This is a genomic window from Streptomyces sp. EDA2-14, from assembly GCF_054963755.1.
In genome coordinates this window covers 1-200,489 of the sequence record NZ_JBUEGE010000018.1, presented here as the reverse complement: position 1 = coordinate 200,489, position 200,489 = coordinate 1, and the positions used below count along the sequence as shown (strand labels likewise).

At 72.2% G+C, this 200,489-nt stretch carries 181 protein-coding genes, 3 pseudogenes and 1 riboswitch; of the genes and pseudogenes, 91 read left to right on the top strand and 93 right to left on the bottom strand.

Features of this window, described 5'->3' with window-relative positions:
- Positions 1–168 precede the first annotated feature (168 nt).
- A complete protein-coding gene (locus tag ACY34M_RS32815) occupies positions 169–1,467 on the top strand; it encodes a DUF6986 family protein (protein WP_462721833.1) in 1,299 nt (432 codons plus the stop codon).
- A 72-nt stretch (positions 1,468–1,539) separates the two neighbouring features.
- Here ACY34M_RS32815 and ACY34M_RS32810 read toward each other — a convergent pair whose 3' ends face one another.
- On the bottom strand, positions 1,540–2,622 hold the full coding sequence (locus ACY34M_RS32810; RefSeq protein ID WP_462721834.1) for a LacI family DNA-binding transcriptional regulator: 1,083 nt from the start codon (positions 2,620–2,622) through the stop codon (positions 1,540–1,542).
- Between the two features lie 105 nt (positions 2,623–2,727).
- Here ACY34M_RS32810 and ACY34M_RS32805 point away from each other — a divergent pair, with 105 nt between their 5' ends.
- A complete protein-coding gene (locus ACY34M_RS32805; protein ID WP_462721835.1) occupies positions 2,728–3,690 on the top strand; it encodes an ROK family protein in 963 nt (320 codons plus the stop codon).
- A gap of 64 nt (positions 3,691–3,754) precedes the next feature.
- On the opposite strand, the gene ACY34M_RS32800 is transcribed toward ACY34M_RS32805, so the two are convergent.
- Positions 3,755–4,174, bottom strand: coding sequence for an anti-sigma factor antagonist (locus ACY34M_RS32800; RefSeq protein WP_462721836.1), 420 nt, complete (start codon positions 4,172–4,174; stop codon positions 3,755–3,757).
- A gap of 630 nt (positions 4,175–4,804) precedes the next feature.
- On the opposite strand from ACY34M_RS32800, the gene ACY34M_RS32795 reads away from it, so the two are divergent.
- Complete coding sequence (locus ACY34M_RS32795) at positions 4,805–5,800, top strand: NUDIX domain-containing protein (protein WP_462721837.1); 996 nt, start codon at positions 4,805–4,807, stop codon at positions 5,798–5,800.
- Here the strand turns inward: ACY34M_RS32795 and ACY34M_RS32790 are convergent.
- Positions 5,770–6,525: an MBL fold metallo-hydrolase gene (locus tag ACY34M_RS32790; protein ID WP_462721838.1), complete on the bottom strand. Its 756-nt coding sequence runs from the start codon at positions 6,523–6,525 to the stop codon at positions 5,770–5,772. The two genes, ACY34M_RS32795 and ACY34M_RS32790, sit on opposite strands and share 31 nt — an antisense overlap.
- Positions 6,526–6,596: 71 nt before the next feature.
- Positions 6,597–7,958, bottom strand: a complete 1,362-nt coding sequence (locus ACY34M_RS32785) for a M20/M25/M40 family metallo-hydrolase (RefSeq protein ID WP_462721839.1) — start codon at positions 7,956–7,958, stop codon at positions 6,597–6,599.
- Between the two features lie 143 nt (positions 7,959–8,101).
- Here ACY34M_RS32785 and ACY34M_RS32780 point away from each other — a divergent pair, with 143 nt between their 5' ends.
- Entirely contained in the window at positions 8,102–9,340 is a 1,239-nt protein-coding gene (locus ACY34M_RS32780) for a geranylgeranyl reductase family protein (RefSeq protein WP_462721840.1), read from the top strand.
- Positions 9,341–9,373: 33 nt separating this feature from the next.
- On the opposite strand, the gene ACY34M_RS32775 is transcribed toward ACY34M_RS32780, so the two are convergent.
- Positions 9,374–9,832 carry a nitroreductase/quinone reductase family protein gene (locus ACY34M_RS32775; RefSeq protein ID WP_462721841.1) on the bottom strand — a complete coding sequence of 153 codons (459 nt, stop codon included), beginning with the start codon at positions 9,830–9,832 and terminating at the stop codon, positions 9,374–9,376.
- A gap of 168 nt (positions 9,833–10,000) precedes the next feature.
- Here ACY34M_RS32775 and ACY34M_RS32770 point away from each other — a divergent pair, with 168 nt between their 5' ends.
- The 3 genes from ACY34M_RS32770 (at position 10,001) to ACY34M_RS32760 (ending at position 12,705) form a co-directional block, all read left to right on the top strand.
- Positions 10,001–10,726 (top strand): TetR/AcrR family transcriptional regulator, encoded by a 726-nt coding sequence (locus tag ACY34M_RS32770; protein WP_462721842.1) that lies wholly within the window; start codon positions 10,001–10,003, stop codon positions 10,724–10,726.
- A gap of 78 nt (positions 10,727–10,804) precedes the next feature.
- Entirely contained in the window at positions 10,805–12,043 is a 1,239-nt protein-coding gene (locus ACY34M_RS32765; protein ID WP_462721843.1) for a sensor histidine kinase, read from the top strand.
- On the top strand, positions 12,040–12,705 hold the full coding sequence (locus ACY34M_RS32760; RefSeq protein WP_462721844.1) for a response regulator: 666 nt from the start codon (positions 12,040–12,042) through the stop codon (positions 12,703–12,705). The genes ACY34M_RS32765 and ACY34M_RS32760 overlap by 4 nt, the downstream gene beginning before the upstream one ends.
- 22 nt (positions 12,706–12,727) lie before the next feature.
- On the opposite strand, the gene ACY34M_RS32755 is transcribed toward ACY34M_RS32760, so the two are convergent.
- The 3 genes from ACY34M_RS32755 to ACY34M_RS32745 all read right to left on the bottom strand — a co-directional run bounded on the left by ACY34M_RS32755 (position 12,728) and on the right by ACY34M_RS32745 (position 15,643).
- Complete coding sequence (locus ACY34M_RS32755) at positions 12,728–13,468, bottom strand: maleylpyruvate isomerase family mycothiol-dependent enzyme (RefSeq protein WP_462721845.1); 741 nt, start codon at positions 13,466–13,468, stop codon at positions 12,728–12,730.
- A gap of 96 nt (positions 13,469–13,564) precedes the next feature.
- Complete coding sequence (locus tag ACY34M_RS32750; RefSeq protein ID WP_462721846.1) at positions 13,565–14,791, bottom strand: MFS transporter; 1,227 nt, start codon at positions 14,789–14,791, stop codon at positions 13,565–13,567.
- Between the two features lie 72 nt (positions 14,792–14,863).
- Entirely contained in the window at positions 14,864–15,643 is a 780-nt protein-coding gene (locus ACY34M_RS32745) for a DeoR/GlpR family DNA-binding transcription regulator (protein WP_462721847.1), read from the bottom strand.
- 156 nt (positions 15,644–15,799) lie between these two features.
- On the opposite strand from ACY34M_RS32745, the gene ACY34M_RS32740 reads away from it, so the two are divergent.
- Positions 15,800–16,702, top strand: coding sequence for an SIS domain-containing protein (locus tag ACY34M_RS32740; protein ID WP_462721848.1), 903 nt, complete (start codon positions 15,800–15,802; stop codon positions 16,700–16,702).
- A gap of 34 nt (positions 16,703–16,736) precedes the next feature.
- On the top strand, positions 16,737–17,624 hold the full coding sequence (locus ACY34M_RS32735; protein WP_462721849.1) for a class II fructose-bisphosphate aldolase: 888 nt from the start codon (positions 16,737–16,739) through the stop codon (positions 17,622–17,624).
- Here ACY34M_RS32735 and ACY34M_RS32730 read toward each other — a convergent pair.
- The 3 genes from ACY34M_RS32730 to ACY34M_RS32720 all read right to left on the bottom strand — a co-directional run bounded on the left by ACY34M_RS32730 (position 17,599) and on the right by ACY34M_RS32720 (position 20,442).
- A complete protein-coding gene (locus ACY34M_RS32730; RefSeq protein ID WP_462721850.1) occupies positions 17,599–18,267 on the bottom strand; it encodes a TetR/AcrR family transcriptional regulator in 669 nt (222 codons plus the stop codon). The genes ACY34M_RS32735 and ACY34M_RS32730 overlap by 26 nt on opposite strands.
- An 89-nt stretch (positions 18,268–18,356) precedes the next feature.
- Positions 18,357–19,865, bottom strand: coding sequence for a class I adenylate-forming enzyme family protein (locus tag ACY34M_RS32725; RefSeq protein ID WP_462721851.1), 1,509 nt, complete (start codon positions 19,863–19,865; stop codon positions 18,357–18,359).
- A 4-nt stretch (positions 19,866–19,869) separates the two neighbouring features.
- Positions 19,870–20,442 carry a VOC family protein gene (locus ACY34M_RS32720; RefSeq protein WP_462721852.1) on the bottom strand — a complete coding sequence of 191 codons (573 nt, stop codon included), beginning with the start codon at positions 20,440–20,442 and terminating at the stop codon, positions 19,870–19,872.
- Between the two features lie 137 nt (positions 20,443–20,579).
- On the opposite strand from ACY34M_RS32720, the gene ACY34M_RS32715 reads away from it, so the two are divergent.
- From ACY34M_RS32715 to ACY34M_RS32705, 3 genes are read left to right on the top strand one after another with little or no spacing between them, the layout of a single operon-like run.
- Positions 20,580–21,698: an alpha/beta hydrolase family protein gene (locus tag ACY34M_RS32715; protein WP_462721853.1), complete on the top strand. Its 1,119-nt coding sequence runs from the start codon at positions 20,580–20,582 to the stop codon at positions 21,696–21,698.
- 36 nt (positions 21,699–21,734) lie between these two features.
- Positions 21,735–23,252, top strand: a complete 1,518-nt coding sequence (locus tag ACY34M_RS32710) for a class I adenylate-forming enzyme family protein (RefSeq protein ID WP_462721854.1) — start codon at positions 21,735–21,737, stop codon at positions 23,250–23,252.
- 32 nt (positions 23,253–23,284) lie between these two features.
- Positions 23,285–23,695, top strand: a complete 411-nt coding sequence (locus tag ACY34M_RS32705; RefSeq protein WP_462721855.1) for a nuclear transport factor 2 family protein — start codon at positions 23,285–23,287, stop codon at positions 23,693–23,695.
- A 45-nt stretch (positions 23,696–23,740) separates the two neighbouring features.
- Here ACY34M_RS32705 and ACY34M_RS32700 read toward each other — a convergent pair whose 3' ends face one another.
- Entirely contained in the window at positions 23,741–25,405 is a 1,665-nt protein-coding gene (locus tag ACY34M_RS32700) for a putative glycoside hydrolase (protein ID WP_462721856.1), read from the bottom strand.
- A 278-nt stretch (positions 25,406–25,683) separates the two neighbouring features.
- On the opposite strand from ACY34M_RS32700, the gene ACY34M_RS32695 reads away from it, so the two are divergent.
- The 3 genes from ACY34M_RS32695 to ACY34M_RS32685 all read left to right on the top strand — a co-directional run bounded on the left by ACY34M_RS32695 (position 25,684) and on the right by ACY34M_RS32685 (position 28,729).
- Positions 25,684–26,559: a polysaccharide deacetylase family protein gene (locus tag ACY34M_RS32695; RefSeq protein WP_462721857.1), complete on the top strand. Its 876-nt coding sequence runs from the start codon at positions 25,684–25,686 to the stop codon at positions 26,557–26,559.
- 145 nt (positions 26,560–26,704) lie between these two features.
- Positions 26,705–27,373: an alpha-ketoglutarate-dependent dioxygenase AlkB family protein gene (locus ACY34M_RS32690; RefSeq protein ID WP_462721858.1), complete on the top strand. Its 669-nt coding sequence runs from the start codon at positions 26,705–26,707 to the stop codon at positions 27,371–27,373.
- A gap of 99 nt (positions 27,374–27,472) precedes the next feature.
- A complete protein-coding gene (locus ACY34M_RS32685) occupies positions 27,473–28,729 on the top strand; it encodes an ROK family protein (protein ID WP_462721859.1) in 1,257 nt (418 codons plus the stop codon).
- Between the two features lie 32 nt (positions 28,730–28,761).
- Here the strand turns inward: ACY34M_RS32685 and ACY34M_RS32680 are convergent, their stop codons facing one another.
- From ACY34M_RS32680 to ACY34M_RS32670, 3 genes are read right to left on the bottom strand one after another with little or no spacing between them, the layout of a single operon-like run.
- Positions 28,762–29,346, bottom strand: a complete 585-nt coding sequence (locus tag ACY34M_RS32680) for a DUF4865 family protein (protein WP_462722006.1) — start codon at positions 29,344–29,346, stop codon at positions 28,762–28,764.
- A gap of 20 nt (positions 29,347–29,366) precedes the next feature.
- On the bottom strand, positions 29,367–29,957 hold the full coding sequence (locus ACY34M_RS32675) for a TetR/AcrR family transcriptional regulator (protein ID WP_462721860.1): 591 nt from the start codon (positions 29,955–29,957) through the stop codon (positions 29,367–29,369).
- 8 nt (positions 29,958–29,965) lie between these two features.
- Positions 29,966–30,646 (bottom strand): DUF998 domain-containing protein, encoded by a 681-nt coding sequence (locus tag ACY34M_RS32670; protein WP_462721861.1) that lies wholly within the window; start codon positions 30,644–30,646, stop codon positions 29,966–29,968.
- A 268-nt stretch (positions 30,647–30,914) separates the two neighbouring features.
- Here ACY34M_RS32670 and ACY34M_RS32665 point away from each other — a divergent pair, with 268 nt between their 5' ends.
- Positions 30,915–31,223, top strand: coding sequence for an SHOCT domain-containing protein (locus tag ACY34M_RS32665; protein WP_462722007.1), 309 nt, complete (start codon positions 30,915–30,917; stop codon positions 31,221–31,223).
- 93 nt (positions 31,224–31,316) lie between these two features.
- Here the strand turns inward: ACY34M_RS32665 and ACY34M_RS32660 are convergent, their stop codons facing one another.
- Both ACY34M_RS32660 and ACY34M_RS32655 read right to left on the bottom strand, forming a co-directional pair.
- On the bottom strand, positions 31,317–31,829 hold the full coding sequence (locus ACY34M_RS32660; RefSeq protein ID WP_462721862.1) for an ATP-binding protein: 513 nt from the start codon (positions 31,827–31,829) through the stop codon (positions 31,317–31,319).
- 201 nt (positions 31,830–32,030) lie between these two features.
- Positions 32,031–32,345, bottom strand: coding sequence for a hypothetical protein (locus tag ACY34M_RS32655; RefSeq protein ID WP_462721863.1), 315 nt, complete (start codon positions 32,343–32,345; stop codon positions 32,031–32,033).
- A gap of 387 nt (positions 32,346–32,732) precedes the next feature.
- Between ACY34M_RS32655 and ACY34M_RS32650 the strand changes: the two genes are divergently transcribed.
- Positions 32,733–33,833: a PLP-dependent cysteine synthase family protein gene (locus tag ACY34M_RS32650; protein WP_462722008.1), complete on the top strand. Its 1,101-nt coding sequence runs from the start codon at positions 32,733–32,735 to the stop codon at positions 33,831–33,833.
- 126 nt (positions 33,834–33,959) lie between these two features.
- Here ACY34M_RS32650 and ACY34M_RS32645 read toward each other — a convergent pair whose 3' ends face one another.
- Both ACY34M_RS32645 and ACY34M_RS32640 read right to left on the bottom strand, forming a co-directional pair.
- The gene (locus ACY34M_RS32645) at positions 33,960–34,442 is read right to left on the bottom strand and encodes an SRPBCC family protein (RefSeq protein WP_462721864.1); all 483 of its coding nucleotides are present in this window, start codon (positions 34,440–34,442) and stop codon (positions 33,960–33,962) included.
- A gap of 121 nt (positions 34,443–34,563) precedes the next feature.
- Positions 34,564–35,391 carry a DeoR/GlpR family DNA-binding transcription regulator gene (locus ACY34M_RS32640; RefSeq protein WP_462721865.1) on the bottom strand — a complete coding sequence of 276 codons (828 nt, stop codon included), beginning with the start codon at positions 35,389–35,391 and terminating at the stop codon, positions 34,564–34,566.
- A gap of 244 nt (positions 35,392–35,635) precedes the next feature.
- On the opposite strand from ACY34M_RS32640, the gene ACY34M_RS32635 reads away from it, so the two are divergent.
- Positions 35,636–38,041, top strand: coding sequence for a hypothetical protein (locus ACY34M_RS32635; protein WP_462721866.1), 2,406 nt, complete (start codon positions 35,636–35,638; stop codon positions 38,039–38,041).
- Here the strand turns inward: ACY34M_RS32635 and ACY34M_RS32630 are convergent.
- The 4 genes from ACY34M_RS32630 to ACY34M_RS32615 form a co-directional block, all read right to left on the bottom strand.
- Positions 38,011–40,416 carry a right-handed parallel beta-helix repeat-containing protein gene (locus tag ACY34M_RS32630; protein ID WP_462721867.1) on the bottom strand — a complete coding sequence of 802 codons (2,406 nt, stop codon included), beginning with the start codon at positions 40,414–40,416 and terminating at the stop codon, positions 38,011–38,013. The genes ACY34M_RS32635 and ACY34M_RS32630 overlap by 31 nt on opposite strands.
- A 159-nt stretch (positions 40,417–40,575) precedes the next feature.
- The gene (locus ACY34M_RS32625; protein ID WP_462721868.1) at positions 40,576–41,181 is read right to left on the bottom strand and encodes an Rv1733c family protein; all 606 of its coding nucleotides are present in this window, start codon (positions 41,179–41,181) and stop codon (positions 40,576–40,578) included.
- Positions 41,182–41,369: 188 nt separating this feature from the next.
- Entirely contained in the window at positions 41,370–42,194 is an 825-nt protein-coding gene (locus tag ACY34M_RS32620) for an MOSC domain-containing protein (protein ID WP_462721869.1), read from the bottom strand.
- 87 nt (positions 42,195–42,281) lie between these two features.
- Positions 42,282–42,722 (bottom strand): DUF6643 family protein, encoded by a 441-nt coding sequence (locus ACY34M_RS32615; protein ID WP_462721870.1) that lies wholly within the window; start codon positions 42,720–42,722, stop codon positions 42,282–42,284.
- A 267-nt stretch (positions 42,723–42,989) separates the two neighbouring features.
- Here ACY34M_RS32615 and ACY34M_RS32610 point away from each other — a divergent pair, with 267 nt between their 5' ends.
- Complete coding sequence (locus ACY34M_RS32610) at positions 42,990–44,183, top strand: TerD family protein (RefSeq protein WP_462722009.1); 1,194 nt, start codon at positions 42,990–42,992, stop codon at positions 44,181–44,183.
- Positions 44,184–44,201: 18 nt separating this feature from the next.
- Here ACY34M_RS32610 and ACY34M_RS32605 read toward each other — a convergent pair whose 3' ends face one another.
- Positions 44,202–45,365: a glycosyltransferase gene (locus ACY34M_RS32605; protein WP_462721871.1), complete on the bottom strand. Its 1,164-nt coding sequence runs from the start codon at positions 45,363–45,365 to the stop codon at positions 44,202–44,204.
- A gap of 59 nt (positions 45,366–45,424) precedes the next feature.
- Between ACY34M_RS32605 and ACY34M_RS32600 the strand changes: the two genes are divergently transcribed.
- Together ACY34M_RS32600 and ACY34M_RS32595 are read left to right on the top strand one after the other, a co-directional pair.
- Positions 45,425–46,249, top strand: a complete 825-nt coding sequence (locus ACY34M_RS32600; RefSeq protein WP_462721872.1) for a glutamate racemase — start codon at positions 45,425–45,427, stop codon at positions 46,247–46,249.
- A 75-nt stretch (positions 46,250–46,324) separates the two neighbouring features.
- Positions 46,325–46,888: a hypothetical protein gene (locus ACY34M_RS32595; RefSeq protein ID WP_462721873.1), complete on the top strand. Its 564-nt coding sequence runs from the start codon at positions 46,325–46,327 to the stop codon at positions 46,886–46,888.
- A 21-nt stretch (positions 46,889–46,909) separates the two neighbouring features.
- Here ACY34M_RS32595 and ACY34M_RS32590 read toward each other — a convergent pair whose 3' ends face one another.
- Positions 46,910–47,920: an O-antigen ligase family protein gene (locus ACY34M_RS32590; protein WP_462724128.1), complete on the bottom strand. Its 1,011-nt coding sequence runs from the start codon at positions 47,918–47,920 to the stop codon at positions 46,910–46,912.
- A gap of 269 nt (positions 47,921–48,189) precedes the next feature.
- On the opposite strand from ACY34M_RS32590, the gene lnt reads away from it, so the two are divergent.
- The 4 genes from lnt to ACY34M_RS32570 all read left to right on the top strand — a co-directional run bounded on the left by lnt (position 48,190) and on the right by ACY34M_RS32570 (position 53,330).
- On the top strand, positions 48,190–49,818 hold the full coding sequence (gene lnt, locus ACY34M_RS32585) for an apolipoprotein N-acyltransferase (RefSeq protein WP_462721875.1): 1,629 nt from the start codon (positions 48,190–48,192) through the stop codon (positions 49,816–49,818).
- Between the two features lie 51 nt (positions 49,819–49,869).
- Positions 49,870–50,382 (top strand): NUDIX hydrolase, encoded by a 513-nt coding sequence (locus tag ACY34M_RS32580; protein WP_462721876.1) that lies wholly within the window; start codon positions 49,870–49,872, stop codon positions 50,380–50,382.
- Between the two features lie 22 nt (positions 50,383–50,404).
- Positions 50,405–51,193, top strand: coding sequence for a 3-hydroxybutyrate dehydrogenase (locus ACY34M_RS32575; RefSeq protein WP_462721877.1), 789 nt, complete (start codon positions 50,405–50,407; stop codon positions 51,191–51,193).
- Positions 51,194–51,332: 139 nt separating this feature from the next.
- Complete coding sequence (locus tag ACY34M_RS32570) at positions 51,333–53,330, top strand: helix-turn-helix domain-containing protein (protein WP_462721878.1); 1,998 nt, start codon at positions 51,333–51,335, stop codon at positions 53,328–53,330.
- A gap of 92 nt (positions 53,331–53,422) precedes the next feature.
- On the opposite strand, the gene ACY34M_RS32565 is transcribed toward ACY34M_RS32570, so the two are convergent.
- Positions 53,423–54,811, bottom strand: coding sequence for an MFS transporter (locus ACY34M_RS32565; RefSeq protein WP_462721879.1), 1,389 nt, complete (start codon positions 54,809–54,811; stop codon positions 53,423–53,425).
- A 195-nt stretch (positions 54,812–55,006) separates the two neighbouring features.
- Between ACY34M_RS32565 and ACY34M_RS32560 the strand changes: the two genes are divergently transcribed.
- The 6 genes from ACY34M_RS32560 (at position 55,007) to ACY34M_RS32535 (ending at position 62,534) form a co-directional block, all read left to right on the top strand.
- Positions 55,007–55,435, top strand: coding sequence for a hypothetical protein (locus tag ACY34M_RS32560; RefSeq protein ID WP_462721880.1), 429 nt, complete (start codon positions 55,007–55,009; stop codon positions 55,433–55,435).
- A gap of 112 nt (positions 55,436–55,547) precedes the next feature.
- Positions 55,548–56,102 carry a DoxX family protein gene (locus tag ACY34M_RS32555; protein WP_462721881.1) on the top strand — a complete coding sequence of 185 codons (555 nt, stop codon included), beginning with the start codon at positions 55,548–55,550 and terminating at the stop codon, positions 56,100–56,102.
- A gap of 129 nt (positions 56,103–56,231) precedes the next feature.
- Positions 56,232–57,263, top strand: coding sequence for a PHP domain-containing protein (locus tag ACY34M_RS32550; RefSeq protein ID WP_462722010.1), 1,032 nt, complete (start codon positions 56,232–56,234; stop codon positions 57,261–57,263).
- 132 nt (positions 57,264–57,395) lie between these two features.
- The gene (locus ACY34M_RS32545; protein WP_462721882.1) at positions 57,396–58,097 is read left to right on the top strand and encodes a hypothetical protein; all 702 of its coding nucleotides are present in this window, start codon (positions 57,396–57,398) and stop codon (positions 58,095–58,097) included.
- Positions 58,098–58,231: 134 nt separating this feature from the next.
- Positions 58,232–60,451, top strand: a complete 2,220-nt coding sequence (locus ACY34M_RS32540) for an NADP-dependent isocitrate dehydrogenase (RefSeq protein ID WP_462721883.1) — start codon at positions 58,232–58,234, stop codon at positions 60,449–60,451.
- Positions 60,452–60,572: 121 nt separating this feature from the next.
- Positions 60,573–62,534, top strand: coding sequence for a M13 family metallopeptidase (locus ACY34M_RS32535; protein ID WP_462721884.1), 1,962 nt, complete (start codon positions 60,573–60,575; stop codon positions 62,532–62,534).
- Between the two features lie 93 nt (positions 62,535–62,627).
- Here the strand turns inward: ACY34M_RS32535 and ACY34M_RS32530 are convergent, their stop codons facing one another.
- The 7 genes from ACY34M_RS32530 to rho form a co-directional block, all read right to left on the bottom strand.
- Entirely contained in the window at positions 62,628–63,350 is a 723-nt protein-coding gene (locus ACY34M_RS32530) for a dienelactone hydrolase family protein (protein WP_462721885.1), read from the bottom strand.
- A 58-nt stretch (positions 63,351–63,408) separates the two neighbouring features.
- Positions 63,409–64,716, bottom strand: coding sequence for a hypothetical protein (locus ACY34M_RS32525; protein WP_462721886.1), 1,308 nt, complete (start codon positions 64,714–64,716; stop codon positions 63,409–63,411).
- Positions 64,717–65,049: 333 nt separating this feature from the next.
- Positions 65,050–67,080, bottom strand: coding sequence for a GTP-binding protein (locus tag ACY34M_RS32520; RefSeq protein WP_462721887.1), 2,031 nt, complete (start codon positions 67,078–67,080; stop codon positions 65,050–65,052).
- Positions 67,081–67,263: 183 nt separating this feature from the next.
- On the bottom strand, positions 67,264–68,379 hold the full coding sequence (nicT, locus tag ACY34M_RS32515; protein WP_462721888.1) for a Nickel transporter NicT: 1,116 nt from the start codon (positions 68,377–68,379) through the stop codon (positions 67,264–67,266).
- A gap of 31 nt (positions 68,380–68,410) precedes the next feature.
- A riboswitch (cobalamin riboswitch) is annotated at positions 68,411–68,626 on the bottom strand.
- Between the two features lie 3 nt (positions 68,627–68,629).
- Positions 68,630–69,133: an inorganic diphosphatase gene (locus ACY34M_RS32510; RefSeq protein WP_462721889.1), complete on the bottom strand. Its 504-nt coding sequence runs from the start codon at positions 69,131–69,133 to the stop codon at positions 68,630–68,632.
- 65 nt (positions 69,134–69,198) lie between these two features.
- Positions 69,199–69,687 carry a GNAT family N-acetyltransferase gene (locus ACY34M_RS32505; protein ID WP_462721890.1) on the bottom strand — a complete coding sequence of 163 codons (489 nt, stop codon included), beginning with the start codon at positions 69,685–69,687 and terminating at the stop codon, positions 69,199–69,201.
- Between the two features lie 30 nt (positions 69,688–69,717).
- On the bottom strand, positions 69,718–70,881 hold the full coding sequence (rho, locus tag ACY34M_RS32500; RefSeq protein ID WP_462722011.1) for a transcription termination factor Rho: 1,164 nt from the start codon (positions 70,879–70,881) through the stop codon (positions 69,718–69,720).
- 362 nt (positions 70,882–71,243) lie between these two features.
- Here rho and ACY34M_RS32495 point away from each other — a divergent pair, with 362 nt between their 5' ends.
- Positions 71,244–71,954: a class I SAM-dependent methyltransferase gene (locus tag ACY34M_RS32495; RefSeq protein WP_462721891.1), complete on the top strand. Its 711-nt coding sequence runs from the start codon at positions 71,244–71,246 to the stop codon at positions 71,952–71,954.
- A 28-nt stretch (positions 71,955–71,982) separates the two neighbouring features.
- On the opposite strand, the gene ccrA is transcribed toward ACY34M_RS32495, so the two are convergent.
- From ccrA to ACY34M_RS32475, 4 genes are read right to left on the bottom strand one after another with little or no spacing between them, the layout of a single operon-like run.
- Complete coding sequence (gene ccrA, locus ACY34M_RS32490; protein WP_462721892.1) at positions 71,983–73,269, bottom strand: crotonyl-CoA carboxylase/reductase; 1,287 nt, start codon at positions 73,267–73,269, stop codon at positions 71,983–71,985.
- 47 nt (positions 73,270–73,316) lie between these two features.
- On the bottom strand, positions 73,317–74,342 hold the full coding sequence (locus tag ACY34M_RS32485; protein WP_462721893.1) for an alpha/beta hydrolase: 1,026 nt from the start codon (positions 74,340–74,342) through the stop codon (positions 73,317–73,319).
- Between the two features lie 31 nt (positions 74,343–74,373).
- Positions 74,374–78,399 (bottom strand): beta-ketoacyl synthase N-terminal-like domain-containing protein, encoded by a 4,026-nt coding sequence (locus ACY34M_RS32480; protein ID WP_462721894.1) that lies wholly within the window; start codon positions 78,397–78,399, stop codon positions 74,374–74,376.
- Positions 78,396–80,132 (bottom strand): fatty acyl-AMP ligase, encoded by a 1,737-nt coding sequence (locus tag ACY34M_RS32475; protein ID WP_462721895.1) that lies wholly within the window; start codon positions 80,130–80,132, stop codon positions 78,396–78,398. Before ACY34M_RS32475 ends, ACY34M_RS32480 begins: the two co-directional genes overlap by 4 nt.
- A 225-nt stretch (positions 80,133–80,357) precedes the next feature.
- Here ACY34M_RS32475 and ACY34M_RS32470 point away from each other — a divergent pair, with 225 nt between their 5' ends.
- Positions 80,358–81,767, top strand: coding sequence for an MFS transporter (locus tag ACY34M_RS32470; RefSeq protein WP_462721896.1), 1,410 nt, complete (start codon positions 80,358–80,360; stop codon positions 81,765–81,767).
- A 24-nt stretch (positions 81,768–81,791) separates the two neighbouring features.
- Here ACY34M_RS32470 and ACY34M_RS32465 read toward each other — a convergent pair whose 3' ends face one another.
- Positions 81,792–83,048: an AMP-binding protein gene (locus ACY34M_RS32465; protein WP_462721897.1), complete on the bottom strand. Its 1,257-nt coding sequence runs from the start codon at positions 83,046–83,048 to the stop codon at positions 81,792–81,794.
- A gap of 182 nt (positions 83,049–83,230) precedes the next feature.
- Here ACY34M_RS32465 and ACY34M_RS32460 point away from each other — a divergent pair, with 182 nt between their 5' ends.
- Positions 83,231–84,454, top strand: coding sequence for a PucR family transcriptional regulator (locus ACY34M_RS32460; protein WP_462721898.1), 1,224 nt, complete (start codon positions 83,231–83,233; stop codon positions 84,452–84,454).
- Between the two features lie 134 nt (positions 84,455–84,588).
- Positions 84,589–85,383, top strand: a complete 795-nt coding sequence (locus ACY34M_RS32455) for a VOC family protein (RefSeq protein WP_462721899.1) — start codon at positions 84,589–84,591, stop codon at positions 85,381–85,383.
- Between the two features lie 9 nt (positions 85,384–85,392).
- Here ACY34M_RS32455 and def read toward each other — a convergent pair whose 3' ends face one another.
- Positions 85,393–86,040 (bottom strand): peptide deformylase, encoded by a 648-nt coding sequence (gene def, locus ACY34M_RS32450; protein WP_462721900.1) that lies wholly within the window; start codon positions 86,038–86,040, stop codon positions 85,393–85,395.
- Between the two features lie 142 nt (positions 86,041–86,182).
- On the opposite strand from def, the gene ACY34M_RS32445 reads away from it, so the two are divergent.
- Positions 86,183–86,932, top strand: coding sequence for a GNAT family N-acetyltransferase (locus ACY34M_RS32445; RefSeq protein WP_462721901.1), 750 nt, complete (start codon positions 86,183–86,185; stop codon positions 86,930–86,932).
- 12 nt (positions 86,933–86,944) lie between these two features.
- Here the strand turns inward: ACY34M_RS32445 and ACY34M_RS32440 are convergent, their stop codons facing one another.
- Positions 86,945–87,397: a MarR family winged helix-turn-helix transcriptional regulator gene (locus ACY34M_RS32440; RefSeq protein WP_462721902.1), complete on the bottom strand. Its 453-nt coding sequence runs from the start codon at positions 87,395–87,397 to the stop codon at positions 86,945–86,947.
- Between the two features lie 170 nt (positions 87,398–87,567).
- Here ACY34M_RS32440 and ACY34M_RS32435 point away from each other — a divergent pair, with 170 nt between their 5' ends.
- Both ACY34M_RS32435 and ACY34M_RS32430 read left to right on the top strand, forming a co-directional pair.
- Complete coding sequence (locus ACY34M_RS32435; RefSeq protein WP_462721903.1) at positions 87,568–89,583, top strand: NADPH-dependent 2,4-dienoyl-CoA reductase; 2,016 nt, start codon at positions 87,568–87,570, stop codon at positions 89,581–89,583.
- Positions 89,584–89,670: 87 nt separating this feature from the next.
- The gene (locus ACY34M_RS32430) at positions 89,671–90,198 is read left to right on the top strand and encodes a PadR family transcriptional regulator (RefSeq protein WP_462721904.1); all 528 of its coding nucleotides are present in this window, start codon (positions 89,671–89,673) and stop codon (positions 90,196–90,198) included.
- Between the two features lie 6 nt (positions 90,199–90,204).
- Here ACY34M_RS32430 and ACY34M_RS32425 read toward each other — a convergent pair whose 3' ends face one another.
- From ACY34M_RS32425 to dhaK, 4 genes are all read right to left on the bottom strand, one after another.
- Entirely contained in the window at positions 90,205–91,215 is a 1,011-nt protein-coding gene (locus ACY34M_RS32425) for a fibronectin type III domain-containing protein (protein ID WP_462721905.1), read from the bottom strand.
- A 131-nt stretch (positions 91,216–91,346) separates the two neighbouring features.
- On the bottom strand, positions 91,347–91,760 hold the full coding sequence (gene dhaM, locus ACY34M_RS32420; protein WP_462721906.1) for a dihydroxyacetone kinase phosphoryl donor subunit DhaM: 414 nt from the start codon (positions 91,758–91,760) through the stop codon (positions 91,347–91,349).
- Positions 91,757–92,365 carry a dihydroxyacetone kinase subunit DhaL gene (gene dhaL, locus ACY34M_RS32415; protein WP_462721907.1) on the bottom strand — a complete coding sequence of 203 codons (609 nt, stop codon included), beginning with the start codon at positions 92,363–92,365 and terminating at the stop codon, positions 91,757–91,759. Before dhaL ends, dhaM begins: the two co-directional genes overlap by 4 nt.
- A gap of 55 nt (positions 92,366–92,420) precedes the next feature.
- Entirely contained in the window at positions 92,421–93,413 is a 993-nt protein-coding gene (dhaK, locus tag ACY34M_RS32410) for a dihydroxyacetone kinase subunit DhaK (RefSeq protein ID WP_462721908.1), read from the bottom strand.
- Here dhaK and ACY34M_RS32405 point away from each other — a divergent pair.
- A complete protein-coding gene (locus ACY34M_RS32405) occupies positions 93,400–93,891 on the top strand; it encodes a CGNR zinc finger domain-containing protein (RefSeq protein ID WP_462724127.1) in 492 nt (163 codons plus the stop codon). The two genes, dhaK and ACY34M_RS32405, sit on opposite strands and share 14 nt — an antisense overlap.
- 214 nt (positions 93,892–94,105) lie before the next feature.
- On the opposite strand, the pseudogene ACY34M_RS32400 reads toward ACY34M_RS32405, so the two are convergent.
- From ACY34M_RS32400 to ACY34M_RS32390, 3 genes and pseudogenes are all read right to left on the bottom strand, one after another.
- A pseudogene (locus ACY34M_RS32400) lies at positions 94,106–94,228 on the bottom strand (IS5/IS1182 family transposase); the annotation flags it as partial.
- A gap of 134 nt (positions 94,229–94,362) precedes the next feature.
- The gene (locus tag ACY34M_RS32395) at positions 94,363–94,575 is read right to left on the bottom strand and encodes a hypothetical protein (RefSeq protein ID WP_462721910.1); all 213 of its coding nucleotides are present in this window, start codon (positions 94,573–94,575) and stop codon (positions 94,363–94,365) included.
- 460 nt (positions 94,576–95,035) lie between these two features.
- A pseudogene (locus ACY34M_RS32390) lies at positions 95,036–95,089 on the bottom strand (hypothetical protein); the annotation flags it as partial.
- Between the two features lie 53 nt (positions 95,090–95,142).
- Here ACY34M_RS32390 and ACY34M_RS32385 point away from each other — a divergent pair.
- Positions 95,143–95,367, top strand: coding sequence for a hypothetical protein (locus tag ACY34M_RS32385; RefSeq protein WP_462722013.1), 225 nt, complete (start codon positions 95,143–95,145; stop codon positions 95,365–95,367).
- A 44-nt stretch (positions 95,368–95,411) separates the two neighbouring features.
- Here the strand turns inward: ACY34M_RS32385 and ACY34M_RS32380 are convergent, their stop codons facing one another.
- Together ACY34M_RS32380 and ACY34M_RS32375 are read right to left on the bottom strand one after the other, a co-directional pair.
- Positions 95,412–95,960 carry a DUF4262 domain-containing protein gene (locus ACY34M_RS32380; protein WP_462721911.1) on the bottom strand — a complete coding sequence of 183 codons (549 nt, stop codon included), beginning with the start codon at positions 95,958–95,960 and terminating at the stop codon, positions 95,412–95,414.
- Between the two features lie 171 nt (positions 95,961–96,131).
- Complete coding sequence (locus ACY34M_RS32375; protein WP_462721912.1) at positions 96,132–96,971, bottom strand: oxidoreductase; 840 nt, start codon at positions 96,969–96,971, stop codon at positions 96,132–96,134.
- A 93-nt stretch (positions 96,972–97,064) separates the two neighbouring features.
- On the opposite strand from ACY34M_RS32375, the gene ACY34M_RS32370 reads away from it, so the two are divergent.
- The 3 genes from ACY34M_RS32370 (at position 97,065) to ACY34M_RS32360 (ending at position 100,441) form a co-directional block, all read left to right on the top strand.
- The gene (locus tag ACY34M_RS32370) at positions 97,065–97,643 is read left to right on the top strand and encodes a TetR/AcrR family transcriptional regulator (RefSeq protein ID WP_462721913.1); all 579 of its coding nucleotides are present in this window, start codon (positions 97,065–97,067) and stop codon (positions 97,641–97,643) included.
- Between the two features lie 493 nt (positions 97,644–98,136).
- A complete protein-coding gene (locus tag ACY34M_RS32365) occupies positions 98,137–99,249 on the top strand; it encodes a glycoside hydrolase family 43 protein (RefSeq protein ID WP_462721914.1) in 1,113 nt (370 codons plus the stop codon).
- A 25-nt stretch (positions 99,250–99,274) separates the two neighbouring features.
- The gene (locus ACY34M_RS32360) at positions 99,275–100,441 is read left to right on the top strand and encodes a glycoside hydrolase family 88/105 protein (RefSeq protein WP_462721915.1); all 1,167 of its coding nucleotides are present in this window, start codon (positions 99,275–99,277) and stop codon (positions 100,439–100,441) included.
- A 69-nt stretch (positions 100,442–100,510) separates the two neighbouring features.
- Here the strand turns inward: ACY34M_RS32360 and ACY34M_RS32355 are convergent, their stop codons facing one another.
- Complete coding sequence (locus ACY34M_RS32355) at positions 100,511–101,575, bottom strand: PucR family transcriptional regulator (protein WP_462721916.1); 1,065 nt, start codon at positions 101,573–101,575, stop codon at positions 100,511–100,513.
- 166 nt (positions 101,576–101,741) lie between these two features.
- Between ACY34M_RS32355 and ACY34M_RS32350 the strand changes: the two genes are divergently transcribed.
- From ACY34M_RS32350 to ACY34M_RS32340, 3 genes are all read left to right on the top strand, one after another.
- The gene (locus ACY34M_RS32350) at positions 101,742–102,257 is read left to right on the top strand and encodes a hypothetical protein (RefSeq protein ID WP_462721917.1); all 516 of its coding nucleotides are present in this window, start codon (positions 101,742–101,744) and stop codon (positions 102,255–102,257) included.
- A gap of 187 nt (positions 102,258–102,444) precedes the next feature.
- Positions 102,445–103,893 carry a flotillin family protein gene (locus ACY34M_RS32345; protein ID WP_462721918.1) on the top strand — a complete coding sequence of 483 codons (1,449 nt, stop codon included), beginning with the start codon at positions 102,445–102,447 and terminating at the stop codon, positions 103,891–103,893.
- A 150-nt stretch (positions 103,894–104,043) separates the two neighbouring features.
- Complete coding sequence (locus ACY34M_RS32340) at positions 104,044–104,655, top strand: TetR/AcrR family transcriptional regulator (RefSeq protein WP_462721919.1); 612 nt, start codon at positions 104,044–104,046, stop codon at positions 104,653–104,655.
- Positions 104,656–104,674: 19 nt separating this feature from the next.
- Here ACY34M_RS32340 and ACY34M_RS32335 read toward each other — a convergent pair whose 3' ends face one another.
- The 4 genes from ACY34M_RS32335 to ACY34M_RS32320 are packed head-to-tail and all read right to left on the bottom strand — an operon-like array spanning position 104,675 to position 109,048.
- Positions 104,675–105,475 (bottom strand): GntR family transcriptional regulator, encoded by an 801-nt coding sequence (locus tag ACY34M_RS32335; RefSeq protein ID WP_462721920.1) that lies wholly within the window; start codon positions 105,473–105,475, stop codon positions 104,675–104,677.
- A gap of 41 nt (positions 105,476–105,516) precedes the next feature.
- A complete protein-coding gene (locus tag ACY34M_RS32330; protein ID WP_462721921.1) occupies positions 105,517–106,371 on the bottom strand; it encodes a sulfite exporter TauE/SafE family protein in 855 nt (284 codons plus the stop codon).
- Positions 106,368–107,801 carry an MBL fold metallo-hydrolase gene (locus ACY34M_RS32325; protein ID WP_462721922.1) on the bottom strand — a complete coding sequence of 478 codons (1,434 nt, stop codon included), beginning with the start codon at positions 107,799–107,801 and terminating at the stop codon, positions 106,368–106,370. The genes ACY34M_RS32330 and ACY34M_RS32325 overlap by 4 nt, the downstream gene beginning before the upstream one ends.
- Before the next feature lie 44 nt (positions 107,802–107,845).
- Positions 107,846–109,048, bottom strand: a complete 1,203-nt coding sequence (locus tag ACY34M_RS32320; protein ID WP_462721923.1) for an NAD(P)/FAD-dependent oxidoreductase — start codon at positions 109,046–109,048, stop codon at positions 107,846–107,848.
- Positions 109,049–109,286: 238 nt separating this feature from the next.
- On the opposite strand from ACY34M_RS32320, the gene ACY34M_RS32315 reads away from it, so the two are divergent.
- Together ACY34M_RS32315 and ACY34M_RS32310 are read left to right on the top strand one after the other, a co-directional pair.
- A complete protein-coding gene (locus ACY34M_RS32315; RefSeq protein WP_462721924.1) occupies positions 109,287–109,673 on the top strand; it encodes a VOC family protein in 387 nt (128 codons plus the stop codon).
- 146 nt (positions 109,674–109,819) lie between these two features.
- Positions 109,820–111,199 (top strand): C1 family peptidase, encoded by a 1,380-nt coding sequence (locus ACY34M_RS32310; RefSeq protein WP_462721925.1) that lies wholly within the window; start codon positions 109,820–109,822, stop codon positions 111,197–111,199.
- Positions 111,200–111,202: 3 nt separating this feature from the next.
- Here the strand turns inward: ACY34M_RS32310 and ACY34M_RS32305 are convergent, their stop codons facing one another.
- The 6 genes from ACY34M_RS32305 to ACY34M_RS32280 all read right to left on the bottom strand — a co-directional run bounded on the left by ACY34M_RS32305 (position 111,203) and on the right by ACY34M_RS32280 (position 116,953).
- Positions 111,203–111,874: a hypothetical protein gene (locus ACY34M_RS32305; protein ID WP_462721926.1), complete on the bottom strand. Its 672-nt coding sequence runs from the start codon at positions 111,872–111,874 to the stop codon at positions 111,203–111,205.
- A gap of 75 nt (positions 111,875–111,949) precedes the next feature.
- A complete protein-coding gene (gene catA, locus ACY34M_RS32300) occupies positions 111,950–112,798 on the bottom strand; it encodes a catechol 1,2-dioxygenase (RefSeq protein WP_462721927.1) in 849 nt (282 codons plus the stop codon).
- 30 nt (positions 112,799–112,828) lie between these two features.
- Positions 112,829–114,184 (bottom strand): MFS transporter, encoded by a 1,356-nt coding sequence (locus ACY34M_RS32295; protein ID WP_462721928.1) that lies wholly within the window; start codon positions 114,182–114,184, stop codon positions 112,829–112,831.
- 9 nt (positions 114,185–114,193) lie between these two features.
- The gene (locus ACY34M_RS32290) at positions 114,194–115,147 is read right to left on the bottom strand and encodes a PDR/VanB family oxidoreductase (RefSeq protein WP_462721929.1); all 954 of its coding nucleotides are present in this window, start codon (positions 115,145–115,147) and stop codon (positions 114,194–114,196) included.
- A complete protein-coding gene (locus ACY34M_RS32285; RefSeq protein ID WP_462721930.1) occupies positions 115,144–115,662 on the bottom strand; it encodes an aromatic-ring-hydroxylating dioxygenase subunit beta in 519 nt (172 codons plus the stop codon). Before ACY34M_RS32285 ends, ACY34M_RS32290 begins: the two co-directional genes overlap by 4 nt.
- Positions 115,655–116,953, bottom strand: a complete 1,299-nt coding sequence (locus ACY34M_RS32280; RefSeq protein WP_462721931.1) for an aromatic ring-hydroxylating oxygenase subunit alpha — start codon at positions 116,951–116,953, stop codon at positions 115,655–115,657. Before ACY34M_RS32280 ends, ACY34M_RS32285 begins: the two co-directional genes overlap by 8 nt.
- A gap of 151 nt (positions 116,954–117,104) precedes the next feature.
- Between ACY34M_RS32280 and ACY34M_RS32275 the strand changes: the two genes are divergently transcribed.
- From ACY34M_RS32275 to ACY34M_RS32260, 4 genes are read left to right on the top strand one after another with little or no spacing between them, the layout of a single operon-like run.
- The gene (locus ACY34M_RS32275) at positions 117,105–117,644 is read left to right on the top strand and encodes a flavin reductase (protein ID WP_462721932.1); all 540 of its coding nucleotides are present in this window, start codon (positions 117,105–117,107) and stop codon (positions 117,642–117,644) included.
- 32 nt (positions 117,645–117,676) lie between these two features.
- Positions 117,677–117,925 carry a hypothetical protein gene (locus ACY34M_RS32270; RefSeq protein WP_462721933.1) on the top strand — a complete coding sequence of 83 codons (249 nt, stop codon included), beginning with the start codon at positions 117,677–117,679 and terminating at the stop codon, positions 117,923–117,925.
- Positions 117,922–119,187 (top strand): amidase, encoded by a 1,266-nt coding sequence (locus ACY34M_RS32265; protein WP_462721934.1) that lies wholly within the window; start codon positions 117,922–117,924, stop codon positions 119,185–119,187. Before ACY34M_RS32270 ends, ACY34M_RS32265 begins: the two co-directional genes overlap by 4 nt.
- A complete protein-coding gene (locus ACY34M_RS32260; protein WP_462721935.1) occupies positions 119,184–119,762 on the top strand; it encodes a nuclear transport factor 2 family protein in 579 nt (192 codons plus the stop codon). Before ACY34M_RS32265 ends, ACY34M_RS32260 begins: the two co-directional genes overlap by 4 nt.
- Here the strand turns inward: ACY34M_RS32260 and ACY34M_RS32255 are convergent.
- Positions 119,729–120,751 (bottom strand): AraC-like ligand-binding domain-containing protein, encoded by a 1,023-nt coding sequence (locus ACY34M_RS32255; protein ID WP_462721936.1) that lies wholly within the window; start codon positions 120,749–120,751, stop codon positions 119,729–119,731. The genes ACY34M_RS32260 and ACY34M_RS32255 overlap by 34 nt on opposite strands.
- A 157-nt stretch (positions 120,752–120,908) precedes the next feature.
- Between ACY34M_RS32255 and ACY34M_RS32250 the strand changes: the two genes are divergently transcribed.
- From ACY34M_RS32250 to ACY34M_RS32225, 6 genes are all read left to right on the top strand, one after another.
- On the top strand, positions 120,909–122,390 hold the full coding sequence (locus ACY34M_RS32250) for an APC family permease (protein WP_462721937.1): 1,482 nt from the start codon (positions 120,909–120,911) through the stop codon (positions 122,388–122,390).
- Positions 122,387–123,019 carry a response regulator transcription factor gene (locus ACY34M_RS32245; protein WP_462721938.1) on the top strand — a complete coding sequence of 211 codons (633 nt, stop codon included), beginning with the start codon at positions 122,387–122,389 and terminating at the stop codon, positions 123,017–123,019. Before ACY34M_RS32250 ends, ACY34M_RS32245 begins: the two co-directional genes overlap by 4 nt.
- 6 nt (positions 123,020–123,025) lie before the next feature.
- Positions 123,026–124,528 (top strand): PAS domain-containing sensor histidine kinase, encoded by a 1,503-nt coding sequence (locus tag ACY34M_RS32240; protein WP_462721939.1) that lies wholly within the window; start codon positions 123,026–123,028, stop codon positions 124,526–124,528.
- 125 nt (positions 124,529–124,653) lie between these two features.
- Positions 124,654–125,766 carry an acyl-CoA dehydrogenase family protein gene (locus tag ACY34M_RS32235; RefSeq protein ID WP_462721940.1) on the top strand — a complete coding sequence of 371 codons (1,113 nt, stop codon included), beginning with the start codon at positions 124,654–124,656 and terminating at the stop codon, positions 125,764–125,766.
- Positions 125,767–125,808: 42 nt separating this feature from the next.
- Positions 125,809–126,171, top strand: a complete 363-nt coding sequence (locus ACY34M_RS32230) for a hypothetical protein (protein ID WP_462721941.1) — start codon at positions 125,809–125,811, stop codon at positions 126,169–126,171.
- Positions 126,168–126,941: an SDR family NAD(P)-dependent oxidoreductase gene (locus ACY34M_RS32225; protein ID WP_462721942.1), complete on the top strand. Its 774-nt coding sequence runs from the start codon at positions 126,168–126,170 to the stop codon at positions 126,939–126,941. Before ACY34M_RS32230 ends, ACY34M_RS32225 begins: the two co-directional genes overlap by 4 nt.
- An 80-nt stretch (positions 126,942–127,021) precedes the next feature.
- Here the strand turns inward: ACY34M_RS32225 and ACY34M_RS32220 are convergent, their stop codons facing one another.
- Positions 127,022–128,485: an aldehyde dehydrogenase gene (locus ACY34M_RS32220; protein ID WP_462721943.1), complete on the bottom strand. Its 1,464-nt coding sequence runs from the start codon at positions 128,483–128,485 to the stop codon at positions 127,022–127,024.
- A gap of 202 nt (positions 128,486–128,687) precedes the next feature.
- Here ACY34M_RS32220 and ACY34M_RS32215 point away from each other — a divergent pair, with 202 nt between their 5' ends.
- Positions 128,688–130,631: a primary-amine oxidase gene (locus ACY34M_RS32215; RefSeq protein ID WP_462721944.1), complete on the top strand. Its 1,944-nt coding sequence runs from the start codon at positions 128,688–128,690 to the stop codon at positions 130,629–130,631.
- Positions 130,632–130,653: 22 nt separating this feature from the next.
- On the opposite strand, the gene ACY34M_RS32210 is transcribed toward ACY34M_RS32215, so the two are convergent.
- Entirely contained in the window at positions 130,654–131,424 is a 771-nt protein-coding gene (locus tag ACY34M_RS32210) for a FadR/GntR family transcriptional regulator (protein ID WP_462721945.1), read from the bottom strand.
- Positions 131,421–132,851, bottom strand: coding sequence for an amidase (locus tag ACY34M_RS32205; protein WP_462721946.1), 1,431 nt, complete (start codon positions 132,849–132,851; stop codon positions 131,421–131,423). Before ACY34M_RS32205 ends, ACY34M_RS32210 begins: the two co-directional genes overlap by 4 nt.
- A gap of 122 nt (positions 132,852–132,973) precedes the next feature.
- Between ACY34M_RS32205 and ACY34M_RS32200 the strand changes: the two genes are divergently transcribed.
- Genes ACY34M_RS32200 through ACY34M_RS32170 form a run of 7 tightly spaced genes read left to right on the top strand, consistent with a single transcriptional unit; the run spans position 132,974 to position 140,542 of the window.
- Entirely contained in the window at positions 132,974–134,524 is a 1,551-nt protein-coding gene (locus ACY34M_RS32200) for an ABC transporter substrate-binding protein (protein ID WP_462721947.1), read from the top strand.
- 16 nt (positions 134,525–134,540) lie between these two features.
- On the top strand, positions 134,541–135,488 hold the full coding sequence (locus ACY34M_RS32195) for an ABC transporter permease (RefSeq protein ID WP_462721948.1): 948 nt from the start codon (positions 134,541–134,543) through the stop codon (positions 135,486–135,488).
- On the top strand, positions 135,488–136,363 hold the full coding sequence (locus ACY34M_RS32190; protein WP_462721949.1) for an ABC transporter permease: 876 nt from the start codon (positions 135,488–135,490) through the stop codon (positions 136,361–136,363). Before ACY34M_RS32195 ends, ACY34M_RS32190 begins: the two co-directional genes overlap by 1 nt.
- Positions 136,360–137,397: an ABC transporter ATP-binding protein gene (locus tag ACY34M_RS32185; protein WP_462721950.1), complete on the top strand. Its 1,038-nt coding sequence runs from the start codon at positions 136,360–136,362 to the stop codon at positions 137,395–137,397. Before ACY34M_RS32190 ends, ACY34M_RS32185 begins: the two co-directional genes overlap by 4 nt.
- The gene (locus tag ACY34M_RS32180; RefSeq protein WP_462721951.1) at positions 137,390–138,247 is read left to right on the top strand and encodes an ATP-binding cassette domain-containing protein; all 858 of its coding nucleotides are present in this window, start codon (positions 137,390–137,392) and stop codon (positions 138,245–138,247) included. Before ACY34M_RS32185 ends, ACY34M_RS32180 begins: the two co-directional genes overlap by 8 nt.
- Complete coding sequence (locus ACY34M_RS32175; protein WP_462721952.1) at positions 138,244–139,743, top strand: aldehyde dehydrogenase family protein; 1,500 nt, start codon at positions 138,244–138,246, stop codon at positions 139,741–139,743. Before ACY34M_RS32180 ends, ACY34M_RS32175 begins: the two co-directional genes overlap by 4 nt.
- Before the next feature lie 4 nt (positions 139,744–139,747).
- Positions 139,748–140,542 (top strand): SDR family NAD(P)-dependent oxidoreductase, encoded by a 795-nt coding sequence (locus tag ACY34M_RS32170; RefSeq protein ID WP_462721953.1) that lies wholly within the window; start codon positions 139,748–139,750, stop codon positions 140,540–140,542.
- Positions 140,543–140,567: 25 nt separating this feature from the next.
- On the opposite strand, the gene ACY34M_RS32165 is transcribed toward ACY34M_RS32170, so the two are convergent.
- From ACY34M_RS32165 to ACY34M_RS32155, 3 genes are all read right to left on the bottom strand, one after another.
- The gene (locus ACY34M_RS32165; protein ID WP_462721954.1) at positions 140,568–141,302 is read right to left on the bottom strand and encodes a class I SAM-dependent methyltransferase; all 735 of its coding nucleotides are present in this window, start codon (positions 141,300–141,302) and stop codon (positions 140,568–140,570) included.
- 84 nt (positions 141,303–141,386) lie between these two features.
- Positions 141,387–142,385 carry an ornithine cyclodeaminase family protein gene (locus ACY34M_RS32160; protein ID WP_462721955.1) on the bottom strand — a complete coding sequence of 333 codons (999 nt, stop codon included), beginning with the start codon at positions 142,383–142,385 and terminating at the stop codon, positions 141,387–141,389.
- Positions 142,386–142,426: 41 nt separating this feature from the next.
- On the bottom strand, positions 142,427–143,185 hold the full coding sequence (locus ACY34M_RS32155) for a GbsR/MarR family transcriptional regulator (protein WP_462721956.1): 759 nt from the start codon (positions 143,183–143,185) through the stop codon (positions 142,427–142,429).
- Positions 143,186–143,431: 246 nt separating this feature from the next.
- Here ACY34M_RS32155 and ACY34M_RS32150 point away from each other — a divergent pair, with 246 nt between their 5' ends.
- Together ACY34M_RS32150 and ACY34M_RS32145 are read left to right on the top strand one after the other, a co-directional pair.
- On the top strand, positions 143,432–144,103 hold the full coding sequence (locus ACY34M_RS32150; protein WP_462721957.1) for a DUF4097 family beta strand repeat-containing protein: 672 nt from the start codon (positions 143,432–143,434) through the stop codon (positions 144,101–144,103).
- 109 nt (positions 144,104–144,212) lie between these two features.
- The gene (locus ACY34M_RS32145) at positions 144,213–145,058 is read left to right on the top strand and encodes an alpha/beta fold hydrolase (protein WP_462721958.1); all 846 of its coding nucleotides are present in this window, start codon (positions 144,213–144,215) and stop codon (positions 145,056–145,058) included.
- On the opposite strand, the gene ACY34M_RS32140 is transcribed toward ACY34M_RS32145, so the two are convergent.
- Together ACY34M_RS32140 and ACY34M_RS32135 are read right to left on the bottom strand one after the other, a co-directional pair.
- Entirely contained in the window at positions 145,031–145,918 is an 888-nt protein-coding gene (locus ACY34M_RS32140) for a hypothetical protein (protein ID WP_462721959.1), read from the bottom strand. The two genes, ACY34M_RS32145 and ACY34M_RS32140, sit on opposite strands and share 28 nt — an antisense overlap.
- Before the next feature lie 102 nt (positions 145,919–146,020).
- Entirely contained in the window at positions 146,021–147,145 is a 1,125-nt protein-coding gene (locus ACY34M_RS32135; protein WP_462721960.1) for a S1 family peptidase, read from the bottom strand.
- 297 nt (positions 147,146–147,442) lie between these two features.
- Between ACY34M_RS32135 and ACY34M_RS32130 the strand changes: the two genes are divergently transcribed.
- Positions 147,443–148,147 carry a 3-keto-5-aminohexanoate cleavage protein gene (locus tag ACY34M_RS32130; protein WP_462721961.1) on the top strand — a complete coding sequence of 235 codons (705 nt, stop codon included), beginning with the start codon at positions 147,443–147,445 and terminating at the stop codon, positions 148,145–148,147.
- A gap of 15 nt (positions 148,148–148,162) precedes the next feature.
- Here the strand turns inward: ACY34M_RS32130 and ACY34M_RS32125 are convergent, their stop codons facing one another.
- The 9 genes and pseudogenes from ACY34M_RS32125 to ACY34M_RS32085 all read right to left on the bottom strand — a co-directional run bounded on the left by ACY34M_RS32125 (position 148,163) and on the right by ACY34M_RS32085 (position 160,093).
- On the bottom strand, positions 148,163–150,094 hold the full coding sequence (locus tag ACY34M_RS32125) for a cellulase family glycosylhydrolase (protein WP_462721962.1): 1,932 nt from the start codon (positions 150,092–150,094) through the stop codon (positions 148,163–148,165).
- 25 nt (positions 150,095–150,119) lie between these two features.
- Positions 150,120–152,357, bottom strand: coding sequence for a glycoside hydrolase family 3 N-terminal domain-containing protein (locus ACY34M_RS32120; RefSeq protein WP_462721963.1), 2,238 nt, complete (start codon positions 152,355–152,357; stop codon positions 150,120–150,122).
- A gap of 4 nt (positions 152,358–152,361) precedes the next feature.
- Complete coding sequence (locus tag ACY34M_RS32115; RefSeq protein WP_462721964.1) at positions 152,362–154,290, bottom strand: glycoside hydrolase 5 family protein; 1,929 nt, start codon at positions 154,288–154,290, stop codon at positions 152,362–152,364.
- A 127-nt stretch (positions 154,291–154,417) separates the two neighbouring features.
- Positions 154,418–155,446 carry a LacI family DNA-binding transcriptional regulator gene (locus ACY34M_RS32110; protein WP_462721965.1) on the bottom strand — a complete coding sequence of 343 codons (1,029 nt, stop codon included), beginning with the start codon at positions 155,444–155,446 and terminating at the stop codon, positions 154,418–154,420.
- Positions 155,443–156,285, bottom strand: coding sequence for a carbohydrate ABC transporter permease (locus ACY34M_RS32105; RefSeq protein WP_462721966.1), 843 nt, complete (start codon positions 156,283–156,285; stop codon positions 155,443–155,445). Before ACY34M_RS32105 ends, ACY34M_RS32110 begins: the two co-directional genes overlap by 4 nt.
- Positions 156,286–156,326: 41 nt before the next feature.
- On the bottom strand, positions 156,327–157,259 hold the full coding sequence (locus tag ACY34M_RS32100; RefSeq protein ID WP_462721967.1) for a carbohydrate ABC transporter permease: 933 nt from the start codon (positions 157,257–157,259) through the stop codon (positions 156,327–156,329).
- A 58-nt stretch (positions 157,260–157,317) separates the two neighbouring features.
- The gene (locus ACY34M_RS32095; RefSeq protein ID WP_462721968.1) at positions 157,318–158,601 is read right to left on the bottom strand and encodes an ABC transporter substrate-binding protein; all 1,284 of its coding nucleotides are present in this window, start codon (positions 158,599–158,601) and stop codon (positions 157,318–157,320) included.
- A 118-nt stretch (positions 158,602–158,719) separates the two neighbouring features.
- Positions 158,720–159,260 (bottom strand): annotated as a pseudogene (locus tag ACY34M_RS32090) (GNAT family N-acetyltransferase).
- A gap of 71 nt (positions 159,261–159,331) precedes the next feature.
- A complete protein-coding gene (locus ACY34M_RS32085) occupies positions 159,332–160,093 on the bottom strand; it encodes an SDR family oxidoreductase (protein ID WP_462721969.1) in 762 nt (253 codons plus the stop codon).
- A gap of 147 nt (positions 160,094–160,240) precedes the next feature.
- Here ACY34M_RS32085 and ACY34M_RS32080 point away from each other — a divergent pair, with 147 nt between their 5' ends.
- Entirely contained in the window at positions 160,241–160,813 is a 573-nt protein-coding gene (locus ACY34M_RS32080; protein WP_462721970.1) for a TetR/AcrR family transcriptional regulator, read from the top strand.
- Between the two features lie 36 nt (positions 160,814–160,849).
- On the opposite strand, the gene ACY34M_RS32075 is transcribed toward ACY34M_RS32080, so the two are convergent.
- Positions 160,850–162,694 carry a WD40 repeat domain-containing serine/threonine protein kinase gene (locus ACY34M_RS32075; protein WP_462721971.1) on the bottom strand — a complete coding sequence of 615 codons (1,845 nt, stop codon included), beginning with the start codon at positions 162,692–162,694 and terminating at the stop codon, positions 160,850–160,852.
- Positions 162,695–162,776: 82 nt separating this feature from the next.
- Positions 162,777–163,556 (bottom strand): GntR family transcriptional regulator, encoded by a 780-nt coding sequence (locus tag ACY34M_RS32070; protein WP_462721972.1) that lies wholly within the window; start codon positions 163,554–163,556, stop codon positions 162,777–162,779.
- 110 nt (positions 163,557–163,666) lie between these two features.
- Here ACY34M_RS32070 and ACY34M_RS32065 point away from each other — a divergent pair, with 110 nt between their 5' ends.
- The 4 genes from ACY34M_RS32065 to manD all read left to right on the top strand — a co-directional run bounded on the left by ACY34M_RS32065 (position 163,667) and on the right by manD (position 168,918).
- Positions 163,667–165,028, top strand: coding sequence for an MFS transporter (locus ACY34M_RS32065; protein ID WP_462721973.1), 1,362 nt, complete (start codon positions 163,667–163,669; stop codon positions 165,026–165,028).
- 42 nt (positions 165,029–165,070) lie between these two features.
- A complete protein-coding gene (locus ACY34M_RS32060) occupies positions 165,071–166,129 on the top strand; it encodes an NAD(P)-dependent alcohol dehydrogenase (RefSeq protein WP_462721974.1) in 1,059 nt (352 codons plus the stop codon).
- On the top strand, positions 166,126–167,634 hold the full coding sequence (locus tag ACY34M_RS32055; protein ID WP_462721975.1) for a mannitol dehydrogenase family protein: 1,509 nt from the start codon (positions 166,126–166,128) through the stop codon (positions 167,632–167,634). The genes ACY34M_RS32060 and ACY34M_RS32055 overlap by 4 nt, the downstream gene beginning before the upstream one ends.
- Before the next feature lie 66 nt (positions 167,635–167,700).
- Entirely contained in the window at positions 167,701–168,918 is a 1,218-nt protein-coding gene (gene manD, locus ACY34M_RS32050) for a D-mannonate dehydratase ManD (RefSeq protein ID WP_462721976.1), read from the top strand.
- 25 nt (positions 168,919–168,943) lie between these two features.
- Here the strand turns inward: manD and ACY34M_RS32045 are convergent, their stop codons facing one another.
- The 4 genes from ACY34M_RS32045 to ACY34M_RS32030 all read right to left on the bottom strand — a co-directional run bounded on the left by ACY34M_RS32045 (position 168,944) and on the right by ACY34M_RS32030 (position 173,636).
- On the bottom strand, positions 168,944–170,131 hold the full coding sequence (locus tag ACY34M_RS32045) for an ROK family protein (protein WP_462721977.1): 1,188 nt from the start codon (positions 170,129–170,131) through the stop codon (positions 168,944–168,946).
- A 174-nt stretch (positions 170,132–170,305) separates the two neighbouring features.
- The gene (locus ACY34M_RS32040; RefSeq protein ID WP_462721978.1) at positions 170,306–171,844 is read right to left on the bottom strand and encodes a 3-hydroxyacyl-CoA dehydrogenase; all 1,539 of its coding nucleotides are present in this window, start codon (positions 171,842–171,844) and stop codon (positions 170,306–170,308) included.
- A 56-nt stretch (positions 171,845–171,900) separates the two neighbouring features.
- On the bottom strand, positions 171,901–172,692 hold the full coding sequence (locus ACY34M_RS32035; protein WP_462721979.1) for a CoA-transferase subunit beta: 792 nt from the start codon (positions 172,690–172,692) through the stop codon (positions 171,901–171,903).
- A 26-nt stretch (positions 172,693–172,718) separates the two neighbouring features.
- The gene (locus ACY34M_RS32030) at positions 172,719–173,636 is read right to left on the bottom strand and encodes a CoA transferase subunit A (protein ID WP_462722012.1); all 918 of its coding nucleotides are present in this window, start codon (positions 173,634–173,636) and stop codon (positions 172,719–172,721) included.
- Positions 173,637–173,798: 162 nt separating this feature from the next.
- Here ACY34M_RS32030 and ACY34M_RS32025 point away from each other — a divergent pair, with 162 nt between their 5' ends.
- The 4 genes from ACY34M_RS32025 (at position 173,799) to ACY34M_RS32010 (ending at position 177,963) form a co-directional block, all read left to right on the top strand.
- A complete protein-coding gene (locus ACY34M_RS32025; protein ID WP_462721980.1) occupies positions 173,799–174,710 on the top strand; it encodes a LysR family transcriptional regulator in 912 nt (303 codons plus the stop codon).
- A 104-nt stretch (positions 174,711–174,814) separates the two neighbouring features.
- Complete coding sequence (locus ACY34M_RS32020) at positions 174,815–176,041, top strand: acetyl-CoA C-acetyltransferase (protein WP_462721981.1); 1,227 nt, start codon at positions 174,815–174,817, stop codon at positions 176,039–176,041.
- 99 nt (positions 176,042–176,140) lie between these two features.
- The gene (locus ACY34M_RS32015; RefSeq protein ID WP_462721982.1) at positions 176,141–177,502 is read left to right on the top strand and encodes an MFS transporter; all 1,362 of its coding nucleotides are present in this window, start codon (positions 176,141–176,143) and stop codon (positions 177,500–177,502) included.
- Between the two features lie 2 nt (positions 177,503–177,504).
- Complete coding sequence (locus ACY34M_RS32010) at positions 177,505–177,963, top strand: MaoC family dehydratase (protein WP_462721983.1); 459 nt, start codon at positions 177,505–177,507, stop codon at positions 177,961–177,963.
- Positions 177,964–177,975: 12 nt separating this feature from the next.
- Here ACY34M_RS32010 and ACY34M_RS32005 read toward each other — a convergent pair whose 3' ends face one another.
- Together ACY34M_RS32005 and ACY34M_RS32000 are read right to left on the bottom strand one after the other, a co-directional pair.
- On the bottom strand, positions 177,976–179,067 hold the full coding sequence (locus ACY34M_RS32005) for a Gfo/Idh/MocA family protein (protein ID WP_462721984.1): 1,092 nt from the start codon (positions 179,065–179,067) through the stop codon (positions 177,976–177,978).
- A gap of 100 nt (positions 179,068–179,167) precedes the next feature.
- The gene (locus ACY34M_RS32000) at positions 179,168–180,469 is read right to left on the bottom strand and encodes an ROK family protein (RefSeq protein WP_462721985.1); all 1,302 of its coding nucleotides are present in this window, start codon (positions 180,467–180,469) and stop codon (positions 179,168–179,170) included.
- 165 nt (positions 180,470–180,634) lie between these two features.
- On the opposite strand from ACY34M_RS32000, the gene ACY34M_RS31995 reads away from it, so the two are divergent.
- From ACY34M_RS31995 to ACY34M_RS31980, 4 genes are all read left to right on the top strand, one after another.
- Positions 180,635–181,807, top strand: coding sequence for a Gfo/Idh/MocA family protein (locus tag ACY34M_RS31995; RefSeq protein WP_462721986.1), 1,173 nt, complete (start codon positions 180,635–180,637; stop codon positions 181,805–181,807).
- A 3-nt stretch (positions 181,808–181,810) separates the two neighbouring features.
- A complete protein-coding gene (locus ACY34M_RS31990) occupies positions 181,811–182,770 on the top strand; it encodes a sugar phosphate isomerase/epimerase family protein (protein WP_462721987.1) in 960 nt (319 codons plus the stop codon).
- 18 nt (positions 182,771–182,788) lie between these two features.
- On the top strand, positions 182,789–183,622 hold the full coding sequence (locus ACY34M_RS31985) for a sugar phosphate isomerase/epimerase family protein (RefSeq protein WP_462721988.1): 834 nt from the start codon (positions 182,789–182,791) through the stop codon (positions 183,620–183,622).
- A 99-nt stretch (positions 183,623–183,721) separates the two neighbouring features.
- On the top strand, positions 183,722–185,026 hold the full coding sequence (locus tag ACY34M_RS31980; RefSeq protein WP_462721989.1) for an MFS transporter: 1,305 nt from the start codon (positions 183,722–183,724) through the stop codon (positions 185,024–185,026).
- A 70-nt stretch (positions 185,027–185,096) separates the two neighbouring features.
- On the opposite strand, the gene ACY34M_RS31975 is transcribed toward ACY34M_RS31980, so the two are convergent.
- The 4 genes from ACY34M_RS31975 to iolC all read right to left on the bottom strand — a co-directional run bounded on the left by ACY34M_RS31975 (position 185,097) and on the right by iolC (position 190,101).
- On the bottom strand, positions 185,097–186,899 hold the full coding sequence (locus tag ACY34M_RS31975) for an ABC transporter permease/substrate binding protein (protein ID WP_462721990.1): 1,803 nt from the start codon (positions 186,897–186,899) through the stop codon (positions 185,097–185,099).
- Complete coding sequence (locus ACY34M_RS31970; RefSeq protein ID WP_462721991.1) at positions 186,892–188,007, bottom strand: quaternary amine ABC transporter ATP-binding protein; 1,116 nt, start codon at positions 188,005–188,007, stop codon at positions 186,892–186,894. The genes ACY34M_RS31975 and ACY34M_RS31970 overlap by 8 nt, the downstream gene beginning before the upstream one ends.
- 104 nt (positions 188,008–188,111) lie before the next feature.
- Positions 188,112–189,137 (bottom strand): Gfo/Idh/MocA family oxidoreductase, encoded by a 1,026-nt coding sequence (locus tag ACY34M_RS31965; RefSeq protein WP_462721992.1) that lies wholly within the window; start codon positions 189,135–189,137, stop codon positions 188,112–188,114.
- Positions 189,127–190,101, bottom strand: a complete 975-nt coding sequence (gene iolC, locus ACY34M_RS31960; protein WP_462721993.1) for a 5-dehydro-2-deoxygluconokinase — start codon at positions 190,099–190,101, stop codon at positions 189,127–189,129. The genes ACY34M_RS31965 and iolC overlap by 11 nt, the downstream gene beginning before the upstream one ends.
- Before the next feature lie 133 nt (positions 190,102–190,234).
- Here iolC and ACY34M_RS31955 point away from each other — a divergent pair, with 133 nt between their 5' ends.
- Positions 190,235–190,882: a CatB-related O-acetyltransferase gene (locus tag ACY34M_RS31955; protein WP_462721994.1), complete on the top strand. Its 648-nt coding sequence runs from the start codon at positions 190,235–190,237 to the stop codon at positions 190,880–190,882.
- Positions 190,883–190,905: 23 nt separating this feature from the next.
- On the opposite strand, the gene ACY34M_RS31950 is transcribed toward ACY34M_RS31955, so the two are convergent.
- From ACY34M_RS31950 to ACY34M_RS31940, 3 genes are all read right to left on the bottom strand, one after another.
- Positions 190,906–191,280 carry a VOC family protein gene (locus tag ACY34M_RS31950; protein ID WP_462721995.1) on the bottom strand — a complete coding sequence of 125 codons (375 nt, stop codon included), beginning with the start codon at positions 191,278–191,280 and terminating at the stop codon, positions 190,906–190,908.
- A 99-nt stretch (positions 191,281–191,379) separates the two neighbouring features.
- Positions 191,380–192,837, bottom strand: coding sequence for a purine-cytosine permease family protein (locus tag ACY34M_RS31945; RefSeq protein WP_462721996.1), 1,458 nt, complete (start codon positions 192,835–192,837; stop codon positions 191,380–191,382).
- Positions 192,838–192,877: 40 nt separating this feature from the next.
- Entirely contained in the window at positions 192,878–193,807 is a 930-nt protein-coding gene (locus ACY34M_RS31940) for a flavin reductase (RefSeq protein ID WP_462721997.1), read from the bottom strand.
- A 206-nt stretch (positions 193,808–194,013) separates the two neighbouring features.
- On the opposite strand from ACY34M_RS31940, the gene ACY34M_RS31935 reads away from it, so the two are divergent.
- The 8 genes from ACY34M_RS31935 to ACY34M_RS31900 all read left to right on the top strand — a co-directional run bounded on the left by ACY34M_RS31935 (position 194,014) and on the right by ACY34M_RS31900 (position 200,423).
- Positions 194,014–194,655, top strand: a complete 642-nt coding sequence (locus ACY34M_RS31935; protein WP_462721998.1) for an amino acid synthesis family protein — start codon at positions 194,014–194,016, stop codon at positions 194,653–194,655.
- Positions 194,652–195,203, top strand: a complete 552-nt coding sequence (locus ACY34M_RS31930) for an amino acid synthesis family protein (protein WP_462721999.1) — start codon at positions 194,652–194,654, stop codon at positions 195,201–195,203. Before ACY34M_RS31935 ends, ACY34M_RS31930 begins: the two co-directional genes overlap by 4 nt.
- Positions 195,204–195,212: 9 nt before the next feature.
- Positions 195,213–195,959 carry an alpha/beta fold hydrolase gene (locus tag ACY34M_RS31925; protein WP_462722000.1) on the top strand — a complete coding sequence of 249 codons (747 nt, stop codon included), beginning with the start codon at positions 195,213–195,215 and terminating at the stop codon, positions 195,957–195,959.
- Positions 195,952–197,439 (top strand): aldehyde dehydrogenase, encoded by a 1,488-nt coding sequence (locus tag ACY34M_RS31920; RefSeq protein WP_462722001.1) that lies wholly within the window; start codon positions 195,952–195,954, stop codon positions 197,437–197,439. Before ACY34M_RS31925 ends, ACY34M_RS31920 begins: the two co-directional genes overlap by 8 nt.
- A 5-nt stretch (positions 197,440–197,444) precedes the next feature.
- The gene (locus ACY34M_RS31915; protein ID WP_462722002.1) at positions 197,445–197,657 is read left to right on the top strand and encodes a tautomerase family protein; all 213 of its coding nucleotides are present in this window, start codon (positions 197,445–197,447) and stop codon (positions 197,655–197,657) included.
- Positions 197,654–198,700 (top strand): LLM class flavin-dependent oxidoreductase, encoded by a 1,047-nt coding sequence (locus tag ACY34M_RS31910; protein ID WP_462722003.1) that lies wholly within the window; start codon positions 197,654–197,656, stop codon positions 198,698–198,700. The genes ACY34M_RS31915 and ACY34M_RS31910 overlap by 4 nt, the downstream gene beginning before the upstream one ends.
- Before the next feature lie 99 nt (positions 198,701–198,799).
- Positions 198,800–199,495: a GntR family transcriptional regulator gene (locus ACY34M_RS31905; RefSeq protein ID WP_462722004.1), complete on the top strand. Its 696-nt coding sequence runs from the start codon at positions 198,800–198,802 to the stop codon at positions 199,493–199,495.
- A 61-nt stretch (positions 199,496–199,556) separates the two neighbouring features.
- Positions 199,557–200,423 (top strand): GNAT family N-acetyltransferase, encoded by an 867-nt coding sequence (locus ACY34M_RS31900; protein ID WP_462722005.1) that lies wholly within the window; start codon positions 199,557–199,559, stop codon positions 200,421–200,423.
- Positions 200,424–200,489: the final 66 nt, after the last annotated feature.

The window sequence follows — 200,489 nt, the reverse complement described above, 5'->3', positions numbered from 1 at the left end:
ACAGTTCCGACGTCGACGGGGCCGCGTGGTGTTCGCACCGCGCGGCCCCGTCCGCGTGACGGGGCGACGGAAAAGACCCATTGACGCCGATCACGGCGACGGTTAACTTCGCTATACGGATTGTTGATTCCGTGAAGTGGAAACATCGAGCATACGGAGAGTGCACGAATGGGTCAGCAGGAGAAGGTGTCGACGAGCCTCGCGGGCGCGGTCAGCGAGAGCATCAGCGCCTCACTCGCCCCGGTCGACGCGGAGCTCGCCCGCCGCTACCCGGGAGACCCCGGCACCCGTCAGCCCGTTCACACGGTCTACGTCCCCGGTGACGCGTTCACCGCCGACACCATCCGCACCTGGGGCGACAAGGCCCTCGCGCAGCTCGACGAGCACGCCCCGGACGCCGCCTCCTTCGCCGCCGTCCTCGGCCTGAGCGAGGAGCTCGCCGAGCCCGTCTACACCCGCGTACGCGCCAAGCTGGAGCGCGAGCCGGTGGAGGACCTGCGCGTCGACTTCGAGGACGGCTACCGGCCCGCCTCCGACGCCGACGAGGACGAGACCGCCGCGCGCGCCGCCCGCCTCATCGCCGAGGCGTACGCGAACGGCACCGCCGCCCCGTACATGGGCATCCGGATGAAGTGCATGGAGGAGGCGGTCCGCGACCGCGCCATCCGCACCCTCGACATCTTCCTCACCGGCCTCATGGAGCACGGCGGCCTGCCCGAGGGCCTCGTGCTCACCCTGCCCAAGGTCACATACCCCGAGCAGGTCACGGCCATGGTGCGGATCCTGGAGGCGTTCGAGACGCAGCACGGGCTCGAGGCCGGCCGGATCGGCTTCGAGATCCAGATCGAGACCAGCCAGTCCATCCTCGGCGGCGACGGCACCGCCACGGTGGCCCGCATGATCGAGGCCGCCGAGGGCCGCGCCACCGGCCTGCACTACGGCACCTTCGACTACAGCGCCTGCCTCGGCGTCTCCGCCGCCTACCAGGCCAGCGACCACCCGGCCGCCGACTACGCGAAGGCCGTCATGCAGGTCGCCGCCGCCGGCACCGGCGTCCGCGTCTCGGACGGCTCCACCAACGTGCTGCCCGTCGGCTCCACGGCGAAGGTGCACGACGCCTGGCGCCTGCACTTCGGCCTCACACGGCGCGCCCTCGCCCGCGCCTACTACCAGGGCTGGGACATGCACCCCGGCCACATCCCGACGCGCTACGCCGCCGTCTTCGCCTTCTACCGCGAGGGCTTCGAGGCCGCCGCCGCGCGCCTGTCCGCCTACGCCAACCAGGCCGAGGGCGACATCGCCGACGAGCCCGCCACCGCCAAGGCCCTCGCCGGCTACCTGCTGCGCGGTCTGGACTGCGGCGCCCTCGACGTCGCCGAGGTCGCCCGCCGCTCCGGCCTCACCCGCGCCGACCTGGAGGGCTACTCGGCCCCGCGCCGCGGCGACCTGACCGCCACGGCCGAGTAGGAGCCCGGTCGAACGGACACTGCCCCTCCCCGGGGACGGCCGGGGAGGGGCAGCTGTGCGTCGTGGTGCGGCTCAGTCGCTCGGCGGGATCTCGCCGGAGCCGCGCTGGATCAGCCGCGTCGTCAGCTCTATGCGCTCCGGCGGCAGCGCGGCCCCGTCCAACTGGAGGAAGAGGCGGTCCGCCGCCGTGCGGCCGAGCTGCGCGGCGTCCTGCGCCACCACCGTCACACCCGGCTTCAGCAGATCGCCCAGCTCGATGTCGTCGAAGCCGACGAGGGCGACGGGCCGCTCTCGCTCGGCCAGGACACGGATCGCGGTGACGGTCACCCGGTTGTTGCCCGAGAAGATCGCCGTGACCGGATCGGGGCCCGTCAGCATCTCCTCGGCCGCGCGCCGCACCCGCTCGGGATCGGTGACGCCGAGCGACACCCACCGGTCGGCGACGTCGAGCCCTGCCTCCTCCATGGCCGCCCGATAACCGCGCAGACGCTCGATCGCCGTGTGGATGCGGGGCTGGTCGCCGATGAAGCCGATGCGGCGGTGGCCCTGCGCGACGAGGTGGGCGACACCGTCGCGCGCGCCGCCGAAGTTGTCGGAAAGGACCACGTCCGCGTCGATCTGCCCGGCGGGGCGGTCCACGAAGACGGTCGCGACGCCGGCCGCGATCTCCGGCTCCAGGTACTGGTGGTCGGCGCCCGCGGGGATCACCACGAGCCCGTCCACCCGCCGCGCACACAGCGCGAGCACCAGCTCCTGCTCCCGCTCCGGGTCTTCGGCGCTCGACCCGTTGATCAGCAGCGCCCCGTGCGCCCGCGCGACCTCCTCGACGGCGCGGCTGAGCGGCCCGTAGAACGGGTCCGCCAGATCCTCCAGGACCAGTCCGATGCTCGCCGTACGGCCCTTGCGCAGGACGCGTGCACTGTCGTTGCGCCGGAAGCCGAGCGCGGCGATCGCCTCCTGGACGCGGCGCTCCGTGTCCTCGGTGACTCCGGGCTCCGCATTGACGACACGGGACACCGTCTTCAGACCGACCCCGGCCCGCGCGGCGACGTCCTTCATCGTCGGTCGGTTGCCGTAGCGGTTCTCGGTGCGGGGGGCGGTACGGTCCACTGTGCGCTGTCCTGTCCTGTCGTCTCGGCGTGTGGCGTCGAGCATAGGGCCTGGACAACGTTGTCAGATGCGAGAGAGACTGTCGACCATTGGCCGACTGTCGACCCGCAGTCGCGCATTCGACCTGCCTTTCCGGGGGAACTGACACAGATGCACATGGACCTCGTCGCCGCGCTCGACATCGGCGGCACCAAGATCGCCGGTGCCCTTGTGGACGACCGGGGTCGCCTCCTCGTACGAGCGCAGCGGCCGACCCCCGCTCAGGAGGACGGCGACACGGTGATGGCCGCGGTGGAGGCCGTGCTCCGGGAGCTGACGGCCGCCGCGCCGTGGCCCCGGGTGCGCGCGGTGGGCATCGGCAGCGCCGGGCCCGTGGACCGCTCGCGCGGCACGGTCAGCCCGGTCAACGTGCCGGGGTGGCGCGGCTTCCCGCTGGTCGACCGGGTCCGCGCGGTGACCGGCGAGCTGCCCGTCGAGCTGATCGGTGACGGGGTCGCGATCACGGCGGCCGAGCACTGGCAGGGTGCGGCCCGCGGCCACGACAACGCGCTGTGCATGGTGGTGTCCACCGGCGTCGGCGGCGGACTGATCCTGGGCGGCGAGCTGCGCCCCGGCCCGACCGGGAACGCGGGCCACATCGGCCACATCAGCGTCGATCTGGACGGCGACCCCTGCCCGTGCGGCGCGCGCGGCTGCGTCGAGCGGATCGCCAGCGGCCCGAACATCGCCCGCCGCGCCCTCGCCGAGGGTTGGCAGCCGGGGGCCGACGGCGACGCCACCGCCGCCGCGGTGGCCCGCGCCGCCCGGGCCGGCGACCCGGTGGCGATCGCCTCCTTCGAGCGCGCGGCCCAGGGCCTCGCGGCGGGCATCGCGGCGACCGCGACGCTCGTCGAGATCGACATCGCGGTGATCGGCGGCGGCGTGGCGAAGGCGGGCGACGTCCTGTTCACGCCCCTGCGCCGCGCGCTGCGCGACTACGCCACGCTGTCGTTCGTGCAGGGCCTCACGGTGGCTCCCGCGTCGACGGGCACGGACGCGGGGCTCGTGGGCGCGGCGGCAGCGGCGCTGCGCCCGGGTGCGGGCGTGAACGGGGCGCACCGGCAGGCGGTGTGACGCACCGTCGGCCCGTGGCCGCCCGCCGGGGCTCGCGACTCCGGCGGGATCCGTCACAAGGGCCCTAGTCGGCCACCTCCTCGCCGACGCGGAGCGCCTCGCCCACCGTCGCCACCGGCGCCAGCAGCCCGGCCAGGCCGCCCATGTCGATGAGGCGGAGCGTGAGGCGCTGGGTGCACACCACGGAGACGCGGCCGTCCCGTTGGCGCGCCCTTCGGGCGGCGCGCTCGAGGAGTCTGAGCCCGGAGCAGTCGCAGAACGTGGTGCCGGTCAGATCGATCACGACGACGCGGTAGGGCCCCGCGGCCACGGGATCGAGGAGCGGGGCGAGCCGGTGGAACGTCAGAATGTCGACCTCGCCGAACAGTTCGACGACGATGCAGTCCTCGACGGTGCGCAGCCTGGGCGCGGGGACTTCCTCGCCGGGCTCGGTCGCGTTGCTGAGGGCTTCGAGAGCGCAGCCCTGCGGTTGGTTCTGTAGCATCTGGCCCCCCGGGTCAAGTGCCCGGCCGATTCCATGGCGGTGCCGGGCGGGCGGGACGAGGTCACCGGGGTCCGGGGTGCCTGGCCGATCACGCTAGCCGGAGGGCTCGTACGCTGTGATGACGTAACGATTCCTGAGCGGCTTACGTCACTTGAAGGGGTGAATATCCCCGAAATCGCTTGACGTCTAGAGGTATTTCACCGTTCACAGCCCGTGTATTTGTCGCACACCCCGTGTGAACTCCGCACCGTCACCGGGGGCGCACACACGGTGTCGCCCGCCGTCGGGTCGCGCTTGACTGGCCCGAAGAAAGCGCGGGAGGCCGTGATCGGGACCGGCCGCCGACCGTCGGGCAGCGGTGGGCGCCGTCCTGCCGGCGGGCCTCCTGCGAGCGTCTCCCGGGTTCCCCCGATATCCGGAGGCGCGCGGGCGGTGTCATGGCGTGCGACCGCCCGGTACGGAGGCCCGTCTGCCGCGACTTCCCTGGGCGGTGGGCGGGCACCGTACGCTACGGGCCCCCTGGCGCCCGGCACGGTCGCTGCCCTATGCACGGATCTCCTCATCAGCGGCTGGTTTCCGTGGCAGGGTGTTGCGGGCAAGCCACAGGGGGCCAATGGAAGAGGGGGAACCGTGATCGTCTGGATCAACGGGGCGTCCCGCGCGGGAAAGACCTCCGCGGCGCGGGAGTTGATCGACCTGATCCCCGACTGCACACTCTTCGACCCCGAGGTGATCGACGGCGAGCTGGAGCGGCTGCTGCCGGCCAAGCGGCTCGCCGAGGTCAACTCCTGTCAGGACCTGCCGATCTGGCGACGCCTCGTCGTCGACACCGCTGCCGCTCTCCTCGCCGAACTGGGCGGAGTGCTCGTGGTGCCCATGGGATTGCTGCGCCAGGAGTACCGGGACGAGGTCTTCGGTGGGCTTGCGGCCCGGCGGATTCCTGTGTGCCATGTGGTGCTTGCTCCTGGGGAAACGATCCTGCGTTCCCGTGACCCCGCCGGGGAGGCACCCGCCGACATCGAACCGTACCGGGCCGCGCTCGGCGGCTGGCTCGCCGCCGACGCCTACCCCGTCGACAACGGCGCCCTGTCCCCGTACGAGACCGCCGTGCGGATCGCCGCCGCGCTGCGCGCCGGGGACGCGCCGTCCTGCGACATCGTGCAGACGCCCGAGCCGACCGCGGAGACCGTCGCGGCGGGCGTGCTGCTCTTCGACGACGAGGACCGGGTGCTGCTCGTCGACCCCACGTACAAACCGGGCTGGGAGTTCCCCGGCGGCGTCGTCGAGGCGGGCGAGGCACCCGCGCGCGCGGGTGTGCGCGAAGTGGCGGAGGAGACGGGGATACAGCTCGACGAGCTGCCGCGCCTCTTGGTCGTCGACTGGGAGGCGCCCGTGCCGCCCGGCTACGGCGGCCTGCGGCTGCTCTTCGACGGCGGCCGGCTCGCGGGCGCGCGGGCCCACGAGGTGCTGCTGCCGGGGCCCGAGCTGCGGGAATGGCGGTTCGTGACGGAGAGCGAGGCGTCCGCGCTGCTGCCGCCCGTCCGGTTCGAACGGCTGCGCTGGGCCCTCAGGGCGCGCGAACGCGGCGCCGCCCACTACCTGGAGGCGGGCGTGCCGGTCGGGTGAGCGCGCCGGAGCGCCGCTCGCAGCGCCGCGCCCGCGCCGCCCACCACCGGATCGCCGTGCCCGAAGCAGGCCACCTCGCTGTCGAGCGCGGCGAGCCGCCGGAACGAGGCGAGCGCCCGCTCCTTGTCCAGGTTGAACACGCCGGGCATCACCTGGCCGTCCAGGGGCGACGCCGCGATCGCGTCGCCGGTGAACAGCACGCCGTGCCGGGGGAGATGGATCCCGATCGACCCCTCGGTGTGTCCGGGCGCCGCGACCACGCGCGCCCCGTCGCCGAAGTCGAGCACGTCCCCGTCGTTCAACTCCCTTACTTCGTAAGAGAGCACAGGGGCGGCCGGAGGCGGCGGGAGCTGGTCCAGGGCCTGCTCGTGGATCGGGCGTTCCCAGTCCTCGTAGACCGGCCCGGGGCCCGGCTCCTCGCCCCGGACGAACGGTGCGTCCAGCCGGTGCGCGTACACGTCGGCGCCGCTCAGCCGCGCGAACTCCCCGGCGCCGCCCGCGTGGTCCTCGTGGAAGTGCGTCAGGACGATCCGCCGTACGTCCTCGGGAGCGTGCCCCCAGTCCCGTACGACGTCCGCGACGGGCTCGCCCGCTCCGGGCGCGCCCGCGTCGACGAGGGTCAACTCGCCGCCGTCGCGCCAGAGGTAGGCCTGGCCGACGGGGAAGCGCAGCATGCGCAGCCGGGGCGTGAGGTCGATGACATCAGTGGGTGCGTAGGGCGTCATGCCCGCGACCGTACGAAGGGTGCGGGCATGACGTCGTACGAATCGGCTCAGGGCAGAGCCGGTCGCGAACGTCAGTTGGCGGACGCGTACTTCTGGAGGAACAGGGCCTCCGCCACCGAAAGGCGCTCCAGCTCGTCGGGGGACACGGACTCGTTCACCGCGTGGATCTGGGCCTCGGGCTCGCTCAGGCCGATGAGGAGGATCTCCGCCTCCGGGTAGAGCGAGGCGAGCGTGTTGCACAGCGGGATCGAGCCGCCCTGGCCCGCGTACTGCATCTCCTGGCCGTCGTACGCCTGCTGCATCGCGTCGGCCATCGCCGCGTACGCGGGGCTCTCGGTGTTCGCGCGGAACGGCTGGCCCTGGCCGACCTGCTCGACCTTCACCCGGGCGCCCCACGGGGTGTGCGCCTCGATGTGCGCGATGAGGAGCTTCGTGGCCTCGGCGGCGTCGGTGCCCGGCGGCACGCGCAGGCTGACCGCGGCGCGGGCGCCCGCCTGCACGGACGGCGTCGCGCCGACGACCGGCGGGCAGTCGATGCCGAGGACGGTCACGGCGGGGCGCGCCCAGATGCGGTCGGCGACCGTGCCGGAGCCGATCAGCTCGACGCCGTCGAGCACCTTCGCGTCCTTGCGGAACGTTTCCTCGTCGTACTGCAGGCCGTTCCACGACTCGGACGCGGCCAGGCCGTCGATGGTCGTCGAGCCGTCCTCCGCGCGCAGCGAGTCCAGTACGCGGACCAGGGCGGCCAGCGCGTCCGGGGCGGCGCCGCCGAACTGGCCGGAGTGCAGGTTGCCTTCGAGGGTGGTCATGTCGATGCGGAGCAGGGTCATGCCGCGCAGCGTCGCGGTCGCCGTCGGCAGGCCCACGCGGAAGTTGCCGGCGTCACCGATCACGATCGTGTCGGCGGTGAGGAGCTCGGGGTGCTGCTCGGCGTAGCGCTCCAGGCCACCGGTGCCCTGCTCCTCCGAACCCTCGGCGATCACCTTCACGTTGACCGGGACCCCGCCGTTCGCCTTCAGCGCGCGGATCGCCAGGAGGTGAAGCAGCACGCCGCCCTTGCAGTCGGCGGTGCCGCGCCCGTACCAGCGGCCGTCCTCGCGCTCCGTCAGCTCGAACGGGGGCGTCACCCACGCCGCCTCGTCCAGCGTCGGCTGTACGTCGTAGTGCGCGTACAGGAGTACCGTCGGCGCGCCCTCGGGGCCGGGCAGGAAGCCGTACACCGACTGCGTGCCGTCCGGGGTGTCGAGCAGGGCGACGTCCTGGAAACCCTCGGTGCGCAGCGCGTCGGCGACCCAGTTGGCGGCGCCCTCGCTCTCGCTCTTCGGGTACTGCTCGAAGTCCGCCACCGACTTGAAGGCGACCAGTTCGGTCAGCTCCGCCTTGGCCCTCGGCATGAGCGAGGCGACGGTCTCGGCGATCGGATGCGGCGACATGGGCACGCTCCTCGTGGGTGCGACGTTGTGCAGGGTGTGCGGAAGATCCTCCCACAGGGGGTCGCCGCGCTGCCCGCCGTAGGATGCCTGGGACAGGTGCGGCAGGCATTCCAAGATGGGCGAATCGGGAGCAGCGGACAGTCGTGAGCAGCGAGAATCCGGCGACGGACGGCACGGACGGCAATGAGATGGGCGACGGCGGGCAGGCCGGTGGCGTGTGGGACGTCGTCGTCGTGGGCGCGGGCCCGGCCGGGGCGTCCGCCGCGTACGCGGCCGCGGACGCGGGGCGCCGGGTGCTGATCCTGGAGAAGGCCGAACTGCCGCGGTACAAGACGTGCGGCGGCGGCATCATCGGCCCCTCCAGGGACGCGCTGCCGCCCGGCTTCGTGCTGCCGTTCAAGGACCGGATCAGCGCGGTGACGTTCTCCCTGAACGGCAAGTACACCCGCACCCGGCGCTCCAAGCGGATGCTGTTCGGGCTCATCAACCGGCCCGAGTTCGACGCCCAGCTCGTCGAGCACGCGCAGAAGGCGGGCGCCGAGCTGCGCACCGGGGTCACGGTGACCAGCGTCGAGCAGCACGGATCCAGCGTGCCCGACCGGCGCACCGTCGCGGTCGGACTGCAGGGCGGCGAGACGATCCTGGCGCGCGCTGTGGTCGGCGCCGACGGCAGCGCGAGCCGGATCGGGGCGCACGTCGGCGTGGAGATGGACCAGGTCGATCTCGGCCTGGAGGCGGAGATCCCGGTGCCCGACAGCGTCGCCGAGGACTGGCGCGGGCGCGTGCTCATCGACTGGGGGCCGATCCCCGGCAGTTACGGATGGGTGTTCCCCAAGGACGACACGCTCACCGTCGGCGTGATCTCGGCGAAGGGCGAAGGGGCCGCCACCAAGCGGTACTTGGAGGACTTCATCGCGCGGCTCGGGCTCGCCGGTTTCGAGCCGTCGATCTCGTCCGGGCATCTGACGCGCTGCCGCGCCGACGACTCGCCGCTCTCGCGCGGCCGCGTCCTGGTGTGCGGTGACGCGGCGGGGCTCCTGGAGCCGTGGACCCGTGAGGGCATCTCGTTCGCGCTGCGCTCGGGGCGGCTCGCGGGGGAGTGGGCGGTGCGCGTCGCGGAGGCGCACGACGCGGTGGACGCGCGGCGCCAGGCGCTGAACTACGCGTTCGCCGTCAAGGCCGGGCTCGGCGTCGAAATGGCCGTCGGCAAGAGCATGCTGGCCGTCTTCGAGCGCAAGCCGGGGCTGCTGCACACGGCGATCACGACGTTCCGCCCCGCGTGGAACGCGTTCGCGAGGATCACGCGGGGCTCGTCGTCGCTCGGCGAGCTCGTGCGGACGCACCCGATGGCGGGGCGGGCGCTGTCGCGGCTCGACCGCTGAGGCGCGGCCGAGGAGTGCGCAACCGCGTCACGGTCACTCGACCGTGATGCGGAAGACCGGGTGGTCCGGCGCCGCGGCGGAGATCTCGGCGTCGGTCGACTTCGCCGTGACGCCCTTGAAGTAGTCGTTCACCTGCCAGCCCCAGCGCTCCAGGTACGTGCGCAGCACCGCCCGCTTGAGGTCGTCGTCGGTCAGCTCGACGGCCCGGAACGTGCGGACCTTGCGGCCCAACCGCAGCTCGCCGCCGCCCGCGGCGAGCATGTTCTTCACCCACTGCGAGTGGCCGCGGGCCGAGACGAGGTACTGCTCGCCCTCGTACGTGTGCGGGTTGACCGGGATGCGCTGGAGCTGCCCGCTCTTGCGGCCGCGCACGGACAGCTCGGCGGAGCCCGCGAGGCTGAGTCCGCGGCGGGCCAGCCAGCCGACGGCCTTGTTCATGCGCACGGCGCTCGGCGTCGCCTTGAGGTAGTAGGGCTCGGACTGTGCGGTCATGGTGACCCCCGGAAGGATTATCGAGAGCGGTGCTCTCGCTCAAGAGCAGTGTGCACCCGTTCGGTGATGCACTGCAAGAGCACTGCTCTCTTTTTTGAGCACCGCACCAGGATGTGTGCACCGAACCGGGATGTGTGCACCGCTCCGCATCCGTGGAAGACTCGACGCATGAGCACGCGTCGCAGCACACCCCCGCAAGCGCCGAGCGCCGCGCAAGGAGCCCGCGCCCGCGCCCGGCAGGAGATCACCGCCGCCATCAAGGACGAGGCGCGCAGACAGCTCGCCGAGGACGGCGCGGCGAAGCTCTCGCTGCGCGCCGTCGCCAGGGAGCTCGGCATGGTCTCCTCCGCCCTCTACCGCTACTTCCCGAGCCGCGACGACCTGCTGACCGCGCTCATCATCGACGCGTACGACGCGCTGGGCGAGGCCGTCGAGCGCGTGGACGCCGGCCGGGCCGGGACGGCGACCGCCACCGAGCGCTGGAGCACGGTGTGCGGGGCGGTCCGGGACTGGGCCCTGAACTCCCCGCACGAGTACGCGCTCATCTACGGATCCCCGGTGCCCGGCTACACCGCCCCGGACACCACGGTCCGGGCCGCCGCACGCGTCGGACTGCTGCTCATCCAGATCGTGCGGGACGCCTACGGGAGCGGCGACGTGACGCCGCCCGCGCTCTCCGCCGAACTGCTGCCCGAGGCCGAGCGGATGGCCGCTGACTTCGCGCCCGACCTTCCTCCGGAGGCGGTCGCCGCGCTCGTCGCCGCGTGGGCGCAGCTGTTCGGGCTCGTCGGCTTCGAGCTGTTCGGCCAGTTCAACCGGGTCGTCGAGGACCGCTCCCGCTTCTTCGCACACGCGTCGGCGGAGCTCGCCCGCGGCGTCGGGCTGCGCGGGTAGGCGTACTCCCGCGGAAGTACGCCCGATCACCTCGCACGGCGGACGCCCCGCGCGGGCCCCGGCGCTTAGCGTGGCGGCATGGACGAGCAGCGCGTACGCGACGGTGGCCCGCCCCGGCAGTGGGCCGGGCCACCGTGGCTGCGGCGCGGGCCCGCCGAGGGGGCACGGGCGTGGCCGTGGCGGTCCACGCTGCTCGTCACCGCGCTCGTGCTCGTGGGCACGAACTTCGCCGCGGACGGTCAGGCGGGCGAGCGCGCCGACCTGGATGTGTTCGCCCGGCTGCTGATGCTCGCCGGGGGCGCCCTGCTGCTGTGGCGGCAGCGGTACCCCGTCGCCGTCGCGTTCGGTACGGCGGCGTGCGTCACCGTGTACCTGGGCGCCGGGTATCCGTACGGTCCGGTGTTCCTGCTCGTCGCCCTCGCGTGCTTCTCCGCGATCGTGGCGGGGCGCCGTTGGGCCGCTCTGGCCGCCGCCGGACTGCTCTGGGCGGGACATCTGCTCATCGGGCACTGGCTGTACGCGTACCTGCCGCCCTCGGGCGACGGTCCCGCCCCGTGGGCGCAGGAAGGGATCGTCGCGGCCTGGATGCTCGCGGTCCTGGCGATCGCCGAACTGGCGCGCGTGCGGCGCGAACAGTGGGAGCACGCGCGCGTGGAGCGGGAGAAGGCCGCCAGGCGGCGGGCCGACGAGGAGCGCCTGCGCATCGCCCGCGAACTGCACGACGTGCTCGCCCACTCCATCTCCGTGATCAACGTGCAGGCGGGCGTCGGACTCGCGCTGCTCGACACCGACCCGGAGCAGGCCCGCACCGCGCTCACCACCATCAAGAGCGCGAGCAAGGAGGCGCTGGGGGAGGTGCGGCAGGTCCTCGACACCCTCCGAGCGCCGGGCGACGCGCCGCGCGCCCCCGCGCCCGGTCTCGACCGGCTCCCCGAACTCGTCGACCAGGCCGCGGGCGCCGGGCTCACCGTCGACGTCAGCACCGACGGGCCACGGACCGCGCTGTCACCGGGCGCGGACCTCGCCGCGTTCCGCATCGTGCAGGAAGCCCTCACCAACGTCGTACGGCACTCGGGCTCCCGCCACGCCCGCGTACACCTGTCCTACGGCGACGGCACGACGACGCTCACCGTCGACGACGACGGGCCCGCGACACGCGCCGAGGCGGGCGGCAGCGGCAACGGGCTCGCCGGCATGCGCGAGCGGGCCGCCGCCCTCGGTGGCACGATCGAGGCGGGCCCGCGCCCCGACGGAGGCTTCCGGGTCGTCGCGACGCTCCCGCTCACCGCCGCGCCCGCACAGGAGGAGCCCCAGTGATCCGCGTACTGCTCGCCGACGACCAGTCGCTCGTCCGCGCCGGTTTCCGGGCGCTGCTCGACGCGCAGCGCGACATCGAGGTCGCGGGCGAGGCCGCCGACGGCGAGGAGACGGTGCGCCTGGTGCGCGAACTCCGGCCCGACGTCGTGCTCATGGACATCCGTATGCCGCTGCTCGACGGCCTCGCGGCGACCCGCCGGATCGGCGAGGACGCGGGCCTGGCGGCGGTGAAGGTGGTCATGCTCACCACCTTCGAACTCGACGAGTACGTCTTCGAGGCGATCCGCTCCGGCGCCTCGGGCTTCCTCGTCAAGGACACCGAGCCGGACGAACTGCTGCGCGCCGTACGGGCCGTGGTGCACGGCGACGCGCTGCTCTCGCCGGGCGTCACCCGCCGCCTGATCGCCGAGTTCGCGGCGCGCTCGAAGCAGCCCTCGGCCGCGGCCCCGCTCGGCGAACTGACCGAGCGGGAGCGGGAGGTGATGGCCCTCGTCGGCATCGGCCTGTCCAACGACGAGATCGCCCGCCGTCTCGTCGTCAGCCCGCTCACCGCGAAGACCCACGTCAGCCGCACGATGGTCAAGCTGGGCGCCCGCGACCGGGCCCAACTGGTCGTCCTCGCCTACGAGTCGGGGCTCGTCCGGCCGGGCTGGCTGGGCTGAGGGCCCGCGAGCCCGGCGCGCGTCAGATGCCCGAGTGCTCCCGCCAGAGCGCGGCGAGCGAACGGTCCCCGCTCACCTCGGGGAACGGCAGCCGGTTCCACAGCGCCAGGTACAGCCGCGCCGCGGGGCCCGAGATCTCGCACTCCGCCTCGCCCGACGCGCCGCGCTCGGTGACCGGCCGCTCCCGCGTGATGCGCACGGTCCACACGGCGTCCGTGTCCGTGGGCCGTACGCGCAGGGTCCCGGGCTCGTCCGAGCGCACCCGGCTGCGCTCGCGGGCGTGGAAACCGGTGAGCAGTTCGTCGATCCCGTCGGCCGCGAACTCCGGGGTGATGGAGGTCGCGTCCCGGCTGCCGATCCGGGGCAGGGCCGACTCCGCGTCCACCCGGTGCACCGTCGTCTCGTGCGCCTGGCGGCGGGCCCAGAACGCCAGTGGGGAAGGGGCCGGCAGGAAGGCCCAGCAGTCCAGGTCGGGCGGCGCCGCCGTTAGGGTGTCGACGAGCCGGCGGTGGCCGTCGCGGTACCAGGCGAGCAGCTCGGCGCCGTCCAGCCCGGTGTCGTGGCGGTCGACGCCGTGCGGCTTGCTGCCCTCGCCCACGTAGGCGGTCGCCCAGCGGTGCACCGCGCCCTGGTGGCGCAGGAGATCGCGGACCTGCCAGCCGGGGCACGTCGCCACCTTGGCGTCGACGCCCGCCTCCTCGGCGAACGCGGCCAGCAACCGGCCCTCGTCGTCCACCACTCGAATGTGTTCGGCAATCTGCATGTGCAGAGTCTGCCGTCCGGGGTGCGCGGCGGCGCAAGTCCATTGATGCGATATGCCGTTGGACTGCGGTGCCGCCGGCCCCGCGTCGCCGTGGACCTACGTCGTCGCCACCCGCCGCGTCGCGAAGCCGATCGTGGCCGCCACGGCGGCGAGCAGCGCCACGCTGGTCAGGGCCGCGGACAGCGAGAACCAGTCCGCCATGAAGCCGATCGCGGGCGGGCCGAGCAGCATGCCGCCGTAGCCGAGCGTGGACGCGGCGGCGACACCGGTCGGCCCGGCGAGCGCCCCGGCCCGCTCGATGGCGACGGGGAAGAGGTTCGCGAGGCCGATCCCGGTGATCGCGAAGCCGAGCAGCGCGAGCCACACCGTGGGGGCCAGCGAGCCGAGCAGCATGCCGATCGCGCCGGTCGCGCCGCCGGCCACCAACGTGCGGGTCCTGCCGAGCCGTTCGAGCAGGGCCGTGCCGGTGAGCCGGCCGATCGTCATGGCGAAGGCGAAGCAGGCGTAGCTGGCGGCGGCGACGCCGGGGTGGGCGTGCAGGTCCTGTTCCATGTGCAGCGCGCTCCAGTCGGCCAGGGCGCCCTCGCCGTACGCCGTGCACAGCGCGATCAGGCCGAAGACCAGGACGAGCAGGCGCGTGCGGCCGTCGATGCGGGTGCCCTTGGTGTCGGCGGCCCGCTCGCGCTCACCGTCGGGCGCCTGCTGGTCCACGGGGTGCGGCGACGGGGTGCGCAGCAGTGTCGGGGCGGCGCACGCGGTGACGGCCAGGCCGAGCACGGCGATCGCCAGCAGATGCCGGGTGGGCGTCAGATGGGCCGCGACCAGGCCGCCGAGGCCCGAGCCGACCATGCCGCCGAGGCTGAACGCGGCGTGGAAGCTGGGCATGACCGGCCTGCCGAGAGCGCCGACGAGGACGACGGCGGCGCTGTTCATCGCCACGTTGATGCCGCCGTACGCCGCGCCGAACAGCAGCAGCACGAGGCCGAGCGCGACGGGGGAGTGGGTGAGCGGCGGCAGGATCACGGTCAACGGGAGCAGCACACCGCACACCACGGTCACCGCGTGCGAGCCGAAGCGGCGGCACAGCCGCCCGGTCAGCATCATCGTGATCACGGCGCCCGCCGAGACGCCGAGCAGCGCGAGCCCGAGCGCGCTCGCGGACGCCCCGGTCTGCGCCTTGACGGCGGGGATGCGCACCACCCAGCCGGCGAAGACGAAGCCGTCGAGCGCGAAGAACGCGGTGATGGCCAGGCGCAGACGGGCCAGGGACGCGGCGTGGGGGTCGTCGGCGCTGACGGCCCCGAGTTTGTTCAGTAGCGGCACAAAGTCAGGTTAGGGCGGGACTCCGCGGCCGAACAAGGGGATTGACCAGAGGTGTGTGTACGTCGCACCCGGTCATACGGTGAGCACCCGCACCCCGGCCTCCTCGAACCGCGCCAGTGCCGCCTTGTCCGCCGCCGTGTCCGTGACCAGGACGTCCACCTGGGCCACGGCGCAGATCCGGGCGAACGCCCGGTGGCCCAGCTTGGTGGAGTCGGCCGCGACCACCACGCGCTCGGCCCGCTCGCACAGCATCCGGTTGATGGCCGCCTCCGCCTCGTCGTGCGCGGACGCGCCGTGCGTGACGTCGAGGCCGACGACGCCGAGCACCGCCGTGTCGAGCGTGACCTGGCCGAGCACGCCGTCGGCGAGCGGGCCGATCAACTCGTACGACTGCGGGCGCGCGACCCCGCCCGTCAGCACGATCTTGAACTGGGGCCGCACCGCGAGTTCGTTGGCGATGTTGAGGGCGTTCGTGACGATCGTCAGGGCGGGCGTCCCGGAGGCGAGGTCGGTCCGGACGGCGAGCGCCCGCGCAACCTCCGTCGTCGTCGTGCCGCCGGTGAGGCCGACCGCCTCGCCGGGGGTGATGAGTTCGGCGACGGCCTTGGCGATGCGCTGCTTCTCGGCGGCGCCCAGCGCGGACTTGTAGCGCAGCGGGAGTTCGTAGCTGACGCCGTGCACGACGGCGCCGCCGCGGGTGCGCACCAGCATCTGCTGCTCGGCGAGCCCGTCGAAGTCGCGGCGGATCGTCGCGGCGGAGACGCCGAGTTCGCTCGCCGCGTCCTCCACGTCGAGGCGCCCGCGCTCGACGAGCAGCTCCAGGAGGGACTTCCAGCGGGCATCGCGGGACATCGGCGGCTCCAACTTCTCGTGCGGTTCGGTGGCACGACCTTAGCTGGCTTGCGCACTAATGCTTGATTATGCGCGAAAGCTAGCTATATCTTGCAGGAATACGCAGCCAGTGAGCGCGCCCCAGAGGCGTGACCAATCGCGGAGTGGGGGCACGGCATGAGCAACGTCCAGAAGGAAAGCCACGTCGGACACGAACTGAACAGCCAGCCCGAGTGCTGGACGCGGGCCGCGGAGCTCGCGACCCGGCACAAGGCGGCGCTGCCGGCCGCCGGGGAGCGGGTGGCGATCGTCGGCTGCGGCACCTCGTGGTTCATGGCGCAGGCCGCCGCGACGCTGCGCGAGCAGGCGGGCCTCGGCGAGACCGACGCGTTCGCGGCCTCCGAGTTCCCTTCCGGGCGGTCCTACGACCACGTGATCGCGCTGACCCGTTCCGGCACCACCACCGAGGTCCTCGACCTCCTCGCCGCCCACCGCGGCCGGACCCGCACCACGGCGATCACCGGTGACCCGGCGACCCCGATCGCCGACTCCGCCGACGACCTCGTCGTCCTCGACTTCGCCGACGAGCAGTCGGTCGTCCAGACCCGCTTCGCCACCACCGCCCTCACGCTGCTCCGCGCGCACCTGGGCCTGCACCCCGAGCAGGCGGTCGCCGACGCGCGCACGGCGCTCGCCGAGCCGCTGCCCGAAGGTCTCGTGGACTGCGGACAGTTCACCTTCCTCGGCCGTGGCTGGACGGTCGGCCTCGCCAGCGAGGCGGCGCTGAAGATGCGCGAGGCGTCCCTGTCGTGGACCGAGGCGTACCCGGCGATGGAGTACCGGCACGGCCCGATCAGCGTCACCACCTCCGGCACCGCCACCTGGATGTTCGGCGAGGCCCCCGAGGGTCTTGCCGAGCAGGTCTCCGCGACCGGCGCGCAGTGGATCGAGGGCCGCCTCGACCCGCTGGCCGAACTGGTCCGCGCCCAGCGCCTCGCGGTGGCCGTCGCCGCCCGCCGCGAGCTTGACCCGGACCGCCCGCGCCACCTCACCCGCTCCGTGATCCTCGACGCCAACTGACCTGCCGTTCACGGCTCTTGAGAAGGGAGGGGCAGTGCCCCTCGCAGCAACAGGAACCCTCGTCGGCGCGGCGGCGGCCCGGCACGGCGCCGTGGCCGCGTTCAACGTCATCACCCTCGAACACGTCGAGGCGGTCGTCGCGGGCGCCGAGGCGGCCGAGGCCCCCGTCATCCTCCAGGTCAGCGAGAACGCCGTCCGCTACCGCTACGGCCGCCTCCAGCCGCTGGCCCGTGCCGCGGTCGCCGCAGCCGAGGGCGCGCGCGTCGACGTCGGCCTGCACCTGGACCACGTACAGAGCGACGACCTGCTGCGGCAGGCCGCGGGCGCCGGGTTCGGCTCGGTGATGTACGACGCCGCGCGGCTGCCGTACGACGAGAACCTCGCCGCGACCCGCGCCGCCGCCGACTGGGGCCATGCCAACGGGCTGTGGGTCGAGGCCGAGCTGGGCCAGGTCGGCGGCAAGGACGGGGCCGCGCCCCTCGACGCGCACGCGCCCGGTGCCCGCACCGACCCCGGTGAGGCCCGCGCCTTCGTCACCGACACGGGCGTGGACGCGCTCGCCGTCGCGGTCGGCTCCTCGCACGCGATGACCACCCGCACCGCCACGCTCGACCACGACCTGCTGAAAAGGCTCGCCGACGGCCTCGACGTGCCGCTGGTGCTGCACGGTTCGTCCGGTGTGCCCGACACGGAACTGGCGGCGGCCGTCCGCGGCGGCATCGCCAAGGTCAACGTGGGCACGGCCCTGAACATCGCGATGACCGAGGCCATTCGCGCGTTCCTCACCGCGCACCCGGAGGCGGTCGACTCGCGCAAGTACCTCGGGGTGGCCCGCGAGGCCATGACGCGCACCGTCACCGAACTCATCGGGGTGGTGCGCGGACGGGCGGACCGTCCTACGGGCGCCAGTAGATCGACTTGACCCAGATCGTGGCGAGCGCGTCGATGGCGCGCTCCTCGTCCGCCGCGGTCCGGGTGTCGCCGAGCCCCAGCCAGATGTAGCAGGAGTGCTCCAGCATGGCCGAGAGGGCCGACGCCGTCAGTTCGGGGTCGGCCCCCGGGCAGTACCCGTCCCGCTGCGCCCGCCGGATCTCGGCCGCGATCATCCCGGTCCCCTCGGCGCGGATCGCCAGCCACCGGTCGCGGAACTCCTCCTCAAGCATCGACGCCTGGAACACGCCGACGAGTTCGCCGCGGTGCCTGCGGTACGTGTGCCAGAAGCCGGCCACCGCCTGGCGCAACGCCTCCTGAGGCGCGAGGCCCGCGCGGTAGGGCCGCTTCGTCAGCTCCGAGGCCTCGGCGTGGAAGTCCTCGGCCAGGGCGGCCAGCAGATCGGCCTTGGTGTCGTAGTAGTTGTAGAACGACGCGACCGACTTGCCCGCCTCGGCGGCGATGTCGCTGATCCGGGCGTTGAGATAGCCGTCCCTGGCGAACACGGTCCGGGCCGCGGCGCGGAACGCCTCGTCCGTCTCCCGCCCCTTCCTGGTGGCCTTGGCCGCGCGCTCGACGCCCGGCCGGGCCGTGGTCGTCGCCCTGCGCGCGGGCCTGACGGTGTGTCTCCTCATGCTGCGGCCCCCCTCCTGCCGCCGCGATGCTATCCGGCACCGCCCCGCACCAGGGACGACGGGTGCGCCTGTGTACGCCACGACACCCGCTACGACACCCGGCGTGCGTGCCCGTCCCAGAACGGCTCGCGCAGGGGTCCCTTGAGCACCTTCCCCGTCGCGTTGCGCGGCAGGTGTGTCGCGACGGTGATGCCGGTCGGTGCCTTGAAATGGGCGAGCCGCTCCCGCGCCCAGGCGAGGAACGGCCCGGCCGTGAACTCGCCCTCCCCGTCGGCGGGGACGACCACGGCGTGCACCGTCTCGCCCCACCGCGGATGCGGTACGCCGATGACGGCGACCTCGCGGACCGCGGGATGCGCCGCGAGCGCCGCCTCCACCTCGGCCGGGTACACGTTCTCCCCGCCGGACACGATCATGTCCTTGAGTCGGTCGACGAGCGTGAGGTAACCCTCGCCGTCGATCGCCCCGATGTCCCCGGTGCGGTAGAAGCCGTCGGCGGTGAGCACCTGGCGGGTGGCGTCCGGATCGTTCCAGTAGCCGGGGAAGGGTGCCGCCCCGCGCACCTGGATCTCGTCGTGCTCACCGAGCCGTAACTCCCAGCCCAGTGAGGGGCGGCCCGCCGTGGTGAGGCGGCCGCGGGACACGTCGTGGTCGGCGGGCGTCAGCGAGGTGATCGGCAGCGGCCCCGTCTCGGTGCTCGCGTACGCCTGCCGGAACCGGCAGCCCAGCGTGGTGACGGCCCGCTCCAGGACCTCGGGCCGGATCGCCGACGCCCCGTACATCACCTCCACCAAGGCGGACAGGTCCGGCGGTGTCGCGCGCGAGGCCACCTCCGCGGTCACGGCGTCCACCAACGTCGGTACGAGCTGCGTGAGCTGCACGCGGCGGGCGGACAGCTCGTCCACGAACCGGCCCGGTGCGAAGCCGTCCATCAGGTGCAGATGCCCGCCCGTGAACAGGGCGTAGCCCAGATTGACGAGCCCAGCGACATGGAACAGCGGCAGGGCGCTCAGATGGCGGGCGCCCGGCGCGGCCTCCGGCACCTCCAGGGACATGAAGGTGGCCGCCGAGATCAGCATCTCGTGCGTGACCGGCACCAGTTTGGGCCGCCCGGTCGTGCCGCTGGTGTGCAGCAGCGCGCACGGGGCGGAGGTCCGCAGACGTTCGTGCGGGCGTGGGGGTACGGGCGCGGGCGGTCCGCTCGCACCGTCCGGGACGAGCGGGAGGGTGGTGGCGGCCAATCCGCCTGCCCCGTCCAGGAGTTGCGCACCCGGCTCGTCCGCCACGACATGACGGGGCTTCATCATGTCCAGCAGAACGGCCACTTCGGGTGGGGCGAGGCGCCAGTTGACCGGAGCGGGCAGCGCGCCCGCCCGCAGCAGGCCGAAGAGCGTGACCGCCCACTCCACCCGGTTGTGCGCGAGCAGCGGGACCACGTCGCCCGGCGCCACACTGGCCGCCGCGAGGCGCGCCGCCTCGCGCTCCACCGCGTCCGCAAGCTCCGCGTAGCCGAGCTCGCCGCCCCGGTCGTCGCTGAGCGCGATCCGGTCGGCGTCGTGCCCGGCACGCCAGTCGAGTACGTGCTGCCAGGCCGGCACGGGCTCAGCCGGTCACGGCCGGGGACACCCGGTCGGCCGCCGTGCGCGGGGTGTGGGCGACATCGCCGGGAGCGCCCATCTCCCGCCGCCAGCAGGCGAATTCGAGCAGGATGCCGTCCGGGTCCTGGAAGTAGAAGGACCGCACGAAGACGCCGTCGTGCAGCTTCTCGGCGTACCCGTCCTCACTGTCGTCGTGGTCGATGACCGGGCTGACCCGGACCCCGTCCTCCTTGAGCCCCGCGCGGTACTCCAGGAACCGCTCCTCGGGCACGTTGATCGCGACGTGGTTCATGGTGCCGACCGCCGACATCCACTCGCCCATGCCCGGCACGGTCACCGGCCGGGACACTCCCGGCACCGCGTCGGGCGCGTCGGCGAACCAGAAGAACGCCAGCGCGTTGCCGCCGCCCATGTCGAAGAAGAAGTGCTGCCCGGCGCCGCCCGGCAACTCGATCGTCTTGATCAGGCGCATCCCGAGGACCCGGGTGTAGAAGTCCACCGTGCGCTCCATGTCCGCACACACCAGGGCGAGATGGTTGACCCCGCCCAACTCGTACTTCGGGTTCCGCCACGTCATGCGCCGGACCTCCCTGTCGTCGACCGGTGAATCCTGTTCTGAATCTAAACTCAGATTCAGATCTGCGCTAGCGTGCCGACGGACACAGCGTTCACGAACCGATCCGGTCAGCCGTTCTCGTCGACGGAGGCAGCGCAGTGCACGACATCACCAGGGAATTCGTCGGTCTGGCATCCCCGCTGGTCGGGCGGGCGGGGGCAGGCGGCCATCCCTGCCAGGGCATCTACCACCGCCCCAAGGGGCACCGCCCGACCACGGCGTTCATCGCGACCCACTACAACGTGGACTTCTCCGAGCACTATCTGGCGCAGCATCTCGCCGAGCGGGGCTACGGCTTCCTCGGCTGGAACACCCGCTTTCGCGGCAACGAACCGTACTTTCTCCTCGACCACGCCCTCGCGGAGATCGGCGTCGGGGTGCGCTGGCTCAAGGAGCGGGCGGGCGTCGAACGCGTCGTCCTGCTCGGCAACTCCGGCGGCGGCTCCCTGATGGCGGCCTACCAGTCGCAGGCCGTCGAGCCGAATGTGCTCCCCACCGCGGACGCCCGCCCCGTCGAGTCGATCCAACACCTCGAAGCGGGCGACCTGTTCGTGGCTCTCGCCGCCCACTCCGGACGTCCCGAGGTGCTCACGAACTGGCTCGATCCGTCGGTCACGGACGAGACCGACGCCCTCTCCGTGGACCCGGACCTCGACCCCTTCGACCCGCGCAACCCCGCCCCGTACGACGCGGAGTTCCAGGCCCGCTACCGGGCCGCGCAGCGCGCCCGCAACGAGCGGATCACCGACTGGGCGCTCGAACGGCTCGACGCGCTGCGCGGCACCCGTGCCCGCGACCAGCTCTTCCCGCTCCACCGCACCTGGGCCGACCTGCGGATGATCGACCCCACGATCGAGCCGTCGGACCGCCCCGCCAACCGCTGCTACCTGGGCGAGCCCGTCCGCGCCAACTACGGCGTGTTCGGCATCGGAACGCTCTCCACGCTGCGCACCTGGCTGTCGATGTGGAGCCTGCGCACCTCGCAGTGCATCGCCGCCCCGCACCTGGCCCGGATCACCGTGCCGTCCCTCGTGGTGCACGCCACGGCCGACGCCTGTGTGTACGACAGCGACGCGAGCGCCCTCTTCGGCCACCTCGCCGCCACGGACAAGCGCCTCGAAACCATCAAGTCCGACCACTACCTCCAGGAGCCGGACGACGCCCGCCCGCTGGCGGCCGACCTGATCGCGAACTGGGTGGCGGAACGCACGCCGTGACGTGACGGACGTACTCGGCCGGACGGAGGCGCACGGATGCAGAGTTGGATCCATGTCCTGGAGTGGCGGGCGACGACCCGCCCGGACACTCCCGCACTGATCGACGACCGGGGCACGGCGCTCACCTACGCCGAACTGCTCGCCGTGGTGGAACGCCGGGCCGGCGGCTGGGCACGGGCGGGCGTCGCCCCGGGGGACGTGGTCGCGGTGATCGCGCGCAACAGCGCGGACTTCTTCGTCCACTCCTTCGCGCTGATGCGGGTCGGGGCCGTGCCCGCGCTGGTGAACTGGCGCCTCTCGGCAAGCGAGTTGAAGGACCTCTTCGACCTGCTCCGGCCGGTGGCCGTCGCCGCCGACGCCGAGTTCGCCACGCCCCTCGACCTCCCGCTGCGTGTCCGTGTCGGCGGCGGTCCGCTCCCCAAGGGGTGGCTCGACGGCGACGGTCTGGACGCACCCGCGCCCGCCCGCCCCGTCGAGCGGCTGCGCGGCGACGCCGTCATGGCCCTTGTGCACAGCAGCGGCACCACCGGCAGGCCCAAGGCGGTCCCGCTGCGGCACGGGGCCCTCATCGCCAGCGTCGCCGCCTTCGCCCTGGAGATCGGCGACCAGGCAGCGGGCTCACGCCACCTGCAACTGATGCCACTGTTCCACCTCGGCGGCCTCGGCCAGGCGCTCCAAGTGTTCCTGACCGCGGGCACATTGGTGGTCCCCACGGCGTTCCGCCCGGCGACGGCGATCGACACCATCGAGCGCGAGCGCATTCAGTTCTTCACGGCGGGCCCCTCCATCGTCGACATGCTCGTCGCCGAGGTACGCGGCCGTGACCGCGCCCCGGACCTGTCGAGCCTGGTGGAGATCGCCTACGGTTCCGCCCCCATCACCCCGACCTCGCTCCGGGCGGCCCTCGCCACGTTCGGCTGCCGGTTCCGGCAGATCTACGGCAACACCGAGAGCCAGAGCATGATCAGCCTGCTGGCCCCGGAGGACCATCAGCCGGACAACCCGCGCCTGGCCACGGCCGGGCGGATCTCCTTCGGCTGGGAGGTCGCGATCGTCGACCCCGAAGGACGGGCGGTGCCCACCGGCTCTCCAGGGGAGCTCCTGATCCGCGGCGACTGCCTGTTCAGCGGCTACTGGAACGCAACCGAGACCACCGCCGAGGCCTTCACGGACGGCGGCTGGTACCGCACCGGCGACATCGCCCGGCTCGACGCGGACCAGTACCTCACCATCCTCGACCGGGCCACCGACATGATCATCACCGGTGAGGAGAACGTCTACCCGGCCGAGGTCGAGGCGGTCCTCGCGCGCCACCCCGGCATCGCCGAGGCCGCCGTCGTCGGCCGCCCCGACGCGCGCTGGGGCGAGGCCGTGCACGCCGTCGTCGTACCGGCCGATGGCGGGACACCGACGGCGGATGAGGTGATCGCGTTCACCCGCGCGCACCTGGCCCACTTCAAGTGCCCCCGCAGCGTCGAGTTCACCGCCGCACTGCCCCGCACCACGACCGGCAAGGTACTCAAACGCGAACTGCGCAGCCGCACGCCCCACTGATCCATCGCTCACCCCTACCGCCAGGAGTGCTCATGGACCACCACCTCACGGACCAGCCTTCCGACCGGATCGTCGACCGCTTCTTCGCCGCCATCGAGGCGGGCGACATCGACACCGTCCGCTCCCTGTACGCGCCGCACGCGGTCATCTGGCACAACGACGACCTCGTGGAACAGTCCGTCGAGGACAACCTCAAGGTGCTGCGCGGCCTGCACCGCACGGTCGCCGACCTCCGCTACGAGATCGTCCGCCGCGCCCGCCTCGACGACGGCCTGCTGCAACAGCACGTCCTGCACGGCACACTGCCCGGCGGCGCCGCGGTGACGCTGCACGCCGCCATGTACGTACGCATCGAGGACGGCCTGATCAGCCGTATCGACGAGTACCTCGACTCCGCCCACCGCGCCACCATACGGGCGGCGCGGGAGGCGCAGTCCGGGTGAGCCGGCCGGCTCACCCATGCACCGGGGGCGGAGCAGCCTTGCTCCTCAGTCCAGCGCCCCCGAGTGGTACTGCACGGCCGGATTCCACAGCAGGAATCCCTTGATGCCGTCGGAGCGGGCCGCGTCGAGTTGAGCGCGGACCTCCTTGTCGCCGTAGGAGACACCCAGGGAGAAGTCCTGGATCCAGGGGACGATCTGCGCGTCGGTGTGCCGGGTCTTCTTCGCGAAGGCGGCCAGGGAGCGCTTCGTGATCGGGTACGGGTGGGAGTTCGGGTCGGAGACGCCGTACTCGCCCTCGGCCCAGTGCGAGGGATAGATCATCGGCGCGATGTAGTCGGCCTCCTGCGCGAGCAGGCCGACGTCCTGCGCGATCTCCTTCGGCCGGTCGACCGCTATGCCGAACACCGAGACACCGAGGAACGCGCCGTACTTGCGGACGGCGGCGCGGGTGTCCCCGACGACATCGGCGACGGACCGCTCGGGCGTGGTGTCACCGAGGCCGGGGAAGGACATCTTGCTCATCGGGCCGTCGGGACGCCTGATGTAGTCGTAGAGGATGTCGTCGAAGCCCAGCTTCGCGGCCTCCGTGGCCAGGTCGATGTTGTACTGGCGGACCTCCTTGTCCGCGAAGTTGGTGAACGACAGCTGGCCGTAGCTGCCGCCGTTGTAGGCACCTCCGTCCGGGGTGCGCACCACGCGGTCGCGGTGGCCGGTCTTCCACGACTTGGTGGCGAGGATCGGGTCACGGAAGGCGACGATGCGGCCGACGACGGTGCCGCCCGCGGCGTGGATCTCCTTGATGGCCTTCTTCGCGTCGTAGTACCCCTTGGCGGCGCCGACGCTCTTGGCGAGCGGCACCTTCGAGGCGTAACCGACCTCGCCCAGCTCGTCCTTGATGTCGAGCTGCACGGCGTTGATCTTCTTCTCCCTCAGCATCTTCATGACGGGCCCCCGCAGCGCGTCGGATGCCCAGGCCTGGGCGCTGACGTGCACGGCCTTCAGCAGCGGCCGGTGCACGGTGAGTTCGGCCTCCTGCTTCGCGGTGTTGCCCGCCGCGTCGGTCGCGGTGACCGTCGTACGGCCCGGTGGGCGGGGGAGCCGGATGGCGAACGCGCCGTCCTTCGCGGGCTTCGCCGTCCGCCCCGCGACGGATATTCGCTGCGCGCCGGGCGCCGTGCCCTTGACGGTGACCGGCTTCTGGAAGCCCTCGGCCTTGGTGTCGGCCACCTTGAGGGTGGGCGCCTTGGTGTCCACGGTCAGTTTTCGGACGACCTCGGTGTCGCCCCCGGGCCAGGAACCGGGCTGGGTGACACGCAGTTCGTGGGTGCCGTCCTTGATGTCTCCCAGGGGCACGGAGAGGCTGTTGTCGCGCACGGCCCGCGTCCGCAGGGGCTTGCCGTCGAGCGTGGCCTTGGTGCCTTCCAGCTTGTCGCCCTCGCCGCCGGTGACCTCGAACTCTCCCGAGCGCAGCTGGTGTGCGCCGACCTTCCCGTCGTTCGGCAGGCCGACGAGGTTCAAGGCTGCGCCGTGTGCGCTGCGTAGCGAGAGTGTGCCGCCTATGGCGAGAACCAGTGCGAGCAGCACGCAGACGAGGATGACCGGCCTTCTGAGCGGGAAGCCCGCCGGGGAAGCACTGGCTGCGGGATCGGAAGTGGAACCGGACGAGCGGGAGGTGGGGGAGCGGAGCCAGTTCTTCCAGTCGAGCCGCATCAGTAGATCCTCCAGGAGGTCTCGTGCGTCGTGGTGTACAGCTTCTTCGTCTTCGTCGTCTCTTGCGTCTTCCTCGCCTTCACCGGACTGCCACAACTGGCGTATCCGCTCTGGTTCTTGTGACTGCCGTTGCGTCCTGTGGTGGCACCGGGGGCGGTACGTCGGATGAGGGGGGCAAGGCTTCTCCGTCCGCCGGTGACCGGCAGGATTCCCGTTCCCCGACCACCGGACACACGTCCGGGGCAGCGAAACCGGCCAAACCTCCGGCGCCCGACAAGGTGCGCGCCAACGAGCTCGGATCCGTGCCGGTGCTCATGTACCACCAGATCGTCGAGCACCCCAAGAGCGATTACGACCGGACACCGAAGGACCTGCGCACCGAACTGGAACGGCTGGCCCGCGAGGGCTACGTGCCCGTGACCGCCGCCGACTACGAGACCGGGAAGATCGACATTCCGGCCGGCGCACACCCCGTCGTCCTCACCTTCGACGACTCCACTGACAGCCAGCTCCGCCTGGACGCGGACGGCAGGCCCACGGACGACTGCGCGGTCGGTGTGCTGCGCGACGTGGCCCGCGAACACCCGCGCTTCAAGGCCCGCGCCACTCTCTTCGTGAACGGCGACGCCTTCGCGGCCACCGGTCAGAAGAAGGCACTGAACTGGCTGAACAAGAACGGTTTCGAGATCGGCAACCACACCCTCGACCACGCCAACCTCGCGCAGAGCGGACCCGCCAAGGCGCGCGCCCAGATCGCCGAGGGCCAGAAGTCCGTCGAGCGTTCCGTGCCCGGCGCGGACGTCCGCTCCCTCGCCCTCCCGTACGGCATCCAGCCCGAGCCCGCGAAGCTTGCCCTGACCGGCAGCGCGTCCGGGACGACGTACAAGAACCGTGGCTCGTACCTCGTCGGCGCGAACCCGGCCCCCTCCCCGTACGCGGACTCCTTCGACCCGGCCGCGATCCCGCGCATCCGCTCGGGCCCCGCCAAGGGCAAGGACGCCGACTACAGCTCCACGCACTGGCTCGACCAACTGGCCAAGGGGAACATCACCCGCTACACGTCGGACGGCGATCCTGACCATGTCTCGTATCCGAAGGGGACGGCGGCGCGGCCGGGGAAGGCTGCGGACGAAGGAAAGCTCCGTCCGTACTGAACCGTGCCGTGCGTGGTGGCGACAAGGGCCGCGTGAGCCAGGCCGGCGAGGCGGCGCTCGAACCCAAGGTTCCGGGTGAGCGAGCAGCGCGTCGAGGGCGAGGGACGTGCGGCGCAGATGGGAGCGACCGGCATAGCCTGGACGTATGAGTGAGCTCTTCCCCCGCGCGCGTCGAGTCGTGGCTCCGGGAGCCGTGCACGTGCCGGACTGGCTCGCCGCCGATGAGCAGCGGGCGCTGCTGGAGCGGTGCCGCGTCTGGGCGATGCCGCCCGCAGGCCTCAGGGAAGTGGCCACACCGGGCGGTGGGCGCATGTCGGTGCGGCAGTTCGGGCTCGGCTGGCACTGGTTCCCCTACGGCTACGCGCGCACCGCCGTCGACGGCGACGGGGCGGCGGTGAAGCCGATGCCGCAGGAGCTGGCGGAGCTCGGCCGCGCGGCGGTGGCGGCGGCCTACGAATCCGGTCCCGGTCCCGGTCCCGGTTCCGGAGACACCACCGACCCGTACGACATCGCCCTCATCAATTACTACGACACCGGCGCGCACATGGGCATGCACAAGGACCGCGACGAGAAGTCGGCGGCGCCCGTCGTGTCCCTCAGCCTCGGTGACACCTGCGTCTTCCGCTTCGGCAACACCGAGAACCGTACGAAGCCGTACACGGACGTCGAGCTGCGCAGCGGGGACCTGTTCGTGTTCGGCGGGGAGTCACGGTTCGCCTACCACGGGGTACCGAGGACCGAGCCGGGGACGGCGCCGCCCGAACTCGGCCTGAGCGGTCGGCTCAACATCACGCTGCGCGTGAGCGGGCTGTAGCGGCTCGTGGCGCGCGAGAGGGGGAGAGGGGTGCACGGATCGGCCGCGGGCCGTTCACCGGCTACCATTCCTGAGCGTGATCAGGGCGAGGAGTTGCTGATGGGCGGCAAGGCGGCCTCCAGGGCCGGGGGCCACACGGCGGGCGATGCGACCGGGCGGCCGCCGCGTCTGGAGCGGGGCCGCAGCGCGCTCGGTCCCGCGCTCGAACTCGTCCACACCGGACGCGCCCCCACCCGCGCCGTGCTGACCGCCGAACTCGGCGTGACCCGCGCGACCGCGGGCGCCGTCGCCGCGGAGCTGGAGGCGCTCGGCCTCATCCGCATCGACGCCAAGCCCAGCGCCGCCTCCGGCTCCCAGGGCCGCCCCTCGCACCGACTGTCCGTCGCGGACGACGGGCCGGTCGCGCTCGCCGCGCAGGTCCACTCCGACGGCTACCGGGCGGCGCTCGTCGGCCTCGGCGGCGGCATCGTCGCCACCACACCGGGCTGCGAGATCATCGACCCGGACCCGGCGGACGTCCTGCGGTCGGTCGTCGAGGCGGGCGTCCGGCTCCTGGAAACGACCGGCCGTCGCTGCGTGGGCGCGGGCCTCGCCGTCCCCTCCGCCGTCGCCGAACCCGACGGCACGGCCCTCAACCCCCTCCACCTCGCGTGGCCGGTGGGCGCGCCGGTGCGGCAGATCTTCACGGACTGCGTGCGCGAAGCGGGCCTGGGCATCCCGGCGTTCGCCGCCAACGACGTCAACCTCGGCGCGCTCGCCGAGCACCGGCACGGTGCGGGCCGCGGCGCGCGCGACCTTCTGCTGGTGGCGACCGGGCACCGCGGGGTCGGCGGGGCGCTCGTCCTCGACGGACATCTGCACACCGGCAGTTCGGGCCTCGCCCTCGAAGTCGGCCACCTCACGGTGAACCCCGAGGGGCGCGCATGCCACTGCGGCAGCCGCGGCTGCCTGGACGTCGAGGCGGACCCGCTGGCCTTCCTCATGGCGGCGGGCCGCACCCCGGACCCCGACGGCTCGCTCCTCGAACAGGCCCGCGGACTGCTGACCGAGGCCAAGGACGACCCGGACGTCCGCGCGGCGACGGCCCTCCTCATCGACCGCCTCGGCCTGGGCCTCGCGGGCCTGGTCAACATCCTCAACCCGGACCGCATCGTCCTCGGCGGCCTCCACCGCACCCTCCTCGACGCCGACCCGGAACGCCTGCGCGCCGTCGTGGCGGACCGCAGCCTGTGGGGCCGCAGCGGCAGCGTCCCGATCCTGGCATCAACCCTGGACCACAACAGCCTGGTCGGCGCCGCCGAACTGGCCTGGCAGCCGGTCCTGGACGACCCCCTGGGAGCACTCGGCGGGACGTGACGGCTAAGGGCCCGGTGACGGGAAGGACCCGCTCACCACTGCCTCCCACGCCCCAAGCTCGCCCGCTCCGGCTGGGACAGATGCAGGACCTGGTAGCGGTCGCCGGGGGTCTTGGGGGTGTCGTGGGTCCAGAGTGAGAAGGTCAGTAGTTCCCAGGTGCGGGGATCGATGGCTGAGGCTGCGAACAAAACGCCCTGTTCCTGCGCGAGTTGGGCCGTGCCCTCGACTGCCTCCGTCGTCAGTTTCGGGAGGTCGGTGGTCGCCTCGATCGGTGTGCGCCGACGCACGGCCGTCCGGGGCGGTGCCGTCGTCGCGGACCCCTCCTCGTACGCGATGCCCGTCCAGTGCTGGACGACCGGGCGCCCGAAGTCGGCGACGATGCCCTGGAATCCGGGGCCCCACAGGAAGGCGTTCATGCCCGCCGGGGAGTTCCACAGGTAGAACGGTGCGTACTGGTTCACGGGTGAACCGTCCGCGCCGCGCTCCCGCATCAGGTAGGCCTTGGCGCCGAGGCCGGGGAAGTCGTCGAGTGCGTGGCCCCTGGTCTCCACCCGCCTGCGGATGATGTCCATGTCGTAGTCGGCGGGCAATGTGATCTCGTACTGCATCGCGTGCATGGTGCCCTCGCTCATGTGTGTCAGTCGGTGGTCGCGGAGGTGGGGGAGAGGAGGGCGAGCAGTCCGCGTACGCCCGCGTCGAACGCCGCCGTGTCGCCCGACGCCCGCGCCAGCACGTAACCGCCCTGCACGGTCGCCACGACCGTCGCCGCGATCTCGCGCGGCACCAGATGGGGCGCCAACTCGGCGCTTTCCACGCCCTCCTGGACGACGTCGGCGATCCGGTTCCGGACGTACGCGATCGTCTCGTCGACCGGTTCCCGCAGCGCGTCGCTGGTGACCACGTCCGGGTCCATCGTCAGCCGCCCGACGGGGCAGCCGCGCAGCACGTCGCGCTCCCGGTTCAGGTACGCCGCTATCCGCTCGTACGCCGAACCACCGCCACCGAGCAGCCGGTCGACCGTCGTCCGCATCTCGTCCCCGGTGCGCCGGATCGCCGCGAGCGCCAGGTCCTGCTTCCCGGTGAAGTGGTGGTACATGCTGCCCTGGCCGACGCCCGCGCGCTGCAGGATCGCCTTCGGGCTGGTGCCGACGTAGCCGCGCTCCCACAGGAGTTCGCGGGTTGACTCGATCAGTCGATCCCGGGTGGTGGCCATGGCGTCACTGTACATACCAGTAGTTACAGATTCCATGCGTCGCCTCGGAACCCCGGCCGGGGAGCCATGCGCTGAACGTACCGGCCGAGCACTCCGAGCATGACCACCTCGCACCCGAGCATCACCCGCTCCACCAGGCCGATCAGCTCCCGGCCACCCGGCCCCGCCGAGTACGCCATCACGCCCGCCCCGGCCACCGCGAACAGGGACAGCACGCGCAGCCACCGCGCGGTCCGCCCCGCCGCGGAGCGGAGCCGTCCCGCCAGGACGAGCCCGGCCGCCGGCAGCGCCGCGAAGGCCGCGACGGACGCGTAGCGGTGCACATACGCCGACCCGGTCAGCTGCGTGGTGAGCGGATCCGTCGGCACCACGGCCGCGAGCACGAGCCCCGCGCCCCAGATCGCCAGGAGCACGGACGGCAGCCCGCGCATCGCCGGGAGCCGCTTCCTCGCCACCGCGAGGAGCAGCAGCGAGACGAGGCCGAGCGAGGCCATGGCGGTCTCGATCGGTCCACCGCGGTCCAGTGCCGCGAAGTCGCTGACGGTGAGGGACAGCGGGCTGAGTCCCGGGTCGGTGTCCCGCGGGGCCAGCAACGCCGCCGTCATGGCCACGACCACGGTGGTCCACACCGCGGGGCCGAGCAGGCGGCCGGGGGCACCGAACGTGAACCGCCGGCTGAAGGTGTCTCGTCTCGGAGTCGTCACGACCCGATCCTCCGGCCGGGCGGCACCCGCTCACCACAGGGGCCGCCCCGGACACGCCCCTGACCCGACCCCGACCCGTGTCAGGGTCGGCCGGGCGCCCGGGAGCAGCCCCGCCGCCCCCGCGTACTCCCCGTGAGGTACGCGCGGTGCCGCCGGCCGTACGACGACTTCGGACCCTGTCGGCGCGAGGCTCGAGTCATCACCACACGTGGATGCCCGACCCACCGGCCGGGCACACCGGGAACCAGAGGAGATGAGTCGGATGCAGCTGCAGACCCTCGCGGAATTCGGACCCGGCTACGGGCCCGGCCCGTGGATCCTGTTCTTCCCGCTGATCTGGGCGGCCGTCGTCGTCGGCGTCGTCACGCTCCTGCGCCGCACTGTCCGGCGCGGCCGCCGCGGACCGTGGCGGCCCGGCGGCCCCCGCGTCGACGAGCACTCGCCGATCGCCGTGCTCGGCCGCCGCTTCGCCGCCGGCGAGATCGACGAGGACGAGTACTGGCGCCGACTGACCGTCTTGAACGAGGAGTTCGGGCACTACGCCGCCGATGGCAGGTCGAAGGGCGGCGCGTCCTGACCACCGCCACGACGCTCCCCCCTCATCGCCCTCGCCGCCCGCGTCGACAACGCCGTCGAGGTGAGCCACGTACCTTCGATGATCACCGCCCGGTCAGCCTGGAACGGCCGACCGGGCGGGAGCATGGTGGGACGCCTTGCGCTCGTGCTTGTCCGCGCGGCGCGCGGGCTGAGCCGCGTACACGGGGTACGGCGCGAGGGCCATCGCGGGGGTGGGCGCCGGCAGGGCGAACCAGACGACCTTGCCGCCCTCGCCGTGCGGTCGCACACCCCAGCTCTCGCTCACCGCGGCGATCATCGCGAGACCGCGGCCGCAGGTGGCGAGGGGATCGGCGTCCCGCACTTCGGGCAGCCGTGGATCGTGGTCGTGCACCGAGACCGTGAGCGTGCCGCTCAGCAGCTCGATCTCGACCGTGCAGAGCTTGTCCGGCTCGGCATGCCGATGGACGTTGGTCAGCAGCTCGGTGACCCCGAGCGCGGCCATCTCGATCAACGGATCGAGATGCCAGTAGCGCAACTGCGCCGATACGATTCTGCGGACCTGACCTATCCGCGACGGCAGGGCTTGGAGCTCCACCGTGCAATGCCTGTTCGGCTGGCTGATCACGGCTACGACTCCCCGAAGAGTCCGGAAGAAGACGAGAACGGATCGAGCGGTGCGACCGCGCTGGGACAGAACTGCCCGCTCCGTGTCCGGCGGGCTGGTTCGCAGCGTTATCGCCGGTAAACCCTGAGTAGTGATGTGTGACCAGCGTGACCCAGGGGGCGTTGGTGTGCAACTTCGACGATGGTTCGCCGCGGTGATGCCCTATCCGGCGCGCGATGCCGCGGCGCGCACGGCTTCGATGAACCGCCGGGCCGCCGGTGGCCCGGCGTCGCCGCCCTGGCCGCCCAGGCGCAGCAGATAGCGCCGCCCTTCCACATCGGCGGTCGCCCGATCCTCGGCGCCGAACCAGGGCCTGCCCGCACGGACTTCACCCAGGGGCGCGCTGTCGATCTCGCTCCCGTAGCTCGTGAGCAACTCCAGCCTGCCGCCCGTGATCCGGACCTGCCCGGCCCGGGTCAGCGAACGCAGGCGCCGACCGATGCGCACGCCCGTCGCCGTGAACTCCGGCTCCGTCATGCCGTCTCGCCCCCTCAAGTGCGTGTGTGCGGTGAAGTCTGCACGCGGGTGGGCGGGAGCACCAGTGCACATGTGGACGGGCTGTGAAGCACCGGGGCAACCCGGCCGTGCGCCCCCCCTGGCTGCGCGTTCCTGCGCCCCCATACCGCCCTGGACGGGGTTTCCGCATCCTCCAAGGCGTTCCTTTGAGGCGCTGAAAGATGCATTTATGCAGGTGAGGAGCGCGCGAACCGTGCCTATGATCGTGGTGTCGGGCCGCTGTCGGCGCCCCGTACCGGAGCGCGGGCACGACGCCCGGGTACGACGTGAAGGAGCCATGCGGTGAGCACCACGGAGCAGGGTCGGGAACAGGGCCGACGAGCGGAAGACGGCGCGGTTTCCGCGTCACTGCCGACGCTCGACGTCGACCGCTCGGACCCCGGCTACCGTGAGTGGCTCAAAGAGGCGGTACGCAAGGTACAGGCGGACAACAACCGCTCCGCCGACACTCACCTGCTGCTTTTCCCGCTCCCCGAACAGTGGGGCATCGACCTCTACCTCAAGGACGAGTCGACACACCCCACGGGCAGCCTCAAGCACCGCCTTGCCCGCTCGCTCTTCCTGTACGGCCTGTGCAATGGCTGGATCCGCCCCGGCCGCCCCGTCATCGAGGCGTCGAGCGGTTCGACGGCGGTCTCGGAGGCGTACTTCGCGAAGCTGATCGGCGTCCCCTTCATCGCGGTGATGCCGCGTACGACCAGCGCCGAGAAGTGCCGCCTCATCGAATTCCACGGCGGGCAGTGCCACTTCGTGGACGACCCCAGGACGATGTACGCGGAGTCGGCGGCCCTCGCGTCCCGCACCGGCGGCCACTACATGGACCAGTTCACCTACGCGGAGCGGGCCACGGACTGGCGCGGGAACAACAACATCGCCGAGTCGATCTATCGCCAACTCGCCCTGGAGCGCTACCCGGAGCCCGCCTGGATCGTCGCCACGGCGGGAACCGGCGGCACCTCTGCGACGCTCGCCCGCTACGTCCACTACATGCAGCACGACACCCGCATCTGCGTCGCGGACCCGGAGAACTCCTGTTTCTTCGAGGGCTGGACGACCGACAACCCCGACGCGTCGAGCGACTGCGGCTCCCGCATCGAGGGCATCGGCCGCCCCCGCATGGAGCCGAGCTTCGTGCCCGGCGCCATCGACCGCATGATGAAGGTCCCCGACGCGGCGAGCGTCGCCGCGGTACGCGCCCTGGAGGCGGCCATCGGCCGCAGAGCGGGCGGTTCGACGGGTACGGGCCTGTGGAGCGCACTCAAGATCGTGGCGGAGATGGTGGCGGAGGGCCGCACGGGCAGCGTGGTCACCCTCCTGTGCGACCCGGGCGACCGCTACCTGGACAAGTACTACTCGGACGAGTGGCTGAGCCGGCAGTCCCTGGACATCACTCCGTACGCCCGGGCGATCACACACCTACTGGAAACGGGCGAGTGGCCACAGGGCTGAGGCGTTCAAGCCCCTTGAGGTCTTCAAGCCCCTTCAGGTCTCCAAACCCCGTCAGGTCTTCGAGCCCCTCCGCCGATTGAGCAGCCGGTCCGGGGCGGAGCCCCGAAAGCACGGCCGACCGCACCCTCACGCGGGCGTGGACGCCAGCCGCCGGTCAAGCGCCTCCACGGCCCCCCGGAACGCCCGCCCCATCCCGGCCCGCCCGAGCTTCATGCCACCCCGAACCCCCGCAGGCGCATCCACCGCGAACGACCAGCGCACCCGGCACCCCCCACCGGGCACCCCTTCGAGCCGCCACTCCTCGACCATCGCCCGAAGCCCCGGCACGTTGGTCTCGTCGACGCGATACGCGTACACGACCCCGGGCTCCGCGGCGACGATCGTCTCCAGGAACCGCGTCCCACCTTTGAGCCGAACCTCGCGCCGGGCCCCACCGTCCAACGGGCGCGCCAGCGTGACCGCGGAGAACCACTGCGGCCACCCGACCACGTCCTCGGCGAGCGCCCGGTACACGGCCTCGGGGGAGGCCGACACCTCCCGGGCGAACACGAGCCGCAGCGGCGCGCTGTCGACGAAGTCGAGCTCGACGGAGCGAAGACGGCGTGCCATGAAGGTTCATCCCCCAACGGTTGGATCGGCGGTCGTGGCCCCGGTCAACAGGCGCCGAGCGCAACGGAGTTGACGCACTGGGCGTAAGTGGACGGGCCCGGTCACCATAACTGGCACGCCGTCAGATGTCTGTACCGCCCTCGGGCTCCCCGGCCACCACGAGCCGCATGTGCTCGGTGGCCTCCTCCCGCGCCTCGACCGACAGCCCGCCGTCCGTCACGAACGTGTCCACCTGGTCGAGCGAGGCGAACGAACTCAGCCCCACCGTGCCCCACTTGGTGTGGTCGGCGACCACCACGACGCGCCGCGCCGACTGTACGAGGCGCCGATTGGTCTCGGCCTCCGCCAGGTTCGGCGTCGACAGGCCGGCCTCCGGGCTTATGCCGTGCACCCCGAGGAACAGCACGTCGAAGTGGAGTGCCTCGATCGCCTGGTCGGCGACCGGGCCGACCAGCGAGTCCGACGGGGTGCGCACCCCACCGGTCAGCACCACCGTCGCCGCACCCTGCCGGGACGCCGCGCCGCGCTGCGCCGCGTGGAAGACATCCGCCACCCGCACCGAGTTGGTGACCACCGTGAGGTCGGGGACGTCGAGCAACTGCTGGGCCAGCGCGAACGTCGTCGTACCACCGGACAGCGCGATCGCCGTGCCGGGCGCGGCCAGCGGCGCGGCGGCCCGCGCGATGTCCTCCTTGGCGGTCAGCTCCAGCCCCGACTTGGCCTCGAAACCCGGCTCATGGGTACTGGCCTCGACGACCGGGACTGCGCCGCCGTGCACCTTCTCGACGACGCCCTGCCGGGCCAGTGCGTCGAGATCGCGCCGGACCGTCATGTCGGAGACGCCGAGCTTCCTGGTCAGCTCGTTGACCCGGACGCCGCCGCGCCTGCGGACCTCGTCGATGATCAGGGCGCGGCGCTGCTCCGCGAGGAGGTTCTGATTCTCGCTCACGTCCGTCGGTTCCCTTCGACTCGTCCCGCCTGACACCGGCGTACCGGCCAGCGCTTTCTCGTCATCCTCGCACGCGCCACCGACACCGGGACCACCGCCCGCGCCACCACTTCCGCCGCCGACCGGCGCCGCGACGGCGCGAGAGGGGTGAATGCAGCGGGGCACGGCGGGGAGATTCCGTGACGAGGGGTGCCCCCGGGGCCGTCGGGCCGAGATCCTGGGTGTGTTCAGAAACGGGGGACACATGAGCACGACGCACGACCACGAACACCAGACCGTCAACACCACCGCCACCTCGGACGAGACCGCCCTGGAACTCCTCGTCCACGGAGTCGGCGGCACCACACCACAAGAGATGCTCGACGACCCGCGGCCGGTGCGGGTGTCGGGCGACGACACGGCCGCCGTCTTCCGGCGGGGCGAGGACGCCGGCGCGGAGGACCGCCCCGACGACTACCGGGGCAAGCCCGTCCCCGAGGCGTACGTGTGGTGCAACCTCACCTCGGGCAACGGATCGCGGGCGCTGTGGCTGGTGCTGCTGCCCTTCATGGTGGTGAACCTGTCCCACTGGATGCGCCCCAACGCCCGCAGCTGGTCGCGCACCGTGCGCCTGTACGGGCTGCTCGTCCGGCTCCTCTCGCTCACCCTCACGGTGCTCCTGGTCGGCGCCGCCTGCGAGGTCGCCCTCGACCTGACGGCCTGGCAGTGCGCGGGCACCCCGGCCTGCGCCGAGCAGCGGACCTGGCTCGGCTTCCTCGCCGTGGACGCGCACGGTGGCGGCGGCTGGTGGAGCCAGCCCGGCCGCCGCCTCGCCCTCGCCTCGCTCGTCCCGACCGCCCTCGCGGTCCTGCTCTGGTACCTCTCGCACCGCACCTGGAGCGCGTACGAGACGCAGCGCCCGCTGCCGCACATGCCCGAGCCCACCGACGGCGAGATCGACAACGCGCTCGGCAGGCCCGGCTTCTGGTACGGGCGCCGCGTCGTCTCCCGGCTGCGCTCCGCGCACACCGCGGCCGGGCTGCTCACCGTGGCCGCTGCCGTGGGCACGTCCGCCGCCCGCTACGACCGGACGTCCGGCGGTCCGGCCCTGCTCACCGTGCTGGGCTGGGCGATCGTCGTCGCGCTGGTCGTCGGCACCCTCGCCGTCGTCGGTGTCGTCGTGCACCGCGGCCGCAGCGAGAACCGGGTCGACGACACCCTGGACCGCACGGTGGTGCGCGCCCTGCCGTACGGCGCGCTCGCCCTGCTCGCCGTGACCATGGTGTACGCGACCTGGTCGCGCCCCGGATGGCAGTCCTCCGGACGCCTGCCGGGCGACGCGACCTTCGGCGGCATCGCCCTCGTCCAGTTCGCGCTCGTCCTCGTCCTCGCCGTCGTCGCGCACGCCATCTACCGCACGGCCCGCGACCCGCGCACCGCCCTGCGCGGCCTCGGCGGACCCGCCACCGCGATGCTCGCCTGCGCGCTGGGCGGCGTGATGACCGGCGGTGTGGCGCAGCGCGTCGCCGACTGGCTGGACGGCACCAGCGGCCTCATCAAGGGCCCGCCGGTGCTGCTCACCTGGCAGGCCTCCGCGATCCCGCCGCTGCTGATCGTGCTCGCCGTCCTGTGCGGCGCGCTCGCCCTGCGCACGGCCCGCATCAAGAAGCGCGAGACGGCACAGGTGGCGGCCGACTACCACCTCGACGAGAAGCCGGGCGCCACGGCCGAGCCCCCGGACGCGGCCCGCACGGCACGCATCGCGGGCACACGCGCGCGTGCCGCCCTCACCGACCGGGCGCCGCTGATGATCGGCGTCATTTCGTCGGTGACGCTGCTGCTCGGCGCCCTCGCCGTCGTCGGCGCCTGGACCACCGGAAAGGTGCCCGCGACGGCGTTCCGGGGGACGTACGCGATCGTGGAGGGGGCGGCCGAGTCCGCGCAGGCGCTCGGCTCCTGGATGATCGGCCTGGGCTTCATACTCTTCGTCACCTGGGGGCGCCGCGCCTACAAGGACGCCTCCGCACGCCGCACCATCGGCATCCTGTGGGACGTGGGCACCTTCTGGCCGCGCGCCGCGCACCCCTTCGCGCCCCCGTGCTACGCCGAGCGCGCCGTCCCCGACCTGACCTGGCGCATGGCCACCTGGACGCAGTCCACGGGGGGCCGGCTCATCCTGTCCGGGCACTCCCAGGGCAGCGTCCTCGCGGCGGCGGCCGCCTGGCAACTGCACCCCTCCGTAAGGAAGCGCGTCGGACTGCTCACCTACGGATCACCGCTCGAGCGCCTGTACGGGCGCTGGTTCCCGGCCCAGTTCGGACCCGAGGCGCTGGCCTCGCTGCACCGTCAGGTCGACTGCTGGCGCAACCTGCACCGCAGGACCGATCCCATCGGGGGACCGATCAACCTGCCGGGCGAGTGCGGTCCCCAGGTCGACCGCGAGGCGCTCCTCGACCCGCTCGCCTACGGGCGCACGGCCGAACACCCGCTGCCCGCACCGATCCTGGGACACGGCGACTACCAGGCCGACCCGGTCTTCGCCGAGGAGCGCGCCCGGCTGCTCGCCCGTCTCAAGCCGGGCGTGCCGCAGCAGCGCCCCGAAGGTGACCACGAGCAGGCGGAAGCGCAGGGCGAGCCCGCTCAGGGCAGCTCCGGCAGATCCTCCGGGTAGAGCAGCGTGAGCGCGTCGGTGTCCAGGTCGGCCAGCTGGGCGACCCGGCCCGCGTGCCGCTCCACCATCGACTCGAACGTCTGCCGCGCGGTGCGGCCGTTGCCGAACGCGGGCCCCTTCGGGAGCTCCGTGAAGTACTTGAGCAGTGCTTCCGGTGTCCCGTCGGCGAGCCGGTACTCGTGCTCGTCGGCCTGCTGCTCCACGATGTGCAGCAGTTCGTCGGGCACGTAGTCGAAGAACGTGATGGTCCGTGAGAAGCGGGACGCCACACCGGGGTTGGTGGACAGGAAGCGCTCCATCTCCACCGTGTAGCCCGCGACGATCACCACGACCTCGTCGCGGTGGTCCTCCATGAGCTTCACGAGGGTGTCGATCGCCTCGCGGCCGAAGTCGCGCCCGGAGTCCTCGGGGGACAGGGCGTACGCCTCGTCGATGAACAGGACGCCGCCGTGGGCCCGCTGGAAGGCCTCCTGGGTGCGGATCGCGGTGGAGCCGATGTGCTCGCCGACCAGATCGACACGGGACACCTCCACGAGGTGTCCCTGGCCGAGGACGCCGAGCGACGCCAGGATCTCGCCGTACAGCCGCGCCACCGTCGTCTTTCCGGTGCCGGGGGAGCCCGTGAACACCAGGTGGCGACGGACCGAGGCAGCCTTGAGGCCCGCCTCCTGGCGCCTGCGGCCGACCTCGATCATGTCGGTGAGCGCGCGCACCTCGCGCTTGACGCTCTCCAGGCCCACCAGGGCGTCGAGTTCACCGAGCACGTCCTTGGACGTACGGGACTCCTTCGCGGGCTCCTGAGGGGCCGCCGCGGGCCGCTGGTCGGGTACGGCGCTCAGCAGCCCGACGGTCTGCGTCGCGGTCTGCACGGCCGGCTGCGGGGCCGCCGCCGCACCGGGGCGCACCCCACCGCTCTCGTCGCTCGTGCAGTCCTCGATCAGCGGTCCGTCCTCCGCGAATTCGTAGCCGCCGCGCGAACACCGCTCCGTACGGCACTTCTTGAGGCTCGTCCGGCAGCCGTCGATGACGTGGAAACCGAAGCCGCCGCTGTCCGCGACCCGGCAGCCGTGGAAGCTGCCCCGGCCGCCCGCGGACACGTAGAAACCGGCCTCGGCGGGTTGGGTGACCGTGCAGCGCTCGATCGTGGGGTCGGCGCCCTTCGTGACGATCACGCCGGTCTGCGTGGCGTCCACCGTGCAGTTGGCGAGCGTGCCGCCACTGCCGTGGTCGCGGAACCAGGCGCCCGTCGCGGCCTCGCGGATGCGGCAGTCGTCGAGCTGCGCGGTCGCGCCGTCGCTCACCGACACGGCCGTGTTGCGCACCTGGGAGAGGTCGCTGTCGAGCACGTCCACGCGCGAGCCGCGGTCCAGCACGAACAGCGCGTCCGGCACGTCGTGCACGCGGCAGGACTCGAGCACGGCGGTCGCCCCGTCGCTGACCCAGACGGCCGGGTAGTCGCCCGTACTGTCGTGGATCTCGCACTGGTTGGCGTCCACGCGCGTGCCGGGGTCCCACACCGACAGGCCGTTGCGCCCGAACTGCCGGACCGTGGAGCGCGTCAGCGTGAGGACGGACCGGGAGCGCAGGTCGATCGCGTTCTCCGGTACGTCGTGGACGCGGCAGTCGGCGAGCGTGAGCACGGCGTCCGTGTCGAGCGTGACGCCGTCCGCCGTCGTGCGGTGCACGTCGCAGTCCGTCAGGTGCGCGGTGGCCCGCCCGGTGATCTGCACACCGGAGCCCTTCACCTCGTACACCTCGCAGCCCACGGCCTCCAGGCCGGAGTGCTCACCGGTCGCGGAGATGCCCGCGCCGGACGTGTGGTGCACCCGGCAGCGCTCGAGCCGGGGATGCGCGCCGCCGCGCACCGCGACGCCGGCCTGTCCCGCGGCGACGACCTCGCACTCCTCGAACACGCCGCCCCCGCCGTCGAGGACGGCGATGCCGATGCCCGCGGCGTTGTCGACGGTGCACTGGCGCACCGTCGGCCGTGCGCCGCCGCGCACCTCGACGCCGGTCGCGGACCGGGTCACGACGCGGACGCCGACGATCTCGGGGGCGCCCTCCTCGACGAGCAGCGCGGGCGCCGCCGCGTCCTGTCCCTCGACGTGGAGGTCACGCACGGTGGCGGAAGAACGCACGGTGACCGGGACGCCGTCCGTCGGCGCGATCCGCACCGAGCCGGGGGAGCCCTCGGGGCCGCGCAGCGTCACGGCCCGCCGCAGCACCAGGTTCTCCCGGTAGGTGCCGGGGGCCACGGTCAGCACGTCGCCGTCGGAGGCCGCCTCCAGGGCGGCCGCCAGCGAGGCGTACTCGCCCGTGCGGCGCCGCCACCGCGAAGTGCTGGTGTGCGTCACCTGGACCGAGCCCTGTGCCATGGCGCTGATCTGCCCCCACCTCGTCCTGCGCAGGAAGTGTGTGCGCCGTCTGCGGCGCCGTTCCTGGCTCTTCCTGCGCTCTGCCTGCCAAAAGGTGGGTCCACCGTAGCGTGCGCGGAGCACGGCGGTTGACCAGAGCCGCGAGCCCGCCCGAAGGGGTCAACTGCCCGTACCGGTCTTGCCCCAGTCGGGTCCCGCGATGTCCCAGGCGCTGTCCCAGCGCGCGTACCGGCGGCGCATCATGCGCCACAGGACGAGGCGCCGGGTGCCCTCCACGAGCCCGACGACGGCGACGGAGGCACCGAGTCCGGCGAGCGCCGCGTGCGTGGCGGCGGTGGGGCGGTCGAGCGGCCGGCCGACGGCGCGGCCCTGGTCGTCGGTCCACACCGGGAACGTGTCGCCTCGGTGCGGAGTGGTGAGCGGGGCGACGACGCGATCCTGCTTGTGCGAGCCGTCCGGCGCCTGCCAGGAGGCCACCACGCGCGTGTGCGCGTCACGCGCCGTAGAGGTCTCCGGGTCGGGGTCGAGCGGCGGCTGTGCCACCTTTCGCACCACGGTCGCCGTCACCTCGTGCCGCGCGCTGCGCTGCTCCTCCACGGAGCGGTACAGAGCGTCACGCGCGGCGGACCCCGAGACGACACCGGCCAGCGGCGCGGCGACGACGATGAGCACCAGCGCCACCAGGGCGACCCACGCCTCCGCCAGGTCGGTCCCACGGCACACCGGATTGTGGCGCCAGCGCCAGAGCCCGATCAACGCTCGCACGGTCTGCACCCCCTTCCGGGTCTGTCTTAACCCCGAACGGCAGCGCCCGCATGCCGGAGAAGGGAAGAGAGAGCGACGTCACCTGACCCGGGTCGTCCCTGGCTCGCCCCTGCCCACCGGCGCTTCCGACACTGCCATTGTCTCTCAACGAGCTTGCCGGGGCGCCGGGTTCCCCGGCTGGATCACGGTTATTCGAGGATCGTCAAGGGATCTCCGATCCGGACCGTACCGGTCGTCTCGGGCACCAGATTTGTGCCGAAACACAACTGGTCGCCGAAGCGGCGGTGGCGCGCCAGCGTGCGCAGCGGTTCCTTGCCACGCTCCGCGGTCTGCTGGTTCGTCGTCGTGACGACGCAGCGGCCGCTCTTCTTGGCGATACGGAACGTGACCGCGCCGATCGCGATGCGGGACCAGTCGTCCTCCGCCCACGGAGGCGTGCCGGAGACGACGACATTCGGCCGGAACCGGTTCATCGGGAGCGGGCCCTCGTCGGCGTGATCACCCTGGGCTATCAAGGAGTTGAGGGCGTCGAGGGAGGAGAGCGTCGTGAGGAGCAGCGGATAGCCGTCGGCGAAGCTCACCGTCTCGCCGGGGCGCGCGTACTCCGGGTCGATGGGGCGTCTGGTCGCCGGGTCGTCCAGGTGCATCAGGCGTATCTCGGACTCCAGGTACGCACTCCACCACGCGTGGGCCGCGGGGTCGGCGGGGACCGCCTCGACCTTGTCCGACCAGACCTCGATCGTGGTCGTCGCGCCCGGCTCGGGAACCTCGACGGTCAGCGGCTCCCTTCCGGGCGCGGACACACGAACGCCGCCGCCGGGCAACTGCTCGGCGGCGGCCAGGGCCAGGCGCGGATGCGGCCGTTGAGTGACGATCTTGCCGTCCGCGCCCACCAGTACCCAGCGCCGGTCTCCGGCCAGGCCCCACGGCTCCACGGCGGCCTCGCGCGGAGCGTGCCCCCGAACCGCCTTCAGCGGGTGGACATGGATCGAACTGAGTACTGGCTGCGACATGCCGGCAATTCTGCCAGCAGCCACGGACATCGCCCGTGGCCGCGGAGGCAGAGCAGGAGCCGACCGGGGAGATCCGGCCGCGGCGGGTCAGTAGCCGCGGTACTGCTGGCGGTTGTACGGATCCTCGTACGGCGCCGGGGCGGGACGCGGAGTGGCCGGACGCATCGCCTCGTAGCCGGTCGCTGGGCCGGGCGCGGGACGCTGCGGCTGCTGGGCCTGCGGGCCCGGATAACCGCGCGGGGCGCTCGCCTGCTGCGGGATGTACGCGGCGGGGGCGGCCTGGGCCGGGGCGGACTGCTGGTGCGGATAGCCGTACTGCGGCGCTGGTGCGGAGGGCGTCGACGGCAGGGCGGGCAGCGCGGCCGGCAGCGCCGGCAGGTGGCTGTTGCTGTCGTACGCGGAAGGGACCCGGATCGGGGCGATCTGAGGCGTGCCCCGTTCTGCGACGAGGGAGTCGTAGATCGGAGTGTCCGGGAAGGACGGCGCGGAGTAGTAACCGCCGCCATATGTGGAGCGGGGGGAGGTCATGACACATAAGTTAAGCCCACGATGTGGTCGTTGGGGTAGACCGATAAGAGGGTTCTTTTGCGTGTCGTGCGTGACCGCGCGTCCTCAATGCGAGCGAACTTGGGGAAAACGGTCGTCGCGCGGGGCATTTTTCCTGTAGAGCCCAAGATCCCAAGGGGTTACCGGCGGTTGGCCAGTGATCTTCGAACGGGGCTCTGGGATGTGGAAGGTTGCGGGGAATATGTTGGTCGGTAAGTCGAGGGCCCGGCGTTTGGGGCGGACATGACAATGGGTAAAGGCGCGAATGTCGCCGTGCCGGCTCCGGCCGTACGCGTCGAATTGGGCTGGCGTTCAGGCCCGGGTGTGCCCGACGTCGACGCCTCGGCGCTCCTGCTCGCTTCCGGAAAGGTCCGCTCCGACGCGGACTTCGTCTTCTACAACCAGCCGACGCACACGTCCGGGGCGGTGCGCCACGAGGGCAGGTCCACGGGCGGCGGCGCGATCACCGACACCCTCTTCGTCGACCTCGCGCACGTGGAGCCCGCTGTCGAACGGGTGGTCCTCGCCGCTTCTGCCGACGGAGGAACCTTCGGTCGGGTACCGGGCCTGTACGTCCGCGTCGTCGACGCGGCGGACGGAGTCGAACTCGCCCGCTACGACAGCACGGACGCGACCGTGGAGACGGCCTACGTCCTGGGAGAACTGTACCGCCGTCAGGGAGCCTGGAAGTTCCGCGCGGTGGGCCAGGGCTACGACAGCGGACTCGAAGGCCTCGCGACGGACTTCGGCATCACGGTCGACGAACCGCAGCCGACGCCCCCGCCCGCTGCCACGCCCGCCGCACCGCCCCCGCGCGCGGAGCCCGTACGTCCGGCCAAGGTGACGCTGACGAAGGCTGCCCCGACCGTCTCCCTGGCGAAGCAGGGCGGAACGTCCGGCGCCCTGCGCGTGAACCTCAACTGGCAGGTGCGCAAACAGCTCGGCCGGGCGGGTTGGCGCGGCCGGGACCTCGACCTCGACCTGTGCGCCCTGTACGAACTGGCCGACGGCAGCAAAGGAGTTGTGCAGGCGCTCGGCAACGCCTTCGGGGCGCTGCACCATCCTCCGTACATCCACCTCGACGGCGACGACCGCAGCGGCGGTGTCGCCGGCGGGGAGAACCTGACGATCAATCTCGACCACACGGACGCGTTCCGGCGCATCCTGGTCTTCGTGACCATCTACGAGGGCGCGCGCAGTTTCGCGGACCTCCATGCGACGGTCACGCTGCAACCGGCGCACGGCGCACCGATCGACTTCTCCCTGGACGAGTGCACGGTGTCCTCCACCGTGTGCGCGCTCGCCCTGCTCACGAACAGCGGCGGCGACCTGACCGTGCAGCGCGAGGCCCGCTATCTCGTCCCGGACCGCGGCGTCAGCCCCCAGCGCACCGTGGACCGCGTCTACGGGTGGAACATGAACTGGACGCGGGGCCGCAAGTAGGCAGCCGCGGCGAGGCGTTCACCCCCGCTCGGGCGCCGCGTACGTGCGTCCCTTCCAGGCCGCACCGCGCCCCCTGTAGTGCTGCACCGCGGAATCCACCGTCATCAGGAGGTACAGCAGCGCGGTGAACGGCAGCAGCGGCGCCAGCCACAGCGTCTGCCGGTAGTAGCGCAGCATGGGGACGTACGTTCCCGCCATCAGCGCCCAGGCGAGCGCGCCCAGCAGCGCGGTCGGCGTGCTTCCCGCGACCAGGCCGACGACCAGCGCCGCGGGCGGCACCAGATAGACCAGGGCGAGCCCGAGCACGGTGGCGAGCAGGACCAGCGGGTTGTGCCGCAACTGCGCGTACGCGCTGCGCGACACCATCCGCCACAGGTCCGAGAGGCGCGGATACGGCCGCACGCTGTCGACGCGCTCGGCCAGGCCCAGCCAGATGCGCCCGCCCGAGCGCTTCACGGCCCGCGCGAGCGACACGTCGTCGATGACCGCCTGCCGGATCGCGTCCGGGATCCGCGCCCGCTCGGCCGCCTCGGTGCGCAGCAGGACGCAGCCGCCCGCAGCGGCGGCCGTGCGCGAGCCCTGCCGGGCGATCCGGCGGAACGGGTACAGCTGCGCGAAGAAGTACACGAACGCGGGCACGACCAGCCGCTCCCAGACGCTCGCCACCCGCAGCCGGGCCATCTGCGAGACCAGGTCGAAGCCGCCGGTGCGGGCCGCCGCCACCAACTCCCGCAGGCTGTCCGGCTCATGCGCGATGTCGGCGTCCGTCAGGAGCAGGAACTCGGGGTCACGCGCGCGTGCCAGGCCGATGCCGTGCCGCACCGCCCACAGCTTCCCGGTCCAGCCCGCGGGCGGTTCGCCCGGCGAGTCGACCGTGAGGGGAAGCCCGCCGAACCGGTCCGAGAGGGTCCGCGCCACCTCGCCCGTGCCGTCCGAGCTGCCGTCGTCCACCAGGAAGATCTCCGCCCGCCCCGGATAGTCCTGGGCGAGCAGCGACGGAAGGCTGTCGGGCAGCACCTCCGCCTCGTCGCGTGCGGGCACCACGACGCACACGTCCGGCCAGCTCGCGGGCTCAGTGCGGGGCGGCAGGCGCAGGTCCGTACGCCAGAAGAAGCCCTGGCACAGCAGCAGCCACAGCCATGCGGCGAGCGAGGCCGCGGTGATCCACACAACGACGTCCATCCGCCGCAGTCTGCCCCACCGGCAGGGGCATTGTCGGACTCATCGTCTATGGTTTTGGCGTGAAGATCGCGCTGATGGACTCGGGAATCGGACTGCTCGCGGCCGCCGCCGCGGTACGGCGACTGCGCCCTGACGCCGACCTCGTGCTCTCCTCCGCCCCGGAGACGATGCCCTGGGGCCCGCGCACGCCCGAGGACGTCACCGAGCGCGCGCTCGCCGTCGCCGAGGCGGCCGCCGCGCACGCCCCGGACGCGCTGATCATCGCCTGCAACACCGCCTCCGTGCACGCGCTGCCCACGGTGCGCGCCCGTCTCGAGCCGCAGATCCCGGTCATCGGCACCGTCCCCGCGATCAAGCCCGCCGCCGCGGGCGGCGGCCCGGTCGCCATCTGGGCCACGCCCGCGACCACCGGCAGCCCCTACCAGCAGGCGCTGATCCGGGACTTCGGAGGCGGTGCGCAGATCACCGAGGTGCCCTGCCCCGGCCTCGCCGACGCGGTGCAGTGGGCCGACGAGGAGGGCATCGACCGGGCCATCGAGGCCGCGGCCGCCCTCACTCCCCGTGACGTAAGGGCCGTCGTCCTGGGCTGCACCCATTACGAGCTGGTCGCTGAGCGCATCCGCGCCGCCGTGCAGCAGCCGGACGCGGAGCCTTCCCCAAGCTCTCAACAGAGTTCGAGCAGGGGAGACCCCGTTGCCCTGCACAGCAGCGCGGGCGCCGTCGCCGCGCAGGCGCTGCGCCGGATCGGCGAGGCCCCGCAGGCCGAGCCGGGCACGCGCGGCCGGCTCACCGTCCTGCTGGGCGGCCGGGAGGAGACGCTGCCCGAGGAGGCGCTCGCCTACGCGGAGGGCCGTGACCTGAGGGCGCTGAGCCACGCGGGCTGAGCGCCCGCCCCGCCCCGCCTGCTCGCGCGCCGCAAGGCCGTGCCGTCCCCGCGGAACATGAGTAGGCTCGAGTGCATGAGGGAACACGCCCCCGACGAGCACTCGAGGCGGCACTCTTCCGCCCACGCGACCGACATCTGGACCGGCCGCGCACGCAACCGTGTGCAGTGGCTCCTCGCCTGTGGCGGGCTCGCCTGCCTGGCCCTGGGCATCGAGCTGGCCGTGGACAACTCGTGGGCGTCCGGCATACTCGCCCTGGCCATGTCCGTGGTCGGCCTGATCGCCGTGGGCCTGCTCATCCTGTTCGGCACCCTCGCGTTCCTCCATGTCGCCGTGAAGGTCGACAAGGACCACCTCGAAGTGCGCTGCGGCCACGTCGGCCTGCCGCGCCGCCGCATCCCGCTCGCCCAAGTGGTCGAGGCGGACTTCGCGCCCAGCGTCACGCCCCGGCAGTGGGGCGGCTGGGGCTACCGCTGGCGTCCGGAGATCGGCACGGCCGTGGTGGTGCGGCGCGGCGAGGGCGTGGTGCTCAGGCTCGGTGACGGCCGCCAGTTCACGGTGACCGTCGACGACGCGGAGAGCGCGGTGCGGCACATCCGTGACCGCCTGAAACCGACCGCGGCCGGACCGGCCGTCTGAGCCAGGTCCAGGCCCATCCGTTCAGTCGCGGCCGTCCCGGAGGAATTCCGGGGCGGCCGCGTCGTCGTCCGGCGGCCCGTCCGTGAGCGGCTGCGCGGTGGCGATCCCGGCGAGCAGGCCGACACCGGCCGTCACGGTGGTGAAGCTGAGCGCGTTGCCGAGCGTCGCCATCACGGCCACCGCCGTCAGAGCCGCTCCCGCCGCGAGCACCACCTGCGTCGGACGCGTGGAGCGCATGAGGAGGTACAGCAGCCAGCAGTAGGCCGTCGCGAGCAGCAGCACGCCGATCAGACCCTGCTCGGCCGCCATCTGGAGGACGGCGGAGTGCGGCTTGCCGTCGGAGATCGGGGACTGCGCGAGCGTCGGACTCAGGTCCTCGAAACGCCCGGGTCCCGCGCCCAGACCGGGGTGGCCCTCGGCGAGGCGTACCGCGTCGCGCCACAACAGGATCCGCCGCCGCGAGAGCCACGTCTCCAGGGAGGCCGTCGGACCGGCGGGCAGGGCGTCCTTGGCGAGCGCCACACAGAGGCCGGCCACCACCGCCGTAGCGATGCCGAGGCCCGCCAGGCCGAGCGCCCGGCTCCGTAGGTGGGTCGCCGCGAGCGAGCACAGGACGACGCCCGCGCACACCATGCCACCGGCCGGCGAGTCGACGACGGCGGCCACCAGCACGCCGGCCGCCGCCAGGATGTGCAGCGCGTCCCGAAGCACCCGCCGCCGCGCCGCCCCGGCCGCACAGCACAGCGCCCCCGCCGACAGGGCGAGCAGCGCCGCGGTCGCGCCGACCCGGCCCAGCGGCGTCACGACGTCCGGTGCGGGGGCCGCGTACGGGGCGGTGAGCGCGAGGCACAGGCTGCCGAGCCCGACCGCGCAGGCCGAGGCGACCGGGACGAGCGCTCCGCCGATGCGTCCGCACGCGTACCCCGCGATCACGGCGAGCACCGCCAGGAGCACGCCTTCCGGCCTGCCCGCGTGCACGGTCGCGCTGATCAGCGACCAGGCCGCACAACACCCGAGAACCGCCACCCCCACGGCGTCCGAGGCACCACGGCGCCGACGCGGCGCACCGTCCGTGCCCGCGTCCGCGGACCACCCCGCCGTACCCACCCGTCGCCCCCCGACGTAGACGGGCCCCTGGGCGCGAGGCCTGAGGCGGCCGCGTCGTCAGGGACTGGGCACACGGTAACGGCTGGTGGGCCGCGGCGGGCCTGTGTTGTACAGGAACGTTGCGCCTGGCGGCGGAAGCGGGGCCGCGCCGACCGGCATGCCGGAGTGACAGGGGCGCGCCGTACACTCCCCGAGTGACCGCCACCGCACCTCCCGTAGCCCCGTCGGACGAGCCGGCAGGCACGTCCGGTCGCCGCTCCCACCTGCGACGGTTCGCGCCGCTCGCGCTCGCGGTGATCGCCGGGCTGCTCCTGTACGGGAGCTTCCCGCCGCGTGAGCTCCCGTGGCTCGCGCCGATCTCCTTCGCGCTGTTCGGCATGGCCCTGTACGGGCGGCGGTTGCGAGCGGGCTTCGGACTCGGCCTGGCCTTCGGGCTCGCCTACCTGGTGCCGCTGCTGTCCTGGACCGGGGTCGACGTCGGGCCGCTGCCCTGGCTGGCGCTCGCCGCCGCGGAGGCGCTGCTCGTCTCGCTCGCGGGCATGGGCATCGCCTACGTGTCGCGCCTCAGGCTGTGGCCGCTGTGGGCCAGTGGCGTCTGGATCGCGTCCGAGGCGCTTCGCGCGCGTGCCCCGTTCAGCGGATTCCCGTGGGGGAAGGTCGCGTTCGGGCAGCCCAGTGGGGTGTTCCTGCCGCTCGCGTCGCTGGGCGGCACCCCGCTGCTCGGCTTCGGCGTGGTCCTGTGCGGCTTCGGGCTCGGAGCCCTCGCCCTGCGCGTCAGGGCGGTGCGCAAGGCGTCGTCCGGCGAGGAAACGCCGCCCAAGGGCGCGTCCTACCTGAAGGACAAGGGGATCGCCGCCGCGGCCGCGTTCACCGTCGCCCCCCTCGTCGCCGGAGCTGCCGCGATGCCCTTCGTGGCGACCTCCGCCGAGGCCGGCACCGCGCGCGTGGCGCTCATCCAGGGCAACGTGCCGCGCATGGGCCTCGACTTCAACGCCCAGCGCCGCGCCGTCCTCGACTACCACGTGCGCGAGACCATGAAGCTCGCCGCGAAGATCAAGTCGGGGCAGGTGAAGCGCCCGGACCTGGTGCTGTGGCCCGAGAACTCCTCGGACATCGACCCGTACGTCAACCAGGACGCCTACGACGAGATCACCAAGGCCGCGCAGGCGGTCGGGGCGCCCATCTCGGTGGGCGCGGTGGTGACCGGCGAGGACGGCACGCCGCGCAACCGGCTCATCCAGTGGGACCCCAAGACCGGCCCCGGCGCCGTCTACGACAAGCGGCACCTTCAGCCCTTCGGCGAGTACATGCCGTACCGGAGCTTCTTCCGGATCTTCAGCAAGGACGTCGACCGGGCGGGCAACTTCGTACCCGGCAAGAAGCCCGTCGTCTTCGACATGTCGGGCACCGAGATCGGCAACATCACCTGCTACGAGGCCGCGTTCGACGACACGGTGCGCGACCAGGTCCGCGAGGGCGCGCAGATCCTGTCCGTGCCGAGCAACAACGCGACGTTCGAGCGCAGCCAGATGACCTACCAGCAGCTCGCCATGGACCGGGTGCGGGCCGTCGAGCACGGCCGGGCCGTGATGGTCCCGGTCACCAGCGGGGTCAGCGCCGTGATCCGGGCCGACGGCTCCATCGCGCAGCAGACCGGCATGTTCGAGCCGGCCACGCTGCTCGCCGACGTCCCCAAGCGCACGTCGCAGACGCTCGCCACGCGCGCGGGCGTGTGGCCCGAGGTGCTGCTCGTGGCCATCGGTGTCGGAGGCCTCGGCCTGGCCGTCGTGCGGGCGCGCGCGGGCCGGCGCTCGGACGGCTGACGACGACTGTGGCCTGCCGGTTCGTTGGGACGTACAGGTAGGCTCGCCGACATGGCGACTCCTGAATTCATCCGTACGATCCGGGCCTCCGCGGGCCACCAGCTGCTGCTTCTGCCGGGGGTCAGTGCCGTCGTCTTCGACGACGAGGACCGGGTCCTGCTCGGGCGGCGCGCCGACACCGGCAGCTGGTCGATCATCGGCGGGATCCCCGAGCCGGGCGAGCAGCCCGCGGACGTCGCCGTGCGCGAGGTCTACGAGGAGACCGGCGTCGAGTGCGTCGTCGAGAGGGTCGTACTGGTGCAGGCCCTGGAACCGATCACGTACCCCAACGGCGACCATTGCCAGTTCATGGACACGTCCTTCCGCTGCCGGGCCACCGGCGGCGAGGCGCGCGTCAACGACGACGAGTCGCTGGAGGTCGCCTGGTTCGCCCTGGACGCGCTGCCGCCGCTGGGGGAGTTCGCGCTGTTCCGGATCAAGCAGGCCCAGTCGGAGGGACCCACATGGTTCGAGACCATGACCGAGCGCGGAAGTATGGGGGCCGCCCACATCGGGCGGCGCTGATCACCTGCCTAGGGTGCCAGTCATGACGCCGCGCACCCCGCTGACCACACCCGCCGCCCCCGATCTCGACCTCGGCGGCCGCACCGCACTCGTCACCGGCGCCGCCAGTGGCATCGGCCGGGCCTGCGCCCTGCGGCTCGCCGCGGCGGGCGCCAAGGTGAAGGCGGTGGACCGGGACGCGGCCGGACTCGAGACGCTGGCCGAGGACGCGGCCGGCATCGAGCCGTGCGCCCTGGACCTGACCGACCTCGACGCCGCGGAGGCGGCGGCGGCCGGCACCGACGTTCTCGTGAACAACGCCGGGATCCAACTGGTCCGGCCCATCGAGGAGTTCCCACCCGAGGTCTTCCACACCGTGCTGACCGTGATGCTGGAGGCCCCGTTCCGGCTGCTGCGCGGCGCGCTGCCGCACATGTACGGGCAGGGCTGGGGCCGGATCGTGAACGTGTCGTCGGTGCACGGCCTGCGGGCCTCCGCGTACAAGTCCGCGTACGTCGCCGCGAAGCACGGGCTCGAGGGCCTGTCGAAGACGGCCGCGCTGGAAGGGGCTCCGCACGGCGTGACCTCGAACTGTGTGAACCCCGGCTATGTGCGTACGCCGCTCGTCGAGCAGCAGGTCGCCGACCAGGCCGCCGCGCACGGCATCCCCGAGGAGCGGGTGCTCAGCGAGGTGATGCTGCAGGACAGCGCGATCAAGCGGCTCATCGAGCCCGCCGAGGTGGCCGAGGCCGTCGCGTACCTGTGCGCGCCGCAGGCCTCGTTCATGACCGGTACGTCCCTCGTGCTCGACGGCGGCTGGTCCGCGCACTGACCCTGCCCGCCGTTCGCTGGGAGTCGGGTGCTTTCGTGCGGAATCGTGGTCACTCGGCCGGGTGACCGCGATGTCGTGACGAGCCGAGTTGTCCACAGGGCTGGCAGGCCCGACCGTTCGACGGGTAATCCTGGTCTGCATGTCGCGCCACCAACCGCACTCAGCCGCCGCCTTCGGACCGGTGACCACCGAGGACCCGCAGGCCCCGTTCCTGGAACTGCTCGCCAGGGGCGCCTCCGCCGATGCCTTCGAGCAGCCCGTGCTGCTCGCGCGGGCCGAGGGCGCGACGCCCGAGCGGATAGCGGCGCTCGAGGCGGCGAAGGCGCTCGCGCTGCGCGTGTGCGCCGACATGGCGGGCCGACGGCGCCGCGAGGCGGAGCTGTCCGCACTGTTCGAGACCGCCCACGACCTGGCCGGCCTGCGCGATCTGGACGCGGTGCTGCAGGCCATCGTCCAGCGGGCCCGCTCACTGCTCGGCACGGACGTCGCCTATCTGACGCTGAACGACCCGGTCAGGGGCGACACCTACATGCGGGTCACCGAAGGTTCGGTCGCGGCGCGCTTCCAGCAGCTGCGCCTCGGCATGGGGGAGGGCCTCGGCGGGCTCGTCGCACAGACCGCGCGACCGTACGTCACCGACAACTACGGGCAGGACGTGCGCTTCCAGCACACCCGCACCATCGACGCGGGCGTCGGGGACGAGGGGCTCGTCGCGATCCTCGGCGTGCCGCTGATGCTCGGAGCGCAGGTGATCGGCGTGCTGTTCGCCTCCGACCGGCGCGCGCGGGTCTTCGAGCGCGAGGAGATCGCCCTGCTCGGCTCGTTCGCCGCGCTCGCCGCCGCGGCCATCGACACCGCGAACCTGCTCACCGAGACCCGGCAGGCACTCGGCGAGCTGGAGCGGGCCAACGAGATCATCCGGGACCGCAGCGGGGTCATCGAGCGTGCATCCGACGTGCACGACCGGCTCGCCGAGCTGGTGCTGCGTGGCGGGGGAGTGCACGACGTGGCCGCGGCCGTCTCCCAGGTCCTGGACGGCACGGTGGAGTTCACCGATACGGAAGCCGGCTCCGACTCCGGCTCCGACTCTGGCTCCGACTCCGGATCCGATTCCGACTCCGCCATCGACGCGGCGCCCGGCCGCGCCCTCGAAGCGTCCCGCGCCGACGGACACGCGGTGCGGCACCGGGACGACTGGGTCGCGGCCGTCGCCGCCGGGGGCGAGCTGCTCGGCGCCCTCGTGCTGCGCGGCCACCCGGACCTCGACCCCGTCGACCAGCGCACCCTGGAGCGGGCCGCCATGGTCACCTCGCTGCTGCTGCTCGCCCGGCGCTCCGCGGCCGAGGCCGAACAGCAGGTACGGGGCGAGCTGTTGGACGACCTGCTGGACGGGCGCGACCGCGATCCGCGACTGCTGCGCGAGAGAGCGGAGCGGCTGCACGCCGACCTCGACGCGAGCCATGTGGTGCTCGCCGCCCGCCTGGAAAGCGCCGGTGACGCCGAGCAGGAGGCCGCCGCGCGCCGCCGACTGTCGTCCGCGGCCAACCATCTGGCGGCGACCCGGCGCGGACTCGCCGCCGCGCGGGACGGCGGCACCGTCCTGCTGCTCCCGGCGCACACCACGGGCACGTCCGAGCTGGCGTCCCACATCGCGGGGCGGCTCTCCGAGGCGGTCCACGAGAGCGTCACCGTGGGCGCCTCGGCCCCGGTCGCCGACCTGGCCGAGCGGACCGAGAGAGCGGCCGCCGCGTACGCCGAGGCGCGGCGCTGCCTCGACGCGCTGCGGCTGCTCGGCCGGGCGGGACAGGGCGCGGCGGCCGAGGACTTCGGCTTCCTCGGGCTGCTGCTCGCCGACACCCGGGACGTCACGGGGTTCGTCGACCGCACGATCGGCGAGGTCGTCACCTACGACGAGCGCAGAGGCACCGACCTGCTGCGCACCCTCGACGCCTACTTCGCGTCCGGCATGAGCCCGGCCCGTACGAAGGACGCGCTGCACGTGCACGTGAACACGGTCGCGCAGCGCCTGGAGCGGATAGGCCGGCTCCTCGGCGAGGACTGGCAGACACCGGAGCGCGCCTTGGAGATCCAACTGGCTCTGCGGCTGCACCGGTTGGCGGCCCCGGGCATGGCCTGACCCCGTCCGCGGGGGCGGACGGGGTCAGGCGGGCCGAAGCCTCGACTGCCGGGGGGCTCCGGGGTGCCGAAGGCCCCTGCACCGAGCCTCGGTCAGACGCGGTGGACCTTGGCCGACCGGTCGCTCTGCGCCACGCCGCCCGTGGCCTCGGGCTCGATGTCGGCCAGGTCGCGGTGCCGGGTCTCCTTCGCCACGCCGACGGCGATCAGCGTCAGGAGTGCGGCGGCGATGACGTAGAGGGAGATCGGGGTCGAGGAGTCGTACTCGGCCAGCAGGGCCGTCGCGATGAGCGGGGCGGGTGCGCCCGCCGCTACCGAGGCGAACTGCGCGCCGATCGACGCCCCGGAGTACCGCATCCGGGTCGCGAACATCTCGGAGAAGAACGCGGCCTGCGGAGCGTACATGGCGCCGTGCAGCACCAGTCCGACGGTCACGGCGAGGAGCAGGCTCCCGAAGTCCGCCGAGTCGATGAGGGAGAAGAACGGGAACATCCACAGGCCGACGCCCGCCGCGCCCAGCAGATACACGGGCCTGCGGCCGATCCGGTCGGACAGGGCGCCCCAGGCGGGGATCACGGCGAAGTGCACGGCGGACGCGATGAGCACGGCGTTCAGCGCGGTCTGCTTGGAGACGCCGGCCGAGGTGGTGGCGTACACGAGGATGAAGGCGGTGATGACGTAGTAGCTGATGTTCTCGGCCATGCGGGCGCCGATGGCGACCAGGACGTCGCGCCAGTGGTGCCGCAGGACCGCGACCAGCGGCAGCTTCTCCACGGTGTCGGCGGCGGCCGCCTTGCGGGCCTCGGCTTGGGCCAACGCCTGCTTGAAGACGGGGGATTCATCGACGGAGAGACGTATCCACAGGCCCACGAGCACGAGCACGCCGGAGAGGAGGAACGGGATCCGCCAGCCCCAGTCGGTGAACGCGGAGTCCGAGAGCAGTGCGGTCAGCGCCGAGAGCACGCCGGTCGCGAGGAGCTGGCCCGCGGGCGCGCCCGTCTGCGGCCAGGAGGCCCAGAAGCCGCGGCGCCGTGCGTCGCCGTGTTCGGAGACGAGGAGCACCGCGCCGCCCCACTCGCCGCCGAGGGCGAAGCCCTGGACGAGGCGGAGCACGGTGAGCAGCACGGGCGCGGCGGTGCCGACGGTCGCGTGGGTCGGCAGCAGGCCGATGGCGAAGGTGGCGCCGCCCATCATGAGCAGGCTCACCACCAGGAGCTTCTTGCGGCCGAGCCGGTCGCCGTAGTGCCCGAAGACGAGCGCGCCCAGCGGACGGGCGGCGAAGCCGACGGCGTAGGTCAGGAAGGAGAGGAGGGTGCCGACCAGGGGGTCGGACTCGGGGAAGAAGAGCTTGTTGAAGACGAGCGCCGCGGCGCTGCCGTAGAGGAAGAAGTCGTACCACTCGATCGTGGTGCCTATGAGACTCGCCGCGACAATGCGCTTGAGGTTTCCAGGCGTTGGTGGAGCGGTTGCTGCGGAGGCCATGTGCACCACTTCCAGGCGTTGGTGGGGACGTGCGTGTGCTGGCACAAGGTAGGAAGACGCAGGTCAGCGGCACATGTGGTGGGACACCATACTTTCGGGCCCGACTGTGGCCGTTGGGCACTGAATCCCGGTCCACCAGCCGTGAGTTGGGAGGGCCCCGGGTTTGCGTCGACCGCCTTGGGCTAACCGGGATCTATGAGTGAACCGAACAAGGGAACGGACAAGCAGAACGAGGCGATGCAGCGGAAGGCCGCTTCCAAGGCGCGGGAGAGCGCCGACGAGGCGACCGCTCCCGTGGGCCGCGCCGCCAAGACGGCCGAGAGCAAGGCCGACAGCAAGGCCGACGAGACGGCCTCGGCCGTTCAGCAGGGCGCCGAGCGGGCTGCCGAGGGCGCCGAGCGGGCCACCAAGGGTGCGGCCGCCGCGGTGAGCACCGCTGCCGAGGGCGTCGAGGCCGGTCGGCAGGCAGCCGTGGCCGCGACAGGGCAGGTCGCCTCCGTGGCACGGACGGCATGGACCGCGCTGGCCCACCGGAAGGCGTTGGCCATGGGGGTCGGGGCCGGCGTCACCGCCGTCGGCGCGGCGTCGTACGCGGCGGGGCGCCGCGCGGGTCGGCACTCGTAGGGACCGCCCGTAGCGCCCGTCGCCCGTGCGGCGGGCGGCCGAAAGGGCCGCGGCCTCGGTGTTTTGTGCCGGTACGGGAGTGAGTGCGCCGAGTCGGGGAACGCGAGGACGCATGGCCGTACTGAGGAAATGCGCACGTCCGATGCTCGCCTCCGTCTTCGTCGCCGGCGGGCTGTCCACCGTCCGCGCCCCGGAGAACGTGGCGCCCGCCGCTGAACCGGTGGCCGTCCCCGTGGCCTCCCGAGTGCCACGGTTGCCGGAGGACCCCGAGCAGCTGGTCCGGATCAACGGCGCCGTGCACATCGGCGCGGGGCTGCTGCTCGCGGCCGGGATCGCCCCGAGGGTGGCCGCGCTGGCCCTCGCCGGGACGCTCGTGCCGACCACGCTGGCCGGACACGCCTGGTGGAAGGAGAAGGACCCCGAGCAACGCGCTCAGCAGCGCACCCAGTTCCTGAAGAACATCTCCCTGATGGGCGGGCTGCTCATCGCGGCGGCCGACACCCATGGCAAGCCGTCGCTCGCCTACCGGACCCGCGGCGCCGCCGCGAGCGGACGCTCGTCGGCCCGCCGCGCGCGCCGCGACGCGGTCAAGGGCCTGCACGGCGCGGCCGACAGCGTGCGCGCCCTTCCCGCGCAGGCCCAGAAGGCGGTGGGCGAGCGCTTCTGAGGCACCCGGCACCGCGTCGCTCCCGGGGCCGCCACGGGTGCCGGTCACCGGATCGTGCGCCACGCTGGACACGTACGCGGGAACAGGCGCGGCGTACGTGGACGCACGTGGAGGTGGCCGGGAGTGGCGATGGAGCCCGTGCGGGCGCTGGAGCGGATCGCTTTCCTGCTGGAGCGGGACGGCGCGCCCACCTACCGTGTGCGCGCCTTCCGCACCGCCGCGCGTGTGATCGCCGACCTGGACGCGGCCGAGGTCGCGCGGCGCGCCGCCGCCGGCTCCCTGGAGACGCTCAAGGGCATCGGCCCCAAGACCGCCGCCGTCGTCCGCGAGGCGGCGGCGGGCCGGGTCCCGGAGTACCTCACACAGCTTGAGGACGAGCTGGCCCGCACGGTTCCGGTGGAGGGCGACGCGGGCGCCGCGCTGCGGGCGCTGCTGCGCGGCGACTGCCATCTGCACTCCGACTGGTCGGACGGCGGCAGCCCGATCGAGGACATGGGCCGCGCGGCCCGCGAGCTCGGCCACGAGTGGGCGGTGCTCACCGACCACTCGCCGCGCCTGAAAGTGGCCCGCGGACTGTCGCCGCAGCGGCTGCGCGAGCAGTTGGACGTGGTGGCGGGACTCAACGCGAGCTGGGCGCCGTTCCGCCTGCTCACCGGAATCGAGTGCGACATCCTCGACGACGGATCGCTCGACCAGGAGCCCGAACTGCTCGACCGCCTCGACGTGGTCGTCGTCTCGGTCCACTCCAAGCTGCGGATGGACGCCGCCGCGATGACCCGCCGCCTCGTCACCGCCGTCGGCAACCCGCACGCCGACATCCTGGGCCACTGCACCGGCCGCCTGGTCACCGGCAAGGGCCGCCCCGAGTCGCAGTTCGACGCCGACGAGGTGTTCGCCGCCTGCGCGGCCGCCGGCACCGCCGTGGAGATCAACAGCCGTCCCGAACGGCTCGACCCGCCCCGCCGCCTGCTGCGCAAGGCGGTCGAGGCCGGCACCCTGTTCGCCGTCGACACCGACGCCCACGCCCCCGGCCAGCTCGACTGGCAGCTCTTCGGCTGCGCCCGCGCCGAGGAGTGCGGGGTTCCCGCGGAGCGGGTCGTGACCACGTGGTCGGCCGCGAAGTTGCTTGACTGGACCGGCGGGGGCCACGGGGGCTGGTGACGCCGCCCGGGCTCAAAAGATCGGGGCTCTGCCCCGGACCCCGCTGCTCAATCGCCGCAGGGGCTTGAGCAGCGGAACCGAACGGCTGGTCGGCCTCGTGTCCCTATATGTCGGGCGGCAACGGGGGGCGTCGTGCAGATCATCGAAGTGACCGGATACGCCATACGTTCCGCCGTGATCACCATGCGGCGGAGCGGGACGCCGCTGGAGTTCGTGCTCTTCCCGATGCTGCACATCGCGTCGCCGACGTTCTACACGCAGGTCCGGCTCCGGCTGCGGGAGTGCGACCTCGTCGTCATGGAGGGAGTCCGCGGGAAGTCGGCCGTGGTGAGCACCCTTACGCTCGCCTACCGCTTCGCCCCGCGCAGGAGCCGCAACGGACTGCAGGAGCAGGCCGACGCCCGGCTGCTCCCGGAGGGTGTGCCCGTCGTCCACCCGGACGTGACCGCGGCGGAGGCGGCCGCCGACCTGAAGGCGCTGCCGCGCTGGAGATATCTGCCGCTGCTGGTCGCGGCGCCCCTGATGGGCCTGGTCTTCGCGCTGCGCGGACCGCGCGCCTTCCTCGACGAGGACCTGGCCCTCGACGATCTGCCGACGACGCTGCGGGCGGAACTGCTGGCCGACGATCCGCTCGCGCACGCCCTGACGGACCGCCGCGACCGGCGGCTCCTCGACGCGCTCGGCGCGATCCATGCCGAGCGGCACGCCGAGCGGATACGGGTCGCCGTCGTCTACGGAGCCGGGCACGTCCCGGCGATCGCGGCCGGACTGCGGGAGCGCCACGGGTACCGGCCGCGCGACGCGGAGTGGCTCACCGTCTGCGTCCCGGAGTGAGCCACCGGCCGGATCGCCCACGATCTTGGCGGGCGCACCCCTTTCGAATCCTGGTCGAGGACGAGATATCTTGATGTCGAGCAATCCGATACAAGACTGCAGACGACGTGGAAGACGTGGAAGCGGAGCACCCGGTGACTGACTCGACCATCATTTACACGCACACAGACGAGGCCCCGGCCCTCGCGACGTATTCCTTCCTGCCGGTCATCGAGGCCTACGCGTCCACCGCCGGTGTCGGCGTCGAGACCCGTGACATCTCCCTGGCCGGGCGCATCCTCGCCCAGTTCCCGGAGTACCTGACCGAGGAACAGCGCGTCCCGGACGCCCTCGCCGAGCTCGGCGAGCTGGCCAAGACGCCGCAGGCCAACATCATCAAGCTGCCGAACATCTCGGCCTCGGTCTCGCAGCTCAAGGCCGCCATCGAAGAGCTGCGCGAGCACGGCTACGCGCTCCCGGCCTACCCGGACGAGCCGAAGACCGACGAGGAGCGCGAGGTCGGCGCCCGCTACGACAAGGTCAAGGGCTCGGCCGTCAACCCGGTCCTGCGCGAGGGCAACTCCGACCGCCGCGCCCCCGCCTCGGTGAAGAACTACGCCAAGGCCCACCCGCACCGCATGGGCGCCTGGACCGCCGAGTCCAAGACGAACGTCGCGACCATGGGTGAGAACGACTTCCGCTCGACCGAGAAGTCCACCGTCATCCCGGCCGACGACAAGCTGAAGATCGAGCTCGTCGCCGACAACGGCACCACCACCGTGCTGCGCGAGTCCGTACCGGTCCTCGCCGGTGAGGTCGTCGACGCCTCCGTGCTGCACGTCGCGCCGCTGCGCGAGTTCCTCACCGCGCAGATCGCCCGCGCCAAGGAAGAGGGCGTGCTCTTCTCCGCGCACCTCAAGGCCACGATGATGAAGGTCTCCGACCCGATCATCTTCGGTCACGTCGTGCGCGCCTTCTTCCCGGAGACCTTCGCCCGCTTCGGCGCCGACCTGGCCGCCGCCGGCCTCTCCCCGAACGACGGTCTGGGCGGCATCTACAAGGGCCTCGAGACGCTCTCGAACGGCGCCGAGATCAAGGCGTCCTTCGACGCCGAGCTGGCCGCCGGTCCGGACCTCGCCATGGTCGACTCGCACCGCGGCATCACCAACCTGCACGTGCCGTCCGACGTCATCATCGACGCCTCCATGCCCGCGATGATCCGTACGTCCGGCCACATGTGGAACAAGGACGACCAGGAGCAGGACACCCTCGCGGTGATCCCGGACTCCTCGTACGCCGGTGTCTACCAGGCCGTCATCGACGACTGCCGCGCCAACGGCGCCTTCGACCCGTCGACCATGGGCACCGTCCCGAACGTCGGCCTCATGGCGCAGAAGGCCGAGGAGTACGGCTCGCACGACAAGACCTTCGAGATCAAGGCCACCGGCACCGTCCGTCTGGTCAACCAGGCCGGCGACGTCGTCCTGGAGCAGCAGGTCTCCGAGGGCGACATCTTCCGCGCCTGCCAGACCAAGGACGCCCCGATCAAGGACTGGGTCAAGCTCGCCGTCACGCGCGCCCGCGCCACCGGCGACCCGGCCGTGTTCTGGCTGGACGAGGGCCGCGCCCACGACGCCCAGCTGATCAAGAAGGTCGAGCAGTACCTGCCGGAGTTCGACACCGAGGGCCTGGACATCCGTGTCATGTCCCCGGAGGACGCCACCAAGCTGTCCGTCGAGCGCATCCGCCAGGGCCTGAACACCATCTCGGTCACCGGCAACGTGCTGCGCGACTACCTGACCGACCTCTTCCCGATCCTGGAGCTGGGCACCAGCGCCAAGATGCTGTCGGTCGTCCCGCTGATGAACGGCGGAGGCCTCTTCGAGACGGGCGCCGGCGGCTCCGCCCCGAAGCACGTCCAGCAGCTCGTCAAGGAGAACTACCTGCGCTGGGACTCCCTCGGTGAGTTCCTCGCCCTGGCCGTCTCCTTCGAGCACCTCGCCACCTCCACGGACAACGCCCGTGCGAAGGTCCTCGGCGAGACCCTGGACCGCGCCACCGGCACCTTCCTCAACGAGGACAAGTCGCCGACCCGTCGCCTCGGCGGCATCGACAACCGCGGCAGCCACTTCTACGTCGCCCTGTACTGGGCCCAGGAGCTGGCCAAGCAGACCGAGGACGCCGAGCTGGCCAAGGCCTTCGGCCCGCTCGCCGAGAAGCTCACGGCGAACGAGCAGAAGATCGTCGACGAGCTGATCGCCGTCCAGGGCTCCCCGGCCGACATCGGCGGCTACTACCAGCCCGACTCGGCCAAGGCCGACAAGGTCATGCGCCCGTCGCAGACGCTGAACGAGACGCTGGCCACGCTCGCCTGATCCCGTTCGCCCGAAGCTCCGCCCCGGTCGGCACCTGCCGACCGGGGCGGAGCTGTTCACGGAGCGCGGAAGGCCCCGATTTGACGCTCTTCCTACGCCCTGACCTGGGTAGGGTGCAGCGATGAGCACTCTGGATGACGCGCGCCCGGGCATGGACCCGGCGATCCGACCGCAGGACGACCTCTTCGGGCATGTCAACGGCCAGTGGCTGGCGACCGAGCCCATCCCCGACGACCGCTCCAGCTGGGGCCCCTTCGTGGAGCTCGTGGACGTGGCCGAGCAGCGGGTCAAGGAGATCATTCAAGAGATCGCGGACGGCGGCCCCACGAGCCTGGACCCGGACGAGGCGCGCAAGATCGCCGACCTGTACGCGTCGTTCATGGACGAGTCGGCCGCCGAGGCCCGCGGGCTCGACCCGGTGCGACCGCTGATCGAGGAGGTGGCGGACCTCGCCGATGTGCGGCAGCTCGCCGGCTTCCTCGGCCGCTTCGAGCGCAAGGGCGGCTCCGGTCTGTTCGGCGCCTACATCGACACCGACGACCGGAACTCCGACCGCTACCTCTTCAACATCCTCCAGGGCGGCATCGGCCTGCCCGACGAGTCGTACTACCGCGAAGAGAAGTTCGCCGAGATCCGCGAGAAGTACGAGGCGTACCTGACCGAGCTGTTCACGCTCGGCGAGCACGCCGACCCGGCCGGCGCCGCGCGCACCGTCCTCGCCCTGGAGACCAGGCTCGCCGAGGGCCACTGGGAGCGCGCCGAGACCCGCGACGTTCAGAAGACGTACAACCTCACCACCCTCGACGAACTCGCCGCGCTCGCCCCGGCGTTCGACTGGCGGGGCTACGTCACCGGGCTCGGCGGCAAGGACGAGACCCTCGCCGAGTCGTGCGTGCGCCAGCCCTCCTACCTCACCCACCTCTCCGCGGTCCTCACCGAGGTGCCGATCGAGCAGTGGCGCGACTGGCTGCTCGCCCGCGTGCTGCGCTCCGCCGCCCCGTTCCTGTCGGAACCGTTCGTGCGCGTCAACTTCGAGTTCTACGGACGCACCCTGAACGGCACGCCGGAGATGCGGGCCCGCTGGAAGCGCGGTGTCGCCTTCGTCGAGGGCGCCATCGGCGAGGCCGTCGGCAAGGAGTACGTGGCCCGGCACTTCCCGCCGCGCTCCAAGGCGCTCATGGACGAACTGGTCGCCAACCTCCTCGAGGCCTACCGCCAGTCCATCTCCCGCCTCGACTGGATGACGGACGAGACGAAGGAGCGGGCGTACGAGAAGCTCGCCACGTTCCGGCCGAAGATCGGCTACCCGGACGAGTTCCGCGACTACTCGGGGCTCGCCGTCGTCCCCGACGACCTGCTCGCCAACGCGTACGCCGCCGACGCCTTCGAGCACGACCGGCAGATGGCGAAGATCGGCGCGCCGGTCGACCGCGACGAGTGGTTCATGCTGCCGCAGACCGTGAACGCCTACTACAACCCGGGCACCAACGAGATCTGCTTCCCGGCCGGCATCCTGCAGAAGCCCTTCTTCTCGCCGGACGCCGACGCCGCCGAGAACTACGGTGGCATCGGAGCCGTCATCGGCCACGAGATCGGTCACGGCTTCGACGACCAGGGCGCCCAGTACGACGGCCAGGGCAACCTCAATGACTGGTGGACCGCCGACGACAAGGCCGCGTTCGAGGCGAAGTCCAAGGCGCTCGTCAAGCAGTACGACGGGTTCTCGCCGCGCAACCTGCCGGGTGAGTTCGTCAACGGGTCGCTGACGGTCGGCGAGAACATCGGCGACCTCGGCGGCCTCACCATCGGGCACACCGCGTACAAGATCGCGCTCGGTGACGCGCCCGTGCCGGTCGAGGGTGAACTCACCGGTACGCAGCGGCTGTTCATGAACTGGGCGTACTGCTGGCGCACCAAGCGGCGCAAGGAGCAGGAGCAGCAGTACCTCACGATCGATCCGCACTCGCCGCCGGAGTTCCGGGCGAACATCGTGCGGAACCTGGACGAGTTCCATGAGGCGTTCGCCACGGTGGTGGGGGACGGGTTGTGGGTCGAGCCGGGTGAGCGGGTGCGCATCTGGTGACGTGATCCCCGGGTGGGCCGGACGGTTGACGCCGTCCGGTCCTACGCCTCGGGGCTCCGCCCCGGACCCCGCTGCTCAATCGCCGCAGGGGCTTTAAGCGGTGATGTTGGATTTCAGGAAGTCCAGGGTTGCGGTCCAGGCGTTGCGGGACGCCTCCGCGTTGTAGACCTCCGGGCGGCCGTCGTTGAAGAAGGCGTGGTCTGCCGGGTACATGCGGAAGTCGGCCGTCACGCCCGACTGAGACCTGATCGCCTCGCGGAGTCCGTCGAGTGTGGCCTGCGGGATCGCCTCGTCCCGCTCCCCGTAGTGGCCGAGGATCTGCGCCTTGAGGCGGGAGAAGTCCGGGATCTCGCCCTGGATCACGCCGTAGAACGGGACGGCCGCGCTCACCCGCCGGTCCTCGGCGGCCAGGTACAGGACGAAGCCGCCGCCCATGCAGAAGCCGACCGCGCCGACCGTGCCGGAGGTGACCTGAGGGAGGGCGAGCAGGCAGTCGACCGCGCCGGAGAGCAGTTCCACACCGCGCTCCACCGGCAGCTCCCGCATCATGCGGAACGCCTCTTCCGAGTCGTGCGCCACGTTCCCGCCGTACAGGTCGGGCGCGAGCGCCACGAAGCCCTCGGCGGCGAGCCGGTCGGCGACGTCGGCGATGTGGTCGGTCAGTCCCCACCACTCCTGGATGACGAGGACGCCGGGTCCGCTGCCCGCGGGTGGCAGCGCCAGATAGCCGTGGGCCGTGGTGCCGTTGCTGTCGAACGTGACGTTCTGGTGGGCCGGGCGGCCCGTGGACTTCGGGGTGTGGGGGGTCTGTGCCATGGCCCCACGATGCCACCGCGGGTCGCCCCGCGGCGGCATCGGTGACACCGGACCGGTATCAGTCCTTCTTCTGGGCCGACTGGATCGCCGTGATGCAGGAAGCGATCGCCGACTGCAGCTCCTCCAGGCGCTGCAGCATGTCGTCCTCGACGATGTCGTCGATCTCCTCGACGTCGTCGAACGTCAGCTCCTCGAAGGCCTTCGTCGCCTTCTGGAGGCTGCTGTAGAACTTCGCCCGGCGCTCCTGTACCCGCAGCTCGGGGTCCTTGTCGACGGTCTCGGCGACGAGCGTGCGCACGGTGTCGTACGCCTCGCGGGCCCACTCGCCCGCCTCCTCGTCCTCGTCCAGCTCGTCGATGAGGGACAGGTGCCGCTCGGCCTCCTCGCGCAGCTCGGGGGAGGCCTCGATCTTCTGGCCCGCGGGGGTCTTGACCTGCCCCTCCTCCGCGATCCTGCGCACGTACTCCAGCTGGCCGCCGGTCTTGGTCTCCTCGGCGACGGCCTTCTTCAGGTCGTCCGTGCGCACGATGTCGCGCGCCATGCCCGTGCGCAGCACCGGGTCCTCGTCGAGGCGGTCCATCAGCGCCTTGCGGGCGGCCTCGGCGGTGCCGGGGTCGGCGAGGATCGCGGCCCGCAGCGCCGTCGGGTTCTCCGCGACCTCCAGCGCCTTCGTCGGGCGGATGCCCTCGGACTCGGCGGCCGCGGTGATCGCCTGGCCACGCACCGAGGTCGCGCTGTTGCGGGACACGTAGTACGACAACCAGACGTCGGCGTCCGGGAGTTCCACGTCGGCGCCGGGGGTGAGGGCCTCGAACTGGGGGACCAGGCCGTCGTCCGCCGCGCTGTCCCACGCCTTGTAGAAGCGCATGACACGGTCGGCGGAGCAGCCCGCCAGCTCGGCGAACTTCCGTGCCGAGACCTTGGACGACTCCCCGGCGGCCTGCCCGCCGGGCCGCACGCTGCGGGCCACCTTGAGGGCGAAGGCCCAGCCGCCGGTGCGGGCGTAGACGCCGAACTCGTGGGCGTCGCGGGTGATGGCCTCGGGCACGTCGCCGGGGGCGGGGTCGTCGTCCTCGTCCCCGGCGTCCGCGGCCGCGTCGTCGGCGAAGGAGTCCGGCACCGGCGGCGTCCAGAACTCTTCGGACGAGTCCTCGGCGGCCGGGGCCGGCACGGGGGCGGTGGCGTCCTGGGTCTCGGTGGTCGGCGGGGTCCACATGTTCGCGGTGTCCCCGGGCTCGGCCGTCTCCTCGGTCGCGGGCGCGGTGGCGCTGCCGTCCGGGGCGGCGGCCGGCGCGGGCACGGGCTCCGCGGTGGCGTCGTCTCCGGACGGGAAGGCTGCGTCGGACGAGTCGATGGCTACGGACACGTAGGCACTCCTGAGTGATCGGGCGCGTCTGGGTTGACGAGCCACTTTATCGCTCCGATTGGACCGTTTTGCGCGCGAGTTGTCTCAGCGGCGCGGCGCAGCCGGAAGCGGCGTGGGGCGGCGGCCCGGACGGGCCCGCCGCACGCGGCTCCCCCTTCCGCGAACGGCGGGCCCGGGCCCGGCCTCGACCATGCTCCACGGCGGGAGAGCGTGAGCACGGGAGGCGCCACACAGAGCGTCTCAGCGCGCGTCCCGGCGGGGGACGGGCCGAGGGTCCCTGTCCGGGGGCCGAACGGCCTGGTTTCACGCCACTCCCACGCGGGTACCCCGCCCTCACCCCTGACGAGCCCCTTGCGGAGCCGCCGCGGCCGTGCCCGCTCTGCGTACCACGCGCAGCAGGTACTCCTTGCGGTGCAGCGGGTCGTGGTCCGTGCGGGAGCGGCGCGGCGCGTCCTCGCGCACCGGGGCGTAGTGGTCGAAGACGGCGTCCAGGACCCCTTCGCCCCGCGTGAGGGACGGCAGTTGTCGCTCCAGGTCGCGCACCCTTGCCGCGGGGATCAGCCCGTCGACCGTCGTCCACGCCCCGCCGTCCGTGCGCTGCCCCGTCGGTACGGCCCGCAGCCGGGTGAGCGCGGGCAGCACCGTCCCGTACAGATCGGCCGGGATGTCCAGGCTGAAGCGGTGCGTCGGCGCGCACACCGCCGTGCCCGCGCGCGTGAGTGCGCTCATCAGGACCAGTGGTGTCAGCCCGCGGAAGTCGCCCGCCGTGGACGACATCGACTTGTCGAAGACGGCGTGCGCGTGGCTCTGTCGCGGCGCGTACCCGGAGCGCGTCAGCGTCACCGAGCAGTCGGTGACCTGCCAGCCGAGCAGCCCCTGGCGCAGCGTCGTGTGCACGGTCTCCTCTACGGCCTTGATGAACGCCGTTGGGAGCGAGCCGAGTTCGATGCCGAGGCGGAACGCGACGCCCGAGCCGACCGGCGCCGGATCCACCCGCAGGCCGACGGTCGCCAGGAACGGATTGCCCTCGCCCTTCATGGCCTCGACCGCTTCCCCGGAGCCCGTCGGCCGCTCGACGCACAGCGGCGTCGACTCCCGGAACGTCACGGCGAGCCCGGACTCCTCGGCGAGCGTGGCCTGCACGACCTCCTTCTGCACCTCGCCGTAGAGCGACAGGAAGATCTCCTGGCGGACGTCGTCCTGCCGCAGGCCGATCAGCGGGTCCTGCTCGGCGAGCCGGGTGAGCGCGGCGAGCAGGGCGCCGCGCTCACCCGGCCGTTCGGGATCGATCACCGTCTCCAGGGTCGGCGGCGCGAAGTGGTGCTCCTTGACGGGGACTTGGGGATCGCCGAGGTCGTCCCCGACCCGTACGCCCCCGAGTCCCCACAGCCGCGCCACCTGTCCGGGACCCGCTTCCGTGCGTGGTGTGTCCGCGCCGTCGGTGAAGACCCGGATCCCTGTGACCCGGTCCTCACCGCCGCCGGGCAGCGCGAGCCGTTCGCGCACGCGCAGCGTCCCGGTGAACACCCGCGCGTACGCGATCTTCTCGCCGGCCGGTCCGCGCTCGACCTTGAACACGCGTGCAGAGAGAGGGAGTTGGCAATTCTCCTCGGCGGGCGGCAGCAGGTGCGTGATGCCGTCCACGAGGGCGTCGACACCCGCGCCCGTCATCGCCGAGCCGAAGTACACGGGATGTGTCTCGCCGCGCGCCGTCCGCTCGGCGAGAGCGTCGCGCAGCCACCCGTGGGTGACCGACTCCTCGTCCTTGACGTACGCCTCCAGGAGCGCGTCGTCGCGGGCGGAGAGCACATCGACCAGACGGGCGCGGTGGGCCGCGTCCCCGGCCTCGTACGGGACACACCATGCCTCGCGGCCGCCGAGGCCGTGCGCCACCGTGTTCATCGGGACCATGCCGGGCGCGAGCTTGCCGCGCAGGTCGGTGAGGAGCGAGGCCTCGCGGGCGCCCGCACGGTCCACCTTGTTCACGAACACCACGGTGGGGATGCGCAGTCGGCGCAGCGTCCGCATCAGGACGCGGGTCTGCGCCTGCACGCCCTCCACGGCCGACACGACGAGCACCGCCCCGTCGAGCACGCCGAGCACGCGCTCGACCTCCGCGATGAAGTCCGGGTGGCCCGGTGTGTCCACGAGGTTGACGGTGGTGTCGCCGACCGGGAACGAGACCACGGCCGACTTGATGGTGATGCCGCGCCGCCGCTCCAGGTCGAGGGAGTCGGTGCGGGTGCTCCCGTCGTCGACCCGGCCGAGTTCGTCGATCACCCCGGCCGAGTGCAGGAGCCGCTCGGTCAGGCTGGTCTTACCGGCGTCGACATGCGCGAGAATGCCCAGATTCAGCAGTGTCACTGGCAGTCATGTCCTTGAAGGAAGGGAATGCCACGGCGGGGTTCGCGGTGGCCCTCGGAAGGAACAGGACTGCAGTGCGCATGGATCGGTCCTCACACTCGGGGCGCGCGGCCGGCTGCCGCGTCGGGATCAGTGCAGCAGTCGGCCGCGCACCCCGGCAAACGATTTATCCCGGTGTCGGTGCTACGCGCCGTCGGCGACCCGCGCCGACCACCGCTGCTCGACCCGCGCCAGGCGCCAGTAGGCGATGGCCGCCGCCCACACGACCACGAACAGGCCCACGATCACGTACCCGACGTTGTCGAGGTCGAGACCGGCGATCCAGCCGGTGACCGCGTCGCGCAGGTCGAGCTTGTCGTGCAGCACACCGACGAGCTCGATCGTGCCGATGAAGAACGCGACCGCGATCGACAGGCCGGTGATGGTGAGGTTGTAGAACACCTTGCGCACCGGGTTGGAGAACGCCCACTGGTACGCGAAGTTCATGAACGTGCCGTCGAGGGTGTCGAACAGGCTCATGCCCGCGGCGAACAGCAGCGGCAGGCACAGGATCGCGTACCACGGCAGGCCCGCCGCGGCGCCGCTGCCCGCCATCACCATCAGGGTCACCTCGGTCGCGGTGTCGAAGCCGAGCCCGAAGAGGAAGCCGAGCGGGAACATCTGCCCGGGCCGGGTGATGGACTTGGTGAAGCGGCCGAGGATCCGGTTCATGAACCCGCGGGAATCCAGGTGCTCTTCGAGCTTCCGCTCGTCGTACGAGCCCGCGCGCATCGCCCTGAAGACCTTCAGGATGCCCATCAGGGCCACCAGATTCAGCGCCGCGATGAGGTACAGGAACGTACCCGACACGGTCGTGCCGACGACGCCGAGCACCTGGTGGGTGGGCGAGTCGTCGCTCGTCAGTGTGGTGGCGAGCGCGGTACCGCCCGCGACCAGCGCCGCGAGCACGACCACCACGCTGGAGTGGCCGAGCGCGAACCAGAAGCCCACCGACACGGGCCGCTTGCCGTCGGCCATCAGCTTGCGGGTGGTGTTGTCGATGGCCGCGATGTGGTCGGCGTCGAAGGCGTGCCGCATGCCAAGTGTGTACGCCGTGATGCCGAGGCCGATACCGAAGGCCTTGTTGTCGACTTCGTAGTGCTCGGGGACGACGAGCAGGAACAGCACGCCGAACGCGACGACGTGCAGCGCGGCGATCACCGCGATCAGACCGGCCGTGCGCAGCGTGTCCTCGCGGCGCCAGCGGAAGGCAGGGGAGGGGGAAACAGGGGAGTTCGGGGAGTTCCCGGGCAGGGTCATGCGTCGATCACGCTCCAGCACCTCGTGGATCACTTCGTGAGATGCCGCGGCCGGTCTCCTGGCTTACGGGCGTGCCCGCCGCTCCGGCCTTCCCAGCGGCCGACGGCCGCCAGTGGCGTACAGGATGGAACGACGCGCTTCGGACGACTCTGTCCGAAACCCGATCACAGTGGCGAGGGCCGCTCCGGACTGGACCCCTGAAGGGTCGTCACCGGTCTTCCCGAGCACCACGGCCCGACCACACTACTACCTACCGTGAAGCGCGCTCGCGCGCCCGCCCGATCTCCTCGTACGCCTTGTCCCGGCCCTCCCAGTGCGAGCCGTCGACCGACTTGCCCGGCTCCAGATCCTTGTAGACCTCGAAGAAATGGGTGATCTCCAGGCGGTCGAACTCGGGGATGTCCTCTATGTCGCGCGTCGCGTCGCGTCGCGGATCGTGCGCGGGGACGCACAGGATCTTCTCGTCCGGACCCTTCTCGTCGCTCATCACGAACATGCCGATCGCCCGGCACTCGATGGCGCAGCCGGGGAACGTGGCGTCGCCGGTCAGGACGAGCGCGTCCAGCGGGTCGCCGTCGCCGCCGAGCGTGCCGTCGATGTAGCCGTAGTCCGCCGGGTACTGCGTCGATGTGAACAGCATCCGGTCGAGCCGGATCCGGCCGATTTCGTGATCCATCTCGTACTTGTTCCGCGAGCCCTGCGGGATCTCCACGATCACGTCGAACGCCTCGGTGCGCGCGTCACTGCTGCCCAATGTGGCCTCCTTGCCGCATTCCGACGCCCACGAGTGTGCGCCGTGCGGGGCGAGGGCGGAACCCCTCAGGCGGCCGGGGGGATGGGGAATTCGAGTTCGGGCCGGTCCCAGGCGACGGCCGGCGGGCGGGCGAGCACGGTGCCGGTGCGCAGCGCGCCGAGCCCCCGGTAGAAGCCCTCGGCCGGTGGGTGCGCGACGACGCGGACGTGATCGAGGCCCGCGGCTCGCGCCCGGGCCCGCATGTGCGTGACGAGCAGCCGCCCGATGCCCCGGCCCTGCGCCTCGTTCGCGACGAACATCAGGTCGAGCTCCGGCGGCTCCGTGAGCAGCGCGTAGAAGCCGAGCACGAGGTCGTCGGCCGGATCCACCGCCGCGTAGACGTGATGCGCCTCTATGTAGTCGGGGCCCACCCGGTAGCCCGCGACCATGGAGGCGTAGTGGCCCTCGTAGGCCTTGGAGCCGCGCACGAGGCGGGTGAGGCGCCGGGCGTCCCGTGCGGTGGCCCGCCGGACGGTGAGGGGTGCCCCTCCGCGGTGCGTAATGCTCGCGTTCATACATCGAGTATTACGCATCCGGGGGCGCAGTCAGGCGGCGGGCACGGTGGACCGGGCCTGGCGCAGGAACGTGGCGTTGTCCGGGGTCTGGCGCAGCTTGTCGAGCAGGGCCTCGTACGACGCGGCCGGATCGCGGCTCTGCAGGGCGCGCCGCAGTCCGCCCACCACCGCCGACTCGGCGGCGGGGAGCAGGAGTTCCTCGCGGCGGGTGCCGGAGGGCGTGAGGTCGACGGCCGGGTGGACGCGGCGCTGGGCGAGGGTGCGGTCGAGGCGCAGCTCCATGTTGCCGGTGCTCTTCAGCTCTTCGAAGTAGAAGTCGTCGGCGCGGGAGCCGGTGTCGACGAGGGCGGTGGCGAGGATCGTCAGCGATCCGGCCTCCTCGGCGTCGCGGGCCGCGCCGAAGAAGCGCTTCGGGCCGTACAGGGCGGCCGCGTCCACACCGCCCGACAGGGTGCGGCCGCCCGACGACGCGGCGTTGTTGTAGGCCCGGCACAGCCGGGTGAGGGAGTCGAGGAGCAGCACCACGTCGCGGCCCTGCTCGGTGAGGCGCTTGGCGCGCTCCACCGCGAGTTCGGCGAGCGCGATGTGCTCCTTCGCCGGGCGGTCGAACGTCGAGGCGTACACCTCGCCGCGCACGGAGCGGCGCATGTCGGTGACCTCCTCGGGGCGCTCGTCGACGAGCACCACCATCAGATGGGCCTCCGGGTGGTTCGCGGCGAACGCGGCGGCGAGCTGCTGAAGCAGCACCGTCTTGCCGGTCTTCGGCGGGGCGACGAGCAGTCCGCGCTGCCCCTTGCCAACCGGTGTGAACAGGTCGACGACCCGGCCCGCGAGCCCCGCGGCCGGGTGTTCCAGCCGGAAGCGCTCGCTGGGGTGGAGCGGGGTGAGATCGGCGAAGCGCGGACGGCCGCGGCTCGCGTCCGCGGGGGCGCCGCCGACGGTCTCGACGTGCGCGAGGCTGTGCGGCCTGCCGCACACGCCCTCGACGAAGTCGCCCTTGCGCAGGCCGAGTCGGCGGATGAGCTGGGCGGGGACCTGGACGTCGTGAGGCGTGGGGATCAGGTCGGCCGCCCGCAGGAAACCGGGCCCGTTCCCGCCGATGTCGAGGACGCCGGCGGCGCGGACGGGTGCTTGTTCTTGGGGTGCGGCATCGCGGGAAGCGGTGTCGCGGGGTGTGTCGGTGGTCGTGCTCATGGCTGCGGTGGTCATGGCGATCACGGGTCCTTTCGCGGACTGGCCGCGGGTACGTGAGGCGTGCGAAGGCAGGGAAGGGGTGGGTTCCGGCGGAAGGGCAGGGGCGTCGGAGCGCGCCCCGCGGCCGGGGAGAGCCTGGCGGCACGGCAGCGGGTGAAGAGCCCGCCAGAAGCCGCTGACCAGGGATGACGTGCGCTGTGCGGCGACGGGAGACCGTCGAACCAGAAGCGCTGAGTAGAGAGATTCGGTACCGGCGCCTCGAAACGGGCGAGCACATGTACCGCTTCGACAGTACCACCATGTCCCCGCCGCCCGGCAAGCCCCGCCGTCCGCGCCGGGCCGCCGCCCTATGCTGAGCGGCCATGTTCACCGATCAGGGACCCACCCTCCGCGAGCTGGCCGTGCAGGCGCTGTCCTCGGTCGAGCGCGGCTACGACCTGCTGGCGCCGAAGTTCGACCACACCCCGTTCCGCACCCCGGACGTCGTGCTCGACGCGGTGGGCCGCGCGCTCGCCGGGCTCGGTCCGTACGACACCGGGCTCGACCTGTGCTGCGGGACCGGGGCGGGGCTGCGGGTGCTGCGCGCGGCGGGGACCGGGCGGGCCGTGGGCGTCGACTTCAGCGGCGGGATGCTGGACGTGGCGCGGCGCGCCGAACCGACCGCCGACTGCGTGCGCGGCGACGCCCTCGCGCTTCCCTTCGGCGAGGTCTTCGACCTGGTGGTGAGCTTCGGCGCGTTCGGGCACTTCCTGCCCCGCGCGTGGCCGCGACTGTTCTCCGAGGTGTGCCACGTGCTGCGCCCGGGAGGCACGTTCGCGTTCCCGCTGCCCGCGCCGGCGGCTCCCGGCTCGTGGGGCTACTGGGCGATGCTCGGCTTCGACGGCGTGATGCGGGTGCGCAACGCGGTGTGGCGGCCGCCGTTCGTCATGTACTACCGCCCGTTCCGACTCGGCGACGTACGCCGGGAGTTGGACCGCGCCGGATTCGACGTCGCGCCGCACGCGCTGCCCGAACTGGGCGAGCGGCCCGACGGCAGCCCACGGTGCAGGCTGGTCGTGGCCACTCGCCGCTGATCACACGCGGCCCCTGCCGCGGGGAGGCTCAGGCCGCGTGCGGGGTCTGCGCGCCGAGCCCGGTACGGGGTGCGAGCGCCAGGACGCCCACCTTGCCCGTGTGCAGGCCGCGCTGGACGAGGCGGGCGGCCTCTCCGGTCTCCTCCAGCGGGTACGTCGTCGTAAGTGCCGGGCGCAGCAGTCCGCGCTCCAACAGGCGGTGTGTGGCGGCCTGTTCCTCCAGATTCGCCCCGTGGCTGCCGATGACCCGCTTGAGCCGCATCCACAGGTAGCGGTTGTCGAACTCGTGCTGGTAGCCGCTGGTCGATCCGCACGTCACCACGGTGCCGCCGCGCCGCACCACGTACACCGAGACACCGAACGTCGCCCGGCCCACGTGCTCGAACACGATGTGCGGGTCCTCGCCGACGGCCGCCCTGATCAGCTTGCCGAGGCGGCGCCCCGGCACGGACGGGTCGTCGGGCACCCGGCCGTCGAGACCGATCTCGTGCCGGTTCACCACGACGTGACAGCCGAACTCCCGTGCGCGCTCGGCCTTTTCCTCGCTGCCGACGACGCCGACGGCGATCCCGCCCCCGGCCCGTACCAGCTGCGCCGCGTACGCGCCGAGGCCGCCCGCCGCGCCCCAGATCAGCACCACGTCGCCCTGCTTCATCCGGGCGCCCCGGTCGCTCACCAGCATCCGGTAGGCCGTCCCCGCGCACAGCGGGTTCGCGGCGGCCTCCTCCCACGTCAAGTGCACCGGTTTTGGCAGGAGTTGGCTGGCGCGGGCGACGCAGTAGTGCGCGAGGCCGCCGAAGTTCGTCTCGAAGCCCCAGGCCAGCTGTCCCGCGCCGAGCATGCCGTCGGCGTGCGTCGCCGGTTCCTCGTCGTCGACGTACGCGGGGGAGACCACCACGCGGTCGCCGACGCGCCAGCGGCGCACCCCGGCGCCCGCCCGCACCACGACCCCCGCCGCGTCCGAGCCGACGACGTGCTGGGGGACGTCGTGCCGGGCCGCCCAGCCGCCCTCGCGGCCGAACCGGTTGAGGAAGGCGAAGGTCGGCACCGGTTCGAACATCGCCGACCACACGGTGTTGTAGTTGATGCCGCTCGCGAGGACCGCCACGAGCACCTCGTCCGGGGCGAGTTCGGGCATCGGCACCCGCCCGACGTGGATCGACTTGCGGACGTCCTTGTCGTCGACGCCGTTGAACGTGTCGACGTCGTCGGCCCGCAGATGCGCCGCCGGGTAGTCGGCGGGCACGGGGAGCGCGGACAGCTCGTCGGGGGTGGCTCCCGCCACGACGGCGGCCGCGAGTGGATCGTGTTCCATGGCGTTCCTTCCTGGACGGTGAGAGAGCGCAAGGGGAGGGGAAGGCGTCAGCTCGGGGGCAGTCCGAGGCCGTCGGCCAGGGTCGGCCACGACGCCTTGAACTCCCGCTGCCAGTACGGCCAGGCGTGCGAGCCGCCCCCGTAGAGATGGGTCCGGGCGGGCACGCCGAGCGAGTCGAGCCGCGCGGTGAACTTCTTCGCCTGTCTCCACAACGTGCCTTCGAGGACGGCGCCTTCGAGGTTCCCGAAGTCGTCGCTGGGGATGCCGCTGCCCTGCGCGACGTACAGGCGTGTGCCCTTGAGGCGCTCGGCGAGGGCGTACGGGTTGTGCGCGTTCCAGTTCGCGCGGTGCAGGACGGGGCTGCCCCACAGGGTGCTGGGCAGCTTGAGTTCGCGGGCCACGATCGCGTTCACGACGGTGACCATGCCGAGCGCCGTCGTGTCGAGGATCCCGCTGTACGAGGCGGCGGCGGAGAACGTGCCGGGGCGGCGCGTCGCGAACGCCAGCGCGCCGTAGCCGCCCGTGGACACCCCGGCGACGGCCCGCCGCGGCCCCGCGTGGAATGCCCCGCGCAGCAGCTGCATCACCTCGTCGACCTGGAACGTCTCGTAGTCGGGCGCCCCGCGGCCGAGGTTCCACCAGTCCGTGGGGATGCCGGTGGGCCCCGACGACGGCATGACGGTGATGACGTCCTTGTCGGCGAGGAAGTCCTTCACGTCGGTCTCGCGCGTCCACGACGTGTAGTCGTCGTGCGCGCCCTGGAGGAGGTAGAGGACCGGCCGCTCGCGCTCGGGCGCGCTCGCGTACGAGGCCGGCAGCAGGACGCGTACGGGCACGTCGGCGCCCACGGCGGGGGAGCGGACCGTCAGGTCGACGGTCCGCTCGTCGAGCCACTTCTGGCCGACGATCCGGGCGCCGTCCTCGGCGACGGCCGGGGCGATCACGGGCTCGCCGCCCTGCGCGGTGGCCGCCCCGAGCGCGCCGCCGGTGGCCAGGAGGGCGACGGTGGCGGCGAGCGCGGTCAGGCGGCCGCGGGTACGGCGGCGTCTGTGGTGGTTGCGGAGGGTGGGCATCGTGGGGCTCCAAGTGGCCGGGCGAAGCACGTCAGTCGGTGGTGTCCAGGGCGTTCGTGATGCCGTCGGCCAGCGCGTCCACGACGGGTGGGTCGAGCAGCTCCAGATGGTGGCCGGGCAGCGGCACGACCGTCAGATCGGTGCAGAGGGTGTCCCAGCCGAGGGCGTCGTCCGTGCGCTCGTAGCGCGCGTCGCGGACCGTGTGCGGGGCCGGCCGCGTCGCCCGGAAGAGCAGGGTGCGGCCCGCGTACGCGCCCGGTGCGTGGCGCTCGCCGCTGCGCAGGTCCAGGTACGAGGCCCGTTGATGGGCGAGGACGGAGGCGGGCAGGTCGACGGCCTGTTCCAGGAGCTTGAGGACGAGGTCGATCTGCGCGGCGTCCTCCAGCGCGCCCAACTCCTCGTAGGGCAGCCGGAAGTCGACCCCGTACGTGGTGGTGATGTACGTCGCGAAGTCCGCGAAGCGGCGCTGGGCCTCGGCTGCCGGGCCGCGCGCGGGCGGCGCCGGGAGCGGGAGGATCGAGTCGACGAGGACGAGCGCCGAGACCTCGCCGTGGTCGCACAGTAGACGGGCCGCTTCCTGGGCCACCACCCCGCCGTACGACCAGCCGCCGACGATCCACGGGCCGCGCGGGTGCGCCTCACGGATCCGGCGGGCGAACGCGGCGGCCCGGCCCGGCACGTCGTCCGGGGACTCGATGCGGTCGAAGCCGAACACGGGGCGCTGCCCGTCCAGGCGCGCGGCCAGCCGCCCGTACACGTCGGAGTCGCCGCCCGCGGCGTGCGCGAGGAACAGCGGGGCGTGCGGTCCGCCCCCGGAGAAGGTGCGCAGGCGGCCTGGCGTACCGAAGGAGGGGCGCTCGGCGGGGTCGACGAGAGCGGCGGCGGGTGCGGTGGTGGGCGCCTCGTCGAGCAGCGCCGCCACTCGCCGCAGGGTGCCCTGTCGCAGCAGCACACCGGGTTCGGGAGCCGCCCCGAACTCCCGCTCCACCGCCGAGCGGATCCGGACCGCCGTGAGCGAGTCCAGGCCGAGCTCGGTGAGCGGCACGTCAGGGTCGAGCCGGTCGGCACTGAACCCCATGACACCCGCGACGAGGGCGCGCAGCCGGTCCAGCGGCGTGACCGGGGCCGCGACGGACTCCTCGGGCGCGAGGGGCCGCGGTGTCTCGCCCGCCCAGAACCGGCGGTGGTGCCAGCGCGGCGAGGGGACGTCCGCGATCCGGCCGCCCCGGTTCAGGAATTCGCGCGCGGACGGCACCGCACAGCCGTGCGTCAGCAGCTCGGCGAGCGAGGAGCGGAACGTGAGCGCGTCGTCGGTGCCCCGGCGCAGCGTCGGCAGGATCAGCGGGGCGTCGCCGACGACGGACTCCAGGGTCCGGGTCAGCGGATGCAACTGTGTGGGATGCGGCGCGACCTCGACGAACTCCCGGTGTCCGTCCTCGGCCGCCGCGCGCACAGCCTGCGCGAACCGCACCGGGCGGCGCAGGTTCGCCAGCCAGTAGGCGGTGTCGTACGGGTCGTCGGCGCGCGGATCGTCCAGGACGGTCGAATAGCGGCGGCACTCGGGCCGCCCGTGCGGGATCGCGCCCAGCTCCCAGGCGAACTCGTCGAGGAGCGGGTCGACGTCGGGGGAGTGCCCGGCCCCGGTGACCGGCAGGCGGCGGGCGAAGCCGCCGTGCGCCGTGATCCGGGCGACGAGCGCGTCGACGTCGGACGCGGAGCCGGTGACCACGCACTGCGCGGGCGAGGCGTGCACGGCGACGTTCAGGGTGCTCAGGTCGCGGGCGTGCTCCGCGACCTCCGGGGCCGGGATGTCCACCGTCGCCATCGCCCCACCGCGCAGGGTCGACAGCAGGCGGGAGCGGACGGCGACGATCCGCGCCCCGGTCGCCGGGTCGAGCGCGCCCGCCGCGACGGCCGCGGCGATCTCGCCCAGCGAGTGGCCGACGACGGCCGCGGGCTCCACCCCGTAGGAGCGCCACAGTTCGGCGAGCGCGACCTGGAGCCCGTACAGGACGGGCATCACCACGGCCGGTGACGACAGGTCGGCGTCGGGGGAGACCGCCGCGCGCAGGTCGATGCCCGCGTGTGCGCGCAGGGCCGGTGCGATGCGGTCGAGGCTCGCGGCGAACACCGGTTCCGTGTCGAGGAGTTCGCGCGCCATGCCGTGCCACTGCGAGCCGTAGCCGGAGAAGACCCACACGGGGTCCTTGGCGGGCCGGGCGCGGGCGGCCGTGACGAGGTGGGTGTCCGGGGTGCCCGTGGCGAGGCGGCGCAGTGCGGTCGCGGTCGTCGGCAGGTCGCGGGTGACGACCGCGGCGCGGAAGCGGCCGCGTCCGGTGCGGCCCGACAGGGTGCGGGCCAGGTCGGGGAGGTGCACGGAGTGGCTCGCGGGTGAGTCCAGCCATTCGGCCAACTCGCGCGCTTCGGCTCGCAGTCGGGCGTCCGTGGGGGCGTCGAGCAGGGTGATGGCCGGCTGGCCCGGCGGCCGGTCGGTGTCCGGCGCATGGCGCGGGTACTGGGCGAGCGCGACGTGCGCGTTCGTGCCACCGAAGCCGAACGCGGAGACGCCCGCCGTCGCCGTACCCGAATAGCGTGGCCAGGGCTCCGCGGCGGCCACGACCCGCAGGCCGAGCCCGTCGAGGTGGTCGGGCGGGCCCGTGAAGTGGAGCTGGGGCGGCAGCTCGTCGTGGTGCAGCGCGAGGACCGTCTTGATGAGCCCCGCGATGCCCGCGGCCGCCTCCAGATGGCCCAGGTTCGTCTTCACCGAGCCCAGGAGCAGCGGCTGTTCGGGGGAGCGGTCCCGCCCGAGGACCGCGGAGAGCGCGCCCGCCTCGATCGGATCGCCGAGCGGGGTGCCGGTCCCGTGTGCTTCCACATAGTCGACCAACTGGCCTGTCGATCCGTGTACTTGCGCGAGCAGGGCGCGCTGCGCCGACGCGTTCGGGGCGGTGAGTCCGTTGGAGCGGCCGTCGGAGTTCACACCGGAGGCGGTCAGCAGGGCGAGGATCCGGTCGCCCGCCTGCTCGGCGTCCGCGAGGCGCTTCAGGACGACGACCCCGCAGCCCTCGCCGCGCACCATCCCGTCGGCCGCCGCGTCGAACGCCTTGCACCGGCCGTCGCCCGCGAGCGCGCCCGCCCGCTGGAAGCCCAGCGTCACGGCGGGCGAAAGGAGCACGTTGACGCCCGCCGCCAGCGCCGTGTCGCACGTGCCGTCCCACAGCGCGCGCACCGCGTGGTCGACCGCCACCAGCGACGACGAGCAGGCCGTGTCCACCGCCACGCTCGGACCGCGCAGATCGAGCGCGTACGACAGGCGGCCCGCGGCCACGCTCAGCGAGCCACCGGGAGCCGTCCACGCGGTCACCGCGTCCGGGTGCGCGGTGGTGAGATGGGCGTACTCCGTGCCGCTGATGCCGACGAAGACGCCGGTGCGCGTCCCGGCGAGCGACGGTGCGGGCAGTGCGGCGTGGTCGAGGGCCTCCCGCGTCACTTCGAGGAGCAGCCGCTGCTGCGGGTCGAGTGCGACGGCCTCGTCCTCCGCGATGCCGAAGAACTCCGCGTCGAAGTCGGCGAGTCCGGGGAGGAAGGCGCCGTGCCGGGACAGGTCGGCGGGCAGCTCGGCGCCGGGCGGCACGAACCGCTCCCAACGGCCCTCCGGCACGGTGCCCACGGCGTCCCGCCCCTCGGTGAGCAACTGCCAGTACGCGGCCGGGGAGTCGGCGCCGCCGGGGAAGCGGCAGCCGACACCGACGACGGCGACGGGCTCACCGGCCGCCCCGCCCCGCGGGCGCCGCGCGCCGTCCGGCGCGGCCGACGGCGCCGCAGCACCCGTCAGCGCCGCCACCAGCTCCCCCGCGGTGGGCGTGTCCCACAGCTGTGTCGCCGGGAGCCGCCGCCCGACCGCCTCGCCCAGCAGACCGGTGAGCGCGACGGCGTCCCGCGAGGTCAGGCCCAGTTCGGCGAGCGGCCGGTCGTCGGTCACTTCGTCGGCCGCCACCCCGTACCAGGCGGCAAGACGCCCGACGAGCACCTCGCGCACCCGCTGCTCGGCGCTCACCGTGCGGCCCCCGCGCCCAGCGTCCCCGTCAGGAACCGGTCCCGGCACGCGGCCCGCGCCACCTTCCCGCTCGACGTGCGCGGCACCGTGCCCGCGCTCACCAGCATCAGGTCGGCCAGGCGCAGCCCGTGCCGCGCGGTGACCGCCCTGCGCGCCGCGAGACACGCCGCCTGTGTCATGTCGTCGTCGGGCTCGGTGCCCCGCCGCACCTCGGCGACCACGACGAGGCCGCCGCCCGGCAGCTGGAACGCGGCGAGCCGGTCCCTGCGCAGCAGCGTGGCGAGCGCGGGCGCGGACTGCACCGTCTCCTCGACGTCCTGCGGATAGTGGTTGCGGCCGTCCACGACGATCAGGTCCTTGAGCCGCCCGGTCACCAGCAGTCCGCCGTCGTGCAGCGCCCCCAGGTCCCCGGTGCGCAGCCAGCCGTCGTGGAAGGTCTCGGCCGTCCGCTCCTGCTGCTTCCAGTACCCCGCCCCGACGTTCGGCCCGCGCACCTCGATCTCGCCGACCCGCCCCGCGCCGAGCACGGCCCGCGTGTCCGGGTCCGCGATCCGCACCTCCTGGCCGACCGGCTGTCCGCAGTCGACGAGCCGCGCGTCCCCGCCCGGGCGCGCCGTCACGACGCCCCGCGCAAGCTCGCCCGCGTCGCACTCCACGGTGCGCGGCGGCGCGTCGCCCCGGTCGGCGGTGACGAACACGGTGGCCTCGGCGAGCCCGTACGCCGGGCACAGCGCCTCGGCCGGCAGACCGGCGTCCGCGAACGTCCCGGCGAACCGCTCCAGCGTGGCGGGCCGCACCGGCTCGCTCCCGTTCAGCAGCGTCGCCACCCGGTCGAGCCGGATCCCGGAGACGTCCTCGACGCGTGCCACGCAGTAGTCGTATGCGAAGTTGGGCGCGGCGCTGATCGTCCCCGGAAAGCCGCCGAGCAGGCGCAGCCAGCGCTCCGGACGCTCCAGGAAGGCCTGCGGGGTGAGCAGCACGGACGGGTAGCCGGCGTAGACGGGCGCCGCGACGCTCAGCACGAGGCCCATGTCGTGGAAGAGCGGCAGCCAGCCCACCGCGGTGCTCAGGCCCGGCGCGGCGCCGACCGCGGTGACGGCCTGCCGGGCGTTGGCGACGACGTTCGCGTGCGTCACCATCACCCCGGCCGGGCTGCGCGTCGACCCCGACGTGTACTGGAGGTACGCCACGTCGTCCGGCGCGGGCCGTGGCAGCGGCCGCCCGGTCGGCGCCACGTCCAGGGCGTCGACGGCGAGCACCGGAAGACGCTCGCCGCGCGCCCGGGTGAACGACTCGACGTCCTCCCGCGACGCCGAGTCCGTGAGCACGCACGCCGGTTCGCAGTCGCTCAGCACGGACGCCAACCGGCCCGCGTGGCCCGGCAGATCGGGCCAGAACAGCGGGACCGCGATCACCCGCGCGTACAGGCAGCCGAGGAAGGCCGCCGCGTAGTCGAGGCCCTGCGGCAGCAGCAGCGCCGCCCGGTCGCCGGGCGCCGCGGTGCGCGCGAGCCGTTCGGCGACCGCGCGGGCCCGCGCGTCGAGCGCCCGCCAGCCGAGCGTGCGGTGCAGCCCGGGCGAGTCCGGATCCGGGAAGTCGACCTGCGTGAAGGCCCGTTGGTGCGCGTGCTCCGTGGCCCAGTGCCGCAGCCGGTCGGTCAGCAGCGGCGCGCTGTCGGGCGACGTCCCGTACGGCTTGTCGTCCGGTGTCTCGTGAGGTGTCTCGTGCGACATGACGGCTCCAAGGGGGTGGCGGATGCCCCAGGTTCCGCCGGGGTGCGAGGGCGGAGAAAGACGAGCCGCTGACAGTTGGTCCGATCCGAACTGTCAAACCGGTGACAACACGCGGCGGCGGATTCGGTGTCCCGCAGAGCAGTGGGCGCACCGCTCCCACACCCAGAATCCGCAGGGAGAGGCGCCAAAGAGGCGCCACTTGAGCCGAGGAGAAGGAGGTCCTGGATGCGTCGGGGAAGGCTGACGGCCCTGCTGGTGCTGCTGTCCCTGTCGGGCTTCCTGACCACGCTCGACAACACCGTCATCAACGTCGCCCTGCCCACGGTGCAGGACGAACTCGGCCTGGACGTCGCCGATCTGGAGTGGGTCGCCACCAGCTACGTGCTGTCCTTCGGGGCGCTGCTGCTCGCGGGCGGGCGCCTCACCGACCTCGTGGGGCGGCGGCCCGTGCTCGCCGTCGGACTGGCCGTGTTCACGGTCTCGTCCGGCGCGGCCGCCCTCGCCGACTCCGGCACCACGCTCGTCGCGGCGCGCGCCGTGCAGGGGACGGGCGCCGCGCTCGTCATCCCGGCCTCGCTCGCCGTCGTCGCGGCCGACCTGCCGGCCCGGCGCCGCGCCACCGCCGTCGGCCTGTGGACCGCGTCGCTCGCCGTCGCGCTCGCGCTCGGACCCGTCATCGGCGGCTTCGTCACCGAACACTGGGGCTGGAGCTGGGTGTTCCTGCTCAACGTGCCGTTCGGGGCCCTCGCCCTGCTGCTCGTCCCGGCCGTGCCGGGCGCGGAGCGGGAACGGTCGGGCGGGCTCGCGGGGCTGCTCGACCTGCCGGGCGTCGTCCTGTCCGCGCTGGCCCTGTTCCTCCTCACGTACGCGCTCGTGACGGGCGGCGAACACACCTTCAGCACGCCGCCCGTGCCGCTGTTCCTGTGCCTTTCGGGCGCGGCGGGGCTCGCCTTCCTCGTCGTCGAGGCACGCACGTTCCTGCCGCTGGTGGATCTGCGGATGCTGCGCGACCGGTTCCTCGTCGGCGGCGTCGCCGCGCAGGTGCTGTGGGGCATCGGCGTCAACGGCGTGTTCTTCTTCACCGCGCTCTACCTCCAGCACGTCCTCGGGTTCTCGCCGGTGAAGGCGGGACTCGCGTTCCTGCCGCTGGCCGGGGCGCTGCTCCTGTGCACGCCGCTGGCCGAGCGCGCGGCCCGACTGCTCGGCGCCCACCGCTCCATCGCGGCCGGACTCGCGCTGGTCGCGGTGGGCCTGCTGTGGGTCTCGGGCACCGGGCTGCACGCCTCGTACGCCGATCTGCAGCCGGGACTCGTCCTCATCGGTGTCGGCTCGTCGCTGACCACCCCGCTGACCGTAAGGTCGGTGGCGGGCGTGCGCGCGACGCGGACCGGGATGGCCTCGGGCCTGGTCAGCGCGGCCCGCGAGATCAGCGGGGTGTTCGGCGTCGTCCTGATCGGTGTCGTCCTCACCCGCACCGAACGCGACGCGCTGCGCGACGGGGTCGACCCCCGCACCGCCTTCCTCGACGGCTACGACACGGGGCTGCAACTGGCCGCCGGATGTGTCCTGCTGGGGGCGGTCGTCACGCTGGTCGCGCTGCGCCGGCCGGGGCGGCACCGGGGGCGGCCGGGGTGACGCGTCTGTGCGGTGGGCGGCCGCTCACGCCGATCGCATCTCCCCGCCCTGTGCACCGGCACGGCCCAGCAGCGTGACGAACTCGTCCGGTCCACGCACGGCGAGCCGCCCCGTACGCAGCCACCCGCCCGCCAACAGGCCGGGGGCGTCGCCCAGTTGTGGACCGCGCAGCAGCAACTCGCCCGCGTGGCCCGGCAGTGCGTCCACCTCCGGTATCCCCTCCACCGCGATCCGCACCTCCGTGCCGGGCAGCGCGAGCCCCGCCGTGCCGGGGCGGGCGTCCGCCGACAGCGGGTTGGCGAGGGCGACTCCGGCCGCGGCGGTCGGCCCGTACGCCTCGACGACGCGGGCGTCCAGTGCCGCGCGCGCCCGGTCACCCGTAGCGGCGTCCAGCGGCGCGGTGACGACCGTACGGACCGTGGCCAGCGCCTCCCGTTCATGGGCGGGCCGCTCCAGCAGGCCGCGCAGGGCGGCGGGCTCCGCCACGAGCAGGGTGGGGGCGCGGCGCCGCGCGGTCCGCAGCACCGCCAGCGGTTCGGGGTCCGGCGGCGCGAGCACGGTGCGCGATCCGGCGAGGAGCGGGGCGACCACCGTGAGGACGAGCCCCGGGGCGCGGTGCACCGGCACCAGCGACAGGACGCGCTCGGGCCGCCGTGACTCCCGCTGCCGGCGGCCGAGTTGCCGCGCCGCCGCGACGAGGTTGCGGTGCCGGAGCCCGGTCGGTGTGCCGTCGCGCCCGCGCAGGACCACCGCGAGATCGTCGGGGGAGGGGCCCGCGGGGAGCGGAACGGGTGCGCGCCGGGCGTCGAGGGCGCGGTAGTCGACGCACCCGGCGGCCGGGCCGACCTGCGCGGCGTCCCCGCGCACGTCCACCGTCACCACCGCCCGGAGCGCCGGGAAGCGCCACGCCCCGGCGGCCTCGTCCGCCGCCTCGTGCGGCACGACGACGACCGCGGCCGTCGTGTCCACCCGGCGCAGGCCGGCCGGATCCAGCGGCACCACCACCGCCCCGAGCCGCCACACCGCATGGCACAGCACCACCGACTCCGGGCAGTCCGGAAGGAGCAGCGCCACCCGGTCCCCGCGCCGCACGCCGACCTCGGCGAGCCCCGCCGCGACCCGGAGCGCGGCGCGGCGCAGCGCCCGGAACCCGGTGCGCCGCCGCCCCGGCCCGACCAGCGCCGTGCGCGCCCCGTGGCGGCGGGCCGCCTCGTCGAGCAGGGCGGGCAGCGCGAGGGGCGGCACCATCAGGCCACGCGCCGGTGACAACAGGTCCGTCATGACTGGATCGTGGCGCACCGCACACCGTGGCCACTTGTGCCCCTTCGCGCAGGACCTGGCCGCGCGTTGTCACCGCGGTGACAAGGCTCACGCCGCTTTCTGTGCGCCTTCTACGGGGCGCCACAACAACCCCGCAGTATCGTCACCGCACCCTGACGGACCTGCGTACGGAGGGAGCGCGCATGTGGGAAGCGGCTCACGACACCCGCGAACGGCCGGTGAACGGCGCACCGTTCAGGAACTTCCCCGCCGAACTCAACGAGCAGTTACGGCCGTTCCTCGGTGATCTGACCGAGGAGGTCGTGCGGGCGATCAGGACCGAGATCGCCGAGTACGCGCGGCCCATGGACGACACGTACATGCACGTCGTGCACCGCGGCGTCGAGCAGGCCCTCGAAGGCTTCCTCGCCCGCGTCGCCGACTCCCAGAGCGACTGGGAGGACGTCAAGGCGACGTACCAGCGGATCGGCAGGGGAGAGGCCGACGAGGGGCGCAGCCTCGACTCCTTCCAGGCGGCGCTGCGGCTCGGCGCCCGCGTCACCTGGCGGCGCGTCACCGACCTCGTGCAGGCCGACCGGCTCCCGCCGCACGTCCTCGTCGCGTTCGGCGAGGCGATGTTCCTGCACCTCGACGAGATGGCGGCCGCCACGACGGCCGGCTACACCGAGGCACGACTGCACACGGCGGGCGAACTCCAGCAGCGGCGCAGCCGCCTCATCGACCTGCTCACCGCCGACCCGCCGGTCTCCCCGGAGGCCGTCGCGGACCTCGCGCACACCGCGCAGTGGCCGGTGCCGCGCGAGATCGCCGTCGTCGTCACCGACGACCAGGGGACGGGGGAGGGGAGCCGGCCCATCGTGCCGCCCGAGTTCCTCGCCCGCTTCGACGGGCAGCCGGGCATCATCGTCGTCCCCGACCCCGAGGGGCCCGGCCGGGAGCGGGCCATCGCGGGGGCGCTGCGCGGACTGCGCGCCGCGCTCGGGCCGACCGTCGCGCTCGACGCGGGCGCCCGCTCGCTGCGCTGGGCCCGCGACGCCCTGGACCTGGCGCGCCGCGGCACCCTGCCGCGCGGCGGGCTCGTGCGCTGCACCGACCACCTGTCGACGCTGCTGCTCTTCCGCGACGAGGACCTGGTCGCCGAGCTGGCCCGGCGCCACCTCGGCCCCCTCGACACCATCCGCCCGCCGCACCGCGAGCGCCTCGCCGAGACCCTGCTGTGCTGGCTGAGCTGCGCCCGCAACGCCAGCGAGGTCGCGCAGCGGCTCGCCGTGCACCCGCAGACCGTGCGCTACCGCCTGCGCCAGCTGGAAGAGGTCTTCGGCGAGAGCCTGCGGGACCCGGCCGCCCAGTTCGAGATGCAGCTGGCGCTGCGCGCGATGCACCTGCGCCGCCCGGGCCCGGAGTGACGCCGCCCGGCGGCTCGGAGCGACGCCTCCCCCTTGCCGTCCGCCGGATCGCGCCCCGGCCCCGCCGCGCCTAGCGTGTACCCATACCTGCCGGGCGGCGTCGTGCCCGGCGATTGACGGAAGGGTGTCGCGCCATGTCCGCTCGTCCTGAAGGCGCGCCCGTCTGGGCCGACGCCATGTTCCCCGACCTGGAGGCCGCGAAGGCCTTCTACGCAGAGCTGTTCGGCTGGACCTACGACGAGGGAAGCCCCGAGTTCGGCAACTACACGCAGGCCAGGACGCCCGACGGCAAGCACGTCGCGGCGCTCGTGCCGCAGATGCCCGGCGCCGAGGGCACACACCCGGCCTGGAACCTGTACCTCGCCACGGAGGACATCGCGTCGGTCGCCGAGCGGATCAGGGACGCGGGCGGCAGCCTGATGATGGACCCGATGCAGGTCGCGTCGTTCGGCACGATGGTCACCGCGCAGGACCCCGCGGGCGTCGTCTTCAGCGTCTGGCAGCCCGACACCCACGAGGGCTTCGAGAAGGTCAACGAGCCGGGCGCGTTCTGCTGGGCCGAGGTCAACACCCGCAACGCCGCGCGGACCGACTCCTTCTTCCCGACCGTCTTCGACTACGACGTGCAGAAGATGGTCGACGAGCACATCGACTTCAACGTCTGGAAGCTGGGCGGCGAACCGGTGCTCGGCCGCATGCAGATGACGGACGACTTCCCCGCCGACGTCCCCTCGCACATCAACGTGTACTTCGTCGTCGAGGACTGCGACGCGGCCGTCGCCACCGTCCAACGCCTCGGCGGAAAGCTGTACTTCGGGCCGATGGACAGCCCCTTCGGCCGGTTCGCGACGGTCGGGGACCCGCAGGGCGCGGCGTTCTCCGTCATCGACGTGTCCGCCGCCAAGGGCGAGATGCCGGAGATGGGCTGACGGACCGGGTCAGTCGCCTGCCGGAAGGTCGAACCCCAGCTCCTGCGCGGCGAGCCGGGGTGTCGGCTGCGCCCACCGCTCCACGGCCGCGGCGCTCTGCGTGGACGACAGGGACCGCAGCTCGGCGCGGTCCAGGTAGAGCGTGCCGTTCAAGTGGTCCGTCTCGTGCTGCACGATCCGCGCCGGCCAGCCCGCGAACTCCTCGTCCACCGCGCGCCCCCGCTCGTCGAGGGCGCGCAGCCGTACGCGCGCGTGCCGGGCGACGACGGCCTGGTAGCCCGGCACGCTCAGGCACCCTTCGTAGAACGCCGCCCGGTCCTTGCCCACCCCGTCGTACGACGGGTTCACCAGCACCCGGAACGGCTGCGGCAGCCGGCCGCGGGCGGCCCGCACCTCCTCGCTCACGGCCGCCGCGTCCTCGATGACGGCGAGCCGCAGCGGCACCCCGATCTGCGGCGCGGCGAGCCCCACGCCGGGCGCCGCGTGCATGCTCCGGCGCATCGCGGCGATCAGCCGGTCGAGCAGTGCGTCCGACAGCTGCCCGTCGACGGGCTCGGCGGGGCGGCGAAGGACCGGGTCGCCCGCGGCGACGATCGGCAGCGGTCCCTCGGCGGCGAGCAGGGACTCGACGTGATCACTCAGTGACGTGAACGGCATCGGGCCAGGATGCCAAGCGTGATCACGCGGGCGGCGTGCGGGGGCCGGGAATGCGACGGCGCCCGCGACGGTTCTGATCTTCTGGTCGTCTCGAACGGATGGGGCGGCAGTGGCACAGGAGAAGGTTCGAAGGTTCCGACGGATGACGCAGACGCAGCCGAAGACGTACGCAGCGCACGAGGCCACCGCGGGCCCCGCGACCGGGCTCGACGGCGGGTTCCACCCCCTCGACCACCCCGCGTACGCCGCGCTCACCGGCCCGCACGCGCACTTCGCCGAGTACAGCGGCCGGGCCCTGCGCTACCCGACCGACGTCACGCCGTGGACCGCGCTGCCCCCGCACCCCGAACCCGCGGACTGGGCGGGCCTCGCCGCCTTCGCCGCGCCGGACGGCCTCCTGCCGCTGCTGGGCACCGACGTCGAGCTGCCGGACGGCTGGGAGACGACGGTGGACCACGCGGGCGTGCGCATGGTCGGCGACGCGGTGGACGCGGCCCCGGACCCCGAGGCCGTTCCGCTGACCGCCGCCGACGTGCCGGAGATGCTCCACCTGGTGGCCCGCACGCAGCCCGGCCCGTTCACGCCCCGCACCATCGAGCTCGGCACGTACCTGGGGATCCGCCGGGGCGGCGCGCTCGTCGCCATGGCGGGCGAGCGACTGCACCTGCCCGGATACACCGAGGTCAGCGCCGTGTGCACCGACCCGGACCACCGCGGCAAGGGCCTCGCGGGACGCCTGGTGAAGGCCGTCGCGGCCGTCGTCCAGGAGCGCGGCGAGACCCCCTTCCTGCACACCGGCGAGGCCAACACGAGCGCGATCCGGTTGTACGATTCCCTGGGCTTCCGGCTGCGCAACACGACCCGCTTCCGGACGGTGCGCGCGCCGCGGTAGCGCGTTCCGGGGCTAGGGCTCCTCCTGCGCAGCGTGGTTGTAGCGCACGAGGTAGTCCGCGAACCGCTCCAGGTCCTCCTCCGGCCAGTCCGCGAGGCGGTCGCCGAAGATCTGCCGTCGGTTGACGGTCACCTGGCGCAGGACGTCGGCGCCGGCCTCGGTCGGCTGCAGGACCTGCACCCGGTGGTCGTCGGGGTCGACCCGCCGGATCACCAGGCCGGCCCGCTGGAGGGCGGCCACCTGGCGGCTGACCGTCGACTTGTCGAGGGCGTAGTGCGCCGCCAGGTCGGTGGCACGGCAGCCGCCCCGCTCGTCGAGGTGGGCGAGCAGCGAGTACGAGACGAGCGAGAGCTCCGGATGCATCCGCGCGGCGGTGGCCCGCGCGCGCCGGGCGAACGAGGTCAACTCGCGCTGGATGGTCTCCACGGCCGCCTCGCGGTCGGCCGGGCTGTCTGGCTGTGCCACGGCGGTTCCTTTCCGGGTGCTCGTTGCACTCTACAACCCAGCATGGCCGGGCAACCCGGTGTGTCCGGCCCCGTGCGCAACGTGGCGTGCGTCTCTTATGCAACTTGTTGCAAAAGCGGTGCGGTGTCCTCTACAACTGACTCGACCGTTCACCGCTCCTGGAGGGCCCCATGAGCCGCTACCCGCACCTGCTCGCCCCGCTCGACCTCGGATTCACGACGCTCCCGAACCGCGTTCTGATGGGCTCGATGCACGTGGGCCTGGAGGAGGCGCCGAACGGGTTCGCGCGCATGGCCGAGTTCTACGCGACCCGCGCCCGCGGCGGCGTCGGCCTCATGGTCACCGGCGGTATCGCGCCCAACGCCGAGGGCTGTTCCTTCGAGGGCGGCGCCAAGATGACCACCGAGGCGGAGGCCGCGCAGCACCGCGAGGTCACCGACGCCGTGCACGCGGCGGGCGGCAGGATCGCCATGCAGATCCTGCACTTCGGCCGGTACGCGCACCACGCGGGCCTCGTCGCGCCGAGCGCCGTGCAGGCGCCGATCAGCGCCCACGTCCCGCGCGCCCTCACCGACGACGAGGTCGAGCGGACCATCGAGGACTACGCGCGCGCCGCCGAGCTCGCCAAGTCCGCCGGGTACGACGGCGTCGAGGTGATGGGCTCCGAGGGCTACCTCATCAACGAGTTCATCGTCTCCGCCACCAACCACCGCGAGGACCGCTGGGGCGGTTCCTACGAAAACCGGATCCGCTTCGCCGTCGAGATCGTGCGGCGCGTGCGCGAGCGGGTCGGCCCCGACTTCATCCTCATCTACCGCCTGTCCATGCTGGACCTCGTCCCCGGCGGATCGACCCTCGACGAGGTCGTGCACCTCGCCAAGGAGATCGAGGCGGCCGGCGCCACCATCATCAACACCGGGATCGGCTGGCACGAGGCCCGCATCCCCACCATCGCCACCTCCGTGCCGCGCGGCGCCTACACCTTCGTCACCAAGAAGGTCATGGGCGAGGTGAACGTCCCGCTGGTCACCACCAACCGGATCAACACCCCGGAACTCGCCGAGGAACTGCTCGCCGACGGCGCCGCCGACATGGTCTCCATGGCCCGCCCGATGCTCGCCGACCCGGAGTTCGTGAACAAGGCCGCCGCCGACCGCTCCGACACCATCAACACCTGCATCGGCTGCAACCAGGCCTGCCTCGACCACATCTTCAGCCTCCAGATCACCTCCTGCCTCGTGAACCCGCGCGCCTGCCACGAGACCGAACTCGTCCTGGCGCCCACCCGGTTCAAGAAGCGCGTCGCCGTCGTCGGCGCGGGCCCCGCCGGACTCGCCTGCGCCGTCAGCGCCGCCGAGCGCGGCCACGACGTGACGCTGTTCGACGCCGCCGCCGAGGTCGGTGGGCAGCTCAACGTCGCCCGCCAGGTCCCCGGCAAGGAGGAGTTCGACGAGACGCTGCGCTACTTCCGCACCCAGCTCGAACTGCACGACGTCACCGTCAAGCTGGAGACCCGCGTCGCCGCCGACGACCTCAACTCCTACGACGAGGTCGTCGTCGCCACCGGCGTCACCCCGCGCACCCCGGCGATCGACGGCGTCGACCACCCCAGCGTCGTCAGCTACCTCGACGTCCTGCGCGACAAGGCGCCCGTCGGTGAGCGCGTCGCCGTCATCGGCGCGGGCGGCATCGGCTTCGACGTCGCCGAATACCTCACCGACGGCGGCGAGAAGGCGAGCCTCGATGCGGCCACCTACTTCCGCCAGTGGGGCGTCGACATGGACTACGGCGACCGCGGCGGCCTCGCCAAGCCGGAGCGGCCCACCCCGCCGCGCCAGGTGCACCTCGTCCAGCGCAAGGCCACCAAGGTCGGCGCGGGCCTCGGCAAGACCACCGGCTGGATCCACCGCACCGAACTGCGCCACCGCGGCGTCACCATGATCCCCGGAGCCACCTACGACCTCATCGACGACGCGGGCCTGCACATCACGGTCGAGGGCGAGCAGGACCTCATCCCCGTCGACACCGTCGTCCTGTGCGCGGGCCAGGAACCGCACCGCTCGCTGTACGACGACCTCGTGGCCGCCGGACGTACCCCGCACCTCATCGGCGGCGCCGACGTCGCGGCCGAGCTCGACGCCAAGCGCGCCATCAAGCAGGGCACCGAGGTCGCCGCGGCCCTGTAGAGACCGGGGAGCCACGTGGCCGGGCCCGCCGGACACGTGGCTCCCCTTCACCGACTTCACCGACGGGAACTCGCCTACCCTTACGCCATGTCACTCCCGCACGCGATCCTCACGGCGCTCCTGGAGAAGCCGTCGTCGGGCCTCGAACTGACCCGCAGGTTCGACAAGTCCATCGGCTACTTCTGGTCGGCCACGCACCAGCAGATCTACCGGGAGCTCGGCAAACTCGAACGCGAGGGACTGATCCGCGAGCTGCCCACCGAGGCACCCGCGCGCGGCAAGAAGAAGGAGTACGAGGTTCTGCCGCAGGGTCGCGCGGAACTGGCCCGCTGGACCGCCACCCCGCACGACCCCAAGCCGATGCGCGACCCGCTGCCGCTGCGGCTGCGCTCGGCCGCGGTGGTCGGCACGGACGGCATCACCGAGGATCTGCGGCGCCATCTCGCCCTGCACCGCGAGCAGTTGGCGACGTACCAGGACATCGAGAAGCGGGACTTCCCGCCGGAGAAGAACAGCGAGGCGGACCGCCTGCAGCACGCGGTGCTGCGGGCGGGCATCGACCTCGAACAGTTCTGGGTGGACTGGCTGGAGCGCACCATCGCCGAGCTGGACTGAGGAGCCTCAGCCCCGATCGGCCGTGGCCCCCGTGACCACGCTCCGCTCCGCCGAGAAGGCGCCCCACGTCCCGTCCGGCAGCTGCGCGCGCAGCTTCACCCGGTGCTCCACCCCCGCCTTCTTGCCGATGTAGAAGCTGTACGTCGACGATCCGGCCGGCGCGCTCTCGCCCCACACCACCGTCGTCGCCTGCCGACCGTCCAGGAACACCTGGTACGCCGGGACCTCGCCGCCGGTCCGCGGCGGTGTCCACTTCAGGTCGAGGTAGTACGCGCCGCCGGAGCGCCGTGTCACCGCCTGGAACTCCGAGGGGGAGGTGCCGGGGCCCTCCGCGGCCCTGCCCTTCGCGGTCGTCAGGCGGAGCGTCCCGCTGGCGGCCGAGGTGTTGTCGGCGGCGTCGCGGGCCCGCACGCTGAACGCGTACGCGGTGCCGGGCCGCAGCCCCGTGAGGAGCGCCCGCGTCTCCTTGCCGTCGACACTGTGGATCTTCGTGCCGCCCTGATAGATGTCGTACGAGGCGACACCCTTGTCGTCCTTCGCCCTGTGCCACGCCAGCGACACGGCCCGGCTCCCGGCCGCCTCGCCGCGCAGCCCGGTCGGCCGGCTCGGCGCGGCGCGGTCCGCCTTCTCGGCGGCCGGGGTGGTGGCGCTGACGCGGGTGCTCGCGGGGCCGAGGGAGCCGTCCGTGCCGCGGGCGCGCACCGTGAACACGTAACGGGTCTTCGGGGCGAGCCCGGTGACGTCGACCATGTGCCGCTCGGCGGACAGCCGCTCGACCCGCTTGCCGCCGCGGTACACCTCGTACCCCTTGAGCTGCGCCGTGCTCGTGGGCCGGTTCCACATGACGTGCACGGAGGTGGCGGTCCCGGCCTGCGCGGTGACGCCGACCGGCGCCGACAAAGCGGGACCCTCGGCCTTCGCGCTGTCGGAGAGGAGGCCGCAGGAGGCGAGCCCGGTCACGAGCGCGGCGGCGCAGGCCGCGCGGGCGAGCAGGGTGCGTGGAGGCAGGCGTCGCACGGAGGGCCTTCCGTTCGAGCGGATTGGTACAGACCTGTATGGCACGGGAGGCGGGCTTTCCTCAAGGGGTTCGCGCCAACAGGTCTGTACCAGGTCCGCACAACGGTCCGGTGCGGCCGTTCAGTTGCCGCTCATTCCTTGCGGTACGTGTACGCCTCCGAGGCCGCCGCGGCGACCGCGTCCAGGTCCGCCCCCGTGGAGGCGGTCACGACCGCGGCGATCGCGCCCTCCACGAAGGGGGCGTCCACGAGCCGGGTGGCGTCCGGGAGTTCGTCGCCCTCGGCCAGCAGTGCCTTCACGGTCAGCACGGCGCTGCCGAGGTCGACGAGGACCGCGACCCCGGCGCCCCGGTCGACCTGCGCGGCGGCGGCCGAGATCAGCTCGGAGCTGGTGCCGAGACCGCCGTCCTCGGTGCCGCCCGCCGCCGCGACGGGCGCGGTGTCCCCGCCACCGGAGAGCCCGGCCGCGAGCCGCGCCACGGATTCGGCGACGTCCTTGCTGTGCGAGACCAGCACGATGCCGACGGGCTTGTCGGCGGCGCTCACGACGCGCCTCCCGCGGCCTCGGCCAGCGCGGCGATCAGCAGCGCCGACGACGTGGCCCCCGGGTCCTGGTGCCCGATGCTCCGCTCGCCCAGATAGCTGGCCCGCCCCTTGCGGGCCTGGAGCGGGATGGTCGCCTCGGCCCCGTGCTCGGCCGCCGACCGCGCCGCCGCGAAGTCCCCTTCGCCGAGCGCCTCCACCGCCGGCACGAGGGCGTCCAGCATCGTCTTGTCGCCGGGCGCGGCCCCGCCGAGCGCGGCAACGGCGTCGACCCCGGCCTTCAGCGCCGCGGCGAAGTCCGCCTCGCTCACCTCGGAGGCATCACCCAGCGCCTTGCCGGTGCGGCGCAGCAGCGTCCCGTACAGCGGCCCCGAAGCGCCGCCCACCGTCGAGATCAACTGCCGTCCCGCCCCGGTCAGTACGGCCCCCGGAGTGTCCGGCGCGTCCTTGTCGAGGGTGGCGCGCACGGCGTTGAAACCGCGCTGCAGATTGCTGCCGTGGTCCGCGTCGCCGATCGGTGAGTCGAGTTCGGTGAGCCGGTCGGCCTCGCGGTCCACGGCCGCCGCGGCCGCCGTCAGCCAGCGCCGGAAGAAGTCGGCGTCGAGCACGTGATCTCCTTGCTGTTCAGGTTCGTTGACGTGGTGGGGTGGGGGAGCGGGGTCGTCACATGCCCCAGCGCAGCCCGGCCGTGCTGACCGGCGCGTCCCACAGGCGCAGCAGTTCCTCGTCGACCTGGCAGAGCGTGACGGAGGCGCCGGCCATGTCGAGCGAGGTGACGTAGTTGCCGACGAGCGTGCGGGCGACGGGGACACCGCGCTCGCCCAGCACCCGCTGGACCTCGGCGTTGAACCCGTAGAGCTCCAGGAGCGGAGTGGCGCCCATGCCGTTGACCAGCACCAGCACGGGGCTGCTGGGGTTGAGGTCCTCAAGGACGGCGTTCACGGCGAAGTCCGCGATCTCCCCGGAGGTCATCATGGCGCGCCGCTCGCGGCCCGGCTCGCCGTGGATCCCGATCCCCAACTCCAGCTCACCGGCCGGGAGGTCGAAGGTCGGGGTGCCCTTGGCCGGGGTGCTGCACGGGCTCAGGGCGACGCCGAAGCTCCGCGCGTTCTCATTGACCTGCCGGGCGACCGCCTCGACCCGCTCCAGCGGCTGTCCCTCCTCGGCCGCGGCCCCGGCGATCTTCTCGACGAAGAGCGTCGCTCCGGTGCCGCGTCGCCCGGCGGTGTAGAGGGAGTCGGTCACGGCGACATCGTCGTTGACGAGAACCTTGGCGACCGATACGCCCTCGTCCTCGGCGAGTTCGGCGGCCATGTCGAAGTTCAGCACGTCACCCGTGTAGTTCTTCACGATGAACAGCACACCGGCGCCGCTGTCCACCGCGGCGGCGGCCCGCACCATCTGGTCCGGCACGGGCGACGTGAACACCTCACCGGGACACGCCGCGTCGAGCATGCCGGGCCCGACGAACCCGCCGTGCAGGGGCTCGTGCCCGGCCCCGCCGCCCGACACCAACGCCACCTTCCCGGCCACCGGCGCGTCCCGCCGCACGACCACCCGGTTCTCGACGTCCACGGTCAGCTCGGGGTGGGCGGCGGCCATACCGCGCAGCGCGTCGGCGACGACGGTCTCGGCTACGTTGATGAGCATTTTCACTGGTACCTCCGGGTGGCGTTGGCAGGTGGCGCGATGGCCTGCGTTTTGCCTGGTCAAGTTAGTTTTCCGCGGTTCTGGATCTTGGCGGTCTGCGGCGGTCTGCGGCGGTCTGCGGCGGTCGACGGCGGTGGTGGGCGGGGCTGAGACTCACTCGATGCTGAATTTATTGACGGCTCGTCAGGTTCCTGGGGTCGACGTTTGCTGTTCCATTGCCAGTATCGATGGAGCTGCCGGGTTGGGCATCCGTTGCGACCTGAACGGTGCGCCGCTGCGACTGGGTGAACGGCCTGCCGGCCGTTCCCGCCGGGTCGTGGCCGACCACGGGTTCGCGCGGATCGGCATCTGCATTGGAGACCACTGCGCCGACGTCTACGTCGACCAGTCCCCTGGGGGGCGACGCCGGTTCTGCTCGGTGACCTGCCAGAACCGGACCCGCGTCGCGGCGTTCCGTAGCCGGAAGGCGGCTGCCGCGGGATGAGCCATTGAAGGCCGACGCTGCCGATCAGTCGCGTGTGTGTGAGGTTGACAGCGCCGACATCACTGACGGTGCCCGCTCCGCGATGGACGATCCTCAGTTCGCCGGCGTTCCAGGCTCGGAGGCGGGCTGGGCTTGTCCCGTAAATGATCTTTGACATGTTCGGGGTGTGACTGGCTGCTGTCGGACCCGCCGACTATCCGGCGAGGTTGAGGTTGTGCGAGCGGTTGTGCTCTCGCTTCCAGCCGGGCAACTCCTCGCCCGGGGTCGGCGGTGGGGCATGAGCAGTCCTGTGCCGGGATAGCCGCCGTCGGCACTCGTCAGGGGCTTGCCTCTCTGCGCTCGCTGTTTTCCTCGACAGAGCCCGCTCTGGATCGCGACGCCCTGCGTCGCTGTGACCGAGACGTAGAAGTAGGAGTGCGGGACGCTGGTTGAGTGCGCGGCCGCCAATGACGACCGCGCACTCCTGTTATGTCATTTCGGTTGCCTTCTTCGAATGTTGCCGACGAAGAGATGGGCGGCTCCGAAGATGCACAGCGTCAGTACGAGGAGGACCCAACCTCCTGAGTTGCCCGAGGCGATGAGGAACGCGGACAGTAGTACACCCGCCGCCGCGAAGACCGTGGTGAAGAGCATCCATCGTTTCACGGCCGCACGCTGCTCGACCGACCATCCGACATTGGGCATTGCGGCAACCCTTTCCTGAACGGGGAAGTGGGCAATCCCCTGTCGTTTGGCGGCTCTCAGTCGCCGATGACTGCGTTCGAAGCGATCTGCCCCACGCTCAGAGTGCGCGCTTATCACCTTGAGCAAGGTGTGCAATGCCGCCAGCGAGGTCGTCTACCGGGCCCAACGAGTCTCCCAAAGCATCCAGAAATCCGAGGCGCCGAGGGCGTCGGTGAGGTAGTGGTACGCCTTCCCGTTGCGGGTCATGGAGTTCAGAGTGCCCTCGGGTCCGCAGACAAATCCCGTGTCGACAGCGGTAGTTGTCTCGGTCGCCGGGCCGATAGGCCCGGGGTGGTAGTAGGTGTCGCCGAGGCGGTGGCGTTCGCTGGATGCGGTGCGGGTGCCCTCGGAGGTGGAGGCGAAAGAAGACGACGGGGACAGCGAGGCGGTGCAGCGCCCGGTACGGCACGACGGTCTGGGCCTGAACGCCTTCGACGGCGGACGGCACCAGGACCGCGCCGTCGAGGACCGCCATTGAGCGGTCGGCCTCGGTGATGAAGTCGGGTGGCCAGGGGGAGGGCGACGAGAGTGACCATCACGTCGTCGATTGCGAAGATCATGACGGTGGAGCGGATCGTGGTACCCCGTTACCGCTCCAGGGCGACAGTGTCGGTTCGTGTGACAGTCGGGCTCACCCTGGACTGGAACTCGGGCAGCATCGAGGGTGCCGTGAACCGCATCAAGCAGATCAAGAGGCAGCTCTACGGCCGAGCCGGATTTGAACTGCTCCGCAAAATGATCTTGCATCAGTAGCTTGCGCGACGGTGTCGGTCTGTCGCCGGTCGGCACGTGAGAGGTCAGACTTCGGTCGTCCAGGTCCCGACAGGGTGCTCACTCGGGGGCAGCCACAACTGAGGTTGGGAGTCCCGATGCCTCGCCTCAGCTCGTTCTTCCCAGTGAAAGCGGTCATCCGCGTCGGGCCACACGGCTTGCAGCACAGGGAAAGGAGGTCGCCGGTAGAACCCGATGGCCCGCCCGAAGAAGGTCCGGTACCAGCGGAGATCGACCTGTCTGAGCGCGACTTGCTGACCGTCGACGATGTCGGCATGGCTCTGACCGTCAGCCAGTACAGCGCCGGCGGCGGATTTCGCTCCGAGCCTGTTGAGCATGCGGTGCATGTCATGGATATCGAGTCCGAACATGGCGAGCTCAGGTGCGCCGTGAGTGTGTGGCAGGCCGATCGTGTAGGCGAATCCGGGACCGATCTCGTCCTCGGGAACCATCACGACGTGCCATCCGTGCCGCTGCACGTTCTCGATGATCGTCAGATCCATGCGGTCCGCTTCGTCCCGGTCGCCGTAGTCATGGCAGAGGACGCAGCGGCATTGGAACGGATCAGCAGTCATACGCGGAGGCTACGAGGAGAGTGCTCGAGCCGGACAGCCGGGTTCGTGACCACCCTCTCAATCGAACGATACTGTCACCCTCTGTGACCGGCCCCCAGGATCTGTGCCGGAACCGACGGGCAGCAACGCTTGTCGGTGAGTTCGAGCAACGGCCGGGTGGGTGCGGCGTCGTCAGCGAGGGAGGCCGACCGCTCGGGAGATGACCGTGTCGAAGGCGCGGTCGGGCAGGATGCGGCGCAGGGCGATGAGAGGGCGGGCGCCGAAGCCTTTGGCGTAGCGGGGCTTGGGGCGGCGGGCGGTGACGGCCTTGCCGATGGCGTCCGCGATGACGGAGGGCGGGGAGTTGCGCTTGGCGTTGGCCTCGGAGCGCAGGGACGAGGCGACGGCGTTGGCCTGGGCGGCGTAGGCGCCGTCGGCGGAGGACTTCTCCAGCTTGTCGGCGGCGATGGCGCCCCATTCGGTGGCGATGCCGCCGGGTTCGATGACGACGACGTCGATGCCGAAGGGCTTGGCCTCCAGGCGCAGGCAGTCGCTGAGGGCTTCGAGGGCGAACTTGGTGCCGTGGTACCAGCCGCCGAGCGGGGTGTAGATCTTGCCGCCCATGGAGGTGATGTTGACGACGGTGCCGGAGTGCTGGGCGCGCATGTGGGGCAGGGCGAGCTGGGTCAGGCGGAGCGCGCCGAAGACGTTGACCTCGAACTGGTAGCGGGCCTCGTCCAGGGAGACGTCTTCGAGGGCGCCGTAGGAGCCGTAGCCGGCGTTGTTGACGAGCACGTCGATGCGGCCGGTCTCGGCGGTGATCTGGTCGATGCCGGCCTGCATGGAGGCGTCGTCGGTGACGTCCATGGCCAGAGGGCGGATGCCGCGTTCGGCGAGCTTGCCGAGTCGGTCGGTACGGCGGGCGGCGCCGTAGACGGTGTAGCCGAGCTCCTGGAGTTTGAGGGCGGTGGCTTCGCCGATGCCGGAGGAGGCACCGGTGACGAGGGCGGTCTTGGCGGTCTTGGCGGGCATGGCGGGTTCCTCTGCGAGTAAGATGAACTTCGGTTCACTATCTATCGTGAACCTTGGTTCATGTTGTTGCAAGTCGAGAGGGAGGCGAGCCCCGTGCCCCAGGCCAGGGCGCCGCGCGCCGACGCGGTCCGCAACCGGAAGAAGATCCTTGCTGCGGCCGGTGAGCTGATCACCGCCCGCGGGCCCGAGGCCGGGATGGACGAGATCGCCGCTGCGGCGGGCGTGGCGGTCGGCACCCTGTACCGGCACTTCCCCACCAAGACGGACCTGGTCGCGTCCGTCGTCGCCGAATACGTCACGCGGGTGGCCGACGATGCGGAGGCCACCTGCGCGCGGGTGGCTGCCGGTGCCCGCGCGCTGGACGAGCTGACCGCGTTCCTCGGCCGCGTCATCGAGGCGTCGGCGACCGACCGCGCCGTCAAGGCCGCCGCGCAGACCCTGGGAGCCGAGCCCGGCGACCGCGCCGACGAAGACCGCGCCGGGGCGGCCGTCACGGCCCTCATCCGCGCCGGCCAGACCGACGGCGACATCCATCGCGACGTCACCGTCGACGACATTTACCTGCTGTTCTCCACCGCCCCCACCGATCAGCCGCCCGCGGCCCGCGCCCGCTGGCTCACTCTTGTCGCCACGGGCCTGACCACGGCCCGGGAAGCCACGGCGGTCGGATAACGGCCGCCTGCCCGGCTTTGCCGCGGGGGTGGGTGAGCCGGTCGGGGGGCGGTGCCGGTCTGGGCGGCTTCCCGGTCCCTCGCCAGGATCGACGGCACAGCCGTCTCGGGCACCCGTGGGGGCCCGCTCGGCCTCGGCGCCGTTCGTCTGCATCCGTCGGACGCGCGGCGCGCGAAGCTCCACGAAGGTCCACGCCGCGTCGCCGACGACAGCGGCCGGGCCTTTCGTCCTCCCGGTCTGTTCCACCGGGGAACATCCTCCCGCACTGTTTCCCGTACCGGTGAGGAGGAAGGGCGCGGGGGAGGTGTCGGGGGAGCCGCGCCTTCTCCGCGTCCGACTCCTTTCAGGCCCTGCACGGTAAACGTTGAAGCATGCCGCTTCGTGCGGGTGCTGTCCGACGGTGGTATTGACTTGCCAGGAAGCCTTCGGGAGCCTGTGGCGGCGTACTTCCAACGATGTAATCGTGCTCCGCGAGGCTGGAAGGAAAGTGTTCATGAAACGCTTCAGACGCTCCGCTTGGTTCGGCGCCCTGGCGCTGACGGGCGCGCTCGCCGTGCCGTTCGCCGCGCCGTTGTCCATGACCGCCCATGCGCAGGGGGCCTCCGACCTGCGAGCCGAAGGGAACGGGACGCGCGGCGCGATCGGCCTCAAGGGCGCCGATCCCAGCGTGCTGCGCGTCGGCGACACCTACATCGCCGTCAAGTCGGCCGACGGCGGCATCCTCGTACGGCAGGCCTCGTCGCCCGAGGGGCTCGCGTCCGCGCCCGCGAAGAAGGTGTGGTCGGACACCGGCGACCTCGGCGAGGTCTGGGCCCCGGAGATCGTCCGTGACGGCGGCCGCTACTACATCTACTTCGCGGCCGGCCGCAGCGCCGCCCACCGCATGTACGTCATCAGCTCCGCGAGCCCCGACAGCGGCTACACGGCGGAGAAGAAGCTGGCGCTGCCGGACGACAAGTGGGCCATCGACGGCACCCTGTTCACCTTCCAGGGGCAGCGCTGGTTCGTCTGGTCCGGCTGGGCCGGTGACACCAACGTCGAGCAGAACCTCTACATCGCCCGCATGAGCGACCCGACCACGCCGGCGGGCAAGCGGTCCGTCATCTCGCAGCCGCGCGAGAGCTGGGAGCGCGTGGTCGGCGACCCGTACATCAACGAGGCCCCCGAGGCCGTCAAGGATCCCAACGGGCAGCTGCACATCGTCTACTCCGCCAACGGCAGCTGGAGCGACCAGTACTGCCTCGCCGATCTGCGGCTGCGGGCCGGCGGGGACCCCACGTACGTATGGGACTGGTACAAGTCGAACGGCTGTGTCTTCGGCTCCCACCGCGAGACGATGATGTCGGGCTGGGACCCGACGCTGAACGTCGACGGCCCGGGCCATCACACCTTCGTCCTGCGCGACGGCGACATCAACACCAGTCCGCCGGCCGGGAAGAAGTTCCCCTTCATGTTCCACGCGGTGGCCAAGGGGACGCCGTACTCGTGGTCGAACCGGCAGTGGTACACCGGCTCGTTCGCCTGGTGGGGCGACACCACCTATCGGCGGGCCAATGTTCCCGGCGCGGAGACCGACACCGGATGGGGCCTGAAGTTCTTCGAGTGATGTTCCGACACGACAAGGAGACTCCGTGATCACGCGCAGAACGGCCGTCGCGAGCGGTCTCGGCCTGACAGCCTCCCTGTTCCTCGACCGTACGAGCGCCACCGCGGCAACCGCAGGACCCGCCGCGCTTCCCGACGATCTGTCACGGGCGGTCGTGGACAGCACGCTGGCCCGCACTCCCGACCCGGCGGACTTCGGAGCCTGGGGCTATCCGCAGGGACTGTTCCTGCTCGGCGTCCACCGCGTCTACCAGCGGCTGGGGGATCCGTCCTATCTCGACTACATCCAAGGGTGGGTGGACCGCTTCGTCGACGCCGACGGCCACATCGACAACGCCTTCGACACCCTGGACTCGATGCAGCCCGGCAATCTCCTGCTCGCGCTGCACCAGGAGACGGGCGACCCGCGCTACCGCACCGCTGCCGACACCATCAGGCAGCGCTTCACCACCTACCCGCGCATGGCCGACGGTGCCATGTGGCACGGCACCGGGAAGACCAACGAGCTGTGGGCGGACGGCGTCTTCATGGCCCAGCCGTTCCTGCTCCGCCACGGTCTCGCGTACGGCGACGAGCGGTACGCCTTCGACGAGGCCGCCCGCAACCTCACCACCTACTTCACCCACCAGAAGGCCGACAACGGCCTGCTGTACCACGCGTTCGACGCCGACGGGGACGCCCCGTGGCACCCCGATCCGGTCACCGGCACTTCCGGATTCTTCTGGGGCCGGGCCATCGGCTGGACGGCCATGACCCACATCGAAGCCCTGGAACTCCTGCCGCCGGACCATCCGAGCCGCCCCCGACTCGTCGAGAACGTACGCCACCTGGCCCGCGGCTTCGTCCGCCACCAGGACCCCGCCACCGGCCGCTGGTTCCAGGTCGTCGACCGCGGCGACGACGAGCGGAACTGGACCGAGACCTCCGCCTCCGCCATGTACACCCTGATGCTGACCGAGGCGGTGCGGCGGGGCTACGTCCGCGGGGCGCCGTACGAGCGGGCGGCCCGCCGCGGTCTGGAAGGCGTGCTTGCGAAGGTGACGGACGCCGGCGACGGCCGGGTCGACGTGCACGACATCTGCGTCGGAACCAACGTCGGAGACCTGGAGTTCTACTACGACCGCCCCCGCAGGACCAACGACCTGCACGGCCTGGGGGCCCTGATCCTGATGAACGAGCGGCTGAGGCACTGACATGCGCTGACGTGCAGTGACACGTGCAGTGACACGGGCACTGACACGCGCGCCGACACGTGCGTCGTGTCAGGAGGTGCCCGCCGGCCAGTCGAGGAGGCGGGCACCGATCACCGCGGTCTGCAGCGTGTAGCGGTCGGCCGGGACCGCCGGGTCGATGCCGGTGAGCTGGTGGATGCGGGCCAGGCGGTACGTGAGGGCGCGCACGCTCAGCGACAGTTGCCGCGCCGCCTCGGCCGCCACACAGCCGGCGTCGAAGTACGCCATGAGCGTGTCGATCAGGGGCTGGGCGCCGCCCCGCGCCTGGTGCAGCGGCCCCAGCGTGTTGTGGACCAGATCCGTCATGGCCTGCCGGTCGCGGGTGAGGACCGGGTAGACGAGGAGGTCTGCCGAGCGCAGCACCGGGGTGTCGAGGCCGAGGCGCGTGGCCAGATCGAGCGCGCCCAGCGCCTCCTCGTACGACTGGACGACGCCGCCGGGGCCCGACTGCGGGCGGCCGATCGCGACCTGGCCGCCGCCGTCCGCGGCGGCGTAGGCCTGCTTGGCGAAGTAGGTGAGGACCTCGCTCTGGTCGCCGGGGGCGATGCAGACGAGCCGCCCCTCCTTCGTGGTCAGCAGGATGTTCCGGTTGCCGAAGCGGGCGATCACCGCGCGCTCGATCTCGCGCGCGACGGTGTCGCCCTCCTCGTACGCGCCGTCGCCCCGGGCCACCGCTATCGCGTGTTCGCCGGACAGGCGCAGCCCGAAGCGTTCGGCGCGCTCGCCGAGCTTGCCCAGGTCGCTGCGGCCGTAGAGCAGGTCGTCGATGAACTCGCGGCGCGCCGCTTCCTCCCGGCGCATCGTCTGCCGCTGCGCCCGCTCGTAGCCCTCGGCGAACGCGTCGATGGCCTGGGCGCCCGCGGAGACGACCGCGTCGACCGTCACCCTGGTGCCGATGTTGCCGGTGTGCGTACACGCGAGGTGGGCGGCGACCAGGGCGCGCAGCCCGAGTCCGGCCTCCGCGGCGCGCTCGCCCAGCACGCGGCGCGCGTCGAGTTCGTCCCGGTTCAGCCGGCGTCCCGTGGCTGCGGCGTCGGCCACCGTCCGCACGTACCCGTCCAGATACTCGTCGGGGACGCCCTGCTGCGCCGCCATGCCCACCCCCATCGCCGTGCCGTGCTCTCCCCGCACTGTTTAACGTATGCGCAAGCAGGCATCAAAATCGCGTAAAGACTGCCGGGATCCGGAAGGTACGTCAGGTGGTTGCCCATGACAACATTCGGGCAGCACGCGGAACAGGGGAGCCAGGGAGGCCAGTGACATGACATTGTTTCTCGGCCTCGGCATCGCGGGTGTGGTGCTGCTCGTGGCGTCCCTGCTGCTCGACGGGGTGCTGGAGGGGCTTTTCGGCGGGTTCGGGGCCCTGGACGGGGTGTTCGACGGCCTGCTGTCGCTGCCCGTGATCGCGGGCTTCGTGTCGATGCTCGGATTCGGCGGCGCGATCGTGCTCGGCACCACCGGCCTCGGTGCGGGTCCCGCCACCGTCGTCGGCGCGGGGGCGGGTGTCGGTGCCGGCTGGCTGACGTGGAAGCTGACCCGTGCGCTGATGCGGGACCAGACCACGGTGACGCCTCGTGGCGACGACCTGGTCGGCAGCGCCGGCACCGTGGTCACCGCCATCCCGGTCGACGGATACGGCGAGGTGCTGCTGCGGCTCGCGGGCCAGCCGACGAAGTTCTCGGCGAAGAGCGCGACGGCCGTCGGCCGTGGCACCGAGGTGTGGGTGGCGGACATCCTGTCGCCGACCTCGGTCGAGGTCCGCGCCGTCGACCGCTGACGACCCGCCCGACCGCCGACCACCGCCGGACCGTAGACCATCGGACCGTTGACCACCTGCCCGACCGTAGAGCGCCGCTCGACCGTCGAGCACCGCTTTGCCCGAACGACCGCGAGCGCGGCGGCCGCCCGTCGCCCGCGCTCCCACAACCGACTGCCACCCCCGGGAGGCAGAGGGGGAAACCATCATGAGCCCTGTCACCATCGCCGTGGCCGGAGTCGTCGTACTCCTGGTCCTGCTGGCGCTCGTCGTCATCACCCGCTACAAGGTCGCCGGACCCAGCGAGGCGTTCATCGTCACCGGGCGGCGCGGCAAGAAGTCCACCGACCCGGAGACCGGACTCGTCGTCACCGACAACAGCGGCCAGAAGGTCGTGGTCGGCGGCGGTGTCTTCGTCGTCCCGTTCGTGCAGCAGAAGTTCACCCTCGAACTGTCCTCGCGGCACATCCCGGTCGCCGTGCGCGGCGCGGTCACCCTGCGCGGCGTGAAGTCGAACCTCGAGGGCGTCGCGATCGTCAAGGTGGGCGGCACCGAGGACTCGATCCGCGCCGCCGCCCAGCGCTTCCTGATGCAGCAGGACGGCATCGTCGGCTTCACCCAGGAAGTCCTGTCCGGCGCGCTGCGCTCCATCGTCGGCCGCATGTCGGTCGAGGACGTCATCCGGGACCGGGCCGCGTTCGCCGGTCAGGTCGCCGAGGAGGCGGAGGCGTCGCTGTCCGGGCAGGGCCTGGTCCTGGACGCCTTCCAGATCCAGGACATCACCACCGAGGGCTCCTACCTGGAGGACCTCGGCCGTCCCGAGGCCGCCCGCGCCAAGCAGGAGGCCGACATCGCCGAGGCCGTCGCGCGCCGCGCCTCCGAGCAGGCGCGGCTGAAGGCCGAGGAAGAGATCGCCATCGCGCAGCGGACGTTCGCGCTGAAGCAGGCCGAGATCAAGGCGGAGACCGACCAGGCCGCCGCCCAGGCGAACGCGGCGGGCCCGCTGGCCGACGCCGCCCGGCAGCAGGAAGTGCTGACCGAGCAGGAGAAGGTCGCCGAGCGCCAGGCGGCCCTGACCGACCGCGAGCTGGACACGAAGGTCCGCAAGCCCGCCGACGCCGCCCGCTACCAGGCCGAGCAGGAAGCCGAGGCCCGCAGGATCGGCCTCGTCAAGCAGGCCGAGGCGGACGCCGAGCGCTCCCGCCTCACCGGCGAGGGCGAGAAGGCGCACCGTGCCGCGCTCGCGGACGCGGTCCGCCTCGAGGGCGAGTCCGAGGCGGCGGCGATCGGCGCGAAGGGTGCCGCCGAGGCCGAGGCCATGCAGAAGAAGGCGGACGCGTTCGCGCAGTACGGCGACGCGGCGGTGCTGCAGATGCTCGTCGAGGTGCTGCCGCAGGTCGTCGCCAAGGCGTCCGAACCGCTGGGCGCCGTCGACAAGATGACCGTGATCTCCACGGACGGCGCGAGCCAGCTGTCCCGTACGGTCGCCGACAACGTCGCCCAGGGCGTGGAACTCCTCAACTCCACCACGGGAGTCGACCTCGCCGCGATGCTGAAGAACATCACCGGCGGCAAGAGCGCGGGGGTGCCCGCTCCGAAGACCGCGGAGCCGGCCGGCGCCGAATCGTCGAACGGACACATCGAGATCACCGACTGACACCGGGAACTCCGCTCGGCGGCCCGCACGGGGGGCGGGCCGCCGAGCGGCATGGGCCGCCGCACACGGGGATACGATGACGGCGCCGCCGCCGACTGGACGAATGTTCAGTCACGGGACGGACGGAGGGGCCCAGCAGATCGGAGCATCGTGTCCACTCGACCCGCAGGTCACAAGGCCATCATCGAGGCCGCCCGCGAAGAGTTCTCCGAGCAGGGCTACGGCGCCACCTCGATCCGCGACATCGCGGGGCGCGCCGGGGTCAGCCTGTCCGCGCTGTACTACTACTACAAGGGCAAGCAGGAACTGCTCGTCGCCATCCTCGAAGAGGGCCTCGACGCCTACTTCGGCGCCTGCGGAACCGCCCTCGAAGAGGCCGGCGACGACCCCGCGGAGCAGTTGGAGGCCCTCGTCACCGCGACGGTGCAGTTCCGTATCGAGCACCCGGTCAAGAGCAGCATCGTGCTCACCGAGGGCCGCAGCCTGGAACCCGAACACCTCGCCCGCTACCGCAAGAACGAGGAACGCGGCACCCAACAGTTCCGCGAGGTCATCGAACGCGGCGTCGCCGAAGGCGTCTTCCTCACCCCGCACCCCGACGACGCCCGCCGCGCTGTCATCGCCATGTGCAACGCGATCGCCCAGTGGTACCGCCCCGACGGCGAGGTGACACCGGACGAACTGGTGGAGCGGTACGTGTCGTTGGCGCTGACGGTGGTGGAGTACCGGCCACGGTCGGTACGGCGGGCCGGCCGCAAGTGATCCGGCGGCACGCGGCGAGTCACGGTGTGGGTACCGGAGCCCCGATGCGGTAGCCGTCGTCCGTGGAGAATGCGGCGGACACGGCGAAGCGGTCCGCGCGGACCAGGGTCTGGCGCCATTCGACCTGGCGGCGCGCGGTGTCGTGGCCGAGGCGGTCGATCGCGAACAGTGCCGTGGACTCGGGGCAGGACAGGAGTGTGCGCTCCGCGCGGGTCGGTACGACGGCGCGGATGCGCTCCCAGCCGCCGCTGATGTGCGTACGGCAGTGGCGCTCCAGCTCGTCGTAGAGCGAGGTGTGCGTGAAGTCGACGGACAGCAGCGGATGGGCGATGTCCGCGGGGAGCCAGACACGGTCGACGGCGAGCGGCTCCCCGTCGGCGAGACGGAGCCGCTCGAGGTGGATGAGGGGCGTGGACTCCTCCAGGCCGAGGCGGGCGGCGATGACACCGTCGGCACGCCGGTCGAGCCGGCGCACCACGCTGCGCTGCACCGCGCCGACCTCCTCGACGGAGCGGAACAGGCTGTACGCCTCGCCGACCTTCTGCTCCAGCGGCCGGCTCGCCGCGAACCGGGACACCCTGCCCCGCTGCGCCGTGACCAGGCCCTCCGCGCGCAGCGTGCGCAGTGCCTCGCGGACCGTGTGCCGGCTGACCCGGTACTCGGCCACGAGGTCGTGCTCGCCGGGGAAGACGTCGCGGAACTCCCCGTCCTCCAGGCGTCGCAACAGGTCGGCGCGGAGCTGCGACCACAGCGGCTTGCCCTTGGACCGGGTGAGCGGGCGGGGGCCGGACTGCGAGCTGCTGGTGGGCACGGGATGCATGGTCGTCGATTCGCGGGGCCTGCGCAAACCTCGGGCCGCCCTCATACGAAGGCGTCCACCAGCATGAACGCCGCCGTGGCGAGCAGCAGCACCGCGAACGTGCGCCGCAACGCCGCCCCCGACAGCTTGGCCGCCAGCCGCTTGCCGTCCCACGCCCCGAGGACGGCGGCCCCGACGAAGGGGCCGAGCACCGCGGGGTCGACCGTGCTGCCCTCGGTCGTCAGGCGTGTGGTGAGCGAGACGAGCGAGTTGAGGAGGGTGACGACGAGGCTGGTGCCGACGGCCGCCCGCATGGGCAGCCGCAGCACGGACACCAGGGTGGGCACGGCGAGGAAGCCGCCGCCCACCCCCAGCAGCCCGGTCACCGCGCCGAGCCCGGCCCCGGCCCCGGCGGTCCGCAGCGGACCGGCCCGGTCGCCCTCAGTGCTGGTGACTGTCTTCTGTGCTTCCTGTACCCGTACCTGCACGGGATCGGGGGCGGCCCCCGCCGTCGGTGGGGCGGTCCCCGATCCCGCCGGTGCCGTGCCACCACGGACGCGCGTGCCCCGCAGCATCACCGCCGCGGCCACCCCGGCCAGTACCGCGAACGCCCCGGTCAGCAGATTCTGCGGGAGGCGGTGCGCGAGCATCGACGCCGCGACGGTGGGCACCACGCCGACCGCGGCGAACAGCGCGCCGGTCCGCCAGCGGACGGTTCCGGTGCCCGCGTGGCGGGCGAGAGCGGTGGCGGAGGTGGCGGTGACGATGAGGAGGCTTGTGGTGCCCGCGTCGGCGGGGGAGACACCGAGCAGGTAGACGAGCGCCGGGACCGCGAGCACGCCACCGCCGCCGCCGAGCCCGCCCAGGGCAAGGCCGACGACGGCGCCGCAGAGCACGGCGAGGATCAGGACGTTCACGCGGGGACGCCGCCCCCGTCGGCCCGGTGCTCGACCGGGCCGTGCCATGCGGCGAAGCCACCGCGCAGATCGTCCGCGTCGAACCCGCGGGCGCGCAGCACGGAGGCGGCGACGGACGACCGGTTGCCGCTCGCGCACACCACGACGAGAGGGCGGCTCGCGGCCAACTCGCCCATCCGTGACACCAGTTCGGGCAGAGGGACGGTGTGTGCACCGGGGACGGTGCCGGTGTCGTGGATCTCGCCGGGGCCGCGTACGTCCAGCACGGTGAACGCCCCGGTGCGCGGGGTCAGGCGTTCGGCGAGGGCGTCCGCCTCCACGCGCGGCACCGACGTCAGGTGCTCCGCAGGCAGTGTGTCGGCGGGCAGGACCCCGAGGACCCGGTCGTAGCCGATGCGGGCGAGGCGGTTGCGGGCCTCGCGCGCGGTGTCGGGGTCGCCGCACAGGACGAGGTCGGCCCCGGCCGCGAGCACCTCGCCGCAGAGTTCCGCGAACCGGCCGCCGAGCGGGACGTTGACCGATCCGGGCAGATGGGCGGCTGCGTACGGGTCCGGGGCCCGGGTGTCGAGCACGGTCGCGCCGCCCGCGACGGCCTGCCGCACGGCGTCCGGGGTGAGGGCCGGCACGGGGGCGTCCTCGTCGAGCACGGGGCGGGACTCCCGGTTGCGTGCGGACGTGAACGGGAAGTAGGCGGGCGCCGCGGGCTGGCCGGAGGTCACGACCTCGACGAACGCGTCCTCGGCCATGTCGGCGAGGGCGTAGTTGGTGCGGCGCTGGGTGCCGATGGTGCAACTCAGCTCCGCCGACAGGTTCTTGCCGCAGGCCGAACCGGCCCCGTGCGCCGGGAACACGCGGGTCTCGTCGGGCAGGGTGAGCAGGCGTTCGCGGGTGGAGCGGTAGAGCGCGCGGGCCATCTCCTCGGCGGACCGGCCGCGGGCGCTGAGCAGATCGGGGCGGCCCACGTCGCCGATGAACAGGGTGTCACCGGTGAGGACCCCGTACGGGACGGGGTCGTCCGTGTGCTCGCGCACGACGACACAGATCGACTCCAGGGTGTGTCCCGGTGTGTGCAGGATCTCCAGGTCGACCTCCCCGAGGCCGAGGTGCCGGCCGTCGGCGAGGGGGTCGGTGGCGAAGTCGACGTCGGCGGCGGCGCCGTAGGAGATGCGGGCGCCGGTGCGCTCGGCCAGCTCCAGGTGGCCGGAGAGGAAGTCGGCGTGCACATGTGTCTCGACGACCCGCTCGACGGTGAGGCCGTGGTGTGCCGCGGTGGCGAGGTACTCGTTGACGTCGCGCTGCGGGTCGACCACGACGGCGCGGCCCGTGGTGCGGTCGCCGACGAGGTACGAGGCGTGCGAGAGGCAGTCGAGGTAGAACTGACGGAATATCAGCGGTCCGGTGCCGTCGTGGGTGACGGGTTCGTGGGTCATGACGGACTCCAGGGTGGTGAAGCTGCTCGCGGGCGGTGTGCGGGTCACGCGAGCCCGCGCAGCATGAGGTTCCAGTACAGGAACGGCAGTCCGTGCCGCTTCAGGTACCACATGTCGGTGCGCTCGCGGACCGTGTCGATCAGCGGGATCGACGGGGCGGGCCGCCCGCTGTAGTCGAACTCCGCGAGCAGCATCTTGTTCCGGGCCGTGGTCAGCGGGCACGAGGAGTAGCCGTTGTAGACGGACAGCGGCTCCTGGCCGTGCATCGTCGCGAGCAGGTTCGCGACGACCACGGGCGCCTGCTTGCGCACCGCCGCGCCGGTCTTGGAGTTCGGTGACGAACCGGCGTCGCCGAGGGCCCAGATGTTGGGGTACCGGACGTGCCGCATCGTGTGCCTGTCGATCTCGACGTAACCGGCCGGATTGGCCGGATCCGCGAGCGGACTGCGCTTGATCCAGTCCGGTGCGCTCTGCGGCGGCACGAGGTGCGCCATGTCGTACGGCAGGGTGGACCTCTGCCCCGTGCCGAGGTGGGTGACGAGGATCTCGCGGGCCTCGGGGCGGACCTCGGTGACCTCGCTGCCGTAGTGCACGTGGATGCCGTACCGGCGGGCGACGCCCTCCAGGACGCGGGCGAACTCCGGGACGCCGAAGATGGTGTCCGTGGGGATCACCAGGTGGATGTCCATCCGGCCGAGGACACCCTCCCGGCGCCAGTGGTCGGCGGCGAGGTAGGCGATCTTCTGTGGGGCGCCGCCGCACTTGATGGCTCCGCTCGGCATGCTGAACACGGCGCTGCCCGCGCGGGTGTCACGGATGAAGCGCCAGGTCGCGGGCGCGGTGTGCGGCAGGTAGTTGCTGGAGAGCCCGTCCTGGCCGAGCCCGGCCTCCAGCCCTGGCACGCCGCCCCAGTCCAGCTGGATGCCGGCGCAGACCACGAGGTGGTCGTAGTGCACGACACCGCCGTCGTCCAGCGTCATCTCCTGGGCCTCCGGGTCGACGGCGACGGCGGCGCGCCGGATCCACCGGACCCCCTTCGGAAGCACGGACTTCTGGGGCCGCACGCTCTCCTTCAGCGGCGCCCGGCCGCCGCCGACCAGCGTCCACAGCGGCTGGTAGTAGTGCCGCTCGCTCGGGTCCAGGACCGCCACGTCCCGCTCACCCGCGCGCCGCAGCCGCGCCGCGACCGACACGCCGGCCGACCCGCCGCCCACGATCACCGTCCGGTGGTGCTGCTTGGTCACCAAGAGAACCCCTCCCGATAATGTACGTACATCTACGCTAGGGCGTTCTCCGCTTGACGTACAAGTGACTGCTGGGATTCTGGCGCAAGGTGTACGTACATTTACGGTCGGTCGCGTTCGGGCTGTGAACGCCGCGCCGGATCGCGGAGAATGGCCGGGGCGGGCAGTGGCCCCGCCGCCGCGCCGCTGCCGAACCGGGCGGGCCGGCAGCGGACGACCGACAGAGACGGGGAACGGACCCATGCGTGTCAAAGCTCTCGACCACATCGTGCTGAACGTGGCCGACGTGGAGAAGTCGCTCGCGTTCTACACCGGCCGCCTCGGCCTCGCGCCCGAGCGGGTGGCCGAGTGGCGGGACGGGAAGGTGCCGTTCCCGTCCGTGCGGATCGACCCGAGCACGGTCATCGACCTGTTCGCCGCGGAGCGGGTCGAGTCCAACGTCGACCACTTCTGTCTCGTCGTCGACCCCCTGGACTGGCAGGAGGTCGTCGACTCCGGAGAGTTCGACGTCCTGGAGGGGCCGGTGCCGCGCTGGGGCGCGCGGGGGTCGGCGCAGTCCGTGTACGTGAAGGACCCGGACGGCAACACCGTCGAACTGCGCTGGTATCCGCAGGACATGGAGGGCTGAACCGCTTCGGCCGGAGCGTCGGGCGAGGCCGACGACAAGTGCGTTGACTGAGCTAGAACGGCCGTGCGACGGTGAATTGCGTTGCCTCCTCTACCAGCCCAGGCCCCGCGCGATCACGGGCCGATCGAGAACTGGATACGGATACTGTGACGCTCGGACAAGCTCACCCCACGCAGCCCACCGACGCCCCGGCCGACGGCGAGCGCAGCCTCGGCCCGGCACAGCTCGAGTTCTACGAGAAGGAGTTCGCGGCCCGCCCCGCGAACCGGCTGATGCAGAACGCCGTGACGCAGACGACGGTGGACGACATCGCCCTGGACCGGCGGATCGTCACGGCCATCGACCACTCGGTCTCGAACCACCTGGACGACTGGAAGGTCACCAACCAGAAGCGCAGCGGCCGCTGCTGGATGTTCGCCGGCCTCAACCTGCTGCGGGTCGGCGCGGCGCGCAAGCTCGGCGTGAAGGACTTCGAGTTCTCCCAGAACTACGTGCTGTGGTGGGACAAGTTCGAGCGCGCGAACCACTTCCTGGAGAGCGTCATCGACACGTCCGACCGCGACGTCGACGACCGTACGGTGGCGCACCTGCTCGGCGACCCGATCAGCGACGGCGGGCAGTGGAACATGTTCGTGGCGCTGGTCGCCAAGCACGGCCTCGTACCCAAGTCGGCGATGCCGGAGACCGACAGCTCGTCCGCGACCGGGCCGATGAACCGGGCCCTCATGAGCCTGCTCCGGCAGGGTGCCCGCGATCTGCGCCGGGCGGCGGCCGAGGGCGTCGACGCGCAGCGCGCCCGCAAGGCCGAGGTGCTCGGCGCCGTCCACCGCGTCCTCAGCATCCATCTCGGCACGCCGCCGCAGCAGTTCCTGTGGCAGTGGCGCGACAGCGACCAGGACTTCCACCGCGACGGCTGGCTGACCCCCGTCGAGTTCGCCGAGGCGTACGTGCAGATACCCCTCGACGAGTACGTGTGCCTCGTGCACGACCCGCGCGAGTCGAGCCCGGCCGGCCGGACGTTCACGGTCGAGCACCTGGGCAACATCGTCGAGGCCCCGCCCGTGGTCTACCTCAACGCGGACATCGATCTGCTCAAGCGCCTCACCATGGAGGCGATCGTCGGCGGCGAGCCGGTCTGGTTCGGCTGCGACGTCGCCCAGCAGATGCGCGCCGACCTCGGTATCTGGGACGCCGAACTCTTCGACTACGAGGCCGTCTACGACACGCCCTTCGAGCTCGACAAGGCGGACCGGCTCCTCCACCACGAGACCCAGATGACCCACGCGATGCTCTTCACCGGCGTCGACGTGGTCGACGGTGCGCCGCGCCGCTGGCGGGTCGAGAACAGCTGGGGCGAGGAGAAGGCCGACAAGGGGTTCTGGACCATGAACGACTCGTGGTTCGGCGAGCACGTCTTCGAGGTCGCGGTCCGCCGCTCCGCGCTCCCGCCGGAGCTCTCCGCCGCCCTCGACGAGCCCCCGGTCGTCCTGCCCGCCTGGGACCCGATGGGCGCACTGGCGCACTGACCGTCAGGGCAGCACGGGCGAGGCCGGATCCATCAGCACCGCATCGAGGTCCGGATGTGCGAGAACCTGCTCCGCCGCCGCGGCGGAGCAGGCGATCCACGTCGCCGTGAGATCGGTGTCCCCGTGCACGAACCAGGCGCGGTCGGCGGGCCACCACAGGTCGGGCACGAGGGCGTTGTCCACGTCGGCGCCCTCCCCGACCTCGCCCGCGACCGCCATGGCCAGCGCGGTCACCGAGCCGACCGGGCCGCGGAACACGGCGTAGCCGCGGTGGGGGAGTTCGAGGCGCGGCGCGCCCGTGATGTCGACGACCGGTCGCGCCCGCCAGGACGCCCGGCCTGCCCCGCCGGCGAGCAGGGCCGTCACCGCGCCCTCGTCGAAGTAGCCGCATCCCTCCCAGACCCCGAAGCGACAGTCGTCCGGCGTGCTCGTGCAGCCTGCCAGGACCGACGCCAAGGGGGCGGCCAGCGGACCTGGCAACGTCCCCTCGCCCGGCCCGTCGTCCGCGTCCTCCTCGTCCCCGGCCGGATGCAGCACCCGCACGTACCGCTCGTACCCGGCGGGCAGCAGCGAGCCGATCATGCCGGCCGCGAAGTCCGGCAGCGCGGCGCGGACCCAGGCGGCCGGAGTCAGGTCGTGGCAGAGCGTCAGGCCTGCGGGGAGTGGAGACGTCACTCGCGCAGTATGTCCGACGGGCGCTCCGCCGGTGGCGTGACATCGAGTGACGTCGAAGACGCCGAGGCAGGGGCTTCAGGCCGGGGCGAGCACGAAGTCGTACGTGACGTCGTGCCCTGTGCCGTTCGTGGCCCCGGTCGGGGACAGGACCAGTTCCGGCTTCACGGCCTGCGCGATGTCGTCCTCGATGTGGCTGCCGCCCTCGAAGTACAGCTGTGTGGTGACGAGTTGGTGGCCCGGCGCCGACACCTTGAGGTGGAGGTGGGCGGGGCGCCACGCGTGCCAGCCCGCCGCGGCGATCAGACTGCCGCAGGAGCCGTCGGTGGGGATCCGGTACGGCGCCGGTTCGACGGTGTGAATGGCGAAGCGGCCTTGGTCATCGGAGACGATCGTGCCGCGCAGGTTCCATTCGGGCAGGTCGGGGGCGTACTGGGAGTAGTAGCCGTCGTCGTCGGCGTGCCACATCTCCACGCGGGCGCCGGGCAGCGGGGTGCCGTCGACCGATGTCACCTGCCCCTGGAAGAGGAGCGGCGTGCCCCGCTCGTCGGGGCGCATCGGAAGGGTGGCCTCGGCGGGCAGTTCGGGCGCGTCCGGCACGTAGTACGGGCCCTCGATCGTGCCCTTGGAGCCCTCGCGGGCCGCGTTCGCGACCTCCTCCACGACGTGCTCGATCCATACGTCGAGGAAGAGCGGCCACTCGCCGTCCGCGCCGACCTGGATCAGCCACGCCTTCAGCGCGTCGTACTCGGCGTACGTGACCTTGTGGCGGCGGACGATGTCATGGACGGCCGCGATGAGTTCGGAGGCGAGCGTGTCGACGCGCTCCGTGCTGCTGACGGTTCCGGAGCGGGACTTCTGGGCGAAGGCGGCGGTGGCGGCGCCGCCGGACGCGGCGGCCGTGGCCTGCTCGGCGGAGGTGGTCATGGGGTGTGTCTCCTTGGGGCGCGGGGGAGTTCAGGCTCCTGGCGTGGCGGGCTGGGGGACTGCGGGCGCTTCCTGTGGGCGGGTGCGGGACGGGGCCGTCTCCGGGAGGGCGAACAGACAGGCCAGCGTGAGCAGCAGCATCGCCGCCAGGTAGTAGCCGACGTTGAGGGCGTCACCCGTACCGGAGACGATCCGGTTCGCGATCATGGGGGAGATGCCGCCGCCGAGCACCGCGCCGACGTGGAAGCCGACCCCGAGCCCCGACTGGCGCTGCTCGCGCGGGTACAGCTCGGCGAAGTACGTGTACATGGGGCCGAACAGCAGCCCCGTGGCGGAGAAGCCGACGACGACGGCCGTGTTGACGGCGGCGACCGTGCCGACCCCGGTGACATGGAACATCGTCAGGGCCGATGCCAGGGACGCGAGCGCGCCCACGATCATCACGGGCTTGCGGCCGATCCGGTCCGACAGCCAGGCGGAGCCCACGTTCAGCAGGGCGTGGCAGAGCAGCCCGATCAGGCTGCCGTTCACGATCGGCTGACGGGGCAGGCCCAGGCCCTCGGGGGCGGCCGCGGTGGCGTAGGAGAGCATGAAGGTGGCGAGCGCGAACGTGCTGGCGTTGAGGCCGATGTTCACCCCCGCGGTGAGGGCCACCCGCCGCCAGTTGGTGCGCAGCACCTCCAACACTGGCGAATGGCTGGGCAGTTGGCGGCCTTCCTTCTCGGCCATCTCCTGGAAGACCGGGCTCTCGGCGACACCCTTGCGGATCCACAGGCCGACGATCACGACCAGACCGCCCACCAGGAACGGGATCCGCCACCCCCAGCCCACCACGTCGTCGTCCGGGAGCAGCAGCACCAGGGCGAACGCCAGGTTGGCGAGGATCGAGCCGACCGGCGAGCCGATCGCCACGAACGAGCCGTACAGCCCGCGCCGCCGGTCGGGCGCGTGCTCGATCGCGAACACCGCGGCGCCCGCGTTCTCCCCGCCGCGTGCCGCGCCGTGCACCAGGCGCAGCAGGACGAGGAGGACCGGCGCGGCGATGCCGATCGCGGCGTACGGCGGCAGCACACCCATGGCGAAGGTGGCCGCGCCCATGGCGACGAACGCCGCGAGCAGCGCCACCTTGCGGCCCCGCCGGTCGCCGAGGGAGCCGAACAGCGCGGCGCCCAGCGGCGCCATGAGGAAGCCGATCGCGAACGTCGCGAGGCTCATGAACGTGCCGAACCAGGCGTCGCCAGTCTTGAAGAACAGCTCGCCGAACACGAGGGCGGCGGCGGTGCCGTAGATCGCGAAGTCGTAGAACTCCAGCGAGGTGCCGACGCCGGCGGCGAGGCCGACTCTGAGCACGCTCGGCGCGCGGGACGTGGTCCCGGTCGAGGTCATGTGTCTCCTTCAGTACAGCTCGATGACGAGCCGCTCCGACGCGGCCCGTGACACGCACAGCGCCAGCTGCGTGCCGGCCGCCTTGTCCGCGGCGGACAGGCAGTTGTCGCGGTGGTCCGGGGTGCCTTCGAGGACCCCGGACACGCAGGAGCCGCAGATGCCCTCCTCGCAGGACTTGAAGACGTCGATCCCGCCCTCCTCCAGGACGGAGAGGATCGACCGGTCGGCGGGCACCTCGAAGACCTCGCCGGTGTCCAGCTCGACGGTGAACGCCCGGTCCGCGCTCGTGTCCACCTCGGCGGCCTCGAAGTGCTCGATGTGCACGTGCGCCGCGCCGACCACCGGCCCGAAGGCCCCGGTGACCTGCCGCATGAAGCCCTCCGGCCCGCACGTGTACACGTGGGACGCGCCCGTGAGCCCCGCCGCCGCGGCGGCGAGCAGCGCGGGCCGCTCGGACCTGTCCGTCCCGAAGTGCAGCCGCACCGCCTCAGGGAACTCGACGCGCCGCTCCAACAGGTCGACGAACGCGGCCTGTTCACGGCTCGTGGCGAAGTAGTGCAGCTCGAAGTCCGCGCCCGTGCGGTGCAGTTCGTACGCCATGCCCAGCAGCGGGGTGATGCCGATGCCGCCCGCGACCAGCACGTGCCGGTCGGCGCCGTCGGCGAGGCGCAGCAGATTGCGCGGGCCGTCGATCTCCAGGCGATCGCCCTCGCGCACCCCGTGCAGGGCCAGCGAGCCACCGCGCGAGGACGGCTCCCGCTTCACCGCGATGAGCAGCGACGACGCGTCCGACGGCGGCCCGCACAGCGAGTACTGGCGCAGCACGCCGGTGGGGCCCCACACATCGATGTGCGCCCCCGCCGGGTACGCGGGGAACGCGGCGCCGTCCGCCCGGACGAGCCGCAGCGCACGGATGTCGGGCGTCTCCTCGGTCACCTCGCGGACCCGGACCTCGACGCTCACAGCAGGAACCCGGCCGCGGGCACGGCGTCCTCGCTGTCCACCAGTCGTACGACCTTCAGGGCGATCCGGTCGCCCGCCCCGGAGAGCCGGACCCGGTGCGTCACCTCGGCGGCCCACAGGTCGTGCCGGCCCCGCTTGTACGCGACGAGGACCTGCGCCGAGCGCAGTGTCACCTCGGCGTCGCCGACCTCCTCGGGCACGAACCGGGACACCGTCCGCACGGTGCGCGCGGCGTCCACGGCGGCGATGGCGTACCCCTCGGTCATGCGGGTCACGCGCATCCGCCGCATGCGGGCGTCGTCGTACACCATGTTCAGGGTGCCCGCGAAGTCCTCGGTGTCCGGGTCGATGGGGATCACGTAGTGCGCGTCGTCGGCGTAGAGCGCCTGCCACTGCTCGTACAGCCTGCGGTCGAGGAGGTCGGCCTCGTGCCAGACGAGGGAGATGGCGCGCAGCACCCGGGGGTCGGACAGGCCCAGCAGGCCCTCGGCGGGAGTCGTCAGGGTGTCAGTCATCGCGCATCATCTCCTTCCACTGCGCGTACGCGGCGCGCATGCCGGTCTCGTCGGTGACATGTGCGGTGGGCCAGCCCTCGGGGCTCGGTGTCTCGCGGGAGAGGCCGCGGTTGACGAGGATCGGCATGTCGGGCGCCGCCTGCGCGCCGCGCTGCACGCGGTCCCAGCCCTCGGCGTCGTCGGGGGTGCCGAAGCCGAACGGGCCCTGGAAGTGCTCGTGGATGCGCAGCCGTTCGCGGTTGACCGGGTCCACCACCTCGGGCGGTCCGTCGGGCCCGAGCGCCACGTGCTCGATGAGTGTCTCGTCGGGACCGAGGGGGCGCAGCACCCGCAGGAACGAGTTGGACATCGACACGTTCGGGAACAGATTGAGGTTGAACCCGGTGCCGTGCACGGCCCGCACCAGCTTGCGGACGGCCGCGTCGTCCAGGCCCGCAGACGTCAACTCGGCGACCAGCGCGTCGAATCGGGGCTGGAGCGGCTCCGTGCCGTCGTCGGCGTCGAGGTCCGCGTGCCCGGGCACCATCTGCATGACACTGTGCCCGTGGCCGAGGTCGTGGGTGACCGCCTCGGGGTCGGTCATGAACGACATCATGTCCGCGGTCTCCGCGTCCACGGACGCCATCCACGAGCGGTGCACGATCGGGAAGTGGTAGCCGTCGGTGGTGTTCTCCAGCTGGATCTTCCAGTTGCCGCGGAAGCGGAACTGGTGGGTGCCGAGCACCTTCACCGGGTAGCCGCCGCCCTGCTTCATGAACCGGTCGATCCACAGCTTCACATCGCCGAGGAAGTCCTCGAGCGGCTCGACGTCCTCGGCGAACGTCGCGAAGATCATGCCGCCGTACGACTCGGTACGCAGCCTGCGCAGCCCCAACTCGCCCTTCTCGACGACACCTTCGTAGCCGTCGGGGTAGGGGATGCCGCGCAGCGTGCCGTCCAGGCTGTAGGACCAGGCGTGATACGGGCAGGTGAAGCCGTTGGCCTGGCCCGTCCGCTTCTCGCACAGGCTCGCGCCGCGGTGCCGGCAGCGGTTGAGCAGGGTGTTGACGTTGCCCTTGCGGTCCTTCGTCACGATCACCGGCTGCCGGCCGACGTACGTCGACTTGAAGCTGCCCGCCTTCGGCAGCTCGCTGTCGTGGGCGACCCACACCCAGGTCCGTTCGAAGATCGAGGTCATCTCCCGCTCGAAGAGCCGGGGATCGGTGTACATGCGCCCCGCCACGCGGTCCTCGCCCACCAGATCGTGCGGGGCGAGGTCGTGGACGGTGTCCGCACTGAACTCAAGCGTCATCGTGCCTCCGTCGTTCGATGCCCACGACGCTAGGCAAGCGGCGGGGGCCGGCCAATTGGGAATTGGCTCGCCCGGCATAGGGGAAATCCTGAGGCGCTGCGAAGGAACTCTCGATATCGCGGGCCGCCCGCGGCGCCCTACCGTGACAGCCATGACTCCCGTGACACGCAGGGCAGCGGTGGACCAACTCACCCCGAACCAACGATCGTTCCGCGACGCGATGGCGAACCTCTCCGCAGGCGTCAACATCGTCACCACGGACGGGCCGCGCGGTCGCGCCGGGATCACGGTGAGCGCGGCCTGCTCCGTCACCGACGACCCGCCCACCATGCTCGTCTGCATCAACCAGTCCAGCCGCAGCCACGACCTGTTCACGGAGAACGGGCGGGTCTGCGTCAACGTCCTCGGCCCCGACCACGCCGACGTCGCCAAGGCCTTCGCGGGCGGCGTCCCCGCCGAGGAACGCTTCGCGGCCTGCGGCGACGTATGGGACCACACGCTCGCCGACGTCCCGGTGCTCAAGGGCTCCGCCGCCTCGGTCGTCGGGCGGGTCACCGGCACCGCCGAGCGCGGTTCGCACACCGTGATGTTCATCGAGGCGGAGCGGGTGCTCGTCGGCGAGGACGGGGCGGGCGCGCTCGTCTACTTCCGCCGCCAGTTCCACGCCATCCCCACGTCGCTGACCGCGTGACGGGCGCGACGAGGCCGGTGCCACCACACCGCATGACGCTGACCTGCTACAACGACACCTTCGACTACGGCTGGCGGCACGTCGACCTGTTCACCCACGACGCCGGGGGACGCGAACTCGGCTGGGTGCACTGGACGGTCGACGCCGACGGCCCCGAGGCGGCCGACGCCGTCACCGCCCGCGTCGAACCGACGCTGCGACGCACCTCCCCGTGGCGCCATTCGGTCAGCGCCGCGGGGATGGACTACTGGGAGGCCGACGCGCAATGGGAGGAAGCATGAGCCTGTGGCAGCCCTGGTCCCTGCGGGAGCTGGTGGACGACCTCGCGGCGGGACGCACCACGGCGGCGGCCGCCCGCGCCCGCGCCGAGGCCCGCATCGCGCGGACGGAGCCGGAGGTGCGGGCGTGGGTCGCGCCGGTCCGTGAACCCGCGCCGGCCACCGGACCGCTCGCGGGAGTCCCCTTCGGCGTCAAGGACATCATCGACGTCGCCGGGCACCCCACCCGGTGCGGCTCGCGGCTGCGCGCCGACAGCGCACCGGCCACGGCCGACGCGGCGATCGTACGGGCCTGGCGGGCCGCCGGGGTCGACGTGATCGGCAAGACCGTCACCACCGAGTTCGCCTTCTTCGCGCCGGGCCCCACGCACAATCCCGCCGCGCCCGGACACACCCCCGGCGGCTCGTCCAGCGGTTCGGCGGCGGCCGTCGCGAGCGGGCAGGTGCCGCTCGCGATCGGCTCCCAGACGGCCGGTTCCGTCACCCGGCCCGCCGCGTTCTGCGGCGTCGCGTCCCTGGTCATGACCCACGGGCGTCTCCCCGTCGACGGAGTGGTCGGCCTGAGCCCCAGCCTGGACAGCCACGGTTTCTACGCCGCCGGGGTCCGCGACCTCGCGCTCGCCTGGCAGGCCCTCACCGGCGAGACACCCGGCGAGGTGGCCGCACCGCGCGTACTGCTGTGGAGCGCCGCACCGTTCGGGGACGTGAGCGACGCGATGCGGGAGGCGGTGGAGACGGCCCGGACACGGCTGACCGCCGCCGGGGCCGTGGTGGAGGCCTTCCCGGAGGAGAAGCTCGTCGCGGAGGTCACGGCCGCGCACCCCGTGGTGATGGCGTACGAGGCGGCCCGTGAACGCGCGGCCGAGCTCGACCTGTCGGCGCAACTGAGCGAGCCGCTGCGGAACTTGCTGCACACCGGCGCCGCCACCTCCGAGGCCGACCACGCGACGGCCCGCAGGACCGTCGAGCGGGCCCGAGCCCGGATCGCCGCGCTGTTCGCCTCGTACGACGTCGTCGTCGGCCCCGCCGCGCTGGGCGCCGCCCCGAAGGGGATCGACGCCACGGGTGATCCCGCGCTCAGCCGTGCCTGGCAGGCCCTCGGCCTCCCGGCGGTGACGGTGCCTGGCCTGCGCGACACGAACGGGCTGCCGCTCGGCATCCAGGCCATCGGCACGGGCCGCAGCGAGTCCACACTCCTCGCGCACGCCGCGTGGATCGAGTCCGCGCTCAGCACGTCCGACGACACGGAAGGCGGCCCCCGATGACCGACACGCACACCCACACCGATCCCCGTACGCTCGCCGCCCTCGTCGAACGCATCGCAACCCTTGAGGCCGAGGCCGACATCCGGCGTCTCCAGGCCCGCTACATGTTCCTGTGCGACACCCCGTGCCCCGAGTTCGGCGTGCGCGACGACGCGCACCGCATCGACCTCATCATGGAGCTGTATTCGGAGGACGCCGCGTGGGAGGGCGTCGGCGAGTACTACGACGGCCAGTTCGGCCGCGCCGAGGGAGCCGCCGCCGTCCGGGCCCACTTCGAGGCGTTCTGGGGCGAGCGTCAGGACCCCGAACTCGTCCTCAACGCGCACTACTTGACGTCCGAGCAGATCCACGTCGACGGCGCCACGGCCACCGGCCAGTGGATCCACATGCAGCCCTGGCTCTACGCCGACGGCACCGCGCTGCTGCGCTCCAGCCGCCTCAACAACGCCTTCCGGCGGCTCGACGACGGCACGTGGCGGATCACCCGGACCCGCACCGAGAACGTGCTCGTCGCGCCGCTGCCCGCGCGCTTCGCCGAGGCCTATCCGTCGGCCTCTGTGCTCATGCGCCCGTGAGCGCCGAGGCCGCCGTGCGGGGGCCGCTCCGCGAGCGCGCGACGGCGGAAGTCGCGCGGAGTCCGGCCGTACGCCGTCTTGAACACCCGGCTGAAGTGCCGGCCGTCCAGCAGCCCCCAGCGCGCGGCGATCATGCCGATGGGCTGCTGGGCCGCCGCCGGACTCGCCAGGTCCCGCGCGCACCGCTCCAGGCGGCGCGTGCGGATCCAGCCCGCGACCGTCAGCTCCTCGGCGGCGAACAGCTTGAACAGATAGCGGCGGGAGATGCCGTGCGCCTCGGCGATCGAGTCCGGGGTGAGTCCGGGGTCCGGGAGACGGCTGTCGATGTGCGCGCGGATCCGCAGCATCATCGCCTGCCCCGGCTCCGCGGGCGCCGCACGGTCGAGGTTCTCCGACACCAGCGCCGTCATCAGGGACGCCGCCCCGTCCGCGAGCCCCGGCGTCGCGGGTCCCGCGCAGACGCGGGCCTGCTCGCCGAGCGAGCGAAGGAAAGGACCCACCACGGCCGCGACGCCGCTCTCCCCGGCCAGCCGCCGTGCCGTGAGACCGCGCACCGCCTCGGGCCGCACCGGCAGCATCGCCCGGGGCAGCAGCATCAGCACGGTGCGGAAGGCGGTGTCGTAGCGGAACGTGTACGGGCGTGTGGTGTCGCAGATCGCGAGGTCACCGGGGCCCAGCGCCCCGTGCACGCCGTCCTGTTCGACGACACACGTGCCGGCGACCTGGAGCGCCACCTTGTAGTGGTCGTCCTCGCTCTGCGCCGTCAGCCGCTCGGTGCGCCGCACCCGCAGCGGGCCCGCGCTGATGGAGCCGAGCAGCAACTGCCCGACCGCGTCGCAGGTGGCCGTGGCGCGGAAGGCGTTCGCCGCGACGGGCCGCGTGTCGAGCCCGCCGAACACCCGCGAGATCTCCCGGGCCCAGTGGGCGGAGCGGTCGGCCCGGCCGACGCCGTCCGTGCTCGGGTACTCGGTGGTGACGTACGAAGTCATGCTGCGCTCCACCCGCCGGAGGACTTTCGATCAAGGTAGTCCGCGCGTGCGTGCATGCAAAGGCGTAAACGAGTGCACGCACCCGCACTCCCGGCCCGCCCGCCGCGCGCACAGTACGTCCCGACCCCCACCGAACCCCCGGCCGCAAGGAGACGTCGTGACCGTGCAGTCCGCAGAACCGGACGCAGGACCGGACGCAGCACCGGAACCACGCACCCGGCTGCGCAAGGGCGCCGTGGGCGTGGCCGGGATGGTGTTCTTCGTGCTGTCCGCGCAGGCGCCCCTGACCGGCGTCGCGGGCACGCTGCCCATCCCGCTGGGCCTCGGCAACGGCGGCGCCGCGCCCGCCGTGTACCTCGTGGTCGGTGTCATGGTCGGCCTGTTCGCCGTCGGGTTCATCGCGATGAGCCGCCACGTCACCGACGCGGGTGCCTTCTACGCGTACGTGTCCCGCGGCCTCGGCCGTCCCCTCGGCGTCGGCGCCTCGCAGGCGGCGATCCTCTGCTACAGCGCGACACAGGCCGCGCTCTACGGCCTGTACGGCGTGGTGGCGCAGGGCCTCGCGCAGCGCTACCTCTCGCTCGATCTGCCGTGGTGGGTGTGGACACTCGCCACGATGCTCCTCGTGCAGGCGCTCGGCTCCCTCAACATCGAGCTGGGGGCGCGGCTGCTCGCCGTCCTCGTCGTCGCCGAGACCTCGGTGCTGCTGCTGTTCGCCGGGCACGAACTCCTCAGCGGCGGCGGCCCGCACGGCCTCGACGTCGCTGGTTCGTTCGCCCCCTCCGCGTTCTTCACGGGCGCGCCCGGCGTCGCCCTGACCTTCGCGATCGGCTGCCTCCTCGGGTTCGAGTCGACGGCCCTGTACGCGAAGGAGGCGCGGGACCCGGCGCGCACCGTGCCACGCGCCACCTACGTGTCGGTCGCGGTGATCTCGCTGTTCTTCGCCTTCGTCTCCTGGATGATCGTGAGCTACTACGGCGCCGACGAGGTGCGGGGCGCGGCGCTCGACGCCCTGCGCGACGGTGATGCCACCTCCGTCGTCCTCACACCCCTCACGCACACGCTGGGCGGCTGGGCCGGTGATGTCACGCAGGTCCTGCTGGCCGGCTCGCTGCTCGCGGGCGTCGTCGCGTTCCACAACGGGATCAACCGCTACTTCCACTCACTCGGCGCTGCCGGAGTGCTGCCCCGCGGGCTCGCCCGCACCAACCGGCACGGGGCGCCCTACGTGGCCAGCCTGGCGCAGACGGTGCTCGCCGCGGTCCTCGTCGTGCCGTTCGCCGCCGCCGGGGCCGACCCGGTGCTCACCCTCCTGACCTGGGGCGGCGGCGTCAGCGTGCTCGCCCTCATGCTGCTGTACCTGCTCACCTCGGTGTCCGTGATCGTGTTCTTCCGCAGGACCCGGCTCGATGAAAGGATCTGGCACACCATGCTCGCCCCACTGCTCGCCGTCGCCCTGCTGTGCGGTGCGACGGTGCTGGCGCTGCGCAACTTCACCACCCTGGTCTCCGCGTCCGGCACCACGGCGCTGATCCTGGAGCTGACCGTGGTCGCGGTGTTCGCCGGGGGAGTGGTCCTCGGCCGCCTGCGGCCGGGCGGGGCGCAGGCATGTACGCACGACGAAAGCGAGGAATCATGACAGGTGAACCAGCCGCCGACCTCGTCTACGTGCTCGACGACGACGAGCAACTGTGCCTCTCCCTGGCCTGGTTGCTGGAGTCCGTGAACATCAGGACCGAGTGGTTCACCGACGCCGACGCCTTCCTCGACGCCTTCGACCCGGACCGCCCCGCCTGCCTCGTCCTCGACGTCCGCATGCCGGGCATCGGCGGATTCCGCGTACAGGAACTCCTCAACGCCCAAGGCGCGGCGCTGCCCATCGTCTTCGTGTCCGCGCACGGAGACATCCCCATGTCGGTGCGCGCCCTGCAGGCCGGAGCCGTCGACTTCCTGGAGAAGCCCTACGATCCCCAGCGGCTGCTCGACATCCTGCAGAACGCCCTGCGGGTGGCGGGCGAACGCTACGCGTGCCGCGCCGAGCAGCGCTCCCTGCGGGAACGGATCACCCACCTCAGCCCGCGCGAGCGGGAGATCCTGCGCCAGGTCGTCGAGGGCGTCCCCAGCAAGGTGATCGCCCGGCAGCTCGGCATCAGCCTGAAGACGGTCGACGCCCACCGGGCGCGGATCCGCGAGAAGACCGACGCCGACACCCTCGGCGCGCTCATCGGCGACATGATGCGCTGCGGACTGCGCCCCGAGGAGGTGTGAGGCCCGATGCCCGCCACCGCCGACCTCGCCTGCCCCGACCTGGCCCGGCTCTTCGAGGCCATCGACCACTGCGTCCTGGTGCACGACGCCGGGACCAAGGACATCCTGTGGGCCAACCCCGCCGCGCGCACCGCGCTCGGCTTCACGCTCGACGAGCTCAAGCCGCTCAAGGCCCCCGACATGAGCTCCAACGCGGCGCAGTACGCGCGGCACATCGGCGTCGCCTGGCTGCAGCGCGCCGCCGACCAGGGCCGCAGCCGCATCGAATGGTGCTACCGGTCCAAGACGGGCACCGACATCCTCAGCGAGGCGCTCGCCAAGCGCGTGGAGCTGTCGACCGGGCCCGTCGTCATGGTGCAGTTCCGCGACATCGCCGAGGAGAAGGCCACCCGCCGCGACCTGACCCGCACCGAGGCCCGACTGCAGGCGTTCCTGCGCAACCTCGACGAGGGCATCGTGGTGCTCGACGACGACGGCCGGATCGTCTTCGCGGGCGAATCGGCGGGCATCCTGCTCGACCGGAACCCCGAGGACTTGCTCGGCACGGACTTCACCGCGTTCCTCGCGGCCGACTCCACCGCCGTCCTGCGCGACGTGCTGAAGGACACCTCGCGCGGCGGGCGGCCCACCGACGCCCGCTACCGCCTCGCGGTCTCCGACGGGGCGGGCGGCGGACCCGACCGCTGGTTCGCGGCCCGCTGCCAGTACATCGACATCGAGAACGACCTGCGGGGCCTGCTCCTGCTCTTCCACGACATCACCGACACGGTGCACACCGAGGAGGAACACCGGCGCGACGCCCAGTACCTCAACCACCTGGCCCGCTACAACGCCATGGGCGACATGGCCATGGCCATCGCCCACGAGGTCAGCCAGCCCATCGCGGCCGCCCACAACTTCGTCGCGGGCGCCCTCGGCCGCATCGACGACACCCGCGAGCCCGGCTCGCTGCACTGGGGCCTCGACCACGCCACCCGCCAGTTGGAGCGCGCCACCACGATCCTGTCCAGCCTGCGCGCCTACGTGGTCCGCCTGGAAGACGCCAAACGCTCCGTCGACCTGGGCGACGTCGTCGGCGACTGCAAGTACTTCGTCGACGTACGGGCCAAGGCGCACAACGTCGCCGTGCACTGGGAACACACGGCGGCCGCCCTGCCCGTCAGCTGCGAGAAGGTGCTCATCGGGCAGGTCGTCATGAACCTCGCCTTCAACGCCCTGGAGGAGATGGCCCGCTGGCCCGACGAGCCGGGCGGAGTCACCGTCACCACCCGCAGACATGACGACTGCGCGGAGGTCGAGGTGCGCGACACCGGCGGCGGACTGCCCGCCTCCTCGGGCGGGCGGATCTTCGACGGCGCGTTCACCTCGAAGGGCAACGGCCACGGCATCGGCCTCGCCCTGAGCCACCGCATCATCACCCGCCACGGCGGCGAGATCGAGGCCTGTCCGAACTCCCCGCGCGGCACCGTCTTCCGGTTCCGGCTGCCACTGCGGGACGCCGAGGCGTAAACGATCAGGGAAATCCCCTACCCGTCCCCGCTCATTCCCAATTGTTGGCGCACGAGGTCGCGCCTAGTTTTGACGGTGAAACGAGTTCGAGCGATCAACTCGACGGTCAGGCAGGGGAATTACGCATGACACATTCACTGGGCAACGTGCTGGACCTCGTGGCCGCGCGCCGGGCGGAATTCGAGAGCGGACGGCACGTGCCGCGCGATGTGATCGCCGAATTCAAGAAAGCGGGCCTCTACCGCGCCAGTGCGCCGCGGCGTTTCGGCGGCGAGCCGCTGCCGCCGGCCGAATTCCTCCGCCTGATCGAAAGGATCTCGCAGGTCGACGGATCGGCCGGCTGGGTCGCCAGTTTCGGCTCCTCCCTGATCTATCTCGCGGCCCTGCCGCTCGACACCCAGGAGCAGCTGTACGCGGACGGGCCCGACGTCGCCTTCGCCGGCGGACTCTTCCCCGTACAGCCCGCGGAGCCGGTCGACGGCGGCTACCGGGTCTCGGGCCGCTGGAAGTTCGCGAGCGGCTGCAAGGGCGCCGACGTCCTCGGCGTCGGCATCAAGGTGGGCGAGGACCGGGCGGGCCGCCCGCGCACCGCGGTGCTGCGCCCCGAGGACGTGGAGATCGTCGAGAACTGGGACGTCATCGGAATGCGCGGCACCGGCAGCCACGACCTCGCCGTCGACGGCGTCGTCGTCCCCGAGGAGTGGACCTTCGTCCGCGGCGGCGAGCCGACCGTCGACGAACCGCTCTACCGCTACCCGGCCGTGCCGTACGCGGCGCAGGTCCTCGCGGTCGTCGGCCTCGGGGTGGCGCGCGCCGCGCTCGACCAGGTCATCACGGAGGGCGGGCGCGCCAGTTACACCGGCGGGCCGGTCGCCGCGGACCGTGCCGCGTACCGCATCGCGGTGGGCCGGGCGGAGGCCCGGCTGCGCTCGGCCCGCGCCTTCTTCTACGAGATCACCGAAGAGGTGTGGGAGACCGTGCTGGGCGGCGATCCGGCCACCGCCCACCAGGCGAGCCTGCTCCGCCTCGCCTCCACCGCCCTCGCCCACGAGTCCTTCGCCGTCGCGCAGACCGCCTACCAGCTCGCCGGAATCCGGGCCATCGCGGACGGCAGCCCGATGCAGCGCTATCTGCGGGACGCCTCCGTGGTGCCGCAGCACGCGTTCCTGCAAGAGGGCCTGTACGACGGGGCAGGGGCGGTGCTCATGGGCGTCGACCCGTTCCCCGGCTATCTCTGAACCCAGCGCTTTTTGCTCCTGTTCACGAAAGGTGTGACCCACATGTCCGCTACCCCCCAGGCGCCCCTGCGGGTGCTGTTCTGCATCGGCGTCAACCAGAACTTCTTCGACCTGCCGACCGGGCAGGGCAAGGCGGTCTGGGACGGCTTCACCAGCATGCTGCGCCAGCTGCACGACCTTGAGGGCGTCGACGTCATCGGCACCATCGACGACGACCAGCACATGGTCGGCCCCTCCGGCTCCTGGCCCTGGACCAGCTATGTCCTCGCCGACGTCGTGGACCAGCCGACCGTCGCCGCCGCCTGCAATCTCTTCCGCACGGTGCAGGTCGGCGAGTACGGCCTGTGGCGGTACATGAAGATCGAGGCCCGCGTCGGCCGTCCGCTCCCGGACGTGACGCGGTGAGCCCGCAGGACGTGGGGGAGCACCACGACACACACCGCGTGGTCCTGGTCACCGGGGCGGCCGGCGGCCTCGGCGGATGCATCGCCGCGCGCTTCCACGACCACGGGTACCGGGTCGCCCTGGCCGACCTGGACGAGTCGGCGGCGGTCAAGGCAGCGGCCGAGCTCGACCCCACCGGCGAGAACGCGGTCGGCCTCGCCCTCGACGTGCGCGACAAGGACGCCTTCGCCCGCGCCCGCGACCGGCTCGTCGAACGCTGGGGCGCGGTGCACGTCCTCGTGAACAACGCCGGGCACTCCAAGGTCGAGTCGCTGATGGACATCACCCCGGAGAGCTTCGCCGCCGTGGTGGAGACGAACATGCACGGCACCTTCTTCGGCTGCCAGGTCTTCGGTGGGTACTTCGCCGAGCGCGGCTACGGACGCATCGTCAACCTCGGCTCGCTCGCGGGCCAGAACGGCGGCACGGCGACCGGCGCCCACTACGCGGCGTCCAAGGGCGGTGTCGCCACGCTCACCAAGGTATTCGCCCGCGACCTCGGCCCGCACGGTGTCACGGTCAACGCCGTCTCGCCGGGCCCGCAGGACCTGCCGGTGGTGCGCCGCACCGTCGACCGGGAGAAGCTCGCGCAGATGGAGGCGATGATCCCGGTGGGCCGTCTCGGCCGCCCGGAGTTCATCGCCGACATGGTCGTCCTGCTCTCCGCGGAGCACGCCGACACGGTGACGGGCGCGTGCTGGGACGCCAACGGCGGGCTGTTCATGCGGTGACCGCCGTCGCTGGGGCGGCCCACCGGCCTGTACCGGTGGGCCGCCCCGCGCCCCAGGGGCTCTGCCCCGGACCCCGCGCCTCAATCACCGGCGGGGCTCGGCCGGTACACGCTCTGGAACCGCAGGTACGCCGCGAGCCCTTCGGGCCCCAGCTCGCTGCCCAGGCCGCTCGCCTTCGCGCCGCCGAACGGGGCCACGGGGTCCGGCAGATAGCCGTTCACGCCGATGGTGCCGGTGTGCACGCGGCGGGCGACGGACGCGCCGCGCTCCGGGTCGGCCGTCCACACCGTGCCGCCCAGCCCGAACTCGGAGTCGTTGGCGATCCGCACGGCGTCCTCCACGTCCTCGTACGGGATGACGCACAGGACCGGGCCGAAGATCTCCTCGCGGGCGACGGCCCGGGAGTTGTCGACGTCGGCGAGGACGGTCGGCTCGACGAACCAGCCGCGGTCGAGCCCCGCCGGGCGGCGGCCTCCCGTGGTGAGGCGCGCGCCCTCGGCGAGGCCCTTGGCCACATGTCCCTCGACCCGCTCCCGCTGCGCGGCGCTGACCAGCGGGCCGACGAGGGTCTTCTCGTCCAGGGCATTGCCGACGGGCAGGGAGCGGGCCAGGTCGGTCACCAGGTCGACGACCTCGGCGTAGCGGCCGCGCGGCGCGAGCACGCGGGTGCTGAGGAAGCAGGTCTGGCCGTTGTTGGTGAGCGTCGCCGCGACGAGGTCCTGGCCGATGGTCGCCGGGTCCAGCTCCGCGTCGTCGAGGACGATGCCCGCCGACTTCCCGCCCAACTCCAGTGTCACCGGCCGCAGCAGGCGCCCGCAGGTCTCCCCGATGGCACGCCCCGCGGCCGTCGAGCCCGTGAACGCCACCTTGTCGACGCCCGGATGCGCCACCAGATGCGCGCCCGCCCTGCGCCCGCCCGGCACGATGTTCAGCACCCCCGCCGGCACCCCGGCGGCCTGCGCGGCCTCGGCGAGCGGATACGAGTCGAGGACCGTCTCCGGGGACGGTTTGAGCACCACCGTGCAGCCCGCCGCCATGGCCGGCGCGATCTTGAACATGGACAGGACCTGCGGATAGTTCCACGGCACGATCGCCGCCACGACACCCACCGGCAGCCTGCGCACCTCCACCGCGCCGCCGAGCAGTCCGGTGCGCACCTCGCTGAACCCGGTCTCGCGGGCAAGCCCCGCGTAGTAGCGCAGCACCGCGCCGGGATAGCCGACCTCCAGCTGCCGGGCGATGCTCACGGGCATCCCGTTCTGCGAACTCACCAGCGTCGCGATGTCCTGCGCCCGCGCGTCGAGCTCCGCGGCGAACCGGTCCATCACCTCGGCGCGCCGCTCTGGCTCCCAACTCGCCCAGCCACCGCGGGAGTCGAAGGTGTCACGAGCGGCGCGCACCGCGGCGTCGACATCCGCCTCCACGGCCTCGGGCACGGACCCGAGGGCCTGTTCCGTGCTCGGGTCGACCGGTGTCAGGCGCCGTCCGGTGCTGGGGCGCACCCACGCCCCGCCGATGAACAGGTGGTCGTGGCGATGGTCCATGTGCGTACTCCGTAGCTCGCTCGGTGGCCCGTTCCCGGCGGGGACGGCGCTGCTGCGACCCTGGCCGACGGCGCGCGCGGCGGGACACCATTGGGTGCACGCAATGGCGCCTACGCGTGCACGCGCTGTCGCACCGGCACGAGTCCACCGGCCTACGTTCGCGGTGACACGGACACAGGGCCCAGAGCTACGGGAGCGCTCCATGAGTGACCTGCACGATCACGATCCGCTCGCACCGGTGACCGCCGAGGAGATCCGGTCGGCACGGGACGCCCTGGACGCGGCCGGCCTGCTGGCCGACACGACCCGCTTCGCGTACCTGGGGCTCGAAGAGCCCGCGAAGGAGGCGCTGTTCGGCGACGGAGCGGGTGTGGGGGACTGGCGGCGGGTGCGGGTCATGCTCCAGGACACCGCCGGGGCGCCCGCCCGCGACGTGGTGGTGTCGCTGACGGACGGGCGCGTGGTGTCGGACCGGCAGCTCGATCCGGTGAAGGACGGACAACTCCCCGTCCTTGAGGAGGAGTTCGGTGCCGTCGAGGAGCTGCTCTCCGAGGACGAGCGGTGGCTCGCCGCCCTGGAGAGCCGGGGCCTCGACGTGCGCACGGTGCGCGTCGCACCGCTGTCCGCCGGGGTGTACGCCGACGAGTACCCGCAGGAGAGCGGGCGCCGCATCCTGCGCGGACTCGCCTTCGTGCAGGACCACGAGGCGGACCACGCCTGGGCGCACCCGGTCGACGGGCTCGTCGGCTACGTCGATGTCACCCACCGCACCGTGGACCAGGTCATCGACCTCGGCCCGGTCCGCGTCCCCACCGGCTCCGGCAACTTCGACACACCGGAGGTCGCGGGCCCGCCGCGCACCACGCAGCGCCCCATCGAGATCACCCAGCCCGAAGGCCCGAGCTTCGCCCTCGACGGCCACCGACTGACGTGGGAGAACTGGTCGCTCGACATCGGCTTCGACGCCCGCGAGGGCCTCGTCCTGCACCGCATCGCCTTCGCCGACCGCGACACCGGCCGCACCCGCCCCGTCGTGCACCGCGCCTCCATCGCGGAAATGGTCGTGCCCTACGCCGACCCGTCCCCGGTCCGCTCCTGGCAGAACTACTTCGACACCGGCGAGTACCTGATCGGCCGCTGCGCCAACGCCCTTGAGCTGGGCTGCGACTGCGTCGGCGACATCACCTACCTCGACGCCGTCATCGCCGACGAGCACGGCGAACCGAGGACCCTGCGCAACGCGATCTGCCTGCACGAGGAGGACGACGGCATCCTCTGGAAGCACACCGACCTGTGGGCGGGATCCGCCGAGACCCGGCGACAGCGCCGCATGGTGCTCTCCTTCTTCACCACCATCGGCAATTACGACTACGGCTTCTACTGGTACCTGTACCTCGACGGCACCATCGCCTTCGAGGCCAAGGCGACCGGCGTCGTGTTCACCGCCGCGTACACCGGTGACGAGCGGTTCCGCGCCGAGATCGCGCCAGGCCTCGGCGCACCCTTCCACCAACACCTGTTCTGCGCACGCCTCGACATGGCCGTCGACGGAGTCACCAACCGGGTCGAGGAGGTCGATGCCGCCCGCGTCCCGGTCGGCCCGGACAACCCGCGCGGCAACGCCTTCACGCTGCGCCGCACCCCGCTGCTCACCGAACACGCCGCCCGGCGCGACGCGGACCCCGCCGTGGACCGCACCTGGCACATCACCAACCCGGACTCCCTCAACCACCTGGGCAGGCCGGTCGGTTACGCCCTGTTCCCCGAAGGGAAGCCGACGCTCCTCGCCGACCCGGAGTCCTCGGTCGCCGCACGCGCCGCCTTCGCCACGAGGCACCTGTGGGTGACCCGCTCCGACGCCGCCGAGCGCTACCCGGCCGGCGACTTCGTCAACCAGCACCCCGGCGGCGCGGGCCTGCCCACGTACACGGCGGCCGACCGCGACCTCGACGGCCAACCCCTCACCGTCTGGCACACCTTCGGCCTCACCCACGCCCCGCGCCCCGAGGACTGGCCGGTCATGCCGGTCGACCGGACCGGCTTCACCCTCAAACCCTTCGGATTCTTCGACCGCAACCCGACACTGGACGTGCCGCGCCCGGCGTCCTCCCACGGCACGTGCGGCACTTCGGACTGCCATGGGTGACCGGGGGCGAACGCTCCGGCGGCTACTCGCCTTCCCCGTCCACCAGCGCCAGCAACGGTCCCCGCTGGTCCTGCGCCACGTACCCCGCGTAGTAGTCGTACAGCGTCCGGCGTGAGATGCGGGCCGCCGCCAGGCCGTCGCGGGAGCGGATGGCCTCCAGGACCTCCTGGTGGTGGCGGAGCGAAGTGCGCATCAGGGCCTCGCGGTTGTCCGCGTGGGCCACCTTGTCGGCGATCAGGGTGAGGACCGCGCCGCGTACGACCTGGTTCGAGACCTCGATCAGCGCGTTGCGGCTGGCGCGGGCCACCACCTCGTGGAACGCGACGTCCGCCGTGCTGAACTCCTCGTAGCCGGAGTCGATGGCGTGCGTCATGGCCGTCACCGTCTCCTCCATCGCCGCCAACTCGCCGTCCGTGCGCAGGCGTGCGGCGAGCTGGCTGGCCGAGCCGTCGAGGATCATCCGGAAGGAGATCAGCTCGGCCATCGAGACGGTGTCGAAGCGGGCGAGGCGCGTCATCTCCTTCGCAAGGCCCGCCGTGGTGAAGGGCAGGATCTCCGGTCCACGCGGATCGCCGGGGCGGGAGCGGACCAGGCCGTTGCTCTCCAGGACGCGCAGCGCCTCCCGCACGGTGGGCCGGCTCGCGCCGAACTGGGACACCAACTCCCGCTCGCTGGGCAGCCGCTGCCCCGGCTTGAGGTCGCCGCGGGTGATGGCCTGCTCGATCTGTTCCACGATCCGCTGGTACAGCCGCACCGGCGCGACCTGCTGGAACCGTGCCCCGTCCGCCGTCACGACGCCACCCCCGCGCCGCCTGCGGACTCCGCGTCCGGCCACTGCGGAACCGCCCCGGCCGGACGGCTGCGCTCGTACCAGGCCGCCGCCCCGAGGACCCCCACGTCGTCGAAGCGGCGCCCCGAGATCTGTACGCCGATGGGCCTGCCGTCCGCCGTGAACCCGCAGTTGACGGTCGCGGCGGGCTGGCCCGACATGTTGTACGGGGCGGTGAAGCCGATGTGCGACATGGTCCTGCCCGGTTCCATGAACGGCATCGGCTGCTCGGCCGCGAAGGCCGCCACCGGGGCCACCGGCGAGAGCACGATGTCGTACGGGAGGGTCGCCGCCACCGTCCGCGACTGCATGCCCATGATCTGCTGGTAGCAGTGGAGCACCCGTGCGCCCGCCACGTCCGCGCCCTCGCGGCACCAGTCCATCACGTACGGGTGGACGCGGAGCGCCGCCTGCGTGGACAGCTTGCGGAAGTCGTTCCAGGAGCGCACCCGCCAGAACAGGTCCAGGTCGTCCAGGAGGTCCTGCGTCAGGAAGGGGTCGAGCGGTTCGACCGTCGCGCCCGCCGCCTCGAAGACGGCGGCCGCGCCGCGCACCGCGTCCAGCACCTCCGGGTCGCGCGGCCCGCCGCAGCCCGCGTCCAGGTGCAGGCCCACCCGCAGCCCCCGCACCTCGCACTCCGTGCGCGACCAGTCGATGTCCTGCGGCGGCAGGCTCGTCCAGTCACGCGCGTCGGGCCGGCTCAGGACCCGCATGAAAAGGGCCAGGTCCGCGACCGTACGCGCCATGGGGCCCGCCGCACGGCCCAGGTACGGGGTGTCCAGCGGGACCCGGCCGTCGCTCGGCTTGAGGGTGGCGAGCCCCAGCCACGTCCCCGGAAGCCGGATCGACCCGCCGATGTCCGAGCCGACGTGCAGCGGCCCGTACCCGGCGGCGGCCGCCGCGCCCGCGCCGGAGCTCGAACCGCCCGTCGTCCAGGCCGGGTTCCACGGGCTGCGGGTGATGCCGTGCTTGCTGGAGACGCCGGAGGAGAGCATGCCCCAGTCCGGCATGACGGTCGAGCCGAGGACCACGCCGCCCGACTCCAGGACCCGCTCGGTGACCGGCGCGTCCCGCTCGGGGACCACCGGCTCCACCCCCGCGTTGCCCGCAGGCATCGGGACGCCTCTGCGCGCGATGTTCTCCTTCAGCGTCACCGGCACGCCGTCGACCGGCCCCAGCGGCTCCCCGGCCGCCCACCGGGCCTCGCTCGCCTCGGCCGCCTTGCGGGACTCCTCGGGGTCCCGCACCCAGAACGCGTTCAGCACGCCCTCGCGCGCCTCGATCACCGACTGCACGGCGTCGTGAACCTCGACCGGTGACACCGTGCGATCGGCGAAGCGGGCGGTCATTTCGACGGCGGACATGGTGGCCAGGTTCTGTTCGGTGAGCATCCGCACCCTCTCCTTCATGCCAGTGGCCAGGTACCACCCTCTTGACAGGTACCGCCTCAGTCGTCACGGTACCTGTCAAGTGAGCTTACTGGTCAGGCCAGTTACGGCGGAAGGTGTCGTGCATGAGCGAGGACCGACGACGCGGGCGACGCGCCCGGACGGCCGCCACCCTGGCGGCCGCCTGTCTCCTGCTCCTGGCGACGGCCTGCTCCGCCGGTTCCACCGCCGCCGGTTCCCGCCCCGAGGGCCCCGGTGACTCCCTCGCCATCGGTGTCACCGCCGAACCCGCGAACCTCGACTTCACGAAGACCGACGGCGCCGCCATCCCGCAGGCGCTGCTCTACAACGTCTACGAGAACCTCGTGAAGCTCGACCAGCACGGGAAGATCCGGCCTTCCCTCGCCCGCTCGTGGGAGCTGTCGAAGGACCGCAGGACGTACACCTTCCACCTCACCAAAGACGCGAAGTTCAGCAACGGCGCACCGTTCACCGCCGCGGACGCCAAGTTCTCCATCGAGCGCGTCGTCCCCAAGTGGACCGTGGCGCTGAAGGCCCAGATGAGCGTCGTCGACCGCGTACGGGCCGTCTCCCGCGACGAGTTGAAGGTGACACTGAAGCGGCCCAGCAACGACTGGCTGTACCGGATGACCACCCGCACCGGCGCGATGTTCAGCCGCACCGGCGTCGACAAGCTGGCCACCACGCCCGTCGGCACCGGACCGTACGAACTGAAGAAGTGGAACCGCGGCGACTCCATCACGCTCGCCCGCCGCCCCGGCTACTGGGGGCGCGCACCGCACTTCGACACGGTCACGCTCAAGTACTTCAAGGACCCGACGGCGATGAACAACGCGCTGCTCACGGGCACCATCGACGTCATCGGCGCGATGCAGTCGCCGGACTCGCTCTACCGGTTCGAGAACAACCCCAAGTACCGCGTCATCGAGGGCTCCACCAACGGCGAGGTCATGCTCTCGCTGAACAACGGTTCAGGGCCCATGCGGAGCAGGAAGGCCCGGCAGGCGGTGCGCCACGCCATCGACCACCAGGCCCTCGTCGACACCTGCTGGGGCGGACGCGGCAAGCTCATCGGCAGCATGGTGCCGCCCACCGACCCCTGGTACCAGGACCTCACCGACCTGTACCCGTACGACCAGGACAAGGCGCGCACGCTCCTCAAGGAGTCCGGCCAGGCCGGGCGCACGCTGCGGCTGCGGATCCCGACCCTGCCGTACGCCGCCGCCTGCGGCACCGTCGTCAAGAGCCAGCTCGAACAGGTCGGATTCAAGGTCGAGTTGAGCCAGCTGGAGTTCCCCGCCGCCTGGCTGTCGACGGTGTTCAAGAACGCCGACTACGACATGACGATCATGTCCCACGTCGAACCCCGCGACATGCCCGCCGTGTTCGGCGACAAGAAGTACTACACCCGCTACGACAGCCCCGCGTTCCGCGAGCTGCTCGCGAAGGCGGACACCGGAAGCCAGAAGGAGCAGATCACCGCGATGCACGCCGCCGCCCGGACCCTGTCGAAGGACGCCGCCGCCGACTGGCTGTTCCTGCTGCCGAACCTGATGGTGGCGGACGCGGACATCACCGGCCTGCCGGTCAACAGCGTCACCGAATCCCTGGACCTCACCGGCCTGAGCCGGTCGGGCCGGACCGACGGATCCTGAAAGGCGGCCCGAACCGATGATCGTCCGTCTGGTGCAGCGGATCGCGATCCTGGTGGCGAGCCTGTTCGTGAGCTCCGTCGTGGTGTTCGCGTTCATGGCGGTGCTGCCGGGAGACCCCGCGCGCGTCGCCCTCGGGACCGGCGCGTCCGACTCCGCGGTCGCCCAACTGCGCGCGCAGTTCGGCCTCGACCGCTCCCTCGTCGACCAGTACCTGAGCTGGCTGCACCACCTCGTCACCTTCGACCTCGGCGACTCGTACATCTCGCAGACGCCGATCGGGCCGCAGCTCGCCGACCGGCTCCTGGTCACCCTGTGGCTCGTCGGCACCGGCATGGTGATCGCCCTGGTCGTGGCGGTGCCGCTCGGCACGCTCATGGCGGTGCGGCACCGCAAGCCGTCCGGACTCGTCCTCTCGGCCCTGTCCCAAGTGGGCGTCGCCGTACCGGCGTTCCTCGCGGGCATCCTCATGATCACCGTGTTCGCGGTGGGGCTCGGCTGGCTGCCGGCGAACGGCTGGACACCGCCCGACGACGATCCGGTGCTCTTCGTCGAACAGCTGCTGATGCCCGCGCTCTCCCTCGGCCTCGTCCAGGCCGCCGTCCTCACCCGCTACGTCCGCAGCTCCGTGCTCGACGTGCTGCGCGAGGACTATCTGCGCACCGCCCGTGCCAAGGGCCTGCGCCCGATGAAGGCCCTCGTGCGGCACGGGCTGCGCAACGCGTCCGTGCCCGTGGTCACCGTCCTCGCGCTGCAACTGGCGACGCTCCTCGTGGGCGCCGTCGTCATCGAGCGGGTCTTCGTCGTCCCCGGCCTCGGCAGCCTGCTGCTCGACAGCGTCGCGAGCCGGGACCTCATCGTCGTACAGGACGTCGTCATGATCGTGGCGGCGGCCGTCCTGCTCGTGAACTTCCTGGTCGACCTGGCGTATCTGCTGATCGACCCCCGACTCAGGGTGCGTGGGTGATGACCGCTTCAGACCTCGCGGGCACGGCGGCGACCCGGGCGGGCGCCCGGCGCCGTCGCAGGCCCCTGCCCGGCTCCCTCCTCGTCGGCGGCACCGTCGTCGCCCTCGTGGTCGCCGTGGCGCTGCTGTCCTTCGTCTGGACACCGCACGATCCGACGCTGGTGAACCCGGCCGTCCGGTTGCAGGAGCCGTCCGCCGAATACTGGTTCGGCACCGACAAGTTCGGGCGCGACGTGTTCAGCCAGATCATGATCGGCTCGCGGACGACGCTCTACGTCGGCCTCGTCGCGGTCGGCGTCGCCGCGGTGATCGGGGTGCCGCTCGGCATCCTCGCCGGGATGGGCGCCCGCTGGTTCGGCGAACTGCTCATGCGCGCCAACGACCTGATCCTCGCCTTCCCGGCGCTGCTGCTCGCCATCATGTTCGCCGCCGTCTACGGCGCGGGCACGGGTGTCGCCATGGTCGCCATCGGGATCGCCGCGATCCCCAGCTTCGCCCGCCTGATCCGCGGCGGCACCCTCCAGGTGATGGGCACGGAGTACGTCATGGCCGCGCGCGCCGCCGGGCGCAGGCCGTTCGCCATCGCGCTGCGGCACGTGCTGCCCAACGTCGGCAGCCTGGTCATCGTGCAGGCCTCCGTCGGCTTCGCGATCGCCGTGCTCGCCGAGGCCGCGCTCTCCTTCCTCGGCTTCGGCACCCCGCCGCCCACCCCGTCCTGGGGCCGGATGCTCCAGGAGAGCCAGGAACTGCTCGGCACCGCGCCCCGGCTCGCGGTCTTCCCCGGCCTCGCGATCGCGGTGGCCGTGCTCGGATTCAACCTGCTCGGCGACGGGCTGCGCGACCGCTTCGACCCCAAGGTGGAGGACCGCCGATGACCGCCGCAGTGCAGACCCCGCCGGAGGACGTGCTGAGAGTCCGCGGGCTCGGCGTCACCACCGGCGACCTGCCGCTCGTCCAGGACGTCGACTTCACCATCCGCTCCGGAGAACGCGTCGGCCTCATCGGCGAGTCCGGCTCCGGCAAGTCACTGACCTCGCTGAGCCTCATGGGCCTGCTCCCCGAAGGGCTCCGCGCGACGGGTTCGGTGCGGCTCGCCGGGGTCGACCACGACCTGATCGGCGCCGACGAGACACGGATGTCCCGCGTCCGGGGCAAGGACCTGGCCATGGTGTTCCAGGAACCCATGACCGCGCTGAACCCCACGATGCGGATCGGCCGGCAGATCGCCGAGGTGCTCCGCATCCACCGCACCCGGCCCGACCGCGCCTCCGCACACGCCGCCGCCGTGGAACTCCTCGACCAGGTGGGGCTGCCCGACCCGGCCGCCGCCGCGCGCGCCTACCCGCACCAGTTCTCCGGCGGCCAGCGCCAGCGCGTCGTCCTGGCCATCGCCCTCGCCAACGACCCGGCCCTGCTGGTCTGCGACGAACCCACCACCGCGCTCGACGTCACCGTGCAGGCCCGCGTCCTCGACCTCATCGTGCGCGGCGTCCAGGACCGGGGCTCGGCACTGCTGTTCATCACCCACGACCTCGCCGTGGTCGCCACCGCCTGCGAGCGCGTCATGGTCATGTACGGCGGCCGGGTCGTCGAATCCGGGCCCGTACGCGAGGTGTTCACCCGCCCGAGGCACCGCTACACCCAAGGCCTGATCGGGGCGTCCGACCTGACGGCCGTCGACGCGCGCGGCCGGCTCGCCACCATCGGCGGCTCGGTGCCGCCCGCGGGCGCCTTCCCCGCCGGATGCGTCTTCCGCAACCGGTGCACGGCCGCCACCGAGCAGTGCGAGCGGCGCCCGCAGTGGACCGCGACCGGCCCCGACTCCGGCTACGCGTGCTTCCACCCGGTGCCGGCCGGCACCGGCGGTACCCGGGAGACCACCGACCACGAGGAGGCCCGCCGTGGCTGACGAGCACAGGCGCGGCGACGCCCTCCGCGTCACCGACGTCACCCGCGACTACCACCGGCCCCGCACCTCGCTGCGCACCCCCGCCGCACCTGTGCACGCGCTGCGCGGCGTCACCTTCTCCGTGCCGCGCGGGCAGCGCTTCGGCATCGTGGGGGAGTCGGGCTGCGGAAAGTCGACCCTGCTGCGCATCCTGGCCGGGCTCGACAGGCCGACGAGCGGCACCGTCGAGATCGAGGGGCGGGACATCACGCGGCTGAGCGAGCGGCGGCTCCGCTTCGTGCGCGAACGCCTCCAGCTCGTCTTCCAGGACCCGATGAGCTCGCTCGACCCACGGATGAGGGTGGGCGACATCGTGGCCGAACCGCTTGTCGCGCAGGGCACCGGGAACCGCAAGGAGCGGGTGGCCGAACTCCTCGCGTCCGTGGGCCTGGACGCCGACGCCGCGCGGCGCTACCCGCACCAGTTCTCCGGCGGCCAGCGCCAGCGGATCTCCCTCGCCCGCGCCCTGGCCCCGCGCCCGGACATCCTCGTGGCGGACGAACCGGTCAGCGCCCTCGACGTGTCCGTCCGCGCCCAGGTCCTCAACCTCATCACCGACCTCGTCGACGAACTGGACCTCACCCTCGTCTTCGTCTCCCACGACCTGTCCGTCGTACGCCACATGTGCGACCGCGTCGCCGTCATGCGGGACGGCGAGATCGTCGAGAGCGGACCCACCGGGCAGCTCTACGACGACCCCCAGCACCCCTACACCCGCCGCCTGATCGCCGCCGTGCCGACGCTGGAGAAGGCACTGGCCGGAGTGACGGCGGCCCACCTCAACCAGGAGCACCAGGAGCCCCACGCGTGAACGCACACCCCGCACCGGCCACGGCGGCCGGCCTCTCGGCGAAGGAGTTCCCCGACGGTCTGCCCATCGGCGACACCTGGCTCCCCGCCCCCACGACCGAGGAGGTGCGCTTCCCCTACGACGGCACGGTCGTCGGCCGCGCGCCCGTCGGTGACACGTCGCTGGCGCGGCGGGCCCTGGACGAGGCGGCCGGGATCCGCCGCAGGGTCGCCGACCTCCCCTCGCACATCCGGTGCACCGCACTGCACGCGACGCACGACGCGATCGCCGACCGGCGCGCCGACTTCGAACACCTCCTCGTCCTGGAGACCGGCAAACCCCTGGTCGACTGCCGGGTGGAGGTCGACCGCACCCTGCTGACCCTGCGCACCTCCGCCGAGGAGGTGGCCCGGCTGCACGGCGAGACGGTCCCGCTCGACCTGCTGCCCTCCGGCGAGGGACTGCTCGGCTTCTGGACCCGCAAGCCGATCGGTGTCGTGGTCGGCATCGCCGGCTTCAACTACCCGCTGCTGCTCGCCGCGCACAAGATCGCGCCATCGGTGGCGGCGGGCTGCCCCGTCGTCGCCAAGCCCGCCCCGCAGACACCACTGGCCACGCTGTGGCTGGTCCACCTGCTGCGCGAGGCGCTGCACGAGGCCGGGGCGCCGCGGGCGGCGGTGCAACTGGTCACCGGTGGCCCCGAGGTGGGGGAGGAGCTGACCACGGACCGCCGGGTCGGCGCGGTCTCCTTCACCGGCTCCGCCGCCGTCGGCCACCGCATCGCCAAGGACGCGGCCCCCACCAAGACCCTCCTCGAACTCGGCTCCAACGCCGCCCTGCTGGTGGCCGCCGACGCCGATCTCGACGCCGCGGCGGACGCCGTCGTACGCGGCGGCTACTACGCCTCCGGGCAGGCCTGCATCAGCGTGCAGCGGGTCGTCGTGGAGGAGGCGGTCCGCGAGGAGTTCGTGGCACGCCTGAAGCAGCGCATCCCGGGGATCGCGACCGGCGACCCGCGCGACCCCGACACACGTGTCTCGGCGCTCATCGACGAGCGCTCGACCAACCGGGTACGCACCTGGGTCGAGGAAGCCGTGAAGGCGGGCGCGGTGCTCGCGGTCGGCGGTGGCATCACTGACGGTGTCATCGAACCTGCGCTGCTCCTGGACCCGGACCCCGGGCTGCCCGTCTGGAGCGAGGAGGTCTTCGGCCCGGTGGTGTGCCTGCGCTCGGTCCCGGACATGGACGCGGCGATCGCGGTGGCCAACGACTCGCGCTACGGGCTGCACGCCGCCGTCCACACCACGTCCCTGGACACGGCGTTCGCCGCGGTGGAACGCCTGGAGGCGGGCGGCGTCGTCGTCAACGACGTCCCCGGCTTCCGCTCCGACACGATGCCGTACGGCGGGGTGAAGGACTCCGGGGCGGGCCGCGAGGGCCCCCGGTTCGCGATCGACGAACTGACGGTGACCCGTATGGCAGTGATCCGTCCGACCACGCAGAAGAAGGACCGGTGACACGGTGACGACCCCGCGACCGACGCAACCCATCGACTATGCGAACCTGTTCCGGCTCGACGGGCGCAAGGCCGTCGTGGTCGGCGGGGGCGGCGGCATCGGCCGGGAGAGCGCCCTGGCGCTGGCCGCGCACGGAGCGCACGTGGTGTGTGCGGACCGCGACCTCAAGGCCGCCGAGGAGTCGGCCTCGCTGGCCCCCGGCATGTCGGCGTACGCCCTGGACGTCCTCGACGCCGACGCCGTGACACGCGCGGCCGACGAGCTGGGCCCGGTCGACGTCCTCGTCTTCACCGCCGCGACGAACGTCCGCAAGCGCCTCCTCGACTACACGTCCGAGGAGTTCGACCGGGTCGTCTCGCTCAATCTGCGCGCCTCGTTCGACCTGGTGCGGGCGTTCGGCCGCGGCATGGCGGAGCGGGGCCGGGGCAGCATCGTCGGCTTCAGCTCGATCCGCTCCGTGACGGTGGAGCCGGGCCAGGGCGTGTACGCGGCGACGAAGGCGGGGCTCGTCCAGCTGACGCGCACGGCGGCGGCCGAACTCGGCCCGTCCGGAGTGCGCGTGAACACCATCGCGCCCGGCGTCGTGGCGACCCCGCTGACCGAGCAGATCCGCGCGGTGCCGGAGTGGTCCGACGCGTACGCCCACAAGAGCGCGCTGGGCCGCTGGTCCCGCCCCGACGAACTGGCGGGCGCCGTCGTCTACCTGGCCTCGGACGCCTCCTCGTTCGTGACGGGCAGTCAACTGTTCGTGGACGGCGGCTGGACGGCGATCGACGGGCGGTACACACCGCCCAGCTGATTCCGGCCGAAGCCGGTCGTGCACCTCACGCCGTGACCGGCCGCCGCGCCACGAAGACGAACTCCTTGCCCGGTCGGTCGGGCGCCTCGCGCACGTCCCGCAGCACATAGCCGTGGGCGCGCAGGTCCGCCTCGATCTCCTCGCGGCTCCGGAAGCGCAGCGTCGAGTCCGAGGTCAGGACCTGCCCGTCCGCGCCGAACACGAAGGTCCCCCGGAAGGTGACCAACGGCCCGTCCACGTGCATCAGTTGATTCCATTGCTCGACCCGTCCGACCCCCGGAATCTCCCGCACGTGGTGGGTACGGTCGCGCGTCCACTCCTCCCAGGCGCGGCGGGCCGGATCGCGGGTCTCGAAGACGAGGTGCCCGCCGGGGCGCAGCGCCGCGTGGGCACCGCGCAGGGTGCCGTGCCATGCCTGCGGGTCGGCGATGGCCTGGGCGACGTTCGCCGTCATCGTCGCGAGATCGGCCTGGAGCGGCGGGAGGGAGCCGGCATCGCCGTCGACCCACCGCACGCGCTCGGCGCCCGGTTTGGCGCGTGCGACGTCGAGGGATGCCGCGGCGGGGTCGACGCCGACGACGTCGTACCCCTGGTCGGCGAGGAGGAGCGCGAAGACACCTGTGCCGCACCCGATGTCCAGCACCTGACGCGCCCCGACCTCCCGCGCGATCCCCAGATAGGCGTCGAGATCGCTGCGGTCGGGGTCGAGCCGGTCGTAGACCGCGGCGAGCCGGGGGTGCGCGAAGCATGCGTCAGCCATGCGGTCGACGGTAGGCACCCACCGGCCCTGTTGTCGCGTCATTTGTTGCGTGGTGCATGAGAGGTGGTGTGCAGGCGTGGCCTCCTACGGGGCCGTGCCCCGGGCGGCGGCGCGCACCGCCGCGTCCGCCACCACGGCGTCCTGCCAGGCCATGCCCGAGCCCTTGAACAGCACGGGCCGGTCGGTGGCCAGTTCCCGCTCGCCGCGGACGACCGCGGCCATGGGCAGCAGCCGCGAGGCCGACAGCGTGCCCTCCGCCACCGGGAGCACGATGTCGCCGCACTCGCGCAGCGCCGTGGCCGGGTCCTCCACGACGACCTGTGCGCGGGCCGTCAGCGCCGAGTCCACCTCGCGGGCGTCCGGGTCGTGCGAGCCCACGGCCAGCACGACGGCGTCGTCGCGGAGGTGGGCCGAGTCGAAGAGCGGGACAGGGGAGGGGGTGGCACACACGACGAGGTCGGCGCGCCGCAGCCACGCCTCGGCGTCCCGCGCGGCGACCACCCTGTCGTCGCCGACCAGCGCGGCATCGGCCCGCGCCGGATCGCGTACGACATACGTCACGTCGGAGAGCTCGGCGCCGACGTCGCGCAGCGTCCTTACGTGACCCGTCCCTTGTGGACCCGCGCCGAACGCCACCACGTTCCACCGTCGCCCCGGCCGGGTCAGCAGCGGCAGCACCGCCGCCACCGACACCGCGGGCGTGCGCAGCGTGGTCAGCGCGGCGCCGTCGACGACCGCGGCGGGGGCGTACGACGGCGGCCGGAAGACGAGGTGGACGCCCTGGATGCGGGGCAGGCCGCGGTCGGCGTTGGCGGGGACCGCCGAGATCGCCTTCACTCCGACACCGAACGCGGTCGCGGCCGGCATGGCCAGCAACTGCCCCTGTTCGTCCGGCAGGTCCAGGATCGAGCGGGGCGGCCCCGTCGTCGGATCGAGGCCGCCGAGCAGCGCGTCCCGGATCGCGGCGACCGCTTCGCGGGGCGGCAGCAGTTTCGTCAGCTCGTCGGCGCCGATGTACGCGATCTGTGCGGGCTGCGCGTTCTGGGATGTCCGGGGTGGCCGGGGTGATTGGGGGTTCTGCACCTGTGCTCCTGTTCGCGTGCGGGAGGTGTGGCTCCGAAAGGTCAATGCGCCGACGGTGAGCCGTCCGTGTCGTCCTCCGGTGTGTCGCCCGCCGGTTTCGTGTGCAGGATCTCGCGCACCTGATCGGCGGCGCGCAGGATGCTCTCGCTCATGAACTCGCTGTATCGCGCGATGTTTTCGAGTCGCGCGGCGGCCGGGCTGTCGCGGCCGAGGACTCCGACGCCCTGCCGTGCGACCTCGGCGAGCTGTGCCGTGCCACGGGCGCTCGCCACCGTCGACTGGTACCAGACGTCGTCGTCGACGAGGTAGCGCTCCCGGCGCCCGGCGTCGCGCTGTCGCCGGATCAGGCCCTGGTCCTCCAGGAACGAGACCGACTTGGACACGGACGCCGGGCTGACGTCGAGCCGCCGCACCAGCTCGGCCGCGGTGACACTGCCCGCGTCGCTGGTGAACAGGCAGGTCAGCACGCGCGCCGTCATCTTCGGCAGCCCCTGCTGCATGAGCAGCGTCGTGAACGTCTCCTCGTACTCGCGCACCGCCTCGTCGTCCCGCCCGGTGGCCCGCTCCGGTGTCCCGCGGCCGGGCGGTGGGGTCTGCTTGCGGCGGTGGGCGCGGCGTTCGGTGGCGCGGTGGGCGAGCTCGGCGCGGTAGGCGGTCGGGCCGCCGTTGCGCATCACCTCGCGCGTGACGGTCGAGGTGGGGCGGTCCAGGCGGCGGGCGATCTCGGCGTACGCGAGGCCGTCGGCGAGCCCGGTCGCGATCTGCTGCCGTTCCTGCTGGGTGAGTCGGCCTCCCGGCATCGTGCACGCCCCTCCGTCGTCTCCTGAGTGCTCCTGTTCTCGTCAGCGTAGCGTTCACGCTCAACCCAATGCAACGGAATGCAAGATTCTGTTGCGTTAGATCTATATCCGTTGCAACGAAATAACCACTCTGAACTGCGAGTTAGTGATTCGCATGCAATGAACGCGTTGATTGATCATGAAACGCAACGTAGCTTTTCACTCATCGGAAACAAGGCAGAGCCAGACCGAACCAAGGAGAGCACGATGCAGAAGTTCGACACCCCCGCCACGATCTCCGCCGTCCTGCACCTCCCCGCCGGACGCGTCCAGGTCATCGCCGCGGACCGCGCCGACACCACCGTCGAGGTCCGCCCCGCCGACCCCTCCAAGAGCCGCGACGTACGGGCCGCCGAGCAGACCGCCGTCGCGTTCGCCGACGGTGTCCTGCGGGTCGACGCCCCCGCCGAGAAGAACCAGCTCCTTGGCGCGTCCGGCGCCATCGAGGTGACCGTCCAGCTGCCCGCGGGATCCGCCGTCGAGGCCAGGTCTGCGGCCGTCGAGTTCCGCGGCGTCGGCCGGCTCGGCGACCTCTCCTGCGAGGGTGCCCACGGCACCGTCAAGATCGACGAGGCCGCGAGCGTGCGACTGTCCTCCTACGCCGGTGATGTCACGGTCGGCCGGCTCACCGGGCCCGCCGAGATCACCGTGCAGAAGGGCGACATCCGCGTCACCGAGGCCACGACCGGCGCGCTCGAACTGCGCACCCGGATGGGAGACGTGACGGTCGACGCCGCCCACGGTGTCTCGGCCACCCTCGACGCGGGCACCGGCTACGGCCGGGTCCACAACGCGCTGATGAACTCCGAGGGCGCCAAGGCCGGACTCACCATCCACGCCACCACCGACCACGGGGACATCACCGCCCGCAGCCTGTGATCCACCCGCACCACCGCACGCCCGCCGGCGGGGCCCGCGCACGCACCACGGGCCCCGCCACCGCACCCACGTAGTCATCCACGCAGCACCCGACCAGGGGGACCGACCCATGACGCACCGCACCGCACCCGCGAACGCCGCCCCGTGGACCGGAATGGTCCAGGTCGACGACACGGCCCTCGCCGTCACCGACACCGGCGGCCCCGGCATCCCGGTCCTCTACCTCAACGGCCAGTTCGCCACGCAGGGTTACTGGGGCCGGGTCCTCGCCGACCTCGGACCGCGGTGGCGGCACATCACCTTCGACGAACGGGCCCGCGGCAAGAAATCGGGGCTCTCGGCGGACTACTCCTTCGAAGCGGCCGTCCGCGACGTCGACGCGGTCCTCGCCGCCAGGGGTGTCGACCGGGCGCTCCTCGTGGGCTGGTCCTACGGAGCGTTCGTCGGGGCGCACTGGGCGAGCCGGAACCCGGGCCGCACCATCGGCGCCGTCCTCGTCGACGGCGCGCAGCCCTACGACTGGCTGGACGAGGCGATGGAGGCGCGCATCCGCAAGCTGTTCCGGCGCATCGGCTGGTTCTCCCCGCTGCTGCGCCCGACCGGCCTGGTCCCGCGGATGTCCGCCGCGCAGCAGGCCGAGAGCAACATCGAGCTCGGCAGGATCGGCCGCGAGGCCGAACTGGGCCCGGTGCTCCGGGCGATCACCGTCCCGACGCGCTACGTCCTCGCCTCCGGCACGTCCTTCGGCAGCCGCGGCGACGAACAGGAACGCATCCGCGCCGGACTGTCCAAGGTCACCGCCGCCAACGCCCACATCGAGATCCACGCCAAGGTCGCCAGCAACCACGGCGCGATCCTGAAGAAGGACCACGCCGCGATCGCCGAGGCCGTCCGCGAGGTCGCGGCCCTGGACGACAAGCGGACCGTTCAGCCCGGGGGCAGCGGGCCGCGGTAGGGCACCGGCCTGCCGGTGTGCGCGTCGAGGAGGACCCGGTCGCCCAGCGGCTCGCGCAACTCGACCTCGACCCGCTCCAGTTTGCCCTGCTTGGTGCAGGTGCGGTCGCCGTCCCGGCCGACCACGGAGGTCGAGAGCACGACACTTCCCCGGGTCTCCAGCGCGTCCACGGCGGGGCCCTCGTCGCAGACGCCGTGCAGGGCGACCACGGTCACCGACCGCCCGTCGGGGGAGACCCCGAGGAGCCGGTCGAGCCTCGGGCCGGGGAGGTCGTGGGCCGGTGGGACCGGCGGCCGGGGGGACTTCGACGGCGTGACGGCGGCCTGCTTGAGGGGCGAGTCGTAACCGTCGAGCGTGAAGACCCAGGCTGGCACGGAGGCGGGACCGCGACTCGTGGCCAGCCGCATGCGCCCCGGTTCCACCGACGTCACCTTGAGCCGTGCCCTCCCCTCGACGCGCGGGCCCGCCAGGGAGTCGTACGCCTCCTTCGCCGCCGATACCGGGCGTTCGAGGGATCCGCCCGCCGCCCATGTCACCTTGCCGGACTTCGGGGCGCTGCCAGGCAGCGTTCCGGTCAGCTCGAAGTTCCGCCGCTCATAAGCCTGTTGATCGGCCCGGTCGTGCCAGCCGCCGCGCGGCACCTGGACCGCCTCCGCCGTGGGGTGGTACCCGGACCGCCACGCGGTGGCCGCGGGCGAGCCGTCCCAGGCGTCGGCCACCTGCCGGGCCCGCTCGGCGAGTGCGTCCCCGCGGTCCCCGGCCGCCTTCTCGCCGCCGCAGCCCGCGACGGCGACGAGGCCGACGACGGACAGGGCGATGCCCGCCGACGGCCTGCCGGACCCCACCGACCCGATGCGCATGTGACCTCCTGGAGCGACACCTGCCGATTCCCACCGCCCCTGTGACGTCGCCGGGCCGCGATGGGTTCACTCGCCGAGCCGGTGAACCGGTGGGACCTGCCGTCAGTAGACGTGCAGTCCGCGCTCGTCCAGCACCGTCTGCACCTTGGTGAAGTAGTTGCGGTAGGTGCCGCTGGAGCTGGACGTGCACACAGTTTCGGCCGTGCCGCCGGAGAGCAGCCCCAGGGCCACCGTTCCGTGCAGCGCGGGCCCGCCGCTGTCGCCGCCGAGGGCGCAGTTGTTCGTCTCCATCATTCCGTAGAGCGTCTGGCCGTCGATGTTGACGGTCGTGCTCGTCTTGGTGACGTTGCCCGTCAGGTCCTGGCTGCTGACGCCGATCCGGTCGATGTGCTCGCCCTCCGCCGGGTACCGGGAGCTCTCGATCTGGTGGTAGTCGCCGCCCCAATAGCGCACCGTCCCCAGCGGGTTGATGTCGGGTGCGTTCGACCTGATGGTCGCCCAGTCGCAGGCGCGCGTGGAGCCGTCGCAGGCGCCGGTGGTGCCGGAGCCGAAGCTGTACGCGGTCTGCGTGCCGATCTTGGTGCCGTTGTAGTCCATGTACCAGGTGTTGCCGGTGCCCGGCACGCAGTGGCCCGCGGTCAGCGTGTAGATCGCGCCCGAGGAGTTCTTGGCGTTGAACCCGGCGCTGCAGAGCCAGCCGCTCGACGTGATCCCGTTGGCGCCGCGCAGATCGGTGGCCTTCAACTTCAGTTCGCTGTCGATCCTGTTCACGCGGATCGCGCCGGGGTGGGCCTTCGCGACCTTCTCGATCCTGGAGCGGCTCGTCGCCGAGGCGCCGTCGAAGACGTCCACGCCGACCTGGTTGGTACGCGCGTCGACACCCCATGCCGTGCCGGGCACGTTCCCCAGCGCGTCCAACTCGCGGTGCAGTGACTTCAGTTCCTTGGTGCTGCGGGTGACCAGTTCGGCGGTCCCGCCCGCGTCGCGTACGGACCGGGCGGCCGCCTCGTCGGTCACCGCGACGACGATCCTGCCGTCCTCGACGTAGGTGCCGGCGGTCCGGTCGACGCCCAGCTTCTGCGTCAGGGCCGTCGCCTCGGCGGGCGAGGTGAGCGGCGTCGCGGCCGCGCCCGGGGATTCGGAGGCGGAGGCGGGCAGGGCGGTGGCGGCGGACAACAGCAGTGCTGCCGAGGCCAGCTGCGCGAGTCTCTTACGGGTGTGTCTCATGGTGCGTCCCCCCAGGGCTGCTCGATGTCCGTGCGGCTGCCGCGCGTGCGGTGGCCCTGTGGCCTGGAATGCACTGTGCGCGGCGAGTGAAAGTTAGGTAGCCGCGAGGCGCGCGAAGAGCGAATTGGCATATTCACTGACACGCGTGGCCGGTTGTGACTGGACCACCGGAGGCGGCGCCCCGGCCGGGAGGCCCGCACCCAGCGGCTCTTTGCGCCACGCGCCGGACCGGCGGCGTACCACCACGCGCCGGATTGGCCGGAAGCCGTTGTCAGTGCCGGCTGAGAGCATCACGTCATGTTGCAGGTATGTCTGAACGGCGCGAGGACACGCGCCGAGTGCGCGCATCTTCCCGTGAGCCCGCAGGAGCTGGCGGCGGCGGCCCGCGCGGCGGTCGCCGCCGGGGCGCGGGACATCCATCTACACCCCAAGCGCGGGGACGGCGCGGACACCCTCGATCCGGCCGTCGTCGGGGCAGCCGTCGCGGCGGTCCGCACCGCCGTCCCCGGCATACCGGTGGGGGTCACGACGGGCGCCTGGGCGACGCCTGACGCGGGGGCCCGCGCCGCCCTGGTGCGCGCCTGGACCGTGCTGCCCGACCACGCGTCCGTGAACTGGCACGAGGACGGCGCCGCCGAAGTGGCCGAGGCGCTCCTGGAGCGGGGCATCGGCATCGAGGCGGGCATCTACTCCGGGACGGCAGCCGCGCGGCGCTTCCTGAGCTGGCCCGAGTCCCACCGGGTGCTGCGCGTCCTGGCCGAGATCACCGAGCCCGACCCGCAGGCCGCACCGCGGGCCGCGGACGAACTGCTCGCCGCGCTCCGTCCCGCCGCCGCGGTCTCACCCGTCCTCCTGCACGGCGAGGACGCGACGGCCTGGCCGGTCCTGCGCCTGGCCGCCGCCCGCGGCCTGGACAGACGTATCGGCCTGGAGGACGTACTGCACCTGCCGGACGGCAGGGCGGCCGTGAGCAACGCCGAGCTGGTGCTCGCGGCCGTCTGACCCGTCCGCCTGCGGTCAGCGCAGCTCCACCACCCGCACCCCGTACGGCTCCAGGGCGACGTCCGTCACCCGCTCGCCCGTGGTGAGGTCGTGCGGGGCGGCGCCCTTCGGGCGCACGGTCAGCGGGTCGGGGGACTGGCTCACCAGCCAGCCGAAGCGGCGGCCGTCCTCGTGGACGAGGGTGTCCGCGGCGACGTACGGGGAGTCCACGGTCAGCGGGCGGTCCACACCCGCGTGTGCGGCGAGCGCCCGGTAGAGCCGGTGCGTCTGCTCGGGGTTGACCTGCGGGGTGCGGGCCGCCATGTGTTCCAGGGGGTACGTGGCGAGGACCGCCCACCCGTCGCCGACGGCGTGCCGCAGCAGGGCCGGGCGGCCGTGCGCGTCGGTCGCGACGACCTCGGCGCCGTCGGGGACGAGCGGCAGGTAGGAGCGGGAGAACTCCGTGCCGTTCACCTCGAAGGTCAGGGTCTCGCCGGCCGTGAGGTCACCGAAGTCCTCGGTGAACGTCAGCTCCAGGACGTCGTCGCGGATCGGCTCCACCATCCCGTACGACAGCTGGTGCTTGATCCCGAACAGCGCGTCCATGCCCTGGAACCACGGCATCCGCGTCTCCGCGTGCTCGCCGGAGCAGTACGAGAGGTAGACCGTGGCGCCCGCGCGGGCGAGGCGCTCCAGTTCGATGCGGGTGCCGGAGGTGATCTGCCGGGTGGCGGGGAGGAGGAAGAGCCGGGCGTCCTCGGGGAGGCCGTCGAGTTCACGGGTCAGGGCGAGCGGGAGGTCCGCCTCGCGCGCCGCGATGTACGACTGGCGGAGCGAGGAGAAGATCACCGGCTTGTCGGTGGGCAGCGCGCGCGGGAACTGCCACTCCAGGAAGGCGGGCACCACCAGCGCCGTCTCCACGTCCGCGCGACGGCAGCGCGGGAAGTCCACGGCCTTCAACACCTCCGCGAAGGCGGCGAGTTCGCGCAGGGGCGGCTTCGGGCGCGCCGTGTTGTCCGTGATGCCGAAGTGCATCTCGAAGGGGTGGTGGTCGTAGGGGCCCTGGTTCCACAGCGTGTCGTAGTCCGTGTTGTTCCATGCGATCCACCCCGTGGCGCCGCCGAGCAGCGAGTTGTGCAGGGACTGCCGGTAGTACACCGCCGCGTTCTCCTCGGACACCGTGTCCGAGGACAGGCCGAACTCCTCCAGGATCACCGGCTGCCCCGTGACGGCGGCCAGTTCGCACTCGAAGGCCGCGTTGTGGTGCTGGCGCACGCGGTCGTTCTGCGAGCGGTAGACGTGCGGGCCGACGAAGTCCACGTACTCGGCCGTCTCGCGCAGCGAGAAGCCGTTGTCCCGGCCGTGCACCTCGATGCCCCACGCGCCGTCGCCGAGCGACACCGGCTGCGTCGCCCCGGCCGCCCGCACCGCGTGGCACATGGTCTGCGCCCACGCCGTCACCTGCTCGGTCGGCGCGGGCGGCTCGCCCACCAGACGCCCGTAGCCGGGCATCTCGTTGCTGATCAGCCAGCCGGTGATCGCCGGATGGTCCTTGAACCGGGCCGTCATCCGGTGCGCGAACCACGCCTGCCGACCGACCATCCACACGTCCGCGTACAGATCGCGGCCGTTCCGCCAGGCGGGGTCCCAGTTGTCGCCGGACATGTGCCCGACGATGAACGTGGGGATCGTCCCCATGCCCAGCTCGCCGTGCGCGTCGAGGAAGTCGTCGAACCTCTCGCAGAGTTCCTCGTCGATGCGGTGGGGTTCGGGGTGGAAGTCGGGCCAGTAGAAGAACGAGCGGGTCATGTTCAGGCCGTGGTCGCGCAGCACGGTGAGTTCTTCGCGGACGACGGCCGGGTCGTAGTTGCGCCACATCAGCGGGCCGCCGGTGCGGGACCAGTAGTTGGCGCCGAGCCAGGGCAGGACGGACGGGTCGTGGGACAGGTGGGCGTTGTGGCGACGCATGGCGGAGGGCTCCAGAGAGTGGGCGTCAGAGGGTCAGCGTGGTGGACCGGGTGGCGTCCGATGACGGCCCGGTCCCGATCTCGTACGTGCCCGGTTCCACGGCCAGGTCCAGGGAACGGGTGACCGAGGCCAGGACCTGGTCGTCGAGCGGGAAGACGACCGTGGTCCGCTCGCCCGGCGCGAGGTCGACGCGGCGGAAACCGCGCAGCTCGCGGACGCGCGGCCAGGACGTCCCGCCACCGACCCGACGCACGTACAGCTGCACGGTCTCGCGCACCGGCCGGTCCCCGGTGTTGGCGACCTCGACCTCGCACACCCCGCCGGACACGCGCGGCGCGCCGAACTCGGTGGTGGTGTACGACAGTCCGTGGCCGAACGCGTAGAGCGGCGTCGCCGGTCCGTCGACGTAGCCGCGGTAGCCGTGGTCCTTGGCGTTGTAGAAGACGGGGAGCGTGTCGGAGGAGCGGGGCACCGAGACGGGCAGCCGCCCGCTCGGCTCACGGGCGCCGAGCAGCACCTCCGCGAGGGCCCGGCCGCCCCACGGACCCGGATACCACGCGCTCAGCAACGCGCCCGCACCGTCGGCGAGTTCGGGCACCGCGTGCGGGCGGCCCTGGATCAGCACCGCCACGCACGGCGTGCCGGTCGCCGCGACCGCCGCGACGAGCGCCCGCTGCCCCGCGCCGAGCCGGACGTCGGCGAGGTCGACGCCCTCGCCGCAGGTCATCTCCGTGGGGTTGCCGGTGGCCACGACGGCGGCGCCGTTGGCGTCGAAGAGTGTGTCGTGTTCGCGCGCGCTGGAACCGCCGAGCACGAGCACCGCGACATCGGACGCGGCGGCCAGCTCCACGGCCTCCGCGATGCCCGAACGGTCCTCGCCCACGAGATCGCAGCCGCGCGCGTACGTCACGCCCGCGCCGGCCTCCCGCAGCCCCGCGAGCACCGAGACACCGACGTCCGGCCGCTGGGGCGCCGTGTAGTCGCCGAGCTGCTGCGGGATCGAGTCGGCGTTCGGGCCGATGACGGCGATCCGCTTCATGCCGGGGCCGAGGGGGAGCACCGCCCCCTTGTTGTGCAGCAGTGTGATCGACGCGCGGGCCATCCGCTCGCTCAACTCCCGTACATGGATGTGCTGTTGTTGTGCCCCGTCGACGTACGGCCGCTCGAAGAGGCCGAGGCGGAACTTCAGCGTCAGGACGCGGGCCACCGCCGCGTCCAGGACCCCGGTCGGGACGAGGCCGCGCTCCACCGCCGTCTCCAGCTCCGGGAACACCTCGTCCCACAGGCTCAGATCCGTGCCCGCCGACAGCGCGAGCGCCGCCGCCGACGGCCGGTCGCCGGCGAGACGCACCAGCCGGTCCAGCGCGCAGCCGTCCGCCATCACCAGGCCGTCGAAGCCCCAGCGTTCCCGGAGCAGCCCGGTGAGCAGGTCGTACGAGGCCGCGCACGGCAGCCCGTCGAACTCGTTGTACGCGGCCATCACGCCCGCCGCGCCCGCCCGCACGCCCGCGAGCGCCGCCGGAAGGTGGATCTCGTGCAGCTCGCGCGCGCCGATCTCGGTGGCCGCGCTGTTCCGCCCGCCCACCGAACTGCCCTGACCGGCGAAGTGCTTGAGCACCACGGCCGCGTGGCCCGCCCCGTACGAATCGCCGGTGCCCTGCATCCCCCGCACCAGCGCCTCGGTGAGCCGCGCCGCCAGGTACGGGTCCTCGCCGAAGCACTCCTCGCTGCGGCCCCACCGCGGGTCCCGCACCAGGTCGAGCGCCGACACGAGCGCGACGTGCCCGCCACGGGAGCGCAGTTCGGCCGCCGCGGCGGCGGCCGCCTCCCGGTACAGGTCCGGGTCCCAGGTGGCGCCGACCGCCAGATTCACCGGCAGCACGGTGCCGTCGAGCGCCTGATGCCCGTGCGGCATCTCCTCCACCATCAGGACGGGGATGCCGAGCCGCGTGTGCTCGACGACATGCCGCTGCACCTGATCGGCCACCCGCGCGCCGTCCGCCGCCGTGATCCCGTCGGCGAAGGTGACACCGGACCACGGGTCGGCCCGCTGCAATCCGTACAGCGCGCCCATCCCGCCGAACCGGGCCACCTCGTCGCGGAAGGCGTCCGTGAGCCGGTGTCCCTCCGCCGTCCGCTCGTACGCGTTCCAGCCGTACATCCGCTGGTTGACCTGGCCGACCTTCTCGGTGAGCGTCATCCGGCCGAGCAGGTCGCGCACGCGGTCGGCGACCGGCGCGGCCGCGTCCTGGTACAGCTCCATGGGGTCAGGCCTCCGTGCCCAGCGGCAGGACCCGCACCCCGTACGGGGCGAGCGTCACCTCGTCGAGCGGCGTGCCCCGGTGGTCCGAGGGCCGCACCGTCAGCTCCTCGTCCGCCTGGCTGACCAGCCACAGGAACCGCCGCCCGTCCTCGTGGACGAGGGTGTCCGCGCTCACCAGTGGCGTGTCCACGGTCACCGGGCGCACCGCCCCCGCGACCTCGGCGAGCGCCGCGTACAGCCGGTGTGTCTGCTCCGGGTTCACGCGCGCCGTCCGCGCCGCCATGTGTTCGAGCGGGTACGTGGCGAGGACCGTGCGGCCCGCGCCGATCTCGTGCACGAGCAGTGCGGGGCGGCCGTGTGCGTCCGTCGCGACGACCCGCGCGCCGTCCGGGACGACCGGCAGCCACGCACGGCTGTCCTCGTTGCCCGCGACGGGGAAGCGCAGCGTCTCACCGGCCCGCACGGAACCGAAGTCCTCGGTGAACGTCATGGCCAGCTCGTCGTCCTCGATCGGCTCTGCCACCCCGTACGACAGCTGCAACTCGACCCCGAACAGACCGTCCAGGTCGTGGAACCACGGCCCGCGCGTGCCGGGGTGCTCGCCCGAGCAGAACGACAGGTACACCGTCGCCCCCTCGCGCGCCCGCTGCTCCAGACCGCGCCGGGTGCGCGTCGTCAACTGCCTTGTGGACGGCAGCAGATACAGCTGTACGTCACCGCTCTCCGGCAGCCCGTCCGCCTCGCGGACGAAGCCCACCGGGAGGTCGGCGCCGCGCGCGGCGACGTACCCCTGCTGGAGCGAGGTGAAGATCAGCGGGCGGTCGGCGGGGCGGCTGTACGGGTAGCCCTTCTCCAGGAACGCGGGGACCACAAGCGCCGCGTCCGCGTCCGTGCGGCGGCAGCGCGGGAAGTCGACGTCCTTCAACACCTCGGCGAACGAGGCGAGTTCACGCAGCGGCTCCTTCGGGCGGCCCGCGCCGTCCGTGATCCCGAAGTGCATCTCGAACGGGTGGTGGTCGTACGGCGACTGCTCCCACAGGTCGTCGTAGTCCGTGTTGTTCCACGCCATCCAGCCGGTGGCGCCGCCGAGCAGCGAGTTGTGCAAGGTCTGCCGGTAGTAGACGCCCGCGTTGCGCGCCGACACGGTGTCCGTGGACAGGCCGAACTCCTCCAGGATCACCGGCTTCCCGGTGACCGCCGCCAGCTCGCACTCGAACGCGGCGCGGTAGTGCTGGCGCGGCCGGTCCGTGTCCGAGCGGTAGACGTGCGGGCCGACGAAGTCCACGTACCGGTCGGTGTCGCGCAGCGAGAAGCCGTTGTCCTTGCCGGTGACCTCGATGCCCCACGCGCCGTCGCCGAGCGACACCGGCTGCGTGGCCCCGGCCGCCACCACGGCCTGGCACATGAACTGCGCCCAGGCCGTCACCACGTCGGACGACGGCGGGTCGACCTGGTAGATCCGGCCGTACCCCGGCATCTCGTTGGTGATCAGCCAGCCGGTGACCGCCGGGTGGTCCTTGAAGCGGCGCGTCATCTCACTCGCGAACCACGCCTGCCGGCCGACCATCCACACGTCCTCGTACAGGTCGCGGTTGCCGCGCCAGGCCGGGTCCCAGTTCTCGCCCGACATGTGTCCGACGATGAAGGTGGGCACGGAGCCCATGCCCAGTTCCTGGTGTGCGTCGAGGAAGTCCCGGAAGCGGTCGCAGAGTTCCTCGTCGATGCGGTGGGGTTCGGGGTGGAAGTCGGGCCAGTAGAAGAACGAGCGGGTCATGTTCAGGCCGTGGTCGCGCAGCACGGTGAGTTCTTCGCGGACGACCGCCGGGTCGTAGTTCCGCCACATGAGGGGTCCGCCGGTGCGGGACCAGTAGTTGGCGCCGAGCCAGGGCAGGACGGAGGGGTGGTGGGACAGCTGGGCGCTGTGGCGACGCATGGTGTGGTGCTCCAGAGGGTGGTGGGTGGAAGATTCAAGCCCCGCCGGCGTTTGAGGCGCGGGGTCCGGGGCGGAGCCCCGAGTCCGCAACGCCGTTGCCGGTGAACCCGGACAACGGCGGCGAGCCCTACGCGGCCGGTCCTGTCGATTCCCGTACGACGAGCCGTGGGCTCTCCGTGAGCTCGGGCGCGGGCACGTTCTCCTCGCCGACCTGCGTGAGCAGCACGCGCGCCGCCGCCGCGCCCACCACGGTCACCCGCTGGTCGACCGTGGTGAGCCGTGGGTGCAGCCAGCGCCCGAGCGGCAGGTCGTCGTAGCCGATGACGGACAGGTCGCCGGGGACGGAGAGGCCCGCACGCTGGGCGGCGCCGATGCCGCACATCGCCATCGAATCGTTGGCGTAGACGATGGCGGTGGGGCGCGGGGAGAGAGCGAGGATCTCTTGGGTGGCGGCGATCGCGGCCGTGGCGCTGAAGTCCGTGGGGACCACAGCGGCCGGTGCGAGCCCCGACCGGGCGAGCACATCGGTCAGCACACCCTGCCGGAACCCCGAGTGGACCAGTTCCGGCGGCCCGGAGACGTAGCCGATCCGCCGGTGGCCCCGGGCGAGCAGATGCTCCACGGCCTCCGTCACACCGGTCTCCTGGTGGCTGAGCATCACGCCGTCCGGGCCGCCGAGCAGCACGAACGGCATGCCGATGCGCCGCAGCAGCGCCGGGCGCGGATCGTCGGTCCTGCTGTCGGTGAGCACCGCGCCGTCCACCCGGCCCTCGGCGGCGAGCCGCTCGTACAGCCGGCCCTCCTCCTCGACGTCCGCGACGAGGTGGAGCAGCAGACCGTAGCCGCGCGGCGCCAGCTCGCTCTCCAGACCGTTGATCAGCTCGCTGAAGTGCGGGTCCGTGCCCAGGACATCGCTGGGGCGGCGCACCACGAGGGCGACGGTGTGGCTGCGGGAGCGGCGCAGGGCGCTCGCTGCGGCGTTCGGCGACCAGCCGAGCCGGGTCGCCGCTTCCTGCACCCGCCGCCGGGTCGGCTCGGAGATCCGGCCCGTGCCGTTGAACACCTTCGACACCGCGGCCGGTGACACCCCGGCCTCGGCCGCCACGTCCTTGATGGTGGGGCGCCTGTCCGATGCCTTCTTTCCCGGCGCACTCACATCTTCACCGCGCCACTGACCAGAGCCGTCTGCATCCTCTTCTGCAGCACCGTGTACACGATCCACACCGGGACGAGGGTGAGCACGGTGCCCGCCGTCAGCACACCGTAGTCCGTGCCGGTCACCGACTTCAGGGTGGGCAGGGCGACTTGGATGGTGCGCAGGTCCGGGTCGGGGCCGATGAGGACGAGGGAGTACAGGTACTCGTTCCAGAAGCTCAGGAAGTTCAGGAGCAGCACCGTGGCGATGCCGGGCAGACACATCGGCGTGTAGATGTGACGCAGCACCGCGAAGGTGGAGGCGCCGTCCATCCGGGCTGCCTCCTCCATCTCCTTCGGGATGGTCCGCATGAACTGCACCAGGATCACCACCGACAGCGGCAGCGCCGTCGCCGGGAGCAGCAGCACCATGAACGTACGCGTGTGGAAGAGCCCGGCCGCCGCCGCGAGCAGGAACGTGGGGAACAGGGCGGCGAACGTCGGGATCAGGAACCCGAGGGAGAACACCTTCTCGATGATCGACGCGGCCCGGCCCTCGGAACGGGCGAGCGCGAACGCCGCCGGGACGGCGAGGCCCAGCGTCAGGACCAGTGCGAGGACGGTCACGAGCGCCGAGTTGAACACCGCCGTGCCCAGCCCCGCCGTCCGGAAGGCCGTCGTGAAATTGTCGAGGCCCAGCGAGGTCGGCGGCGTCATCGGGCTGCCGAAGATCGCGTCGTTGGACTTGAAGGCGGAGACGACGAAGTAGTACAGCGGCACCGCGAGCAGCACCGCGTACGCCCACACCAGGATGTGCGCGGGCCACCACGACCGGCCGAACTTCGCATGACTCTTGCTCATGGAGGACCTCATGGGGGACACAGCTCCGATCGGCTCAGGGCTCAGTGGCTGGCGCGGAAGACACGGCGGACGGTCAGCAGGCCGACGAGGCCCGACAGGAAGAGCACCACGCCCACGGCCTGGCTGTATCCGAGGTCCGCCTCGATGAACGCCTTCTGGTAGACGAGGAAGGACAGCGTCGTCGACGAGGTGCCGGGGCCGCCCTGGGTGAGCAGCAGCACGTGCTGCGCGGAGCCGAACAGCGTCCACAGCAGCTGAAGCATCGTCACCACGCCCACGTAGTCCCGCACGACAGGGAAGTGGATGCGCCACATCGTCCGCCAGTGCCCCGCCCCGTCCAGCTGCGCGGCCTCGCCGAGGTCGTCGGGAACGCTGGACAGGCGCGCCGCGAACAGCACGGCGGTGAAGCCGATGCCGGCCCAGATGTCCATGGCGATCAGGCAGTACAGGGCCGTCGACGAACTGGCCAGCCAGGCGTCGGTGAGCGAGCCGAGGCCGAGCCCCGACAGGGCGCCGTTCAGCAGGCCGTCGGGGGAGAGGGCCGCGTAGAACACCATCGCCTTCGCCGGCGTCGAGATCAGGCCCGGCACGAAGAGCAGATACCGGATGACGCGATGCCCCGGTGGCTGCTGCGCCACGTAGTAGCCGATCATGTACGCGCAGGTGATCATCCCCGGCAGCGCGATCACCAGCTGGACCGCCGTATTGCGCACGGCGGCCCAGAAAGCCGGATCGGCGAAGACCGTGCGGAAGTTGTCGAGGCCCGCGAAGGACACCGGCTGGAGCATGCCCGGCCAGTGCAGCGCCGCGATCACGAAGATCGCGACCATCGGGCCGACCATGAACAGCAGGTACCAGGCGAGCGCGGGCAGCGCCAGGATCGTGCCGCCCTGGCGCCTGCGGCCGCCGCCGGGGTCTGCGGGGGAGGGGGCCCGGCCCGCGCTGACGGCGGGCCGGGACGTGGTGATCGTCATCGGGGGCGACTTCCGTTCTCGACGGGCTCTGCGTTCTCGGCGTTTTCGACGGGCGGGCTCAGGCGGAGCGGTACGCGGACTCCAGCGCCGTGCGGATGGCGCGGGCGGAGGTTCCGGGGGTGAAGGCGGTCGACGTGGCCTGGATCAGCGGCTGCGCCGCGGCGGCCGGGATGTACTGGTCGGGGAGCACCACCTGGCCGACGGAGTCGTCGAGTTGCTGCGCCTTCGCCACCAGCGGGAAGTCCGTGCTGAGCGCGTCGGTGACCACCGACATGTCACGGCCGCCCTCGGTGACGAACCGGTCCACGACCTCCGGCCGGTACATGAAGCGGATGAACCGCTCCACCGTCTTGATCTTCTTGACGCCGTTCGGGCTGATCCAGAAGCCGGAGACGGTGTAGGTGCGCAGGATCGTCGGCTTCTTCTGCGCCGCCCCGTCGGTGAGCGGGAAACCGCCGACGGACGTGGTCTTGACAACGTTGTCCGGGACGCTGGCGAGGGCGGACGACATCGCCGACTGCATGGCCGCGTGCCCCGTGTTGAACTGCGTCGTCATCGCATCGGATGTGAGGCCCTGCGCCTTGTCGGCGAACACCCCGGCGTTGCGCAGGTCCACGAAGTACGCGATGCCCTCCTGGGCGCCGCGCGAGCCGCTGAAGTCCCCCTCGCGGAACAGGTGGCGGGCCTCGGCGGGCGTCAGGAACGTCTGCATGATCTGGGCGAGGAGCTTCTGTCCCGTCCAGTCGTTGCCGCCCACCGTGAACGGGGTGATGCCCTTGCCGCGCAACTTCCTTGCGGCGGAGACGAGTTCGTCGGAGGTGGTCGGCGGGGCGTCGACTCCGGCGCGTTCGAGCAGTGCGTGGTTGAAGGCGATCGGCCAGTTCGTCCCGATGTACGGGAAGGCGCGCAGCCGGCCCTTGGTGTCGGTCCACTCGGTGACGGCCTTCGGGATGACGCGCCCCCGCAGCCCCCAGTCGTCGAGGTAGTCGCCGACCGGGACGGTGGCGCCGACCTCGGTCCACGACAGCGTCTTGTCGTAGAGGTTGACCATCACGACATCGGCCTCGGCGCGCGCGAGCCGCGAGGTCTCGTAGACCTGCCCCAGGTCGTCGCCGTTGATCAGGTTCTTCACGGTGATGTCCGGGTTTTCCCTGCGGAACTGGTTCACCACCGCGCGGAACGTGGGGGAACCGGGGGCGTTCCCGCCCATCTGGCTGTGGATCACCAGGGTGTTCGGGTCCGAGCCGTAGGCTTCGAGCGCACCGCACGCGCTGAGCGCGGGCACCGCCGCAAGACCCGCGCCCAGAGCCATGAAGCCGCGTCGATTCATCGGAGAGCGCAAGGCGGGAGGCCTCCTGTCGCATGAGGTATATCGATACACCTGGGGGGTGCGAGCAACCTAAGCGGGAAGCGGAACGGGGTCAACCCCTTGGTGCGGTTGATGAGTTACGGGGGAGTGCTCAGCGGGACGGCGTGACCGGTGCGCGCATGCCGAGCCACTGCTCGGCGCCCCATGCCTCGAACCGCTCGACCTCGGTGAACCCCAGCTTCGCGGCGAGCCGCATCGAGCCGGTGTTGGCGGTCTGGGTGGTGAGCACGACGGGTTCGCCGGGCAGGGTGTCGGCGAGCCGGTCGAGGGCCGCGGCGCACGCCTCGAAGGCGTAGCCGAATCGCCAGGCCCGTGGCAGGAACAGAAAGCCGAGATCGGCCTTGCCCGCGACGGCCGGACGGCGGTGCCCCTGGTGTCCTCCTGAGCAGAATCTGCCCGACCATGACGCCGTCGAGCTCGACGACGAAGCTGCCGGGCCACTGCCCGGGCGCGGCGGGCAGCTCGCGCTCAAGGGTGTCGCGGGGTCGGGGACCGCCGAGGTACGCATGGACCTCCGGCGAGGCGAGCAGTTCGACGAACACGGCGCGGTCCCGGTGTTCGGCCCCGCGGAGCACGAGCCGCTCGGTCCTGATCGGCTCCGGCGGCCAGGCGACGAGCCCCAGATCGTCCATCCGCGCACGCTAACAGGCGGCGGGGCGGGCCGAACGGGAAACGCCCGGCCCACGGGCCCGCCCGGCAGGTCCTAGCCCTGCGCCGTCGGCCGGACCACGATGTCGCCCACGTCCACGTGGTCCGGCTGCTCGACGGCGAAGGCGATGGCGCGCGCGACGGCGTCCGGCGTGATGCCGATGTCGCCCATGGACGCGGCGAGCCGGTCCTTCACCTCCGGTGCGATGTGGTCCGAGAACTCCGTGCGGGTGACGCCCGGCGAGACCCCGGTCACCCGCAGGCTGTCACCGGCCTCCTGGCGCAGTCCCTCGGAGAGGGTGCGCACGGCGTTCTTGGTGGCGGCGTACACCGCCTGCGTCGGCACGATGCGCAGACCGGCGGTGGACACGACGTTGACGAAGTGTCCCGAGCCCTGCTCCCGGAAGACCGGCAGCGCGGCCGCGATCCCGTACAGCACGCCCTTGAAGTTGACGTCGATCATGTTCTCCCAGTCCTCGACGCGCAGATCGTCCAGCGGGGAGATGGGGCCGATGCCGGCGTTGCTGACGAGGGCGTCGATCCGGCCGAACCGCTCGCGCGCCAACCCGACGAGCGCGTCCACGTCCTGACGCACGGTCACATCGGTCCGGATCCAGACGGCCTGGCCGCCGGCCTTCTCGATCCGGCTGGCGAGGTCCGCCAGACGTTCGGGGCGGCGTGCCCCGAGGACGACCTTGGCGCCCCGCTCGGCGAGCAGCAGGGCGGTGGCCTCGCCGATGCCGCTGCTGGCGCCGGTGATCGCGACGACCTTGCCTTCGATTCCCGAGGGTCCCGAGTTCGTCGAGTTTCCCGACATGGGTGCAGTCCTTCCGGGGGTGGGAGGGATATGGGCAGGCCGAAGCGGTGCCCTAGAGTGAAAGTGGGGGTGCCTCCACTTAGGTCTACCGAGCGACCGTAAGTGGGCGGGCCCCCACTTAGCAAGCGAGCACGAAAGGATTCGGCGATGGACCGAGCCGCGGCGCGGCCGCTCAGGGCGGACGCACGACGCAACAGGGAGAAGATCCTGGCCGCCGCGGTGCGGGTGTTCACCGAGGACGGCCTGGACGCCCACCTCGAACACATCGCCAGGACCGCGGGCGTGGGCAGCGCGACCCTGTACCGCAACTTCCCCACCCGCGAGGCGCTGATCGAGGCGGCCTACCGCAACGAGGTGGCCCAACTGTGCGAGGCCGCCACGGAGCTCCTCGCCGCGCACCCGCCGTACGAGGCGTTGCGCGCGTGGACCCGGCGCTTCATGGACTACGCGAGCGCCAAACTCGGCATGGCGGACGCGCTGCGCGCCATGGTCGCCGAGGGCGGCGATCCGTACGGGCACAGCCGCGACATGATCGAGGCGTCCATCGTCGAGCTGATGGACGCCTGCGAACAGGCCGGGACGATCCGCTCCGACATCCCCACGGGCGACATCTTCGCCGCCCTGGCCGGCATCGCCCTCACCTCGGCCCAACCCGAACACCGCGCCCGTGCCGAACGCCTACTGGACCTCACGCTGGACGGGTTGAGGGTCGTGCGGTGAGGCTGTCTGTGGCCGTGTTGACGCCCGGCGGGCCGTTCAGGGCGTGCCCGCCGACCACACGCGGACCGTCCGGTTGGCGGCGATGGCTGCCAGTATGCGGCCGTCGGGGCTGAGCGCCACCGTGCCCTTGGTGGGCGTGCCGTCCGCGAGCGTCGAGCGGAGGCTGCCGGTCCGGGCATCCCAGAGGGCGATGCCGTTCTTTTCGGCGCCGGCCACGAAGGTGCCGTCCGGGCTGAACGCCACGGACGACACGCGCGCCCGTTTTCCCGTCGGGCCCGTCAGCTCGTCGCAGAGTCGTGTTCCCGTTCGGACGTCCCACAGGAGGGCGCTTCTGCCGTAGGCCAGGGCGACGGTGCGACTGTCCGGGCTGAATGCGGCCGACCGCACTGCGACGTCCGAACGCCTCGGATCGAGCGTGCGGAGCAGCTCACCGGTCGCGAGGTCGAACAGGCTCAGTCGGCCGGGCCCTTCGGCGGCGGCCAGAATCTTTCCGTCTGGGCTGAACATCACGAACGTCACGCCCCCGAAGAAGATTCTTCCGGTGATTCCACGTTCGTCCAAAGGCGGGCATTCCCGGCGCAGGCCCGTGTGCGGGTCCCACAGGCGTACGCCGAGCGTGCTGCCCGCGGCCAGGAGCCGGCCGTCGGGGCTGAACGCCACGGGAGGAGCCAGGTCGCCGGGGATCCTGGGATGCCCGGCCAGGTCGCGGCGGCGTTGTCCGGTGCGCGCGTCCCACAGGACGATCTTCCCGAGTGCCTGGGTGGCCAGGATGTTCTCGTCCGGGCTGAGCGCGCACGCCCGGTGCACGGGTATGTGACGCAGTACGCGGCCGTCGCGTGCGTCCCAGAAGGTGGCGTTCCTGGCGCCGCCAGCGGCAAGGGTCCGCCCGTCCCGGCAGAACACCAGCAGTTCCCGCGCCTCGAGGGTGGGCGCGGGCATCGTGGTCCGCAGGGTGTATTCGGGCACCCCCTGGCTCCGTGGAATCCGGGGGTGCGTGGGCGTGCGCGGCGTCTGAGGCGTGTGCGTGGTGAGCTCGGCGGTGCCCGGCACGGAACCGGCCAGTTCGGCGAGCGCGGTGGCGAGTTCGTGCGCGCCCGGCCGGTCTTCGGGGTCCTTGGCCAGCAGGGACGCCGTCAGGTCGTCGAGGCGTGAGGAGACTCCGGGGCACAGCGCGGCGACCCGCGGCGCCGTCTGCTCGACGTGCTGCTGCATCAGTCGGTACGCCGGCTGGTGGGGCGAGAACGGCGGCTCGCCGGTGAGCAGTTCGAACAGCACGCACCCCAGGGCGTACATGTCGCTGCGGCTGTCGGCCGGCTCCCCCTGGCACTGCTCGGGGGACATGTACGCGGGGGTGCCGATCGCCATGCCCGTCGTGGTCACCCGGGGCGCGGCCACGCCCGTGCTGCGCGCGATCCCGAAGTCGCAGATCTTCACCCGGCCGTTGGACTGCAGGAACAGGTTCGCCGGCTTCAGGTCGCGGTGGACGACTCCGCGGCTGTGCGCCGCGTGCAGGGCCTCGGCGGTCTGCCGCAGCACGTCGACCGCCTGTTGTCTCGGCAGTGCGCCCGGCTGCTCCCGCTCCGTGAGCACTTGCGCGAGGTCGCTTCCGTGCAGCAGCTCCATCACGATGAAGGGGCGTCCCGCGTCGCTGCCCGCGTCGTGCACCACCGTGATCCCGGGGTGCTGGAGCCCGGCCAGCAGGGCGGCCTCCTCCTGGAAGCGCCGTTCCGCCTTGGGGTCCGCCAGCGCCGGGATCAGCTTGACCGCGACCTCGCGCCGCAGCACCGACAGATCGAGCGCCCGCCACACCACGCCCATGCTGCCCTGTCCCAGGACCCGCTCCAGCCGGTATCGATCCGCCAGGACATGCCCCGACTCCATGCCGAACTCCTCCCGCGGGTCCAACCCCCGTCGCGTGCGGGCCCGTTGAGTACTCCAGGGACTCTATGTTGCGCGTCTCACATCAACAATCACGCAGGCCCGGATGCGCCCGATGCCGGGCCGGGGCGGTCGGGGTCGCGTTCAGAGGCACGAAGAGGTCGGGGCGGGCGGACTGGATGGTGTCGATGTCGACGAAGACGCCCTGGAGGTGGCTGCGCAGGGCCTGTTCGGCTCCCGCCGCGTCGCGGTGTTCCAGGGCGTCGACCACCGCCCGGTGCTCGTCGATGAGGTCCTCGATGCGGTGGGGCAGGGGCAGGCTGAGGCGGCGGGCGCGGTCGAGGTGGGCCTTGGCCGTGGTGACCGTGCGCCACAGGGTGCGGTGGCCGCTGGCCTCCATCAGGCGGCGGTGGAACGCCTCGTCCTGCTCGAAGAACGCGTCGTCGTCCGCCGCCGCGAGCGCTTCGCGCTGAGCGTCGAGGATCGCGCGCAGTGCGGCGATGTCCTCTTCCTCCGCCCGCTTCACCGCCTCGCGCAGCGCGGCCAGTTCGAGCGCCTCGCGCATGAACTGGGCCTCCAGGACGGCGTCGACGCTGATCCGTGAGACGAACGTGCCGAGCTTCGGGAAGATGTCGACCAGCGACTCCTCGCCGAGCAGGATCAGCGCCTCGCGCACCGGTGTGCGGCTGACGTCGAGCTCGGCCGCCAGCTCGTTCTCCGAGAGCGGGGCGCCCGGCGGCAGTTCGAGGGACGTGATGCGGGCGCGCAGCAGTGCGTGCACCCGCGCCCGGTTCGACTCCCGTGGAGTCTCGGCCCGCACCGTCCGCCGTGTCGTCGTCCTGCCTCGTCGCTGCTCGTCCCGCATGCCGTCACCCTCTCACCTCAGCTGCGGAAATTCTTACATACAAGCCTTGTATGTAAGCGTCGGCGCAGGTAGAAAATGACAAGCCTGATTCCGCCGACCGGAGGTCAACGATGACCAGCCACCCCGTCACCGACACCGAGGTGACGACGCCCGGCACCACCGCGCCACCGCCCAGGCCCCGCGGCCGCGGCAAGAACGTCCGCTGGGGCATCGTCGCGCTGTGCTTCGGCGGCCTCGCGGTCAACTACCTCGACCGCTCCACGCTCAGCGTCGCGCTGCCCACCATGTCCAAGGACCTGCACATCGGCCCGGAGACGCAGGGCTTCATCCTCAGCGCCTTCTTCCTGACGTACGCGGTGTGCCAGTTGCCCGCGGGCGCGCTCCTCGACAAGTACGGCGTCAAGCGGGTCTTCGCGCTCGGCGCGATCTGGTGGTCGGTGGCCACCGTCGGCATGGGCCTGGTGCGCGGGGTCGGTTCGCTCGTCGGGGCGCGGCTGCTGCTCGGCGCGGGCGAGGCCGCCGGCTACCCGGCGCCCGCGAAGGCCGTGTCCCGCTGGTTCCCCCGGCACGAGCGCACGCTGGCCAACAGCGTGTGGGACAACGGCGCCCGAGTCGGCACCGCCATCGCGCTGCCCCTGGTCACGGCGCTGGTCTCCGCCTTCCACTGGCGGGTCGCCTTCGTCGCCTGCGGACTGCTCGGCTTCCTGTGGATCGTCGGCTGGTGGCGGCTCTACCACGAGCCCGAGGACCACCCGAAGCTCACCGCGGAGGAGCGCGCGTACATCGAGGCCGGCGGCGCCCGCGTCGAGGAGACACCCGCCGAGGACGAGACGGCGGACGCGCCCAAGGTGCGCTGGCGGGACCTGTTCCGCTACCGGACGGTCTGGGGCATGATGCTCGGCTTCTTCTGCCTCAACTACGTCATCTACTTCTTCATCACCTGGTTCCCCAGCTACCTCGTCGACGAGCGCGGATTCGACCTCCTCTCGCTCGGCTTCTTCGGCACCGTCCCCGGCCTCGTCGCCATCGTCGGCTCGCTGCTCGGCGGCTTCACCGCCGACCGGCTGCTCCGCAAGGGCTGGTCCACCACCAAGGTCCGCAAGACCTGCCTGGTCACCGGCACGCTGTGCTCGTCCGTCATCGCGCTCGCCGTCGTCGTCCCGACCGCGTCCGGCGCGCTCGCGCTGCTCTCCCTGAGCTACGCCTCGCTGACCTTCGCCACCGCGTCCGTCGCCTCGCTGCCCGCCGACGTCGCGCCCACCGCGGGACACGTCGCCTCCCTCGCCGGCATCCAGAACTTCGCCTCGAACGTCGCCGGCGCCCTCGGCCCGATCGTCACCGGCTTCCTGCTCGCGGCGGGCGGCGGCTCCTACCTGGTGCCGCTGCTCGTCTCCGGCGCCCTGTCGGTCGTCGGCGCCCTCACCTACGCGTTCGTCATCAAGCGCGTCGAACCGCTGCCCGCGCGGGCCTGACACCTTCCGCACCACCATCCGTACGACAGAAGGGGACACCCCGTGGCCACCCCCACGCACCGCGCCGCCGTGCTGCACGGGCCCAAAGACCTGCGCGCCGAGGACCGACCGCTGCCCGAACCCGCCGCGGGCGAGGTCCTCGTGGCCGTCCGCGCCGTCGGCCTGTGCGGCTCCGACCTGCACTACTACGAGCACGGCGAGAACGGCCCCAACGTGCTCCGGCAGCCGACCGTGCTCGGCCACGAGCCCGCCGGGATCGTCGTCGGCCACGGCCCCGGCGCGGACGACCTGCCACACGGCACGCCCGTCGCCGTCGAGCCCGCCCACCCGTGCGGACGCTGCGCCCTGTGCCGCGCCGGCCGCTACAACCTCTGCCCCAAGGGCACGTGCTTCGGCTCACCGCCCACGGACGGCGCGCTCACCGAACACATCGCCGTCCCACGGGACTTCGTGCACCCGCTGCCCGAGGGCATCGACGTGAAGCTGGGCGCGCTCGTCGAACCCCTCGCGGTCGCCGTGCACGCCGTGCGCCGCGCGGGCGTCGCACCCGGCGAGCGGGTCCTGGTCACCGGCGCGGGCCCCGTCGGCGTCCTGGTCGCCCAGACCGCCGCGGCCTGCGGAGCCGCCGTCACCGTGTCCGACGTGGCGCCCGCGCGCCGGGAGTTCGCGGCCCGGCTCGGCGCCGCGACCCTCGACGCGAGCGAGCTCACCCCCGACCCGGAGCGGGCCCACGCCCTCGCCGACCCCGACGGCTACGACACCGTCCTCGACTGCTCCGGCGTCGGCCCCGCCCTCGTCTCCGGGATCCGCGCGCTGCGCCCCGGCGGCACCGCCGTCGTCGTCGGCAACCCGAACCGGCCGGAGACCGGCCTTCCGCTCGCCTGGATGCAGCGTCAGGAAATGTCCCTGATCACCTCCTTCCGGTACGCGGCCGGGGACTTCGCGGCGGCCGTGCGGCTCGCCGGATCCGGGCGCGTACGGCTGGAGGGCCTGGTCACCGCCGAGTTCCCGCTGGAGCAGTCCGAAGCGGCGCTGCACACCGCGCTCACCGACCGCACCCAGATGAAGGTGCTCGTCACGCCCGGCGGGGTGGTCGTGTGACCGGCGCCCGGCACCGCGCGCTGCCGCGCCTGACCAGGGCCGCGCTCCCGGTCCCCGGCCTCAGGCTGCCGCCGCCGACACCCGAGCCCGGCATCGTCCACCTCGGCCTCGGCAACTTCCACCGCGCCCACCAGGCCGTCCACACCGCCGAAGCGCTGCGGCACACCGAAGGGCCGTGGGGGATCACCGGTGTGTCCACCACGCCCGGCAACCGGCCCCGCCCGGTGATCGAGGGCATGGCTGCACAGGACGGCCTCTACAGCGTGCTCACCCTGCACCGCGACGGCGCCGTCGCCGCGGACGTGCCCGGCGTGCACCACCGGGGTCTGGTCGCCGACGGTCAGGGTGCGGACGTGGTGGCCGCCATCGGCGCCGCCACCACCCGCATCGTCTCCCTCACCGTCACGGAGAAGGGCTACACCTTCGGCCCCGACGGCCGGCTCGACCTGGACGACCCGCTGGTCCGCGCCGACCTCGCGGGCGGTACCCCGCGCACCGCGCTCGGCCTGATCGCGCGCGGGCTGCAGCGGCGGACGGCCGCCGGCGCCCCGCCCGTGACCCTGCTCAGCTGCGACAACCTCATGGACAACGGGCACCGGCTGCGGTCCCTGCTCGGCGAGTTCGTCGCCGCGCTGCCCGCCGCCGAGCGCACCGACCTCCAGGCCTACGTCGACTCCAGCGTGTCCACGCCGAACGGCATGGTCGACCGGATCGCCCCCGCCACCACGGACGAGCACCGCGCCCTGGCCGCCCGCGCCTTCGGCGTCCGCGACACCGTGCCGGTGCCCGCGGAGCCGTACCGGCTGTGGGTCATGCAGGACGACTTCCGCGCCGGGCGGCCCGCCTGGGAGCACGCGGGCGCGGTGTTCACCAAGGACGTCGCCCCGTACGAACTGATGAAGCTGCGCCTCCTCAACGGCGCGCACTCGCTGCTCGCCTACCTCGGACTGCTGCGCGGCCACCGCTCCATCGACGCCGCCGTGACCGACGAACTCCTCGGAGGGAACGTCGAGTTCGCGATGCGCGAGGAGATCCTGCCGACCGTCCCCGAACCCGACGGCATGCCGGGCGCGGCGTACATCGGTGAACTCCTCGACCGCTTCGCCAACCCGGTGCTCGGCCACCGCACCGCCCAGGTCGGCTCCGACGGCTCCCTGAAGCTCCCCGTGCGCTGGGCCGGGACCCTCGCCGAGTCACTGGCCGCAGGCCGTGTGCCGCGCGTGCTCGCGCTCGGATTCGCCGCGTACGTAAGGGTGACGACCGTCGAGGGCGCGTACGACGAGCAGCGGATCGGCGCCGTGCACGACGGGGCCCGCGCCCGCCTCGCCGAGCTGGCGTCCCGCGCGAGCGGCCCCGCGGCGCAGGCCCGCCTGCTGCTGGGCGAAGGCGGCGTGCTGCCCCAAAAGGTGGCCGAACATGCCGAATTCGCCGACGCGGTGGCCGAGTTCGCGCGCATCCTCGACACCCACGGTGTGGACGCAGCACTGCGCGCGGTGCATACCTGAGACACCACCCGACGACGCTGCAGACACTTCAGACGCCTCAGACGTTTCCAGAGAGAACGGCACCGCATGTCCTCCACCATCACCTCCGCCGAGGTCTTCGTCACCTGCCCCGGCCGCAACTACGTCACCCTGAAGATCACCACCTCCGACGGCGTCACCGGCATCGGCGACGCCACCCTCAACGGCCGTGAACTCTCCGTCGCCTCCTACCTGCGCGAGCATGTCTGCCCGACGCTCATCGGCAAGGACCCGGCGCGCATCGAGCAGCTGTGGCAGTACCTCTACAAGGGCGCCTACTGGCGGCGCGGACCGGTCACCATGACCGCCGTCGCCGCCGTCGACGTCGCCCTGTGGGACATCAAGGGCAAGGTCGCGAACCTGCCCGTCTATCAGCTGCTCGGCGGCGCCGCCCGCGACGGGGTCACCGTCTACGGGCACGCGAGCGGCAACACGATCCCCGAACTCCTCGACGACGTACGGCGGTTCCGCGACAAGGGCTTCCGCGCGGTCCGCGCCCAGGCGGCGGTGCCCGGCCTGGAGCGCGTCTACGGCATGCGCAAGGGCGACGGCGACACCTACGAGCCCGCCGACGGCAACCTGCCCACCGAGGAGATCTGGGACACCGGCGCCTACCTCGACTTCGTGCCGCAGTACATGGCGGCCGTCCGCGAGGAGTTCGGCTACGACTTCCACCTCCTGCACGACGTGCACCACCGGCTCTCCCCGATCGAGGCGGGCCGCCTGGGCAAGTCCCTGGAGCCGTACCGGATGTTCTGGATCGAGGACCCGACCCCGGCCGAGGACCAGGAGGCCTTCCGCCTCATCCGTCAGCACACCACGACGCCGCTCGCGGTTGGCGAGATCTTCAACTCGATCTGGGACTGCCAGCACCTGATCACCAACCGGCTGATCGACTACATCCGGGCCTCCGTCTCCCACGCGGGCGGCATCACCCACCTGCGCCGGATCTTCTCCCTCGCCGAGCTGTACGGGGTGCGCTCCGGCTCGCACGGGGCCGGTGACCTCTCCCCGGCGTCGTTCGCCGCCGCGCTCCACCTCGACCTGACGATCCCGAACTTCGGCATGCAGGAGTACATGGCCCACCTGCCCGGCTACGAGGAGGTGTTCCACACGTCCTGGACCTTCGAGGACGGCCTGATGCACCCCGGCGACCGTCCCGGCATCGGCGTCGAGTTCGACGAGAAGGCCGCCGAGCGCTTCCCGTACGAGCGCAAGTACCTGCCGGTGAACCGGCTGCGCGACGGTTCGGTGCACGACTGGTGACACCGCACGGACGGCGGCCCCGACGCTAGTCGGAGGCCGTCGTCCGGTGCTGTCCCGGCGCCTGCGTCCGGTCCCCGAGGGCGTACGTCTGGATCGCGGTGGCGGCGGCGCCGCGCGCCCAGTCCGTGAAGTCCGAGTGCTGCACGACGACGTCGAGGGGGCTCGCGTACGGGCTGCGGTCGTGGCGCAGCGCCACGTCCATGGCGGCGCGGCCGACGTCGGCGAGGCGGATGCCGTCGCCGCTGAGGACGATCCGACCGGTCATCGTCATGTTGCCGACGGCCGCGATGAGCCGGCCGAGGGCGGTCGCCGAGGCGCCGATCACGCGGGCGGCGACCGGGTTCCCCGCCTCTGCGAGGTCCAGAGCGGTGTCGTAGTCGACGCTCCGGCCGAGGCCGAGCGAGATACGGTGGCGGATCGCGGGGATCGTCAGCATCGCCTCGGCGCAGCCCTGATGGCCCTCGGGGCACAGCGGCCCGAGCGGGTCGAGCGGGTGGTGGCCGAGCAGTCCCACGGCGGCGTCCGGGCCCGCCGCGACCCTGCCGTGCGCCACCAGGCCGTAGCCGATGCCCTCGCCGATGGTGAGCAGCGCGAAGTCGTCCCGGCCCTTGCCCGCGCCGAACCACTGCTCGGCGCGGGTGAGCGAGAGCAGGTCGTTGTCGACGACGACGGGGCAGCCGAGCGCCGCGCGGCAGGCCGGACCCAGCGCGACGTCCTTCCAGTCCAGATAGCGGGCGCTGGCGACCGTGGAGTGGTCCGTGACCAGGCCGCCGAGGCTGATGCCCGCAGCGGTGGGGCCGACGGCCGCGTCCGGGCCGCCGTCCGGCGCGCGGAGCGAGCGCGCGAGGTCGGTGATCGCGGCGACCACGCTCGCGGGCTCGGTGTCCGGCAGCGGCCGCTGGTCCCGGGCGAGGATCTCGGCGCGCATCGAGGTGAGCACGCCGTACGCGGTGTCGGCGGTCAGCTTCACGCCGAGGAAGTGGTGGGCGGCGGGCCGGATGTCGAGCGGGCGGGTGGGGCGCCCGGTCACCGGATCGTGCTCCACCGGCATCTCGACCAGCACGCCCGACTCGACCAGCGGCTTGGTCAGCCGGGTGAGGCTGCCCGCGGACAGGTCGAGCCTGCGGGCCAGTTCGCTGCGCGGCAACGGGCCGTCGAGGAGCACCGCGAGCGCCACGTCGTGCGCCGCACCGGCCAAGGGGGACCAGGTCATGAACCCCGAGGTTAGCCTTCTCGCCGAAAGGCGCACCACGGGGCGGCCGGCCACTGGCTGCGGCCCGAGGTGCGCCGAGCCCACGCCGCGGCCCGCCGACGGCCGGCACACGGCGGGCGCCGACGCCGCTGACCGGGCCGCGGGGCGCGTGAGTGTCGCTGCCCGCGGGTCGGTTCAGCCGAGGCAGTCCGCCGGTGTCGTGCCCTCGTGGGTCAACGGCAGGCCCAGCTCGGCGCGTTCCGTGAGCCAGCGGGTGGGGCGGTGGCGCGGGTCGCCCGTCGTGGTGTGCAGCGCGCGCTGCAGGCGCAGCAGGTGCGCGGCGCCGACGCGGTCGCCCCAAGTCAGCGGGCCGACGGGGTAGCCGAGGCCGAGTGTCACGGCGAGGTCGATGTCGGCCGGGGCGGCGAGGCCGCGCTCGGCGATCGACGCGGCGACCGACACCACGGACGCGAGCAGGCGCTGGGCCACCGAACCCGCGGTGTCCCGCACGACGGTCACGGCGCGGGGCTCGTCGCCGTCCGCCGCCCTGGCGAGGACCGCGCGGGCGTCGCGTGCGGCGGCCGGGTCGGCGGCCGGGGTCACGGCGAGCACCCGGCGAGGGCTCTCCAGCGACAGGGGTTCCACGCCGAAGGTGCGCTCGGCAGGGAGCCCCCGCTCGGCGACCGCGCCCGCCACGGTGGTGCCCCAGACCGGGACCAGGACGAGGGCGCCGGAGGAGGGGGAGCCGGCGGTCTCGACGGTGGCCCCTGCCGCGGTCAACGCGCCCCGCAGCGCTGTCACTTGGTCGTCGTCCGCACCGGTCACGAACACCGGCCGGTCCGCGTCGCCGGTCACCGCCGCCTCCTCGGTGGTGTCCGGGGCCCCGGGCCCGTACGCGTACCAGCCCCGACCGGTCTTGCGGCCGTGCAGGCCCGCCGCCACCCGGTTCGGGGTGAGGAACGACGGGCGGAGCCGGGGCTCGTGGCGGAAGCCCTGCCAGATCGAGTCGATGACCGCCGCCGTGACATCGAGCCCGGTGAGGTCCATCAGCTCGAACGGGCCCATCCGCAGCCCCAGGACGTCGCGCGCGACACGGTCGATGTCCACCGGCCGCGCCACCGACTCCTCAAGCAGCGCGAGCGCCTCCGTCACCAGGCCGCGCCCGGCGTGGTTCACCAGGAAGCCGGGGGTGTCGGCCACCGTGACCGCGCGGTGCCCGCAGCCCTCGACCAGCGCCGTGAGGGTCTGCGGGATCCCGGCGCGGGTCGCGGCGCCCGGCACCACCTCCACGATCCGCATCAGCGGCACGGGATTGAAGAAGTGCAGGCCCGCGAGGCGCGTCGGGTCGTCGAGCGTGGCGGCGATCCGTGTCACCGACAGGGACGAGGTGTTGGTCGCGAAGACGGTGGACGCCGGGAGCACCGCCGCCAGCTTTCCGAAGACCTCGGCCTTGGTGTCCAGGTCCTCCCGTACGGCCTCGATCACCAGGTCCACGTCGGGACCCGGCGCCCAGGGGTCCTCCAGCGGGAGCAGCCGGGCCACGGCGGCGGCGCCGTCCTCGGCGGACATGCGGCCCTTGGCCACCGCCCGGTCCAGCATCGACGTCACGAAGCCGACGGCCTCCCGCACCGCCTCCGCCCGCACGTCGCCCAACTCGACGGTGTGCCCGCCGCTCGCCGCCCACTGGGCGATGCCGCGGCCCATGGCTCCGGCGCCGACGATCCTGATACGCATGACAGTTGGGGACCTTTCGTGAGGGTGACTGGAGTGCCGGGACGTACGTCGGTGCGTCAGCGGAGGTAGACCCGGCCCGGGTCGACGTCCTCGCGCAGCAGCCGGAGCTCCGCCGCGCTCGGCGGCTCCACGGTCTCCACGTGGTCGGCCACCTTGAGGTCCCAGCCGGTCGCCTCCTTGACCTGGTCGACCGTGACACCGGGGTGCACGGCGGTGAGCCGCAGCTCCTCGCCGATGCCCTCGCGGGCCAGGATGCCCAGTTCGGTGATGACGCGGGTGACACCGACGCCGAGCGGCCGGATGCCCTCCTCGAGCGCGCGGTCCGGGCCCGGAGTGGTGCAGAAGTCCAGGGTCTCGGTGAACGAGCGCGGATTGTGCCGGCGCATCACGACGAAGACCTCGCGGGAATTGGCCATCACCTCGATGCCGCCACCGGATCCGGGCAGCCGCACCTGCGGGCTCTCCCAGTCCCCGATGACCGACGTGTTGAGGTTGCCCCAGCGGTCGATCTGCGCGGCGCCGAGGAAGCCGACGTCGATGTGCCCGCCCTGGAGCACGCTGCCGAACAGGGCCGGCATGGAGAGCACCGCCTCCGCGCCCGAGATGAGCACGGCGTCCGCGATGGTCTCCGGCAGGTGCGAGGGGTGCGCGCCGCACACCCCGGACTCGTACACGACCTCGATCTGCGGGGCGACCGTCAGATGGGCCAGTTCGGTGGCGAGCGTGGGCAGGCCGATGCCGGCGAACACCGTGCGGCGGGCGACCAGTTCGCGGGAGGCGACGACGGAGAGCAGCTCCGACGAGGTGACCGTGCCGGACGCGGCGGCCCCGGAGGTGGACGTAGTCATGTTCAGATCCTTCTCGTGTGTCGCGCTCACAGTCGCCGTCCGTAGTTCACCGGTTCGCTGAGCAGCTCGCCGACCGCGAGGCCCGCCCAGAACTCCTCGCCCTGCTTGGCGACGTACTCGGCGTGGTCGGCCGTCCCGTACACCCACTCCGCCAGCCATTCCTGGAGGCGCTGCGGGTCCTTGCTGATGTGCGACCAGGCGCGGTAGAAGGCGTTGTCCCGGTCGTAATAGCCCTGCGCGAACGAGGGGTGCGCGCCGCGCGGACAGACCACGACGGCGTCCACGGCGTGCGCCGGGACCAGCGTGCGGTTGGGGTCCGAGCGGACCACGTCGTCCTCGACGAGCTCCTCGACCACGACGATCGCCTTGTCGGCCGCGTACACGGCCTCGGCCTGGATGCCGGTGAGGCCCCAGATCTGGGTGTTGCCGCGGCGGTCGGCGCGCTGCGCGTGGATGATCGTGACGTCCGGGTTCACGGGCGGCACCACGTAGATCTGCTCGGGCTCGCCGTCCGGGCCGGGGTACGGCGACGTCACCTTCCGCAGCGCGTCGTTGATGCCGGGCAGGTCGCTGCCGCCGTAAGAGCGCAGCGGGTAGAACGGCAGTCGCTGGGCGCCCGCGAGATAGCGGCAGATCATCCCGTAGTGGCTGTACTCCTCGAACGCGAGCGGCGCCGGGTCCGCGCGCTCGATCCGGCGGCGCAGCTCACCGAGCGAACCGGCGGAGGAGTTGCCGACGAACGAGGACACCAGGCGCGAGACACAGCCACCGGCGATCATCTGGTCCACGACGATGTCCGCCGTCATCCGGACCACCGTGAGATCCCTGCGGCCCTGCCGGATGATCTCGTGCCCCGCGGCGGTGGGGACGAGGTGGGTGAAGCCCTCGATGCTGACGGTGGCGCCGTCGTGCACGAAGGCGGCGACGGCCTCCTTCATCGACATGACCTTCGGTGACACGGTGCTCCTCAATGAGTGCGTAGTGGTCGCCCTACCGTGTCAGCGCCTATTGATTGCCGTCCAATACCAAATTAAGGTCGAATCAAGACGGCTGATTAATAAGTCGGGAACATCAGGACCACGGGAACGTCAGGAACAGGGGCTCGCATGGAGCTGCGCCATCTCACCGCCTTCACCGCCGTCGCGGAGGAACTCCACTTCGGCCGGGCCGCGAAGCGGCTGCAGATGGCCCAGCCGCCGCTGAGCCAGCAGATCCGGCAGCTGGAGAAGGAGCTGGGCGTCCAGCTCTTCGAGCGCAACACCCGCTCCGTGCGCCTCACCAGCGCGGGGGAGTCCTTCCTCGAACCCGTACGGACCGTGCTCGCCGACCTCGACACCGCGGTGCAGGCCGCGAAGGCCGCCGGGCGCGGGGAGTTCGGCCGGGTCAGCATCGGCTTCGCCGGCGCCTCCAGCCACGAGACACTGCCCCGGCTGACCCGCGCCGTACGGGCCGCGCACCCGGCCATCGAACTGGTCATGAAGGGCCAGACGTACGCCAACGTCGCGCTGGACCGGGTCGCGGACGGCACCCTCGACCTCGGCTTCGTGCGACTCCCGGTGACCCAGCCGGGCGTGGCCCACCGGGTCATCGACGTGGAGGAGCTGCTGTGCGCGCTGCCCTCCGACCACCACCTCGCCGGGCTCGACGAGATCCCCATCGGCATCCTCGCCGACGAGCCCTTCGTCTCCTTCCCCGCGAACGCCGGGTCCACGGTCCGCGACGCGATGGTGGAGACGTGCGAGGCCGCGGGCTTCAACCCGCGCGTGGTGCAGGAGGCCCCCGACTCGTACACGATCCTCGCGCTCGTCGCGGCCGGTGTCGGTGTCACGCTCACGGTGTCCTCGGTCCGGCACATCCAGCAGACGGGACTCGTCTACCGGCCGCTCGCGGGGCCGCCCATCCGGCGTCAGGCGGCGCTCGCCTGGCGCGCCGACAACCCCTCCGCCGCGCTGCGTGCCGTGCTCGCCGTGTGCGAGGACGCGCTGCCGACCCCCGGAAGCGCCGAGGGAGCCGATTGAGACGCCACCCGTCTTGATGAGTCGGAAACTTGGTATTGGACCGACTCAGCGGTCGGGTGCGAAGGTCGCCTCACACCCCTGAGCCGCCCGAAAGGTGTTCCGCCGTGCCCGAACAGGCCGATGTCGTCATCTGCGAACCTCTGCGCACCCCCATCGGACGCTTCGGCGGGGCCCTCGCCGGACAGACCCCCGCCGCGCTCGCCGCGCGGGTCGTCGCCGAACTCGTCGCCCGCACCGGCATCGACCCGGAGCGTGTGGACGAGGTGATCCTCGGGCAGGCCTACCCCTCCTCCGACGCTCCGGCCGTCGGCCGCGTCGCAGCCCTGGACGCCGGGCTGCCCGACACCGTCACCGGCATCCAGATCGACCGCCGCTGCGGCTCCGGGCTCCAGGCCGTCCTCGACGCCGCCATGCAGATCAGGGCCGGCTTCAGCGACGTCGTGATCGCCGGCGGCGTCGAGGTGATGAGTGCCGCCCCCTACTACACGCACGAGGGCCGCTGGGGCATCAAGGGACCGGGCCTCCAGCTCCACGACTCGCTCGCGCGCGGCCGGGTCACCGCGGGCGGCATCCACCACCCCGTACCTGGCGGCATGATCGAGACCGCCGAGAACCTGCGCCGCGAGTACGCCATCAGCCGCGCCGACCAGGACGCCCTCGCCCTGCGCTCGCAACAGCGCGCCGCCCGGGCCGTCGAGGAGGGCCGCTTCGACGCGGAGACCGTGCCCGTCACCGTACGGGGACGCAAGGGCGACACCGTCGTCGCCGCCGACGAGCACCCGCGCCCCGACACCACCGCCGAGCAACTCGCCGCGCTGCGCCCCATCATGGGCAAGGCGGATGCCGAGGCCACCGTCACCGCGGGCAACGCCAGCGGACAGAACGACGCGGCCGCCGCCTGCCTCGTCACCAGCGCCGCCACCGCCGAGCGGCTCGGCCTCACCCCGCTGGTCCGCCTCGTCTCCTTCGCCCGCGCGGGCGTCCCCGCCGCGACGATGGGCATCGGCCCCGTCCCGGCCACCCGCACCGCCCTGGAGCGCGCCGGACTCACCCTCGCCGACCTCGACCTGATCGAGCTGAACGAGGCGTTCGCCGCCCAGGTCCTCGCCTGCACCCGCGCGTTGGGCCTCGGCGAGAAGGACCACGAGCAGCGGATCAACGTCAACGGCTCCGGTGTCTCCCTCGGCCACCCCGTCGGCGCCACCGGCGCCCGCATCCTCGCCACGCTCGCCCACGAGATGCAGCGCAGCGAGGCGCGCTACGGCCTGGAGACCATGTGCATCGGCGGCGGACAGGGCCTCGCCGCCATCTTCGAGCGCGTCGCCGCGTAGCACCTGCCGAATGCCCTGAACCCCCTGAACCCTCTCCCCGAATCTCCACCCCCCCAGCCGTCCCCATCCGCTTGATCAACGACGTTCACGGAGCGACCCATGAGTGCGTCCACCGCCACCTCGCGCGCGGAGACCAGAGCCGCCAACAGAGCAGGATTCGGCGCCTTCGTCGGCTCCACCATCGAGTGGTTCGACTTCTACATCTACGGAACCGCGGCGGCGCTCGCCTTCGACAAGGTCTTCTTCCCCGAACTCGAAGGCGCCGTGGGCACGTTGGTCGCCTTCGCCACCTTCTGGGTCGGCTTCCTCGCCCGCCCGCTCGGCGGCATCGTCTTCGGTCACTTCGGCGACCGCCTGGGCCGCAAGAAGACCCTCGTCATCACGCTGCTGATGATGGGTCTGTCCACCACCGCGATCGGCCTGCTGCCCGGCTACTCCTCCATCGGGGTCGCCGCGCCGATCCTGCTGGTGTGCATCCGCATGATCCAGGGCATCGGCCTCGGCGGCGAGTGGGGCGGCTCCGTCCTCATCGCCTCCGAGAGCGCGCCCAAGGGCAAGTCGGTGCTGTACGGGGCGTTCGCCCAGCAGGGCTCGCCCGTCGGCAACACCCTGGCCACGCTGAGCTTCCTCGCCATCAGCCAGCTGCCCGACGACGCCTTCGTGTCCTGGGGCTGGCGGATCCCGTTCCTCGCCTCCGCCGTCCTCGTCCTCGTGGGCCTCCTGGTCCGGCTCAAGGTCGCCGAGTCCCCGGCCATGGCCAAGCTCATCGAGAAGAAGGAAGTCGTCAAGCTCCCGCTCACCGAGGTCCTGCGCAGCCACCCCGGCCTGATCGCCCTCGGCATCGGCGCCTGCACCATCGGCCTGTCCGCGACGTACTTCAAGTCGACCTTCGCCCTGTCCTGGGCCACCACCTCGCTCGACTTCGACCGCAGCTCCTTCCTGACGATCATCCTCGTCGCCAACATCACGCAGGTCATCGTCCAGCCCTTCGGCGCCGTCCTCGCCACCAGGATGAAGAGCTGGTCGCGCGCGGTCACCGTGATGCTGCTGCCCGAACTCGTGCTGCTGCCGCTGATGTTCGTCCTCATCAGCACGAACAACTACGGTCTCGCGATGCTCGGCGTCGCCGTCGCCACCATCCCGCACTGCCTCTACTACGCGGCGCTCGCCGGCATGCTCGCCAGCCGCTTCCCCGCCCATCTGCGCTACACCGGCATCTCCCTGTGCTACCAGCTGTGCGGCACGCTGCTCGGCGGCACGACCCCGATCGTCGGCCAGTTCCTGCTCAACCGGACGGGCTCCATCACGGCGGTCATCGCCTACGCCCTGTTCCAGGTCGCGCTCACCCTCGGCTGCATGCTGCTCCTGCTCAAGCGCCCCAACCACGACGAGCTCGCTCATGAAGCCCCTGCGGCGGTTGAGCAGCGGAGCCCCGCGACCGCAACCACGAACGGAGCCTGACCATGCCCCTGACCGTCCACGGAATCCCGGAGATCCTCGGCCTCGCCGGACGCGACCTCGGGCACTCCGACTGGAAGGTGATCACCCAGGAGCTCATCGACGCGTACGCGTACGTCTCCGGGGACCACCAGTGGATCCACACCGACGTCGAGCGCGCGGCCGAAGGACCGTACGGACGCACCATCGCGCACGGCTACATGGTGCTCAGCTGGGGCATCCCGATGTTCGGCGAACTGCTTGAGGTGAAGGGCGTCGGGCGGGCGCTCAACTACGGTGTCAACCGCGTCCGTTACCCGGCGCCGGTGCCCGTCGGCAGCCGCGTCCGGCTGCACGCCTCCGTCGCCGACGTGACGGAGGTCGCGCGGGGCGGCGTGCAGATGACGCGGTCGTTCACCTTCGAGCTGGAGAATTCCGAGAAGCCCGCGTGCGTGGCGGAGTCCCTGACCCACTTCTACCCGTAGGCCGGCCGCCCTTCAGGGACGGTCCAGGGGAGCCGGGCGCTTCACGGAGGAGGTCACCGTGAGCGCGCCGGACTCCGGGGACGCCAGCGACATCCGCTCCAGGACGTCGAGGACGTGGAAGGCGAACTCGCCGGACGCGCGGTGCGGACCGCCGTCCAGGTGCCGGGCCAGGTCGAGGACGCCGAGCCCGCGGAACGGTCCGGTGGCGGGGGCCTTCGCCGCGGTCACCGCGGGGAGTTCGCTCCACTCGGTGTCGCCGCGGCGCTTGATCCGCACCGGGCGGTCGAAGGTGTTGGGGTCGGGCAGCGAGAGCGTGCCGCCGGTGCCGTAGATCTCCAGGTGCGGCAGCTCGGTGTCCCACACGTCGAAGGAGTACATGACCGTCGCCAGCACCCCGGAGTCGAAGCGGAGGATGGAGGTGGCGTGCGTGGACACCTCCACCGGCACCGACTCGACGGTCCGCTCGGGGGCGGTGACGGCCAGCTCCTTCTCGGCCGTCGCGTTGGCACCCATGACATCGCGCACCGGGCCGAGCAGATTCACCAGCGCCGCCACGTGGTACGGCCCCCAGTCCAGGACAGGACCGCCGCCCGCCTGGAAGAAGAAGCCGGGGCTGGGGTGCCACGCCTGCACTCGGCTGGAGCGCACGAAGCTCGTCGCGGCGAACGGCGTGCCGATCAGGCCCTCGTCGAGCGCGGCGCGCGCCGTCTGCCCGGCCGTGCCGAGGAACGTGTCGGGCGCGCCGCCCAGCGTGCGCCCGGTCTCCGTCGCCGTCACCAGGTTGGCGCGCGCCAGCTCGGTGGTCGCGGCCAGCGGCTTCTCCGTGTAGACGTGCTTCCCGGCGCGCAGGGCCGCGTCGTTGAGGGGCGCGTGCACGGCGGGCGGGGTGATGTTGACGACGATCTCCACGTCGGCGTCGGCCAGCAGCTCCTCCGTGGTCCCGGCAGCCGGTATGCCGAACTGGGCCGCGGCGGTGCGGGCTCGCTCCAGGTCCACGTCGGCGACGCGGGTGACGGTCAGCTCGGGGATCGTGGCGATGCCGGCGGCGTAGGCACGGAAGATCGAACCGGTGCCGAGGATGCCGACGTTGACGCTACGGCTCATGTGGGTGTGACTTCCCTTCGCGCGGGGTGGGTTCGGGGGACGAGACCTCCGCCGCGAAGTGCACGATCTTGCGTCAATCAAACACCGGGCCCGGGCGATGTCAAGGGTGCGCGCGTCGATTCGTGGGGCCGGGGTGGTCCGCCGCGCCGCGGCCCAGCCGCCGTTCCATCAGGTCCACGACCCCGTCCGGTGACAGCACGTGCTCCACCGCGAGGACGGTGCCGCCGACGCGTCCTGCCTGCTCGTCCAGGGTGCTCGGTTCGAGGACGAGCCGGCGGGTGGCCAGGGGGAGGGCCTGGCGATAGACCACCGAGCGCACCCCGGCGAGGAGTTCGTCGCCCGCGCCGGCCAGGGCACCGCCGAGGACGACGCGGGCCGGGTTGTAGACGTGCAGCAGGAGCGCCACCACCTCGCCGATCCGCTCGGCCCCCGTCCGGACGACACGGAGGGCCTCGGGGTCGCCGTGGGCGACGAGGCGGGCCAGGTCGCCGGTGGAGCGCAGCTCCGAACCCGGGCCCTTCCGGGTTTCGTTGAGCTGCCGGATCATCACCGCCGCCGAGGCGACCGCCTCCACGCAGCTGCTCTTCCCGCACCGGCACACCACGTCGGACGCGCCGCCGCGAGTGACCGGCAGGTGACCTATGTCGCCCGCCGCGCCGTCCGCCCCGCGGTGCAGCTCTCCGTCTGCGGAGACCAGGCCGCCGCCGATGCCGGTCGACACCTTCACGAACAGCAGCGGGAGCTGGTCGGCGGGCAGGCTGCGCGCCTCGCCCAGGGCCATCAGGTTCACGTCGTTGTCGACGAGCACCGCGCAGCCGAACCGCTTCGCGAGCGCGTCGCCCACCGGGTACCCGTCCCAGCCCGGCATGATCGGCGGCCGGACCGGCGCCCCGGCCGCGTGGTCGACGGGCCCCGGCAGCCCGACCGTCACCGCGCACAGCGGGGCCCGGCGCTCGCCCGTGGAGGCGTGCAGCTCGCGCAGGGCCGCCTCCACTTCGCCGAGCACCGCCTCCGGGCCCCGGGCCAGATCCACGGGGATGTGGGTGGTGGCCAGCGGGTTCTGCGACAGGTCGGCGACGGCGAGCCGGGCGTCGCGGGCCCCGATGTCGGCCGCGGCCACGAGCCCCGCCCGCGGGTTGAGCGCGAGGAGCTGCGCCGGCCGCCCGCGCCCGGCGCGCGCCACGCCGCCGCCCTCGACCACGACCCCGGCCTCGATCAGCGCGTCCAGGTGCCGGGTGACGGTGGAGCGGGCGAGCCCCGCACGTATCACCAGGTCGCCGCGGTGCACGGCGGCGCCGGACGCGACGAGCCGGGCGAGGGTCGAATACAGCAGCCCGCCGCCGTCCCGGAACCGCAGGGTGGGAACGGACAGCCGGGCGCGGGCGAAGGCAGAGGTGGACATGGCTGCACACCGTACCGTCGTCCGCTCCATTTATGACTCTCAAGATGCAGTAACTTTTGCTTGTCAGGGCCAAATTGCATGTCCTACGTTCATCTGCGGGACGAGGTACCTCCGCCGACGGTGTGCACGGCGTCATGAGTCGACGTCGAAAGGAGGGCGGCCGAGATGGCCCCGCCCGCACCAACGCACCCTGATCCGACCGCCGTTCAGCTCCGCTCCGCGATCGTCGGCGCGGGGATGATCGCCGAGGTGCACCGCCGTTCGGTCCGCACCGCCGGAGGCCGGGTGACCGGTGTGCTCGCCTCCACCGCGGAGCGGTCCGCGCGGGTCGCCGCCGACTGGTCGGCGCCCGGCCAACCGGTCGCCGCCTACGGGGACGTCGACGACCTGCTCGCCGACGCGGACGTCGACGTCGTGCACATCTGCACCCCCAACCGCACCCACGCCGCATACGCGGAACGTGCCCTCGCCGCCGGAAAGCACGTGGTGTGCGAGAAGCCGCTGGCCACCACCGTGGCCGACGCCGAGCGCCTGACGCAGGCCGCCGAGCGGGCGGGCACCGTCGCCGCCGTGCCGTTCGTGTACCGCTACCACCCCCTCGTACGGGAACTGCGCAGCAGGGCCAGGGCCGGGGAGTTCGGCGGGTGGCACCTGCTGCACGGCAGCTACCTCCAGGACTGGATGCTCGACCCGGACGCCTCCGGGTGGCGCGTGGACCCGGCCGCCGGGGGTGACTCCCGCGCCTTCGCCGACATCGGCTCGCACTGGTGCGACCTCGTCGAGTGGGTCACCGGCGAACGCTTCACCGAACTGACCGCGCACCGCACGGTCGCGGTCCCCGCACGGCCGACGGAGGGCGCCAAGTCCTTTACGGCCACGCCCGGTTCGGGGGAGCGGGCCACCGTCACCACCGAGGACGCCGCCGCGCTGCTCCTGCGCACCGACGGCGGGGCGCTCGCCTCCACCGTGGTGTCCCAGGTCTCCGCGGGCCGCAAGAACCGCCTCTGGTTCGAGCTCGACGGCTCCGCGGGCAGCGCCGTCTTCGACCAGGAGAACCCCGACACCCTCTGGCTCGGCGGCGAGGACTCCTCCCGCGTCCTGCACCGCGGCGCCGGACACGTCTCGCCCGGGCAGCAGCGCCTCAACGTCGTCCCGCCCGGCCATCCGCAGGGGTACGTCGACTGCTTCGCCGCGTTCGTCGCCGACGTGTACGTGGCCGTCACCACCGGCGAGACACCCGAAGGGCTCCCGCTCTTCGCCGACGGGCTGCGCTCCGCCCGCCTCGTCGACGCCTTCCTGACCTCATCCGCCAACGGCACCTGGACAAAGGTGAACTGACCCATGAGTGAACCCATGAGCGAACCGAACACGAGCCGGATCACCCTCGGCATGCTCACCGCCTGCCTGCCCTCCTGGGACCTCGACAAGATCGCCGAGTACGCCGCGGGCCGTGGCTACCAGGCCCTCGAAGTCGCCGTCTGGCCCGGCACGGGAGGCCGCGACTTCGAGGCCGCCCACCTGCCCGTGGCCACCTTCACCGGCGCGGACGAGGAGCGCACCCGCGCCCTCCTCGACCGGCACGGCCTGGAGATCTCCGCGCTCGCCTTCTACGAGAACCACCTCCACCCCGACCCCGAGCAGCGCGCCGCCCACGGCACCCACCTCAAGCACGCCATCGACACGGCGCAGCGCCTCGGCATCCCGTACGTCGGCACCTTCATCGGCCGCGACTGGACCCGGCCCGTCGCCGAGAACCTCGCCGAGGCCGAGCGGATCTTCCCCGGGTTCGTGGAGTACGCGGGGGAGCGCGGCGTGCAGCTCATCATCGAGAACTGCGTGATGGAGGGCTGGCACCCCGACGGCTACCCCGGCAACCTCGCCTACTCCCCGGAGCTGTGGGAGTGGATGTTCGACCTGGGCCTGTACCTCAACTGGGACCCGTCCCACCTCACCTGGATCGGCATCGACCCGGTGGAGACCATCGCGCCCTACGCCGACCGGATCGTGCACGCGCAGGCCAAGGACGTCGAGCTGCGCCCGCAGGACCGGCAGCGGTACGGCCACTTCGGGCCCGCCCGCGACCGTACGAAGAACCCGTGGGACATGGGCTGGTGGCGCTACCGCGTCCCCGGCCGGGGCCAGGTCGACTGGGGCGTGGTCCTCGACCGGCTCTACGAGCACGGCTTCACCGGCACCCTCTCCGTCGAGCACGAGGACCCGGTCTGGGGCGGCACCCCGGAGAAGGTCGTCCAGGGACTCGACATCGCCCACCGCACACTCCGCCCGCTGATCGTCGACTGACCGGAGGACCGACCCACCATGGCCACCACCCCTCAGCCCACCGGCACGCTCGCCGTCCAGTTGTTCAGCCTCCGCGAGGACCTGGACAAGGACCGCGCCGGCACGCTCTCCCGCCTCGCCGGCCTCGGCTACCGGTACGTCGAGCCCTTCGGCCTCGGCGACTGGCGCACCCCCGCCGACGAGCGCCTCGCCAAGGCCCGCGCCCTGCGCGCCGACCTGGACGCGGCCGGCCTCTCCGTCTGCTCCCTGCACGCCTCGATCGCCGCAGGCGAGCTCGCCACCCTCGCCGAGGAGTGCCGCATCCTCGGCACCGACACCGCCTTCATCCCGATCCCCGGCCTCGTCGAGGGCTTCGACGGCGGCGACCACTTCGGCCGCGACGTGTTCGGCGACCTGGACACCCTGACCCGGTTCGCCGCCCGGGTCACCGAGGCCGCCACCGAACTCGCCGGGCACGGCATCCGCCTCGGGTACCACAACCACGAGCTGGAGTGGACGACACTGCCCGAGGGCCGCAGCGGCTACGACGTGTTCTGGGAGCTGACCGGCCCGCAGGTCCTCGCCGAACTCGACGTCTACTGGGCCACCGTCGCCGGCCAGGACCCGGCCGCCGTCCTGCGCGCCCTCGACGGCCGCGTGGTGGCCGCCCATCTCAAGGACGGCAAGGCGGTGCGCGAGGAGCCGCAGACCCCGATCGGCACGGGCGACGTCGGCATCCCCGCCGCCATCGAGGCCGGCGGCCCCACCCTCACCTGGCACATCGCCGAAATCGACACGACCGACCTCGACCGCTTCGACCTCCTGGCGCGCAACAGGGACGCGCTGCTCGGGCTGGGGCACACACAGGCCTGACGCGCACACCCCGTCGGACCGGGACACCCACCCCCACCGCACGCCGCCGGTGTCCCGGCCCGGTCCCCCCATCCACCCTGGCTCGCAAGGAGGCGAACCATGGGAACCCCCGACCCGTCCGGCGCCGGTACCTCCACGACGGACTCCGCCGCCCCGGACGCCCCGGCCGTACCGCCGCCCACCCGCAAGGCCCCGCCCCGACTCCTCGTCTTCCTCGCGATCGCGCAGGCCGGCCTGTATCTCGCCCTCCTGACGCCCGTCTACGTCAGCCTCACGCTCAAGCTGCAGACGCTCACCGCCGACGGCGACGCGGTCACCGCCCTGGCCACCGTCTCCTCGCTCGGCGCGGCGGGAGCGTTCCTCGCCAACCCGGTCTTCGGCCGGATCAGCGACATGACCACGGGCCGCTTCGGTCGCCGCCGCCCCTGGCTGGTCGCCGGAGCGGCCGGACTCACCTGCTGTCTGCTGGTGATCGCCCTCGCCCCCAACGTGGCCACCGTCGCGGTCGCCTGGTTCTTCGGGCAGGTCTGCGCCAACGCCGCGCTCGCCGCCTACCTGGCCTCCGTGGCCGACCAGGTCCCGACCCACCAGCGCGGCCGGGTCTCCGGCCTCATCGGACTGATGCAGAACGCCGGTGTGCTGGGCGCCGCGTACGCGGGTCAACTCCTCGGCCGCGACATGCTGTTGCTGTTCATGGTGCCGGGCCTCGTGGGCCTCGCCGCGATGGTCCTGTACGCCGTGGCACTCCCGGACGTGGCGCTGCGCGAGCGCCCCCGGACCGACGGCGGTCTGCTCACCGTGGTCAAGACGTTCTGGGTGAACCCGCGCCAACACCCGGACTTCGCCTGGGCGTTCGCCTCCCGGTTCATGGTGATCCTGGCGTCGTTCATGTTCACCACGTTCCGGCTCATGTACCTGGAGCACCAGCTCGACCTGTCCGTGAGCGAGGCCACCGGCGCGATGGCCACCGGCATCCTCGTCTACACGGTCGCCCTGATGGTGGCCTCGCAGACCGCCGGATGGCTGTCCGACAAGACGGGCCGCCGCAAGGTGTTCGTGGCGGGTGCCACCCTGCTCTTCGGGATCGGCACGTACATGCTGGTGCACGTCGACTCCGTGGGGGCCTTCTACTGGGCCGAACTGGTGCTCGGGCTCGGCTACGGCATGTACATCGGCGTCGACATCGCCCTGGTGATGGACGTCCTGCCCGACCCCGACAACGCGGCGAAGGACCTCGGTGTCTTCAACGTCGCCAACGCCGGCCCCCAGGCCCTCGCCCCCGGCCTCGCCGGTTTCCTCGTCACCACGGTCGGCGGCGACAGCTACGCGACGATGCTGCACGTGGCGACGGTGATCTGCGTGGTGGGTGCGCTGGTGGTGATACCCATCAAGAAGGTGCGCTGAGTACGCACGCGCGGAGGGGGCGGCCCACGGGCCGCCCCCTCGACTCGTCCGCATCGACTGCGGCCGTGCGCTACTTCTTGACCGGAGTCATCTTCTCCGCGAAGCCGGGGTGCTTCTTCAGCCAGGAGCGGACCGCGTCCTGCTGTTCGCCCTTGTCCACCTTGTTGATCTCGGACTCCAGCTCGGCGAGCTGCTTCTCGTTCATCTTGAAGTTCTTCAGCCAGCCGGCCACGCGGGGGTGCTCGTCGGAGAAGCCCTTGTGGCCGACGCCGCGCAGGTCGTCGCCCTTGCCCCAGGCGTCCTTCGGGTCCTTCAGGTTCTTCATGTCGAAGTCGGCGTAGGCCCAGTGCGGGGTCCACAGGCTCACGACGATCGGCTTCTTCGCCGCGTACGCGCGCTTGAGCTCCGCGAGCATCGCGGGCGTGGAGCTGTCGACGACCTTGAACTTGGAGCCGAGGCCGTAGGTCGGCACGACCTTCTTCTTCAGGATGGCCGTCATGCCCGCGCTGGCCTCGATGCCCGTGATCCTGCCGCCGAACTCGCTCGCGTGACTGTTCAGGTCGGCGAGGGAGTTCACGTCCTTCATGTACGCGGGCACGGCCAGCTTGTTCTCCATCTTGCCCGTGTACCAGGTGCCCAGCGTCTCGACGTCCTTGTGGTACTTCTTCCAGTACGGCGCGTGGGTGATGGGGAGCGCGGCGTCGGTCTGGAAGTCGACGTCGCCGCGCGACAGCGCGGTCCACAGCGGTCCGAGCTCGAACTGCTTGACCTGCACCTCGTAGCCGCGACGCTCCAGGGCCTCCTTCCACAGGTACGTGGTGGCGGTGGCCTCGTCCCAGGGGATGTAGCCGATGGTGATCTTCTCGCCGTTGCCGACGCCCTTGGCGGTGGACTTCCCGGAACCGCCGAAGACACCCAGTCCGCCCGCGACGAGGGCGAGGACGACGACGCCGATCCCGGCGAAGGCGGGGCGCGGACGGTGGTTCCACAGCTGCGCGCCGAAGCCGGTGACGGTGGCGCGGCGCTTGGCCGCGAGGCGCCGGCCGAGCGGCGACACCTGGGTGCCGAGCGCGCCGGTCATCCGGTCGAGGTAGATCGCGAGCAGCACGATGGCGATGCCGGCCTCGGCGCCCAGCCCGACGTTGAGCTGGCCGATGGCCTCGTTGACGTCGCCGCCGAGGCCGTCGGCGCCGACCATGCCGGCGATGGCGGCCATGGACAGGGCCATCATGATGACCTGGTTGACGCCGGTCATGACGGTGGGCAGCGCGAGCGGGAACTGAACGCGCAACAGGATCTTCCCGGGCCGGGTGCCGAACGCCTCGGCGGCCTCGACCAGTTCGCCGTCGACCTGCCGGATGCCCAGCTCGGTCAGGCGGACGCCGGGCGCCAGGGCGAAGACCAGGGTGGCGACGATGCCCGCGGGCGCGCCGCTGCCGAAGAACAGGATCGCCGGGATCAGGTAGATCATCGCCGGCATCGTCTGCATGAGGTCGAGGACCGGCCGCACGGCCGCGCTGACCCGGTCCGAGTACGCGGCCCAGACGCCGAGGGGCACCGCAATGACCAGCGCGAGGATCGTGGCGACGAGCACCAGCGACAGCGTCATCATCGCGTGTTCCCACAGTTCGAGGGAGTTGATGAAGGCGAAGCCGACGAAGGAGAGGACCCCTGCGAGCAGTCCGCGCAGCAGCCAGGCGCACACGGCGAAGATGCCGGCGAGGAGCAGCGGTTGCGGGGCGTCGAGCACGGCGAGGATGCCGTCGTAAGCGCCCTCGAAGACGGCCTTGAAGAAGTCGAACAGCCAGGCGGCGTTGTTCAGGAGCCAGTTGACCGCGGTGTTCACCCAGTCGCCGAAGGGGATTCTAGGCACGCGGGGTCACCTTGCTCGTGTCGTTCTGTTCGTCGCCCTGGTCGCCGGACGCGGCCTCGCCGAGCACGGACAGCAGTCGCCGCTGGCTCACCACTCCGGCCAGCACCTCGTCCTCGACGACGGCGACGGGCTCCGCGGACCGCTGCGCGCACGGCGCGAACAGGTCGGCGAGCGGGGTGTCGGGGCTCACGCGGGCGGGTGCCTGCTCCAGCAGTTCGGTGTCGGTGGGGCCCGATCCGCCGGAGTGCTCGCGCAGGGCCTCGGGGGACTCCATGATCGCACCGGCGGTCAGCACCCGCGAACGGTCGACGTCCTGGATGAAGTTGGCGACGTAGTCGCTCTCCGGGCGGACCAGGATGTCCTCGGGCGTGCCGTTCTGCACGATGCGGCCGTCGCGCATGACGGCTATTCGGTCGCCCAGGCGCATCGCCTCGTTGAGGTCGTGCGTGATGAAGACGATCGTCTTCTTGAGCTTCTTCTGCAGCACGAGCAGCTGGTCCTGCATGTCACGGCGGATCAGCGGGTCGAGGGCGCTGAACGACTCGTCCATCAGCAGCAGCTCGGCGTCGGTGGCCAGCGCGCGGGCCAGGCCCACGCGCTGCTGCATACCGCCGGAGAGCTCGTCGGGGAACGACTGCTCCCAGCCCTTCAGACCGGTCAGCTCCAGGGCCTGCGCGGCGCGCTCCTCGCGCTCGGCGCGCGGCACACCCTGCACGGCGAGTCCGTAGGCCGCGTTCTCCAGCACGCTGCGGTGCGGGAACAGGGCGAAGTGCTGGAAGACCATGCTGATCTTCCGGGAGCGGACCTCGCGCAGCTCCTTCGCGGGCAGCGAGGTCAGGTCCTGGCCGTCGAACTTCACGTGTCCCGACGTCGGGTCCGAAAGCCCGTTGAGCATGCGCAGCAAGGTCGACTTGCCCGAGCCCGACAGGCCCATGACGACGAAGATCTTGCCGGACTCCACCGTGAAGGAGGCGTCGATCACGCCCGCCGTGGTCCCTTCGGCCCGCAGCTCCTCACGGTCGGCCCCTTCGCGGAGCCGCTCGACCGCCTCTTCCTGTCGCCTGCCGAACACTTTGTACAGGTGCTCGGCCTCAAGCCTGACTGACACATGAACCTCGTTCTCATCGACCTGCGAAAGGTTGCAGAATCAAGCAATGTTCGTCGGCCGTGGCGCCTGCCCCGCCTTATGCGGACCAAACACGCGTCCAAGGTTCAGGTGACGTAGAACGCGGGGCGGTGAGGGATGTCCGTGGTGACGACCTGCCCCGACCTGCGGGATTCGACGGTGGCGCCGGTGATGACGGTGGCCGCGTAGCCGTCCCAGGCCGTGGGACCGGTGGGCGGGAGGCCCGCCGCCAGGTTCGCGACCCACTCGCGGAACTCGGTGTCGAAGGCGTCGGCGAACCGGCCCGTCCAGTCCGGCAGGATCGCCGTGCTGTGCGCGCCCGCAGTGCGCACCCCGACCGCCGCCGGGTCGGGCAGCCGCACGAGCCCCTCCTCGCCGACCGTCTCGCACTGGATGTCGTAGCCGTAGCGGCAGTTGACGAAGACCTCCAGATCGATCCGGACGCCTCGCGCGGTCTCGAACAGCATGAACTGGGGGTCGGTGAGGTGCGCGTGCTTGTGCGTCGTCGATCGCGGAACGATCACCTGGGCGGACACGATCTCGTCGTCCAGGAGCCAGCGCAGCACGTCGATCTCGTGCACGGCCGTGTCGAGGGCGGCCATGTCGGAGGTGTACGAGACCGGGGACGACTGGTTGCGGTGCGCGCAGTGCACCATCAGCGGGGTGCCGATCCGGCCCGCGTCGATGACCTCCTTCATCTGCCGGTAGCCCTGGTCGAAGCGGCGCATGAACCCGACCTGCACGAGCCGGCTGCCGTGCGCCTGCTCCGCCTCGACGATCTTCAGGCAGTCCGCGGCCGTGGTGGCGAGGGGCTTCTCGCAGAAGACGGGCTTGCCCGTGGCGATGGCGTTCAGGACGTGCTCGGCGTGGGTGGTGCCCGGCGACGTGACGAGCACCGCGTCGACCTCGGGGGCGGCGATCAGCGAGGCACCGTCCGCGTACACCCGCGCGCCGGGGTACCGCGCCGCCTCGGCCGCGCGCTCCGCGTCGATGTCGGTGACCGCGGTGACCCGCGCCCCGACGACCACGTCGGTGAGCCGGCGGATGTGCTCCCGCCCGATCCAGCCGGCCCCGATGACACCTATGCGCACAGTCGTCTCCTCATCGCTCACCGTTCACCTCGCGCAGCTTCTCCTCGACCTCGGACGCGGTGGGCATGGCGTCCGAGCACGCGAGCCGGCCCGCCACCAGCGCGCCCGCGGCGTTGGCGTACGCCACCGTCCGCGCCACGTCCCAGCCCGCGAGCAGCCCGTGGCACAGCGCCCCGCCGAACGCGTCGCCCGCGCCCAGGCCGTTGACCACGTCCACCGGCACCGGCGGCAGTTCGGCAACCGCGCCGTCGCGGTCCATGGCGAGCACGCCCTTGGGGCCCTGCTTCACGACGGCCAGCTCAACGCCCGCCTCCAGCAGGGCGGTTGCCGCCGCGTACGGCTCCCGCTCGCCCGTCGCGACCTCGCACTCGGCGAGATTGCCGACCGCCACCGTGGTGTGGGCGAGTGCCTCGCGGTAGATCTCGCGTGCCCGCCCGGTCTCCGCGGAGTCGGTGTCGGTGTCGTCCCAGAACATCGGCCGCCAGTCCAGGTCGAACACCGTCGTCCCGCTCCTGTCCCGGTGCCGCAGCGCGGCCAGCGTCGCCGCACGCGAGGGCTCCGCGCACAGACCGGTCCCCGTCACCCAGAAGATCCGGGCCGACGCCACCGCGTCCAGGTCCAGTTCCTCGGGGCGGATGTCCAGGTCCGGCGCCTTCGGCAGGCGGTAGAAGTACAGCGGGAAGTCGTCCGGCGGGAAGATCTCGCAGAACGTCACCGGGGTCGGCGCGATGTCCGACGTGCCGACGAACGAGGCGTCGACCCCGTAGCCCGCGAGGGCCGTCCGCACGAACTCGCCGAAGGGGTCCCCGCCCGTCTTCGTGATGACGGCCGTGCTCCGCCCGTACCGGGCCGCGGCGACCGCCACGTTCGTCGGGCTGCCGCCCAGGTACTTCCCGAACGTCGACACCTCCGCAAGTCCCACCCCGGTCTGGAGCGGATACACGTCCACTCCGGACCGGCCCATGGTCAACACATCGAACGGCATCTCGGCTGGCGTCCCTTCGCTCCGGAGCTTCTGGTGCGCGCTGGCCCGAGTACGATCGTCCTTGTTCAAATGTCATGTCAATGGGGTGACGGCCGGTGTCGGACCCCCTTCGAGCTCCGAAAGAGGGCGACCGTTGGCATCGAACCACCCTGCCGACCCGACCGTGCTGCACCCCGTGCCCGGGCAGCAGCGGGTGGTCCTGCTGAAACCCCTCGTCACCTCGCCCCTCATCGAGGTCGGTGACTTCTCGTACTACGACGACCCGGACGACCCGACCGCCTTCGAGACCCGCAACGTGCTGTACCACTACGGGCCCGAGAAGCTGATCATCGGGAAGTTCTGCGCGCTGGGGGAGGGCGTGCGCTTCATCATGAACGGCGCCAACCACCGCATGGACGGCCCTTCCACGTTCCCCTTCCCCATCATGGGTGGTTCGTGGGCCGAGCACTTCGACCTCATCACCGGGCTGCCGGGGCGCGGTGACACCGTGGTCGGCAACGACGTGTGGTTCGGCTACCGGGCGACGGTGATGCCGGGCGTCCGCATCGGCCACGGCGCTGTGATCGGCTCGGGGGCCGTGGTGGTCGACGACGTCCCCGACTACGGCATCGTGGGTGGCAACCCGGCCCGCCTGATCCGCCGCAGGTACAGCGACGCCGACGTCGACCGGCTGGTCGAACTGGCCTGGTGGGACTGGCCGTTGGAGCACCTGACCGCGCATCTGCCGACCGTGATGTCGGGGAGCGTCGACGAACTGGAGCGGGCCGCGCCCGGCACGTGAGGGCCGGGCGCGGCCCGTCGCGCTCAGTGCAGGCAGAGGCAGAACGGGTGGCCGGCCGGATCCGCGTAGACCCGCCAGTTGGTGCCGGGCCGGATCCGGTCCGTGCGCTCCAGGAGTGTCGCCCCGAGGGAGAGCACCCGCTTCTCGTCCGCCTCGAGGTCGTCCACGTCGAAGTCCAGATGGACCTGCTGCGGATGGTCCTGGCTGGGCCACTGCGGCGGCCGGTACCCCTCCACCCGCTGGCAGGCCAAGGGCGTGCCCTCGAACCCCACCACGTCGACCCAGTCGGGGTCGTCGGGGTCCACGACCACCCGGCCGCCGAGCAGCTCCGCGTAGAACTCGGCGAGCTGGACGGGGTCGGCGCAGTCCAGCGCGACCGCCTGCAGTTTTCGAATCACTTCCGGCACTCCTCGCTCTTGCGTCGCTTTGGCGACATCCTGCACGGGGAGTGCCTTACCCGCCACCGCGGCGGACACACCCGCCGCGGTGGCTCCGCGTCAGCCGCGCCCGATCAAGTCCGGTGCGCGCTCGGCCAGTTGCTCCTCCGTGGCGTCCGGCTCCTGCGCGGTGCTCTCGGCACCCTTGCGCCGCCACAGCGGCTTCAGCCGGTACGTGAAGAGGTACACGACGACCGCGACAGCGGCGGCGACGAGCATGCTCAGGTCGCCGGCTCCCGGGTGGGCCGCGGCGAAGGCGCCGGTGTAGATGTCGGACACCCAGAAGGGCACGGACGCCACGACGCCGGCCGCCCAGGCCACCAGGCCCCAGTCGATGATCCTGGAGCGGTCGTAGAGCTCGGCGATCCTGCGCGGGTCGCTGCGCCCGCCCAGGTAGAAGTCGATCAGGAGCACGGCGGCGAACGGCGCGATGAAGTACGCGGTCAGGTTCAGGAAGACCTTGAACTTGTCCTCCGTGCCGGAGGCGCCCCACAGGCTGATCCCGTAGGCGAGGACGCAGATAGCGGCCACCGCCTGCGTGCGGGTGACGGGGATCTTGAGGGTCTGGACGGAGATCGCGCCGCCGTAGACGTTGAGGAAGTTCTGGGCCAGGGCGGACAGGCCGACGGCGACGAGGGCCGGGACGGCGAACGGCCCCATCAGCTCGTGCAGCGCGGTGATCGTGTCCGAGCTGGAGGCGGAGGCGCCGACCACGACGCCCAGGATGCCGAGCCAGGCGATGGTGAGGAAGTTGCCGAGGGCGGTGTACCAGGTGGTGTGCCGGACGACCTTCGCGGTGTCGGGCAGATAGCGCGAGTAGTCGGAGGCGAAGGGCATCCACGCCACGAGGAACGCCAGGAACCAGCCGCCCAGCGTGATCGACCCGCCCGCCGCGCCGACATAGCCGTCCGCGTGCGGATTCGCCTCGAAGAGGCTGCCGCCGCGGACCACCGCCACGACCGTGATCAGGACGAACAGCGGGGTGAGGACGTACGTCAGTGCCCGCTGCAAGAAGTTGATCATGTTGTAGCCGAAGATGGCCACGACGAGCTCGACCACGGTGAGCAGCAGCGCACACAGCCAGTACGGCAGGTGACTCAGCTCGGCGAAGGCCTTGCCGCCGAGGATGACCGTGACGGCCGCCCAGCCCACACCGGAGAACACGTTGATGTAGGCGACGGGCAGGAAGTTGCCGAAGAAGCCCAGCGGCCCCCGGGCCTGGATCTGCTGCGGCACACCGAGGCGGACACCCATGCGGGACATGACGGCCATCAGGACGGCGCCGACACCGGCGCCGACGACGATCGCGCCGACGGCGGTGGCGAAGCTGAGCCCGAACCACGCGGCGCTGAAGCCGAGCAGGATGACGGGGAAGTTCAGTCCCGCGGCGAACCACACGAAGAACTGTGAACTCGGCTTTCCGTGCCGCTCACTGTCGGGGATGTGGTCGACGCCGAACGGCTCGACCTTGGTGACGGCGCTGCCGTAGACGGGCGGGCCTTGGGAATCATGGGTCATGACGTGCTCCGAAGAACGTGGTTGCGGGGGCGGACGCGAGTCACCACGGAAGGGGCGCCGTCTGCGAGATGTCGAAGAAGCCGCCACCGCTGTAGACAAGCGGGGCGAGCTCGGAATGACCAGCAGACACTACACGTCCGGTGAAGACGGTGTGACTCCCGGCCTCCAGGCGCTCGCCGATCTCCACCTCCAGCTGCGCCGCGGAGCCGGCGAGCAGTGGGGCGCCGTGCTCGCCGGGCGCCCAGTCGAGGGCGGCGAACTTGTCGGTGCCCTTGCTCGCGAACACCTTCGCCACGTCGAGCTGGTCCGCGGCGAGGATGTTGATGCCGATGTGGCTCGCGCGGTGCAGCGCGGGGTGTGTCGACGAGCTGCGCTGGACGCACACCAGGACCATCGGCGGGTCGAGCGAGATGCTGGAGAAGGCGTTCACGGCGAGTCCCTTGGGGGTCCCGTCGTCGTCGGTGGTCACCACGGTGACACCGGTGATGAACTTGCGGTGCACCCCCTTGACCAGGTCGGCGTCGACGGCGGCCTCGTGCGCCGTCGTGATGATGCCGAGCGACTCCAGGAGCTGGCGGGAGTCGAAGGTGACCGACTCCTCGGTGACGGTGTCACCGTCGAAGCGGGCGAAGGTGGCTCCCGACACCTCGACGGGCCGTCCGGTGGGCGGCACACCCATGAAGGTGTCGGTGTGCCGGCCGGTGCTGCGCCAGCGGACGGCCAGCCGGTCCCCGTCCTCGACCAGGTCCTCGATCTCGGTCTGCAGATCGGGGAACGCCGCGCGCACGGCGCTGATGCTCTCCTTGAACCCGGCGCGGTCCTGGGCGGTGCCGGCCGGCCCGCGGCGGCGCACGTAGCCGGGGCTCAACACGGCGTCCAGGGCGTCGACTTCGCCCCGGTTCCAGGCCGCGTCCCAGGCGGCGCGGAGGCGGGCGGGGCGGTCGGTGGCGTGTTCCAGGGCGAGTGACATGGCGGCTCCATCGATCGGCTTCTGCGGCTCTTGCATGGCAGAGCTGTTGTATGGCAGAGGACGGTAGGAATCGGACCTCCGCGGTGTCAATGGTTCGGACGGAATTCCTTGCCCCTGACGGCCTTTTCCTGTGAACCCCATGGTCAGGGGCGGCCTTTCGCGGACAACCCTTGACGACCCACCGGGTGACTCTTAGCCTCACTGCCATGGCACAGCAAGCATCAGCAGGCCAACAACTGTGGGCCGAGCCCACACGAGGCAGACTGCGCAAGGTCGTCACCGTGGTGGACGAGGTCCTCCTGGAACTCGGGCGGCCGGTCGCCACCCCCGTACGCCGCGTCGCCGCGGCCGCCGTGATCGAGAACCCCTGGGCCGGACGCGGATTCGTCGCCGATCTCCAGCCCGAGGTGGAGGAGATCGCGCCCGGCATCGGCCGCCTCCTCACCGACCGGCTGATCGAGACGCTGGGCGGCGTGGAGCACGTCGAGGCGTTCGGGAAGGCGGCCGTCGTCGGGCTCGACGGGGAGATCGAGCACGGCGGGGCATTGATCCACACGCCGTACTTCGGCAATGTGCTCAGGGAACTGACCGAGGGCACCTCGATCATCGTGTTCAGCGACGACCGGCTCGCGGCCGGTGAACCGCTGACCGTCCCGGTGTGGCACAAGACCGCCGCCGCCACCCGCTCCCACTACCAGACCGTGCAGATCCGGGTGCCGGACGCGCCACGCCCCGACGAGATCGTCGTGGTGGCCGCCGCCGCCTCGGGGCCCCGCCCCAACGCCCGTATCGGAGACCGCCGCCAGGACCCCGTGGTCCGGCTCGCCGACTTGGAGACCGCCCGATGAACCTCCGCAAGATCCTGACCTACGTAGAAGAGATCCACGCCGAGGGCGGCCGCCCCGTCGACTCGGTCGCGCGCACCGCCGTGGTGCTCGCCGTGATCGAGAACCCGTGGGCGGGCCAGGGCTTCGTCACCGACCTGCTGCCCGGCATCGACGAGGTGGCGCCGCAGCTCGGCGAGCTGCTCGCGCCGCGCGTCGTGGAGGCCCTCGGCGCGCCCGTCGAGGCGTACGGGAAGGCCGCCGTCGTCGGCCTCGACGGCGAGGTGGAGCACGGCAGCGCACTGATCCACACGCTGAAGTTCGGCGACCACTTCCGCAAGGCGGCCAACGCCACCACGCTGCTGCCCGCCGTGGAGAAGCGCGCGGTCGCGGGAGGTGTCTTCGACATCCCGCTCAAGCACATCACCGACGCCACCATCCGCTCGCACCACCAGAGCATCGAGGTACGGGTCCCGGACGGGCCGCGCGCCGACGAGATCGTCATCGGTCTGGCAGCCGCCGCCCAAGGCCGCCCGCAGGCCCGCCTCGCCCCGCTCGCCACCGAGCAGTAGGCGACCGTCATGACCAAGCCGCCCCTCGTACTGCTGCACGGCGTCGGGCTCGACCGCACCATGTGGGAGCCCGTCACCGACCTGCTGGCCGACCGGTTCACCGTCGTCGCGCCGGACCTGCCGGGGCACGGCGCCCGCCCGCCCGTGCGCGGCGACGTGACCCTCGCGGAGCTGGCCGACGGGGTCGCCACGCACGTCCCTGCCGGCGCCCACCTGGTCGGGTTCTCGCTCGGCGCGCTCGTCGCCCAGCACCTCGCCCTGCACCGGCCGGAGCTGACACGCACGCTCGTCTCGGCCAGCTCCGTGTGCCGCCGCACCCCCACCGAGCGGGCGGCCGTCCAGGCCCGGCTGCACAACGCCGAGCGCGACTTCGCGGCGTCCACCCAGGCGTCCGTCGAGCGCTGGTACACCGGCACCACCGTCCCGGACGAGGTCGTCGACCGGACCCGGGCCACGCTCGCCGCCAACGACGTCGAGTCCTTCCTCGGCTGCTACCGGGTGTTCGCGAACGCCGACGCCGAACTCGGCCCGCGCCTCGGCGACATCACCGTCCCGTCGCTCGCCGTGACCGGGGAGAACGACCCCGGGTCCACGCCCGAGATGACCCACCGGCTCGCCGGGGCGCTGCCCGACTGCCGGGCCGTGATCGTGCCCGGCGCGCGACACATGCTGCCCGTCGAGCGACCGGAGGCGTTCGCCGAGGCACTCACCACCTTCATCACCCAGAGCGCACATGGAGACACCACACATGTCTGAGCTCACGACCTGGAAGCACTTCATCGGCGGCCGGTGGGTCGAGCCGGCCGCGGGCGAGTACTTCGAGAGCACCGACCCGGCCACCGGCCGCACCCTCTACCGCGCGGCCCGCGGCACCGCCGCCGACGTCGAGCGGGCCGTCGCCGCCGCCCGCGCGGCCTTCGAGGACCCGGGCTGGCGCGCACTCAGCCAGACCAAACGGGGACACCTGCTGCGCCGCCTCGGCGACCTCGTCGCCGAGCACGCGGACGAGCTCGCCCTCATGGAGTCGCGGGACAACGGCAAGCTGCTGCGCGAGATGCGCGGCCAACTCGCCACGCTGCCCGAGTACTTCCACTACTACGCGGGACTCGCCGACAAGATCCATGGCGAGACCGTCCCCACCTCCGACCGGGCCGTCCTCAACTACACGGCCCGCGAACCCCTCGGCGTCGTCGGCGCGATCACCCCCTGGAACTCGCCGCTGACCCTGACCACCAGCAAGCTGGCCCCCGCGCTGTGCGCGGGCAACACGGTCGTCGTCAAGCCCTCCGAGTACACCTCGGCCACCGGCCTGCGCCTGGCCGAACTCGCCCTGGAAGCCGGCTTCCCGCCCGGCGTCGTCAATGTCGTCACCGGGTTCGGCGCCGAGGCGGGACAGTCCCTCGTCGACCACGAGGGACTCGCCAAGATCTCTTTCACCGGCTCCACCGCGACCGGATCGAAGATCGCCGCGACGGCCGCGGGCCGCTTCATCGGCACCACCCTCGAACTCGGCGGCAAGTCCCCGCAGATCGTCTTCGAGGACGCCGACGTCGCGAACGCCGCCATGGGCGTCGTCGCCGGGGTCTTCGCCGCCGCCGGACAGACCTGCATCGCGGGCAGCCGCGTCTTCGCCCACCGCTCCGTCTACGACGAGCTGCTGGAGCGGGTCTGCGAGCGCGCCAAGTCCATCCGCATCGGCGACCCCCTCGACGAGGCCACCGAACTCGGCCCGCTCGCCTTCGAGGCGCAGCGCGACAAGGTCGCGGCCTACGTCGAGCTCGGGCGGGAGGAGGGCGCCAGGGTGCTGACCGGCGGCGCCCCCACCGACGGCGGCACGGGCGGCTGCTTCTACGAGCCGACCGTCCTCGTCGACGTCGACAACAGCATGCGCGTGGTCCGCGAGGAGATCTTCGGCCCGGTCGTGGCGATCATGCCGTTCGACACCGAGGACGAGGTCGTGGGCCTCGCCAACGACACCGAGTACGGCCTCGCGGCCGGCATCTGGACCACCAGCCTGTCCCGCGCCCACCGGGTGGCGGGCCGCCTCGACGCCGGGACCGTCTGGGTCAACACCTACCGGGCCATGTCCCCGATGTCCCCGCGCCAGGGCTTCAAGTCCAGCGGCGTCGGTGTCGAGCACGGAACCGAGACCATCAAGGAGTACACCCGGCTCAAGAGCGTATGGATCAACACGAGCGAGGAGCCCGTGGCCGATCCGTTCACGATGCGGAGCTGACCGCCGTGCCCCAGATCACCGTCACGCTCGCCGAGGGCCGAAGCCCCGAGCAGATCAGGACCCTGCAGCACGAGATCCACGCGGCCGTGCTGCGCTCGGTCGACACCCGCCCCGAGTACATCCGGGTCGTCGTCCACGAGGTGCCCACCACGCACTGGTCCACCGCAGACACCACGCTCGCGGAAATGCGGGCCACCACCGCGAAGGAGTTGTCATGAGGTTTTCGCTGTTCGTGCACATGGAGCGCTGGGACGAGAACACCACCCACCGCGAACTCTTCGAGAACCTCACCGAGCTGACGCAGATGGCCGAGGCCGGCGGGTTCAGCACGGTGTGGGTCGGCGAGCACCATGCCATGGAGTACACGATCTCGCCCAACCCGATGCCGATCCTGGCGCACCTGGCGGCGAAGACCGACACCATCCGGCTCGGCGCGGGCACCATCATCGCCCCGTTCTGGCACCCGGTGCGGGCCGCGGGGGAGACCGCGCTGCTCGACGTGATCAGCAACGGCCGGGCCGAGGTCGGCATCGCCCGCGGCGCCTACCAGATCGAGTTCGACCGCCTCGCGGACGGGCTCGCCGCGAGCGACGGCGGCAAGCACCTGCGCGAACTCGTGCCCGCCGTACGGGCGTTGTGGCAGGGCGACTACGCGCACGACGGCGAGATCTGGCAGTTCCCGACGTCGACGAGCGTGCCCAAGCCGGTGCAGCAGCCCACCCCGCCGATGTGGGTCGCGGCCCGCGACCCCGCCTCGCACGACTTCGCGGTCGCCCAGGGCTGCAACGTGATGGTCACCCCGCTCATGAAGGGCGACGAGGAGGTGGCCGCGCTCAAGGAGAAGTTCGACACCGCCGTGGCCAACCACCCCGAGGTGGAGCGCCGCCCCGACATCATGGTGCTGCGCCACACCCACGTGCACGCCCCCGAGGACCCGGAGGGCTGGCGCCCGGCGGCCGAGGGCATCAACAAGTTCTACCGGACCTTCGACGCCTGGTTCGGCAACAAGAAGAGCCCGGACAACGGCTTCCTGGAGCCCAGCCCGGAGGAGAAGTTCGCCGAGCGCCCCGAGTTCGCCCCGGAGGCCCTGCGCAGGACCGCGATGATCGGCACGCCCGCCGAGGTGATCGAGCGGCTGCGCGGCTACGAGGAGCTCGGCGTCGACGAGTACAGCTTCTGGATCGACAACACGCTCTCCCACGAGGAGAAGCGGGAGTCGCTGAAGCTGTTCATCAAGGAGGTCGTCCCGGCCTTCCAGTAGGCCCGGCGGCCCCACGGCATTGCCCGCCCTCTTGCATGGCAATTCCGGGTTTCCCCGTCAATTGACGCCGTGCGTCCCCGAAGACTAGGTTCTCGTGCCATGCAAGAGCCCAACCGACCCGCCCCCAGGCCACTGCAGCAGACCAGCATGCAGGCGAAGGTCGCCGAAGAGCTGCGCCGGATGATCATCAGTGGGGAGCTGCCGCCGCGCTCCAGCCTCTCCGAGATGACGCTGTCGCAGACCTTCGGCGTCAGCCGTACCCCGATCCGCGAGGCACTCAAGCAGCTCCAGATCGAGGGCCTGGTGGAGGTGCGGCCCCGGGTCGGCACGTTCGTCGCCGTCCCCTCGCGCCGCGAGATCACGGAGCTCTTCCAGATGAAGGAGCTCCTGGAGGGCGCGGCGGCCCGCCTCCTCGCCTTCCGCGGCAACGTGCCGGAGGTGGAGCGCCTCGCCACCACGATGCGCGAGGCCGACGAGGCGGTGCGGGCCGGCGACTCGGAGAAGTACGAGAAGCTGGTGCACGACTTCCACGAGCTGATCATCGTCGGGGCCGACAACTCCAAGCTGGAGGCCCACTACCGCACCCTGATGAACCAGCTCGCGTACGCCCGCCTGGTGCGCACCTCCCTCGCCCAGCCCGGCCGCCTGAGCGAGTCCGACCACGAGCACCACCGCGTGCTCGACCTCATCCAGGCCAAGGACGGCGACGGGGCGGAGCGCGTCATGCGCGAACACGTGCGCCGCAGCCACCAGGCGCTCATGGCCGGGATGGACGACGACCGGTTCAAGGACTGACCGGGACGGCGCGCGGGAAATCGGATGCGGTCGCCCGCCCCCGTGGTGTGTGATCGGACGCATGACCATCGAGTTGGGGACACCGCGAGTCGACGAACTGGGCGCGGTGGCGGACACCCTGCGCGCATGGCAGCACGACGCCGGGGCGCCCCAGCTGCATCCGGGGGACCTGGGCTGGTACTGGCGCTCCGGTGCGGAGCGGACCGCCGCGGCCGTGCGGACCTGGCGGCACGGCGGGCGGATCCTCGCCGTCGGCCTGCTCGACGGCCCCGGCCTGCTGCGCCTCGCGCTCGCGCCTGAGAAGCACCAGGACCCTTCACTGGCCAGCGAGTTGCTCACCGACGCCGCCGAACCGGGGCGCGGTGTGCTGCCCGAGGGGTCCGCCGCCGTCGAGGCCCCGCGCGGCGCCCTGCTGCACACCCTGCTGGCCCAGTCCGGCTGGCGCCCCGGCGAGGCGTGGAGCCCACTGAGCCGCGACCTCACAGAGCCGGTCGAGTCCCCGGCCGTGCGGATCGAGACGGCGGGCCCCGAGCGCGCCGAGGCCTACGCGGCCGTGCACCGAGCGGCGTTCGACGGATCGACGTTCACCGGGGAGCGCTGGCACGCGATGGCGGACGGAGCGCCGTACGCGCGGGCGCGGTGTCTGCTCGCGTACGACGACGGGGGCGCGGCCGTCGCGGCGGTGACCGTGTGGTCGGCGGGGCCGGGCAGGCCCGGACTGCTCGAACCGATGGGCGTGCACCGCGCACACCGCGGGCGCGGCCACGGCGCGGCGATCTGCCTCGCCGCGGCCGCCGCCCTCCGCGAACTGGGCGCGTCCAGCGCCTTCGTGGGCACACCGAGCGCCAACACCGCGGCCGTCGCCACCTACAGTGCGGCGGGCTTCAAGGCGCTTCCCGAGGTACGGGACCGCTGCCGGCCGGAGTAGTCGCCCCTAGGGCCCTTCTGACGGATCAGGCTGGACCCGGAGGGCCGCACCATCCGGCTCCGCGAG

What these genes read in the sequence shown, in the direction of transcription:
- ACY34M_RS32460 (WP_462721898.1), top strand. Translation starts at nt 83,231, where the DNA reads ATGTGGGAAGCGGCTCACGACACCCGCGAACGGCCGGTGAACGGCGCA.
- ACY34M_RS32030 (WP_462722012.1), bottom strand. Translation starts at nt 173,636, where the DNA reads ATGTCGATGAAGGAGGCCGTCGCCGCCTTCGTGCACGACGGCGCCACC.
- ACY34M_RS32645 (WP_462721864.1), bottom strand. Translation starts at nt 34,442, where the DNA reads ATGGCACGCCGTCTTCGCTCCGTCGAGCTCGACTTCGTCGACAGCGCG.
- ACY34M_RS32550 (WP_462722010.1), top strand. Translation starts at nt 56,232, where the DNA reads ATGGAGCCCGTGCGGGCGCTGGAGCGGATCGCTTTCCTGCTGGAGCGG.
- ACY34M_RS32580 (WP_462721876.1), top strand. Translation starts at nt 49,870, where the DNA reads ATGGCGACTCCTGAATTCATCCGTACGATCCGGGCCTCCGCGGGCCAC.
- ACY34M_RS32685 (WP_462721859.1), top strand. Translation starts at nt 27,473, where the DNA reads ATGGGCGGCAAGGCGGCCTCCAGGGCCGGGGGCCACACGGCGGGCGAT.
- ACY34M_RS32810 (WP_462721834.1), bottom strand. Translation starts at nt 2,622, where the DNA reads ATGCTCGACGCCACACGCCGAGACGACAGGACAGGACAGCGCACAGTG.
- def (WP_462721900.1), bottom strand. Translation starts at nt 86,040, where the DNA reads ATGCCGTTCACGTCACTGAGTGATCACGTCGAGTCCCTGCTCGCCGCC.
- ACY34M_RS32025 (WP_462721980.1), top strand. Translation starts at nt 173,799, where the DNA reads ATGGAGCTGCGCCATCTCACCGCCTTCACCGCCGTCGCGGAGGAACTC.
- ACY34M_RS32150 (WP_462721957.1), top strand. Translation starts at nt 143,432, where the DNA reads ATGCAGAAGTTCGACACCCCCGCCACGATCTCCGCCGTCCTGCACCTC.
- ACY34M_RS32205 (WP_462721946.1), bottom strand. Translation starts at nt 132,851, where the DNA reads ATGCTCACCGAACAGAACCTGGCCACCATGTCCGCCGTCGAAATGACC.
- ACY34M_RS32445 (WP_462721901.1), top strand. Translation starts at nt 86,183, where the DNA reads ATGACGCAGACGCAGCCGAAGACGTACGCAGCGCACGAGGCCACCGCG.
- catA (WP_462721927.1), bottom strand. Translation starts at nt 112,798, where the DNA reads ATGACCACCTCCGCCGAGCAGGCCACGGCCGCCGCGTCCGGCGGCGCC.
- ACY34M_RS32200 (WP_462721947.1), top strand. Translation starts at nt 132,974, where the DNA reads ATGAGCGAGGACCGACGACGCGGGCGACGCGCCCGGACGGCCGCCACC.
- ACY34M_RS32455 (WP_462721899.1), top strand. Translation starts at nt 84,589, where the DNA reads ATGTCCGCTCGTCCTGAAGGCGCGCCCGTCTGGGCCGACGCCATGTTC.
- ACY34M_RS32220 (WP_462721943.1), bottom strand. Translation starts at nt 128,485, where the DNA reads ATGGACCATCGCCACGACCACCTGTTCATCGGCGGGGCGTGGGTGCGC.
- ACY34M_RS32295 (WP_462721928.1), bottom strand. Translation starts at nt 114,184, where the DNA reads ATGACCTCGACCGGGACCACGTCCCGCGCGCCGAGCGTGCTCAGAGTC.
- ACY34M_RS31930 (WP_462721999.1), top strand. Translation starts at nt 194,652, where the DNA reads ATGAACCTCCGCAAGATCCTGACCTACGTAGAAGAGATCCACGCCGAG.
- ACY34M_RS31990 (WP_462721987.1), top strand. Translation starts at nt 181,811, where the DNA reads ATGAGTGAACCCATGAGCGAACCGAACACGAGCCGGATCACCCTCGGC.
- ACY34M_RS32035 (WP_462721979.1), bottom strand. Translation starts at nt 172,692, where the DNA reads ATGACTACGTCCACCTCCGGGGCCGCCGCGTCCGGCACGGTCACCTCG.
- ACY34M_RS32105 (WP_462721966.1), bottom strand. Translation starts at nt 156,285, where the DNA reads ATGAGCAAGAGTCATGCGAAGTTCGGCCGGTCGTGGTGGCCCGCGCAC.
- ACY34M_RS32080 (WP_462721970.1), top strand. Translation starts at nt 160,241, where the DNA reads ATGGACCGAGCCGCGGCGCGGCCGCTCAGGGCGGACGCACGACGCAAC.
- ACY34M_RS32260 (WP_462721935.1), top strand. Translation starts at nt 119,184, where the DNA reads ATGACCGACACGCACACCCACACCGATCCCCGTACGCTCGCCGCCCTC.
- ACY34M_RS32635 (WP_462721866.1), top strand. Translation starts at nt 35,636, where the DNA reads ATGAGCACGACGCACGACCACGAACACCAGACCGTCAACACCACCGCC.
- ACY34M_RS32790 (WP_462721838.1), bottom strand. Translation starts at nt 6,525, where the DNA reads ATGACGCCCTACGCACCCACTGATGTCATCGACCTCACGCCCCGGCTG.
- ACY34M_RS32070 (WP_462721972.1), bottom strand. Translation starts at nt 163,556, where the DNA reads ATGCGGGACGAGCAGCGACGAGGCAGGACGACGACACGGCGGACGGTG.
- ACY34M_RS32395 (WP_462721910.1), bottom strand. Translation starts at nt 94,575, where the DNA reads ATGCCCAATGTCGGATGGTCGGTCGAGCAGCGTGCGGCCGTGAAACGA.
- ccrA (WP_462721892.1), bottom strand. Translation starts at nt 73,269, where the DNA reads ATGGAACACGATCCACTCGCGGCCGCCGTCGTGGCGGGAGCCACCCCC.
- ACY34M_RS32005 (WP_462721984.1), bottom strand. Translation starts at nt 179,067, where the DNA reads ATGAGCCGTAGCGTCAACGTCGGCATCCTCGGCACCGGTTCGATCTTC.
- ACY34M_RS32130 (WP_462721961.1), top strand. Translation starts at nt 147,443, where the DNA reads ATGTTGCAGGTATGTCTGAACGGCGCGAGGACACGCGCCGAGTGCGCG.
- ACY34M_RS32530 (WP_462721885.1), bottom strand. Translation starts at nt 63,350, where the DNA reads ATGGCACAGACCCCCCACACCCCGAAGTCCACGGGCCGCCCGGCCCAC.
- manD (WP_462721976.1), top strand. Translation starts at nt 167,701, where the DNA reads ATGTCCTCCACCATCACCTCCGCCGAGGTCTTCGTCACCTGCCCCGGC.
- ACY34M_RS32575 (WP_462721877.1), top strand. Translation starts at nt 50,405, where the DNA reads ATGACGCCGCGCACCCCGCTGACCACACCCGCCGCCCCCGATCTCGAC.
- ACY34M_RS32365 (WP_462721914.1), top strand. Translation starts at nt 98,137, where the DNA reads ATGAAACGCTTCAGACGCTCCGCTTGGTTCGGCGCCCTGGCGCTGACG.
- ACY34M_RS32235 (WP_462721940.1), top strand. Translation starts at nt 124,654, where the DNA reads ATGACACATTCACTGGGCAACGTGCTGGACCTCGTGGCCGCGCGCCGG.
- ACY34M_RS32045 (WP_462721977.1), bottom strand. Translation starts at nt 170,131, where the DNA reads ATGACCTGGTCCCCCTTGGCCGGTGCGGCGCACGACGTGGCGCTCGCG.
- ACY34M_RS32435 (WP_462721903.1), top strand. Translation starts at nt 87,568, where the DNA reads ATGAGCCGCTACCCGCACCTGCTCGCCCCGCTCGACCTCGGATTCACG.
- ACY34M_RS31910 (WP_462722003.1), top strand. Translation starts at nt 197,654, where the DNA reads ATGAGGTTTTCGCTGTTCGTGCACATGGAGCGCTGGGACGAGAACACC.
- ACY34M_RS32125 (WP_462721962.1), bottom strand. Translation starts at nt 150,094, where the DNA reads ATGCGTCGCCACAACGCCCACCTGTCCCACGACCCGTCCGTCCTGCCC.
- ACY34M_RS32155 (WP_462721956.1), bottom strand. Translation starts at nt 143,185, where the DNA reads ATGCCGGGAGGCCGACTCACCCAGCAGGAACGGCAGCAGATCGCGACC.
- ACY34M_RS32470 (WP_462721896.1), top strand. Translation starts at nt 80,358, where the DNA reads ATGCGTCGGGGAAGGCTGACGGCCCTGCTGGTGCTGCTGTCCCTGTCG.
- ACY34M_RS32185 (WP_462721950.1), top strand. Translation starts at nt 136,360, where the DNA reads ATGACCGCCGCAGTGCAGACCCCGCCGGAGGACGTGCTGAGAGTCCGC.
- ACY34M_RS32280 (WP_462721931.1), bottom strand. Translation starts at nt 116,953, where the DNA reads ATGACGCTTGAGTTCAGTGCGGACACCGTCCACGACCTCGCCCCGCAC.
- ACY34M_RS32075 (WP_462721971.1), bottom strand. Translation starts at nt 162,694, where the DNA reads ATGGAGTCGGGGCATGTCCTGGCGGATCGATACCGGCTGGAGCGGGTC.
- ACY34M_RS32275 (WP_462721932.1), top strand. Translation starts at nt 117,105, where the DNA reads ATGACTCCCGTGACACGCAGGGCAGCGGTGGACCAACTCACCCCGAAC.
- ACY34M_RS32710 (WP_462721854.1), top strand. Translation starts at nt 21,735, where the DNA reads ATGCAGAGTTGGATCCATGTCCTGGAGTGGCGGGCGACGACCCGCCCG.
- ACY34M_RS32380 (WP_462721911.1), bottom strand. Translation starts at nt 95,960, where the DNA reads ATGACTGCTGATCCGTTCCAATGCCGCTGCGTCCTCTGCCATGACTAC.
- ACY34M_RS31935 (WP_462721998.1), top strand. Translation starts at nt 194,014, where the DNA reads ATGGCACAGCAAGCATCAGCAGGCCAACAACTGTGGGCCGAGCCCACA.
- ACY34M_RS32010 (WP_462721983.1), top strand. Translation starts at nt 177,505, where the DNA reads ATGCCCCTGACCGTCCACGGAATCCCGGAGATCCTCGGCCTCGCCGGA.
- ACY34M_RS31900 (WP_462722005.1), top strand. Translation starts at nt 199,557, where the DNA reads ATGACCATCGAGTTGGGGACACCGCGAGTCGACGAACTGGGCGCGGTG.
- ACY34M_RS31940 (WP_462721997.1), bottom strand. Translation starts at nt 193,807, where the DNA reads ATGTCACTCGCCCTGGAACACGCCACCGACCGCCCCGCCCGCCTCCGC.
- ACY34M_RS32230 (WP_462721941.1), top strand. Translation starts at nt 125,809, where the DNA reads ATGTCCGCTACCCCCCAGGCGCCCCTGCGGGTGCTGTTCTGCATCGGC.
- ACY34M_RS32775 (WP_462721841.1), bottom strand. Translation starts at nt 9,832, where the DNA reads ATGACCGCACAGTCCGAGCCCTACTACCTCAAGGCGACGCCGAGCGCC.
- ACY34M_RS32770 (WP_462721842.1), top strand. Translation starts at nt 10,001, where the DNA reads ATGAGCACGCGTCGCAGCACACCCCCGCAAGCGCCGAGCGCCGCGCAA.
- ACY34M_RS32245 (WP_462721938.1), top strand. Translation starts at nt 122,387, where the DNA reads ATGACAGGTGAACCAGCCGCCGACCTCGTCTACGTGCTCGACGACGAC.
- ACY34M_RS32215 (WP_462721944.1), top strand. Translation starts at nt 128,688, where the DNA reads ATGAGTGACCTGCACGATCACGATCCGCTCGCACCGGTGACCGCCGAG.
- rho (WP_462722011.1), bottom strand. Translation starts at nt 70,881, where the DNA reads ATGAGCACGACCACCGACACACCCCGCGACACCGCTTCCCGCGATGCC.
- ACY34M_RS31995 (WP_462721986.1), top strand. Translation starts at nt 180,635, where the DNA reads ATGGCCCCGCCCGCACCAACGCACCCTGATCCGACCGCCGTTCAGCTC.
- ACY34M_RS32015 (WP_462721982.1), top strand. Translation starts at nt 176,141, where the DNA reads ATGAGTGCGTCCACCGCCACCTCGCGCGCGGAGACCAGAGCCGCCAAC.
- ACY34M_RS32405 (WP_462724127.1), top strand. Translation starts at nt 93,400, where the DNA reads ATGAGCATTTTCACTGGTACCTCCGGGTGGCGTTGGCAGGTGGCGCGA.
- ACY34M_RS31925 (WP_462722000.1), top strand. Translation starts at nt 195,213, where the DNA reads ATGACCAAGCCGCCCCTCGTACTGCTGCACGGCGTCGGGCTCGACCGC.
- ACY34M_RS32475 (WP_462721895.1), bottom strand. Translation starts at nt 80,132, where the DNA reads ATGTCGCACGAGACACCTCACGAGACACCGGACGACAAGCCGTACGGG.
- ACY34M_RS32465 (WP_462721897.1), bottom strand. Translation starts at nt 83,048, where the DNA reads ATGACGGACCTGTTGTCACCGGCGCGTGGCCTGATGGTGCCGCCCCTC.
- ACY34M_RS32240 (WP_462721939.1), top strand. Translation starts at nt 123,026, where the DNA reads ATGCCCGCCACCGCCGACCTCGCCTGCCCCGACCTGGCCCGGCTCTTC.
- ACY34M_RS32195 (WP_462721948.1), top strand. Translation starts at nt 134,541, where the DNA reads ATGATCGTCCGTCTGGTGCAGCGGATCGCGATCCTGGTGGCGAGCCTG.
- ACY34M_RS32690 (WP_462721858.1), top strand. Translation starts at nt 26,705, where the DNA reads ATGAGTGAGCTCTTCCCCCGCGCGCGTCGAGTCGTGGCTCCGGGAGCC.
- ACY34M_RS32345 (WP_462721918.1), top strand. Translation starts at nt 102,445, where the DNA reads ATGAGCCCTGTCACCATCGCCGTGGCCGGAGTCGTCGTACTCCTGGTC.
- ACY34M_RS32620 (WP_462721869.1), bottom strand. Translation starts at nt 42,194, where the DNA reads ATGTCGCAGCCAGTACTCAGTTCGATCCATGTCCACCCGCTGAAGGCG.
- ACY34M_RS32325 (WP_462721922.1), bottom strand. Translation starts at nt 107,801, where the DNA reads ATGACCCACGAACCCGTCACCCACGACGGCACCGGACCGCTGATATTC.
- ACY34M_RS32350 (WP_462721917.1), top strand. Translation starts at nt 101,742, where the DNA reads ATGACATTGTTTCTCGGCCTCGGCATCGCGGGTGTGGTGCTGCTCGTG.
- ACY34M_RS32040 (WP_462721978.1), bottom strand. Translation starts at nt 171,844, where the DNA reads ATGCGTATCAGGATCGTCGGCGCCGGAGCCATGGGCCGCGGCATCGCC.
- ACY34M_RS32165 (WP_462721954.1), bottom strand. Translation starts at nt 141,302, where the DNA reads ATGGCTGACGCATGCTTCGCGCACCCCCGGCTCGCCGCGGTCTACGAC.
- ACY34M_RS32785 (WP_462721839.1), bottom strand. Translation starts at nt 7,958, where the DNA reads ATGTCGCCGCATCCGATCGCCGAGACCGTCGCCTCGCTCATGCCGAGG.
- ACY34M_RS32135 (WP_462721960.1), bottom strand. Translation starts at nt 147,145, where the DNA reads ATGAGACACACCCGTAAGAGACTCGCGCAGCTGGCCTCGGCAGCACTG.
- ACY34M_RS32740 (WP_462721848.1), top strand. Translation starts at nt 15,800, where the DNA reads ATGAGCAACGTCCAGAAGGAAAGCCACGTCGGACACGAACTGAACAGC.
- ACY34M_RS32535 (WP_462721884.1), top strand. Translation starts at nt 60,573, where the DNA reads ATGAGCACTCTGGATGACGCGCGCCCGGGCATGGACCCGGCGATCCGA.
- ACY34M_RS32485 (WP_462721893.1), bottom strand. Translation starts at nt 74,342, where the DNA reads ATGCCCACCCTCCGCAACCACCACAGACGCCGCCGTACCCGCGGCCGC.
- ACY34M_RS32605 (WP_462721871.1), bottom strand. Translation starts at nt 45,365, where the DNA reads ATGGACGTCGTTGTGTGGATCACCGCGGCCTCGCTCGCCGCATGGCTG.
- ACY34M_RS32285 (WP_462721930.1), bottom strand. Translation starts at nt 115,662, where the DNA reads ATGACTGACACCCTGACGACTCCCGCCGAGGGCCTGCTGGGCCTGTCC.
- ACY34M_RS32720 (WP_462721852.1), bottom strand. Translation starts at nt 20,442, where the DNA reads ATGACGTGGCGGAACCCGAAGTACGAGTTGGGCGGGGTCAACCATCTC.
- ACY34M_RS32430 (WP_462721904.1), top strand. Translation starts at nt 89,671, where the DNA reads ATGTCACTCCCGCACGCGATCCTCACGGCGCTCCTGGAGAAGCCGTCG.
- ACY34M_RS32680 (WP_462722006.1), bottom strand. Translation starts at nt 29,346, where the DNA reads ATGCACGCGATGCAGTACGAGATCACATTGCCCGCCGACTACGACATG.
- ACY34M_RS31920 (WP_462722001.1), top strand. Translation starts at nt 195,952, where the DNA reads ATGTCTGAGCTCACGACCTGGAAGCACTTCATCGGCGGCCGGTGGGTC.
- ACY34M_RS32255 (WP_462721936.1), bottom strand. Translation starts at nt 120,751, where the DNA reads ATGACTTCGTACGTCACCACCGAGTACCCGAGCACGGACGGCGTCGGC.
- ACY34M_RS32065 (WP_462721973.1), top strand. Translation starts at nt 163,667, where the DNA reads ATGACCAGCCACCCCGTCACCGACACCGAGGTGACGACGCCCGGCACC.
- ACY34M_RS32375 (WP_462721912.1), bottom strand. Translation starts at nt 96,971, where the DNA reads ATGCCCGCCAAGACCGCCAAGACCGCCCTCGTCACCGGTGCCTCCTCC.
- ACY34M_RS32555 (WP_462721881.1), top strand. Translation starts at nt 55,548, where the DNA reads ATGGCCGTACTGAGGAAATGCGCACGTCCGATGCTCGCCTCCGTCTTC.
- ACY34M_RS32085 (WP_462721969.1), bottom strand. Translation starts at nt 160,093, where the DNA reads ATGTCGGGAAACTCGACGAACTCGGGACCCTCGGGAATCGAAGGCAAG.
- ACY34M_RS32570 (WP_462721878.1), top strand. Translation starts at nt 51,333, where the DNA reads ATGTCGCGCCACCAACCGCACTCAGCCGCCGCCTTCGGACCGGTGACC.
- ACY34M_RS32730 (WP_462721850.1), bottom strand. Translation starts at nt 18,267, where the DNA reads ATGAGGAGACACACCGTCAGGCCCGCGCGCAGGGCGACGACCACGGCC.
- ACY34M_RS32115 (WP_462721964.1), bottom strand. Translation starts at nt 154,290, where the DNA reads ATGCGTCGCCACAGCGCCCAGCTGTCCCACCACCCCTCCGTCCTGCCC.
- ACY34M_RS32335 (WP_462721920.1), bottom strand. Translation starts at nt 105,475, where the DNA reads ATGCATCCCGTGCCCACCAGCAGCTCGCAGTCCGGCCCCCGCCCGCTC.
- ACY34M_RS31945 (WP_462721996.1), bottom strand. Translation starts at nt 192,837, where the DNA reads ATGACCCATGATTCCCAAGGCCCGCCCGTCTACGGCAGCGCCGTCACC.
- iolC (WP_462721993.1), bottom strand. Translation starts at nt 190,101, where the DNA reads ATGCCGTTCGATGTGTTGACCATGGGCCGGTCCGGAGTGGACGTGTAT.
- ACY34M_RS32120 (WP_462721963.1), bottom strand. Translation starts at nt 152,357, where the DNA reads ATGGAGCTGTACCAGGACGCGGCCGCGCCGGTCGCCGACCGCGTGCGC.
- ACY34M_RS32615 (WP_462721870.1), bottom strand. Translation starts at nt 42,722, where the DNA reads ATGACCTCCCCCCGCTCCACATATGGCGGCGGTTACTACTCCGCGCCG.
- ACY34M_RS31985 (WP_462721988.1), top strand. Translation starts at nt 182,789, where the DNA reads ATGGCCACCACCCCTCAGCCCACCGGCACGCTCGCCGTCCAGTTGTTC.
- ACY34M_RS32565 (WP_462721879.1), bottom strand. Translation starts at nt 54,811, where the DNA reads ATGGCCTCCGCAGCAACCGCTCCACCAACGCCTGGAAACCTCAAGCGC.
- ACY34M_RS32140 (WP_462721959.1), bottom strand. Translation starts at nt 145,918, where the DNA reads ATGCGCATCGGGTCGGTGGGGTCCGGCAGGCCGTCGGCGGGCATCGCC.
- ACY34M_RS32705 (WP_462721855.1), top strand. Translation starts at nt 23,285, where the DNA reads ATGGACCACCACCTCACGGACCAGCCTTCCGACCGGATCGTCGACCGC.
- ACY34M_RS31980 (WP_462721989.1), top strand. Translation starts at nt 183,722, where the DNA reads ATGGGAACCCCCGACCCGTCCGGCGCCGGTACCTCCACGACGGACTCC.
- ACY34M_RS32190 (WP_462721949.1), top strand. Translation starts at nt 135,488, where the DNA reads ATGACCGCTTCAGACCTCGCGGGCACGGCGGCGACCCGGGCGGGCGCC.
- ACY34M_RS32700 (WP_462721856.1), bottom strand. Translation starts at nt 25,405, where the DNA reads ATGCGGCTCGACTGGAAGAACTGGCTCCGCTCCCCCACCTCCCGCTCG.
- ACY34M_RS32355 (WP_462721916.1), bottom strand. Translation starts at nt 101,575, where the DNA reads ATGGCGGCGCAGCAGGGCGTCCCCGACGAGTATCTGGACGGGTACGTG.
- ACY34M_RS32755 (WP_462721845.1), bottom strand. Translation starts at nt 13,468, where the DNA reads ATGCAGATTGCCGAACACATTCGAGTGGTGGACGACGAGGGCCGGTTG.
- ACY34M_RS32800 (WP_462721836.1), bottom strand. Translation starts at nt 4,174, where the DNA reads ATGCTACAGAACCAACCGCAGGGCTGCGCTCTCGAAGCCCTCAGCAAC.
- ACY34M_RS32505 (WP_462721890.1), bottom strand. Translation starts at nt 69,687, where the DNA reads ATGAACGCGAGCATTACGCACCGCGGAGGGGCACCCCTCACCGTCCGG.
- ACY34M_RS32270 (WP_462721933.1), top strand. Translation starts at nt 117,677, where the DNA reads ATGACGCTGACCTGCTACAACGACACCTTCGACTACGGCTGGCGGCAC.
- ACY34M_RS32145 (WP_462721958.1), top strand. Translation starts at nt 144,213, where the DNA reads ATGACGCACCGCACCGCACCCGCGAACGCCGCCCCGTGGACCGGAATG.
- ACY34M_RS32675 (WP_462721860.1), bottom strand. Translation starts at nt 29,957, where the DNA reads ATGTACAGTGACGCCATGGCCACCACCCGGGATCGACTGATCGAGTCA.
- ACY34M_RS32560 (WP_462721880.1), top strand. Translation starts at nt 55,007, where the DNA reads ATGAGTGAACCGAACAAGGGAACGGACAAGCAGAACGAGGCGATGCAG.
- ACY34M_RS32595 (WP_462721873.1), top strand. Translation starts at nt 46,325, where the DNA reads ATGAGGGAACACGCCCCCGACGAGCACTCGAGGCGGCACTCTTCCGCC.
- ACY34M_RS32100 (WP_462721967.1), bottom strand. Translation starts at nt 157,259, where the DNA reads ATGACGATCACCACGTCCCGGCCCGCCGTCAGCGCGGGCCGGGCCCCC.
- ACY34M_RS32610 (WP_462722009.1), top strand. Translation starts at nt 42,990, where the DNA reads ATGGGTAAAGGCGCGAATGTCGCCGTGCCGGCTCCGGCCGTACGCGTC.
- ACY34M_RS32630 (WP_462721867.1), bottom strand. Translation starts at nt 40,416, where the DNA reads ATGGCACAGGGCTCGGTCCAGGTGACGCACACCAGCACTTCGCGGTGG.
- ACY34M_RS32765 (WP_462721843.1), top strand. Translation starts at nt 10,805, where the DNA reads ATGGACGAGCAGCGCGTACGCGACGGTGGCCCGCCCCGGCAGTGGGCC.
- ACY34M_RS32805 (WP_462721835.1), top strand. Translation starts at nt 2,728, where the DNA reads ATGCACATGGACCTCGTCGCCGCGCTCGACATCGGCGGCACCAAGATC.
- ACY34M_RS32315 (WP_462721924.1), top strand. Translation starts at nt 109,287, where the DNA reads ATGCGTGTCAAAGCTCTCGACCACATCGTGCTGAACGTGGCCGACGTG.
- ACY34M_RS32655 (WP_462721863.1), bottom strand. Translation starts at nt 32,345, where the DNA reads ATGACGGAGCCGGAGTTCACGGCGACGGGCGTGCGCATCGGTCGGCGC.
- ACY34M_RS32815 (WP_462721833.1), top strand. Translation starts at nt 169, where the DNA reads ATGGGTCAGCAGGAGAAGGTGTCGACGAGCCTCGCGGGCGCGGTCAGC.
- ACY34M_RS31905 (WP_462722004.1), top strand. Translation starts at nt 198,800, where the DNA reads ATGCAAGAGCCCAACCGACCCGCCCCCAGGCCACTGCAGCAGACCAGC.
- ACY34M_RS32495 (WP_462721891.1), top strand. Translation starts at nt 71,244, where the DNA reads ATGTTCACCGATCAGGGACCCACCCTCCGCGAGCTGGCCGTGCAGGCG.
- ACY34M_RS32745 (WP_462721847.1), bottom strand. Translation starts at nt 15,643, where the DNA reads ATGTCCCGCGATGCCCGCTGGAAGTCCCTCCTGGAGCTGCTCGTCGAG.
- nicT (WP_462721888.1), bottom strand. Translation starts at nt 68,379, where the DNA reads ATGACCCTGCCCGGGAACTCCCCGAACTCCCCTGTTTCCCCCTCCCCT.
- ACY34M_RS32000 (WP_462721985.1), bottom strand. Translation starts at nt 180,469, where the DNA reads ATGTCCACCTCTGCCTTCGCCCGCGCCCGGCTGTCCGTTCCCACCCTG.
- ACY34M_RS32265 (WP_462721934.1), top strand. Translation starts at nt 117,922, where the DNA reads ATGAGCCTGTGGCAGCCCTGGTCCCTGCGGGAGCTGGTGGACGACCTC.